The 179,122-nt window shown below is 62.5% G+C and carries 179 protein-coding genes, 3 pseudogenes and 9 riboswitches; of the genes and pseudogenes, 146 read left to right on the top strand and 36 right to left on the bottom strand.

Going from position 1 to position 179,122, the window contains the following annotated elements:
• The 18 genes from DFR37_RS16860 to DFR37_RS16775 form a co-directional block, all read left to right on the top strand.
• A partial coding sequence (locus tag DFR37_RS16860) for a TraM recognition domain-containing protein (RefSeq protein WP_170139944.1) occupies positions 1–912 on the top strand: 912 nt, incomplete at its 5' end.
• Positions 909–1,658, top strand: coding sequence for a TIGR03747 family integrating conjugative element membrane protein (locus DFR37_RS16855; protein WP_012112330.1), 750 nt, complete (start codon positions 909–911; stop codon positions 1,656–1,658). The genes DFR37_RS16860 and DFR37_RS16855, both read left to right, overlap by 4 nt.
• Positions 1,659–1,756: 98 nt before the next feature.
• Positions 1,757–2,140, top strand: coding sequence for an integrative conjugative element protein, RAQPRD family (locus tag DFR37_RS16850; protein ID WP_012112331.1), 384 nt, complete (start codon positions 1,757–1,759; stop codon positions 2,138–2,140).
• Entirely contained in the window at positions 2,137–2,370 is a 234-nt protein-coding gene (locus tag DFR37_RS16845; protein WP_012112332.1) for a TIGR03758 family integrating conjugative element protein, read from the top strand. Before DFR37_RS16850 ends, DFR37_RS16845 begins: the two co-directional genes overlap by 4 nt.
• 16 nt (positions 2,371–2,386) lie before the next feature.
• On the top strand, positions 2,387–2,746 hold the full coding sequence (locus DFR37_RS16840) for a TIGR03745 family integrating conjugative element membrane protein (RefSeq protein WP_012112333.1): 360 nt from the start codon (positions 2,387–2,389) through the stop codon (positions 2,744–2,746).
• Positions 2,747–2,757: 11 nt separating this feature from the next.
• Positions 2,758–3,168: a TIGR03750 family conjugal transfer protein gene (locus DFR37_RS16835; protein WP_012112334.1), complete on the top strand. Its 411-nt coding sequence runs from the start codon at positions 2,758–2,760 to the stop codon at positions 3,166–3,168.
• Positions 3,165–3,854 (top strand): PFL_4703 family integrating conjugative element protein, encoded by a 690-nt coding sequence (locus DFR37_RS16830; RefSeq protein WP_012112335.1) that lies wholly within the window; start codon positions 3,165–3,167, stop codon positions 3,852–3,854. The genes DFR37_RS16835 and DFR37_RS16830 overlap by 4 nt, the downstream gene beginning before the upstream one ends.
• A complete protein-coding gene (locus DFR37_RS16825; protein ID WP_113934406.1) occupies positions 3,851–4,777 on the top strand; it encodes a TIGR03749 family integrating conjugative element protein in 927 nt (308 codons plus the stop codon). The genes DFR37_RS16830 and DFR37_RS16825 overlap by 4 nt, the downstream gene beginning before the upstream one ends.
• On the top strand, positions 4,767–6,176 hold the full coding sequence (locus tag DFR37_RS16820) for a TIGR03752 family integrating conjugative element protein (RefSeq protein ID WP_012112337.1): 1,410 nt from the start codon (positions 4,767–4,769) through the stop codon (positions 6,174–6,176). Before DFR37_RS16825 ends, DFR37_RS16820 begins: the two co-directional genes overlap by 11 nt.
• Positions 6,157–6,606, top strand: a complete 450-nt coding sequence (locus DFR37_RS16815) for a TIGR03751 family conjugal transfer lipoprotein (protein ID WP_012112338.1) — start codon at positions 6,157–6,159, stop codon at positions 6,604–6,606. Before DFR37_RS16820 ends, DFR37_RS16815 begins: the two co-directional genes overlap by 20 nt.
• The gene (locus tag DFR37_RS16810; protein WP_012112339.1) at positions 6,606–9,476 is read left to right on the top strand and encodes a conjugative transfer ATPase; all 2,871 of its coding nucleotides are present in this window, start codon (positions 6,606–6,608) and stop codon (positions 9,474–9,476) included. Before DFR37_RS16815 ends, DFR37_RS16810 begins: the two co-directional genes overlap by 1 nt.
• A gap of 12 nt (positions 9,477–9,488) precedes the next feature.
• Entirely contained in the window at positions 9,489–10,253 is a 765-nt protein-coding gene (locus DFR37_RS16805; RefSeq protein ID WP_113934405.1) for a DsbA family protein, read from the top strand.
• Positions 10,254–10,437: 184 nt separating this feature from the next.
• Positions 10,438–10,932 (top strand): JAB domain-containing protein, encoded by a 495-nt coding sequence (locus DFR37_RS16800; protein ID WP_012112341.1) that lies wholly within the window; start codon positions 10,438–10,440, stop codon positions 10,930–10,932.
• Positions 10,933–11,091: 159 nt separating this feature from the next.
• Positions 11,092–11,538, top strand: coding sequence for a TIGR03757 family integrating conjugative element protein (locus DFR37_RS16795; protein WP_012112342.1), 447 nt, complete (start codon positions 11,092–11,094; stop codon positions 11,536–11,538).
• Positions 11,535–12,482: a TIGR03756 family integrating conjugative element protein gene (locus tag DFR37_RS16790; protein WP_012112343.1), complete on the top strand. Its 948-nt coding sequence runs from the start codon at positions 11,535–11,537 to the stop codon at positions 12,480–12,482. Before DFR37_RS16795 ends, DFR37_RS16790 begins: the two co-directional genes overlap by 4 nt.
• A 9-nt stretch (positions 12,483–12,491) precedes the next feature.
• Entirely contained in the window at positions 12,492–13,886 is a 1,395-nt protein-coding gene (locus tag DFR37_RS16785; protein WP_012112344.1) for an integrating conjugative element protein, read from the top strand.
• Positions 13,883–14,242: a hypothetical protein gene (locus DFR37_RS16780; protein WP_012112345.1), complete on the top strand. Its 360-nt coding sequence runs from the start codon at positions 13,883–13,885 to the stop codon at positions 14,240–14,242. Before DFR37_RS16785 ends, DFR37_RS16780 begins: the two co-directional genes overlap by 4 nt.
• Before the next feature lie 15 nt (positions 14,243–14,257).
• Positions 14,258–15,781: a conjugal transfer protein TraG N-terminal domain-containing protein gene (locus DFR37_RS16775; protein WP_012112346.1), complete on the top strand. Its 1,524-nt coding sequence runs from the start codon at positions 14,258–14,260 to the stop codon at positions 15,779–15,781.
• 6 nt (positions 15,782–15,787) lie between these two features.
• Here the strand turns inward: DFR37_RS16775 and DFR37_RS16770 are convergent, their stop codons facing one another.
• Genes DFR37_RS16770 through DFR37_RS16760 form a run of 3 tightly spaced genes read right to left on the bottom strand, consistent with a single transcriptional unit; the run spans position 15,788 to position 16,950 of the window.
• A complete protein-coding gene (locus DFR37_RS16770) occupies positions 15,788–16,147 on the bottom strand; it encodes a DUF3742 family protein (RefSeq protein WP_012112347.1) in 360 nt (119 codons plus the stop codon).
• A gap of 27 nt (positions 16,148–16,174) precedes the next feature.
• Positions 16,175–16,633, bottom strand: a complete 459-nt coding sequence (locus tag DFR37_RS16765; protein ID WP_012112348.1) for a type II toxin-antitoxin system YhaV family toxin — start codon at positions 16,631–16,633, stop codon at positions 16,175–16,177.
• Positions 16,633–16,950, bottom strand: a complete 318-nt coding sequence (locus tag DFR37_RS16760; RefSeq protein ID WP_041536097.1) for a type II toxin-antitoxin system PrlF family antitoxin — start codon at positions 16,948–16,950, stop codon at positions 16,633–16,635. Before DFR37_RS16760 ends, DFR37_RS16765 begins: the two co-directional genes overlap by 1 nt.
• Before the next feature lie 301 nt (positions 16,951–17,251).
• Here DFR37_RS16760 and mobH (DFR37_RS16755) point away from each other — a divergent pair.
• Positions 17,252–18,832, top strand: a pseudogene (gene mobH, locus DFR37_RS16755) (MobH family relaxase); the annotation flags it as partial.
• Here mobH (DFR37_RS16755) and DFR37_RS16750 read toward each other — a convergent pair.
• Positions 18,816–19,679 (bottom strand): annotated as a pseudogene (locus DFR37_RS16750) (transposase family protein); the annotation flags it as partial. The pseudogenes mobH (DFR37_RS16755) and DFR37_RS16750 sit on opposite strands and share 17 nt — an antisense overlap.
• A 215-nt stretch (positions 19,680–19,894) precedes the next feature.
• On the opposite strand from DFR37_RS16750, the gene DFR37_RS16745 reads away from it, so the two are divergent.
• Positions 19,895–21,085 carry an ISL3 family transposase gene (locus DFR37_RS16745; protein WP_113934404.1) on the top strand — a complete coding sequence of 397 codons (1,191 nt, stop codon included), beginning with the start codon at positions 19,895–19,897 and terminating at the stop codon, positions 21,083–21,085.
• A 194-nt stretch (positions 21,086–21,279) separates the two neighbouring features.
• Here DFR37_RS16745 and DFR37_RS16740 read toward each other — a convergent pair whose 3' ends face one another.
• The 3 genes from DFR37_RS16740 to DFR37_RS16730 are packed head-to-tail and all read right to left on the bottom strand — an operon-like array spanning position 21,280 to position 24,886.
• On the bottom strand, positions 21,280–23,187 hold the full coding sequence (locus tag DFR37_RS16740) for an esterase/lipase family protein (protein WP_242341885.1): 1,908 nt from the start codon (positions 23,185–23,187) through the stop codon (positions 21,280–21,282).
• 20 nt (positions 23,188–23,207) lie between these two features.
• The gene (locus DFR37_RS16735; RefSeq protein WP_113934402.1) at positions 23,208–24,254 is read right to left on the bottom strand and encodes an Lnb N-terminal periplasmic domain-containing protein; all 1,047 of its coding nucleotides are present in this window, start codon (positions 24,252–24,254) and stop codon (positions 23,208–23,210) included.
• Positions 24,251–24,886, bottom strand: a complete 636-nt coding sequence (locus DFR37_RS16730) for a TetR/AcrR family transcriptional regulator (protein ID WP_113934401.1) — start codon at positions 24,884–24,886, stop codon at positions 24,251–24,253. The genes DFR37_RS16735 and DFR37_RS16730 overlap by 4 nt, the downstream gene beginning before the upstream one ends.
• 452 nt (positions 24,887–25,338) lie before the next feature.
• On the opposite strand from DFR37_RS16730, the gene DFR37_RS16725 reads away from it, so the two are divergent.
• The 19 genes from DFR37_RS16725 (at position 25,339) to DFR37_RS16635 (ending at position 51,479) form a co-directional block, all read left to right on the top strand.
• Positions 25,339–26,826: an efflux transporter outer membrane subunit gene (locus DFR37_RS16725; RefSeq protein WP_113934400.1), complete on the top strand. Its 1,488-nt coding sequence runs from the start codon at positions 25,339–25,341 to the stop codon at positions 26,824–26,826.
• A 14-nt stretch (positions 26,827–26,840) separates the two neighbouring features.
• Entirely contained in the window at positions 26,841–27,920 is a 1,080-nt protein-coding gene (locus tag DFR37_RS16720; protein WP_046482854.1) for an HlyD family secretion protein, read from the top strand.
• Positions 27,921–27,923: 3 nt separating this feature from the next.
• The gene (rbbA, locus tag DFR37_RS16715) at positions 27,924–30,692 is read left to right on the top strand and encodes a ribosome-associated ATPase/putative transporter RbbA (protein ID WP_113934399.1); all 2,769 of its coding nucleotides are present in this window, start codon (positions 27,924–27,926) and stop codon (positions 30,690–30,692) included.
• Between the two features lies 1 nt (position 30,693).
• Positions 30,694–31,824 carry an ABC transporter permease gene (locus tag DFR37_RS16710; RefSeq protein ID WP_113934398.1) on the top strand — a complete coding sequence of 377 codons (1,131 nt, stop codon included), beginning with the start codon at positions 30,694–30,696 and terminating at the stop codon, positions 31,822–31,824.
• A 47-nt stretch (positions 31,825–31,871) separates the two neighbouring features.
• A complete protein-coding gene (locus DFR37_RS16705; protein WP_003296526.1) occupies positions 31,872–32,333 on the top strand; it encodes a phasin family protein in 462 nt (153 codons plus the stop codon).
• Positions 32,323–33,069, top strand: a complete 747-nt coding sequence (gene phbB / locus DFR37_RS16700; protein ID WP_003296527.1) for an acetoacetyl-CoA reductase — start codon at positions 32,323–32,325, stop codon at positions 33,067–33,069. Before DFR37_RS16705 ends, phbB begins: the two co-directional genes overlap by 11 nt.
• Positions 33,070–33,154: 85 nt before the next feature.
• Positions 33,155–35,659: a DUF3141 domain-containing protein gene (locus DFR37_RS16695; protein WP_113934414.1), complete on the top strand. Its 2,505-nt coding sequence runs from the start codon at positions 33,155–33,157 to the stop codon at positions 35,657–35,659.
• Complete coding sequence (locus tag DFR37_RS16690; protein WP_113934397.1) at positions 35,656–37,077, top strand: bifunctional enoyl-CoA hydratase/phosphate acetyltransferase; 1,422 nt, start codon at positions 35,656–35,658, stop codon at positions 37,075–37,077. Before DFR37_RS16695 ends, DFR37_RS16690 begins: the two co-directional genes overlap by 4 nt.
• A 43-nt stretch (positions 37,078–37,120) precedes the next feature.
• Complete coding sequence (locus DFR37_RS16685) at positions 37,121–37,873, top strand: SDR family NAD(P)-dependent oxidoreductase (protein ID WP_113934396.1); 753 nt, start codon at positions 37,121–37,123, stop codon at positions 37,871–37,873.
• Positions 37,874–37,949: 76 nt separating this feature from the next.
• On the top strand, positions 37,950–39,191 hold the full coding sequence (locus DFR37_RS16680) for an acetate/propionate family kinase (RefSeq protein WP_113934413.1): 1,242 nt from the start codon (positions 37,950–37,952) through the stop codon (positions 39,189–39,191).
• Positions 39,188–40,393, top strand: coding sequence for a sodium/glutamate symporter (gene gltS, locus DFR37_RS16675; RefSeq protein WP_113934395.1), 1,206 nt, complete (start codon positions 39,188–39,190; stop codon positions 40,391–40,393). The genes DFR37_RS16680 and gltS overlap by 4 nt, the downstream gene beginning before the upstream one ends.
• Positions 40,394–40,573: 180 nt before the next feature.
• Complete coding sequence (locus DFR37_RS16670; RefSeq protein ID WP_276330283.1) at positions 40,574–42,325, top strand: PHA/PHB synthase family protein; 1,752 nt, start codon at positions 40,574–40,576, stop codon at positions 42,323–42,325.
• An 87-nt stretch (positions 42,326–42,412) separates the two neighbouring features.
• The gene (locus tag DFR37_RS16665) at positions 42,413–42,907 is read left to right on the top strand and encodes a universal stress protein (protein WP_113934393.1); all 495 of its coding nucleotides are present in this window, start codon (positions 42,413–42,415) and stop codon (positions 42,905–42,907) included.
• Between the two features lie 53 nt (positions 42,908–42,960).
• Positions 42,961–43,977: a lipid A deacylase LpxR family protein gene (locus DFR37_RS16660; protein WP_218951403.1), complete on the top strand. Its 1,017-nt coding sequence runs from the start codon at positions 42,961–42,963 to the stop codon at positions 43,975–43,977.
• A 203-nt stretch (positions 43,978–44,180) separates the two neighbouring features.
• Positions 44,181–45,077: a ribose-phosphate pyrophosphokinase gene (locus DFR37_RS16655; RefSeq protein ID WP_003050021.1), complete on the top strand. Its 897-nt coding sequence runs from the start codon at positions 44,181–44,183 to the stop codon at positions 45,075–45,077.
• 38 nt (positions 45,078–45,115) lie between these two features.
• Positions 45,116–47,494: a phosphoketolase family protein gene (locus tag DFR37_RS16650; RefSeq protein ID WP_113934391.1), complete on the top strand. Its 2,379-nt coding sequence runs from the start codon at positions 45,116–45,118 to the stop codon at positions 47,492–47,494.
• Between the two features lie 35 nt (positions 47,495–47,529).
• Positions 47,530–48,888 carry an MBL fold metallo-hydrolase gene (locus tag DFR37_RS16645; RefSeq protein WP_046482875.1) on the top strand — a complete coding sequence of 453 codons (1,359 nt, stop codon included), beginning with the start codon at positions 47,530–47,532 and terminating at the stop codon, positions 48,886–48,888.
• Complete coding sequence (locus DFR37_RS16640; RefSeq protein WP_046482877.1) at positions 48,885–50,402, top strand: thymidine phosphorylase family protein; 1,518 nt, start codon at positions 48,885–48,887, stop codon at positions 50,400–50,402. Before DFR37_RS16645 ends, DFR37_RS16640 begins: the two co-directional genes overlap by 4 nt.
• Before the next feature lie 186 nt (positions 50,403–50,588).
• On the top strand, positions 50,589–51,479 hold the full coding sequence (locus tag DFR37_RS16635; RefSeq protein WP_113934390.1) for a LysR family transcriptional regulator: 891 nt from the start codon (positions 50,589–50,591) through the stop codon (positions 51,477–51,479).
• A gap of 23 nt (positions 51,480–51,502) precedes the next feature.
• Here DFR37_RS16635 and DFR37_RS16630 read toward each other — a convergent pair whose 3' ends face one another.
• A complete protein-coding gene (locus tag DFR37_RS16630; protein ID WP_012112375.1) occupies positions 51,503–51,796 on the bottom strand; it encodes a helix-turn-helix domain-containing protein in 294 nt (97 codons plus the stop codon).
• 119 nt (positions 51,797–51,915) lie between these two features.
• Here DFR37_RS16630 and DFR37_RS16625 point away from each other — a divergent pair, with 119 nt between their 5' ends.
• The 3 genes from DFR37_RS16625 (at position 51,916) to DFR37_RS23565 (ending at position 53,699) form a co-directional block, all read left to right on the top strand.
• Positions 51,916–52,569, top strand: a complete 654-nt coding sequence (locus DFR37_RS16625; protein WP_012112376.1) for a substrate-binding domain-containing protein — start codon at positions 51,916–51,918, stop codon at positions 52,567–52,569.
• Between the two features lie 169 nt (positions 52,570–52,738).
• Positions 52,739–53,092, top strand: a complete 354-nt coding sequence (locus DFR37_RS23570; RefSeq protein ID WP_223157772.1) for a Dyp-type peroxidase domain-containing protein — start codon at positions 52,739–52,741, stop codon at positions 53,090–53,092.
• 16 nt (positions 53,093–53,108) lie between these two features.
• Complete coding sequence (locus DFR37_RS23565; RefSeq protein ID WP_269475623.1) at positions 53,109–53,699, top strand: Dyp-type peroxidase; 591 nt, start codon at positions 53,109–53,111, stop codon at positions 53,697–53,699.
• 37 nt (positions 53,700–53,736) lie between these two features.
• Here DFR37_RS23565 and DFR37_RS16615 read toward each other — a convergent pair whose 3' ends face one another.
• Positions 53,737–55,668, bottom strand: a complete 1,932-nt coding sequence (locus DFR37_RS16615; protein ID WP_197913183.1) for a tyrosine-type recombinase/integrase — start codon at positions 55,666–55,668, stop codon at positions 53,737–53,739.
• Between the two features lie 918 nt (positions 55,669–56,586).
• Between DFR37_RS16615 and DFR37_RS16610 the strand changes: the two genes are divergently transcribed.
• The 28 genes from DFR37_RS16610 (at position 56,587) to DFR37_RS16470 (ending at position 82,271) form a co-directional block, all read left to right on the top strand.
• Entirely contained in the window at positions 56,587–57,336 is a 750-nt protein-coding gene (locus DFR37_RS16610) for a hypothetical protein (RefSeq protein ID WP_113934389.1), read from the top strand.
• A gap of 118 nt (positions 57,337–57,454) precedes the next feature.
• A complete protein-coding gene (locus DFR37_RS16605; protein ID WP_113934388.1) occupies positions 57,455–57,667 on the top strand; it encodes an AlpA family transcriptional regulator in 213 nt (70 codons plus the stop codon).
• 41 nt (positions 57,668–57,708) lie between these two features.
• The gene (locus DFR37_RS16600) at positions 57,709–58,584 is read left to right on the top strand and encodes a ParA family protein (RefSeq protein WP_113934387.1); all 876 of its coding nucleotides are present in this window, start codon (positions 57,709–57,711) and stop codon (positions 58,582–58,584) included.
• Positions 58,568–58,825: a type II toxin-antitoxin system HicA family toxin gene (locus DFR37_RS16595; protein WP_113934386.1), complete on the top strand. Its 258-nt coding sequence runs from the start codon at positions 58,568–58,570 to the stop codon at positions 58,823–58,825. The genes DFR37_RS16600 and DFR37_RS16595 overlap by 17 nt, the downstream gene beginning before the upstream one ends.
• Complete coding sequence (locus tag DFR37_RS16590; RefSeq protein WP_113934385.1) at positions 58,818–60,461, top strand: ParB family protein; 1,644 nt, start codon at positions 58,818–58,820, stop codon at positions 60,459–60,461. Before DFR37_RS16595 ends, DFR37_RS16590 begins: the two co-directional genes overlap by 8 nt.
• Before the next feature lie 15 nt (positions 60,462–60,476).
• Positions 60,477–61,037 carry a DUF2857 domain-containing protein gene (locus tag DFR37_RS16585; protein ID WP_113934384.1) on the top strand — a complete coding sequence of 187 codons (561 nt, stop codon included), beginning with the start codon at positions 60,477–60,479 and terminating at the stop codon, positions 61,035–61,037.
• A 3-nt stretch (positions 61,038–61,040) separates the two neighbouring features.
• Positions 61,041–62,270: an STY4528 family pathogenicity island replication protein gene (locus tag DFR37_RS16580; protein WP_113934383.1), complete on the top strand. Its 1,230-nt coding sequence runs from the start codon at positions 61,041–61,043 to the stop codon at positions 62,268–62,270.
• Between the two features lie 178 nt (positions 62,271–62,448).
• Positions 62,449–63,225, top strand: coding sequence for a PFL_4669 family integrating conjugative element protein (locus DFR37_RS16575; protein WP_113934382.1), 777 nt, complete (start codon positions 62,449–62,451; stop codon positions 63,223–63,225).
• Positions 63,222–63,749 (top strand): DUF3158 family protein, encoded by a 528-nt coding sequence (locus tag DFR37_RS16570; RefSeq protein ID WP_113934381.1) that lies wholly within the window; start codon positions 63,222–63,224, stop codon positions 63,747–63,749. Before DFR37_RS16575 ends, DFR37_RS16570 begins: the two co-directional genes overlap by 4 nt.
• 68 nt (positions 63,750–63,817) lie before the next feature.
• Complete coding sequence (locus tag DFR37_RS16565; RefSeq protein WP_113934380.1) at positions 63,818–64,270, top strand: single-stranded DNA-binding protein; 453 nt, start codon at positions 63,818–63,820, stop codon at positions 64,268–64,270.
• A 275-nt stretch (positions 64,271–64,545) separates the two neighbouring features.
• Positions 64,546–66,558 carry a DNA topoisomerase III gene (locus tag DFR37_RS16560; protein WP_113934379.1) on the top strand — a complete coding sequence of 671 codons (2,013 nt, stop codon included), beginning with the start codon at positions 64,546–64,548 and terminating at the stop codon, positions 66,556–66,558.
• A gap of 523 nt (positions 66,559–67,081) precedes the next feature.
• Positions 67,082–68,821, top strand: coding sequence for a DNA cytosine methyltransferase (locus DFR37_RS16555; protein WP_113934378.1), 1,740 nt, complete (start codon positions 67,082–67,084; stop codon positions 68,819–68,821).
• A gap of 241 nt (positions 68,822–69,062) precedes the next feature.
• Positions 69,063–69,620 carry a hypothetical protein gene (locus DFR37_RS16550; RefSeq protein ID WP_113934377.1) on the top strand — a complete coding sequence of 186 codons (558 nt, stop codon included), beginning with the start codon at positions 69,063–69,065 and terminating at the stop codon, positions 69,618–69,620.
• A gap of 332 nt (positions 69,621–69,952) precedes the next feature.
• Complete coding sequence (locus DFR37_RS16545) at positions 69,953–70,165, top strand: hypothetical protein (protein ID WP_113934376.1); 213 nt, start codon at positions 69,953–69,955, stop codon at positions 70,163–70,165.
• Positions 70,166–70,187: 22 nt separating this feature from the next.
• On the top strand, positions 70,188–70,580 hold the full coding sequence (locus tag DFR37_RS16540) for a hypothetical protein (RefSeq protein WP_113934375.1): 393 nt from the start codon (positions 70,188–70,190) through the stop codon (positions 70,578–70,580).
• Between the two features lie 186 nt (positions 70,581–70,766).
• On the top strand, positions 70,767–71,453 hold the full coding sequence (locus DFR37_RS16535) for a hypothetical protein (protein WP_113934374.1): 687 nt from the start codon (positions 70,767–70,769) through the stop codon (positions 71,451–71,453).
• 77 nt (positions 71,454–71,530) lie between these two features.
• Positions 71,531–72,247 (top strand): DUF5983 family protein, encoded by a 717-nt coding sequence (locus DFR37_RS16530; RefSeq protein ID WP_113934373.1) that lies wholly within the window; start codon positions 71,531–71,533, stop codon positions 72,245–72,247.
• 339 nt (positions 72,248–72,586) lie between these two features.
• Positions 72,587–73,399, top strand: coding sequence for a GTPase (locus DFR37_RS16525; RefSeq protein ID WP_113934372.1), 813 nt, complete (start codon positions 72,587–72,589; stop codon positions 73,397–73,399).
• Between the two features lie 589 nt (positions 73,400–73,988).
• A complete protein-coding gene (locus DFR37_RS16515; RefSeq protein ID WP_113934371.1) occupies positions 73,989–74,945 on the top strand; it encodes a DUF3577 domain-containing protein in 957 nt (318 codons plus the stop codon).
• Between the two features lie 59 nt (positions 74,946–75,004).
• The gene (locus DFR37_RS16510) at positions 75,005–75,694 is read left to right on the top strand and encodes a DUF3275 family protein (protein ID WP_113934370.1); all 690 of its coding nucleotides are present in this window, start codon (positions 75,005–75,007) and stop codon (positions 75,692–75,694) included.
• Between the two features lie 92 nt (positions 75,695–75,786).
• A complete protein-coding gene (locus DFR37_RS16505; RefSeq protein WP_113934369.1) occupies positions 75,787–76,128 on the top strand; it encodes a hypothetical protein in 342 nt (113 codons plus the stop codon).
• A 102-nt stretch (positions 76,129–76,230) separates the two neighbouring features.
• The gene (locus tag DFR37_RS16500; protein ID WP_113934368.1) at positions 76,231–76,638 is read left to right on the top strand and encodes a hypothetical protein; all 408 of its coding nucleotides are present in this window, start codon (positions 76,231–76,233) and stop codon (positions 76,636–76,638) included.
• Positions 76,639–76,714: 76 nt separating this feature from the next.
• Positions 76,715–77,056, top strand: a complete 342-nt coding sequence (locus tag DFR37_RS16495; RefSeq protein WP_113934367.1) for a hypothetical protein — start codon at positions 76,715–76,717, stop codon at positions 77,054–77,056.
• Positions 77,057–77,176: 120 nt separating this feature from the next.
• Positions 77,177–77,833, top strand: coding sequence for a hypothetical protein (locus DFR37_RS16490; protein WP_113934366.1), 657 nt, complete (start codon positions 77,177–77,179; stop codon positions 77,831–77,833).
• An 88-nt stretch (positions 77,834–77,921) separates the two neighbouring features.
• Positions 77,922–79,031: a DUF6094 domain-containing protein gene (locus tag DFR37_RS16485; RefSeq protein ID WP_113934365.1), complete on the top strand. Its 1,110-nt coding sequence runs from the start codon at positions 77,922–77,924 to the stop codon at positions 79,029–79,031.
• Between the two features lie 103 nt (positions 79,032–79,134).
• A complete protein-coding gene (locus DFR37_RS16480) occupies positions 79,135–79,446 on the top strand; it encodes a hypothetical protein (protein WP_113934364.1) in 312 nt (103 codons plus the stop codon).
• Between the two features lie 103 nt (positions 79,447–79,549).
• A complete protein-coding gene (locus tag DFR37_RS16475) occupies positions 79,550–79,855 on the top strand; it encodes a hypothetical protein (RefSeq protein WP_113934363.1) in 306 nt (101 codons plus the stop codon).
• Between the two features lie 142 nt (positions 79,856–79,997).
• Entirely contained in the window at positions 79,998–82,271 is a 2,274-nt protein-coding gene (locus DFR37_RS16470) for a helicase-related protein (protein WP_113934362.1), read from the top strand.
• A 7-nt stretch (positions 82,272–82,278) separates the two neighbouring features.
• Here DFR37_RS16470 and DFR37_RS16465 read toward each other — a convergent pair whose 3' ends face one another.
• A complete protein-coding gene (locus DFR37_RS16465) occupies positions 82,279–83,043 on the bottom strand; it encodes a Cthe_2314 family HEPN domain-containing protein (protein ID WP_113934361.1) in 765 nt (254 codons plus the stop codon).
• 170 nt (positions 83,044–83,213) lie between these two features.
• Between DFR37_RS16465 and pilL2 (DFR37_RS16460) the strand changes: the two genes are divergently transcribed.
• The 7 genes from pilL2 (DFR37_RS16460) to DFR37_RS16430 are packed head-to-tail and all read left to right on the top strand — an operon-like array spanning position 83,214 to position 89,243.
• The gene (gene pilL2 / locus DFR37_RS16460) at positions 83,214–83,780 is read left to right on the top strand and encodes a PFGI-1 class ICE element type IV pilus protein PilL2 (protein ID WP_113934360.1); all 567 of its coding nucleotides are present in this window, start codon (positions 83,214–83,216) and stop codon (positions 83,778–83,780) included.
• The gene (locus DFR37_RS16455) at positions 83,777–84,430 is read left to right on the top strand and encodes a hypothetical protein (RefSeq protein ID WP_113934359.1); all 654 of its coding nucleotides are present in this window, start codon (positions 83,777–83,779) and stop codon (positions 84,428–84,430) included. The genes pilL2 (DFR37_RS16460) and DFR37_RS16455 overlap by 4 nt, the downstream gene beginning before the upstream one ends.
• A gap of 12 nt (positions 84,431–84,442) precedes the next feature.
• Entirely contained in the window at positions 84,443–85,174 is a 732-nt protein-coding gene (locus tag DFR37_RS16450) for a TIGR03759 family integrating conjugative element protein (RefSeq protein WP_113934358.1), read from the top strand.
• Positions 85,156–85,761 (top strand): lysozyme family protein, encoded by a 606-nt coding sequence (locus DFR37_RS16445; RefSeq protein WP_113934357.1) that lies wholly within the window; start codon positions 85,156–85,158, stop codon positions 85,759–85,761. Before DFR37_RS16450 ends, DFR37_RS16445 begins: the two co-directional genes overlap by 19 nt.
• Positions 85,758–86,300 (top strand): integrating conjugative element protein, encoded by a 543-nt coding sequence (locus tag DFR37_RS16440; protein WP_113934356.1) that lies wholly within the window; start codon positions 85,758–85,760, stop codon positions 86,298–86,300. Before DFR37_RS16445 ends, DFR37_RS16440 begins: the two co-directional genes overlap by 4 nt.
• A gap of 4 nt (positions 86,301–86,304) precedes the next feature.
• Positions 86,305–88,494 (top strand): type IV conjugative transfer system coupling protein TraD, encoded by a 2,190-nt coding sequence (traD, locus tag DFR37_RS16435; protein ID WP_113934355.1) that lies wholly within the window; start codon positions 86,305–86,307, stop codon positions 88,492–88,494.
• On the top strand, positions 88,494–89,243 hold the full coding sequence (locus tag DFR37_RS16430; protein WP_113934354.1) for a TIGR03747 family integrating conjugative element membrane protein: 750 nt from the start codon (positions 88,494–88,496) through the stop codon (positions 89,241–89,243). The genes traD and DFR37_RS16430 overlap by 1 nt, the downstream gene beginning before the upstream one ends.
• Before the next feature lie 71 nt (positions 89,244–89,314).
• On the opposite strand, the gene DFR37_RS16425 is transcribed toward DFR37_RS16430, so the two are convergent.
• The 3 genes from DFR37_RS16425 to DFR37_RS16415 form a co-directional block, all read right to left on the bottom strand.
• Complete coding sequence (locus DFR37_RS16425) at positions 89,315–90,364, bottom strand: NAD(P)-dependent alcohol dehydrogenase (RefSeq protein ID WP_113934353.1); 1,050 nt, start codon at positions 90,362–90,364, stop codon at positions 89,315–89,317.
• A gap of 108 nt (positions 90,365–90,472) precedes the next feature.
• Positions 90,473–91,633: an MFS transporter gene (locus tag DFR37_RS16420; RefSeq protein ID WP_113934412.1), complete on the bottom strand. Its 1,161-nt coding sequence runs from the start codon at positions 91,631–91,633 to the stop codon at positions 90,473–90,475.
• A 119-nt stretch (positions 91,634–91,752) separates the two neighbouring features.
• The gene (locus DFR37_RS16415) at positions 91,753–92,907 is read right to left on the bottom strand and encodes an alpha/beta hydrolase (protein ID WP_113934352.1); all 1,155 of its coding nucleotides are present in this window, start codon (positions 92,905–92,907) and stop codon (positions 91,753–91,755) included.
• 199 nt (positions 92,908–93,106) lie between these two features.
• Between DFR37_RS16415 and DFR37_RS16410 the strand changes: the two genes are divergently transcribed.
• From DFR37_RS16410 to DFR37_RS16335, 16 genes are all read left to right on the top strand, one after another.
• On the top strand, positions 93,107–94,009 hold the full coding sequence (locus DFR37_RS16410) for a LysR family transcriptional regulator (RefSeq protein WP_113934351.1): 903 nt from the start codon (positions 93,107–93,109) through the stop codon (positions 94,007–94,009).
• A gap of 188 nt (positions 94,010–94,197) precedes the next feature.
• Positions 94,198–94,596, top strand: a complete 399-nt coding sequence (locus DFR37_RS16405) for an integrative conjugative element protein, RAQPRD family (RefSeq protein ID WP_113934350.1) — start codon at positions 94,198–94,200, stop codon at positions 94,594–94,596.
• The gene (locus tag DFR37_RS16400) at positions 94,593–94,826 is read left to right on the top strand and encodes a TIGR03758 family integrating conjugative element protein (protein WP_113934349.1); all 234 of its coding nucleotides are present in this window, start codon (positions 94,593–94,595) and stop codon (positions 94,824–94,826) included. Before DFR37_RS16405 ends, DFR37_RS16400 begins: the two co-directional genes overlap by 4 nt.
• A gap of 11 nt (positions 94,827–94,837) precedes the next feature.
• Positions 94,838–95,194: a TIGR03745 family integrating conjugative element membrane protein gene (locus tag DFR37_RS16395; RefSeq protein WP_113934348.1), complete on the top strand. Its 357-nt coding sequence runs from the start codon at positions 94,838–94,840 to the stop codon at positions 95,192–95,194.
• Between the two features lie 13 nt (positions 95,195–95,207).
• Positions 95,208–95,618 (top strand): TIGR03750 family conjugal transfer protein, encoded by a 411-nt coding sequence (locus DFR37_RS16390; protein ID WP_113934347.1) that lies wholly within the window; start codon positions 95,208–95,210, stop codon positions 95,616–95,618.
• Positions 95,615–96,304 carry a PFL_4703 family integrating conjugative element protein gene (locus DFR37_RS16385; protein ID WP_113934346.1) on the top strand — a complete coding sequence of 230 codons (690 nt, stop codon included), beginning with the start codon at positions 95,615–95,617 and terminating at the stop codon, positions 96,302–96,304. The genes DFR37_RS16390 and DFR37_RS16385 overlap by 4 nt, the downstream gene beginning before the upstream one ends.
• Positions 96,301–97,212 carry a TIGR03749 family integrating conjugative element protein gene (locus tag DFR37_RS16380; RefSeq protein ID WP_113934345.1) on the top strand — a complete coding sequence of 304 codons (912 nt, stop codon included), beginning with the start codon at positions 96,301–96,303 and terminating at the stop codon, positions 97,210–97,212. The genes DFR37_RS16385 and DFR37_RS16380 overlap by 4 nt, the downstream gene beginning before the upstream one ends.
• The gene (locus DFR37_RS16375; RefSeq protein ID WP_113934344.1) at positions 97,202–98,605 is read left to right on the top strand and encodes a TIGR03752 family integrating conjugative element protein; all 1,404 of its coding nucleotides are present in this window, start codon (positions 97,202–97,204) and stop codon (positions 98,603–98,605) included. Before DFR37_RS16380 ends, DFR37_RS16375 begins: the two co-directional genes overlap by 11 nt.
• Positions 98,586–99,038: a TIGR03751 family conjugal transfer lipoprotein gene (locus DFR37_RS16370; RefSeq protein WP_113934343.1), complete on the top strand. Its 453-nt coding sequence runs from the start codon at positions 98,586–98,588 to the stop codon at positions 99,036–99,038. The genes DFR37_RS16375 and DFR37_RS16370 overlap by 20 nt, the downstream gene beginning before the upstream one ends.
• Entirely contained in the window at positions 99,038–101,926 is a 2,889-nt protein-coding gene (locus DFR37_RS16365) for a conjugative transfer ATPase (RefSeq protein ID WP_113934342.1), read from the top strand. The genes DFR37_RS16370 and DFR37_RS16365 overlap by 1 nt, the downstream gene beginning before the upstream one ends.
• 15 nt (positions 101,927–101,941) lie before the next feature.
• Positions 101,942–102,712, top strand: a complete 771-nt coding sequence (locus DFR37_RS16360; protein WP_113934341.1) for a DsbA family protein — start codon at positions 101,942–101,944, stop codon at positions 102,710–102,712.
• 130 nt (positions 102,713–102,842) lie between these two features.
• Complete coding sequence (locus DFR37_RS16355; protein WP_113934340.1) at positions 102,843–103,274, top strand: TIGR03757 family integrating conjugative element protein; 432 nt, start codon at positions 102,843–102,845, stop codon at positions 103,272–103,274.
• Positions 103,271–104,206: a TIGR03756 family integrating conjugative element protein gene (locus DFR37_RS16350; RefSeq protein WP_113934339.1), complete on the top strand. Its 936-nt coding sequence runs from the start codon at positions 103,271–103,273 to the stop codon at positions 104,204–104,206. Before DFR37_RS16355 ends, DFR37_RS16350 begins: the two co-directional genes overlap by 4 nt.
• Positions 104,207–104,234: 28 nt before the next feature.
• The gene (locus tag DFR37_RS16345; RefSeq protein ID WP_113934338.1) at positions 104,235–105,608 is read left to right on the top strand and encodes an integrating conjugative element protein; all 1,374 of its coding nucleotides are present in this window, start codon (positions 104,235–104,237) and stop codon (positions 105,606–105,608) included.
• 5 nt (positions 105,609–105,613) lie between these two features.
• On the top strand, positions 105,614–105,961 hold the full coding sequence (locus tag DFR37_RS16340) for a hypothetical protein (protein WP_113934411.1): 348 nt from the start codon (positions 105,614–105,616) through the stop codon (positions 105,959–105,961).
• Positions 105,962–105,976: 15 nt separating this feature from the next.
• Positions 105,977–107,494 carry a conjugal transfer protein TraG N-terminal domain-containing protein gene (locus DFR37_RS16335; protein ID WP_113934337.1) on the top strand — a complete coding sequence of 506 codons (1,518 nt, stop codon included), beginning with the start codon at positions 105,977–105,979 and terminating at the stop codon, positions 107,492–107,494.
• Positions 107,495–107,511: 17 nt separating this feature from the next.
• Here DFR37_RS16335 and DFR37_RS16330 read toward each other — a convergent pair whose 3' ends face one another.
• From DFR37_RS16330 to DFR37_RS16315, 4 genes are all read right to left on the bottom strand, one after another.
• Positions 107,512–107,868, bottom strand: coding sequence for a DUF3742 family protein (locus DFR37_RS16330; protein ID WP_113934336.1), 357 nt, complete (start codon positions 107,866–107,868; stop codon positions 107,512–107,514).
• Positions 107,869–107,894: 26 nt separating this feature from the next.
• The gene (locus tag DFR37_RS16325; RefSeq protein ID WP_211317262.1) at positions 107,895–108,329 is read right to left on the bottom strand and encodes a type II toxin-antitoxin system VapC family toxin; all 435 of its coding nucleotides are present in this window, start codon (positions 108,327–108,329) and stop codon (positions 107,895–107,897) included.
• Positions 108,322–108,582 (bottom strand): AbrB/MazE/SpoVT family DNA-binding domain-containing protein, encoded by a 261-nt coding sequence (locus DFR37_RS16320; protein ID WP_113934334.1) that lies wholly within the window; start codon positions 108,580–108,582, stop codon positions 108,322–108,324. The genes DFR37_RS16325 and DFR37_RS16320 overlap by 8 nt, the downstream gene beginning before the upstream one ends.
• 108 nt (positions 108,583–108,690) lie before the next feature.
• Positions 108,691–108,975, bottom strand: a complete 285-nt coding sequence (locus DFR37_RS16315; protein WP_242341887.1) for a helix-turn-helix domain-containing protein — start codon at positions 108,973–108,975, stop codon at positions 108,691–108,693.
• A 181-nt stretch (positions 108,976–109,156) separates the two neighbouring features.
• Between DFR37_RS16315 and DFR37_RS16310 the strand changes: the two genes are divergently transcribed.
• On the top strand, positions 109,157–109,801 hold the full coding sequence (locus DFR37_RS16310) for a LysR substrate-binding domain-containing protein (RefSeq protein ID WP_170139942.1): 645 nt from the start codon (positions 109,157–109,159) through the stop codon (positions 109,799–109,801).
• Between the two features lie 184 nt (positions 109,802–109,985).
• Positions 109,986–111,830: a MobH family relaxase gene (gene mobH, locus DFR37_RS16305; RefSeq protein WP_113934332.1), complete on the top strand. Its 1,845-nt coding sequence runs from the start codon at positions 109,986–109,988 to the stop codon at positions 111,828–111,830.
• Positions 111,831–111,860: 30 nt separating this feature from the next.
• On the opposite strand, the gene ppa is transcribed toward mobH (DFR37_RS16305), so the two are convergent.
• The 9 genes from ppa to DFR37_RS16260 all read right to left on the bottom strand — a co-directional run bounded on the left by ppa (position 111,861) and on the right by DFR37_RS16260 (position 122,667).
• Positions 111,861–112,406: an inorganic diphosphatase gene (ppa, locus tag DFR37_RS16300; protein ID WP_113934331.1), complete on the bottom strand. Its 546-nt coding sequence runs from the start codon at positions 112,404–112,406 to the stop codon at positions 111,861–111,863.
• A 91-nt stretch (positions 112,407–112,497) separates the two neighbouring features.
• On the bottom strand, positions 112,498–114,615 hold the full coding sequence (locus tag DFR37_RS16295; RefSeq protein ID WP_113934330.1) for a proton-conducting transporter transmembrane domain-containing protein: 2,118 nt from the start codon (positions 114,613–114,615) through the stop codon (positions 112,498–112,500).
• Positions 114,612–115,310, bottom strand: a complete 699-nt coding sequence (locus DFR37_RS16290; RefSeq protein ID WP_113934329.1) for an NADH-quinone oxidoreductase subunit B family protein — start codon at positions 115,308–115,310, stop codon at positions 114,612–114,614. The genes DFR37_RS16295 and DFR37_RS16290 overlap by 4 nt, the downstream gene beginning before the upstream one ends.
• A complete protein-coding gene (locus tag DFR37_RS16285) occupies positions 115,310–116,887 on the bottom strand; it encodes a hydrogenase large subunit (RefSeq protein ID WP_113934328.1) in 1,578 nt (525 codons plus the stop codon). The genes DFR37_RS16290 and DFR37_RS16285 overlap by 1 nt, the downstream gene beginning before the upstream one ends.
• On the bottom strand, positions 116,884–118,338 hold the full coding sequence (locus tag DFR37_RS16280; protein WP_113934327.1) for a proton-conducting transporter transmembrane domain-containing protein: 1,455 nt from the start codon (positions 118,336–118,338) through the stop codon (positions 116,884–116,886). The genes DFR37_RS16285 and DFR37_RS16280 overlap by 4 nt, the downstream gene beginning before the upstream one ends.
• Positions 118,338–119,006 (bottom strand): hypothetical protein, encoded by a 669-nt coding sequence (locus DFR37_RS16275; protein ID WP_113934326.1) that lies wholly within the window; start codon positions 119,004–119,006, stop codon positions 118,338–118,340. The genes DFR37_RS16280 and DFR37_RS16275 overlap by 1 nt, the downstream gene beginning before the upstream one ends.
• Positions 119,006–119,968 carry a respiratory chain complex I subunit 1 family protein gene (locus tag DFR37_RS16270; RefSeq protein WP_113934325.1) on the bottom strand — a complete coding sequence of 321 codons (963 nt, stop codon included), beginning with the start codon at positions 119,966–119,968 and terminating at the stop codon, positions 119,006–119,008. Before DFR37_RS16270 ends, DFR37_RS16275 begins: the two co-directional genes overlap by 1 nt.
• Before the next feature lie 35 nt (positions 119,969–120,003).
• Positions 120,004–120,075: riboswitch (Fluoride riboswitch) on the bottom strand.
• 454 nt (positions 120,076–120,529) lie between these two features.
• A complete protein-coding gene (gene gltA / locus DFR37_RS16265) occupies positions 120,530–121,837 on the bottom strand; it encodes a citrate synthase (RefSeq protein WP_113934324.1) in 1,308 nt (435 codons plus the stop codon).
• A gap of 121 nt (positions 121,838–121,958) precedes the next feature.
• Positions 121,959–122,021: riboswitch (Fluoride riboswitch) on the bottom strand.
• A gap of 25 nt (positions 122,022–122,046) precedes the next feature.
• Positions 122,047–122,667: a CYTH domain-containing protein gene (locus DFR37_RS16260; protein ID WP_113934323.1), complete on the bottom strand. Its 621-nt coding sequence runs from the start codon at positions 122,665–122,667 to the stop codon at positions 122,047–122,049.
• An 84-nt stretch (positions 122,668–122,751) separates the two neighbouring features.
• A riboswitch (Fluoride riboswitch) is annotated at positions 122,752–122,817 on the top strand.
• A gap of 87 nt (positions 122,818–122,904) precedes the next feature.
• On the opposite strand from DFR37_RS16260, the gene DFR37_RS16255 reads away from it, so the two are divergent.
• The 8 genes from DFR37_RS16255 (at position 122,905) to DFR37_RS16220 (ending at position 129,169) form a co-directional block, all read left to right on the top strand.
• Positions 122,905–123,510 (top strand): histidine phosphatase family protein, encoded by a 606-nt coding sequence (locus DFR37_RS16255; RefSeq protein WP_113934322.1) that lies wholly within the window; start codon positions 122,905–122,907, stop codon positions 123,508–123,510.
• A gap of 120 nt (positions 123,511–123,630) precedes the next feature.
• Positions 123,631–123,696, top strand: a riboswitch (Fluoride riboswitch).
• A gap of 365 nt (positions 123,697–124,061) precedes the next feature.
• The gene (locus tag DFR37_RS16250) at positions 124,062–124,535 is read left to right on the top strand and encodes a hypothetical protein (RefSeq protein ID WP_113934321.1); all 474 of its coding nucleotides are present in this window, start codon (positions 124,062–124,064) and stop codon (positions 124,533–124,535) included.
• A 76-nt stretch (positions 124,536–124,611) separates the two neighbouring features.
• Positions 124,612–124,908 (top strand): DUF3579 domain-containing protein, encoded by a 297-nt coding sequence (locus tag DFR37_RS16245; RefSeq protein ID WP_113934320.1) that lies wholly within the window; start codon positions 124,612–124,614, stop codon positions 124,906–124,908.
• 146 nt (positions 124,909–125,054) lie between these two features.
• Complete coding sequence (gene zapE, locus DFR37_RS16240; protein ID WP_113934319.1) at positions 125,055–126,152, top strand: cell division protein ZapE; 1,098 nt, start codon at positions 125,055–125,057, stop codon at positions 126,150–126,152.
• A gap of 200 nt (positions 126,153–126,352) precedes the next feature.
• A riboswitch (Fluoride riboswitch) is annotated at positions 126,353–126,421 on the top strand.
• A gap of 223 nt (positions 126,422–126,644) precedes the next feature.
• Complete coding sequence (locus tag DFR37_RS16235) at positions 126,645–126,980, top strand: putative PII-like signaling protein (protein ID WP_113934318.1); 336 nt, start codon at positions 126,645–126,647, stop codon at positions 126,978–126,980.
• 155 nt (positions 126,981–127,135) lie between these two features.
• On the top strand, positions 127,136–127,420 hold the full coding sequence (locus DFR37_RS16230) for a DUF211 domain-containing protein (RefSeq protein WP_113934317.1): 285 nt from the start codon (positions 127,136–127,138) through the stop codon (positions 127,418–127,420).
• Positions 127,421–127,439: 19 nt separating this feature from the next.
• Positions 127,440–127,949, top strand: coding sequence for a hypothetical protein (locus DFR37_RS16225; protein ID WP_113934316.1), 510 nt, complete (start codon positions 127,440–127,442; stop codon positions 127,947–127,949).
• 14 nt (positions 127,950–127,963) lie between these two features.
• Positions 127,964–129,169, top strand: a complete 1,206-nt coding sequence (locus tag DFR37_RS16220; protein ID WP_113934315.1) for an MFS transporter — start codon at positions 127,964–127,966, stop codon at positions 129,167–129,169.
• Here the strand turns inward: DFR37_RS16220 and DFR37_RS16215 are convergent.
• The 3 genes and pseudogenes from DFR37_RS16215 to eno all read right to left on the bottom strand — a co-directional run.
• Positions 129,156–130,736, bottom strand: a complete 1,581-nt coding sequence (locus DFR37_RS16215) for a MutS-related protein (protein WP_113934314.1) — start codon at positions 130,734–130,736, stop codon at positions 129,156–129,158. The genes DFR37_RS16220 and DFR37_RS16215 overlap by 14 nt on opposite strands.
• Positions 130,733–132,268, bottom strand: coding sequence for a MutS-related protein (locus DFR37_RS16210; protein ID WP_113934313.1), 1,536 nt, complete (start codon positions 132,266–132,268; stop codon positions 130,733–130,735). Before DFR37_RS16210 ends, DFR37_RS16215 begins: the two co-directional genes overlap by 4 nt.
• 130 nt (positions 132,269–132,398) lie before the next feature.
• Positions 132,399–133,679, bottom strand: a pseudogene (gene eno / locus DFR37_RS16205) (phosphopyruvate hydratase); the annotation flags it as partial.
• 74 nt (positions 133,680–133,753) lie between these two features.
• Positions 133,754–133,822: riboswitch (Fluoride riboswitch) on the bottom strand.
• Positions 133,823–133,930: 108 nt separating this feature from the next.
• Positions 133,931–133,998, top strand: a riboswitch (Fluoride riboswitch).
• 143 nt (positions 133,999–134,141) lie between these two features.
• Between eno and crcB the strand changes: the two are divergent.
• From crcB to DFR37_RS16185, 5 genes are all read left to right on the top strand, one after another.
• Positions 134,142–134,525, top strand: a complete 384-nt coding sequence (crcB, locus tag DFR37_RS16200) for a fluoride efflux transporter CrcB (RefSeq protein WP_113934311.1) — start codon at positions 134,142–134,144, stop codon at positions 134,523–134,525.
• Positions 134,526–134,531: 6 nt separating this feature from the next.
• On the top strand, positions 134,532–134,897 hold the full coding sequence (locus DFR37_RS16195) for a DUF190 domain-containing protein (protein WP_346724948.1): 366 nt from the start codon (positions 134,532–134,534) through the stop codon (positions 134,895–134,897).
• A gap of 223 nt (positions 134,898–135,120) precedes the next feature.
• On the top strand, positions 135,121–136,035 hold the full coding sequence (locus DFR37_RS16190) for a LysR family transcriptional regulator (RefSeq protein ID WP_113934310.1): 915 nt from the start codon (positions 135,121–135,123) through the stop codon (positions 136,033–136,035).
• 111 nt (positions 136,036–136,146) lie between these two features.
• The gene (locus tag DFR37_RS23045; RefSeq protein WP_170139941.1) at positions 136,147–136,299 is read left to right on the top strand and encodes a hypothetical protein; all 153 of its coding nucleotides are present in this window, start codon (positions 136,147–136,149) and stop codon (positions 136,297–136,299) included.
• Positions 136,300–136,318: 19 nt separating this feature from the next.
• Positions 136,319–136,945: a 2,3-bisphosphoglycerate-dependent phosphoglycerate mutase gene (locus DFR37_RS16185; RefSeq protein ID WP_211317261.1), complete on the top strand. Its 627-nt coding sequence runs from the start codon at positions 136,319–136,321 to the stop codon at positions 136,943–136,945.
• Between the two features lie 228 nt (positions 136,946–137,173).
• Here the strand turns inward: DFR37_RS16185 and DFR37_RS16180 are convergent, their stop codons facing one another.
• The 5 genes from DFR37_RS16180 to DFR37_RS23040 all read right to left on the bottom strand — a co-directional run bounded on the left by DFR37_RS16180 (position 137,174) and on the right by DFR37_RS23040 (position 145,221).
• A complete protein-coding gene (locus tag DFR37_RS16180) occupies positions 137,174–138,433 on the bottom strand; it encodes an SAM-dependent methyltransferase (RefSeq protein WP_113934309.1) in 1,260 nt (419 codons plus the stop codon).
• Positions 138,434–138,612: 179 nt separating this feature from the next.
• Positions 138,613–138,694: riboswitch (Fluoride riboswitch) on the bottom strand.
• A gap of 47 nt (positions 138,695–138,741) precedes the next feature.
• A complete protein-coding gene (locus DFR37_RS16175) occupies positions 138,742–140,103 on the bottom strand; it encodes a hypothetical protein (protein ID WP_113934308.1) in 1,362 nt (453 codons plus the stop codon).
• The gene (locus DFR37_RS16170; RefSeq protein ID WP_113934307.1) at positions 140,096–142,057 is read right to left on the bottom strand and encodes a dynamin family protein; all 1,962 of its coding nucleotides are present in this window, start codon (positions 142,055–142,057) and stop codon (positions 140,096–140,098) included. Before DFR37_RS16170 ends, DFR37_RS16175 begins: the two co-directional genes overlap by 8 nt.
• Before the next feature lie 177 nt (positions 142,058–142,234).
• Positions 142,235–142,321: riboswitch (Fluoride riboswitch) on the bottom strand.
• 169 nt (positions 142,322–142,490) lie between these two features.
• Positions 142,491–144,353: a tyrosine-type recombinase/integrase gene (locus DFR37_RS16165; RefSeq protein WP_113934306.1), complete on the bottom strand. Its 1,863-nt coding sequence runs from the start codon at positions 144,351–144,353 to the stop codon at positions 142,491–142,493.
• Between the two features lie 727 nt (positions 144,354–145,080).
• Positions 145,081–145,221, bottom strand: coding sequence for a hypothetical protein (locus DFR37_RS23040; RefSeq protein WP_170139940.1), 141 nt, complete (start codon positions 145,219–145,221; stop codon positions 145,081–145,083).
• Between the two features lie 27 nt (positions 145,222–145,248).
• On the opposite strand from DFR37_RS23040, the gene DFR37_RS16160 reads away from it, so the two are divergent.
• From DFR37_RS16160 to DFR37_RS16080, 17 genes are all read left to right on the top strand, one after another.
• Positions 145,249–145,995, top strand: a complete 747-nt coding sequence (locus DFR37_RS16160; protein ID WP_113934305.1) for a hypothetical protein — start codon at positions 145,249–145,251, stop codon at positions 145,993–145,995.
• A 118-nt stretch (positions 145,996–146,113) separates the two neighbouring features.
• Positions 146,114–146,326: an AlpA family transcriptional regulator gene (locus tag DFR37_RS16155; protein WP_113934304.1), complete on the top strand. Its 213-nt coding sequence runs from the start codon at positions 146,114–146,116 to the stop codon at positions 146,324–146,326.
• A 42-nt stretch (positions 146,327–146,368) separates the two neighbouring features.
• Complete coding sequence (locus DFR37_RS16150; protein WP_113934303.1) at positions 146,369–147,244, top strand: ParA family protein; 876 nt, start codon at positions 146,369–146,371, stop codon at positions 147,242–147,244.
• Positions 147,228–147,476: a hypothetical protein gene (locus DFR37_RS16145; protein WP_023095529.1), complete on the top strand. Its 249-nt coding sequence runs from the start codon at positions 147,228–147,230 to the stop codon at positions 147,474–147,476. The genes DFR37_RS16150 and DFR37_RS16145 overlap by 17 nt, the downstream gene beginning before the upstream one ends.
• Entirely contained in the window at positions 147,469–149,103 is a 1,635-nt protein-coding gene (locus DFR37_RS16140; protein ID WP_113934302.1) for a ParB family protein, read from the top strand. The genes DFR37_RS16145 and DFR37_RS16140 overlap by 8 nt, the downstream gene beginning before the upstream one ends.
• Before the next feature lie 15 nt (positions 149,104–149,118).
• Positions 149,119–149,679 carry a DUF2857 domain-containing protein gene (locus DFR37_RS16135; protein WP_021205172.1) on the top strand — a complete coding sequence of 187 codons (561 nt, stop codon included), beginning with the start codon at positions 149,119–149,121 and terminating at the stop codon, positions 149,677–149,679.
• A gap of 3 nt (positions 149,680–149,682) precedes the next feature.
• A complete protein-coding gene (locus DFR37_RS16130) occupies positions 149,683–150,945 on the top strand; it encodes an STY4528 family pathogenicity island replication protein (protein WP_113934301.1) in 1,263 nt (420 codons plus the stop codon).
• A 450-nt stretch (positions 150,946–151,395) separates the two neighbouring features.
• On the top strand, positions 151,396–152,178 hold the full coding sequence (locus DFR37_RS16125) for a PFL_4669 family integrating conjugative element protein (RefSeq protein ID WP_113934300.1): 783 nt from the start codon (positions 151,396–151,398) through the stop codon (positions 152,176–152,178).
• Positions 152,175–152,702 (top strand): DUF3158 family protein, encoded by a 528-nt coding sequence (locus DFR37_RS16120; RefSeq protein ID WP_113934299.1) that lies wholly within the window; start codon positions 152,175–152,177, stop codon positions 152,700–152,702. The genes DFR37_RS16125 and DFR37_RS16120 overlap by 4 nt, the downstream gene beginning before the upstream one ends.
• 73 nt (positions 152,703–152,775) lie before the next feature.
• Positions 152,776–153,228 carry a single-stranded DNA-binding protein gene (locus tag DFR37_RS16115; protein WP_033448879.1) on the top strand — a complete coding sequence of 151 codons (453 nt, stop codon included), beginning with the start codon at positions 152,776–152,778 and terminating at the stop codon, positions 153,226–153,228.
• A gap of 273 nt (positions 153,229–153,501) precedes the next feature.
• A complete protein-coding gene (locus DFR37_RS16110) occupies positions 153,502–155,514 on the top strand; it encodes a DNA topoisomerase III (RefSeq protein ID WP_033472286.1) in 2,013 nt (670 codons plus the stop codon).
• 535 nt (positions 155,515–156,049) lie between these two features.
• A complete protein-coding gene (locus DFR37_RS16105) occupies positions 156,050–157,666 on the top strand; it encodes a DNA cytosine methyltransferase (RefSeq protein ID WP_033472284.1) in 1,617 nt (538 codons plus the stop codon).
• Between the two features lie 242 nt (positions 157,667–157,908).
• The gene (locus DFR37_RS16100) at positions 157,909–158,466 is read left to right on the top strand and encodes a hypothetical protein (protein ID WP_113934298.1); all 558 of its coding nucleotides are present in this window, start codon (positions 157,909–157,911) and stop codon (positions 158,464–158,466) included.
• Positions 158,467–158,796: 330 nt separating this feature from the next.
• Positions 158,797–159,009: a hypothetical protein gene (locus tag DFR37_RS16095; RefSeq protein WP_033448869.1), complete on the top strand. Its 213-nt coding sequence runs from the start codon at positions 158,797–158,799 to the stop codon at positions 159,007–159,009.
• Between the two features lie 21 nt (positions 159,010–159,030).
• On the top strand, positions 159,031–159,423 hold the full coding sequence (locus tag DFR37_RS16090; protein WP_033448867.1) for a hypothetical protein: 393 nt from the start codon (positions 159,031–159,033) through the stop codon (positions 159,421–159,423).
• Positions 159,424–159,634: 211 nt separating this feature from the next.
• Entirely contained in the window at positions 159,635–160,372 is a 738-nt protein-coding gene (locus DFR37_RS16085; protein WP_033448864.1) for a DUF5983 family protein, read from the top strand.
• A gap of 94 nt (positions 160,373–160,466) precedes the next feature.
• Positions 160,467–160,745 (top strand): hypothetical protein, encoded by a 279-nt coding sequence (locus DFR37_RS16080; RefSeq protein ID WP_033448862.1) that lies wholly within the window; start codon positions 160,467–160,469, stop codon positions 160,743–160,745.
• 34 nt (positions 160,746–160,779) lie between these two features.
• Here the strand turns inward: DFR37_RS16080 and DFR37_RS16075 are convergent, their stop codons facing one another.
• The gene (locus DFR37_RS16075; RefSeq protein WP_033448859.1) at positions 160,780–161,241 is read right to left on the bottom strand and encodes a PaaI family thioesterase; all 462 of its coding nucleotides are present in this window, start codon (positions 161,239–161,241) and stop codon (positions 160,780–160,782) included.
• Positions 161,242–161,270: 29 nt separating this feature from the next.
• Entirely contained in the window at positions 161,271–161,942 is a 672-nt protein-coding gene (locus DFR37_RS16070; RefSeq protein WP_033448856.1) for an ArsR/SmtB family transcription factor, read from the bottom strand.
• A 104-nt stretch (positions 161,943–162,046) separates the two neighbouring features.
• Between DFR37_RS16070 and DFR37_RS16065 the strand changes: the two genes are divergently transcribed.
• The 21 genes from DFR37_RS16065 (at position 162,047) to pilL2 (DFR37_RS15965) (ending at position 179,045) form a co-directional block, all read left to right on the top strand.
• A complete protein-coding gene (locus DFR37_RS16065; RefSeq protein WP_033472278.1) occupies positions 162,047–162,400 on the top strand; it encodes a DsrE/DsrF/TusD sulfur relay family protein in 354 nt (117 codons plus the stop codon).
• Positions 162,400–163,530 carry a cysteine desulfurase family protein gene (locus DFR37_RS16060; RefSeq protein WP_033472276.1) on the top strand — a complete coding sequence of 377 codons (1,131 nt, stop codon included), beginning with the start codon at positions 162,400–162,402 and terminating at the stop codon, positions 163,528–163,530. The genes DFR37_RS16065 and DFR37_RS16060 overlap by 1 nt, the downstream gene beginning before the upstream one ends.
• 25 nt (positions 163,531–163,555) lie before the next feature.
• Positions 163,556–164,752: an MFS transporter gene (locus DFR37_RS16055; protein WP_033472273.1), complete on the top strand. Its 1,197-nt coding sequence runs from the start codon at positions 163,556–163,558 to the stop codon at positions 164,750–164,752.
• Entirely contained in the window at positions 164,749–165,279 is a 531-nt protein-coding gene (locus DFR37_RS16050; protein ID WP_050485351.1) for a prolyl-tRNA synthetase associated domain-containing protein, read from the top strand. Before DFR37_RS16055 ends, DFR37_RS16050 begins: the two co-directional genes overlap by 4 nt.
• Positions 165,280–165,358: 79 nt before the next feature.
• Complete coding sequence (locus tag DFR37_RS16045) at positions 165,359–165,925, top strand: class I SAM-dependent methyltransferase (protein WP_211260862.1); 567 nt, start codon at positions 165,359–165,361, stop codon at positions 165,923–165,925.
• A 272-nt stretch (positions 165,926–166,197) separates the two neighbouring features.
• Entirely contained in the window at positions 166,198–167,001 is an 804-nt protein-coding gene (locus DFR37_RS16040; protein ID WP_033449053.1) for a hypothetical protein, read from the top strand.
• A gap of 78 nt (positions 167,002–167,079) precedes the next feature.
• Positions 167,080–167,433, top strand: a complete 354-nt coding sequence (locus DFR37_RS16035) for a DUF3085 domain-containing protein (protein ID WP_033448843.1) — start codon at positions 167,080–167,082, stop codon at positions 167,431–167,433.
• A 148-nt stretch (positions 167,434–167,581) separates the two neighbouring features.
• Entirely contained in the window at positions 167,582–168,424 is an 843-nt protein-coding gene (locus DFR37_RS16030; protein ID WP_033448841.1) for a phosphoadenosine phosphosulfate reductase domain-containing protein, read from the top strand.
• 5 nt (positions 168,425–168,429) lie between these two features.
• Complete coding sequence (locus DFR37_RS16025; RefSeq protein WP_033472270.1) at positions 168,430–168,939, top strand: XF1762 family protein; 510 nt, start codon at positions 168,430–168,432, stop codon at positions 168,937–168,939.
• Positions 168,940–169,203: 264 nt separating this feature from the next.
• Entirely contained in the window at positions 169,204–170,121 is a 918-nt protein-coding gene (locus tag DFR37_RS16020) for a DUF3577 domain-containing protein (RefSeq protein ID WP_113934297.1), read from the top strand.
• 57 nt (positions 170,122–170,178) lie between these two features.
• A complete protein-coding gene (locus DFR37_RS16015) occupies positions 170,179–170,868 on the top strand; it encodes a DUF3275 family protein (RefSeq protein ID WP_113934296.1) in 690 nt (229 codons plus the stop codon).
• A gap of 92 nt (positions 170,869–170,960) precedes the next feature.
• On the top strand, positions 170,961–171,284 hold the full coding sequence (locus DFR37_RS16010; RefSeq protein ID WP_113934407.1) for a hypothetical protein: 324 nt from the start codon (positions 170,961–170,963) through the stop codon (positions 171,282–171,284).
• Positions 171,285–171,383: 99 nt separating this feature from the next.
• Positions 171,384–171,773, top strand: coding sequence for a hypothetical protein (locus tag DFR37_RS16005; RefSeq protein ID WP_113934295.1), 390 nt, complete (start codon positions 171,384–171,386; stop codon positions 171,771–171,773).
• Positions 171,774–171,849: 76 nt separating this feature from the next.
• Entirely contained in the window at positions 171,850–172,191 is a 342-nt protein-coding gene (locus DFR37_RS16000) for a hypothetical protein (protein WP_113934294.1), read from the top strand.
• 111 nt (positions 172,192–172,302) lie between these two features.
• The gene (locus DFR37_RS15995; protein WP_113934293.1) at positions 172,303–172,953 is read left to right on the top strand and encodes a hypothetical protein; all 651 of its coding nucleotides are present in this window, start codon (positions 172,303–172,305) and stop codon (positions 172,951–172,953) included.
• 64 nt (positions 172,954–173,017) lie between these two features.
• Complete coding sequence (locus tag DFR37_RS15990; protein ID WP_113934292.1) at positions 173,018–174,127, top strand: DUF6094 domain-containing protein; 1,110 nt, start codon at positions 173,018–173,020, stop codon at positions 174,125–174,127.
• A 51-nt stretch (positions 174,128–174,178) separates the two neighbouring features.
• Positions 174,179–174,496: a hypothetical protein gene (locus DFR37_RS15985; protein ID WP_021205701.1), complete on the top strand. Its 318-nt coding sequence runs from the start codon at positions 174,179–174,181 to the stop codon at positions 174,494–174,496.
• A 99-nt stretch (positions 174,497–174,595) separates the two neighbouring features.
• Positions 174,596–174,907 carry a hypothetical protein gene (locus DFR37_RS15980; protein ID WP_113934291.1) on the top strand — a complete coding sequence of 104 codons (312 nt, stop codon included), beginning with the start codon at positions 174,596–174,598 and terminating at the stop codon, positions 174,905–174,907.
• A gap of 112 nt (positions 174,908–175,019) precedes the next feature.
• Positions 175,020–177,302 carry a helicase-related protein gene (locus tag DFR37_RS15975; RefSeq protein ID WP_113934290.1) on the top strand — a complete coding sequence of 761 codons (2,283 nt, stop codon included), beginning with the start codon at positions 175,020–175,022 and terminating at the stop codon, positions 177,300–177,302.
• Between the two features lie 114 nt (positions 177,303–177,416).
• Positions 177,417–178,286, top strand: coding sequence for a hypothetical protein (locus tag DFR37_RS15970; protein ID WP_113934289.1), 870 nt, complete (start codon positions 177,417–177,419; stop codon positions 178,284–178,286).
• Between the two features lie 159 nt (positions 178,287–178,445).
• Positions 178,446–179,045 carry a PFGI-1 class ICE element type IV pilus protein PilL2 gene (gene pilL2, locus DFR37_RS15965; RefSeq protein ID WP_113934288.1) on the top strand — a complete coding sequence of 200 codons (600 nt, stop codon included), beginning with the start codon at positions 178,446–178,448 and terminating at the stop codon, positions 179,043–179,045.
• Positions 179,046–179,122: the final 77 nt, after the last annotated feature.

The raw sequence follows: 179,122 nt of genomic DNA, 5'->3' as shown, positions 1-179,122 counted from the left end.
CTGGCCCCGAACTACTCCGACCTGGCGGACCCGCGCCCGATCTTCGACTGGATGCAGATCATCCGTAAGAGGGCCATCGTCTATGTGGGGCTGGATGCGCTCTCGGACGCTGAAGTCGCCGCAGCGGTCGGCAATTCCATGTTCTCGGATCTAGTATCCGTCGCAGGGCACATCTACAAGCACGGGATCGATGATGGCTTACCCGGTGCATCGGCAGGCACACGCGTGCCGATCAACGTGCACGCGGACGAATTCAATGAGTTGATGGGCGACGAGTTCATACCGCTCATCAACAAGGGTGGCGGCGCCGGCCTGCAAGTTACTGCGTACACGCAGACGCTCTCGGACATTGAAGCCCGCATTGGCAACCGCGCGAAAGCCGGCCAGGTGATCGGCAACTTCAACAACCTGTTCATGCTCAGGGTCCGGGAGACGGCCACCGCCGAACTGCTGACCCGGCAATTGCCGAAGGTCGAGGTCTATACGACCACCATCGTCTCCGGCGCGACCGACAGTTCGGACATCCGCGGCGCGACGGATTTCACCAGCAACACGCAGGACCGTATCAGCATGTCCAGCGTGCCAATGATCGAGCCCTCCCACATCGTCGGCCTGCCCAAGGGGCAGTGCTTCGCGCTGCTGCAGGGCGGCCAACTCTGGAAAATCAGGATGCCACTGCCGGCGCCGGACCCCGATGAGGCCATGCCGCAGGATCTGCAACAACTGGCGGGCTACATGCGCCAGAGCTACACCGATGCCACCCAATGGTGGGAGTTCACCAGTTCCCCAGCCTTACAGGATGCGGCCTTGCCCGACGATCTGCTCGATGACGCCGAGCTGGCCAAGCCGGTCGAGTCTGCCGCGGCGGCCACCGGCGCCGACGACAGCGCCGAAAACGAGGCCTCGCCATGAAAGATGCCGCCTCGACCGCGCAGCGGGAGCAGAACCAGCGCCAAGGTCTGATCGTCGGCACCATCACCTTGCCGTTCCGGCTGCTCGGGGTGCTGATCGGCTCGCTGCTGTTCTCCATCGTGGTGGAGTGCGTCGGCATGCACCTGTTCTGGAAGGAACAGGGCTGGCGCCATTCTCAGCAGATGTTGCAGTACGAACTGGGGCACCTGTCCAATCACTTCACGCGCAGCGTGGTCGTGCAGGAGCCGGGGCGCACGGCGCACGAGCTGGTGGATACCGGCTACGAATGGGTGTTCGTGCGCTCGGGGCTGCTGGAACGCATGAGTCAGACCGCTGAGCGCGCCCGCACGCCCAGCCAGGGACAGACGCGGAACTTTCGGTACTTCATCAGCCAGGTCTATGTCTGGGCCGAGAGCTACCTGATTGCCGCCGCGTTCACGACGTTGACCTTTCTTGTGCGGCTGTTGGTTCTGGCGCTCACGCTGCCCTTGATCTTCACGGCGGCATTCGTCGGGCTGATCGACGGCTTGGTTCGGCGTGACGTGCGTCGATTTGGCGCCGGGCGTGAATCGGGCTTCATCTACCATCGTGCGAAAGCCAGCCTGATGCCGCTGGCCGTGCTGCCGTGGATCACCTACCTGGCACTGCCGATCTCGGTGCATCCGCTGCTGATCCTCCTGCCGAGTGCCGCCTTGCTGGGCTTGGCCGTGAGCCTGACCGCCGGCAGCTTCAAAAAGTATCTCTAGACCATCAATCCGGTCGCCCGCGAGTTCCTATTGTTTGCGGCCTGAAGTCGCCCTGATCTCCACGATCGAGCCATTGCTGATCACACAGGAATGGCGCGATGGTGGCTTCAACCTGGCTGCGCGCCGCGCATCGCGGCGTGCCCACTTTTCTCGTGACGGCCCTCCTGATGGGTCAGTCCCCGATGGCGGTGGCCGAGTCCCCGGCACAGCGCCAGGAACTGGCCGGCGCGCTGCGCCAGCTCGACGCGCTGGAGCGCACCGTGACCGACAGCGCCGCGCACACCGCCGTCATTCCGGGCGAGCGCTACCACTTCGACTACCCGCGGCTGCTGGCCGACCTGGCCCGCGTGCGCGCTGGCATCCAGGCCCATCTCACACCGTCGCGCGCCCAGCCGCGCGACCCCTCCGAACTGGCCGGCGACTATCGCACCGAGCGGCCGGCTGAGCCGCTGCCGGCTACGACTGCGGAGGGCAAGCCATGAACGGCGCCCAGGTCTCGGCTTTTCAAGCCAATAGCGGCATCGCGCCTTCCGCGATGGCGACCGTCCTGGTCGGTGTCGTGCTCGCGGTCCTGCTCGTCTGGGGCGTCTGGGCCATCCGAACGGCCTACGTGGGGTGGTCCGAGAGCCGCCTCAACCAACGCCAGTTCCTCGGCGTCTGCATCCGCTTCGTCGCGATGTACCTCGTCCTGACTTTCTTCCTCCTCTCCTGACCTGAAAGGCCTGACCATGCATAACCGCATCCTCACTTCCCGTTTTGCCCAGCGCGCCGCCGTGGCCCTGGGTGCAGCCGCGCTGCCTGCGCTGTCGTACGCGCAGGGTCTGCCGCAGTTGGAGAACCCGACTCGCGGCACGGGCAACGGCATCATGGAGACGATCCGCAACTACGGCTACGACATCATCATGCTCGTGGCCCTCCTGGTGGTGGCGTCGATGTTCATCGGTGTCTGCTATCACGCCTACGGCACCTACGCGGAGATCCACACCGGCCGCAAGACCTGGGGCCAGTTCGGCCTCACGGTCGCCATTGGCGCCGTGCTGCTCGTGATCGGCATCTGGCTGCTCACCGAAGCCACCGGCATCCTGTAAGCGAGGTCGGTATGTCCGAGCAGCAGCACGTCCGTGCGGACGGGACGGTCACGTTCCTTCCACACCGGCTCAACCGCCATCCCATTGTGGTGCGCGGCCTTACCGCAGACGAACTGTGGATCTGCTGCGGCTTGTCTGGCGGCGCCGGCTTGCTGATCGGCGCGCCGCTGTCCTGGGTGTCCCGCACCATTGCGCTGGCGCCCACATTCATCGTGCTGGGCGTGGCGTTTGGTGTGTTCGTGGGCGGCGGTATCCTACGTCGGCTCAAGCGCGGCCGTCCCGACACCTGGCTGTACCGGCAGTTGCAGTGGCGCATCGCCACGAAGCATCCGTTGGCTGCCGGCTGGGTGGGCGGCCACGTGCTGATCTCGCGTTCCGGCTTCTGGACCACCCGAAGGTCTGTTGCAAGGGGGACGCGATGAGCCGTTTCAAGAACGAGATCACCCACCTGCAGGCGCACATTAAGACGCTGCGCCTGGGCGCGGGCGCGCTGGTCATCGTCGCGCTGGTCATGGGTGGCGGTTGGTGGAGTGCCCCGCGCGATCTGACCATCCACGTCCCGCCTGACCTGCGCTCCGGCAGCACCCGCAAGTGGTGGGAAGTGCCACCCGAATCGGTCTATGCCTTCACGTTCTACGTGTTCCAGCAGCTCAACCGCTGGCCGACCAATGGCGAGGAAGACTACCCGCGCAACCTGCACGCGCTCTCGCCATACCTCACGCCAGCCTGTCACGCCTTTCTGCGTGCCGACTACGACTACCGGCGCAGCACCGGCGAGCTGCGCCAGCGCGTGCGCGGCATCTATGAAATCCCGGGCCGTGGTTATGGCGACGATCCCACCGCCCGCGTGCGCGTCGTCTCCGACCGCGACTGGGTGGTGACGCTAGACATCAGCGCCGACGAGTATTACGGCGCTGAGCAGGTCAAGCGCGCCCTGGTGCGCTACCCCATCAAAGTCACGCGGGTGGACGTCGATCCCTCACGCAACCCGTTCGGCCTGGCGCTCGATTGCTACGACGGCACGCCCCAGCGCATCAACGTCCCGGAGCCGACGCGCCCGACATCTGGCAGGTTGCCTTCGCAAGCGCCTCAAGGAGAAACCCCATGAAGCACTCCTTACAGCATTACTCCCTCGCCTTGCTGGGGCTGCTGGCCGTGGCCTTGGCATCTGCGGCCCAGGCGGTGGAGATCCTGCGCTGGGAGCGCATGCCGCTGGCCGTTCCCCTGAAGGTCGGCCAGGAGCGCATTGTGTTCATCGACCGGAACGTGCGCGTGGGCGTGCCGGCCGCCGTGGGCGAGCGCCTGCGGGTGCAGAGCGCGGGCGGCGCGGTGTACCTGCGCGCCAGCGAGCCAATCGAGCCCACACGGCTGCAACTGCAAGACGCCGACACGGGCGCATTGATCCTGCTGGACATTGCGGCCGAGCCGCCCAAGGACGGCGAAGCGGAGCTGGAGCCGGTGCGCATCGTCGAGGGCAATACCGCTTCAGCGCGCTATGGCGGTCAGCCAGCGGGCGCCGATAAAGTGTCGGCACGCTCTGGTGATTCGACGGGCGCGCCGCCGGCCCGGCGCGAAACGCCGGTCGCGGTCGTGCTGACGCGGTTTGCCGCGCAGAACCTGTACGCACCGCTGCGCACGGTTGAGCCACTTGCGGGCGTGATGCGCGTCAACCTGCGCCGCAACCTGGACCTCGGCACGCTGATGCCGACGTTGTCGGTGCGCGCCGTCGCGCTCGCATCCTGGCGCTTGGAGGATCAGTGGGTCACTGCCGTGCGTCTCACGAACAGCAGTGCCGCCTGGATCACGCTCGACCCGCGCGTGCTGCAAGGCGATTTCCTCACCGCCACTTTCCAGCATGAGGCGTTGGGCCCGCGCGGCACACCGGAGGACACCACCACCGTGTACCTGGTAACGCGCGGGCGGGGCCTTGCGCAATCGCTGCTGCCCGCCATTCACCGCTTCGACCCGGCCGTGCATCTGCCGCAACCGAATGCGGATGAGAACGGCAAGGAGGCCCGTCATGCGCAGTAACGGACTCCTGAAGTGGCTGATGATCCCAGTGGCCCTCCTGGTGCTGTTCATCGGCGTCCGTCTGTTCTCGGGCGGCGGACCTTCGACACTTTCCCAAGCCGACGCGGGGAGCCAGCTCACGCCCGAAGAGATGAAGGCGCTGGGCATCGAGGGCGATACCCCGCGCGATACCGTCGCCACGCTGGTCGCGCAGGTCAAGCAACTGCGCACCGAGCTTCAGACCGCGCTGTCCGACAACAAGTCTCAGCGCGAGGAAAACCAACGCCTGCGCCAGCGCGAGAACTCGATCGATCAGCGCATCAACGCCGCGCTCGAAGCCGAGCGTTCCAACCTGCGGCGCGACCAGCAGCAAGCCGCGAGCGAGCGCCAGCAAACCGAAGGCTTGCTCGCGGACTTGCAGCGACGCCTGGAGGCGATCGGCGGTCGTGGCGGCGGCCATGCCGACCTGCCGGTGGGCCTGGGACTGCGCGACGGCGACGAGGCCGGGATGGAAGGCGGCGTGCGCTGGGTGGAACCGGACGACGCGAAGAAGGCTGAGGCGCGCGGCTCGTCCAGTGGCGCCATGAGCTTTCCGACGAGCTTTGGACCGGCGCAGCGCACGCTGGAAACCACGGCGGAAACCGTGGCGAACGCGGGCGCACGCGCCGCCGGCGTCAAGACCGCCAAGGCTGTTTATACGGTTCCGACAAACTCCACCCTCATGGGATCGGTGGCGATGACCGCGCTAATCGGCCGTGTGCCGATCGACGGCACCGTGAACGACCCGTACCCCTTCAAAGTCCTGGTGGGCCCCGACAACCTCACGGCCAACGGCATCGATATTCCCGACGTGGCGGGCGCCGTGTTCAGCGGCACAGCCTCGGGCGACTGGACGCTCTCGTGCGTGCGCGGCCAGGTGCGCAGCATTACGTTCGTCTTTCATGACGGAACCATCCGCACCATTCCCGAGGACCGCGAGGGCAACCAGCAGAACAACCAGCAACGCGATGGCCTGGGCTGGATCAGCGATCCCTATGGCATTCCCTGCGTCAGTGGGGAGCGGCGCAGCAACGCCCAGCAGTACCTCGGTTCGCAGGCCCTGATCACCGCGGCCGGTGCCGGCGTGGCCTCGCTCATCGAAAGCGACAGCGGCCAGATGTCCTACGTCGGCTCGGACGGCTCCATCGGCACTGTGGGCATCAGTGGTCAGGAGGCCGTGGGCCGGATTCTCGCCGGTGGCGTCCAGGAAATGTCGAACTGGGTCAACAAGCTCTACGGGCAGGCCTTCGCCGCCGTCTATGTGCAGCCCGGCGCGAAAGTCGCTGTCCACCTCGAAAAACCCCTTGCCATCGACTTCGACCCCGAGGGTCGCAAGGTCGATCACCGCGCAGGAGAAAGCCATGCTCTCGAACTTGACTGACTTGACCCGTGGCCTTGCGCTGGCCGTTGCCGTTGCGGTGCTCGGCGGCTGCGCCACCAGCAAGGAAAAGCTGCTGCCCCACGGTAGCAGCACGATGATGGACATTTGGCAGCAGGAAGCCGGCGACGGTGGCGGCGGTGCTGGCCAGGTAGCGCGCAGGCAATTGCTCGATGCGCGTCAAAGCCTGCGTCGGCCGCTGACCGAAGCGGACGTGCAGGCCGCACCTTCTGAGCAGATGCGCTACACGCGCACGGCGCGCAACGAAGTCTATCGCCAATTTCAGCGCCTGCCGAATCCCGACCTTGTGATGTATGTGTTCCCCCACCTGGCGGGCACCGACCCCATACCTGTGCCGGGCTACACGACCGTTTTCCCCCTGTACCAGCGTACCCAGTACGCCATGCCGGGCGAGCGCGTGGAGGATTATTGATGCGCTGGAAACTCTCTTGGCCGAAGCTGGCCGCATCCAGTGCTGGCGATGAAGAGCAACCGGACGGCTGGAAGCGCCATGTTGAGGCCTTGCGCCAGGCCGGTATTCCCGAACCCGGCTCGGCGGTCCGCGGGCGCAGGTCGGCAACGGTGGCCGACGAGCAGGCGCTGTACGACGTCGCGCCTTCGTTCGTGGAACTGCTGCCTTGGGTGGAGTTCCTGCCCGAGTCGAAGGCCATGCTGCTGGAGGACGGGCAATCGGTCGCGGCCTTCTACGAGTTGGTGCCGCTGGGCACCGAGGGCCGGGAACCCGGCTGGCTCGCACATGCCCGGGATGCCCTGGAGAATGCGCTGCAAGACAGCTTCGATGAATTGGACGAGCACCCCTGGGTACTCCAGCTCTACGCCCAGGACGAGGCCAGCTTCGACCAGTACATGCAGACCCTGCGCGACTACGTGCAGCCGCGCGCACGCGATACAGCTTTCACCGAGTTCTACCTGCGCTTTTTCGGTCATCACCTGCGCGCGGTGGCCAAGCCGGGTGGCCTGTTCGAGGACACCGTGGTCACGCGCCTGCGCTGGCGCGGCCAAAGCCGGCGTGTACGGATGGTGGTCTATCGGCGTTCCAGCGGACAGGCGAGCCGCCGTGGCCAGACGCCGGAGCAGATGCTCAATATCGTCTGCGATCGCCTGTGTGGTGGCTTGGCCAACGCCGGTATTCAGGCCCGGCGTATGGTCGCAACCGACGTTCACGACTGGCTGCTGCGGTGGTTCAACCCCAATCCCGCGTTGCTCGGGCCTGCGGTCGAGGACCGCGAGCGCTTCTATGCGTTGGCACGCTATCCCGATGAGACCGAAGACGGCGAGATCGAACTGGCGAGCGGACGGGATTTCAGCCAACGGTTGTTCTTTGGGCAACCGCGCTCCGACGTAGCGCGCGGTACCTGGACCTTCGACGGCATGCCGCACCGCGTGCTGATCACCGACCGGCTACGGATGCCACCCGGCGCCGGGCATCTGACCGGAGAGACCCGCAAGGGCGATGCGATCAACACGCTGTTCGACCAGATGCCCGAAGACACCTTGATGTGCCTGACGATGGTCGCCACACCGCAGGATGTCCTCGAATCGGATTTGAATCACCTGGCGAAGAAGGCCGTGGGCGAAACCCTGGCATCCGAGCAGACGCTCAAGGATGTGCACGAGGCCCGTTCGCTCATCGGCAGCGCGCACAAGCTCTACCGGGGCACGCTGGCGTTCTACCTGCGCGGGCGTGACGAAGCCGAGCTGAACCGTCGCGGGCTGGATCTGGCGAACGTGATGCTCAACGCCGGCTTGCAGCCGGTGCGCGAGGACGACGAGGTGGCGCCGCTCAACAGCTACCTGCGCTGGCTGCCGTGCTGCTACAACCCCAGCCAAGACCGGCGCAAGTGGTACACGCAACTCATGTTCGCCCAGCACGCGGCGAATCTGTCGCCGGTATGGGGCCGTGCTCAGGGCACCGGGCACCCCGGCATCACGATGTTCAACCGCGGCGGCGGCCCGATCACTTTCGACCCGCTCAACCGCCTGGACCGACAGATGAATGCCCATCTGTTCCTGTTCGGCCCAACCGGCTCGGGCAAAAGCGCCACGCTCAACAACCTGCTGAACCAGGTCACGGCCATCTACCGGCCGCGGCTCTTCATCGTGGAGGCTGGCAACAGCTTCGGTTTGTTCAGCGAATTTGCCAGGCGTTTGGGTCTGACGGTCAACCGCGTGAAGCTGGCCCCTGGCTCGGGCGTGACCCTGGCGCCGTTTGCCGATGCGCGCCGGCTGATCGAGACACCCAGCGACGTGCAAACGCTCGATGCCGATGCGCTGGACGAAGAGCTGCCACCCGATGCCTCGGCCATGGAGCCGGACGAGCAACGCGACGTACTGGGCGAGTTGGAGATCACCGCGCGGTTGATGATCACAGGTGGGGAAGACAAGGAAGAAGCCCGCATGACGCGGGCCGACCGCTCGCTGATCCGCCAGTGCATTCTGGATGCTGCCGAGCGCTGCGTGGCCAAGAGGCGCACGGTGCTCACGCGTGATGTGCGTGATGCGTTGCGCGCGCGGGGCAACGACAGCACGCTGCCAGAGATGCGGCGCGTGCGGCTGCTGGAGATGGCGGACGCAATGGACATGTTCTGCCAGGGCACGGATGGCGAGATGTTCGATCGGGACGGTTCCCCTTGGCCCGAGGCCGACATCACTCTGGTGGATCTCGCGACCTATGCTCGCGAGGGCTACAACGCGCAGCTCTCCATCGCGTACATCAGCCTGATCAGCACGGTGAACAACATCGCCGAGCGCGACCAGTATCTGGGCCGACCGATCGTCAATGTGACCGACGAAGGCCACATCATCACCAAGAACCCGTTGCTCGCGCCCTACGTCGTGAAGATCACGAAGATGTGGCGCAAGTTGGGCGCGTGGTTCTGGCTCGCGACGCAGAACATTGACGATCTGCCCCGTGCCGCAGAACCCATGCTCAACATGATCGAGTGGTGGATCTGCCTGTCGATGCCGCCGGACGAGGTGGAGAAGATCGCGCGCTTTCGCGAACTCTCGCCCGCGCAGAAGGCGTTGATGCTTTCCGCACGCAAGGAAGCAGGGAAATTCACCGAAGGCGTGATCCTGTCGAAGTCGATGGAGGTGCTGTTTCGGGCCGTACCGCCAAGCCTCTACCTCGCACTCGCGCAGACCGAACCCGAGGAGAAGGCCGAACGCTACCAGCTCATGCAGCAGTACGGCATCACCGAACTGGAGGCGGCCTTCAAGGTGGCCGAGAACATCGACCAGGCACGCGGCATCGAGTCGCCGGCCCTGGACCTGCCGCAATAGCCGGAGAACGCCATGGAGCCGAAACGTCCCTTCATTCCGATGCAAGTGCAGGCGTTCCGTCGCCATCGCTCGCGGAAGCGCTGGATCTGGGTCTCGGCCGCTACGCTGGTCGCGCTACTGCTGATCTGGCTCGTGTTCCAGTCGTCCGGCGAATCCTTAACGCAGTCGTCCGCCCCGGACAGCGCTGCGCAGGCGGCGGGGCCGCCGTGGCAGATGGGCAACCAGGACGGCCGCTTTACGCTGACGCTCTATGCCGACCTGGAATGCCCGTTCTGCCGGGATTATTTTCCGAGGCTCAAGCAGTGGGTGGGAGCCAATACCGACGTTGCCTTGCAATGGCATCACCAGCCGCTGGCCGCGCATGAGCCGGCCGCGTCCGCCGAAGCACGCCTGGCCGAATGCGCCGCTGAGGTCGGCGGGCAAGCTGCCTTCTGGCGGGCCATCGAATGGGTCTATGCCCATACACGCAGCGACGGCCAGGGCTTGCCCGACGGCCTGAGCTATCCAGACCTTACGCCCGCCATCGAGCACTGTCTGGCAAGCAAGCGGCCGGATGCGGTGATCCGCGCCCAGGCCGAGGAAGCCACGAAGGGCGGCGTGACCGCCACGCCATCTATCCGGCTGCATGATCGCCAGACCGGTCAGGCAATCCTACTGCAAGGGCCGATCGAGGGCGACTCCTTGCTTTCGGCCATGGACATGCTGTCGGCTGACGACTCGGCCGCCGCACCGACCACCGAAATGCCTGCCGACGTTGTCGGCGACATGCCCAGGTAGCCTGCGGTCCTTGAGGCTACGGCGCAGTCCTCTGCGCTGATCGCTACCCGTTCGCCTCGCATCCTGGCCGCGAACGATCACCGCACCCGCGGTGGTGGATGCATCATGTTCCGTTGTTCCCATCCCCAGGAGGGCTTGCCCTCCCTGGGCATGCGCCTCCGATCTCATCACCCGGAGGTTCGTCATGTCTTTCGTCGTCAATGACTCCTGCGTGGAGTCGCTTTCCGTCGTCGCAGCCCAGCACGAAGACTGGATCATCCAGCAAGCCATCGCGCTGCTGGAACAGCGGGTTTTCAAAGCCGGCCCCCGGCTCGACCGGCCAGCAGCCGTGCGGGACTACCTGCGTCTGAAACTGGTCGCCGAGCCCAACGAAGTATTCGTCGTTGTGTTCATGGACAGCCTGCACCAGGTGCTGGCCTACGAGCCGATGTTCAGAGGCACGATCAATTCGGCCACGGTGCACGCGCGTGTCATCGTGCAGCGTGCTTTGGAGCTGAATGCCGCCGCGGTCATTCTTTCGCACCAGCATCCCTCGGGAGCCACTGAGCCGTCGAGCGCCGACCGCGCGCTGACCCAGCAACTGCAGGCCGCGCTGGCGCTGATCGATGTTCGGGTACTGGATCACATCATCGTCGGCCAGGGAATTCCGTACTCCTTCGCGGAGCACGGCCTGCTGTAGCACATCGCTTCATTGATCACAGCGGGGGCTTCGGCCTCCGCTTCTTCCTTGCCGAGAAGCAAGCAGGTATGCGGGGTGTCCGCGATGCGCATTGTTTGTGGGGGCCGGACCGGGTTCGGCGTTTGACTATGGCCCTGATCAACTTCCGGGGCACGCGTCATGCCAGCATCTTTTCCCAGGTCCGCTCCAAGCTGGCGAGCCCTTGGCCTGGCCGTTGTACTGCCGGTGTCCTTGGGTGTCTTCAGTCCGGCCACATTCGCTGCCGATGTGCTGGTCATCACCGACAGCCGCCATCCGGTCAAGACCATGGGCGGCGAGCGGCTGATCGAGCTGGACGAAGCGTACCGGATTGAAGCGGAGCTTTCTGCGGAACTGCCCGCCGAACCCGAACAGGCGACCGCCCTCGTCAAGCGTCGGCTGAACAGCGGCGGCACCGACCTCCAACGCCGCATCGCTTCCGCCTACCAGGGCGTTGCCGACGCATGGAGCCTGGGCATCACCAGCATCCCGGCCGTCGTGGTGGATCAACGCTACGTCGTCTATGGCGAACCCGATGTGGCCCGCGCTGTCGCGCGCATCGAGCAGCACCGGAGGGCCCAGCCGTGACCCGCCCATTCGACCTGATGCGCCGCTTGCGTGCTGGCGTGGCATCCGTGCTGCTGCTCAGCGCCACGGGCAGCTATGCGCTCAACACCGCAACCATCGTCGGCTCGGTGGCATCGCCAGACTGCCTCGAATACCGCGTCGTCGGGATCTGCTACTGGCTGTACTGCACCTGGACCGGCTGCACGGTGCGCACGTCGGTCAAAGTGCGCCACTACATCCCGGATGCGGTCGTCTCCAGCTACAGCAATACCGGAGAAAACCCCTGGGCCGAGGTTCGGGCGATGAGCACGCCCAATCCTTCAGCTCAGGCCGGTGGTGACGGCACCACCAACGAAGACCACGAGAACAACCTCGCCAAATTCAAGAACGCGGATGTCATCGGGCATCCCGGCGTCGAGGTATTCAACCAGTTCGTCTCCTCATCGGGCTACTTCTGCGAGGGCGCGGGCACGGCGTTCATGCCGTATCTGCTCAGCACCTTGGACACGCTGGCCTGGCGCTACAACGTGCCCGAGATGGCCTACCCGGAGGCACTGATCCCCGGAACGCGCGAGATCGGCGTGCGCTCGACGTTGAACCTCTGGGGCAACGTGTATCCGCGCGGCGGCTTCCTGCATCAGACAGACGACCACAAGGCTGGTGCCGTGGTGGCCCAGCGTGCGGGCGATGTCGTCACTCGCCGCGGGCAGTTGCACGTGTACCAGCCGCTGCTCGCCAACGCCCGTGATGGCTACTGGCCGGCTGGCGAGCTGGTCGAAGGCGACGCCTCGACGGGCAAGTGGCAGGAACTCACACCCGTCCTGTCATCGTCGTGCTCGGTCTTCCCGCGCAACGGCTCCCTGACACAGGCCCAGCAAGGCGATTACGCGTGGGCGCTGTGGCGGCCCTATGCGTGCTGTGAACGCCGTGGGCAGGTGTTTCTTGGCAGCGTTGATTTCCTCTGAGGTGCCACGATGAAGCGTCCTGAACCGACGAATCTCTCCACCAGGGCGTACCGCCTGCTGCGTCCGACGGCACTGGCCGGCGCGCTCGCCCTGGGCTGCGGCCTGGCATGGGCACAGGCCGGATACCAGAACAGCGGCCCCGTCGTCGGCGATGACGTCATGTACTCGATCGGCGGCGGCAGCGCAGTGTCCATGGGCCGCGCCGCCGGCATGCGTTCGATCGGGGTCGGCGTGGGGTGGAACAGCAACCTGATCTGCGGTGACATGAGCCTTCAGACCACCCTGCGCAATCAGCTCAATGGCATCACGAATGGTTTCCAGCAGATCATGGGTAACGTGATCCAGAGCGCCACGAGTGCCGTGGCATCCCTGCCGGCGCTGATCATCCAACGCGCCGATCCCGGTTTGTACAACTTGCTCACGAATGGCGTGCTGCAAGCGCGGCTGGATTTCGACCGTTCCAAGCTGACGTGCCGCGCCATGGCCGAGAAGATGGCCGAGATGGCGGGCGGCCAGCTTGGCTGGAGCCAGATGGCCGAAGGCATGGCGCTGCGCGATGCGGTGTCGAGCACGGACGCCGTGTCGGCCATCGAGCAGGCCGAGACGCGCCGGGGCAATGATGGCGTGCCCTGGGTGGGCGGCAGCAATGCCGGTGGCGCAGGCCAGCCGGCTATTCGGGTGGTCGGCGATGTCACTCGCGCGGGCTACAACCTGGTCAACGGCCGTGGCGTGACCGACACGTCATCCATCGCATCAGCCAGTTGCGTGAGCCTGTCGTGCCAGACCTGGACCTCGCCGCAGCAGGCGATCGAATGGGCCACACGGGTCCTCGGGGAGCAGGAGCAGCGCACCTGCGATGCCTGCACCAAGACCGAGACGGTGCCCGGCGTCGGACTGACGCCGCTGATCCAGGAAGAATACGAGGTGAAGCTGGAAACCTTGCAGGAGCTGATCTCGGGGACGCGCAACACGACCTTCGAGAACCTGCGCGAGGCCGGCAGCACGTCGCTGCCGATCACGCGCGGCGTGATCGAGGCACTGCGCGACGAGCCGGACCAGGACCTGCTCGCGCGACGCCTAGCGTCCGAGGTCGCGCTCTCGTCGGTGCTGGAGAAAGCATTGCTGCTCCAGCGGACCCTGCTGACGGGCAAGAAGGAACCCAACGTGGCGGCCAACCAGTTGGCGGTCGAGGCGGTGAACCACGAGAGCGACACGCTCGACCGCGAGATCCGCAACCTCAAGACCGAGCTGGAGCTGCGCCGCGAGCTGGCCAACAACTCGCCGATGGCCATCATCCAGCGCCACGGTACGCGCGCGGCGGGTTCGCGCGGCGTCTATGAGGGGGACCCGGTGCCCGACCGCCTCGACCAGTTGCAGAAGGGCAACCCGGGAGGCCGGCCATGAGTCCGCGCGCGAACTGGCTGGGCCGGCTGTTCAGCCGGCACGCGGTGAAGGCGCTGCTATGGACGGTGGTGATCATCGCGGCTGCCGTGGGGGCCAACGTCGTCGGCATCTACCTGGTCGGCAGCGTTGACGGCTGGGAGCAGTGGCTGGCCGCCACTGCGGGCTACTTCCTGGTGTGGCGGCTGTGCCTGTACGGCGCGACAGCCTATGGATGGGTCTGGATGCGCCGCCGGTTGCTGGCGCGCGAGGCCCAGAACGGCGCGGATGGGCAGGCACGGCGCCGCCTGGTGCGCAGCGAGATCGCTGGCGTCATCGCAATCGTAGCGCTGGAAGCCAGCCTGCTGATGCAGGGCTGAGGGGAGATTCAGGCAATGACGCTTTTTACGACCGACTACCTGGAGTACTACCTCACCCTAGTCTCCTGGATCGTCCATAACGGAATCTGGGCCGTGCTGGTGTCCAGCGGGGTATTCGCGTTGCCTTTCGTGGCGATCATCGTGCAGGAATGGCTCAAGGCACGCGCGGAAGGCGCGGACGAGGGCAACAAGGGCGTGCTGTCGGCTGCGCGCATTGAGAACCGGGTGTTCGTCGCCATCGTGGTGGTGATGTTCGCTGGCATTCCGTTCATCGACGTGGACCTCAACACCATCCAGTACGACAGCTCGCGCTCGGCGCAGTGCCAGGTCAGCGTGCCGCAGCCTACCGGCACGGGCTGGTCGCAGTCCTTCTCGACGCTCAACAACCAGAGCGCCAAGCTGCCGGTGTGGTGGGCCTTCATGCACGCGCTCTCGCGTGCGGTCACGGGAGCTTCCGTGGCGGCGATCCCTTGCGGCACTGATTTGCGGCAGATGCGGATGGAGATCGACGCCACGCGCATCGACGACCCGGTTTTGGCTCAGGAGGTCGCGGATTTCACGCACGACTGCTACGGGCCGGCCCGCGCCAAGCTGTTCATGCAGCGCCCGAACCTCGATGAGGCGCAGATGCACGACGTGACCTGGATTGGCTCCCGCTTTTTCACGGACACGGCCGGCTACTACGACAACTATCGGTCGAGCACGCCACGCGATGACTGGCCTTACGACAGTGACCGTGATGCTGGGCTGGCCCAAGTGTCCAGCGGCGGTGGCTATCCGACCTGCAGGCAATGGTGGGCCGACGGCAGCAATGGCTTGCGCGCGCGGCTGTTGGGCCAAGTGGACCCAAATCTGCTCACGCGGGTGGCGGGCTGGGCCGGGTTTCTGAGCCGCGCCGAGGTGGACGACTCCGTGATCCGCACCATCGCTTCACCGAGACAGCAGAAACTGAACCAGGGGAGCGTCTATACGGACTACGGTGGCCAGATCGACAAGACCTTGCCGAACGTCATCACGCGCGCGGCCGGCGACGTAGGAATGGCAGTCGGGGGAATCGCAGCGTTCCCTGCCATGGACGTCGTTCGCCAGGCGCTGCCCATGGTGCTCGCCTTGCTCAAGATGGCGCTGGTCATCTGCATCCCGCTCGTGCTGGTCATTGGCACCTATGACCTGAAGACGGTCGTTACCGTCAGCGTCGTGCAATTCGCGCTGTTCTTCGTGGATTTTTGGTTCCAGCTCGCACGCTGGATCGACAGCACTATCCTCGACGCGCTCTATGGGTGGGGCTGGGGCTGGAACCGGCCGCACAACAACTTTGATCCACTGGTCGGGTTGAACAATGCGTTCGGCGACATGCTCCTGAACTTCGTCATGGGCACAATGTTCATCGTAATGCCCACCTTCTGGGTCATGGCCTTGGCTTGGGCAGGCGTTCGCGCCGGCAACGTCCTTCAAGGCCTCGCTGGAGCCACGGGAGATGCCAAGGCTGCAGGGGGTAAAGGAGGAGGTATTGCGCTCAACGCCGTGTCGAAAAAGTGAGTGCTGCTAATCATCCTCGACATGTGGATCAACGCGAAAGCCGTCATAGGTGTACAGGCCAAATCCCGCAGGCCCGTTTCTCCATTCCGGCTCGGGTAACTCGTGATCCAGATCAGCATTGCGGGCCATCCAAGCGGCAGCTATTGCGAACACCAGCAGCAGAGCCAGCCAGAAAGTGGTGTACAGGAGCACACCGAGCACGGCCAACTTGACCAACCACAGCAGCGCGGTGGCACCAGCCACCGGCACACCCTTGGAAACCAGCCAGTTCGACACTCGCCGTTCGCTGCGGGCATAGGCCCGCCACCCGCGGCCGACGCTGCGGCCAAGCCGTTCTGCGGTGCTGATGCGTGTTGTCGTGCTCATGGTCGTCTCCTGCTACATGGGGGATGCCTACTTCAGTTTGCTCCAATCCTGCTTGCTTGCCAGTACCAATGCGTTCCAGTCGTCCGGCGGATTTCCCCGCCCCAACATCTTCTCAAAAACGGCGTAGGGGTCTGACTTGCTGCCCGACGACCGCAATGTCTGCTCATCGTTGACCCAGGCGTAAACGATGATCTTCGCCTTGGAGTCGTACCGGAAGAACAGCCGGAACCGCCTTCCGATCTTGGCCCGTCGCCAGTGGCGGTGGGCCGGCCCCAAGGTATTGCCCTGGCGGTATTCGTCGCGCGCCGGATCACTCGGCACCACATCCAGCATCAACTGACTCAAGGCCCGGAAGAGCTTGACGTTGGCGTTGGACTCGAAGCCATTCGGATCGTTCTCCTGCGCGCGCCGGGCGGCTGCATGCAACTTCTGCAACTGCTCGATCACGCAGTCATGGAATAGCAGCGTCCAGCCATGCCGTTGCATCAGAGCGCCACTTCCCCGTCGATTTCCTCGTCCAGCTTCACGCCGTGCCCCGCGTGCTTCAGCATGGCGCGAGCCAGATCCTCGGGCAGGCCTTGGACGTTCCGGCCAGCCTCGATGTCGCGGGCCAGCAGGCTCAGAAACGCACCGATGGCGGGGTCCTCGTGCTCGGCGTCGGCACGGGTCACGACGACTTCGCCGTCACGCAGGTCAAATGCGACTTTGCCGCCGGCATCGACACCGAGCGCTTGCCGGATGGGCTTGGGCAGAGTGATCTGGCCCTTGGAGGTCAGTGTGGCAACTTCATGAATGACAGGCATGGCCGTTCTCCTGATAGAGATGCCTCTATGGTAAGGAATATTCCTTACCTTGTCAATGTGATGCCTCATGGCGTTCTCCCGTCCAAGAATCGCCCATCGTAGGCCGGGAATAGCGAGCCTTCATGCATCAATCCGACCGCCCGCACCCCGCATTGGCGATGGACGATCGATGCCCGGCGTCCTATACCCAAATGGTTAAAGGCCAAAGGGCCGAAAGGGCAAGGGAATGGGGCGCAAGGGGAAAGGCCCTACCTGAAAAGGCGAAAAGGCCTCCCGGCCGGCCCGCCAACAGGACACCTACATGCTCTCCTTGTTCCAGCGAAAAAGGGTCTCTGTCGCCCCCGCTCCGTCGCCAGCACCTGCCATCGATCTCCCGAAAGGGCTGCTGCGGCCAGAAGCCGCCGCAGCGCTGCTGGCAACACCGCGCCGGCAGAAACTGCTGGAACACATCTGGCAGCGCACGTCGCTGTCGCGCAGGCAGTTCGCCACCCTATACCGCGCACCGCTGGAGCGCTACGCCGAGCTGGTCCAGCAGTTCCCCGCCTCCGAAAACCACCACCATGCCTACCCGGGCGGCATGCTGGACCACGGCCTGGAGATCGTCGCCTATAGCCTCAAGCTGCGACAGTCCCATCTGCTGCCCATCGGCGCCAGCCCTGAGAACCAGGCCGCGCAAGCCGAAGCCTGGACGGCCGCCGTCGCCTATGCCGCTCTGCTGCACGACATCGGCAAGATCGCGGTCGATCTGCACGTCGAACTGGCCGACGGCAACACCTGGCATCCCTGGCACGGCCCGTTGCACCAGCCGTACCGCTTCCGCTACCGCGACGATCGCGAGTATCGCCTGCACAGTGCCGCGACAGGCTTGCTCTACCGCCAGCTGCTTGACCGCCAAGTCCTGGACTGGCTCAGTGGCTATCCGGCGCTATGGGCGCCGCTGCTCTACGTCCTGGCTGGCCAGTACGAGCACGCCGGGATACTGGGCGAGCTTGTCGTGCAAGCCGACCGTGCCTCGGTAGCGCAGGAGCTGGGCGGCGATCCGGCGCGCGCCATGGCCGCACCCAAGCATGCGCTGCAACGCAAGCTACTCGACGGGCTGCGCTATCTGCTCAAGGAAGAGTTGAAACTGAACCAGCCCGAGGCCTCCGATGGCTGGCTCACCGAGGACGCGCTGTGGCTGGTGAGCAAGACGGTCTCCGACAAGCTGCGTGCGCACCTGCTATCCCAGGGCATCGATGGCATCCCGGCGAACAACACGGCGGTGTTCAATGTGCTGCAGGACCACGGTATGTTGCAGCCCACACCGGACGACAAGGCGGTCTGGCGGGCGACCGTGACCAGCCCCAGCGGCTGGTCTCACTCGTTCACGCTGCTGCGCATCGCTCCTGCGCTGATCTGGGAATCTGGCCAGCGGCCGACACCGTTCGCTGGCACCGTGGTAATCGACGTAGCGCCTGCAGCCAAAGATACCGATGCTTTCGTACCCCCGGCCGCGATCGCGACAAAGCCAGCCGCCGAGGGTCAGGAGCCGAAGCGTTGGGAGGAAAGCGGCGACATCGCTGCCCAGGCTCCCCCGCCCGCTTCCCCGGCCATGCCCGATGCCATGGAAGACATGTTAGCTATGGTAGGCATGGGCGATCCGCCCGACGTTTCTCACAATGAGCAGGCCGATACAGCCAACACATCTGCCGCACGCTCCGAGGCTCCTATGCCGACTATGGCTGTGACCTCGCCAACGTCGCCTGTATCCACGGCCATAGCTGCACCGCCACCCTTAAGCGCACGGCCATCCGGTGAGCATTTCATGGAGTGGCTGCGCCAGGGTATCGCTTTACGCAAGCTCATCATCAATGATGCGAAGGCGCTCGTGCATAGCCATAGCAGCGGTGGTTCGACTCAAAGATGTCGGTGATGGACTGCCGAACCTTCAGGTACTTGTCGCCCACCGCTGCGCGGGCCCGGTGATAGAAATACGAACTGCGCGCAAGATCCAACTGTGCAAGGAGCTCTGGCAGGCCATAGTGCTCCCTGAGGGCGTCAATCAGCAGTGTCTTCTCCCGGTTGGACAGGAGCTGCAGGTCGACGCCCAGGCCTTTTTTTAACAGTTCGTTGGCCTTGTTCAAAAGATCCTGCTCGAGGCGCAGTTGCCTGACTTCGCGGCGCAGGGACTCAACCTGGCGCTCGAGCTCATCGCGCTCCTGCGAAGGCGAAGATGGATTGGTACGTTTCATGGATGCGGGTGCTTCACGTCCCAGAAGTTGGTTCTTCCAGTTGTACAGCGTTGGCCGGCACACGCCGAACTTGTCGGCTACAGCCTGGGCACTTTCCTCGCGAGTGCAGAGTTCCATGACTCCTGCTTGCATCAGCTCCCCGGAATACCTTCGTCGCACCGTACTGCCGACGACACGCCTTCTGGCTTCAGGAAGGGCCTCGCGAATCCAAGCGGTTAGCGTCCCTCTGCAGGGGTAGCCCAGTGCCCTCATGGTGGCCGCAATGCAGCGGTCGTGAGCGAGGTAATGCTCGATAGCTGCCGCCTTCTGTTCCTTCGAGAACTTGGGTCTCCGGCCCGCATAGCCCGCTGGCAAGTCGAGCTTCTGCTGGTATTCGTTGTACCAGCCCTTCAGAGAATTCTTTGTTGGATAACCCAGCTGGCGGATCGTGGGCCTGACGCGCCTGCCCAGCTTGATATAGAGCTCAACCGCTCGAATTCGATCTTCGTAGGAATACATGAACTACCTCCTGGTAGTCCAAGTTTTCGTCCGCACCCCCAGATGGTCAGTTTTGGGTCGGCACTAACACCGGGACGGACCGGGAGGGCATGAAAAAAGGGGCTGGACGGGAACCCGGCCAACCCCTTGATTTTGGCTCTACATCATAAAGGGGGGACGATCAGCATTCATTAAACTTGTTTTTGCGAAGAACGAGCTTAATGGAGCGAATGCCGATGTCCCCAGTAGATTTTATCTTAGGGCTAAAAGAGTTAACAATTGAACGCGTGGAGCGGCGCCGAGATATTCATGTCTGGGCCAGGCCGGCCAAGCGTCCGGTGTGCCTGCATTGCCAAGCGGCGTCGGTGCGCATTAAAGCGACGCACCCGCGCACGCTCAAGCACACGCGCCAGGGCAACCAGTTGATGGTGCTGCACCTGAGTGTGCCCAAGTACCACTGCACCGATTGCAATCGGTATTTTCGCCACCGCTTTGCCGGTATCCGCCCGCGGCTGCGTTCGACCGAGACGTATCGCCTGGAGGTGTTTGAAGCGCACGAGGGTGGGGTCAGTCAGCGTCAGTTGACGGTGACGCACGGCCTGGGCAGCGCCACGGTCGAGCGCTGGTACCAATCCTTTGTAAAGCAACGGGTCTCGGAGCTCTCAGGCCGCAGTTGTCCGCAAGTGCTGGGCATTGACGAGCATTTTTTCAGCCGTAAAAAGGGTTACGCCACCACGCTGGTGGATCTGAAGAACCACAAGGTGTTTGATGTGGTGCTGGGGCGCTCCGAGCCCAGCTTGCGCCGTTATTTAAGCCGCCTGCCCGGGCGCGAGCAGGTCAAGGTGGTGGTCATGGATCTGTCCGAGACCTACCGCCAGATCGTGCGCCAGTACTTCCCCAACGCCAAGATCGTGGCCGATCGCTTTCATGTGGTGCGGCTGGTCAACCAGCACTTTCTGAAGCTGTGGCAACAGCACGATCCCGAGGGCCGCAAGCACCGGGGGCTGCTCAGTTTGATGCGCCGGCATGCTTGGAATCTGAGCGCTGAGCAGCGCCAGCGCCTGGCCCAGTACCTCGAGCAATACCCGGTGCTCAAGGCGCTGTATCGGGCCAAGCAGCGGCTGATGCGCTTTCTGCTGCTTAAGACACTGAACCGGCAGCGGGCCCAGAAACTGTTGCCACGGTTCCTGGCTCTGATTGAGCAGTTTGCCAACAGTCCGGCCAAGACGTTGGCCGCTACGTTAACATCGTGGTTGGAGCCCATTGTCGGGATGTGGCGTTTCTCCAAATCGAACGGGATCACCGAAGGGTTCCACACGAAAATGGAAATGATTTCGCGCCGAGCGTTTGGCTTTAGGAATTTTGAGAATTACCGCATGCGGGTCTTGGCCCTGTGCGGTTGGAACGGTGTGATTAACCGAGTGTGATGAGTGCCCGTCCCCCGTTTATGGGGAAGAGCCTTGATTTTTCGATACTTTCTTACAGCTTGTTAGCTTAAATCTGGTGCCGGAAATAGGAATCGAACCTACGACCTACGCATTACAGAGGAGTGCACTACGCCCATCTGAAAGATAGAAGCTTGCTCAAATCAGCTCGGCTGCGTACAGCAGATGGCAGTTGTCTATGGCTGCATGAAATGCGCTTCCCGCAGAGCAATGTCCTCTCTCAGAATGCGCTGGATTTCCAGCACTGCCGCCGCGCTCTGTTGCACGCTGTGTCCTGAAATGATGATTTTCTCGGATTGCGCCCCGGGAAGATGAGCGCTGCGGTAAGGCACGAGACCATCATCGGAATCAGCGAGGGCCACTTCGGCATTGGCCTGGGCCACGATCGAGTGATAGCGCACCTGGGTAGAGATGGGAAAGTCCGCAGCCGTGCGCACGAATGGATCGTTTTCGTCGAGATTGTCGACGCTATTGGGGATATGCCCCAGGCTTTCATGGCTGCTGGCAGCCGCATCGGGCACCAGCGTGTGGGCGAGTTCTTCAAGCACCGTAACGGGGAAGCGAATGAACCCCGCCATCCAGCGCCCCAGGCGTCCACCTGCGACCGTCGTGCCTCGGTGCGGTGCTGCGATGAAGATCGCGCGACTGACATGCGGGAAGGGCTCGAAGCGCAACATCGGATCTATGCGCTTGATCTGCTGCGGCGTCAGCCGACTGTGAGTCGCAGCCAACTGCACCAGCGACTGATCGGTTGACGACACCATCAACCGTGCGATGACGCCGCCCATGCTATGCCCCACCAGCACGAGGTCGGACGATGCCGGCGCCTGTCCGGAAGAATCGAAATGCGCCAGCGTATTTTCAAGCGCTCTGCGAATCATCGCGTGGTTCAATGCGATCGGCATATTGGTCGGGTAGTAGACCTGCCAGATCTGGTAATGCTGGCGCAGCGCCTCATCGCCCAGGATTTCGTTGGCGAGCTCCACCCAGGCTTCCGGGCTGCTGGCCAATCCGTGCAGCATGACGATGATCCGTCGGTTCGGATCGTAGGGCTGCATCAGGTAGACGTGCGGGCGGTCAATGCCACCCTCGCGCCCAAGCAGGCTGCGCAGCGACTGCCGGTTGAACTTGGCACGAGCCAACCATACGCCATAGCCGGCCGTGAAATTGGCCGCCAGCGGTACGCGCTGCCCTCGCAGCATGATGGCCGACTCCACATAGGGGTCATGCACCGTCAAGCGACCAGTGCGGGTATGCAGCACGCTGTCCAGGTCGTCTCCGTCCGGGTGCAGCAGAACCGTCATGGACGGCGCAGGCATCTCGCTCCAGGGTGGAGGCTGCTGGTTGCGTTTGGCCGCTGGACGGCCATCCCGGGTGGGGGCGGAAGTCAGGGGTTCGTCCGGCATGACTGCCACCAGCTCGGCGCCGAAACCGTCGCGCCGGTAGAGGCTGCGCAGTCCGCGGAAAGACAGGGACGAGACTGGCAGGAGTTCGGCTGGCACCGGCAAGCGCGCGCTGCGCATATCCAGCTGCAGCTCCCAGCCTGCAATGTTCCAGCGGGTCTGCGCTGGCAACTGCGTAGACATTTGTTGCCGAACTTCAAACATCCCGGTGGCGGCACGTTCGACCGCATAGTTATACCAATCCCGTACTTGTGTCTGGCGATCCTCGAAGGCTCGCTCTCCCGGGGTATGGTCGCCGAGGAAGAGGTAGGCATAGGCATAGCGAATGGTCTCAAGCCAGGCGGCTTGCTGCTCGGACCCGGGCTTCATGGCCTGCGCCTGCGCCAGCCACAGTTCGGACAGTGCAGCCAGGCGTCGATCCGTGGCAACGCCGGTCACGGCGGCCAGGGCCTCGACGCAATCCGCTGAGATCGGTTTTGCGCAAGCCTGCGCATCCAATGCCGCCACCCTGATGGTCTGGGTCGTCGCATCGCTGAGCTTGCCGCGTGTCAGGATATCGCCGCGCTTGAGTTCGATGGCCTCGCCCGCATCCAGTGTATGAACTTCAACCACTGGGCCGAACTCACGCAGGATCGAGCAGCCCCCCAGCAACAGCGGGGCAATGACGAGCCACACTGCCATGCGACAAGACTGCTGGAACCTCATGGAGATACCTCGTCGGCCGGCACGCCGGGCACACCTTGTCGAATCGACATCGAGAAGTCGCCCCCTGATGCGTCAGAGGCCAGTGCGCGTTCGTTGATGTGTCCCAGTGCCTGCAGTTCTGCGTAGCGATGGCCGGGCGTCAATCCGTGCAGGTCATAGATATATTCCGCAAAGTGTCCGGACAGCAGCAGGCGATAGTCCATCGGTAATGCGGGCGCAATGAGCCGAGCCAGCTCGAATACGATGGTCGTGCAGTTACTGGTCAGTGTGTTGTAAAAGCGTGGTGCGCGCCGCAGTTCATTGGCCGCGTGCAGATACTCCAGAAACAACGCGCGGACATTCGCCTGACTCATCTGCAACCGATAGAGATAAACGTCCTCGCCTCGCGCATTGCTGCGCGTACGCACAATGTCGCGCTCATCGGCGGCTACCAGGATCTGCTCGAACTGACGGAAGAATCCGCCGACCGCCGAGAAGGACTCGTGGCGCTCCTTGCGTATTTCCAGTGAGAACACTACCCGCTCGCCACCGTCGAAGCCGAACGACACCAGTGTGTGCGCAATGTACGGCCCCATCCAGTAGGAAAGTACCAGGTCGGCACTGCGCAAGCGGTCCAGATCATATGTGCGGTTCTCCCACTGCGGGGTGTAGTCGGTTTCGCTGCGCCACTCGAAGTTGCGTACATTTTTCAGGTGAACGTGGCTGCCGTCGATTCCGGCCTCCAGCAACTGGGCGACATCGTCAGCCCATGCGCGTTGGTGTGATGGCTGCAGCGCTCCCCACCACATGAGCAGGGCTGCCGTTGCGGCCCCGAACACGAATCCGGCAATCCTGCGTGTCCGTCTTTCAAGCAGGCCTGCCAGCGACACCGCGACGGACAGCCCCGAGGCAGACCACGCCAGAGTGGCGATCCAGCGAGCCCCTGGATGTTGCGGCATCTGGTGCCACAGGGCCAGGGCGCCCCACGCAGTCAGCAATAGCACCGCAATGCCGATCACCAGGCGCATGGGGAGGTGCCTGACTTTTTGCGTCACCTTGCTCATCGAGGCTCCAAAAGCTCAAGCAGCAGTTGCCGATGCGCATCCTGTAACTGCACCAGCGCTATGGAAGGGTTGCCCCTGGATAGCATTGACGAGCTCAGCCATAGCAGTGCGGGAGCGAGTGACAGCGGGAAAAAGTGCTCGGTCAAGACGCCCGGACGAATGATGCCCCGTTCTATGTTGCGTTGGATGATGAGCTGCGTCCGCTCTTTCAGTCCGTGCGCAACTTCGTTGTGCCAACGCTGCACCAGCTCTGGTGTTCTGGCGCTTTCGGCCAGAAGCAGCCGGTAAATCGACATCGTGGCAGGGGAGCTAAAGGTCGCGTATAGGCGATCCAGGTAGACATCTACCAGCTCTGGCAACGTCAGATCTTCATCCGGGAGCCAGCCCTGGAAATCGCAAATCTGCTTTGTCGTACGTTCGAGCAAGGCATGAAAAATTTCTTCCTTGCTTTTGAAGTGGGCGTAGATGCCAGCCTTGGACAAGCCTGCGCATTCCGCCAGGCGCTCCATTGACACGGCGTTGTACGTCCGATCCGCGAATTCGACCAAGGCCGCGTCGAGTATTTCTTCTTTTCTGGCGGCAGAGGACAGGTAGCGGCGCTTGTCGGGCGCGTCATCTTTCTTGGGTAGCATTCAAAGGCTCTGTTCAAAGATCTGAGGGGTGTTCCCACGGGCCGGTCACCGGCTCTACCAGAAATCAGGGCCTTCCTTGAACCCAAGCCGGCAGCTCGAATTGATCTGCGTCAATGACCGACGAGCCCGCTGATTGCGGTTCCCGGATTGTAACGTATAATTAAAAATAACCGTCCAGTCGTTTGTTTTCAAATTTCACGATGCAAGCCAACTCAGAGGCGCGAACGAACCCGGCACATCGGGATGTGACACAGGAAGAGCACCTAATCAACCAGCCAGGGGACACGGGGATGCACATATCAACAAGGAGATGAAGTGGACTTGACAGCACTTGCAAGCAGGAAAAGAAGGCCTGCGGACATCGGCCACGAACTCCGCATTGCGTGGGTGGCAGCTATCCCCTCCTCTGCAACCAGACCCTCTTCAGCCCGATACCCGTACGGAACGTGACCATGCCCCCAGCTTCCCTGTTGTTTCCTGCGTTCAGCTTGCGCACTGCCTCGTTGGCCCTGAGCGCCGTCGTCTTGACCGGCTGCATGTCGCTCGCTCCGGCGCCAGACACCCCGCCGCTGCCCGTGCCCGAAGCCTGGCCTGCGCATCTTGGATCAGGCACCGACGGCGCCCACGCGGGAGAACTTGCCTGGCAGGCCTACTTCACGGACCCTTTGCTGCAACGCCTCATCGAGACCGCGCTGGAGAACAACCGCGATCTGCGCCTGGCCGCGCTGCGTGTCGAGGAAGCCAGCGCCGCATTCCGCATTCAGCGCTCGGATCGATTTCCTGCCGTGGGCGTGGGTGCCCAGGGTGGACGCGCCCGCGTCCCTGGCGATCTGAACATGTCGGGCCGGTCGCAGGTGGGCGGCGAATATCGGGCCGAGGTGGGTTTGAGCACCTGGGAGCTGGATCTGTGGGGCCGGGTCCGCAACCTGGAAGACGCCGCCCTGCAAAGCTGGCTGGCTTCCGACGCGGCCCGCCAGGCCGTCCACCTGGCGCTAATCGCCCAGGTGGCCGACGGTTATCTTGGCTTGCGCGAGATAGACGAACGCGTGGCTATCGCCCGTCAAACCGTCGCGACCCGCGAGGAGTCCTATCGCATTTTCCGGCGCCGCGTTGAAGTCGGCTCGACCTCGAAGCTGGACCTCACTCAAGTCCAAACTTTGCTGAACCAGGCTCAGGCGCTGCTAACCCAGCTTGAGCAAGCACGCGCCACGCAACTGCACGCGCTGGCACTGCTGGTAGGTGCCGATCCTGGCCCGCTGCCCACCAAGGCACCCTTCGATGAAACAACGGTGCTGGCCGAACTCCGGGCCGGCCTGCCCTCGGAGCTGCTGGTCAGTCGCCCGGACATCATTTCCGCCGAACACCAATTGCGTGCCGGCGATGCCAACATCGGCGCGGCCCGTGCGGCGTTCTTGCCGCGCATTGCGCTGACCGGCAGCTTCGGCACGGCCAGTTCCGATCTTGACGGCCTGTTCGATTCCGGCAGCCGCGCCTGGACCTTCATGCCTACCTTGTCGCTGCCCATCTTCGATGGCGGGCGGCGGCGCGCAAACTTGGAACTGAGCGAGGTGCGCCGCGACATCGCCGTCGCCGGATACGAGAAAACCATTCAAACGGCCTTCCGCGAGGTGGCTGATGCACTGAGCGCCAAGTACTGGCTGGCTGAGCAATTGACGATCCAGCGGGCCAATCTGGAAGCACAAAGCGAACGCGCCCGGCTGGCCCAGTTGCGCTACGACAACGGTTCGGCCGCTTTCCTGGAGGTGCTGGACGCCCAACGCGATCTGCTGGATGCCGGACAACAGCTGGTACAGGCGCGCCGTGCGCTGCTGTCCAGCCAGGTGGCGCTGTATGCCGCGCTCGGCGGCGGCACCCTCGCTGCAACCGACGAAACCCAGGGTGCAACCTCGACGCCCGCTCCCACGCCATTAACCCGTTAAGGCACGCCGAACCTATGACTGTCTCACCCTCTCTCAAGAAAAAACTCCTGGTCGCTGCCGCTGCAGCGGTTGTTATCGCGCTGGCCTGGTGGGGCTGGACGAAATTTGCCGACACCGGCCCCGGCGAAGGATTCGTCAACGGCAATGGCCGCATCGAAGCCACCGAGATCGACATCGCCACCAAGCTTCCCGGACGTATCGAAGACATCCTCGTACGTGAAGGCGATTTCGTCGCAGCGGGCCAGCCACTGGCCAGGATGCAACTGGAAACGCTTGAGGCGCAGCGCGACGAAGCCTTCGCCATGCGTGAACAGGCCGAGCATTCTGTGACCGCAGCACAGGCCCAGGTGGCGCTGCGTGAAGCCGACGTGGTTGCGGCGCAGGCACTCGTCGGTCAGCGCGAGTCGGAGCTCGATGCCGCGCAACGGCGGCTGAAACGTTCGCAGACATTGTCCCAAGAAGGCGCCGCCTCGATACAAGAATTGGACGATGACCGGGCGCGCGTGCGGGGCGCACAGGCGACGCTCGCGGCCAGCAAAGCACAGACCGCCGCTGCCCGCGCCGCGGTCGAGGCCGCCAAAGCGCAGTTGGTCGGCGCAAGGTCCAGCGTGTCCGCTGCCACGGCCAGTATCAATCGCATCGAAGCCGATATCCGCGACAGCGAACTGCGCTCGCCGCGTGACGGTCGGGTGCAGGTGCGCGTGGCGCAACCCGGCGAGGTGCTGGGTTCGGGCGGACGTGTCTTGAACCTGATCGACCTGTCGGACGTATACCTCACCTTCTTCTTGCCCGAGACCGTGGCCGGGCGTGTCGGGCTCGGCTCCGAGGTACGCATCGTTCTGGATGCCGCGCCGGAGTACGTGATACCAGCCACCGTTTCCTTCGTCGCCAGCGCGGCGCAGTTCACCCCCAAAACGGTGGAAACCGCCAGCGAACGGCAGAAACTGATGTTTCGCGTGCGTGCGCAGATTTCGCAGGAGTTGCTGCGTGAGCACCTCAATCAGGTCAAGACCGGGTTGCCCGGCGTGGCCTGGATCAAACTCGACGCCAATGCCGAGTGGCCTCAAAACCTCTCCGTTCGCGTGCCGGAGTAAGGTATGAGCCACAGTGCGAGTGCGCAGCCCACGACCGTTGCAAGCGTCCGTCAGGTGCGCTTGCGTTACGGCGACGTCATCGCCCTGGATGGCATCGATCTGGACATTCCCGCCGGACGGATGGTCGGCCTGATCGGCCCCGACGGCGTGGGCAAATCCAGTCTGCTCTCATTGCTGGCGGGTGTGCGCATCATCCAGGAGGGCACGGTCGAGGTGCTGGGTGGCGACATGGCCAGCAAGGCCCATCGCAATAAAGTGTGCCCGCGCATCGCCTACATGCCGCAGGGGCTGGGCAGGAACCTGTACCCGACGCTCTCGGTCGAGGAGAATCTGCAATTCTTCGCGCGCCTGTTCGGTCATGGCGCCGCAGAGCGCCGCCAGCGGATCGATGAGCTCACCCAGGCCACTGGCCTGTTCAAATTCCTGGAGCGCCCGGCAGGCAAGCTGTCCGGGGGCATGAAGCAAAAACTCGGCCTGTGCTGCGCGCTGATTCATGACCCGGATTTTCTGATTCTCGATGAGCCGACGACTGGCGTGGACCCGCTGGCGCGCGCGCAGTTCTGGGATCTGATTGACCGTATCCGCGCCGATCGCCCCGGCATGAGCGTGATTGTGGCCACGGCCTACATGGATGAGGCCCAGCGCTTCGACTGGCTGGCCGCCATCGACGACGGCAAGGTCCTCGCCACCGGCACGCCGAAGGAATTGCTGGCAAGAACAGGCAGCCCGAACCTGGAAGAGGCATTCATCCGCCTGCTCCCGGAAGAGAAAAAGCGCGGACACCAAGCGGTAGTCATTCCCCCCTTGTCGGATGGCGGCGCGGACGATATCGCCATCGAGGCCGAGGGGCTGACCATGCGCTTTGGCGACTTCGTTGCCGTCGATAGCGTGTCCTTCCGCATCCGGCGCGGTGAAATCTTCGGCTTCCTCGGCTCCAACGGGTGCGGCAAGTCCACGACGATGAAGATGCTTACCGGCCTGTTGCCGGCGAGCGAGGGTCGGGCCTGGCTGTTCGGCCATGAAGTGAACCCGCATGATCTGGACACCCGCCGCCGCGTCGGCTACATGTCCCAAGCGTTCTCGCTCTACAGCGAAATCACGGTACGCCAGAACCTGGAGTTGCACGCCAAGCTCTTCAGTGTGTCCCCGGAGGACATTCCTGCTCGCGTCGATGAGATGGTGGAGCGCTTCGGGCTGGTGGACGTCATCGACAGCCTGCCGGCCAGTCTGCCTCTGGGCATACGCCAACGCCTGTCGCTGGCGGTCGCCATGGTGCACAAGCCAGAACTGCTGATTCTGGACGAACCGACTTCGGGCGTCGACCCGGTGGCGCGCGATGCGTTCTGGCGACTGCTCATCGAGCTGTCGCGGCGTGACCGGGTGACGGTCTTCATTTCCACCCACTTCATGAACGAGGCAGAGCGCTGCGACCGCATGTCGATGATGCATGCGGGCAAGGTGCTCGACAGCGACGTGCCCGCCAGACTGGTCGAGAAGCGCGGCGCCAAAACCCTTGAAGAGGCCTTCATCGGCTACCTCGTCGAAGCCGAGGGCGGCACGGCGGCGCCGGCCAGCCAGCCCGGGGCCGCCGATCACGAGGAGCAACCATCGGCGGCGCCCGCTGAACACGGCGGGCACGGCTCTGGCGGTTTCAGTCTGCAGCGAATGTTCAGCTATCTGTGGCGCGAGACGCTGGAATTGCAGCGGGACCCGGTACGCGCCACGCTGGCGCTGGGCGGTTCGCTGCTGCTGATGTTCGTGATCGGCTTCGGCATCACCATGGACGTCGAGGACCTGAGCTATGCGGTACTCGATCGCGACCAGACCACGCTCAGCCAGAGCTACACGCTGAACCTGGCCGGCTCGCGCTACTTCACCGAGCACGCGCCGATCATAGACTACGACGATCTCGACCGGCGGATGCGTAGCGGCGAACTGTCGCTGGCCATTGAGATCCCCCCTGGCTTCAGCCGCGACGTGTTGCGGGGCCAGAACGTGCAGATCGGCGCCTGGCTCGACGGCGCCATGCCGCAACGCGCGGAAACCGTGCAGGGCTACGTTCAAGGCATGCACCAGCACTGGCTACTCGTACAGGCCAGCGAACGCAGCGGCGCCAGCGCCGCAGGCAATGCGAGCGTCGAGACGCGCTTTCGCTACAACCCCGATGTCAAGAGTCTGCCAGCCATGGTGCCGGCGGTGATCCCTCTGCTGCTGCTCATGCTGCCGGCCATGCTGACTGCGCTGGCGGTGGTGCGCGAGAAAGAAACCGGGTCGATCACCAATCTGTACGTGACGCCGGTCACGCGCATCGAGTTCCTGCTTGGCAAGCAACTGCCCTATGTCGGTCTGGCCATGGTGAACTTCCTGCTGATGAGCCTGCTCGCGGTCACCGTCTTCGGTGTGCCGGTCACGGGCAGCTTCTTCACCCTGTCGCTGGCCGCGCTGATCTTCTCCTTCGCCGCGACAGGCATGGGGCTGCTGGCCTCGGCCGTCACGCGCAGCCAGATCGCCGCCATGTTCTTTGCCATGATCGGCACCATCATTCCGGCCACCCAGTTCGCCGGCCTGATCGATCCCGTGTCCTCGCTTGAAGGCTCCAGCAAGTTCATCGGCGAGATCTACCCCGCCACGCACATGATCTCCATCAGCCGTGGCGTGTTCAGCAAAGCGCTCGGCCTGGCCGATCTGGCGGGGCCGTTGTGGTCGATGCTGCTGTCGGTTCCGGTGATTCTCGGTGCGGCCGTTTTGCTACTCAAGAAGCAGGAGCGCTGAGATGAGCGGAAGAAACGTTGCCAACATCTACGACCTCGGTGTCAAGGAGCTGTGGAGCCTTTGGCGTGATCCGATGATGCTCGTACTCATCGTCTATGTGTTCACCGCGTCGGTCTACACCTCGGCCACGTCCATGCCGGAGACGCTGCACAACGCGCCCATCGCCATCGTCGACGAGGATAATTCGGCGCTGTCCCAGCGGATTGCCTCGGCCTTCTACCCGCCGCAGTTCACGCCACCGGCCATGATCGACTATGGGGACGTGGACCCGGGCATGGATGCGGGGCTGTACACCTTCGCCCTGGTCATTCCGCCCAACTTCCAGCGTGACGTGCTGGCGGGGCGATCGCCCGCCGCGCAGCTCAATGTCGACGCCACCCGCATGAGCCAGGCCTTCACCGGCAGTGGCTATATCCAGCAGATCTTCACCGGTGAAGTCAATGAGTTCGTCAAGCGTTACCGCGGCACCGACGCGCCACCCGTGGATCTGGCATTGCGCGCCCGCTTCAACCCCGCGCTCGACAAGGCCTGGTTCGGCTCGGTGGTGCAGATCATCAACCACATCACGCTGTTGTCCATCATCCTGACCGGCGCGGCGCTGATCCGGGAGCGCGAGCACGGCACCATCGAGCACCTGCTGGTGATGCCGGTCACGCCCGCGCAGATCATGCTCTCCAAGGTCTGGTCGATGGCCCTGGTCGTGCTGATCGCCTCCTTCCTGTCCCTCAATCTCATGGTGCGCGGCGTCCTGGGCGTTCCCGTCGAGGGTTCCATTGCGCTGTTCTTCGCTGGCGCGGCGCTCAGTCTGTTCGCCACCACCTCGATGGGCATCTTCATCGCCACCCTGGCGCGCAACATGCCCCAATTCGGCATGTTGATGATGCTCACCATCATGCCGCTGCAGATGCTTTCGGGTGGGTCTACCCCGCGCGAGAGCATGCCCGAGATCGTGCAGAACATCATGCTGATCGCACCCACCACCCATTTCGTGGAGCTGAGCCAGGCCATCCTCTACCGGGGCGCTGGCCTGGAGACGGTATGGCAGCCCTTCCTGGCGCTGGCCCTGATCGGCACGGTGCTGTTTTTCCTGTCGTTAGCACGCTTTCGCAGAACGATCGGCCAGATGGCCTGATCGTTTGACCGCCCGAGTGGGCACTCAACCCAGTAAGGAGTTTGACCATGAGCAATGAAACCATCCCTCCCAACCTGTTCAAGGCGAACCTGGAACTGCAGCTGCGCCTCCAACGCCTGATGCAGGAAAACGGCCAGCAATGGCTGGAGAACGCCGCGCGCGCGGGCAAAGACGGCATTGCCGAGTCCGGCGCGGAAATCGAAAGCCTGCTTAAGGCGGAGAACTGGCAGGAACTGGCCACGCTGCCCGCACAAACCTTCTGGCGTCAGTTTCAGCACCACGTGGGCGGCGCGCAGGCGCTGACACAAGTCGCGATCAAGAACCAGACAACCTTCACCCAAGGCCTGCAAAAAGCCATTCAAGACTGGCAGAAATCGGTTACGCAGGCCGTAGGCCAGGGCGATGCGGTACTCCCGTTCCAGGATATTTTCAAACAGTGGGGAGCCGTGTGGGCCTCGGCACAGGACAAGGAGGCACCGGGCAAGACCGGTGGCCGCAATGCCGGCTGAACAACGCACCGCCCTGGTCACGGGCGGCAACGGTGGCCTGGGCGAGGCCATCGCCCGGGCCTTACACGATGCTGGCCATACCGTGATCGTCGTCCACTCGCCAGGCAATGCCAGCATCGGCGCGTGGTTGGAAGCCCAGGCGGGTGAAGGTTACAACTTCATCGCCTACGGCGCGGATGTGGCCGACCATGCCTCCTGCCAGGAGCTGGCCGGCCTCATTCAAGCAGACGGTCACCACATCGACATTCTGGTCAACAACGCGGGCATCACGCGTGATGCTACGTTCCGCAAGCTGAGCTACGCCGATTGGGATGCGGTCCTGCGCGTCAATCTCGATTCTGTATTCAACGTCACTCGGCCATTCATTGACGGCATGCTCGAAAGGGGCTGGGGCAGGATCATCAACATCTCCTCCATCAACGGCTCGAAGGGGCAGTTCGGCCAAACCAACTACTCCGCCGCGAAAGCCGGGATGCATGGATTCACCAAAGCCCTCGCGCAGGAGGTGGCGCGCAAGGGTGTGACAGTCAACACCGTCTCGCCGGGGTATCTGGATACGAAGATGGTGACGAGCATGTCGGAGGAAGTGGTCAAGCAGGTGGTTGCCGGTATTCCCGTGGGTCGTCTGGGACGGCCTGAGGAAATCGCCGCACTGGTTGCATTCATCGCCAGCGAGTCTGCGGGGTTCATGACCGGCAGCAATGCGTCGATGAATGGTGGCCAGCACATGTACTGAGTGAGGAAGGGCCGGCAAGACGATGTGCCTGCGGCCCCTTTCCATTCAATTTTTCAGTTTCATCATAGACGGAGTGCCCATCGCCATGAATCAAGACACCACGACATCACCAACGGCCGATTGGGGGCAGTTGCTGTGGGACCCGTTGCGACTATCGGCGATGGCAAACGAGTATGCAGTGGATGCCTGGCAGCGGTCCATTCTGTATGCCGACGTTCGCCGCCAACGCGGCAACCAGTACCAGGAGCATTTGCAGGAGCAGACGCCGAACGTACTCGACTTCGCCTCTGAGGTCATCATGTCCGGGCTGGACCTTCCGCAGCCGGTCAACTATGGCCTCGTACGTATCCTGCCGCCAGCCGACACGCCGAGCGATCCCCACAAGCGACCGTTCGTGGTGGTCGATCCACGCGCGGGCCACGGCCCAGGCATCGGCGGCTTCAAACCCGATAGCGAGGTCGGCGCGGCCCTCAAGGCTGGCCATCCCTGCTACTTCGTAGGCTTTCTGCCCGATCCCGTTCCCGGCCAGACCGTCGAAGACGTCATGCGCGCCGAAGCGGCCTTCGTGCGCAAGGTCGGCGAGCTGCACCCCGACAGCCGCGGCAAGCCTGCGGTCATCGGCAATTGCCAGGCAGGCTGGCAGATCCTGATGGCAGCCGCCGTCTGGCCCGAACTGTTCGGACCGATCATCGTGGCCGGTGCGCCGCTGTCGTACTGGGCGGGCGACATGCCGATGCGCTACGCGGGCGGTCTGACCGGCGGTAGCTGGTTGACGGCATTGACCAGCGATCTGGGCGCCGGCCGCTTCGACGGCGCCTGGCTGGTACAGAACTTCGAGAACCTGGACCCGGCCAATACGCTGTGGAGCAAACAGTACAACTTGTACGCCAAGGTCGACACGGAGGGCCCGCGCCACCTGCAGTTCGAGAAGTATTGGGGCGGCCACGTCTTCCTGAATGACGTGGAAATGCAGTACATCGTCGATAACCTGTTCATCGGCAACAAACTGAGTACGGCGCAGCTGGTGACGTCTGATGGCGTGCGCATCGACCTGCGCAATATTCGCTCGCCGATCGTGGTGTTCTGCTCCTATGGGGACAACATCACGCCACCGCCCCAGGCCCTGGGCTGGATCACCGATCTGTACCGCAACGATCTGGACGTGATGGGGCATGACCAGACCATCGTCTACGCCACCCATGACAGCATCGGGCATCTGGGTATCTTCGTCTCCGGCAGCGTCGGGCGCAAAGAGCACCAGGAGTTCGCCGCCAACATCGACGTCATCGACGTGCTGCCGGCCGGTATCCACCGCATGCAGGTCGATGAAAATCCCGACGGGTCGCAGGAAGGCGAGCCGACCGGGAACGCCTACCTGACTCGGATCCAGCGCAGCAACATCGATGAAGTCCGTGAGATCGTCCGTCCCGACCCTGAGAACGATCGCCGGTTCGCCGCCGTTGCGCGGATCTCCGAGGTCAACCTGGCTTGCTACCGCAGCTTCGTGCAGCCATGGATGCGTGCCCTGGTCACGGACCAGGGTGCGAAGTGGCTGGAGCCGCTGCATCCGCTGCGCATGGGCTATGAATTGTGGTCTGACAGGCATCCGCTCGCCGCCGCAGTACATGAGGCTGCGCAACATGTGCGCGACCATCGTCAGCCCGTCTCCGAGGCCAACCCTTTCCTGCAACTGCAGGCGCAGTTTTCCGCCGCCGTCGAACAGATGCTGGATCAATTCCGTGATTGCCGCGACCAGATCTACGCACAGGCGTTTGACACGCTGTACAGCCTGCCGCTGGTGCAGGCCATGACTGGACAGAGCCTGCACGACGATGCACCGCCGCGACCCCATCCCAGCGAGACGCCCGAGTATCGCCAGTATCTGGCGCAAGAGTTGACACGGCTCGAAGCGGATATTCACAGCGGCGGGATCACCGAAGCCTCCATACGGGCGCTGTTCTTTGTGCTTGCAGCGCGTGGCGAGGCCGACGGGCGGCACTTCCGGCACGCAGAGGAAGTCGCGCGCCCCCATTTGGCAAACGACTTCGACATGCAGGTCTTTCGCCACCTCGTTCGTCGGCAGGCTTTGCTCATGAGGCTCGACGAGGACGCCACGGTGTCCGCCATCCCCGGATTGCTCAACGGCATAGCGCCCGATGACATCCGCCAGGTGGCGGGAATGATCGTGCAAGTGATTGGCAGCGGCGGTGTGCTGTCCGCACAAGAACAAGCCAGGCTGGAACAGGTTTCTACCTTGTTCGAGCAGGCCGAGCGCCAAGCGCAGGCGGCTTCGGCGCCCGCCGTGACAAGTCCCGCCACTGATACCTCCGCTACGGTCGTGGACGCGAAGTCGACAACCGCCATGCCACGCTCTGCCAGTGGCACATCCGCTGCGGTCGAGGATGCGAATGCGGCGCCAGCCATGCCGAGCTCCGCCAGTGACACCTCCGCTCCGGCCATAAACACGACCTCCAAGACATCCTCTCCAAAGCCTAAGGCGCCTCAGAAGAAAACTGCTGCGCAGAAAACTGTGTCCAAGACGCCAGCCGCCCCGCGGACAAGTCAAACACGGCGAGGGAAAGGCAAATGACGACGTCCTCCGCACCGGTCGATGGCGCCGCCGACGCATTGCAGGTTCTGCGCAACCGCACCTTCGACGAGATCGCCATCGGCGACAGCGCCAGCCTCGAACGCGCGTTTTCGCCGCAAGACATCCACATGTTCGCGCTGCAATCGGGCGATGTGGATCCGGAATCTTCGGTGTCTTCGCCCTCGCGGGACACCACGGAGGCCATTTGTGCAAACGTCCTGATCTCGGCTGTGCTGGGAACACGCCTGCCGGGGCCTGGAACCCAATATGTCAGCCAGAACCTGCGCTTGCTCGGAGCCGTTCGGCCCGGCGACAGGCTGACCGTGCAGATGCAGGTGAGCAGCAAGGACACGGCCACCCATCACGTCACGCTGGACTGCACCTGCACCAGCCAGGAGGGGGTGGCGATTTTCCAAGGCCAGGTAGAGGTCGTAGCGCCCACTGAGCGCATTGAAAGAACGCGCACGGCGTTGCCGGAAATCCATCCGGATGCGCAGGGCCGCACAGGCCTGCAGCACCTGCTGGCGCATGTCGCGCACTTGCAACCGATTCGGGTAGCCGTCGTCCATCCGTGCGATGTCCCCAGCCTGTCCGCTGCGCTTGAAGCGCGCCACGCGGGGTTGATCGAGCCGGTGCTGGTCGGGCCACGAGGGCGGCTCGAAGCAGTCGCCACCGAGGCCGGGCTGGATCTGGCCGACGTCGCCATTGTGGACGTCCGGCACAGCCACGCCGCTGCGCAGCAAGCCGTCGCCTTGGCAGCCGCAGGTGAAGTCGAAGCCCTGATGAAAGGGAGCCTGCACACCGACGAGCTGATGTCCGCGCTGGTTTCGGCAGCAGCGGGGTTGCGCACCAAGCGCCGGGTCAGCCATTGCTTCCTGTTGCAGACACCGGCCTATCCGCGCCCGTTCATCGTCACCGATGCAGCGATCAATATCGCCCCGACTCTGGAACAGAAGGCAGACATCATCCGCAACGCCATCGAGCTGGCGCAGGTGATCGGCGTGCGCGAACCCAAGGTCGCAATCCTGGCCGCAGTCGAGACGGTCAGCCCGACGATGACGGCCACGCTCGACGCGGCGGCGCTGTGCAAGATGGCCGATCGCGGCCAGATCACTGGCGGCCTGCTCGACGGGCCGTTGGCCTTCGACAACGCGATCTCCATCGCCGCTGCGCGTACCAAGGGGATCGTCTCCGAGGTCGCCGGGCAGGCCGACATCCTTGTCGTGCCTGACTTGGAGAGCGGCAACATGCTTGCCAAGCAGTTGATATTCCTGGGCGGCGCAGCCAGCGCCGGAATCGTCCTCGGAGCGAAAGTGCCGGTCATTCTGACCAGCCGCGCCGACTCGCGCGATACACGCATCGCCTCATGCGCGATTGCACTGATGCTGGCGCACCACTATCGGCTGTCACCCCCGTGAATCGACTTATCAGCAACGTATCCACCCCATTGGAGGAAACACTATGAAGTACTCATTTTCTGGCCGCGTAGCCCTGGTAACCGGTGCAGGATCCGGCATTGGCGAGGCCATCGCGCGACTTCTTGCGAGTAACGGCTTGAGTGTCGTCGTCTCGGATGTCAGTGCCGACAATGCCGAGCGCGTCGCCAAGCTCATCGACACCGATGGCGGCCAAGCCGTGGCCAATGTGGCCGACGTGGCAAGCATCGACCAGGTTCAGGCTGCTGTGGCCTGCGCGGTCGATACGTTTGGCGACCTTCATTTCGCGGTCAACAACGCCGGTATCAGTGGCGACCAGAGCCCAGTGGGCGAACTGGACCCTGCCGCCTGGAGCCGGGTGATTGATGTCAACCTGAACGGCGTGTTCTATGGCCTGCGCTATCAGATTCCCGCGATCCTTCGTTCAGGAGGTGGTGCCATCGTCAACGTCTCTTCGATCCTGGGGGTGGTCGGCGATGCAGCGAACCCCGCGTACGTCGCAGCCAAGCATGCTGTGACCGGGCTGACCCGGTCGGCAGCGCTCGCTTATGCGGCCAAGGGGATCCGAATCAACTCGATCCATCCTGGTTACGTGCGTACGCCCATCCTGGATTTCCTGGGTGAATCGGCCCTTCAGGAGGCCGTCGGCCTGCACCCGATCGGTCGCCTGGGCACCCCGGACGAAATCGCCCATGCCGTGGCGTTTTTGTTATCGGAAGGAAGCAGCTTCTTTGCGGGCACCCAGCTCATCGCCGATGGCGGCTACACAGCGCGCTGAGTCTGACGACGATGAGAGCGCAGGCATACCCGAACACCGTGGCGACGTCACCGGGGCTGGGCAAAAAGAGGACGACATGATGGATGCGACCAAGGCCCGCTCCTGGCGCCCCGAGCACGGACTGATCCTTGTGCTGAACTGCGGTTCATCCAGCATCAAGTTTGCCGTGTTCGACCCCTCGGCCACGCCACTGCCTCGCCAGGCGTTGTGGAATGGCAAGGTGCAGGGAATCGGCGGCGCCGATCCGGATTTCGGAGAGACCGGGGTTGCGCCGTTCCCGATCGAACTGGATACGGCACGTCCATATCGCGCCGCATTGCGCCTCATCCGCGATCGAGTCAGTCAGCGACTCGATGGCCGCCGGATCGGTGCGGTCGCTCATCGGATCGTCCACGGCGGCAGTAAATATTTCGAGCCAGTTCGCGTGGACCTCCAGGTACTCACCGATTTGCAGGAATACATCCCGCTCGCGCCACTGCACCAGCCATTCGCGCTGGAGGCCATCGATATCCTGCTGCGCGAACGGCCGGAGCTGCCGCAGGTGGCCTGCTTCGATACCGGCTTCCATCACAGCATCCCTAAGATCGAGCGGGTTCTGCCGTTGCCCTATGCCGCATGGGAGCGCGGTCTACGCCGGTATGGATTTCACGGCCTGTCGTATGCGTACATGGCGGTGGCCTTGCCCGAGCGCCATGGCGACGCGGCGCGCAGGCGCACCATCGTTGCCCACTTGGGCAGTGGCGCCAGCCTGTGCGCCATGCAGGGGCTCCAGAGCGTCGCCACCACCATGGGTTTCTCCGCACTTGACGGCCTGATGATGGGTACCCGCACCGGCGCGCTCGATCCAGGCGCCGTGCTCTACCTGATGGAGATCGAAAAGCTTTCACTGGAACAAGTGGGGCGTGTTCTCTATCACGAGTCCGGTCTGCTCGGCGTTTCGGGCATCTCGGCCGAGCCGCGCATCATTGTCCGGCACGAGAACGATGAAGGCGAAACGGGTGAGCGAGCGCGTTTGGCGCTGGCCCTCTACGTGCGTCGCATCGTGCGCGAGATCGGTGCCTTGGTCGCTGTTCTGGGCGGCCTGGACATGCTCGTGTTCACGGCGGGCGTCGGTGAACACAACGCCTTCATTCGCGAGCGCGTCTGTGCGGCACTGAGTTTTCTTGGCGTTGCCCTGGATACTGACGCCAACGCCAGCGACGCGGCGACGATTTCCCCCGACCACAGCCAAGTCATCGTGGCAGTCGAACCCACCAACGAAGAATGGATCGCCGCCAGCCATGCGCTGTCCTGCCTGGACAGGGGGAAGGTGCGATGAAGATCGATGCCTTCCATGGCTTCACGCTCGCCATTCTGCTGTTGTTTGTGGGCAAGGGCTTGGTGGCGCGTTCGGGCATTCTGCGTCGTTACAGCATTCCGGAATCCTTGGTGGGCGGCTTGGCCTGCGCCTTGGTTGTCTTCGTCCTGTACTACGGGATAGGGGTCACGGTCAGTTTCGATCTGGAAGCACGAGACGCGCTTCTGCTGTACTTTTTTGCCGCCATTGGCCTAAGTACCGACGCTCGCACGCTGCGCCATGGTGGACGGCCTTTGCTGATCCTGTCGGGATTGGCCATCGGCTTCATGGTGCTGCAGAACCTCGTTGGGATGGAGACGGCACGCGCATTCGGCCTGGATCCGCGCGCCGGACTCATGGTCGGGTCCATTTCCCTGACCGGCGGGGTGGGCACTACCTTGGCCTGGTCCGATTACTTCGTTCAAACCCTCGGCATTGCTCAGGCGCAGGAACTGGGGTTGGCGGCGAACATGATCGGCTTGATTGCGGCGTGCACCATCGGTGGCCCGATCGCAAGCCTACTCATGCGCAGATATCAACTTCGAGCCTCCGGGGACAGCACACTGGAGATTGGCACGCTGCATAGCGATGAACAGCATGCCCGTCTGGACTACTACGGTGTGCTATTGGCATTGCTCTGGCTCAACTTCGCCTTGATGTTGGGCTCCGGAGTCAATGCCTTGGTCGCGCTTACCCCTGTCACGCTACCCGCCTTTGTGGGCTGCCTGCTGGCCGGCATTCTCCTGCGCATGATTGGCGACTGGATGAGGCCGAGTGGGCGCGGGCGTCTATGGAACTGGCCGAGCATGCAGCCGGGCATCGCTTTGATCTCCGACATGTCATTGGGCCTGTTTCTGACCATGGCGCTGATGGGCCTCAGACTCTGGGAGCTGCAGCCTGTACTTGCCTTCATCACCGTGGCAATGCTGGTGCAGATCATCCTGGTCATCGCATTCGTTTTTCTGATCGTTTTTCGGGCAATGGGCAGGGATTACCAAGCCGCAGTGATGTGCGCCGGTTTCGGCGGAATCGCGCTGGGATCTACCGCCACCGCCATCGCCAACATGACGGCGGTCACTCGGGAGCATGGCGCTGCGCGCGAGGCGTTCATTGTGGTGCCCCTGGTGTGCGGGTTCGTCATCGACATTGCGAACGCGCTGGTGATCAGCCTGATGGCCGGTTAAGACGAAAGAATTAACGGAATGCGCCGGCAGGCGGAGACATCTCTAGCACGCTGGCACGGTGTCATCGCAAAAGCGCTGATGACATGAGTGCCGGTGTGCATGAACACAAGCGAGCACAACTACCCCCGTGTTCAAACGAGGGCGCTCCATCTATTTGAATAGCAATTGAGGTAATGCGTTTTGACAAAAAATAAGAAAGGTAATACTTCATCGACAATCGTTCCGGCACTGGATATGCAAGCGCATATGGCTTGGGCCCAGGCTTGGTCCTCAATTTCACCTGAATCGTCGCTGTTGGCTTGGACTGATTGGGCAAGCCATTTAGCGAACAGCCCCGGAAAGCAATCGGAGCTTTTGGCTTTTGCAGGCTCCTTGTCTGAGCAATGGATGTCTCTGCTGAAAAAGAGCTTGGTCAGTCCGGACCAGGAAGTTGCATCTCCTGAACCGTCACCTACCAATGACCGTCGTTTCAACGATCCGGCATGGGATCAATGGCCCTACAACCTTTTCCGCAGTTCCTTTCTTATTCAATCCAAATGGTGGGAGCAAGCAACGCAAGGTGTATGGGGTGTTGATCCACAACACGAACGCCTATTGGCGTTTGGCGCAAAGCAATGGCTGGAAATGGTATCGCCGACCAATTCTGCACTTTTTAACCCCGTTGTCCTGAAAAAAACGATAGAAGAACAAGGCGCCAATCTGGCGCGTGGCATGTCCAACTTTCTCGATGATCTGCGCCGACAACTATCCGGTGAGCCTCCTGCGGGAACCGAGAACTTCGTCGTTGGGCGCGACGTGGCGGTGACGGAAGGAAAAGTCGTACTGAGGAATCAATTAATCGAGTTGATTCAATACACGCCCACTACCGCGAAAGTCCATCCTGAGCCAATACTGATCATTCCTGCCTGGATCATGAAGTACTACGTACTCGATCTATCTCCCCATAACTCGCTGATACGGTATCTCGTTGCACAAGGCCATACGGTTTTTTGCATCTCCTGGAAAAATCCGGATGCTAGTGATCGAGACTTGGGCATGGATGAGTATCTTGAGTTCGGCTTGCGTGCGGCGCTGGACGCCGTGACATCCATCGTCCCCGAGCAGGGAATCCACGCGGCTGGCTATTGCCTGGGCGGGACATTGCTGTCTATTGGGGCCTCAGCCATGGCGCGCGATGGCGATACGCGGCTGGTGTCCGTAAGCCTCCTGGCTGCGCAGACGGACTTCAGCGAGCCGGGCGAGCTGAGTGTTTTCATCAACGAGAGTCAAGTGGCGCTGTTGGAGGCCAGCATGGCTCAAACCGGCTATTTGACCCCCGAACAGATGAGTGGAGCTTTCCAGTTATTGCGTGCCTACGATCTCATCTGGTCTCGCATGATTGACGAATACCTGTTGGGCGATCGTCGGCCAATGACCGACCTGATGGCCTGGAATGCCGATGGGACTCGCCTGCCTGCGAAGATGCATTCGCAGTATCTCCGGCGCCTTTACCTGAATAACGATCTCAGCGCAGGGCGTTATCCCGTCGCGGGTCGCCCGGTTTCAGTGGGAGACATCGCTGTACCGATGTTTTGCGTCGGCACTGCCACGGATCATGTTGCGCCTTGGCACTCCGTTTACAAGCTGCATCTCCTGTCTTCGGCCGAGCTGACTTTCGTGTTGACCACTGGCGGGCACAACGGCGGCATCGTGAGCGAGCCCGGCCGAGGTAAGCGCCAATATCAAATCCATACCCGCGCAGCCGGTGATGGATACATGGCGCCGGATGAGTGGCAAGCGACGGCGCAGACGCATCCGGACTCCTGGTGGCCGGCATGGTCGGCATGGCTGCGAGAGCGTTCCGGTGATGTTGTTGCGCCTCCGCTCATGGGGGCCGAATCCAGTGGATACCCCACTATTTGCGATGCCCCAGGGGAATATCTACGCAACTGAATAAGCGCATACCGCGTCCGCTATTGCGACACGGTATGCGCAATATCTGTTCGGCACCCCGTCCTACTCTGATAACTGGAGATATTCATGTACTCAAGACTCCTGGTTCCGCTCGACGGAAGTCCTACCGCCAATTTGGCGCTCCACCACGCTGCGGTGCTGGCACGCCTGAATGGCGCAACCATCGTCTTGCTGCACGTCATCGAGGAGATGAAGCACAGCAACGGCTTCGAGAGGCCGAGGATCTATATTGAAGAAGTGAGGCCGGGCTTCCTGGCGGCCGGGCAGAAGCTGCTGGACGAGGCGGCGCTGCGGCTGAGGCAGGAAGGCTTGGCGGTTGAGACCGTCCTTCTGGAAAGCAAGGGCGAGCGCGTCTCGGTGCTCATCGCTCAGCAGGCACTGACCACTCAATGCGAGTTGGTGGTGCTGGGCACCCACGGACGTCGGGGCGTGGACAGGCTGCTGCTGGGAAGCGATGCAGAGCAGCTCGCTCGCATCGCACCAGTTCCGGTGATGCTGGTACGCCAGCCCCATTCTGTCATTGCTACTGCAACCCCTGGGCACGGTGGCATGCCAGCGTGACGAAAGTTCAGCCCACTGACCTCGCTGAATGGAGGCTCAGAGTCGCAGCTACCTTGCTGCTGCTGTCGCTGAGTGCCTGCGCGCAGGCACAGTCCTGCCACCGTGACAATCCGCTGCGCTCGACCGGAACGCTCAATCTGCGGATCGACAACGTCATGTTCGGCGGCATGGGACAGGATCAAGGGTACTCCAACGGGTTTCTCGCCAGTTGGGTTTCCCCCAACCTCGTGGACTATAGCGATGACCCTTGTCTACCGCGTCTCGTCCGTGGGCTGAATCGCTTTCTCACGATGCTCCAACCCCAAGGCTTCGACGAACAGAACATGACCATCGGCTTCGGGCAGATGATGTACACCCCGAACGACAAAACGCGCAGCGATCTCATCAAGGATGATCGTCCTTTCGCGGGCGCCTTGATGTTGAGCCTTGGCTATAACGCGAGGCGGGGCGATACGCTGCGCACTTCGCAACTCCGCGTGGGGGTGGTGGGGCCCTCCTCCCAGGCCAGGCAAGTCCAGAACTGGTGGCATGACACCGTCGGAGTGGACAGATTCAATGGCTGGAGACATCAACTGCGCGACGAACCCGTGCTGCAGTTGCTCCACGAACGCCGAACGCGAGTCTTCAGGCAAGAAAACGTCAGCGGTTGGGGTTGGGATCTGACCCGCCACTGGGGCGGCAGCTTGGGCAATTTCGCCACCTACGCGAATGTCGGCGGAGAACTGCGCTATGGCCTACGCCTGCCGGACGACTTAGGCACCGCACCGCTGCGCCCGGCTGGAGAAAACACCTCGCCCGTGCGTAAGACCGCTGGCAGCAACTGGAACGGGCACCTGTTCGTGGCACTCGACGGTCGCTGGGTTTTGCACGACATCACGTTGGACGGCAATACGTTCAAGTCCAGTCATAGTGTTGATAAACGGCCATTCGTGGCCGATGTGGGCTATGGCATCGCGATGACTCAGGGCAACTGGCGCATCGCGATAGCCCGCTACCACCGCACCCGCGAATTTCGTGGACAAAAGGAAATCCCGGTCTACGGAACGATCACCGTAGGACGGCGATTCTGATGCAGATCGATTCCTTGAACGCCATGCAAGCCACTCTGTTGCTGTTCATGACAAGAGCCTGGTTGCTTGTGGAGCTACCACGTCGACGCAGTACTGCCAATGCCGTCGTCATTAGCCAGTTGGCAAGGTGAACACAGCGAGCTGAACGATAAGGCACCCGCGCTCGATAAGAGACCAAGGACAACAAATAAGGAGATAAATGGATGCAACGACTCACCCTGGCCCTACCCGGCAATGAAGATCTGGCCCGCGGCATCGCGCAGGCATGCGGCAGCGAAGCCGGCCGCATCGAAACGCGCCGATTCCCCGATGGCGAGAGCTATGTCCGGTTGCATGGCGAACCTGCCGATCGGATCGTGGATGTGATTTGCACGCTGGCCCATCCTGATCCGCAGTTCCTGCTTCTGGCTTTTGCCGCTGACGCGGCGCGCGAACTTGGCGCGCAAGAGGTGAACCTGATCGCACCGTATCTGGCCTACATGCGCCAGGACAAGCGATTCCATGACGGAGAAAGCGTGACGTCGCGGTCCTTCGCACGTCTGGTCTCATCGACCTTCGACAAGCTGCTCACGGTGGATCCGCATCTGCACCGCTATCCGACACTATCAGCGGTCTACACGATCCCCACCATCACCTTGCATGCCGCACCACTGCTGGCCGACTGGATCGCGAATCATGTCGAAGAACCTTTGATCGTGGGCCCCGACGAGGAAAGCGAGCAGTGGGCCGGCGCCATCGCGTCCCGCATCGGCGTACCGCACGCTGTGCTTCGCAAGACACGCCATGGCGATCGCAGCGTGGACATCGATGTTCCCGACCTGTCGATCTGGCGCGGCAGAACGCCGGTGCTTGTGGACGACATCGCATCATCAGGCCGCACGCTCGCCGTCGCGGCGCGCAAGCTCGCCGAGCAAGGAATGCGCAAGCCGGAGTGCGTAGTGGTGCATGCCCTGTTCGCCGAGGATGCCTGGGCCCAATTGACACCGTTGTTTGCCCGAATTACGTCCACCGACGCAGTACCGCATCCGAGCAACCGGATTGGTCTCGCTTCGCTGATTGCCGACGCTCTCTCTAGCGGGAAAACCGATCCGCGAGGCTGATCTTTTTATCGATCCAACTATTTTCAAGGAGACCTGAAATGTCCTCTCAAGCTAACCTCGCAACCGATTGGCGTGCTGGTTACGGGCCCATCGCGCACAGGTCTGAAACCATCGAACGTATGCAGGCCCTCGTGCAACGTCTGGTCGCGCAAAGGCGTATAGCAGACGAAGCCTCGGCCCATGCGCTGCTGGCTGCAGCCGACCGGGTGGCCTGCACGGCCATGAGCGTAGTGGCGCATATGACCTATGCCCGGCGCATCGACCGAAGCGGCTGCCCACTGGGCTCCGATGATTTCAAACAAACGCCCGAAGGCCACACCGGCGGCTCGCTCAACATGGTGCCAGCCTTCGTGGGTTATCTGTTGGCCAACGCGCTGACCGGGACGACACGCGGCTGGCTCATGGGGCAGGGGCACTGCGTGGCCGCGATCGAGGCGGTGAACGCACTGACCGGCGATGTATCCGCCGCCCAGCGTGGACGCTACGACCGCAGCGAGGCGGGCCTGTCGCTCCTGATCGCGGACTTCTACTCCTATGCCATCGATAAGCAGGGTCGGCCCGCGGTACCGCTGGGTAGCCATGCCGGGCCGAACACGGCCGGCGCGATCTCCGAAGGCGGCTATCTGGGGTTCGCCGGGCTGCAGTATGTGCACACGCCGTTGCCGGGAGAAAGCCTGGTGGCATTCCTCAGTGATGGCGCTTTCGAGGAACAACGTGGCTCGGACTGGGCGCCGCGCTGGTGGCGCGCCGAGGACTGCGGCTTCGCCATCCCGGTCATGATTCTCAACGGACGGCGCATCGAGCAGCGCACCCAGATCGTGCAGGAAGGTGGCGCTACCTGGCTGGCCGAGGACCTGCGCCACAACGGCTTCGATCCGGTCATCGTTGATGGACGTGATCCGATGGCGATCGCATGGGCCATTGTTGAAGCCGAAGACACGCTGAGCGCCTTCGCTGCACGCTCGGATCGGCGCTATCCGGTCAAGCTGCCCTACGTGATCGCCGAGACGGAGAAAGGTTTTGGCTTCCCGGGCGCGGCGACCAATGCCGCCCACAACCTGCCGCTGAACGGCAATCCGCGCGAGGATGCGCAGGCACGCGAGGCCTTCAACGCAGGGGCTGCGGCGCTGTTCGTGCCCGAGAGCGAACTGGAAAACGCGCTCACCGTCCTTGCGAATCACGGCCAGAGCCAGCGCTCGCGCGAAAGCGAGCACCCCATGGCCCTACGCCATCCAGCGAGCCCTCATCTGCCGATGCCGGCCTGGGCGCCAACTGAGGTATCGGGCAGCGCCATGTCCGCACTGGACCGTTGGTTCGTGGAGCTAGTGCAGGCAAATCCACAGTTGCGCATCCGGATCGGCAATCCCGATGAACTGGCCAGCAACAAGATGGGGACCACGCTAGCGCTGCTCAAGCACCGCGTCAACGTGCCCGAACCCGGCGCCCCGGAATCGACGGATGGCTCGGTGGTCACCGCACTCAATGAAGAAGCCGTTGCGGCCGCCGCCCTCGCCAACAAAGGGGGGCTGAACCTGATCGTCAGCTACGAGGCATTCGCGGTCAAGATGCTTGGATTGATGCGCCAGGAGATCATCTTCGCGCGTCGGCAGAAGGAGCTGGGCCAGCCGCCAGGCTGGATCTCCGTCCCGCTGATCGTCACATCCCACACCTGGGAGAACAGCAAGAACGAGCAGTCACACCAGGACCCGACCATTGGCGAAGCATTGCTGGGGGAGATGTCGGACACCGCACGCGTGTTGTTCCCGGTGGATGCCAACACGGCGTGCGCCGCGCTGCGAGCGGTCTACGCCAGCCGGGGCCAAGTGGCTTGTGTTGTGGTCTCCAAGCGCGACACGCCGAATCACTTCAATGCCGCCGTCGCTCAATCGCTGATCGAGCACGGCGCAGCCCATGTAGCCGGCGATCCGGCTACAGCACAACTGCAGTTCGTGGCGATTGGCGCCTACCAGTTGGAGGAAGCGCTCAAAGCCCACGCCCGCCTGGGGCACCATGGGTTTACGTCGTGCGTCACCGTGGCGATCGAGCCCGGCCGTCTGCGCATTCCACGAGACGACCTTGAGGCCGCCTTCGTGCTCGGTGACGAAGCACTGCAAGCGCTCTTCCCGCCTCACCTGCCGCGCGTGTTGATGAGCCATACCCGCCCTGAGCCGATGCTGGGCGTGCTGCGCCGCATTGACAGCGGCCCCTCGAAGACGCGGGCTTTGGGCTACATCAACCGCGGCGGCACACTCGATGTGGCTGGAATGCTGATCGCCAACCGCTGCACCTGGGCGGACGCCATCTATGCGGCTGCGCAAGTGACCGGCTGGAACAGTTCGCAGGTTGCTGCGGCCGCGACCGACGCGCGAATTTCAAGTGGTTCTGACGCGGTCCGCGGCGACCGCGCCGGTTCCTGATTTCACAACCCACCAACAAGAGAGGAGACAAATACATGCTCTCATTGACCAGCCTGGGTGGTGCCGGCACCGTCACCGGCTCCAAGCACCTTATCACCCATGGCAATACCCGCATCCTGATCGACTGCGGACTGTTCCAGGGATTGAAAAACCTGCGCGAACTTAATTGGCAGCGCCTGGCCGTTGAACCCAAGGACATCGATGCGGTCGTACTGACGCATGCGCACCTGGATCATTGTGGGTATCTGCCCCGATTGGTGCTGGACGGGTTCCGCGGGAAGATTTTCTCGACCTCAGCCACGCGAGATGTCGCCGAACTCATCCTGCTCGACAGTGCCTGGTTGCAAGAGAAGGACGCCGAGTTCGCCAATCGAAAAGGATTTTCCAAACACAAGCCAGCCCTTCCGCTGTATCGGGTTCGGGATGCAGAACGTGCGCTCCTGCAGTTCAAACCGGTTCCGCTGCATCAAGAGACGGAATTGCCGGGCAATGCCCGTCTACTGCTGCGCAGCGCTGGTCACATTCTTGGGGCGGCGACGGTTCAGATCGACATTGGCGGCAAGCGTTTGGTGTTCTCCGGCGACCTGGGGCGCTATGACGATGTGGTCATGCCTGATCCTGAACCCGTCACGGCAGCGGACTACATCATCATCGAGTCCACCTATGGCAATCGTCGTCATGACCGTTCCGATGCCGTCGAAGCGCTGGGCGACATCATCGAGCGCACGACTCGCCGCGGAGGCACCGTAGTGATTCCCGCTTTTGCCGTTGGACGCGCGCAGTCGTTGATCTATGACCTATGGCTGTTGCGACAGCGCGGTCGGCTCCGCACCGTGCCCGTCTATCTGGACAGTCCCATGGCCACCAGCGCAACTGCGCTGCTGCACCGCCATGCCGACGACCACAAGCTCGCACAACACGATTTCGAGGCGGCATTCTCAGAAGTCACATACATGCGCGACGTTGAAGAGTCCAAGGCGCTATCGGCGAATCGCTACCCCAAGGTGATTATTTCCGCCAGCGGCATGGCCACCGGTGGCCGCGTGCTGCATCACATAGAAGCGTTTGGCGGCAGTCATCAGAACACGCTGCTGTTCTCTGGATTCCAGGCAGCAGGTACGCGCGGACGCAAGCTGCTTGAGGGCGCTCGCGAAGTCAAAATTCATGGGCGCTGGATGCCGATCAAGGCGGAGGTCGCCGAGCTTGCGATGTTGTCGGCTCATGCCGACAGCGATGAGCTGATGCGATGGCTGCGCAGCTTTACCAAGGCACCGGAAAGAGTGTTCATTGTTCACGGTGAATCCGATGCCTCCGAGGCGCTGCGCGAACGTATCCAGCGCGAACTCAATTGGCACGCATCGGTGTCCATGCAAAACCAGGAATTCGCCCTGTGAGTGCCCGCATCACCCCCCAGACACCCGCCTTGCAAGCATTGCGCATGCGACTGCATGCCCAGCATCAACCCGTCGTCTTGATGCGTACCGATTGCCATGTCTGCCGTGCCGAAGGGCTGGCACCGCGGTCACAGGTACTGATCATTGCCGGCGACCGCACTGTGCAAGCGCTACTGTACCAAATCGACAGCGATCTGCTCAAAACCGGACAGATCGCTCTGTCCGAGGCCGCCTGGGATGCCCTGGACATTCATGAGGGCGATCTTGTGCAGGTTCGGCATCCTCCGCTGCTCGAATCGTTGTCGGCCGTGCGTGCGCGAATTCACGGCCACCGACTGCAAACGACGGAGTTGCAGGCGATCGTCCGTGATGTGGTCGATGGTCGCTATACCGATGTCGCACTTTCGGCCTTCCTGACCGCAACGGCGGTACTGCCTCTGGATATGCAAGAGACCATCCATCTCACCCGTGCGATGGTCGATGTCGGAGATCACCTGCAATGGCAGGCTCCGATTGTTGTGGACAAGCATTGCGTGGGCGGATTACCGGGAAATCGCACCACGCCGTTGGTGGTTGCCATCGCCGCAGCCAATGGATTGGTGATGCCCAAGACCTCATCACGCGCCATCACCTCTCCCGCTGGCACCGCGGACACCATGGAAACGCTGGCTCCTGTAGACCTGGACCTGGATACGCTCAGAAAGGTCGTGGAGAAAGAGGGTGGATGCGTGGCGTGGGGCGGCGCGATGCACCTCAGCCCCGCGGACGACATCTTCGTGCGTATTGAGCGTGAACTGGATATCGACACGCAAGGACAACTGATTGCCTCGGTGTTATCCAAGAAGATTGCAGCAGGGGCGACCCACATCGTGATCGATATTCCGGTTGGGCCAACCGCAAAAGTCCGCAGCCGGGAAACTGCCGAGCATCTTGCGCATCACCTTTCGGAAGTCGCCGCGTCATTTGGCCTTGTATTGCGTTGCCTGTTTACAGACGGGAATCAGCCTGTCGGCAGAGGTATCGGCCCGGCGTTGGAGGCGCGCGACGTGTTGGCCGTATTGCGCAACGAGGCGGATGCGCCGCAAGACCTATGTGACCGCGTGGCGTTGGTCGCGGGCGCGGTGCTTGAGCTTGGCGGTGTCGCCAAAGAAGGGGACGGACTTCGGTTGGCTCACGAGACGATCAGCAGTGGCCGCGCCTGGGAAAAATTTCAGAGAATCTGCGCGGCTCAGGGGGGATTTCGTGAGCCGCCCCAAGCTCTCTATGTCGAACCGCTTTTGGCAACCACTTCAGGCCGAGCAGTACACATCGACAACCGTAAGCTGTCCCGTTTAGCCAAATTAGCCGGAGCGCCTGAGAGTCCAGCCGCAGGGATTCAATTGCAAGTGCGCTTAGGTGACGAGGTAACACGCGGACAATCATTGATGTTTTTGCATGCGCAAACCTCTGGAGAGATGGCCTATGCACTCGCATACGTGCATGACATTGGTGACATCGTAAAGATTGAACCTTAGCGCCGTAGATAAACAGGGCTCTTGAATGCTCAGTCAAACACAGCCCGGCCTCTCGTTTGGAAAAGTTGAACGCCTACATCTCGTGCTCAAAGAGCATATGCAAAAAACATCGCCTAGAAGTTTTCAACCTGCATAGCGTGGAGCAAATAGAAGGAGGTCGTCAGCGTCTGAATAGGAACATTGCTCATGGAACTGCGACACCTGCGTTGCTTTATCGTTTTGGCCGAAGAGCTTCATTTCACACGGGCCGCCGAGCGCCTGCATATCGAGCAACCCCCTTTATCTCGCGCCATCAAAGAGCTTGAAGACGAACTGGGGGTGGTACTTTTCGACCGAAATCGCCGTGGAACCGTTCTGACCGCAGCAGGTGCTGCCTTCTTGCAGGATATTCGACGCCTGTTCACCGTCCTGGAGCAGGCACGAGAAAACGCCAAGGCTGTCGCCTCAGGCTTGCGAGGCAGCTTGCGCATTGCAGTGTCCGATGGTGCGATCGATCCTCGACTGTCAGCATTTCTGGTCCGCTGCCGCGCAGAGGAACCGGAGATAGAGATACGCCTATCCGAGGTGCCGTTGGCCGAGCAGCTACGCGGCTTGCGGTCAGGCGACTTCACGATCGGATTCGCGCACACGGCCGAAGTCGGTGACGACATTGTTGCCGAACCCATCTGGCGGGATCCGTTGGTGATCGCCGTGCCAGCTCGGCACGCGCTGCTCGTCCACAAGAAGGTCCCACTTCATGAACTCCGGGGGCATCCGCTTGTCTTGTGCGACCCTCACGCATGCGAGGGGTACTGCCGCGAATTGGGGCGGCTCTTGCAGGTGCTGGAGCACAAGCTGAACATCGTCGAGGAAGTGTCTTCGCTGGACATGATGCTCACGCTGGTCGGTGCAGGATATGGCGTCGGCTTCATGACGGCGACCAAGATTCCGGTCTGCCAATGGCCGGATGTGGTGATTCGTCCCTTGGCGATGGATTCCGCGGTGATCACCACCTACTTGCTTCGGCCTGAAAGCAACAGTTTGTCGGCTTCGCTGGAGCGGTTTATCGCTCGGTTACGCGACTCGTCCGACGGTTGACGGAGTCCTGCCGGCGGACATCCTCAAGGATCGGTTTCGGCACGCAGATTGCGTTCGGTCGCCGTCATCAGTTCAGCCGCGCTTATCCTGAGCGCCGTAGAAATTCTCAGTATGAGAGGCAGTGTGGGCACGTGCTCACCGCGCTCGATCTTGCCCATGTGCGAGCGCGAGATGACTGCCCGAGACGCGAACTCGTCTTGCGCGACTCCCTGAGCGACGCGGGCAGCGCGCACGGCCTGTCCGAAGGCCAACGCCGACTCGGATTCATACGTTGATGTGCCAGTAGGGCGGCCTGGCTGGATTGTTGATTTCTGCATTAGCAGAAGCGTCAAACAATCTTCCAAAATTAACCACGTTATTTTTAACGACGTTAAACTTCACTCTTAACCACGATGTTGGTTCGCCTTCCTGGCCAGATCGCTTCTTGGGGGTCCTCATGCATGCCACCAGCCAGTTTTCTCATTTCAGGCTTGCTATAGCACCCGGGGTGCCGTCCTCATGCCTCTCCACGCTTCTCGCCCTGCAGCGCACGGAAGAGCCGGACACCCCCATCGCCTTCTTTGAAGCCTCGGGTGACGACCTGGTGATCGGCCTTGAAGAAGGCCGCTATGACGCAGGAATATCGCTTCGGCACGTGAGTGCTCCGTTCCTGAGAAGCCAGCCTTTGTGGATCGATAACATGGCTGTCGCCATGCCATTGCGGTCTTCCTTGCTTGGCCGGGCAACGCTCACGACCGCCGAGGTTCTGGACTACCCCGGGTTTCGCTGGCAAGCAGAGACCTGCCCGCTGCTGGATCAGCGGTTGTCCTCCTTCCCGCCGCTGAGCGAGCAGAGCATGCAGCATGTCACTTCGTTTGAGATTTTGGCGCTATGGGTCGCCGCTGGCTATGGCGTCGGGATCTCTGCGCAATCGCGTATTGAGCGCGCCCATGCCTGGGGCATCACCATGCGGCCGCTTTCTGATGCTCCCTACGAGGTCGTGACACATCTGCAGCGGCCCAGGGAGCGAGCCAGCGCCATTTCTGAGCTGTTCGAGCGCAGGGCGATGCAGGTTGCCAAAGATAGCGCGGCCTACTCGAATACCCGATAGCTCACTCGCGCTGCGTGCTCTCCACTCAGATGCCGATGCCAGGCATCCGTAATCGGCGCGGGAATTCACTGCTTCCTGGTAATTGCAACGGCACGCGCTGTCAATGCGCCAGCATCGCGTTTTCATCTCTGGCAACATGACGAATTAAACCGGCCTTATGGAGATGCCAATGGTTGGAAGTAGTTGGGACCGAGTACCCATCGACTCGCAAAGCATCGATGCGCCACTGTCGCGCGCGGCGGTGTTTCTCACATTGACGGTCGCCGAGGGCCGAGAGTCCCTGCAGGCGGTCGCCGGCGTCCTGGACGGCCTGGACGACCTGATCAAGACGGTGGGCTTTCTTCGCGATCTCAACGGCCGGCTGTCGTGCATCACCGCCCTGGGATCGGCGCTGTGGGACCGTTTCCAGGCCGGAAGGCGCCCGAAAGAACTGCGTCCCTTCGCACCCATCAAGGGCGCGAAGCACACCGCGCCGGCCACGCCCGGCTCATATCCGGGCCGAGGGCGAGGACCTCTGCTTTGAATTCGAGCGCCTGCTGTTGGACCAATTGGGCAGCAGCGTGACGGTGGCCGACGAGGTGGCGTGCTTTCGCTATTTCGACTCCCGCGATCTCCTTGGCTTCGTCGATGGCACAGCCAATCCGACCGGGCACGAAATCGGCGCATCCACGCTGGTCGGCAGTGAGGATCAGGAATTCGCCGGCGGGAGCTACGTGGTGGTGCAGATGTATCTGCATCAAATGCAGCCGTGGGCTCGGCTTCCCGAGGACCAGCAAGAGCAGATCATCGGCCGGGAGATCGTCAGCAATATCGAATTGCCCGATGCGACGAGCGGCCAGAAGTCGCACAAGACCCTCGCCACGATCGTGGGTGCTGACGGTACCGAGCACGACATCCTGCGCGACAACATGCCCTTTGGCCGCCCCGGCCAAGGCGAATACGGCACCTACTTCATCGGCTACTCCAGGCATCTGTGCGTCACGCAGAAGATGCTGAAGCGCATGTTCCTCGGCGATCCGCCGGGCATGAACGACCGCCTGCTCGATTTCTCGACGGCGCACACTGGTGCCGTGTTCTTTGCGTCCGCCCCGCGCACGCTGAGCGAACTCGTGCAGGCTGTACAAGCGTAGCGCGGGGGCCGCAAGGCGCCCGCAAGGGCTGGTAGCCCTATGCGCCGTCCAGAACCACGGCGCTGTCCACCATTCGGCGAACGCTCTGCCGCACCTCCTCTGGGATAGGCCGCGGTGGGACTGTCTCTGGCGCATTCGCATGGAACTGGCCGCTTGCGATGACCTGGACCACCATGCCCAGATTGCTTGGCGTCACCAAATCGATGGCCGCGCGATCGCCCAGGTCCGGGTGTGGCCGGGTCAGCATGCGGTAAAGCTCCCACGAATCCGCTTGCGGACACTGGCGCATGAGCACCTGGGCCAGCTTGTGCTTGAGCGGCACCAGTTGCCAATCGGGAACTCGCTGGCCCCGGTTGCCCAAGCTGACGGATAGCAGTTTGCCGGCCTTCAACTCGCGGTTGATCTGGTCTTTGGACTTCCCGGCCAACTTGCCGAACAGGGGGACCGGCAGGCTGCTCGGCGATTCATAGATGGCCAGCATTTCCTCGCGCTCGCGCTGGATGGCAGATACTTCCGGTTCTGGCGCATGCGTCGGAGGCGGCGGCACCTGCGACAGCCGCTGGAACGTGATGCTCCCGTCGTTCGGCGTCACGACGATGGGAGCGGTCACCATCGACGGAACGGGTGCCGCAGAGGACGCTGCAACGATGGCGTCGGGCTTGTCCTCCTCTGCCATGGCCGGCACGCCCTCGATGTGAATGGTGAGGTGCGCGCTGGCCGCCTCCACCTGGCCCTGTTCGAGCAGGTCGAGGCGATCCGCCCAGTCCTGCATCATCCGGCGGCGCGGCTCAACGTACTTGGCATGGTTGTAAGCCGAACTCACCTTGTTCGGGTCGGAGTGCGAGAGCTGCGCGTCCACCCAAATCTTGGGGTAGCCGATCTCGTTGAGCGCCGTCGAAATCGTTCCCCGGATGCCGTGGCCGGTCAGTTGGTCCTCGTAGCCCATCCGCTTCAAGGCGGCATTGAGGGTGTTCTCGCTGATGCGCTTCTTGAGTTCGCTGCGGTGCGCCAGCAGGTGGCGCTGGGCCGGCCGTATCACCCCCAGAAGGTAGCTCACGATCTCGATGGCTTGAAGGGACAGCGGTACGATGTAGGGCGGCACATCCTGGGGGCGCTTGCCGGCCTTGCGCATCTCATCCTGAAGCTGCTTGACGATCTGGGGTGGAATGATCCAGAGGCCGCGGTCCAGGTCGAACTGATCCGGGGTCGCCAGCCGCAGCTCGCCGGTTCGCACCCCGGTCAGGAACAGCAGCCGGATGCCGAGCTGGGTCTGCCAGCCACGCGGGTTGTAGAGCCGGAGCTTCTGAAGGAATTCCGGCAGCTCGGGCAAATGCAAGTACGGGTTGTGGTTCACCGGAGGCTTGGGCTCCGCCACCACATCCAGGTCAGAAGCCGGATTGGCCTCCAGCCCCTCGACGATCACGAGGGCATAGCGGAACAACTGGCTCAACCAGGTGCGGACCTTTTCTGCCGTGGTGAAAGCCTTGCGTTCCTCGATTCTTGCCAGGACGCCCAGAAGCTGGGGCCGGCGAATGTCGTAGATCGACATCTTCCCGAGGGCGGGCAGCACGTCCTTGCCGAAAATCCGCAGGATCTGCGAGAGGGTGCTTTGACGGCCTTCCTTGAGTTCCTTGCGCCGATGCTCGACCCAGGCATCGAAGACCGCCTTGAACGTGTAGTCGGCCGCCAGCTTCACGGCATGGCGTTTCTGCTTGCGGTCGGTGTGAGGGTTGATGCCCCTAGCCAAGAGTGCGCGGGCTTCGTCGCGCAAGGTACGCGCTTCACGCAGGCCGATCTCGGGGTAGTTGCCCAGGGAGATGCGCTTTTGCTTGCCGAGCCAGTAGTAGCGCAGGTGCCACGATTTGCCGCCGGTAGGGGCGACCACCAGGCCGAGGCCATCGGTATCGGGGAGGCTGTAGGTTTTGTCAGCGGCCTTGGCTTGCCGCACAGTCAGATCAGAGAGTGCCATCATCGAAGCTCCTAAGTCTTGGACTTAGGCCCGATGCTGCTGGTCATCCCGATCCAACCCCAGCAACAAACCGGAACCGGCACCGCCCGCATTCTTTGGCCTTGTTTTTGGCCTCAAAAACGCTGGCTGTCGGTGGATTCCAGTGGCTTTTGCTGGAATGAAAAAAGGAGCCGAAGCTCCTCTTTTCAACGACTTACAGACCCCAGTGGAAGTCTGTAGATCATAATTTGGAGCGGGAAACGAGACGCACATTAGCAATCTAAGGCGCTGTTTCATAAACGCTTTTTCCATCTGTATAAGCAGATGGTGACTTGATTTTAGCCTTGTTTATCGACGTCGGCAATGGAGCCGTTCCATCGATGTCCAGGCATGTCCAAGCGCATCTTCTGAGTCTCCATCCATGCTCGAACGAGGGGAGTTTCAATAAGTTACGGCGCATTTTAGCGTTGTAGTGATGTGGGTGTCAGCTGCAGTTCGCAGAGGTTGCGTGCTCTTTCAATGGTTCTGGGCGCCACGCTTTTAGATGCTATTTAGGTCTATCAGGATACCGATCAGGTATTACCGTCGTAGGATGCCCCACTATGGTGCAGCGAATTCACCACACACAAGTTGAGTCCTTAGGACTCTTGGTTATGCCATGCAGATATCAGACTATACACGTTTGGTCTTGATTAGAACGGCTCCGATTGCGACGCTGATGGCATGAGCGCTAATGCTGAGCTAATTTTCTGTCTTTGCTCGATTACTGGCAAATGTTAATTTTTGCATATTGAACGAACGAAGGCTAGATGTTGCGGATGCTAATAATCTTGCATGTCCGTTTCTTCCCGTCTCTGTCGCTCTAGTCGGGGGGAGAGAATAGCCTTTGGTTGGCAACGGAACCGTCAATGGGGTGACGCTTCCGTGGGGAGAAGGGACATGCATAACGAGGGTCCCCCGCGATCGAAGGTGTTTTATCATCCTCTTGAGGCAGCCGTTCGCTGGGCGGGGTTATTACGGTATGAATCGCTGATTATGAAATCAGTCAGATCACTTCAGTGTCTACCTCGGTCAATGGATTGCCCTCGTTGGGGTGAATGTCGTCTATATGCGGAACGCATCTATGATGGCATCGTCAATAGTGAGCTGCCGTTTGGTAAGAATGGAATTACACTCAACGACGATGCTCTGCTCACTTCTCCAGAATTGACTATCCGTCACATTAATCTGAAACGTTGGATGCGAACTTACTATCCAGAGCACCGGCCCGGTTTTCTCTTTAGCCGTGGTGAACGCATGACGCATCCCTTTATCACTGTAGATACGGTTCAAGCGATATTGACCGAGCGCTTGGCTTTGAGGGCCGCGTTGGGGCAGAATCAACGTGATTTTCTCGAATTGCAGGAAAAATATAAATCCTTGCTTGAGAAGTCCGCGGCATTGCTATCGTCCGAGCAGGGTGCCATTAGTGATCGAGCTGAAGCTACCTATTTGCACATCATTGGCAGCATGTTGGCATTGATGCTAGGACAATCACCGTCTGGCATGCCGTACTCAAACTTCAAGACCCAAGAAGCTATCGTAAGTGCATTGGTGGCACATCACGATGGCGTCATGGGCATCACGGAAAGGACGTTGAACGGCAAATTCGCAACGGCAAGGCGCCGACTGCATAACGTCTCCCTTTGAAGTCGGCCAGCTTGTATGTGCAGTCGCGGATATTGCATTTGCAATGATTTTCTGCGGCAGTGTCTATTGAATAGAGGTCACGCCAACAAACGCCACTGAGCGTTCAGGAGTGACTGTCATGTCGCAAACCCCGATACTGCCAGCGAATGAGCGTCGTATCCTTCGCCTCGAAGAAGTTGAGGCAAAGTCCGGCTTCAAGCGCGCCCACATCTACAACCTGATGAAGAAGCGCCAATTTCCACAGGCACTGCGCTTGGGCGTGCGCGCTGTCGGCTGGGACTCCATCGAGATCGACCAGTGGATCGCTGAGCGCGTCAACAATCGGGCCTGACCCGTTCTCCTACGGATTTTTCATCCTCGAAAGGAGACGCCATGCAGGTCGTATCTATCATTTCAACGAAAGGCGGTGTTGGCAAGACTACCACCGCAGCCAATCTGGGCGGACTCGCTGCGGACGCGGGTCTGCGCGTACTGCTGCTCGATCTCGATGTGCAGCCTACCTTGTCCTCCTATTATGAGCTGGGCCGCCGTGCTCCTGGCGGCATCTATGAACTGCTGGCTTTCAACGAGCACGATCTTGGCCAGCTTGTGTCCCACACGATCATCCCAGGCCTCGATCTTGTACTGTCCAATGACCTCCGAAGTGAGTTGAACACCTTGCTGCTGCATGCACCCGACGGGCGTCTGCGGCTAAGACACTTACTGCCAGTGCTGGCGCCGCTCTATGACTTGGTGCTGATCGACACTCAGGGCGCGCGCTCGGTGTTGCTGGAGATGGCGGTGCTCGCCTCCAACCTCGCGCTGTCGCCTGTGACTCCCGAAATCCTTGCCGCCCGCGAACTGCGACGCGGCACGATGCAGTTGTTGGAGGATATTGCACCGTATCGTCATCTCGGGATTGAGCCTCCGTCATTGCACCTGCTCATCAACCGTGTTCACCCGGTGTCCGCCAATGCGCGATTGATTCAACGGGCTCTGCGTGATCTGTTCCAGGATCACACAGGCGTTCGTGTGTTGGACACCGATGTACCGGCTATCGAAGCCTACCCACGCGCTGCAACGCGTGGCCTGCCGGTGCATCGGGTCGAGTACCGACAGCCGCCGGGCAGAGTTGCGCCAGCCGCGCTCGATACCATGCGCGCGCTGGCCGCCGAATTGCTCCCACAGTGGCATGATCGATTTGCGCAGGTGGTCGGTCGCCAGCCGCGCTCCGCTGATACAGGGGGGCGCCATGGCGAACGTTCATGAACTGGCCCGAGGCCACAAGCGATTGAGAGTTCTGATCGAGTTCGCCTTGAGCGAGGGCTGGCACGTCAAACGTACCCCCGGCGGACACCTCAAGTTCACCAGGCCCGGCTTCGCCTCAATCTACACCAGCTCGACAGCAAGTGACCACCGAGCGGCGCTCAACGCGAAGGCACAGATTCGCCACGCCGTGCGAGGACCAGGTTCCTCGCACGCCAACGATCGTGGGGGCGATCATGGCTGACATGACCTCCCAGGAGATGGCTGGCAAGCTACTCGCAGCAGGGTTCGAGCGCGGTGGCCCGCCAGCCTTGGCCTTGAGTGACCCCATTGCCGATACGCCCATGGTCGTTACCCTGGATCAATTACGCCCCTATGACCACGATCCGAGGAAGAAGCGCAATCCGGCCTATGAGGACATCAAGGCCTCAATCCGTGAGCGTGGTCTTGACGCGGCGCCAGCCATCACGCGGCGCCCGGGTGATGATCACTATATCATCCGCAACGGGGGCAATACGCGGCTGGCGATTTTGCGCGAACTGTGGTCGGCGACTAAGGACGAGCGCTATTTCCGCATATCATGTCTGTTTCGTCCATGGCCTGAGCGTGGCGAGATCGTTGCGTTGACTGGGCACCTCGCGGAAAACGAACTGCGTGGAGGTCTCACCTTCATCGAGCGTGCCCTGGGGGTCGAGAAGGCGCGTGAGTTTTACGAACTGGAAAGCGGCTGCAAGCTGAGCCAATCCGAATTGGCCCGGCGCCTTGCTGCCGATGGCTACCCCGTGCAACAGTCGCATATCAGTCGGATGGCTGACGCGGTGCGCTATCTTTTACCTGCGATCCCGACTGTCCTTTATGCCGGGCTGGGCCGCCACCAGGTCGAGCGGCTGTCGGTCATGCGTAAAGCCTGTGAGCGTACCTGGGATCGCTATGTCAAGGATCGTCCTCTGGTGCAGGGCTTTGACGACTTCTTCCAGGAAGTGCTGTCGCAGTTCGATACCCAGGGCGATGAGTTCTCGTCACCACGGGTACAAGATGAGCTGATCGGACAGATGGCTGATCTGCTGGGTATAGATTACGATGTGCTGGCCCTGGACCTGACAGAATCCGAAAGCCGCCAGCGCGCTTTGGTCAGCGACCCAACGCCGCCATCATCACCGCCCGTATTGCCTAAACCTGGGGACATTCCACGCCCACTTGATCGAACCGTACCCTACGCTGCAAAGGCTGCACCGCCGGCGCCACCTGTCGGTGGGTTCGCCGACGCCCCTCCGATGCACGAGAGCGATGAAAATGCCGAAGCTGCGGTAATGGCGGACAACCTGCTTCAGGAGCACATCGTCTCGCCAGCACCGACGACTGAGCGGCTACAGTCCATCCAACGCATGCTTGCCGACCAGTTGGGCAATGCTTTGCCGCCTGACTTCTCGGCGAGTGTCTTACAGTCCATTCCAGTGCAGGCCGGCGGCCTCTATCCGATCTCCGATGTCTGGTACATCGATCCTGGCCTGGATACGCCCGAGCGCCTGCGCATTCACATCGCGCAGTTCGCCCACGAGATCGCGAACGAGGCGGGCCTGGGTGAGTGCATCAATGACCGCCCAGACGGCATCGGTTTCGAATGCCATACCCGTACCCAGGCCTTGGCCCCGCTGGGCCGCGCCGTCCTCGCATTGCTGGCTTGCCTGGCCGGCCAGCAACTTGCAGACATCAGCCTGGACAACGGACAAGTCGTCAACGACCTGCCGGTGCTGTTGCACGGTCAGGGCGACGCAACCCTGCGACTGAGCGATGCTGCGCTGGTCAAGCTGTTCCGATTGCTGCGATTGGCCCGGCGTTTGCTAGACTTGGAAGCTGGGCCTGCGGGCTCTGGAACGTGAGCGGAGAAGACTGGCATGTCCACACCGCATCCTCTCAACCAGGCCGTCATCGCTCAGGCTCTCTATGACCTGCGAAACGGACAATTGCGCCGTTGCAAATTGATGGGGTTTGGCGAGGAAGAGCTAGACGCTCTCAAGCATCCCGCGCTCATCAGTGTCCTGGCCAACGCCAACGTCTCATGGTGCTCGGTGACGGTCAACCGTGAGGTGCTTCGGCGGCTGCTCAAGCAGGCACAGGACGTGGAGAAGGAAATCGCCACGGTCGATCGGATGCTACGCTTGGGCGCCAGTACGGAAATGGTCAGTCGTTTCTATGGCCTTACACATCAGGAAGTTGCCCTGCGGCGCGACATCCTCGGCCTGCCCAAACGCAAAGGTCGTCACCCCGTGCTGGACGAGCAGCAGGATACGGAGCTGTGGCAGCAATGGAAGGCACTCACCGATGGCAGGGACGTAGATCTGAGGGACGAAGCCTCGATTCTCGAAGTCACGATGGATCTTTCCGAAGGGATGTCACTGCCGCTGTCGGTGGTTTGGACTGCGGTCAAGGCGTGGGTCGATCAAGGGCTGGGATAGGCGATGGTCGAGGGGAGGACGTCACCGCAATGTCGAGGCCCTGCCGCCCTCACTGATCTGCTCAATGCTGCGGTGAAGGATCTTGTGCCCGAGCCCGGCACCGGTGCGTCGGTGCCCACATCCGCGTTCCCTACGTCTGCCGATGGCATGCTGTTCAGCGGCAACCGGCATGACATTGTGCCGCGGCGGCTGTTCCTCGATCGCCGCCTGACTCCGCTGGAGCGCAATGCCTGGCAAGTGTTCCGGTTGATGCTCAACGACGATGGTGTGACTGCGTTCCCCACTTATGAGCAGTTGCGGCCCTGGTTGGCATCAATGCCTTGCTCCGGCCAAGCCTCTCACGAGACCGTAGCTCGGGCATTGACATTGCTGCGGCTCACCCGATGGTTGAGCTTGGTACGACGGCGGCGTGACCTCGATACTGGCCGTATCCTTGGCAACCTGTACGTCCTGCACGATGAACCTCTGACGCCGTTCGAGGCCATGCAGCTTGATGCCGACTACCTGGCGCTAGTCAGCCAGTCTCTCGGTCATTCGGCCAAAGCGGTTCAGGTGGTCGGCTTGAACACGCTCAAGGAGATCGTGGAAGACCCGTTGCTGTCTGGCCGCACACTGCCGTCACGATTGCAGGTTCTGGCTGAGCGCCTCGCCAGCCAAGGCGTTGCGGCTACTGATAGTTATCCACAGGAGAACACCAACCGCAATTCTGAAGAAGGCGCGAGGGGCCTTCTTCGGAATTGCGGACACCTCTCTTCGGAATCCGAAGCAGGGCCGAAACCCGCGCCGGACGCCGCTCTTCGGAATCCGAAGAACGACAGTACTGTACATAGTAGCCGTATTAATGAAGTACATACTACCGTGCAAGCGTGCAGGTTGAGCGAATTGCATTGGCCTGATCGCTTTGCCGAACTGAAGGCGGAACAACAGGCAGGCGTCAGGATGGCGTTGCAGCAAGTGGATGGCGCTCTGCGTCAAGCCGTGCTGGATGAGTGGGCAGCACGTTGCGGCAAGCGCGGCATCCGTAATCCGGCGGCCTACCTATTCGGAATCATTCAGCGCGCCATTCGCGGAGAGTTCAATGCATGGGCTCGGCAAGCAGACACACCCGCGTCGGTAGCGTTCACCGATCAGAAACCTCCAGCACCATCGGCTCGGCCACGAGGCAGGCCTGTGACATCCGAAATTGCCAGGCAGCACATTGAGCGCTTGCGCGATCTGTTACGAAAGGCCTGACCACGTTGGAGCGCGAGGCCATGGAGCAGACATCTCTGGCCTTCAGCGGAGCTATCCCCTGGGGATAGTGAGCGCAAGGGGCATTGAACCTGGGCTTTAGCAGATTCGGTTTGTTGACTGACTGCCTTCCGCTTCCTGCGGAAGCTGGCTGCTCATCTTCCAACAAAGGGCGACCGTCATGGCAACCAACGAACCGCTGCAACTGAATCTCGGCTCCTTGCGCAGCTCAATATCACTGACACTTCACACGCACCATGCTTCCCGTATCTGGCATGGCCGCGCTGCTGCCGAGGGGCGGCCAGGCATCGTCGGCCTGAATGGCTACATCGCAGTGATGAACAAAATGAAGCGCGGCTCGGAGCAAGACGATCCGTACTCGGACTGGTGGATGCTGCGCATTGAGGAGAAGCTCGATCAAACCAAGGCCACGCTGCAATCGCTGCGCGAACAGGTGGATCAGGCACTGTCTGGTGTGCCCGCCGCACTCAGTCTGGGCGAAAACCTGAACGTGCAACCCGTCAAGCTGCCGCTGTTCGTCAATGCCCAGCTTGGTTTTGCCGCTGTATATCTGCTGGCAGACTACGACGACATCGCCCGCAAGCTGATCCTCGCCCACCACACCGCGCTCATCGATCGCAGCACGCTGGAGCGCTGGCTCAATGAAGGTGCCCATGCGTTGCGCAGTCTTTTCAGCCTGGCCCAGCAGTATCGCTACTCGGGCTGCACCCGCGACGACTTTGCTGCGAAGAATGCTGTATCACGCGCGGCGCTGGAGAAGTTTGGTGAGTTGCCGCAGGACGTGCTGGAAGGTACACGCCGCTCGAAGTTTGCGCCGCCCATCGTGCGTCGTGGCCTGCAGCCGCGCAGTGACGGTTCTGCCGCAGCCGACCCCAGCGACGAGGCCGCCACCATTGAGGCCCCTGAAGCAACTTCCAGCGAGGGTGAGCAGGCATGAGTGACCCGAATCGTGACACACGCTACTTCCGCCCGCTGCAACAGACAGCCTTCATGAAGCTGGAACACGCAGGCTCTCAAAAGGGCCTTTTGAAACCTTTTAAAGGTAAGGGGGATCTGGAGGATTGGGCCAGCCAGTGCTTCGCCCTGCGTGACGAGTTGATTGACGTGGCGCAGCGACAGGTGCTGCAACAGGCGGTCGGGTATCCCTTCCACCTGCTGCCCATCGAGCTGGCCCAGCAGACCACTGGCGCAGGCACGGCGTTTTTGCGCTGGCGCAAGCACGACAGGTCAGCCATGGGTGTGGCTCTGTGGCAGGAGCTGATCGCGAACACCGGCACACCGGTCAACCTGCTGGCCGATCTACACGCCATCGAGCTTCAGCGCATCACGCTGAACATGCAGATCAGCTTGTTGCACACCTTGGGCAGGCAGGCCAGGGGGTGCGCCAGCAAGGCCGCCGCAGCGGAAGACGCCTACCTGCGCCGGCTCAAGTTCATCCCGCCTGCAGTGCGCGATCGGTGATCGCGTCGGGCACCTTGACACCCGCCGCTAGCCAGGCACGGGTATTTCAACCACACGGAGACTGCAATATGAGCACGCATTTTTCTGGCGAGGGCAACATCGGCTCGCCCCCCGAGTACCGGGAGTTTCCCAACGACAACGACGAACCCAGCCGTCTTCTGCGCCTGAACGTCTACTTCGATAACCCCATCCCCAAGAAGGATGGCGGCTTTGAGGACCGCGGTGGCTTCTGGGCGCCGGTTGAAATCTGGCACCGCGATGCCGCGCACTGGAAGGACTTGTACCAGAAAGGCATGCGCGTGCTGGTCGTCGGCCGCATGGAGCGCGAACCCTGGACGGACAATGAAGATCGGCCGCGCGAGACCTGGAAGGTCAATGCGCATAGTGCCGGGATCTTGCCGTTTCGCATTGAGTCCGTGGCCCTCGGCCCCAGGCAGCAGGAGACCGTGCAGGAAGCGCAACCAAAGTCCCAGGCCGCCCAGGAACCGACCGCACCGAAGGAGCCAGCGCGCAAGAAGTGAACTGGCAGGGGGATGGCTGCGGTTCATCACCGCCCTATGTGTGCCGGGGGCTATCCCCTGGGGATAGCTCCATCAACATCCACCAGCCTCCAACCGCTCCCGAAAATCGCGGCTCCTGGCCCACACGTCCCTGGCCGTACGCCATTCCTGCTTCAGCTGTGCCATCCCGTGAAAGTGGTCGCCATCTCATGCGACTTGTTTGCTGCTGCCTCTGGTGGTGTTTGTCATCCTCAATGCCAGCAACCCAATGACCCACGGAAATCGGATGGACGGACATGCGGCTGTTCTTGTGCGAGAAGCCCTCCCAGGGCAAGGACATTGGCCGGATTCTCGGCGCGACCCAGCGCGGTGAAGGCTATCTCAGCGGCTCCGGTGTCACCGTCACCTGGTGCATCGGCCATCTCGTAGAAGTGGCAGCCCCAGAGGTCTATGACGCGGCGCTCAAGCGCTGGTCGCTGGAGCAGTTGCCCATCATTCCCCAGCAATGGCGGGTCGAGGTCAAACCGAAGACCGCCACGCAGTTCAAGGTCGTCAAAGGGCTTTTGGCGAAAGCGACCCATCTCGTCATCGCCACCGATGCGGATCGCGAAGGTGAGCTGATCGCCCGCGAGATCATCGACCTGTGCGGCTACCGCGGCCCCATAGAGCGGCTCTGGCTGTCGGCGCTCAATGATGCGTCGATCCGCACGGCGCTCGGAAAACTGCGGCCCTCGGCCGAGACGCTGCCGATGTACTACTCGGCTCTGGCGCGCTCGCGAGCCGACTGGCTCGTCGGTATGAACCTCAGCCGCCTATTTACCGTACTCGGAAGACGGGTGGGTTATAACGGCGTGCTGTCCGTCGGGCGCGTCCAGACGCCGACACTTAGGCTTGTCGTGGATCGCGACCGCGAGATTGAAGCTTTCAAATCGGTGCCCTACTGGGCCATCGACATATCCTTGTCCGCAGGCAGTCAGGCGTTCATCGCGCAGTGGGTTGCCCCCGATGGCTGCACCGATGGCGTCGGACGTTGCCTGCAGCAACCTACTGCGTGGCAAGCCGCACAGCAGATTCGAACTGCGGGCAATGCTCAGGTGGAGTCGGTGGAGACTGAGCGCGTGCGCGAAGGTCCGCCGCTGCCGTTCGACCTGGGTACCTTGCAGGAAATTTGTTCCAAACAGCTTGGACTGGACGTTCAGGAAACCCTGGAGGTCGCCCAGGCCCTGTACGAAGCACACAAGGCTACGACGTACCCGCGTTCGGATTCCGGCTATTTGCCCGAAAGCATGTTCGTCGAGGCACCCACGGTTCTCGACAGCCTGATGAAGACCGATCCCTCGCTGCGCCCGATCATGGACCAGCTCGACCGCTCCCAGCACTCGCGTGCCTGGAATGACAGTAAGGTCACGGCGCACCACGGCATTATTCCGACGCTCGAACCGGTGAACCTCTCGGCCATGAGCGAGAAGGAACTTGCGGTGTACAGGCTGGTCCGGGCGCACTACTTGGCTCAGTTCCTCCCTCATCACGAGTTCGATCGCACCATAGCACAGTTCGCTTGTGGCCAGCAGATGCTGGCGGCGACGGGCAAGCAGGTTGTCGCCAAGGGTTGGCGCCTGGTGCTCGAGGAACCTCAGCCTGACGAGGACGGCGATGCCGCGATGCGCAGTCAAGTGCTTCCCGCGTTGCGCGAGGGCTTGGCGTGCCAAGTGGCTGCAGTCGATCTGAAGGCGCTCAAGACGTTGCCGCCAAGACCGTACACGCAGGGCGAACTGGTCAAATCCATGAAGGGGGTCGCCAAGCTCGTGACAGACCCGCGCCTGAAGCAGAAGCTCAAGGATACGGTCGGCATCGGCACCGAGGCGACGCGAGCCAACATTATTAGCGGCCTGATCGCACGCGGTTATATCGTGAAGAAGGGGCGCGCCATCCGAGCATCGGATGCGGCCTTCACTCTGATCGACGCCGTGCCCGCTGCGATCGCTGACCCGGGCATGACCGCCATCTGGGAACAGGCGCTCGACATGATTGAATCCGGTCAGCTCACGCTGGACGTATTCATCGCAAAACAGGCAGCGTGGATTTCGCAGTTGATTGAGCAATACGGCAACGCGTCCCTGTCCATCAAGGCTACCCAAGGCCCGGCGTGTCCGTATTGCGGGGCGGCCACTCGCCAGCGCACTGGCAAGAGCGGCCCGTTCTGGTCGTGCAGTCGCTACCCCGACTGCAAAGGCACGCTGCCGGTCGAATCCGGCGCGTCCAAGCAGCGTGTCACGCGTGCGCGCCGCATTAACCGAAAGGGCTCCTGATCCCCCCATCCCCCGTGGCCGCAGCCGTCTACTGGCGGCGTGGCCTGTATCCCGCACACCCTGCGGGATGCCCAGCGTATGACACCTTCTCTATCGTGCGCGTGTCCTACCCGATCGTCTTGCGACGGAGGGACATGAAGGTCGTTATTCCGAGAACTGTATTCTGCTGATCTGCGTTTCTTCCGCTTGTGCGAAGGGTCTCCCGATGGCTGGCGCTCACAGGCGAGCCATCGGGAGACCCTTCGCGGTCAGCGGTATTCGATGCCGGTGCCCGCCGGCGTAAAAACGGGCTCCGTTTGTGCAAGGATTTGTGCCAGACGATTCCGGCCTCAGCCACGATACGGGCCGGGTGTGATTGCTGATAAGCAGACGGGTCTAGCGACAACCGGGCCTGCCAGTCAGCCCACGGGTGGTCTCTCTTTCCTCCCGAGCCGATGGCCACCTGGCCTTCGGCGCCTTTCTCCTGCCCATCAACGTCCTGATTCGACCAAGAATCCAGGGCCACACAAACAGGAGACCCAATATGAATCCGCAACCTTGCACCCTTCGTGCTGTATCCCAGGTCAAGCCGTTGCTGTACGGTAGCGTGTGCAGCGGCATTGAGGCCGTGAGCCTCGCCTGGCAACCCTTCGGCCTTGAAGCCGCCTGGTTCGCCGAGATCGAGCCGTTCCCGAGCGCCGTGCTTGCCCACCATTACCCTCATGTGCCCAACTTGGGCAACATGACCGAGATTGTGCAGCTGGTGCGCGCTGGCACCGTGCCGGCCCCCGATATTTTGGTTGGTGGCACGCCTTGTCAGTCGTTCAGTGTTGCTGGTGCGCGGCGCGGGCTGAATGATCCGCGCGGTGCCTTGACCCTTGCCTATGTGGAGCTTGCCAATGCCATCGATCAAACACGCCGCCAAGGCTGCCTCCCGTCGGCCACACTCGTCTGGGAAAACGTTCCCGGCGTCCTCAACGACCGCAGCAATGCCTTCGGGTATTTCCTGGGGGCGCTGGCCGGAGAAAGCCGTGCGCTCCAGCCGCCAGGGGAAAAATGGGCGCACGCTGGTTGTGTGTCTGGACCCCGCCGCCGCATCGCCTGGCGCGTGCTCGACGCTCAATATTTCGGCGTCGCCCAACGCCGTAAACGCGTGTTTCTTGTGGCAAGTGGTGGAGATGACCTCGATCCCGCAGAAGTACTTTTTGAGCGCGCGGGCCTGCTCGGGGATTCTCGTGCGGGCTGCTCGCCGTGGCAAGAAACTCCCCTTGCTGCTGGGCGTGGTCTTGTGCCAGCAGGCGAATATGCCGGACTGAACCCCCACTACAGCAGCATCACCACCACGGCCGGGTTCGGTGGTGGCAACACAGCTGGGCCGATCGATGTGGCCGCCTGCCTGACTGCAGCACCCGGCCCTAAAAGTGACTTCGGGGTCGAGACGTTCCTCGTGCAGTCGATCGCTGGCGCCATCACCCATATGTTCAGCACCGCGAACGGCGACAAGGGCAGCAGCGAGAATGGTACGGGCAAGGGGGTGCCGACCATCGCCTTTGCCGCCCAGGGGTGCGGCTCGGATGCAACGATGGCCCGGGCGCCGACCCCGCGCGCGTGTGGGATGCCCGCCATCGCTTTTGCGGAGAATTCCCATGGCGAGTTGCGCTTTGAGTCGGGCCACGGTCAGCTTGTGGGAGCACTTTCCACGGGGGGAGGCAAGCCGGGTCAAGGCCAGCCTATGGTGCTGAGCCAAGCGCCGCGTCAGCGTGTCGGCGTGGTTCCCGCCATTGCCTTCGCGCAGAACAACCGTGGTGAAGTGCGTTTCGAGTCGGGCCACGGTCAGGTAGCTTGTACCGTCCTGTCCAGCGGCAAGCCGGGCTATGGGGTGCCGATGGTGGCCTGTGTAGCCTTGCGGGGACGGCAGCATGGTCTTGCCGCTGAACTGGGCGGCGGTGTCGCGGCTGCGCTGCGCGCCAGCAGCGGTGGCGCGGATAAGCCACATGTATTGGCCCCAGACCCCGAGGCGCATTTCCGCTATGACTGGGATGCACTCGCCGCGGCGGACTGGCTGTGGCGGCAGTGGCGGGTGCGCCGTCTGATGCCTGTTGAGTGTGAGCGGCTGCAAGGCATGCCCGACAACTACACGCTGATCCCGTACCGCGGCAAACCCGCCGCAGACGCTCCACGCTACAAGGCGATCGGCAACTCCATGGCCGTCCCATGCGTGGCATGGCTAGGTCAGCGACTGGTTCGGTGCCTGCAAAAAACGGGCTTGAGCGCTTCGGATTGATCGACGACGCAGCCCGTGGACCGCGCCATTCTCCTCTCTGCATTGCCGATAGTTCGGCAGTAGCCCGCAGCCAGGGTGTAGAGGCTGCCGTGGGCTTTGCCTGCGCCACCCGCCAGTTCGTCTCGGCATCTTACGGCGAACGCTGCCCACCAGGGCATTGATGCCTCCCTTCTCCAACCTACGGGATGAAGCCTCGTCCCGTCAGGGGCGCGTCATCACCCGGTCGATCTCAGGACTTTCCATGGAAAACATCACCAAGCAAGACCGCATCACGCTGAAAAACCTCAAGGTGGCCGACTTCGCCAGCGAGGAAACGCTGTGCTTCACCGCCACCGTCCTGTTCGACGGCGCCTCCATCGCCGAGGCCCACAATGATGGGCGCGGTGGCTCGACGTTCCTCTATGCGCTCAGTGGTAAGCAGGCGCTGCTGGCGAAGGCTGAGGCCTTCGCCAAGGGCCTGCCGCCTGCGCTGCTCGACCTCGACCAGGAGGATGAAGACCCTCATTACATCAATATAACGCTCGATTTCCTGGTCGATGAGTTGGCCGACGCCCTGCACGCGCAGCGTAAGCTGCGAGCTGCGTTCAGCCGCGATATCGGCAACAAGGTGTTGTTCGTCAAGGGCGGCAAACTGCTGTTCATCAAGGGCATCAAGCTCAAGGCCATCGCCGATCGTAAAGCGTACTTCGCTTCGCTGCACGCCCGTCAGGCCCAGCCCATTGTCATCCTCGCCGAGTTGGCGTCGGACGAGGCGTTCGCCTTATGGAAGCGGCATGTCCTGGGCGAAAACCCTGACTGACCCGGCACCGATGCACCCTCCTGACAGCCCCGCACTCGACGCGGGGTTTCCTTTTTGCTGTGCCTATCAATCGGGGTTGGGCCGGATGTTGTTTTCTAACTGACACGGCGAGGTCCGCGCACGAAGCTGCCCGCATGTTCGCTGATTCGTCAGCACATGCCAGCAGCCAGGGTTCCAGGCTGCCGCGGGTTTCTCCCGCGTTGCCCACCAGTCCGCATCGCATCGAGTCTGCGGATGCGCGCCTTCATGGCGCCGATGCTTTTTTCTCAACCATCAGCGGGAGTTGCCATCCTGCAAGGGACGGAGCCCTGCCTTCTCAAGGAGTCTCGCCCATGTCCAGAAAGCCATCCTATGGCCAGTTGGCTCTGATTTGCCGCGGCAAGCAACTGCCGCTTGAAGTCCTGCACGGCGCCGCCGGCCACTACATCGGCACATGCGACTCCGAAGGGCCCGTTTCGCGAGAGTCCCGCGAGTATTTTCGTAGCTATGCTGCGGCTCGACGCGCACTTGAAAGAGGCGGTTGGTCCCAACTCGCCACTCCCTGATCAAATCGCAAGGAACATTGTCATGACACAGCCTCTACCCCAAGACGCCGTCGATCAGATCATCCAGGAAGAGCGCCACTTCGCAGATGCACCCCAAGCCTTCTTCGAGGCCTGGAAGCGTGGTGTGCGCATCGCCGGTTCGCAGTGGTTTGGCGACGGCACGCCAGAAGGGCCGAACCTAGCTCGCAGCAAGTGGGATCTATGCCCCGACGTGCAGCGGATCGACAAGGCTCTTGGTGTACTCAGCAGCGGGGAGCGCATGTTCCTTGCCGCCATGGTCAGTATCTATAACGAGCGCAAGGGCGGTGCGATGCTCAAGCGCTGCGGCTTTCGCGGACTTGCTGATTTCAGCGGTCTGGATTCGCAGCGCCGCGAAGTCATCGCGCAGCTAGTGCTGCATTACTGTGGTTGGTGATCATTTGGGCGTACCAACGCCGCCGTCTTGCTCAGCCTCACTGAGGGACATGCGTCTTCGCATGCAAGTGTGTGGCCGTGTTCCCTCTCTTTTTTCCTGCCCATTGCCAGCTGGCGATGGGTTTCTTCTTGCGGATGCCAGGTTCCGCAAGGATTGGCTCCGTTTATTTCCGAAAGGGAGCCATTTATGGCCAACAATTATTACGAAGGCACTGGTGTCCTTATGCTCGACCGTGTCACTCCAGTCATTAAGGCGTTGTTCAGTACCTTCGCTCTGGATGAAGATCATTCCAATGGGGGACAAGTCTATATCGCCCAGATTGCTGAGACCAATGAACCTCAATGGTCGGATGTGCTGGATGGCCTGGCGGATCTTGCCACACAGTTGGGCCTCCCCGTGCTTGATGATGGGGAATTGTCGATTCCGTCCCTGCTCGAGCATTTGGCGGCGCACTTCGGTGCGGAGCAGAACGAGGAGTTGGCGAACCTGATCGAGCATCACCAGTTTGAGGACGGTGCCGATTTGGATGCTTTATTTCTAATAGCCACTTGTCTTGATGACGGCCACCATCTGGCTGTCATTCAGTTCGAGGGCTGCTGGTATTGCAGCAAGCCCCGCCTGTTCGAGTTTGGCGGTAACGGCTGCTATTTGAGCCGAGAGGTTCAGGTTTTCCGAACTTCCTCGCAGGTACTTCAACTTGGCGATCAACTGCGCGGCGCCGTTCTGACTGCCGATCTGGAGGGGGCTTCAGCCCTGATAGTGCAGGAAGCGACCAATTTGCTGACGGGTGTAAGTGACGAATCATTCCGCCTGAAACTGCGCCAGCGCGTCATCGAGCGGCTGGCTCAGACACCAGCAATTGGTGCTGCTTGATCTTTTTTCGCTTTCAACCCACCGGGTTCAATTCCCGGTGGTGGGGGTTGGCTCCGTCATGCTCTGGAGGAAATTTCATGGTCCGGAAATACAACCCTTTTCTGCGCGGTTACCGGAATCTACGCGCCATTCGCACGCTGCTGATCACTTACGAGGACGACTCACCGCCGGTTTGGCGACCGCTGCATTCCAGCCAGACCAGTTTGCCTGATGAGCAGGTTGCTCGATTTCCTTGTATCTGGAACGAGGACTTTGCGTTGATCACCGAGGGGCAGGACGTACGCGGTGAACTACAGGCGCAGTGCTCGACTGAGGGCGTTGTGCGCTCGGTGGTGTATGCCCTTGAGGGCGAGGATATTGATGGCCGACCGGTGCTTGTGGCTGATACCTATTCCAAGGCGTCTGCCCAGGAGGCGATTCATCGCTTGAATTTTGAAACAGGCTTCTACAGCCGGTGCTGGGAAATCAGTGGTGCGCACATTACCGAGCAGGCGCACCAATATCTGGCTGATCTGGCGGATCAGACAACGCCCCAGGGACTTCAGTTTGTCGCTTTTCGAATGCCAGACAGTTCGGCGATCGGTGTGAAGTTGATCGCCACGCCCTGGACGGATGAGAACCTGGAGGCCGTTCTGGGTATCACTGCCCAGCAGCTTCGGCGAGAGCATCGCAGCAAGGGCATGCCATATGACCTGGCAAACGTGCTGGAGTTGGCCGGCCAGGCCGACGTACGCATCCTGATTGTGGATGCTGACGCACCTGTGCTGCTGGGTTTGCCGCTGGCCAAGTTCTAGCGCGTGACGCAACGCATCAATTTTTCCCACGGTTACCATCTTTCAGCTGAACGTATGCTGGATCTGCAGGCAAGGGATGGTTCCCTGCCAAAAGCGTCCGAAAGCTGGGTGCCATGCAACGCCATTTCCTGCGTGCTAGTCGCCTATCTCTGATCCATCCTTGCATCTATGTGCTTCGGCGTTGCCGACATATGCCCAGGCAGTCGAGACCTTCCAGGCTGCAAGTGCGGGAGACTGCACTGGTCACTTTTTTCACGGGCGCAGCGCGTCCATCCACCCACAAGGGATTCCCCTCCCTTGTGGGCGGGGAGTCCTGTGTTTCTTCCCAAGGAGATCCCCATGGATCGATCTGTCATTAAAACCATGATGCCCACGCTCGTCGCAGGCCATGTGCCTCGCAATGTGCGCTCATTCAAATACCGCGTTTTCGATGGTGTGCCACAGCCCTCGGCGCTGGGCTTCGCTATTGACCCCCAACCCTTCGACGGCAAGGTGGTCGCGGCCAATGACGACGCCATCGTCGTCAAGCTCAAGCCCAGCGAGTTCGCGGTGCTTGATCCCAAGCTGGTAACCGCCGTTCCTAATGAGGGAGCCAAGGTGCATGTCCAGCCCTACGCGCGGCGCCGTTTCGACGGCCTGCGTGCTGACATCCCAGAAGTAATCACCGAGAAGGGCTCGGATGGCGTTCCCTATACCATCACCAGGCACATCCTCGGTTCCGCGCCAGCCAAGCTGCCCGTCCCCGAGCCGCAGTGCATGGAACTGGGCCAGCTCATCCAGCAGTTGGAGGAAATGCCGGCCCCCGATGGATTTCGGCGCATCACTCACATGCTGGTCGATGCAGGCGCCCATGATTTCACCTGGATCGACCCCACGCCGGCCAAGATCATCGAAACACCTCCGTCGATTAGCTTCACGGTCTCGACTGCGAAGTTCACGGGGCGGGTGACTGTACTGTATGACCGCGCGGGCGACACTTATGCGGTGGAGCTGCACCGCGACGGTGAGCTAGTCGATCGGCACGACGAGGTGTACTTCGACATGCTCGGTGAAGTGCTGGAACATCTCATCGATGATGGGCGATGGCGCCAGATCAGCGTGAGCGTGATCGACACCAAGACGCCCCGGCGACGCCGCGCGGTTCCGGCATGATGCGCGAGGTGGGCGACTGCTGGGTGGTGCATTCGCCCAACGAGTCGGCCGTCAATGACGGCGCTGGCTTCTGGCCCAACGGGTTGGGTCCAGTTCGATCAGGCGACGCGCTTTTCGACAGAAGAGACTCGAAGCTTGCCGTTGCCGGTCTCGATTGGCCGTGACGCACGTTTCGTTTCAGGGCGGGAAGCCCAGCAGCACTACGGCTGAGGCCCAGCCCTGCTGGCAGCCTGCCATCCCAAGCCTTCCATCCATTCGGGTGGAGGGCTTCTTTTTGCATGACGCCAAACAGCGAGGATAAACGGAAGCGCCTGAATGCCGATTGATTGCTGTCGCGCGATCAGGGCCTAGCCATGCTAAGGCCATGCCTTGCTGACAGCCGTCAGCAGCATCCCAGGTAGCCACGATCTTCAAGGCTACGGCGCGGTTTGACCGCGTTGATTACCCAGCTCGCACCGCATCCGCTTGCGAGCGGCCACCAGTCTCTGGTGGTGGATGCCTTTGCTTTATCAACCCACCGCGGGGTTACGCACCATTTCCCGCATCGTGGGGCAGGTGTGTCTCCGCTTCTTCGCAATGGAGATTCACCATGAACACCCCATCCAACGAAAAGTCATATTTCGACATCCATACCTCGGGTATCGGGTACTTGCAGCGTGCCCGCGAAGTACCCGTCAGAGGCGGCCGCCGTGCCGAACCCTTCCTGGCATGCACCATCGCCGCGCTGGTCGGCTCCGTTACGGATCCCAGCTATCGTTATTTCGACGTCAAGGTTGCTGGCACAGAGGCGAAAAAACTCGTTGGGCGCTATATCGGCGCCGATGATTCCAGGCAGCGCCCGCTGGTGCGCTTTCGCCTTGGTGATGTGTGGGGCGATGCGTATATTCGCGAAAAAGGTGAACGCAAGGGTGAAGCGGCCGCATCTCTGAAAGCGCGACTGCTCAAAGCCGAGCCGGTCGACCGGGCTGAACTGGCCCAGATCACTCAGCACGAACTGACCACCCATGGCATCGGTTACCTGAACCGTCCGAAGGACGTCACCCCCAAGGCTGGCGATCCTTTCCTGTCGTGCACCATCGCTGCGCTCACCGGGCCCGTCGATGAACCGGAGTATCGGTACTTCAACACAATCGTCGCCTCCCCCGATGCCGAGCATCTGGTGCGCCGTTGCGTACAGGCTATTGAAGGGGACAGCAAGGTGTTGATTGCGTTTCGCCTGGGCGACATGAAGATCGATCCGTACATTCGCACCAAGGGTGAGCGCGCTGGCGAACCGGCCGCAAGCCTGGAATCGACACTGATCCATATCGGTCTGATCAAGATCGACGGCACCCAGGTCTATCCGGCGATCCAGGCGCAAGCCGAGGCACCCCAGGCCCAAGACGCAACTGCGTCGGAGGCTGAAGACGTTGTCGTGCCCGAAGCAGAGCATGTACCCGGGCCTGAAGCCGTGGGTGCCGCTGCCGACCAACCTTCGCAGTCCGCTGAGCGCGAGCCTGAAGGAGAAGTCCAGCAGCAGACGCCGATGGCAGCTGCTTCGTTCTGACCTGACGGGGCCCCTTGTGGGTCCTTGCTGTTCTTCCTAAACGCTCAAGGAGAATCATCATGGCGGTCACATTGGCACCCGAGAGATCGGTCTCGCCCATCGTCGTCCCTGGGCAGCTTGCGCTGCGCACCATTCGTGGTCGCAATGGCCCGTTCACAGTCGGCCGGCTCAGTACCCACCTCGGCGTGTTTGAGGTCAAGGATCCGGAACTCGAGCAGTACCACGAAGGTAAATACGACGGGGAATTTATCATCCGCTACATCTTTCCCAAGTCCTATCCGGTTGGCGGCGGCATGCGGTTCGAAATCCGCGCCAGCCTGGACGGGATGACGCTCTTTGGCATCGATAAACTCAGTGGTGACGAAGCACGCAGCTTCGCCATCCAGGATGTCGATCCGCTCGATGAAGAGTCGGGCGCGCCGCCTGCGGCAACGCCGGCCAAGCCCGCCAAAGTGTCCAGACCCGCCAAACCCGCCCCAGTGCGGGCGTCAGCGGATCCATTGGTCGATACCACGCCCTTCGGTGCGGATGCGGCCCCGTCTGCGGCAGTCGCTGCCCCCGGCAGCACCGAAGAGGGCGACGCTGCGTTGTTCGGCTTGCTGTGGCCGTTGGGCCAGTCCGTGAAACTGGATTCGACCATCGATCGCCGCACCCTGCGCGCGCAGATCGCCCGTCTGGGCGAACTGGGTTACGCGCTGGACTTCAAGACGCAGGAGTGGAGCCGCCAGGCCGAACTGCAACCTGCGTGATCGCAGAGCCGCATCCGTAGTGTTCTTCTTCCACCCGCCGGGGGCCTTCCCCATGCGGGGGAGGCTCCGGCTTTCTTCTGGAGATATCCATCATGTCTACCATCGCTTGCGATGCACCTCATTCCACGCTGGACGAACCCGCGTGGCGCGCTGTCTGCAAGACAGCCGCCGAGTACGCCCAGCGTGGTTGCGGCCTGTCCTGGGATCATTGGGTCACGCTTTTCAGTTCGGAGATCGATGCGCAAGCCAGTCGGTTGCCGGAAGACCAGCGCGCTCATGCCCTGGAAATCGCGACCCAGGAATGGGACTACGCAACGCCTGCCGAACGGCAGGAAACCCAAAACTGGAATGCGGAGCATGGCTACTGCTCGCACGGGATCGAGTTCGGCTACTGCCCGGCCGGTTGTGATCGCGACGATGACGACTGGGACTAAGGGCAAAGCATAGGTTCCTGCGCCGCACTTGCGGCTTTTCATCACCCGCCGGGGTTTCTCCCCAGCGGGGAAGCCTCCGGCCCATTTTTCAGGAGGCTTCTTATGGGCTGGTATTTCTCCCCCCAGTCGCGGTCTGAACTGATCGCGGAGCTGATCGCACCGCAAGAGACCGAGCGCGCCAGCGTCAAGGTCATCGCCCACGCACTGCGCGGCAACGTCCTTTGGTCCGTCGCGCAAGTGACGGCCAAGGCCGAAGGCGTGCATCGTGATCTCGCGCCGGGCCAGTCCCTGCGCTACATCCGCTGCGATCTGCTTGAACGCAGCGGCGACCAGTGGGGCTACAAGCCGCTGGACGAGTCCATGCACCCGTACTACTACGCGTGCCCGCTCTCTTATCTAGACCTCGCGCCGGAGCAGTGTGCCGATTGGCGCGCAGGCGTTCGCGCCTACCACGCGCGCCGGCGCACTCCGACGGCAACCACGGCATCCACCTCGGCGCTGACGGTCTGAGTATCTTTCTTCCACCCGCTGGGGCCGCGCCTGCCCCTACGGGCAGTACTGTTTCAACTCATCCAAGGACACCACCATGAGCCAGCACCATTTCGAGACGCTTCACAAGGGGTTTCCCATCACCGTTGCCCTCGGCTGGGATCGGCCGATGCGTTACTTCTTCCTGACCATCCACAAGCCTGCCGAGTTGATCGACAGCGCCATGAAGGTCGAGTGCGAGGATTTCCTGTACAGCAACTGGCAAGAGGAAGACCCGTTCGGCCACGGCCCGGACTACTTCCGTGAGGTCCTGCGCCATTTTCACATCGACGTGCCCGAAAGCATGTTCACCGAAGTCCAGCAGGACTACGTCAAGAACGTCGGCAACCGTGTCGTCAAGCATCAGGCCGACGGTTCTTTCACTGAAGTCTGGCCCTGACGGCCTTTACAGCGCTCGACACGGGGAGTTCGCCCCGAGCCGTCCGTATTTTTTCCCCCAGCGGGGCAGCCACTGCCCCTTGCGGGCGGTGCTGCCCCTCATTTCATCGAGGACTCCACCATGCCCGTACTTTCATCTCCACAGCCGCTATACCGCATCGACGAGTGCCCGGACGTCATGGCCGACGCTTGCGTTGGCGATGACCAAGGCGATCTGATCTTCGTCTCGATCTGGGCACGCGACACCGCCGTCCAGCAGTTCCTCGCTTGCCTGACCCTCGGGCAGAGTGAGCAGGGACTGGACCAGTTTCACATCATCACCGATCAGGGCGACAGCGTCCCGGTGTTCATCGGCAACGTCGATCGCCTGGAGAAGCGCACCACGCGCGTCTTCCGGCGCACCCTGTTCGGTTCTTTGTCCAATCTGTGGCTGTTCGACCAGCGCTGCGTCAAGCCTGACAAGGCCAACGCCAGCGCTCTGGCTTTGCTGCCACAGGGCAGCGCGCACCGGCAAGATCGCCTGTGGGCGTTGGTGCGGGACACCTGCCCGCTGCCCTTGCTCGACCACTGGCGCGAAACGGTGTTGGAGCTGTTGCAAACCCGTCAGATGCTGGTCCGCCTTCCTTTTTCCCTCGGGCTGTTGGAGGGCCATCGGCTCGCCATCGACGTGCCAGCGCTGACTCAGGCGCTGGGCGGTCTGATTCGCAATGACGTACTCACCACTGAGCCGCATCCGTCTGGGCTGGCTTCTGAACCACTGCTCAAAGCGGCGGCGTGAGGCCTCTACCTCTGCACCGGACGTGCATCCGTGGCGCACCGGCCACGCACGTCCGCTTTCTTTTATCCATGCTACTCAGGAGATTTCCATGGCCCTCATGTTCCCGCGGCTTGCCCGCAATTTCGCCAAGAACGGGTATTACCCGACCGACGAACCCACGCTCGAAAGAGCGCTGAACGCACTGATGCCCAGCGACGGGCCAATGTACATCCTCGATCCTTGCGCCGGCGAAGGCGTGGCGATCGCCGAAGCCGCTCATGCCCTCGGGCGCGAGCAGGCCAAAGCGTTCGCCGTCGAGTTCGACGCGGAGCGGGCACGCCATGCCCGCGGTCTGGTCGATCACTGCCTGCACGCAGACCTGATGGACACGATGATCTCCAAGCAGTCGTTCGGGCTGCTCTGGCTCAACCCGCCGTATGGCGACCTGTCCAAGGACGTCAACGGCAACATCGGCTATCAGGGCCAGGGCCGTGCCCGCCTCGAAAAGCTGTTCTACCAGCGTAGCCTGTCGCTGTTGCAGTACGGCGGCGTGCTGGTCTTCATCGTCCCGGGCTACGTCCTCGACGCCGAACTGGTCGGCTGGCTGACGCGCCACTACACGGATCTTCGCATCTATCGAGCGGTGGACACGCAGTTCAAGCAGGTGGTGATCTTCGGCCGGCGCTCGCGCCAGCGAGAGCTGGCACCGGATTCGGCCAAGGCCGTGCGCAATCTGCTGTTGCAGATCGGGCAAGGCGATACCGAAGCCGAGGAGCTGCCGAGCCAATGGCCCTTCCTGCCGTACATCGTCCCCACCAGTGCGGCCGAGCCGGAACAGTTCTTTCGCGTGACGATGGAGCCCGAGCAGTTCGCCGATGAGGTGGGCCGTCTCCAGGGCCTGTGGCCGTCGCTGGACACGCACCTGGGGGTCGCGCAGCAGTCGCTGCGCCCACCGGCGCGCGCCTTGTCGCACTGGCATCTCGCCCTGGCATTGGCTGCGGGCGCGATCTCCGGCGTGGTGCGCTCAAAGACAGGGCGCCTGCTTGTCGTCAAAGGTGATACCCACAAGGACAAGACGCTCCAGCGCGAGTTCACCGAACGCGACGACGGCTCAGTGGCCGAGACCCGCATCCTCACCGACAAGTTCGTACCTGTCATCCGCGCGTGGGACATGACACCAAGCTCCCCAACACGGGGCGAGGTGTTGACCATCCGCTAATCGTTTCTCCAACGTCGACGGTTCGCCGTCATTTTCTTCCACCCACCGGGGTCCAGTCGCCCCGATGGGGTGCCGTGGCCTCACCATTTTCAAGGAGTGAGCCATGGCAACCGAAGCCGTTTTCATCAGCCTGGTCCAGAGCCCGCGTTTCTCGCCTGGGCAAGTGGTTATGACTATCGGGGTCGATGAACTGGTCCAACAGGGCCGGCTCAACCCCGCCGCGTTCCTGCGCCGCCACCTCGGCGGCGACTGGGGCGATCTGGACGACAGCGACAGGCACCAGAACGATGCCGCGCTGAAGTCCGGCGAGGATCGCCTGTTTTCGTCCTACCAGGTCGCACCCGGCCTGAAGCTCTGGATCATCACCGAATGGGATCGCAGCGTCACGACCTTGCTGCTGCCCGACGAGTATTGATTCGCCCTTAGCCCAGCGGCCCGGCGCCGCAGCTTGCACTCCGCTACGCAACATTTCATCACTGCGTGGTGGGTGCATGTCTCATCTTTTATGGAGCATCGCCATGTCCTTTACGCATCACGATCAATATCGCCGCAAGCGGTTGTTCGAGATCGGCGCACTGGCGTTCAGCGAAGGCGTCGAGCGCCTCATGCACGAAGGCCGACTCGATCCCATCCCTTACCTGGAGCGCTACCTGCGTGGTGACTGGGGTGACATTTCGGATGATCAGTGGCAGCGGAACAACGCTGCATTGATCGGCGGCGAGCGGCTCGACGCGCACTATGTCGTCACCCGTGAGCTACGCATCCGCATCGTCACCGATACGGGGCGCAATGCCACCCTGATCGGGCTGCCGTCCGAATTCTGACGGCGCACTGCGCTGGCAAACCGCCCGCGCAGTGCGCCTTTCATTCTCCCGTCGGCTACGTGCCGATTTTTCTTCCCTTGCCGGGGCATGCCATCGCCCCTGCTGGGGGTGGTGCATGCCCCATTTTCTTTGGAGCATCACCATGTCCCTCGATCTCGATACCGCCGCCGACATTGCGCCCGACCAGGGCGAGCTGCTGGACGCGGAACCTTCCCCTCTGACCTTGAGCCTTCAGGATTTCGTCACCGAGTTCGGTGACGAGCTACTTGATTCGCTGAACCGCGCCAACCCGCCGGTCTATACCGGCCAGCCGCAGGCGCACCGACAGCTTCTCGTCGCCAGCCTCAAGCGCACGCTATTCCCCGCCCAGGCCGAAGTCGTCCATGCCGCCGCCGAGCTGCTGATCGACCGCGGCGAGCGCGCCGCGATCATCAACGGCGAAATGGGCTGCGGCAAAACGACCGTCGGCATCGCCACGGCCGCCGTGCTCAATGCCGAAGGCTATCGCCGCACCCTGGTGCTTTCGCCGCCCCACCTGGTCTACAAGTGGCGCCGCGAAATCCAGGAGACGGTGGCGGGCGCCAAGGTCTGGGTGCTCAACGGCCCGGACACACTGGTCAAGCTCATCAAGCTGCGCGAGCAGTTGGGTGTGCAGCCCGCGGGCCAGGAGTTCTTCGTAATGGGGCGTGTGCGCATGCGCATGGGCTTTCACTGGAGGCCCACCTTCACCCGGAGGCGCACCCGCGACGGCGATGTGGCGACGTGCCCGGATTGCGGCACGGTCGTCACCGACCTAGACGGCGAGCCGGCCAACCCGGTCGCGCTGGAAGCCGAGGAGTCCCGCAGGAAGTGCGGCCATTGCGCCGCGCCCCTGTGGACGCTGATTCGCCCGAGGACGCTGTCTGGCAGCGACCAGTCCTCGGCAGTGCTCAAAGCCTTGAAGCGCATCCCGACCATCGGAGAAGTCACCGCGCAGAAGCTGATGCAGAAGTTCGGCGACGCCTTTCTGGTCTCGATGCTGGGCGACAACATCCACGAGTTCATCAACCTCATGGATGGTAACGGCGAACTGGTGTTTTCCGACCGTCAGGCGCAGCGCATGGAACGCGCAATGGCCAACATGGAGTTCGGCTTTGGCGAGGGCGGCTACCAGCCGTCCGAGTTCATCAAGAGATATTTGCCGCAGGGCACATTCGATTTGTTGATCGCGGACGAAGCGCACGAGTACAAGAACGGCGGCAGTGCCCAGGGCCAGGCCATGGGGGTGCTGGCGGCAAAGGCTCGCAAGACCTTGCTGCTGACTGGCACGCTCATGGGTGGCTACGGCGACGACTTGTTCCACCTGCTGTTTCGGGCGCTGCCTGGGCGGATGATCGAGGACGGCTACCGGCCGACCAAAAGCGGCAGCATGACGTCAGCCGCGATGGCGTTCATGCGCGATCACGGCGTCCTGAAGGATGTCTATTCCGAGAGCATCGGCACGGCGCACAAGACCGCTAAGGGCACCAAGGTCTCGGTGCGCACGGTCAAGGCCCCGGGTTTCGGCCCCAAGGGCGTGCTGCGCTGCATCCTGCCGTTCACGATCTTTCTCAAACTCAAGGATATCGGCGGCAACGTCCTGCCCCCGTATGACGAGGAGTTTCGTGAAGTCCAGATGGATGCGGCGCAAGCTGCAGCCTACCGCGACCTGACGGGCCGGCTGACCGCGGAGCTGAAACAGGCTCTGGCGCGGCGCGATACGACCTTGCTGGGTGTGGTACTCAACGTGCTGCTGGCCTGGCCGGATTGCTGCTTCCGGTCGGAGACGGTGACGCATCCGCGCACGCGCAACACCCTGGCGTTCGTTCCGGCTCAGTTCAACGAGCTGGAAGTCATGCCCAAGGAACGGGACCTGATCGAAGTCTGCAAGCAGGAGAAAGCGGCAGGGCGCAAAACGCTGGTCTACACGGTTTACACCGGCACGCGCGACACGATGTCGCGCCTGAAGGGGCTGCTGGAGCGGGAAGGCTTCAAGGTGGCGGTGCTGCGCGCAAGCGTGGATGCCAGCCGCCGCGAGGACTGGATCGCCGAGCAACTGGATCGTGGCATCGACGTGCTCATCACCAACCCCGAGCTGGTCAAGACGGGCTTGGATCTGTTGGAGTTTCCTACGATTGTATTCATGCAGTCGGGCTATAACGTGTATTCGTTGCAGCAGGCGGCGCGCCGTTCGTGGCGCATTGGCCAGAAGCAGCCGGTACGGGTCATCTATCTTGGCTATGCGGGCTCCTCGCAAATGACGTGCCTCGCACTCATGGCCAAGAAAATTATGGTCTCGCAGTCCACGTCGGGCGACGTGCCCGAATCCGGGCTTGATGTCCTGAACCAAGACGGTGATTCGGTGGAGGTTGCGCTAGCCCGCCAGTTGGTGTGCTGAGTAGTTGTCAGCTTTTATCGGTCCCTTCGGGGGCCGATTTCTTTTTGAGGTGTTCGTTATCGTGATCAACTGCGATCAGGAAGAGAGGATGCAAAGCATCCAGCAAATTGGCGAGCGTCTTGACCAAGCGAGCAATAGTTAGCGCGATTTCCGTAGCGCCCCCCGAAAAATAACCTCTCGCAAGCTCATCCACGTCAATGTCTCCCGTGTCCAAGCCGAAGTGGCGGATAGATTGGAACAGGCCAAGTTCGCGACTGGTATACGCCGCCGAATGGATCAGTTCATTGCGTGGGCCTTTATAGCTCTCCACGGCTTGTGTGACGCCTTGCAAGGCTGCATGGATGTCAGGGTAGTTGGTTTTTACCTGTTTTGTGACGAATCTGTTGCCGCCGACACTCTCGAACTTAGCTTTGTCCATGAGTAATGCCGATCCAACCAAGCGGTGTGCCCGATCCACGAACCCGACGACGCGCAACACGAAGTTCTCGTAGTGGTAGCGGTAAATGTCCGGATCTAGAGCTGATTGACTACCCAAGTCCATCACGAAACCCAAGGCTAGACGCAGAGCCGTCAGGGCATTGTCCAGTTCAGATACCCGCTCGGTCACGTCGGCCGCGTAGATCTCTACAGCGGGTCCTGGAAAGGTCTTGCTGCCCGACTGGAGCGCATTTAGCCCCTTACGGGCATAAATTTTCAGGTGTGGCATTAATACCTGAAGGCTGGGATGGTTTGTTAGCTCATGCCTGTGCTCTGCGTGGTTCTCAGGCGTCATCGTATTTCAGTATTGCGTTTCGGTGTTGTGGTTAGTCACCAATAGTGTGCCGCATTGCCTGTAAGTCTGCTCGGCGGCGTCAATCCGGTGGTAGTCCGTTTCCCATTGACTGCGGCAACCGACGCGGCATGCTGCGAAGGTATTGGCTCATCGAACAATTGAGCCGAGCCATGCCCGTAAACCACCCAAACCGGCACCTGATCGGCGTCAGCCTGCTGGCCGCAGCCCTGCTCAGCGGCTGCGCGACCCGCACGGCGCCGCAAGCGCCAGCCTCCATCGTAGAAGCCTCGCCCGCTTCCGAACCCAACACACCCGAATTCGTCCCGGTTGTTCGGTACGGCCGCTACACCCTGGTGGAGCTTGCGCCGATGGCGGCGCAGCGCGACCTGCTGGCGCAGGTCATCGATGTGACGATGCCCGAGGACGCCCGCGCCACGGTCGTAGACGGGCTGCGGCATGTGCTCAAGCGCAGCGGTTACCAGCTTTGCGAGACAGCGTCGGCCGCAGCCGATCTGTACGCGCTGCCGCTGCCGGCGGCGCACCTGCATCTGGGACCAATGACGCTGCGCGATGCGCTGCTTACCCTGGCCGGGTCGGCCTGGGAACTGCGCACGGACGACCTCACGCGCCAAGTCTGCTTTGATCGGGCCGCAGCCCCCGCACGGGTCGAGCCGGCGCCCGAGCCGCCCGTAGCCGAGGCGGTGCAGATATTTCCGCTTCCCGGAGTCCAGCCATGAACACGCCGCACTCCCCTCGGCGCCCGAGCGCCGCCGTGTTCATGCTCAGTTTGCTGTGGCTTTGGCTGATCGGCTTGAGCATCTGCGTCTTTCTGGGCTACCAGGCAATGGGGGAACTCGCCGACCGGGAGCGGGTCGATTCAGGCCTGCACCGTCTGGAAGCGCAGGTAATCGCGCTAGCGGATGCCACCCAGACTTTGCAGCAGCGGCCGCAGGCCGCCACGCCAGCAGCGTTGCAAGAGGTCCGCCAGGCGCTGGAGGCCCGAATCGCTCAGGTCGAGCACAGGCTGGATGGCCGTGCTGCCGCAGATGACCTCGTGGCGCTGCGCTCGCAGGTCGAGCAGATCGAGGCCCACCAGGCGATGGTGCGCGCTGTCACACCTGCCCCGCCGAGTCCACCACCCACGCCGACCAAGCCGGTTGCGGTCAAATCTGCGCCGCCACCGTTGCCGTTTCGCGTCGTGGGCGTCGAGTTGCGCGCGGGTGAGCGCAGTCTGACCGTTGCGCCGGCCAAGGGGGCCTTCACCCCTGGTCAGGTGCAGGCGCTGCTGCCGGGTGATGCGGTCGGCCCGTGGCGTTTGCAGGCCATCGACGGGAACATAGCGGTGTTTCTGGTTGACAAGCACACGCGCCGCGTGGCGATTCCTTGAGGAAGCCATGCGATGAAATATCATCTGATAGTCCTGGTATCGCTGCTGACCGCGCTGCATCTGCCAGCGTCGGCCCAGCAAACGCCTCAGCAAACCTCCAACGTGCAGCCTGCCCGCACGAGCCAGAGCCAGATCGTGCACAGCCAGGACGCGCGGCTGGCCAAGGCGTGGGGCCTGCGTGACGATGAGTTTTCCCGCTACCGCGAGTTGATGGAAGGGCCGCTGGGCATCTACTCGCCCAATCTGGATCCGCTCTCCGCGCTGGGCGTGGAGGCCCGCTCGGATGAAGAACGTCGGCACTACGCCGAATTGCAGGCGCAGGCCGAAGCCCGGCGTGTCGAGAAGCTGCTCGTCTACCAGCGCGCCTACGACGAGGCCTGGCAGCGGCTCTATCCCGGGCGCGAGCGCGTCACGCCCTCGGATGGCGGCACGTTGATGTCCGGCGAGCAAGTGTCGAGCGGGCACATGGCGGTGTTCGTCAAGGATGGCTGCGAGGCCTGCGACCGGATCGTCCAGCGGCTTCAGACGGCCGCTGCGGCATTCGACGTCTACGTCGTTGGCAGTCGCGGCGACGATGCCCGTATCCGCGCATGGGCGCGGCGCGCCGGGATTGATCCAGCCCAAGTGCGTAGCGGCAGCATCACGCTCAATCATGATAGCGGGCGCTGGCTATCGCTCGGCCTGCCCGGCGAGTTGCCCGCGGTCGTGCGCGAGGTGAACGGCCAATGGCAGCGCGAGCCCTGACCGCCATACGCGCCATGTGGCGCCTGCGTGCGCTGCTGCTCGCGGCGGCTCTGCTGATCGGCCCCGTTCGTGCGCAGGAAATCCCGCCGCCCGCCTACCAGTTGGCAGCCCAGCGCGCGGGCGTGCCTTCGATCGTGCTTTACGCCGTGGCGTTGCAGGAGAGCGGAATTGCGCGGGCAGGGCGCATCGTGCCGTGGCCCTGGTCGCTAAACATCGCGGGCGCATCGCACCGCTTTGCCACACGCGTCGACGCCTGCACCCGTCTTCGCCAGGCGATGCGCACAACGCCGCACACGCGCATCGATGCGGGCCTGGGCCAGATCAACCTCGGCTACCAGAAGCAGCGCTACGAACAGCCCTGCGACTTGTTGGACCCGTACCGCAACCTGGCGATCGCCGCGCAGATTCTGCGCGAACAGCATACCCCTGGCGAGGACTGGTTGCTGGCGATAGGCCGCTACCACCGCCCAGCAGGCGGCGAACCCGCCGCGCGGTATCGGCGCAGCGTGTCCCGGCACCTTGCCCGGGTGCGGGGCGCTCACCCCATTGTCGCGGCGCCCGCCGCGCACCTGGAGACATCACGATGACGCATTTCCATCCAGCCCTGCGAGGCCTGTTCATGCTGGCGGCGGTGGTGCCACTTGCCCTATACGCTGCCGAGGAGCCATTGATCGTGGTCGAAGACCGTGGGGGTGACTCGGCGCTGCCGTACTACGAAGCCCTTGACCTTCAGCCACGCGGCGCCGGTACGGTGCTGCCACCCGTTCCTATCCCGCAGATTCCGGCTACGCCCGTTGACGAGACCGCCATGCTGCCGGTGCGCAGCGCCAAGCTCACGCCCGGCACCGTCGCGCGGCGGGTGATCGAGGCACCGGGCCTGCGGCCGTTCGCAGTTATCGGTGACGATGAGGCCTCCCAGGCCTGGCTGCGCCACCATGCGGCCTCGCTGCGCGAGCGCGGCGCGGTCGGTCTGGTGGTGAACGTCGAGACCGCGCAGGCCCTGGCGCGGCTGCGCGCGTTGGCGCCCGGCGTGCCGCTTGCGCCGGTGGCCGGCGACGATCTGGCCGAACGCCTGGGTCTGCACCACTATCCGGCGCTCGTCACGGCCACCGGCATCGAGCAGTGAGACCGTGTCGAGCAAGCAGCCGGTCGAGGTGCTGCTGCGCCCAGCGGTGGAGCTATACACCGTTGCGGCGTGTGCGGGTGCCGCGTTTCTGTCCTTGGTGGCCCCCTGGTCGCTGGCGCTAAGCCCAACAATGGGCGTGGGCAGTGCGCTGGCGTTCATCGCCTATGGCGCGATCCGCTATCGCGATGCCCGCGTCATCCTGCGCTACCGGCGCAATATCCGCCGCCTGCCACGCTATGTGATGACCAGCCGCGACGTGCCGGTCAGTCAACAGCGCCTGTTCATCGGGCGCGGGTTTCTGTGGGAGCAGAAGCACACCCATCGGCTCACACAGACGTACCGGCCCGAATTTCGCCGCTACGTCGAGCCGACGCGCGCCTACCGGCTGGCACGGCGTCTGGAGGAGCGGCTGGAGTTTGCGCCGTTCCCGTTATCCGGCCTTGCGCGGCTGACCGCCTGGGATGTGCCGTTCAATCCCGTTCGACCACTGCCACCCGTGGGCGGCCTGCCGCGGCTGCACGGCATCGAGCCCGACGAGGTGGACGTCAGCCTGCCGCTGGCCGAACGGGTCGGGCATACGCTCGTGCTGGGCACGACGCGCGTGGGCAAGACCCGCCTAGCCGAGCTTTTCATCACGCAGGACATTCGCCGCAGGAGCACCGCGGGTGAGCACGAGGTCGTCATCGTCTTCGATCCCAAGGGGGACGCGGATCTCCTGAAGCGAATGTATGTTGAGGCCAAGCGCGCGGGCCGAGAGGGCGAATTCTATATTTTTCACCTGGGCTGGCCCGAAATCAGTGCCCGCTACAACGCCGTGGGCCGCTTCGGTCGCATCTCGGAAGTCGCCACGCGCATCGCGGGACAACTCTCTGGCGAAGGCAACAGCGCGGCCTTCAGGGAGTTCGCGTGGCGCTTCGTGAACATCATCGCGCGCGCCTTGGTGGAACTGGGGCAGCGTCCGGATTACATGCTGATCCAGCGCCACGTCATCAACATCGATGCCCTGTTCATCGAGTACGCCCAGCATTACTTTGCCAGGACCGAGCCCAAGGCCTGGGAAATCATTGTTCAACTGGAGGCTCGGCTCAACGACAAGAATATCCCACGCAACATGATCGGGCGCGAGAAGCGCGTCGTGGCACTCGAACAGTACCTCTCCCAGGTGCGCAACTACGACCCCGTATTGGACGGCCTGCGCTCGGCCGTTCGGTACGACAGGACGTACTTCGACAAGATCGTCGCCTCGCTGCTGCCACTGCTGGAAAAACTCACCAGCGGCAAGATCGCCCAGCTTCTGGCGCCGGACTATGCTGATCTGAACGACCCCAGGCCCATCTTCGACTGGATGCAGATCATCCGAAAGCGGGCGGTGGTCTATGTGGGCCTGGATGCGCTCTCGGACGCCGAGGTCGCCGCGGCGGTGGGCAACTCCATGTTTGCCGACCTAGTGTCGGTGGCCGGCCACATCTACAAGCACGGGATCGACGATGGCCTGCCCGGCGCCGTGGCCGACGCACGGGTGCCGATCAATGTCCACGCGGACGAATTCAATGAGCTGATGGGCGATGAGTTCATCCCGATGGTCAACAAAGGGGGCGGCGCGGGCATCCAGGTCTCGGCCTACACACAAACGCTCTCGGACATTGAGGCACGCATTGGCAACCGCGCCAAAGCCGGCCAGGTCATCGGCAACTTCAACAACCTGTTCATGCTGCGCGTGCGCGAGACAGCGACCGCCGAACTGCTGACCCGGCAATTGCCCAAGGTCGAGGTCTATACCACTACGATCGTCTCGGGGGCCACGGACAGTTCGGATATCCATGGTGCGACGGACTTCACCAGCGCCACACAAGACCGCATCAGCATGCAGAGCGTGCCGATGATCGAACCCTCACATGTGGTCCAGCTTCCCAAGGGACAGTGTTTCGCCTTGATGCAGGGGGGAAGTCTGTGGAAAGTGCGCATGCCGCTGCCCGCGCCCGACCTCGATGAGGTCATGCCGCAGGATCTGCGGCAGCTCGCGGGCTACATGCGTCAAAGCTACGTTGAGGCCACGCAGTGGTGGGAATTCACGAGTTCCCAGGCGCCACAGGGGACGGTCTTGCCCGACGACTTGTTGAATAATGCCGATGTGGCTGAACCCGCTTCTGTTGTTGCTGCTGCTGACGAAAGCGTCGGCGATGAGGCCTTGTGATGACAGACGCCGCCTCGACTGTACAGAGGGAGCAGAGTCAGCGCCAGGGCCTGATCGTTGGTGCTATCACTTTGCCGTTCCGGTTGCTGGGAGTGCTGATCGGCTCGCTGCTGTTTTCGATCGTGGTGGAGTGTGTCGGCATGCATATGTTCTGGAAGGATCAGGGCTGGCGCCATTCGCAGCAGATGTTGCAATATGAACTGGGACATTTATCGGGCCACTTCACTCGCAGCGTGATCCTGCAAGAGCCGGGTCGCACAGCCCATGAGCTTGCGGACGTCGGCTACGAGTGGGTGTTCGTGCGCTCGGGGCTGCTGAAGCGCATAAGCCAGACTGCCGAGCGTGCCCGCGCACCCAGCCAGGGTCGGTTGCGCAGTTTCCGCTACTACAGCAGCCAAGTCTATGTCTGGACCGAGAGCTACCTGATCGCTGCGGCTTTCACGACACTCACATTCCTGGTGCGCCTGCTGGTTCTGGTACTTACACTGCCGTTGATCTTCACGGCTGCGTTCGTCGGTCTGATTGACGGCCTGGTGCGGCGGGATGTGCGCCGGTTCGGGGCAGGCCGTGAATCGGGCTTTATCTACCACCGCGCGAAGGCCAGCCTGATGCCGCTGGCCGTGCTGCCGTGGGTCTCCTATCTGGCTCTGCCGATCTCGGTGCACCCGCTGGTGATTCTGCTGCCCAGCGCAGCCTTGCTGGGACTGACCGTGAGCCTGACCGCTGGCAGCTTCAAGAAATACCTATAGCTACTAGCCGTCAGCCTGTATAACAGATGGCAGTCGGCTTTTCCTCACAAGGAGGCATCCGACCCCGATTGTCAAGTTCCGAGTGACGCGCAGTCGATGACGAAGCGGTATTTCACATCGCCCTTGAGCATCCGTTCGTAGGCCTCGTTGACCTGATCGGCGCGGATCATTTCAATGTCCGCAACGATGCCGTGCTCGGCGCAGAAATCCAGCATCTCCTGGGTCTCGGGGATGCCGCCTATCATCGAGCCCGCCAGGCTGCGGCGTTTCATGATCAGGTTGAATACCTCAGGCGACGGGTGCGGCGTGGCGGGCGCACCCACCAACGTCATCGTGCCATCACGCTTGAGGAGGGTAAGAAACGCATCGAGGTCGTGTGGCGCAGCCACCGTGTTGAGGATGAAATCCAGGCTCTGAGCATGCACCGCCATTTCTTCGGGGTTGCGGGAGACGACCACTTCGTGGGCTCCCAGCGCCTTGGCCGCTTCACGCTTGGATTCTGACGTAGTGAAGGCCACCACATGCGCGCCCATTGCGTTCGCAAGCTTGATGCCCATATGGCCCAGTCCGCCGATGCCGACCACGCCCACCTTGTGGCCCGGCCCTACCTTCCAGTGGCGCAGCGGCGAATAGGTGGTGATGCCTGCGCACAGCAACGGCGCCACGGCGGCCAGTTGTTCCTTGGGATGCCGGACGTGCAACACATAGCGCTCGTGCACGACGATCTGCTGCGAATAACCACCCAGGGTGTGTCCAGGTGCGTCGGGTGTGGGAAAGTTGTAGGTTCCCACCATGTGGTCGCAGTAGTTCTCCAGCCCTTCATCGCACTCAGCACAATGCTGGCAACTGTCCACGATACAACCCACTCCCACGAGGTCGCCGACCTTATGGCTGGACACATGGGCGCCCACGGCCGAGACACGTCCCACGATCTCGTGGCCGGGCACGCAGGGGTAGAGCGTACCTGCCCATTCCGAACGTACCTGGTGCAAATCTGAATGGCAGACGCCACAGTAGGCGATGTCGATCTGCACGTCATGCTCGCCGGGTGCGCGGCGTGTAATTGCAAGCGGCTCCAGTGGGAGATTACCGGCGCGGGCGCCGTAGGCTTTTATGGTCATACTGTTACTCCTTGAATTTCTGAATCATTTAAACACCTGCTCCCGAGCTGGCTTCCAGCCGCCGGGGCAGCCTTCTCGCTGGTCATGGACATTGCGTGATGATGCAGATCATGCCGCTGCTCCCTGGAGACCACATCGTTCATAGGCTCGCGTCATCTCGGCGCGTGCAGTCAGGAAAATCAGCACAGCGGCCACAAGCAAGATAGCGGCACTAGCTGCGAGCATGCTCTGGTATCCGCTATGATCGAACAACAGACCACCCGCAGTGGAGCCCAATGCGATCGAGAACTGCACCACGGCCACCATCAATCCACCCCCCGCTTCAGCGTCCTGTGGAAATGTGCGGGGCACCCAGATCCACCACCCCACCGGTGCGGCAGTGGCGACCAGCCCCCAAAAGCCCAGTAGCGCTATCACTGCGGACGAGCTGTTGCCGAATTCGGCTAGAGATATAGCGATGGCCGCCATCAGCACCGGGATGCAGATTAGAGCCCGGTAGAGGCCCCACCTGAGCATCATGCCGATCATCGTGGTGCCAATGAAGCCTGCTACCCCGATGACCAGCAAAATCATAGTCACCATGGAGTCATCGACCCGTGTAACGGTTTCCAGAAAGGGGCGCACATAGGTGAACAAAGTGAACTGGCCCATGAAGAAGAGGCCCACACCCAGCATGCCCAGGGTCACGACCCGGCTACGGAAGAGTTTGAATGCATGCCCAGGGCCAGTCTTGCGGGGTTCGATATGCATGGAGGGCAGGCTGACCCACTGCCAGAGGAACGCAGCCAGTGCCACTGGCACCAGGCAAAAGAAGGCCCCGCGCCAACCGATGGCTCCACCCAGCCAGGCACCCAGCGGCGCAGCCACCACAGTCGCCAGCGCGTTGCCGCCATTGAAGATCGCCAATGCGCGCGGCACCCGGTCAGTCGGTACGAGCCGCATGGCGGTGGCCGCTGACATCGACCAGAAGCCGCCCACCACCACGCCGATGAGCGAGCGCCCGATCATGTAGACGAGATAGTTCGGTGCCAGCGCGATGACTGCGCCCGACACAGCCATAATCCCAGTCAGACCCAGGAGCAGCGTCTTGCGGTTCATGCGCCGCGCCAGCGTAGAGATGAACAGGCTCGTCAGCACGGCCAAGGCACCGGATGCCGCAATACCCCATCCAGCCATGCCTTCAGTGACCCGCAGGTCGGCCGCCATGGGCGTGAGCAGGCTCACGGGCATGAACTCGGAGGCGATGAGCGCGAAGACGCACAGCGTCATTGCGAAGACGCCACCCCAATAGGCGGGCGGTGCGCTGACCCCTCGTGCAGAGGAAGAGGTGCTGGTGAGAGCACTGTTTGCTTGATCCGTCATGGAATGCGTTGCCGTACTTTGCTCATTCAAACCAGATGCCGATTGAAATATGCTGTCAGCCTGTCAAACGGAATCTTGTCCGCTTGGTCATAAAGATCGACGTGGTCTGCACCGGGGACGATCAGCAACTCCTTGGGATCGGAAGCCCCTTTGTAAACATCTTCCGAGTAATAGCGTGAGTGAGCATTTTCTCCCGCAATCAGCAGGATCGGACGTGGCGAGATCATCCCGACGTTGGCATACATCGGGAAGCCGAAGAACGAGACGGGTGTTGTGGCCGTCCACGCAGTGGTCGAGTTGATGCTGCGGGGATGGAAGCCGCGTGGAGTCCGATAGTAATCAAAGAAGGCAGCCAGAACCGGGTCGGCATTGGAGGGCAGAGTCTCGGGAAGGACGCGCTGCCCCTTCACGATATTGCCGTTCGCGTCAAACGGGACTTCGTGATATCCCAATCCATATCGGCCGTTTTCCGCATCCACCCAACGCTGCTGGCTGAGGTAATCGATGATCTTGTGGCGTTGTTCCAGCGTGTAGCCGTCTTTGTAGCCGCGACTGATGCTGCGGGACATGTCGTACATAGAGGCTGTGGCCACCGCCTTAATACGAGAATCGCTGCTTGCGGCGGTCAGCGCCATGCCGCTCAAGCCGCAGATTCCGATCACCCCAATGCGGTTGCGATCCACATTTGGATGCAGACCCAGGAAATCCACAGCGGCGCTGAAGTCCTCGGTATTGATGTCCGCCGAGGCCACATTGCGTGGCTCACCACCGCTTTCCCCGGTGTACGAGGGGTCGAACGCCAGCGTAATGAACCCGCGCTCGGCCATAGTCTGTGCATACAGGCCCGAGGACTGCTCCTTCACTGCGCCGAAGGGGCCACTGACAGCGAGTGCGGCCAATTTGCCTCTGGTGCCCTTTGGCTGATACAAATCAGCCGCCAAGGTGATGCCGTAGCGATTCTTGAAGACGACTTTCGTATGATTCACGCGGCTGCTTTTGGGAAAGGTCTTATCCCACTTGTCGCCAAGCGACTCCTGGCGCTGCGCGAAGGCCGACCCCGTAGTCATGGCCCCGGTCATCGCAGCGATCCCCAAACCCGTCAGTTTGAGCAAGTTACGGCGCCCCGTATCCGCACCTTCTTGGCGAGAGACAGCCCTGTCGGCTTCAGCAACTACATTCACAATAAATGTCCTTTCCTATCTCAATCGAGCGGTGCATGCCGCACCAGCTCACCACACTCGAAGGCGATGCGTACACCAGCGGCGCGTCGAGTCTTTCTACGACGTGCATCATGACGGAGATGAAGGGCATTGACTAGCTAATGAAGTCTTAAATGCCTTATTAGTTGTACTAATTAATTGTTCGTGAAATACTGGTTTCATGGCCAGACACAACCTCAACGATCTCCTGTATTTCGTCACCGTTGCACGGGAAGGCAGCTTCACCCGTGCCGCAGCATTGCTGGGAGTGACCCAGTCAGCAATCAGCCAGGCCATCAGCGGTCTGGAGGCGCGGTTGAAGATTCGCCTGCTCACGCGCACGACCCGCAGCGTTTCCCCCACTACGGCAGGCGAACGGCTTTTGAACGCCATCGGGCATCGCTTTGATGAGATCGAGTCAGAGCTGGACGACATCACGCAGATGCGCGACAAGCCAGCCGGGACGGTGCGAATCACCTGCGGAGACTACGTCTCACGGCACACGCTGCTGCCCAGGCTCGCGCCGCTGCTGCTTGAATACCCTGACGTCAAGATCGAGCTCGATGTGAACTACGGCTTTCGCGACATCGTGGCCGACCGCTTCGACGCCGGGGTTCGGCTGGGGGACACCATCGACAAGGACATGATCGCGCTGCCGATCGGGCCACCGCTTCGCATGGCGGTCGCAGCCTCCCCCGGCTATTTCAAGACACATCCCAAGCCCAAGCACCCGCGCGATCTGATGAACCATAGATGCATCAATATGCGGATGCAGTCCGGGGGCGGCCTCTTCGTCTGGGACTTCCAGCGCAAGGGCCAGCAGGTCAATGTTCGAGTGGAGGGTCAGCTCGTTATCAACACCTCGCCCACTATCGTGGATGCAGCCCTGGCGGGACTGGGGGTAGCGTGGTTACCCGACGGAGAATTCGACCCGCACATAGAGGAAGGACGTCTGGTGCGCGTATTGCAAGACTGGTGTGCTCCCTTTGCAGGGTACTACCTGTATTACCCCAGTCGTCGGCAACCCTCGCCAGCATTCTCGTTGGTGGTGGATGCCTTGCGCGATGAGATGGCGTACCGCTGAGTAGCCCTGCTGGATCCATATTCGTTATGGTCGGCTCCCTATCACATTTCCGAGCGCTTGCACGGCACCGAATCACGAAGGTAACTGACAAATCAAGTTGGTGGTGTCGGGTTCCCTATAGTTTGCGGCTTACGACAGCTCCGATTCCCACAATCTAGCCATTACTGACTGTCCAGGGGAATGGCGTGATGATGGTTTCGATTTGGCTGCACACAGCCGCACGTCAGGGTGTGTCCGCCTTCTTCCTGGTAGTCCTCCTGATGGGGCAGTCTCCAATAGTTTGGGCCGAGTCCCTGGCACAGCGCTACGAGTTGGCTGGTGCGTTGCGTCATCTCGGCGCCCTGGAGCACACTATCGTCGGCAGTGCCGCACACGCTTCCGTCGTGCCGGGCGAGCGCTACCACTTCGATTATCCAAGGCTTTTGGCTGACCTGGCACGCGTGCGCGCCGGCATCCAAGACTACCTTGCACCGTCACGCGCCCAGCCGCGCGATCCAGCTGAACTGGCCGGCGACTATCGCGCCGAGCGGGGCCTCGAGCCGCAGGCGCCACTGCCTCCGACGACGGCAGTGGAGAGTCGGCCATGAACGGCGCGCAGATCTCGGCATTTCAAGCCAATAGCGGCATCATGCCCGCCGCGATGGCGACCGTACTGGTCGGCGTCGTGTTCGCCGTCCTGCTGCTCTGGGGAGTGTGGGCTATCCGGACGGCCTATGTGGGCTGGTCCGAGAACCGTCTGAATCAGCGCCAGTTCCTGGGTGTGTGTATCCGTTTTGCCGCGATGTACCTCGTGCTGACTTATTTCCTCCTCTCCTGAAAGGACTGATCATGCAAAACCGCCTCACCATTCGCCTTGCCCGGCGCGCCGCCGTGGCCTTGGGCGCCGCCGCGCTGCCCGCGCTGTCTGTTGCGCAAGGGCTGCCGCAAATCGAGAACCCGACGCGCGGCACCGGCAACGGCATCATGGAGACCATCCGCAACTATGGCTACGACATCATCATGCTCGTGGCCCTGCTGGTGGTGGCCTCGATGTTCATTGGGGTGTGCTACCACGCCTATGGCACCTATGCGGAGATCCATACGGGCCGCAAGACGTGGGGCCAGTTCGGCTTGACCGTCGCCATCGGCGCCGTGCTGCTCGTGATCGGCATCTGGCTGCTCACCGAAGCCACCGGCATCCTGTAAGTGGGGGTGTGGCATGCCCGAGCACCAGCACATCCGTGCGGACGGCACGGTCACGTTCCTGCCGCATCGCCTGAATCGCCACCCGGTGGTGGTGCGCGGCTTGACCGCCGACGAGCTGTGGATCTGCTGCGGCCTGTCTGGCGGCGTCGGCCTGCTGGTTGGCGCGCCCCTGTCATGGATGTTTCGCACGATTGCGCTTGCGCCCACATTCATCGTCCTGGGCGTGGCCCTGGGCGTGTTCGTGGGCGGCGGCATCTTGCGCCGGCTCAAGCGCGGACGCCCAGACACCTGGCTGTACCGCCAGCTTCAGTGGCGCATCGCGACAGGCCATCCGCGGTTGGCCGGCTGGGTGCGCGGCCAGGCGCTCATCTCGCGCTCGGGCTGCTGGGCCACCCGAAGGCTCATGCCAAGGAGCATGAGATGAGCCGCTTCAAAAACGAGATAGCTCACCTGCAAGCGCACATCAGGACGCTGCGCCTGGGCGCGGGCGCGCTGGTGATCGTCGCCCTGGTGATGGGTGGGGGCTGGTGGAGCGCGCCGCGCGACCTGACCATCCACGTTCCGCCCGATCTGCGTTCGGGCAGCACTCGAAAGTGGTGGGAAGTGCCGCCCGAATCGGTCTATGCCTTCACGTTCTACGTGTTCCAGCAGTTGAACCGCTGGCCATCCAACGGCGAAGAGGACTACCCGCGCAACCTGCATGCGCTTTCGCCGTACCTCACTCCAGCCTGCCAGGCGTTTCTGAAGGCCGATTTCGATTACCGGCGCAGCACGGGCGAGCTGCGCCAGCGGGTGCGCGGCATCTACGAAATCCCCGGTCGGGGCTATGGCGACGATCCCACGGCGCGTGTGCGCATGGTATCCGACCGGGACTGGGTGGTGACGCTGGACATCAGCGCCGATGAATACTACGGCGCCGAGCAGGTCAAACGCGCGCTGGTGCGCTATCCCATCAAGGTCGTCAAGGTTGACATCGACCCCGCGCGTAATCCGTTCGGGTTGGCGCTCGACTGCTACGACGGCACGCCCCAGCGCATCACCGTGCCGCAGCCGACCAGCCCCACACCCGCCGGCCTATCCCTGCAAGCGCCTCAAGGAGAAGCCCCATGAAGCACCGTGTTCTAGTCTTGCTCGCGCTGTTTCTTGCGGCGGCGCCCCTAGCGCAGGCAGTGGAGATTCTGCGCTGGGAGCGCCTGCCGCTGGCCGTGCCCCTGCGCGTCGGCCAGGAGCGCATCGTGTTCATCGACCGCAATGTGCGCGTGGGCGTGCCGGCCGACGTGGGCGAGCGCCTGCGCGTGCAAAGCGCGGCTGGCGCGGTGTACCTGCGCGCCAGCACGCCGATCGAACCTACGCGGCTGCAACTGCAAGACGCCGACACCGGCGCGCTGATTCTGCTGGACATTGCCGCCGAGCCGGCCAAAGACGGCGAGCCTGAATTGGAGCCGGTGCGTATCGTCCAGGGCGACACGAGTCCCGCGCGCTACGGCGACCAGCCGGTGCAGGGCGACAAAGCACCGGCGCACGCGCAAGACCCGACGCAGACGCGGGGGCCAGGGCGCGAAACCCCGATCCCCGTTGTCCTGACGCGTTTCGCCGCGCAGAACCTTTACGCGCCGCTGCGCACCGTTGAACCTTTGCCGGGCGTCATGCGGGTCAATCTGCGCCGCGATCTGAACCTGTCCACGCTGATGCTGACACTGCCGGTGCGCGCGGTCGCACTCGCCTCGTGGTGCCTGGAAGACCAGTGGGTCACGGCCGTGCGCCTGACCAACACGGGCGCGGGCTGGGTCACGCTCGACCCGCGCGTGCTGCAGGGCGACTTCCTGACCGCCGCCTTTCAGCACGATAAGCTCGGCCCGCGCGGCGCCCCCGAGGACACCACCGTCCTGTACCTGGTGACGCGCGGCCATGGCCTTGCGCAGTCGCTGCTCCCGGCCATCAATCGCTTCGATCCGGCTGTTAATCTGCCGCCGCCCGAAGCCGAAGGCGACAGGAAGGAGGCCCCTCATGCGCAGTAACGGCCTTTTGAAGTGGCTGATGATCCCGGTGCTGCTGCTCGTGATGTTTGTCGGTATCCGGTTGTTCTCGGGCGGCGGCAAGACCGCACCGTCCCAGGTTGATGCGGGCGCCCAGCTCACGCCCGAGGAAATGAAGGCGCTGGGCATCGAGGGCGATACGCCGCGCGACACCGTAGCCACGCTGGTCGGCCAGGTCAAGCAACTGCGCACCGAGCTTCAGAGCGCGCTTTCCGACAACAAGGCCCAGCGTGCCGAGAACCAGCGGCTGCGTCAGCGCGAGAACTCGATCGATCAGCGCGTCAGTTCGGCGCTCGAATCCGAACGCTCGAACCTGCGTCGTGACCAGCAGCAGGCCGCAAGTGAGCGCCAGCAGACCCAGGGGCTACTGGCCGACTTGCAACGGCGCCTGGACAGCATTGGTGGCAGCGGCCACGCTGATCTGCCCGTGGGCCTGGGCCTGCGCGAGGGCGATGAGGCCGGCATGGAAGGGGGCCTGCGCTGGGTGGAACCCGACGATGCGAAGCAGACCGACGGGCGCGGCAAGGCAGGCAGTAGCCTGAGCTTTCCGACCAGCTTCGGGCCGGCGCAGCGCACGCTGGAGGCCACGGCGCAGACCGTGGCGAACGCGGGCGCACGCGCTGCGGGCGTCAAGAGCGCCACGCCCGTCTATACCGTGCCGACCAACTCGACTTTGATGGGGTCGGTGGCGATGACCGCGCTCATTGGCCGCGTGCCGATTGATGGCACGGTGAACGACCCGTATCCATTCAAAGTCCTGGTCGGCCCCGACAATCTCACGGCCAACGGCATCGACATCCCCGATGTGGCTGGCGCCGTGTTCTCGGGCACGGCCTCGGGTGATTGGACGCTCTCGTGCGTGCGCGGCCAGGTGCGCAGCATCACATTTGTGTTTCACGATGGCACGATCCGCACCATCCCCGAAGACCGCGACGGCAAACAGCAGGGTAACCAGCAGCAAGATGGCCTGGGCTGGATCAGCGATCCGTACGGCATCCCCTGCGTCTCTGGCGAACGGCGCAGCAACGCCCAGCAGTACCTGGGCAGCCAGGCGCTCATCACGGCGGCTGGCGCCGGCGTGGCCTCGCTTATCGAGAGCGACAGCGGCCAGATGTCCTATGTAGGGGCCGATGGCTCAGTCGGGACCGTCGGCATCTCCGGCAACGAGGCCGTGGGCCGCATCCTGGCCGGTGGCGTGCGCGACATGGCCGATTGGGTGAACAAGCTCTACGGCCAGGCCTTCGCTGCGATCTATGTGCAGCCCGGCGCCAAGGTCGCTGTCCACCTCGAAAAACCGCTCGCCATCGACTTCGACCCCGAGGGACGGCGCGTCGATCATCGTGCAGGAGAAGCTCATGCGCTCGAACTTGACTGACCTCGCCAAGGGCCTTGCTCTGGCCGCCTCCCTTGCTCTGCTGGGCGGCTGCGCCACCAGCAAGGATGAATTGCTGACTCATGGCGATCACACCATGATGGACATCTGGCAACAGGCGGCTGACGCAGGTTCTGGTGGAGGTACGGGCCAGGTGGCCGGGCGCCAGTTGCTCGATGCACGCCAGAGTCTGCGCCGGCCACTGACCGAGGTCGATGTGCAGGCGGCGCCGGCCGAGCAGTTGCGCTACACGCGCACCGCGCAAAGCGAGATCCATCGCCAGTTCCAGCGCCTGCCCAATCCCGATCTCGTGATGTACGTCTTCCCGCACCTTGCGGGCACCGATCCCGTGCCCGTGCCAGGCTACACGACGGTGTTCCCGCTGTATCAGCGCATCCAGTACGCCATGCCGGGCGAACGCACTGAGGATTATTGATGCGCTGGAAGCTCCCCTGGCCCAGGTTGTCCGGCGCCGGTACTGGGGACGCCACCGACGATGGCGCACCAGACGGCTGGCAGCGCCATGTGCAAACCTTGCGCGAAGCGGGTGTCCCTGAGCCTGGAGCGGCGGTCCAGGGCCGCCAGCCCGCGACCGTGGCCGACGAGCAGGCGCTCTACGACGTGGCCCCCTCGTTCGTGGAGTTGCTGCCCTGGGTGGAGTTCCAGCCCGAGTCCAAGTCGATGCTGCTGGAGGACGGGCAGTCCGTGGCGGCCTTCTACGAGCTGACGCCGCTGGGCACCGAGGGCCGGGAACCCGTGTGGCTCGCCCAGGCCCGCGATGCGCTGGAAAACGCACTACAGGACAGCTTCGACGAACTGGACGAGAACCCCTGGGTACTTCAGCTTTACGCCCAGGACGAGCCCAGTTTTGATGAATACATGCGCACCTTGCGCGACTATGTGCAGCCACGGGCGCGCGGCACGGCATTCACCGAGTTCTACCTGCGCTTTTTTGCCCATCACCTACGGGCCGTGGCCAAGCCCGGGGGCCTGTTCGAGGATACCGCCGTGACGAGGCTGCGCTGGCGCGGCCAGACGCGGCGTGTGCGCATGGTTGTCTACCGCCGTTCTACCGGCCAGGTGAACCGGCGCGGCCAGACGCCCGAGCAGATGCTGAACATCGTCTGCGACCGCCTGTGCGGCGGGCTGGCGAACGCCGGCATCCAGGCGCGGCGCCTGGACGCAGCCAGCATTCACGACTGGCTGCTGCGCTGGTTCAATCCCGCGCCCACGCTGCTCGGGCCGGGCGCCGAGGATCGGGAGCGCTTCTATGCGCTGGCACGCTACCCTGATAGCACGCAAGACGGTGAGGACGGCGAGATCGAGCTGGCCAGTGGGCGGGATTTCAGCCAGCGGCTGTTCTTCGGACAGCCACGCTCAGACGCAACGCACGGTACCTGGTACTTCGATGGCATGCCGCATCGCGTGCTCATCACCGATCGGCTACGCACGCCGCCCAGCACCGGGCACTTGACCGGTGAAACCCGCAAGGGCGATGCGATCAACACGCTGTTCGACCAGATGCCCGAAGACACGATGATGTGCCTGACGATGGTCGCCACGCCCCAGGACGTCCTAGAATCGCACTTGAACCACTTGGCCAAGAAGGCGGTGGGCGAGACCCTGGCCTCCGAGCAGACGCTCAAGGACGTGCATGAGGCCCGCTCCCTGATCGGTAGCGCGCACAAGCTCTACCGGGGCACGCTCGCCTTCTACCTTCGCGGGCGCAACGAAGCCGAACTGGATCGGCGCGGCCTGGATCTGGTGAATGTGATGCTCAACGCGGGGTTGCAGCCGGTGCGCGAGGATGACGAGGTGGCGCCACTCAATAGTTACTTGCGCTGGCTCCCGTGCTGCTATACCCCCAGCCAGGACCGCAGGCAATGGTTTACCCAATTGATGTTCGTGCAGCACGCGGCGAACTTGTCGCCGGTGTGGGGACGCGCCCAGGGTACGGGGCATCCCGGCATCACGATGTTCAACCGGGGCGGCGGCCCGATCACCTTCGATCCGCTCAATCGCCTGGATCGGCAGATGAATGCGCACCTGTTCCTGTTCGGCCCCACGGGCTCGGGCAAGAGCGCGACGCTCAACAACTTGCTGAACCAGGTCACGGCCGTCTATCGGCCGCGCCTCTTTATCGTGGAGGCTGGCAACAGCTTTGGCTTGTTCAGCGACTTCGCACGCAAACTTGGCCTGACGGTCCACCGCGTCAAGCTTGCGCCGGGAGCGGGGGTGAGCCTCGCGCCTTTTGCCGATGCGCGCCGGTTGATCGAGACGCCCAGTGCCGTGCAGACGCTTGATGCCGATGCGCTGGACGAGGATCAGCCGCCGGAGGCTGCGCCCGCCGAGGCCGACGAGCAGCGCGACGTGCTGGGCGAGTTGGAGATTACCGCGCGCCTCATGATCACGGGCGGCGAGGACAAAGAAGAAGCCCGGATGACGCGGGCTGACCGCTCGCTCATCCGGCAGTGCATTCTCGATGCCGCCGAGCATTGCGTGGCCGAGCAGCGCACGGTGCTCACGCGCGACGTACGCGATGCGCTGCGCACACGCGGCCAGGATCCGACACTGCCCGAGATGCGGCGCGGGCGGTTACTGGAGATGGCGGATGCGATGGATATGTTCTGTCAGGGCACTGACGGCGAGATGTTCGATCGCCCGGGCACGCCCTGGCCAGAGGCCGATATCACCTTGGTGGATCTCGCGACCTATGCCCGCGAGGGCTACAACGCGCAGCTCTCTATTGCCTACATCAGCCTGATCAGCACAGTGAACAATATCGCGGAGCGTGACCAGTACTTGGGTCGCCCGATCATCAACGTGACGGATGAAGGTCATATCGTGACCAAAAATCCGCTGCTTGCGCCCTATGTGGTCAAGATCACGAAGATGTGGAGAAAGCTTGGCGCCTGGTTCTGGTTGGCGACACAGAACATCGACGACCTGCCGCGCGCGGCTGAGCCCATGCTCAACATGATCGAGTGGTGGGTGTGCCTGTCGATGCCCCCCGACGAGGTGGAGAAGATCGCGCGCTTTCGCGAGTTGAGTCCAGCGCAGAAGGCGCTGATGCTCTCGGCGCGCAAGGAAGCGGGAAAGTTCACCGAAGGGGTGATCCTGTCGAAGGCCATGGAAGTGCTGTTTCGCGCCGTGCCGCCCAGTCTGTATCTCGCGCTTGCGCAAACCGAGCCTGAAGAGAAGGCGGAGCGCTATCAACTCATGCAGCAGTACGGTATCAGCGAACTTGACGCCGCCTTCAAAGTGGCCGAGAGAATCGATCAGGCGCGCGGCATAGAGTCACCCGCGTTAGATCTGCCGCAATAACCGCTGGAGGGTGCAATGACTCCAAGATACCTTGCTCCGATCCGGTTGCAGACCTTGTGCAGGCACTTCTGCAGGCGATCTCGCTGGTTCCCGGCCGTGACTGCGATACTGGTGGCGGCACTGCTCACCTGGTTCCTATCCGGATCGCCTGGCGAGCCTGCGTCACCACCGGCCTCAGAGGACGATGCACAGGTGGTAGCGCCCCCCTGGGTGCTGGGCAATCCGCAGGGACGCTTCGTGCTGACTCTCTATGCAGATTTCGAATGCCCGTTTTGCCGGGCCTATTTTCCAGTGCTCACGCAGTGGGTGGATCAGAACTCCGACGTGGTTCTGCAATGGCACCATTTGCCGCTACGCGCGCATGAGCCAGCAGCATCGACCGAGGCGCGCCTTGCCGAATGTGTCGGCGAGGCGGGCGGGAGCGCTGCCTTCTGGCGTGCGGCCCAGTGGATCTATGTCCACACGCGTGGCGATGGCCTGGGTTTGCCCACCGGCCTGCGCTACCCCGACGCCACGCCTGCCATTGAGCAGTGCCTGGCAAGCGATCGACCCAACGCGCTGATCCGCGCCCAGGCCCAGGCTGCGACGAAGGGTGGAGTGGCCGCCACGCCGTCGCTGCGTATGCAGGATCGCCAGACGCACCACGCAATCTTGCTGCAGGGGCCTGTCGAAGGTGATGCCCTGATATCCGCCATGGATATGCTGGCGGTCGGCGATCCCGTCGCCGCTTCCAGCAGTGCTTCCACCGAGATGCCTGTCGAGCTTGTCGGCGATATGCCCAGGTAGCCTGCAGGCTTTTATGTAGGGCTGTGTGGGAAAAGAGAACAATCGGGAAGTGGCAGTGCCGTGTTGTCTGTCGTGCCGTTTGTCGCAATGGAGTTGACTATCACAGTGAACAACTCGACGGTGGCACGACATGCTCATCTTCTCTCGCTTCAATGCCTGGTGCTGCTGGCTGCTCATTAGTCTGTGCGTGGCTTTGCTGAGTAACTTGGCCTTTGCTGCCGATGTCCTGGCTGTCGTCGATAGCCGGCATCCGCTGCAGGTGCCGGCGGGGGTGCGGATCATTGTGCTGGACGAGCCTGCACGCATCGAAGCGCAGTTGGCCGCCAACCTGCCCGCTGACCCTTCGCGCAGCGCAGCCATTGTGCGAGAGCGCCTGGAGAGAGGCGGTGAGGCGTTACGGCACCGGATTGCAACCAGCTATCGGGGCGTGGTCGATGCCTGGAGCCTGGGGGTTACCACGATCCCGGCGGTGATCGTGGATGGCCGCTATGTGGTGTACGGCGAGCCAGATATCGCCAAGGCGATTGCCCGTATCGAGGCGCACCGGAGCGCGCAGCCATGACGCGTGCGCGCCGCCTGCGTGTCAGCATCGCCGCGCTGCTGCTGGCTGCCACCTCGCCGTCCTTTGCGCTCAATACTGCGGCGATCATCGCTTCGGCGCTGTCTCCCGATTGCTTGGAGTATCGGGTGACGGGTCTTTGCTATTGGCTGTACTGCTCGTGGCACGGTTGCTCGGTGCGCACTTCGGTCAAGGTGCGTCATTACGTCCCGGACGCCGTGGTGTCGAGCTACTCGAACACCGGCGAAAACCCGTGGGTGGAGGTGCGTGCGATGAGCTTGCCCAACCCCACGGCACAGGCCGGCGGCGACGGCACATTCAACCATGACAGCGAAAACAATCTCGCCAAATTCAAAAATAGTGATGTCATCGGGCATCCGGGTGGCGAAGCGTTCCGGCAGTTTGCCGCAGGCTTTGGCTATAGCTGCGCGGGAGCGGGCACGGCTTTCATGCCCTATCTGCTCAGTACGCTCGATACGGTCGCCTGGCGCTACAACCTGCCCGAGATGGCATACCCAGAAGCGTTGATCCCCGGCATGCGCGAGATCGGCACCCGCACTGGACAGAACCTGTGGGGTAGCGTCTACCCGCGCGGAGGCTTCCTGCATCAGGTTGACGACTACGAGAGCGGCGCAGTCGTGGCGCAGCGTGTCGGCGACATTGTGACCCGACGCGGCCAGGTGCATGTCTACCAACCGCTGCTTGCGGGCTCCCATGATGGCTATTGGCCGGCTGGTGCCCTGGTCGAAGGTGACGCTTCTAGCGGCAAATGGCAGGAACTGACCCCCAGGCTGTCGAACTCGTGTGCAGTGTTCCCGCATGGCGATGTGCGCACTCAGGCGCTGCGCGGTGATTACGCCTGGGCGCTTTGGAGGCCATACAGTTGCTGCCGTCGCATGGGGCAGGTGTTCCTGGGCAGTACGGATTTCAACTGAGGTTGCAATGATTAAGTTTTGTGGACGGATGAATCTCTCGACTGGGACGTGTCGCCTGATGCGCACGGCGGCTCTGGCCGGGGTATTCATGGCGGGCGGCTTGGCGTGGGCGCAGACCGGCTATCAGACCGGTGGTTCCGTCATCGGCGATGAGGTGATGTACTCGGTTGGCGGCGGCAGTGCGGTCTCCATGGGCCGGGCGGCCGGCATGCGCTCGATCGGAGTCGGCGCAGGCTGGAACAGCAATTTGATCTGCGGCGACATGAGCATCACGACGACGCTGCGCAATCAACTGAACGGCATCACCAACGGCTTTCAGCAGATCATGAGCAACGTGATCCAGAACGCCACCAGCGCCGTAGCCTCGCTGCCCGCGCTCATCATCCAGCGCGCCGATCCCGGCCTTTACAACCTGCTCACAAACGGTGTGCTGCAAGCACGGCTGGATTTTGACCGCTCCAAGCTGACGTGTCGTGCCATGGCCGAGAAGATGGCCGACATGGCTGGCGGCCAACTCGGATGGAGCCAGATGGCCGAAGGCATGGCACTACGGGACTCGGTTGGGAGCGCGGACGCCGTCTCGGCTGTCGAGCAGGCTGAGACGCGTCGAGGCAATGATGGCGTCCCCTGGGTGGGTGGCGGCAATGCCGGTGGCACGGGCCAGCCCGCGATCCGGGTAGTAGGTGACGTGACTCGTGCGGGCTACAACTTGGTCAATGGTCGAGGCGTGGCCGATACGTCCACCATCTCGCCCGCCAATTGCGCGAGCCTGTCTTGCCAGACTTGGAGCTCGCCGCAGGCAGCCGAGGAGTGGGCCACGCGGGTTCTGGGTGAGAAGGAACAGCGCACATGCGATTCCTGCACCAAGACCGAGACGGTGCCCGGCGTAGGGTTGACGCCACTGATCCAGGAGGAATACGAGGCAAAGCTCGATGTTTTGCAAGAGCTGGTCTCCGGCTCACGCAAAACGACGTTCCAGAACTTGCGCGAGGCGGGCAGTTCTTCCTTGCCGATTACGCGTGGGGTTGTCGAAGCCCTGCGCGACGAACCCGACCAAGATCTGCTGTCGCGGCGCCTAGCCTCCGAAGTTGCGTTGTCCTCCGTCCTGGAGAAAGCGTTGCTGCTTCAGCGAACCCTGCTGACTGGCAAGAAGGAGCCCAACGTGGCGGCCAACGAACTTGCAGTCGATGCCGTGAACCGGGAGAGCGACACGCTTGATCGCGAGATCCGCAACCTCAAGACCGAACTGGAATTGCGGCGCGAGCTGGCGAACAACTCGCCCATGGCCATCATCCAACGTCACGGCACGCGCGCCGCCGGTTCTCGTGGAGTCTACGAAGGTGATCCGGTGCCCGACCGCCTTGACCAGTTGCAGAAGGGCAATTCCGGAGGCAACCCGTGAACCCGGTGAGCGTCAGTTGGCGGCGCCCACGGTGGTTGTTCGGCCGGCGGGTGGCGAGGGTGCTGCTTTGGACGGTGGTGCTCGCCGCTGCCGCCGCAGTCGCGAACATGGTCGGCATCCATCTCGTTGGCGGCGTGGCCGGCTGGAAGCGGTGGCTCGCAGCTACTTCGGGCTACTTCCTGGTGTGGCGACTGTGCCTGTACACCGCTACGGCCTATGGCTGGGCCTGGATGCGTCGTCGGCTGCTGGCGTGCGAGGCCGACGCGCAGGCACGGCGTCGTCTGGTGCGCAGCGAGATCGCCGGTATTGTCGCCATCGTAGCGCTGGAAGCCAGCCTGTTGATGCAGGATTGACGGGAAATTCGGGCCATGACGCTTTTCACGACCGACTACCTGGAGTATTACCTGACGCTGGTGTCCTGGGTCGTCAACAATGGCATTTGGGCGGTGCTGGTATCCAGCGGGGTATTCGCGCTACCCTTCCTGGCGATCATTCTTCAGGAGTGGCTCAGGGCCCGTACCGAAGGGGCCGATGAGGGCAACAAGGGGGCGCTCTCGGCTGCGCGCATCGAGAACCGGGTGTTCGTTGCTATTGTGGTCGTGATGTTCGCCGGCATACCGTTCATCGACGTAGATCTGAACACCATTCAGTATGATGGTTCGCGCTCCGCCCAGTGTCAGGTCAGCGTACCTCAACCTGCCGAGACGGGCTGGTCGCAGTCTTTCAGCACGCTCAATAACCAGTCGGCGAAACTGCCCGTCTGGTGGGCCTTCATGCATGCACTCTCGCGAGCCGTCACGGGTGCCTCGGTTGCAGCGATCCCCTGCGGTACTGATCTGCGGCAAATGAGGATGGAGATCGACGCGACACGCATCGATAATCCCGTGCTTGCCCAGGAGGTGGCAGACTTCACGCACGACTGCTACGGGCCGGCTCGTGCCAAGCTGTTCATGCAGCGCCCGCAGCTTGATGAGGCGCAGATGCACGATGTGAGCTGGATCGGTTCGCACTTTTTCACCGACACGGCCGGCTACTACGATAGCCATCGATCCAGCACGCCGCGTGAGGATTGGCCTTACGACAGTGACCGGGATGCGGGGCTCGCACAGAGCCCCGGTGGCGGTGGCTATCCGACTTGCAGGCAGTGGTGGGCCGATGGTGGCGACGGACTGCGGGCACGGCTGCTCGGCCAGGTGAACCCGAACCTACTCACGCGGCTGGCGGGTTGGGCTGGATTCTTGAGCCGGGCCGAGGTGGACGATTCCGTGATCCGGACGATCGCCTCGCCGCAGCAGCAGAAGCTCAACCGGGGTTCTATCTACACCGACTATGGTGGCCAGGTCGATAAAAGCGTACCGAACGTCGTGACGCGCGCCGCAGGCGACGTGGGAATGGCGGTCGGGGGACTGGCGGCGTTTCCGGCCATGGACGTGGTGAGGCAGGCATTGCCCATGGTGTTAGCGCTGCTCAAGATGGCGCTTGTCATCTGCATTCCGCTCGTGCTGGTCGTGGGCACTTACGATTTGAAGACAGTCATCACTGTCAGCATCGTGCAGTTTGCGCTCTTTTTCGTGGACTTCTGGTTTCAGCTCGCCCGTTGGATCGACAGTACGATCCTTGATGCGCTCTATGGCTGGGGGTTCGGCTGGAACCGCCCGGTTTCGAATTTCAATCCCCTGATGGGGCTGAACAACAGTTTTGGGGATATGTTATTGAACTTTGTTATAGGAACAATGTTCGTCGTATTGCCTGGGTTTTGGATCGCAGCACTTGGGTGGGTCGGCGTGCGAGCCGGAAATTTCGTGCAGATGATGACGTCCTCTACGGATGGAGCAAAGTCAGCAGGCGGCAAAGGCCCTGGAACGGTATCAAAGTCTCTTAGATAAGCATTTCGTGGGTGCCCCTAGTCTTCTTCGTAGGGGTCTCCGACGTCGATACGTATATCGCCTCGATACAAGCCAAATCCGGCAGGTCCAGTACGCCATTCCGTTTCGGGCTCATCCCACTCTGCATTTCGCGCAACCCAGGCTCCTGCGACAAGAAACACAACCAGCATAGCAAGCCAAAAAGCTGCATAGAGCAGCAATCCCAGCGCGGTTAGCTTGACCAACCACAGCAGCGCGACAGCTCCCGTTATTGGCACTCCTTGAGATGCCAGCCGCTTTGACACCTGCAACTCGCCGCGCGCGTAGGCGCGCCAGCCGAGGCCGAGGAGTCGGCCGAAGCGTTCTGCAGTGCTGATACGGGTTGTTGTGTCCATGGTCGTCACCTGCTGTCTTCTTGCCTCTAACTTGGGCCGATGCAATGCAAGCGCGGGAAATAGTTTCGGTAAGGCCGCACGTCGCGGCTGAGCACGCTCAGATTAGCTGCCGCGGCATGGGCGCCGATGTAGAAATCGGGCAGCGGAACAAGGCGTGTGCCGCCACCTCGACGGTAGTTCAAATACGCTTTTGCCGCCAGCCCTGCACAGGACCATGGCAGGGGGCTGCGCAGCGTGCCGTAGACGTCGAGCATCACATCCAGCGCTTCGATATCCGGGCCTGGGATCAGCAACTCGGTGTAGATCACCAGATTGATGTGCAGGGGCGCCTGTTCGCTGCATTGCTGGATCTGGTCCACGGACCACTCGTGCCAGTGGCTTTCTGGATCCATGCAGTCTATCCATATGTTGGTGTCGACCAGAAACCCCGCCGAGCCGTCGTACTTGGACAGATCAAGCATGTTCGTCATCCGGACGCAAAAACGCCATGATGGCCTCGCTGTCCATTTGCCTGAATGGCTGATCCAGGCTTGTGCGCACTTTGGCCGCCGCCGCACGGAGTGCCGCTCGACGGTCGTTCGTTCCCGTGCCAGCCTTCTGGATGATGATTTTTCCACCGTCCAGCACGAAGGACACCTGGCTGCCGGGCAGGATACCAACAGCGTCACGCAGGCGCTTAGGGATCGTGATTTGGCCTTTCTCAGTGACTTGCATGGTTGCGTTCCTGTAAGGTAAGAATTCTTACTTGGAATTCTATCTTAACGGGCAACCGACGTAAATGCTCCAAGTGTGTGCGGCTTTAGCCGGTGGGTTTCTGGAGGTTCAACGCTTATTGTGAGAGCGGGTTTCCTGCAGGGAAAGGGAGATGTGGAGGTTCGAAATCAGGTCGATGCCATCTTTCGGAGGTGCACCAAGTGCGGAGCAATACCAGAGGTATTCGACAACATCTAGTCGGCGTTCCCCTTGCTCCACCTTCTGGACGAAGGAGTGCGGCTTGCCCAAGCGATCGGCCAAGGTGCGCATGGTCAACCCCTGGCGCTCACGCTGTTCGCGCAACCAGGTGGTTAACGTCCGCATTTCAGGAGAATAAATGGTTCGATTCACCATGTACCTTTTATCGGTACACGGTGCCTGTACCCAAAACAGGTACAATGAGAGGCATCTCTGCTGGCTCATGCAGACGAAGGCAAACAGATAGATCGATGGAATGTTGGTCAGGGACTCCCCTAACCTGCTTAGCAAGTTCCGGGTGAATTCGGGTTTTCAGAGAGTCCCTCCGCCCGCGATTATGATTCCTGAACCGTTACAAATCGCTGTCTCCTCAGGTGCGTTGATGCCGCCACTGGCGGCTCTATTGGCTTGGCAGCGGGCCGAGGAGCCCGAAACGCCTGTACGACTGGTGGAGACCACGGTCGAAAATCAGCTGCGGGGTGTTGAAGATGGCCGCTACTGTGCCGGGCTGTCCCTGGACGGCCGAAAGCGGATCAGTTCTCTGGAAATAGCTGTACTGTGGGAGGATGTGCTGGCGGCAGCTGTGTCAGTACGATCCCCCTTGCTGGCCTTTTCCAAAATTCCTATCGCCCAGGCTGCTCAATACCCATTGGTGCTAATGGATATGGAAGACCATGCGGTAGTCAGTCAGCAGGTCGAACGTCTGTTGGTGTGTCCGCAGATCAAGCCACCTTCCCAAGAGTGGGTGCGCTCCTTTGACATGATGGCTTTGCTGGTTGCGGCCGGTTACGGTATTGGTTTCGGCGCTATGTCTCGCATCGTCGCTTTGCAGCCTATGGGCATCGTCATGCGCCCCTTGGCGGGTGAGCCCATTCCCGTACATACTCATCTTGTTTTGCGCCAGACGGAGCCTTCGCCTGCAGTGAGGCGGCTCATCAAGCGCGCTCGCGCGATTGGCGAAACGGAGTGGCTGAGGAGGTGAGCTTGCCGGATGCACCCCGTACCGTATTGATGGTGGCGCGTCTCTCTCTATCCGTCCTATACCAGAAGCCGTCGTAAAGGCTAAAGGGTCAGAGAGGCAAAGGCAAGGGAATGGGTGCAAGGGGAAAGGCCCTATCTCGAAAGGGCCAAAAGGCCTCAGGTTAGCCGGTTATCAGGACACCTACATGCTCCGTCTATTTCAGCGAAAACGGGCTCTGGCCAGGGCCGTTCTGTCGCCAGTGCCAGCCACCGTTTTTACAAAAGGGTTGCTACAGCCCGAGTCGGCCACATCATTGTTGGCTACGTCTCGCCGTCAGAAGTTGCTGGAATACATCTGGCAGCGCACTTCTCTTTCGCGCAGGCAGTTCGTCACCCTGTACCGCGTGCCATTGGAGCGCTACGCCGAACTAGTCCAGCGGTTCCCGGCCTCGGAGAGCCACCACCACGCCTACCCGGGCGGCATGCTGGATCACGGGCTGGAGATCGTGGCCTATGCGCTCAAGCTGCGTCAATCCCATTTGCTGCCCGCTGGCGCGAGCCCCGAGGACCAGGCGGTTCAGTCCGAAGCGTGGACCGCTGCTGTTGCCTACGCCGCACTGCTGCACGACATTGGGAAAATCGCTGTCGATTTGCATGTGGAGCTTGCCAATGGCAGCACCTGGCATCCATGGCACGGCCCGCTGCGAGAGCCCTACCGATTCCGCTACTGCGATGGCCGCGAGTATCGCCTGCACAGCGCCGCGACAGGCCTACTCTACCGTCAGGTGATCGACCGGGAAGTCCTTGACTGGCTCAGCGGTCACTCCGAGTTATGGGGGGCGCTGCTCTATGTCTTGGCTGGGCAGTATGAGCATGCCGGGGCGTTGGGTGAGCTGGTCATCCTGGCCGACCGCGCTTCCGTCGCCCAAGAGCTTGGCGGCGATCCGACGCGCGCCATGACTGCGCCTAAGCACGCGCTGCAACGCAAGCTGGTGGACGGGTTGCGCTACCTGCTCAAGGAAGAACTGAAGCTGAATCAGCCTGAAGCGTCTGATGGCTGGCTCACCGAGGATTCGCTATGGTTGGTAAGCAAGACGGTATCGGACAAGCTGCGAGCGCACTTATTGTCTCAGGGTATCGACGGCATACCCGCGAACAACACCGCAGTGTTCAATGTGCTGCAGGATCACCGCCTGTTGCAGGCCACGCCGGACGGAAGGGCAATTTGGCGCGCAACCGTGACTAGTTCAACCGGTTGGACCCATACCTTTACTTTGTTGCGGTTGTCTCCATCTCTGATTTGGGAACCCGCTGAGCGCCCGTTGCCATTTGCCGGTACCGTCGAGGAGGAAATGAGTGCGAGCCAAGCTAACAATCCTGGTTCAGATGCAGGCTCTGTTCCGGGGTCTACGACATGTGCCAGCAGCAGCCCCATTCCAGTGTCTATTGCAACATCCACAGAATCTTCTAAAGCACTTAGCACTGTGCATGACACTGCCTCTATTACGCAGTTGGAGGCTGGGGACGTAGTAGGGGACCTTATGGCGTTGATGGGAGAGTCTCCAGGTCTGGCCTCATCGCCAATGGAAGCGTCTGCGATAAAACCGTCGGTTCCAGCTAACCTGGCAGTGGCTGCTTCGACTGCTTTGGAGAGATGCGACCCACCTCAGGTTCCACCGGGTGAATGCTTTGTGTCCTGGCTGGGAGAGGGAATCAACTCTCACAGGTTGATTATTAACGATGCTAAAGCGCTAGTGCATATAGTTGACAACACAGTATTTATGGTTAGTCCGGGTATTTTCCAGAGATATGTCCAAGAATACCCAGAGATCGCTCTGGTAGCCAAGCAGGAGGATCAGCAGGGGTGGCAGTGGGTGCAGAAGCGTTTTGAGAAGATGCAGCTGCATCGCAAACAGCCTAACGGATTGAATGTCTGGGCCTGCCTGGTTACAGGCCCGAGAAAATCTCGACGGTTATACGGCTATTTGCTTAAAGATACCAAATTGCTTCATGACACACCGCCTAATAATCCCCATCTTTCATTGTGCTAGTGTGGGCATGGAGGCTCATGCTCTGGGTTTTCAATTCCCGTGGGTTCCCGTTCGTGCATGTGCGTCGGCCGATTTAAGGATTTCTGCCCTGGCCTGCTCCAGGCTCCCCCAACCTTCCACCTTGACCCATTTGCCGGGTTCCAGGGTTTTGTAGTTGGCAAAGAAGTGGCTGATTTCATCCAGCAGGGCCGGAGGCAGATCATCGCAGGATCGCACACCCCGGTACAGCTGGCTGATCGTGTCGTCGGGTACGGCGATGATCTTGGCGTCTGGGCCGTGCTCGTCCGTCATGAGCATGACACCTATCGTACGACTGGGGATGGTGACGCCGGGGGCCACGGGGTACGGGCTGATGACCAGTGCGTCCAGCGGGTCGCCATCTTCGCTCAGCGTGTTCGGGATGAAGCCGTAGTTGGCGGGATAGGCCATGGACGTGCTCAGGAATCGGTCCACGAAAATCTCGCCACTTGCTTTGTTCAGCTCGTATTTGATCGGCAGGCCGTGGGCAGGTATCTCGGTGTAGACGTTGATATGGTCGGGGATGTCGCTGCCTGCGGGAATGTCTTTGTAGCTCATGAACGGAGTTCCTTGCGTTGGAAAGTTGAAGATCCGGAAAGACCGGGATTCGGGGAGACGGGCCAGTATTGCAGGGAATGGTGTTCCATGGTCAATCCAGGCCCGCGGCTGCGGCCAGCAGGGTGGCTGCCAGGACAGCCAGGATATAGCCTGCGTACAGCGTCACTGGCCCGTGGTGCATGCGGGCGAGCTGCGCTGCAATCCAGGTGCCTGCCTTCACCAGTGGGCGCAGTGTCAGGCGGTCCACGATGTGGATCAGTTCGCCTTCCCGGTGGCGCGCCGTGATGAAGGCGCCCTGGCGCTCCACGCGCTCGGCCACGACGGGGCGCAGGATCTTGTCGAAGATCACGCGCACGGGTGCGGCAAAGGCAGTGGCGGTGTACGTCATCTCGCGTTGCAGCCGCACCAGGCCCGCGTCCCACAAGGTGCGCCGCATGACGCGGTGGTGATCGTGCAGCTTGCGTGCCAGCAGCCACGTCAGGAACAGCAGCAGGGCGAGCACGATGAACATGAATGTCGTCGACATGGCGTACACCACCGGGGTGTCGGCGCCGCCCGAATGCAGGATAACGAGGCCGCGCAGGGGTATCAGTCCACGTCCGATCTGCACACCAAGCTGGGTGAGATCATCCACCAGGCCTGCCGCCAAGTCCGGTGTGCCGTGCAGGAAAGCCGGCACCAGATCGCCGGTCGCGTCGGCTCCGGTCAACGATCCCACCAACCGACCCAGCAGCGGGATCACCCCCGTTGCCAGTATGCCCAGCGCGAGGCACGCGGCCAGCAGGATGCCCATTGGGATCGTGGCGCTCCTGGGCATGCGCCGTACATGCGCGGCTGCGTTCGAACGAGGCAGCCCGAGCAGGGCCGATGCCGGCAGCATGACGAAGCAGGTCACGGCCAGGCCCGCTGTCAGCGCCAGCAGCGCGCCGGAGAGCGCGAAGACAATGCGCGCGGGAATCGAGCTCAGCTCGACCACGCGCAGCAGCGATTGCAGAACCAGCCATTCGCTCACGAAGCCGTTAAGGGGCGGCAGCGACGCGATCGCGAATGCGCCGAAGAGGAACAGCGTTCCGAAGAGGGGCACGCGTCGCATCAGGCCGCCCATCCGGTTGAGGTCGTCCGTGTTCGTGGCTTCGCCAATGGCAGCCGCCCCCAGGAACAGCAGCGTCTTGTAGCTGGAATGATTGAGCATGTGGTAGAGGCCCGCGACCAGCGACAGGCTGCCCAGCACGGGGTGCCCCAGCGCGCAGAAGGCAAAGCCCGCGCCCGAGGCGGCGACGACGATGCCCAGGTTTTCGATCGAGCTTTGCGTCAGCAGCCGTGTCAGGCTGTGGGTGGCCAGGGCGTAGATGATGCCCAGGATCGCCGTGAGCGCTCCCGTGGCGAGCATCACCAGCGCGATGGCGGGATGGTGCATGGCGAGCGGCCCGTCGATCACCCATAGCGTCAGTACGCCCAGGTTCAGCGTGGCGCCTGAGAAGATGGGCAGCACCCCGCGCGGGGCTGCTGCGTAGCCGTCTCCCATCCAGATGTTGACGGGCAGGATGCCGGTCTTCACGCCGAAGCCGAAGAACGTGAGCAGAAACCCGGCCCAGGCGATGCCGGGCGGCATGTGCGCGGCGGCTTCGGCGATGCCGGCAAGCGACCAGGTCCCGGCGGCGTTCCCGAGCAGCAGCAGGCCGGCGAGCGCCGCCAGCGCTCCGGCTTCGGACAGCACCAGGGTGAGGAATCCGGCCCGTACGGCATGCGCGGAGTCGCCCCCCAGGAACACCAGGGCCACCAGCGACAGCGACATGATCTCCCAGGCGAAGATGAGGCTGGTGATGCCTGCGGCGACGAGCACCGTGATCATGCCCGCGAACAGCAGGGTGGTGAAGGCGAGGATGAGACGCGCACGGGCGGATGCGAAGCGCTGTGAATCACGCGCCACCAGCGTCACCGACAGGGCGTATACGCTTGCCGCGATGAGGAGAAAGAAGGCGCGCAGCGGATCGAGCGTGAAGCCAAAGCCTGGCAGGATGGCCAAGTGAGCGGCGCTGCTCGATGCGACGGCTCCAGTGGCCAGGATCGGCACGGCGGCGGTGGCCACCAGCGCACAGGTCACCCAATGGCCGATGAGAAAGCCTGCCCGCTGCGAGCGGCGGCCGGGGGCCGCCAGTGCGAGCAGCGTGAGAATCAGCACGGGATACGCCCAGACGAGCACGTTCATGGCTTGTCTCCAGAGGGCCTGCGAGCCGGTGCCGGGGATGCCGGCGACGTTGCCCCAGCCGACACCGTTGCGGATGCGCCGTCTTGCACCCCGTTGATTTCAGGGGCGGCGGCTTCGTATTGCCCGGCGGCGGCCCGCAAGCCCTGGATGATGGCGGCAGGCGGCGGCGGGCAGCCTGGTACGATGAAATCCACGGGGATGACTTCCGCCACGCCGCCCGCGCTGGTGAAGCTCTTGCCGAAGACCCCGCCATCGATCGCTTCGTCGCCGATCGCCACGACCCGCTTGGGATCGGGCATGGCCTCGTAGGCCTTCAGCAGCGGCCCGCGCATGGCTTCGGTGACCGGGCCGCCCACTAGCAGCACGTCGGCAGCGCGTGGGCTGGCAGTGACGAAGATGCCGAAGCGGTGCAGGTTGTAGGGCGGCGCGTCGAGCAGCCGTACTTCGCCGATGAGTGCGCCGTCAGCGCCGGCGTCCACGAAGCGAAAGTGCACCGAATGGCGGAACCGGGCCGGCAGCGGGCCGCGCGAGCCTTCCGTGCGCAGCACCCAGGATGCGTCGTTCTCGCCCCATGCCGGCGCGGCGGCCAGGCCGTGCAGCCGCACCGGTACCGCCCCTGGCGGCAGATCGGCGTTGCGCGGCCAGTGCAGGGTGCGGATGCCGCGTGCGAGGCTGGTCAGTGTCCAGTTGGCCATCAGCGGTCACTCTCCGCGACCGACAAGCCGAAGCTCGCCATGATGATGTGGAAATCCTGGAAGGCGGCGCCTTCCAGGGCCCGGTGAAAGGCGTGCCAGTTGCGGAACCCCGGCGGCGCGATACGCCAGCGGCGGACTCGCCCGTTCTCGTCCAGGCGCAGCCAATGGAAGGTGCCGCCCGCGGGGGCCTCGGTCCAGCCCAGCGCCGCGCCTGCGGTGGGCGGGCAGCTGGTGGCAACCGGGCCGTCGGGCAGCTGCGTGAGCAGGGTTTGGATGAGCGCCATGCTCGCGCGGATTTCGGCAAAATACACGCGCAGCCGGGCGTAGCCGTCACCCTCCGTCTCGCGCGGGATCTCGGGGGCGCGCGTCTTGTAAATCCCATAGGGAAGCGCGCGGCGCAGATCCACCGTGCGCCCCGAGGCGCGTGCCACCGGGCCGACCACGCCGTACAGGTCGGCGACCTCCGGGCGCAGCGTGCCCATCTCCTCGATGCGGTCCAGGTAGCTGGACGTGTGCACGAAAAGCCGCTCCAGCCGGGCGAATTCGTCGGCTGCATCCGCGATCCCCGTGCCCAGCGCGGCAAGCGCGCCGGCATCGGGGGACTGCGCCAGTCCGCCCGGGATGCAGACCCCGAACAGATAGCGGTGTCCGCACAGCTGCCCGGACAGGCGCAAGACCTGTTCTTCGAGTTCCTGCGACATGGATTTGCCGACCGCAAGCGAGGTGGAGCCGGCAAGTTCCGCGATCGTGGCGGCATGGTAGCGGATGCGCTCCAGCTCGGCGAATACCGCGCGCAGGACGTGGGCGCGCGGCGGTACCTGGCAATGGGCAAGGGTTTCCAGCGCGCGGCAGAAGGCGTATGCGTGGGCGAACGCGGCGCTGCCGCTGAAGCGTTCGGCCAGCAGCAGCGCCTGATCCGGCACCAGGCCCTCGGCGATCTTCTCCACAGCGCGGTATTTGTAGAACAAGCGGGTCAGGCCACCCAGGATCTGCTCGCCCGGAGTCTCCAGCAGCCACAAGCCGGCTTCGTTGTAGTCCGCCCAGATCGGCCCCACCGGGAAGGTGATGGCCCCTTCCTGCTGCAGGATGCGCCGGGGCTGCCAGGCCGCGCCGGCGCCCGATCCCGCCACGCGCAGGCGCGCATCGAAGTAGCGGCGCATGGGGGCCAGGCGCTCGGGCCAGAGGGCGTCGTGCAGGACGTAGTCGCCCAGGAAGGGGTGGCCTTCGAACGAAATGCCGAACAGATCCTCGGTCTCCCGTTCGTGCCATGCAGCCGCATGCACCTGCGAGCCGATGGCGGGCACCAGGGTATCGGCTCCTGCAGCCAGCCGGATCGCGATCAGGATGCTGTCCTGCGGCTGGTAGAAGAAATAGAGCAGCATGTACGAGTCGTCGGCGTCACGAGCCTCCGTGACCAGCGTGGCGAATTCGCATCCGAAGTTTGCAACCAGGGCGGCCGCGATCTTCCGCAATGCCGCCAGCGGCGGGCGCAGTTCTATCCAGGGCCCGGCATCCCAGATGCCCGCCTTGGGCAGCTGCGTGCGCAGCCTGGCCAGCAGTTCCGTGCGCGTACTCATGCCGTACCTCCCAGCAGCGTTGCAGCCTGCCGCAAGAGAGACAGCAGCGGCGGCGGCACATAGAAACCGAATACGAACATCGGGACGAAGGCGATGCCGACGGCCGCCAGGCTGGTTGCAGGCAGCTTGGCGTGCGCTTCGGCCTCGGTTGGAGCCGGCTCGCCGAAGACGATGCGGCCGATCTGGTACAGGATTGCCACGAAGGCCAGCACCAGCAGCGCCGTGAGCAGGCCGGTCGCCACATACTCGCCCGCGGCGAAGCCGGTGGCCACGATCTGGAATTCGGATATGAACAGCGCAAAGGGAGGTGCACCGGCGATGGCGAGGCCCCCCAGCAGCAGCGCCCAGCCGACGACCGGAGAGCGGTGCAGCAGTCCGCGCACGGCGGCGATTTCCTGGGTGCCGTAGACGATGGTGGCGAGCCCTGCCACATAGAAGCAGAACGACTTGGTGAAGGCGTGGGCGAAGAACTGGTACACGGTGCCCAGCTCGTGCGCGTTGGCGCCCAGCCCGCAGGCGGTGAGGATCACGCCCATGTGTTCGATGGTCGAGTAGGCGAACAGGCGCTTGAAGTCGTGCACCTGCAGGAGCAGAAAGGCGGCGGCTGCGACACTCAACAGGCCGGCGACCAGGTACCAGGCCTGCGGATGCAGAACACCGGGGTTGCGCAGCAGTGCGGGGTGGATGCGCAGCAGCATGTAGAGGGCGCCGCTCACCTCCACGCCCGAGAGCAGGCCGCAGATTGAGGCGGGCGCCTGGCTGTGCGCATCGGGCAGCCAGGTGTGCATGGGCACCAGCCCGGCCTTGGTGCCGAAGCCCACCAGCCAGAGCACGAAGCTCACCGACAGCAGGGCGGGCTTCAGGTACGGTGCCGCCGCGATGAGTCCGGGCCAGGTCACGGGCTGGCCGGCATCGTGCACGGCGTAGTACAGCACCAGCACGCCAAAGAGCGCGATCATGGCCCCCATGCTGGTGAGCGCGACGTACTTCCACGCCGCTTCGAGCGCTGTCGTGCGGTCTTCGTACGCGACCAGGAAGGCCGAAAATACCGTGGTAAGTTCGATGGCGATCCAGACGACCGCGAGGTTGGCCAGCAGCGGCACGGCCAGCATGGACATCATGAACAGGTTGTAGAGCGGCCAGTACGCCCGATAGCGGGGCGACGCTCCTTCCTGCTCTGAGTAATGCGCGGGGAGGTAGCCGATCGAATACAGGGCGGCCGTCACCCCGACGAAGGCCACCAGCACGAGATACACCGCCGAGAAGGCGTCGAGCGTGAGGCCGCCGTAGAAGGATTGCAGCACTGTGCCTTGTTCCACTTGTGCAGCAGCGGCCCACGAAAGAATGAATACGATGAGGGACGTCGCCAGCGTGATCGAGGGCGCCGCCCGGCGGCTGGACAGAGTGACCGCCGCGGCAATGGCCGGAACGAGCAGGATCCAGGTCAGCATCACCGCCGCTCCTTGAGCTCGGCCAGCAGCCCCACGCGGGTCATGCCCGTCACATGGTGGATGCTGCGGATCAGCAGGCCGATCACGAGCGCGGCGATCGGGACGTCCACGGCGGCGGCGACTTCGGCGATGATGGAAAGCTCGTTGACGATGGCGATCGAGGCAAAGAACGCGCCGCTTTCCATGACGAGGATGCCCATGAGCTGCGCCACCGCCTCGCGGCGCACGGCCACCGTGAAGGCGCCAAAGAACACGGCGATGAGCCCGGTGGGCAGATTCATGGCGGCAAAGGGGCGATCCGTGATCGCTTGCACCAGCGGCTGCGCCACGATCCAGGCGATGAGGGCGAGCACCGCGGCAATGAGCACCGAGGTGGGAATGGTGAGAACCTGGTCCACCTCGCGGCGTTCATAGATTTCGCTGCCGGCGGAATAGCGCAGCACCAGGGGCACGGCAATCACTTTGGTCGTGAAGGTAATGGCGGCGACCCAGAACAGGTGCACGCTGCCCAGGGCGAATCCAAGGACGATGGCGGATGCGGTCAACGCCACGGCGTGCAGCATGAACAGGTACAGGGTGCTCAGCATCTGGCGCTGGACGATGACGCCCAGGCTGAAGAGCACGAACAGCGCCGCGATGAAGCCGTTCAGGGCAATTGCGGTATCCATCAGCCTACCCCCACCAGGCGCACGCCCATGGCAAAGATGCAGATGACGAAGGCCGAGGCCAGGAATTCGCTGATGCGAAACAGCCGCAGCTTGGCAAGCGTGGTCTCGATCACGGCGAGCACGATGAGGAATATGAGCATCTTGCCCAGCACCTTGGGGATCGCCATGAGCACGTCGCCCCAGTGCGGCGTGGCCGCCAGCCCCCAGGGCGTGAGGATGACGTTCAGGAACACGATCAGCACCGCCATGAATTTCATCGCGCTGCCCCATTTCATGAGTGCCGCGCCCGTGCCCGAATATTCCAGGTTGTTGGAGTGCCCGATCATGGCGGTTTCGGCCTTGCCGCCGGGGTTGTCGACCGGCAGCCGCTTTTCGTCGGCCAGCACCAGCAGCAGGAAGGCGACGAATACCAGCAGGTGCGCGGGCTGCAGCATGCTGGCCCAGGACAGCGCCCAGCTGGCGTTCACGGTGTAAGGGATGGTGGAATTGGCCACGAAGGACAGCGCGAAGAACGCCACCATGTAGACGGGTTCGGCGAGGAACCCGACCATGCGCGTGCGGCTTGCGCCAATGGGCCCGTAGACGTTGCCCGTGTCCATGGCGGCCAGCGCTACGAAAAAGCCGCTGGCCGAAAACAGGAATCCGACGGCGATCATGTCGCCCGCGAAGGCGAGAAACAGGGGATAGTCGGTGAGTGCCGGAATCAGCATCACCACGAAGATCGGCATTGCAAAATGGACGATCGGGGCAAAGCGGAATATCCAGGTGCTTTCCCTGGAGACGATCTCGTCTTTGCCAAAGAGTTTCCAGAGATCGTAATACGGCTGGAAGATGCTGGGCCCATGCTTGCCCTGGATGATTTCTTCCAGGCGCGCCAAGACGCCTTCAAGCAATGGCGCGAAGGCCAGCAAAAAGGCAATCTGGATCAGATTGATAGCAATGAACCGGGCGAGCGGCTGCATATGGCTTCCTGACGGTTTCTGACTTCTTGTTGTTCGAATCGTCAGGAGTCATCAGCCTTGCGGCAGTTCCGGCCAGCGCCGTGGCGAACCCCATCGCCTTACGAATGAGCATACTACATGCGGTGCCAGTGTCAAGAGTCCGGGACGGAAAATGCACCGTTGAAGATCAGCCCGAAACCATAGTGCCAACTTCAGCGGTGCATGTATCTCTTGCGAGATGACTTTCTGGTCAATCGGATCAGTCTGTCTTCAGGCTGCCGGTGTCTCGGTTTGGGCTGCCTTGAGAAGGGGCAGCACTCGGCCGCCCGTGGCACCCGCTGGTTCTAGTACCGATGGTGTGTGCTACGTCGCTTGGCGACAGCTGGGGATCCTCGCAGACCCTTGTATTCGAATCTGCTATCCCAACGAGGGGTGATGATGATCTGGCGATTTCGTTCTCGACCGTGCATCGCCATTTTTGCGACAGCCAAGATTCTGTGGAGAACGTCCTGCATCTTGAATAGCCTCATATGAATGACCTCGCCTTTAGAAGTTAAGCAGAGAATCCGAATGTGGTCCCGCTCAGGCACGCTCTGCGATTGGTATCAGTTGGTGGCGTGCTTCGCCCGTATAGAGCTGCCGTGGGCGCCCTATTTTTTGTTCCGGATCCGCGATCATTTCGTTCCACTGCGCGATCCAGCCGATTGTCCTTGCAGCTGCGAAGATGCATGTGAACATGGATTTTGGAATCCCCAGTGCGCGCTGCACGATGCCCGAATAGAAATCGACGTTCGGATACAGTTTGCGCGACACGAAATATTCGTCCTCCAGCGCAATCCGTTCCAGCGCCATCGCCAGCTTGAACAGTGGATCGTTATACAGGCCCAGTTCGTTCAGTACTTCGTGGCACGTCTGCCGCATCAGCTTGGCACGCGGGTCGTAGTTCTTGTACACGCGGTGACCAAACCCCATCAGCTTTACGCCGGAATCCTTGTCCTTCACGCGTTTGATGAACTCCCCGATGTGATCGGCAGAGCCGATTTGCTCCAGCATGTTGAGCGCAGCCTCGTTCGCTCCCCCGTGCGCGGGGCCCCACAGGCAGGCGATTCCCGCCGCGATGCAGGCAAATGGGTTGGCGCCCGACGACCCCGCCAGACGAACCGTCGAGGTCGAGGCGTTCTGTTCGTGATCCGCGTGCAGTATCAGGATACGGTCGAGCGCCCGCACCAGGACCTCATTTCCGACGTAGGGTTCACAGGGCGTCGAGAACATCATGTGCATGAAGTTCGCGCTATACGACAGGTCGTTGCGCGGGTAGACGAACGGCTGCCCCAGGCTATATTTGTAGGCCATTGCCACCAAAGTGGGCAGCTTGGCGATCATGCGGATGGCCGATATCTCGCGATGCCGGGGATTGTTGATATCCAGCGAGTCGTGATAGAAGGCCGACAGTGCCCCGACAGCTGCCACGAGGATTGCCATCGGGTGAGCATCCCGCCGGAATCCCCTGAAGAAGGCATGCATTTGCTCTTGCACCATCGTGTGCATCGTGACCGTACGGACGAACTCTGCCTTTTGCTGCGTATTGGGGAGTTCTCCGTTGAGCAGCAGGTAGCAGGTTTCCAGGAAATCCGCGTTTTGCGCGAGGTCTTCGATGGAGTAGCCGCGGTATGCCAGCTCACCCCTATCGCCGTCTATGAATGTGATGTCCGATTTGCAGGAGGCGGTTGACATGAACCCCGGGTCGTAGGTGAACATGCCGGTTTGGCTGTAGAGTTTTCGGATGTCGATGACGTCCGGGCCCCGAGTACCTTTGTAGACAGGCAGCACGATGGCTTGAGACGAATCGGGAAAGTTGAGGGTTGCCGTAGCAGGCTGCTTGAAATCCATGTCGATCCTCAGATGTTCCAGCTATGGAGGACCGCCGGAGAACCGCGCGATGAAGCAAAACGAAGCCCCGGTGGCCACCTTTCCTGAAGTCGCTCCCGCTGGTGTCAAGGGGCCGATCCAGGTAGTGCCAGACATCATCAGCCAGACTGTGGCGGTTCAGGAGGATGTCATCTCCGGGTGCTGCAGCAGCAGAATACACGAAGCCTATGTCAATGACAAGACCCGAATTCGGCCAGCCATGCATTGGAATATTCTATCTCCTCGCTCACGTCGCGCCCCACCCAGTCGGGCAGTGTCAGATCCATGGGATTTTCGCTTTCCGAGAATTCGACCTCCGCGGTTGCAAGGCCTTGCAGCGGGCCCTCGTAGACGTCGACTTCGAAGGTCCGGGTACCAATGGGCACGAAGTATCTGGTTTTTTGCAAGCTGGATTTTGCCTGCCTGATGGCCAACTTTGCCATTTCCAGCGGTAGGGGAACCTCGAACTCGTCTCTGGACAATCCGCAGGCTTTACCCTTGAGGGTGAGCACTGCCTCTTCGCCGTCAAGGATGCGGATGCGTGGTTTTACTTTTGGCGTGCCATCATCTGAGAACAGAATCTGATCGAGCGCCATCCGGTCTTCGGCCGATACACGCAATGACAGCATCAAGCGGGCAAATTCCCCATTCAAGAAAATGTCCAGCTTGTATTCAGCATCCTCGCGATTGAATTCATAATGAAGGGCCTCTGGCAGAAGATAGGCCTGCTCGAAATGCTTGCGCGGTATTTCGGGAGATCCGAGGAAATCTGTACGCAGGACCAGGAATTTCCGTTCTATTTCTTTGTGCATGGAGATTGTCCTTTCCGATGGCGTGTCGAGTTTACGCGATACCCGTGGCCTGGATGTGCACGCCGGGACGAAACATGATGTAATGGCGCGGTGGGTGGTGGGGTTCACCTGGAACCGCCTCGTACTGAGGCCGATGACTCCTGAGAGATCGTTCCTGAGAACGAAAGTCTAGGGCAATGCCCCCCACTGCCGCCATTTGTGCAGCGTGTGCGGGGTGACTGGGCAGGGAGTCAGACCATGAGCGTCAGCCACCAGCGCGTTACAAAACTGTATCTTATTCGGCACGGCCAGACGGCTTACAACCGCGATGATCGTCTGCGAGGTCACGCCGATCCGGAACTCACCGACCTTGGTTACGAGCAAGCCGAAGCACTTGGCAGGATATTCGCCGGTGTGATGTTGTCTCGTGTAGTGTCCAGCCCGCTGCGCCGAGCACTGGACACGGCGCGACCCATAGCGTGTGCGGCGGGTGTGCCCGTCGAGATGGACGACGACCTGAATGACAGGGATTATGGCCGGTGGACGGGCGCGTCGCGGGCAGCCGTATTGCAGCAGTTCGGATCCGTGGATGCCGCGCCGGGCGTAGAGCCCTGGGATACGCTGTGCGGGCGTGTGATGCGTGCGTTCTGGTCCATGCTGGAGACCTCGACTGGTCCGGCTTTCGCCATGGTCGGCCACGATGCAACGAATCGAGTGCTGTTGACGGGCCTGGTCAACGAGCTCAAAGGAAAGGCGGGTCGGATACATCAAGACAATGGATGCTGGAATCGCCTCGATTGGAATGGGCATCGATGGGTATTGGCCGTGCTCAATGCGGTACCCCAAGACCACCAGCATCCTTGACCGGCATCGGCCGATTGCGGGGAGCTGCCCGGAGGCGTGGTACATGCCGGGTCGAGGGTTGTATCTGGTGTCAACGGTGTGGTAAGGCATTGCCAAGGCGGGCGTCATGTCTTAACATGACATCGATAAGGAGATGGCATTCCTCCTTCAAATTGCCTGACAATGGCTGATGATGCCTACTGATTTCATCGTCCGTATTACGGAATCGAAATTGGTGGCATGATGTTAACAATAACGACGCGCATTGCAGGATATCTGTACCGCCAGGTACACGACGGCTCGTCTGCAGACGATGTTCTCCGCCTCTCGGATGCCCTGATCACATCCAGGCGTCACACTTTCCCGACATCGAATTCGGCTTACGCACCTGGTGGGGCTCGAAAGTTTATTTTTCGGGTTCCATCGCGTGTCGTGGCACTCTGCCCACTGTATCTGTGCAAAGGCGTGCAACTGCCGAATTGGGCTGTCCGTACGGGTGGAGCCTTGTTTGCTTCCATCCGAACGTGGCCCACGGAGGTCTTACGGATACCGGCTTTGGAAGGGGCTGCGCCATGACACCAAAACTTGTCGTCAGAATTCCAGTTGAGAAACTGGTCAAACTTCGCCTCGATCTATATTCCGGAAATCATTTTGGGTTTTACACCCCCATTAAGCCATCGGAAGTGCGACAAGAGATGTTACGTCAGATAAAGACGGGGGAACGGTTTCTTGGCAAGATTTTTGATACGCGCACGATGCACGTCGCGCGTGTGGCTACGTTGGCCATTACAGGTTGGGACGAGCCCATCACGATCGATCTGAGAGCGTGCTCACGCGCCTGGCCCATGACTGATGGAAACCATAGGCTTGCGGCCGCCATATTACGAGGGGATATGTTCATCTCAGCATTTGTGCTGGGTGAGGCGCAGTTCACTCCTGATAACGTTTTGTGTCTGCCCAAAAATCACCGCTATGGGGGATTGGCGGGTAGCCAGCGCCTTTCTCCACATAAAAGACACAGGTCACCGTGGTCAGTCGGTCATTAGCTCGCATGCAGTAACAACGGCAGGTACGCTCGGATGTGTTCCAAAGATCGTTGTGTCTCCGATTCGGAATATCTAAATGGATCATTCTGCCTGCTATATGATCATTCATGGTGAGACTTTGGATGGCCGAAGGTTTCGACCTAGTGACTGGGCGCAGCGACTGGCGGGCGTGCTGTCTAGATTTCGTCCGTCGCATGCGGCGGAGAATCCATTTTCCTACTCGCCGTATGCGATCCCAGGCATGCTGGACGACATTCCATGCGTGTTCATTGACTACCGGTTGCGGCAGTTGGAGCCGCTGGCCTGGAAGTTTGCTTTTGATTTTGCAAGGAGCAATGGCCTCCAAATAACGGATGATGCTCAAATGAGATGATCGCTGAGTCCGAAGGTTGCGGGGTCGATTTATGGCTTCTGAACCGTAGGTGTGCTCAACCCATCGGTGGGTAATGGCACATGAAAGTGTTTCCACCAGTGCCGATCGCAGGTTGGTAAAGATAGATAAATACATTGGGAAAAATTATGTCTGTTTTGCAGGTTTATGAGAGCGCCCTGGAAACGCGAGGCTTTACAAGCGACCCGGCTCAGCTGCGAGCAGTTGAATCGCTTGAGCGTTGTGCGCGTGAATGGGTGGCGTATGAACGGCAACACTCCAATATTCTGAACAGACTGCTCAACCATGCTGATGCCCCGAGAGGCGTATATATGTACGGTGGCGTAGGGAGGGGAAAGAGTTTCCTGATGGATTGCTTTTTCAATGCGGTTCCATTTGAGTCGAAAACGCGCCTTCATTTTCACGAATTCATGCGTGAGGTACAACACGATTTGCATAAGCTGTCCGGAAGCCAGGATCCACTCAGTGTGCTGGGCGCGCGCATTGCTGAGCGCTATGGTCTTATCTGCTTCGATGAATTTGTGGTCAATGATATTGCCGATGCGATGATTCTTTATCGTTTGCTCGATTCGTTGTTTTCCCATCATATCGGTTTCGTCACTACGTCCAATTTTGCGCCTGATGATTTGTATCCAGACGGGTTGCAGCGGGAACGCTTCTTGCCAGCGATCGACTTATTGAAAGATCGGCTGGAAGTGATTTGCGTCGACAATGGTGTCGATTACCGCCGCCAAGTGCTGGAGGACACCACGATCTACCATACGCCGCTTGGCCCCGAGGCGGATGCTGCAATGGTCAAGATCTTTGACAGCTTGGCAGAGAAGAGGGACGAAGATCCAATTCTGCGTATTGATTCTCGCGATCTACCTGCGCGGCGCCGTGCAGGTAGCGTTGTATGGTTCGATTTTCAAGAATTGTGTGGCGGCTTGCATTCACAAGATGACTACCTGGAAATCGCCAGCCAGTTCCGCACCGTGCTGCTGTCGGGGGTGCCTCAGATGCCGGATAATTTGACCTCCGAGGCTCGGCGCTTCATATGGCTGATCGATGTGCTCTATGACCGGTGTGTGAAGTTGATCCTGTCTGCAGAGGTAGCCCCTGAGTTGTTGTACGTCAGTGGGCCACTCTCGACCGAGTTTTCTCGCACCGTCTCGCGGCTTTCAGAAATGCAGTCGCCGGAATACCTGGCTGCGCCGCGTCGAGAAGTCAATACGACTCTGGCATGATCTGCTGGCGTTGGCGGCCGGTCGTGCTTCTCCTTGCTGATACGGCTACCTATGGCGCCTGTTCGGTATTCTGATCTCGCATATGCGGAGGTATGGCGTGCGTGAAGCCCGCCACCGTGACTACTACTGTTCGACGCTCTCCTCTGGCCTCCCCCGGAGGTATGTGTTGCCTTGTGGGGCGTAGCTGGATACAATTCTTTAGAAAGCTCGGCGGTGGGGTTCGCCATAGACCGCTTCATGCATTTGAAGCCAATGACTCCTGGATGATCCGTTTTCGGAGACAGGATTCGTGAGCTATCTTGATCTACCCTTCCGTCAATACCCCTTGGGTAGCAGATGCGCTTGGTTCCCGGTTTTCGCCGTTTCGAAGCGAAACCGCAACATTAAGCGGTCCCGTCTCTCTTTTATCTACTGCCATTGCCATATTGCCTGGTCGCACCTTGCTGTTACCAGGCCGCCGCTGGTATTGCGTCAGCCCTCTGGAGAGAAACGATGAAAGGCTATGAAATTACGTTTATGGCGCCGCGCTCACGCCGCCATCACGGGGAACTTGTGCTGGACGCAGTTCTGCGAATTGCCAAGACATTGGGGATCAATCGCCACACCCGGCGTACCGATACTGAGAGTGTGGGAGAGAATGATCGCTCGCATTCGGCGCATTTTTTTGAGCTTGCCGATGAACCGGAAGAACTGACGTTCATGTTGGAAGATGGCAAGAGCGATGAGCTGATGCATGCGGTCGAGGCTGCGGGCCTGCAGGTGTTTTGCATTCGCCAGCCGGTTGAATACTTCCGACTGAACCCCAGTGCACCGGCAAACCCCGCGTAGCGACTTCGTACGAACGCGGATAGTGCATCAGTGGATACATGGTTGGCTCTCCGCAGATCAAGCTCATCAGTAGCTTCAGTAGGCACTGATGTTGCGGGGGCGATCGATTTGTCGCCGCGCCATTTATTAGATTTCAGCTAGAAGAGAGTCAAACCATGAACTTGCGCCGTGTGATGCTTGATGTCGATAAGGCCCGGGCACGGCCCGACATGATTGAAATTGCTGCCGCCATAGAGGCCTCTCCAGGTGTTCAGGCAGTCAACATCACGGTCAAGGAAATCGACGTGGAAACGGTCGGCATGGAGGTGACGGTGGTCGGAGAACACATCGACTACGACGCGCTCATCACTGCCATCAACGATACCGGTGCGGTGGTCCACAGCACTGACGAAATGGTCGCAGGTACCCATATCGTCGAGCATGTGCCGCGTGCGCGATGAAGCGGCATAGGTACAACTGTTGCTGCCAGTGGCGCTTGGCCTGTCCGACGGGATCCTGAACACCCTCATGCTGGCGGCCAATCGTCTGCAAGGCGACGTGGTGCCGGTCACGCTGTCGCTTGCGTTTCGCATTGCCGCAGCGAGCGCGGTCGAAAGCGCATTCATGCTGTTCGTGGCTGGCTATGCGCAGCTGCGTGGGGAACTGGTGCACGCCGACCGGCAGCTCAACGTCCTGGTGCGAGGACGCATGGCCAGAACGCGCCAGGGGCGAGCCGCCCTCCTGGAGGCGGCGTTCATGGCATTAGTTGCGGGCATGTGTTCGTTCGTGGGGGCGGGGGCGCCACTGTTTTTTGCGGCGGCGACAGGGGTGAGCGGGTATCCGGTCCTGGCGGTGACTGTCGTAAGCCTTGGCGTGCTTGGGATCTCGATTGCGCGGGCCGCGCATGGCCGTCCGATCGTATGGGCAGCCGCCATGCTGGCGGGCGGTTTCGTGGTGACCGTGATCGGTGTCTATCTTCACATAGTCTGAGATTGGGGGCCGCAATGAGGCCACTTGAACGACCCGGCGAAGGGCACTCCGGATCCGCAAGCCGTATCGCTTACCGCTTCGTTTTTCTCATCGGTATCGTCAGCTTTTTCGCGGACTCTACCTACGAGGGGGCCCGCAGCATCCTGGGGCCCTATCTGGCGGGTTTGCAGGTCTCGGCGCTGGCGGTGGGAACCGTCACCGGGCTGGGCGAGCTGCTGGGGTACGGGCTACGTCTGTTCTCGGGCTGGCTGGCCGATTCCAGCCAGCGGTTCTGGCTCATCACCATCATCGGCTATCTGCTGCAAATGTCGGCTGTGCCAGCGCTTGCGCTGGCCGACACATGGCCCGCGGTGGCGGTGCTCATCATCCTCGAACGGGTGGGCAAGGCCATCCGCAACCCGCCGCGAGACGCCATGCTGTCGCATGCCGCGGCTCAGGTTGGCGGCGGCTATGGCTGGGTGTTCGGGCTGCACGAGATGCTGGATCAGTTCGGTGCCGTCGTCGGTCCGCTGGCGGTGGCCGCAGTGCTTGGTCTGCAGGGAAGCTACCGCGAGGCCTTCGCTGTGCTGGTGATTCCAGCGGCCTTGAATATCGCTTTCGTGTTCCTGGCGCACCATCTTTATCCCTCGCCCGAGGACATGGAGCGGCAATTCGCTTCCACCGGCTCCGACCAACTGCCTCGGGTCTTCTGGATCTATCTGGCAGGTGCAGGGCTGGTGGCGATGGGGTTTGCCGACTATCCCCTCATTGCCTATCACTTCGCGCACGGCCACGCCGTGCCCGGCCAGTGGATCGCCGTTTTCTATGCCGTTGCCATGGGGACGGGCGGTGCTGCCGCGCCCGTGTGCGGGCGGCTTTTCGACCGTTACGGATTCCGCGTGCTCATCGTGCTGACGCTGGCGGCCGCGTGCTTTGCGCCACTGGTCTTCCTGGGTGGGTTCTGGGGCGCGCTGCTGGGGGCCTGCCTCTGGGGGCTGGGTATGGGCGTACACGAGTCCATCATTCCGGCAGCGGTGGCGCCCATGGTTTCTGGGCGCATCCGGGCATCGGCCTTCGGTGCCTTCACAGCCGGCTACGGCGTGTTCTGGTTTTGCGGCAGCGTCGCCATCGGAGCGCTATACGGCCAGTCCGTCGACTTGGCCGTCCTGTTTTGCCTGGCGGTGCAGCTCGCCGCCGTGCCGGTTTTCCTGGCCGTCGATCGCCGGATCAGGCGCCCTTGATCGCTTCTTCGGGCAAGGGGTCGGCTGGCGGCGCATCCTGCCCAGCTGGCCCCTGGGGGATACCGTCGCCAGGCGTGGTTGCGCCGAATATTTTTTCGTACAGATCCGCGCCGTGGCTGGTGGCAAGCGGCGCAGCCACTTCCAGCCGGAACGTGCGCTGGCCGCCTTCGTCGCGGTGCGCCCGCAGGAACGTCGCGTCGGGCCGGTGTTCCTCGTACAGGACGCGGGCGAATTCGTACAGGTGCGAGACTGAAAACACCTTGATCCGATGCGCCAGCAGGGCGTGCGTAACCTGGCTGGAGATTTCCGAACCTTCCCGTTCGTTGGTGGCGGCAAAGGATTCGTTGAACAGGATGAGGGCGTCGGGCTGGATGTGATCCACGATGGCACTCATGCGTGCGAGTTCCTCGTCGAGCTTGCCACTGTTCATGCTGGTGTCCTCTTCGCGCTTGTAGTGCGTATACAAGCCGCGGAACAGGTTGGCGGCGTACGATTCGGCCGGGACAAACAAGCCGCTGGCCATCATCAGTTGTGCGAGTCCCACACTGCGCAGGAACGTGGACTTTCCACCCTGGTTGGCGCCGGTGATGACGAACAGGATCTTGCCATCGGCATTGAGATCGTTGCCCACTGCGCGCTGCGGTAGATGCAGCGTCAGACAGACGTCATACAAGCCACGACAGGTTAGGGTTCGCTCCCCGGCGGGTGAAGGCCGTGGAAAGCAGACCGGCTCGTCCTTCTGTGCCAGCTGTTCGCGCAGGTTCAGGCACGAGACGTAGAAGGCGAACTCCGTGCGCATCATGAGAAGGAAGCTGAGAATGTGTTCGGTCGATTGCGCCAGTGCGTTAGCCACCAGGTTCACGCCCCGGTCACCCAGCTCCGAGAGGGCTCTTGCCCCATTCTCGTCGCGTGGTGCCAGGGTGAATGAGTAGGAAGGCGGCTTCTTGCCGAAGGTGCGCAGCAACCAGCTGTGTGGCGGGGCTTTTGGTGTGCACAGGACATAGTCTTCCCCGCAGTTGTCTTCCGCCAAGCGGGCGCTGATCAGCACGCCGTGGCGAAATTTCAGTGTATTCAGATGCGTCTGGATGGTCTCAAAGTAGTCGTCTCCCAGTTCGTGCTGCAGCATGGTGAAGAACCGGCGAAAGCCCTCGGAGGAAAACGTACTGGCCTGGGCATCAGCGATAGCGCGCAGCTGCTTGAGCGCCGTCGCCAGTAACGTCATGACTTCGACGGAGTGATGCAGGACGCCACTTGGATAGTGGGCCAGCCCCCAGTAGTTCTTATGCTCGGCTTCGATGGTGTCTACGGCAAGCTGATATAGCGAGCGGGCGACGTCGGGATGATCCAGGCAGTCCTGCAGCACGGCCTGCCGGTACAGGACCTCGTCCGGTTCGCTACAGCCCGCGAGCAACGCGGTGCGGGAGACCTTGTACAGGAATTCGTCTTCCTGTGCCATCGCGTGCAGCAGCGTTTCCAGCTCTAGATCCTGCACCAAGTCTGGCTCATTCCATGGCAGGGGCGTGTGTAGGTCAAAATCGCGGTCACGATACATGAGGAATGCTTTCATGATGGCAGCCTCTCTTCCAGGTCGTGGGCTTCGATGCGGTATTTATGGGCCAGCGACAGCGCATAGGACTTTCCGTCCGCAGGCCGACGAACGACCTTGTAGGTTCGTTGTGCGGGGTCGTCGGGCACGATGGTGCTCACCATGCTGACGGTGGTGTCGCTCAGGTGCGCGAGCTCGTCGATGAAGGTGACACAGACGCACAGCAGATCCAGCTGGACGATTCGCTCCAGGATCCGACTACCCAGGAACAATGCGTCCTGCAGGGTCGTGGACGTGAAGATCTCGTTCATAATGATGATGCTGTCGGGTGTCGCGCCCTGCAGGATGCGGTGGATGCGCACGAGATCGTCCTCCAGCTTGCCACGCAGATTGCGGATGTCTTCCTCGCGCTCGAAGTGCGCGAAGAGTCGGTCATAGAGGAACAGCCTGGCAGCGTTGCCGGGCACCGGCAGCCCCAGGTTCGCCAGATAGTGCAACTGGCCGAACGTCCGGGCGAAGGTGGTCTTGCCCCCTTGGTTGGGCCCGGACACGATGAAGATGCGCTCTTTGTCGCACAGGCTGAAATCGTTGCGCACGATGGATTTGCCCTGGTTCAGGAGTTTGTCGGCCAGGGCAAGATCGTAGGTGTCTTGAGCAAACACAGTCTTGTTCACACGACCCACTTCGGGATAGCAGAAATCCAGCCCCTTGCCACGCAAGGTGTTCATGTAGTCCAGGTAGGCGGTGTAGAACTGGACTTCGCGATCAAAAACAGCCAGCGTTTCATCCAGGTAGCCCTGATGCTGCTGGCAGAAGATATCCAGTTGCGTGAACACCTCCGGGAACAGCTTGGACACGAATTCCAGCACCTGGGCTTCGATGTGGTTCATATCCGGCAGATCGTGAAATTTAACTCGGTAATCTTTCGCTGCCCCTTGACGGAATTTCTCGAACGTGGCGGAAACCTCGGCGCTGTAGTCGCTTTCGCCTTGGTACTCAAGCACTGTGAAGGTGTCGCCCTTGATGTGGATGCAGTAGCGGATCGATGCAAGGGCGCTGCGGGCGGCCTTTGCATCTGCCACCAGTGTCTGGAAATTCGCGCCCTGCGTGTAGTTGTCTGCATGGGCTTTTAGCGCTTGCATGCCGCGGGAGGTAAATTCCAGTTTTCCAAGGTCTTGCGCCAGGGCCTGGACGGCTTCGTAGTATTGTTCGGTTGCGCACAGAAACCACGCTTGTTTCTGCAAGGGGTAGTACAGCTTCGCAGCCTGTGTGAGGCGTGCACGCATCGCTTGCAGTTGTGTGGCGAAAGTCATCAAGGAGGTATACAGGGCGGGCCGTTCCAGGTCGTGCATGACTTCTTGCCGGTAGGCCACGCTATCCGCCTCATCCAGGGAGCGATAGAAGAAAGGTTGCAGGTTGTATTCGCCTTTTTTTGCGGTGATGTGGCCGATGATCTGATCCAGATTCAGATCGGTGAAGAACTCTGGCACCTCGGCCTGTTCACGGGACACGCCGTCTTGTGGCCCGGGATACAGCACGCTGAAAGTGATCATGATGGTGCTCCTTTTCTTGTTCTTCCAGGTTGGTTTAGGCTGGTAGCCCCCGTGATGGAGTGCTCTCTCGGCCTTGGAGCTTGTCGGGTCGGGAGACCGCGGCATTTGCATGTGTCTGCCCAAACCGTGGAAAGGCCGTCTTCCCCGCGAATGTGGCGCTTGCACCCAGTTGGCGTTCGATTTCCATCAGCCGGTTGTATTTGGCGACGCGCTCGCCGCGCGCCGGCGCGCCGGACTTGATTTGGCCGCAGTTCAGAGCGACGGCGAGATCCGCGATGCTGGTGTCCAGTGTCTCGCCCGAGCGATGTGACACCATGCAGGTGTACCCTGCGCGCAGAGCCATGCGGGCGGTGCCCTGGGTCTCTGTGATTGTGCCGATCTGGTTGGGCTTGATCAGGATGCTGTTGCAGCAGTGCTCGGCCAGCCCTCGGGACAGGAAGCGCGGGTTGGTGACGAAGAGATCGTCGCCCACGACCTGCACACGTTCGCCCAGCACCGATGTCAGGTGTGCAAATCCTCTCCAATCATTGTCGGCGAGCGGGTCTTCGAGTGAGACCAGCGGGTAGCGATCCACCCACTCTGCCCAGTAGGCCGTCATTTCTGCCGAATCCAGATCGAGCTTGTCGCGTTCCAGGCGGTAGCGCCCGTCGGCAAAGAACGAGGTGGCTGCAGGATCCAGGCCCAGGCAGACATCCTCCCCCGCCTTGTATCCTGCGCGCTCGATTGCCTGCATCATCAGGCCCATGGCGGCTTCGTTGCTGGGCAGCTCCGGTACGAAGCCTCCCTCGTCGCCTACGTTCGCGGACAGCCCTTTGGCGACCAGCAGGTCGTGCAGAGCGTGGTAGACCTCAGCTCCGCATCGCAGTGCTTGCGCGAAGGTGGGCGCCCCCAGCGGCACAAGCTTGAATTCTTGGAAATCCGGCCCGTGCGTGGCGTGCTTACCACCGTTGAGAATGTTGAACATCGGGACGGGCAGTATGTGGGCATCGGATCCGCCCAGGTACTGGAAGAGCGGCAGGCCGTGGAAGGCCGCAGCGGCCCGCGCGCACGCCAGCGACACACCCAGAATTGCATTGGCACCCAACTGAGACTTGGACTCGGTGCCGTCCAACTCGATCAACCGAGTGTCGATCTCGCGCTGGGAGTCAGCGCGCATGCCCCGCAGGGCTTCGAGGATAGTATCGGTAACGTGGGCAGCGGCTTGCCACACACCCTTGCCACCGAAGCGCGTGTTATCACCATCGCGCAACTCGTGGGCTTCGAAGGCGCCGGTAGAGGCCCCCGAAGGTACCCCTGCGACGGCAGTGGTTCCATCTTCGAGCGTGAGAGTAACTTGTAGCGCGGGGTTGCCGCGCGAATCTAGGATTTCGTTGGCAGCCAGATCAGTGATGGCGCAGGAGCTGTTGTGCATGGGTCACCTTGTCATGAAAGGTCTTCATGCCCGAACCGCAACACGCACAAAAATGCCTACGGGTTCCGGTTCAGGAACGCGTAGGCATTATTAGTCAGCCTGTCTGCTGACAGTTAGGGGAGAATGCCATCTCCGTCTGATTACCACTGTAACATCATTCCCGAGATGAGGCCAGACTGGTGACGATGCCTGAGAATGTTTACATTGCGCGGAGGAAGCACCATTGCTAAACTATACCGTACTGGCAGTAGCTTTTTCTCGGAGATGGCATTCTCCATAAACCGCCGAAACCTCTTCGGCTGATGATGCCTGCAAGTTCCTGAACGGGAACCGCAGGCAATGCTCGGATTCCGTTTCAGGCCTCGAATCCACATTTTCAGGCCTTATGAAAACGATCTGCAGCTTCAATGCCTTTCCCTCATTCTACGAGTATCCGTCCCTTCCTTTTGCGTGGAGTCATTCATGATCCCCGCCGTGATCGGTATTTCGATCGGCGCGGCACTGGGTGCCTTATTGCGCTGGATATTGGGTATGGAGATGAACAGCATATGGCCAACGATTCCGCTGGGGACCTTGGCTGCGAACCTGATGGGAGGTCTACTGATTGGCTTGGCGAACGAATTTTTCGCCGGCCACGGTGGTCTGCCCCCTGTATGGCGCCTAACGATTATCACAGGCTTCTTGGGAGGGTTGACCACGTTCTCCACGTTCTCTCTTGAGGTCAGTACGCTATTGCAGCAGCGAGAATTGGCTTTTGCGGCGCTGCAGATCGGCCTTCATGTGGCAGGTTCCATTGCCCTAGTCCTGGTCGGTATTGGGCTCGTTCAGTATCTAACTCAAGGGTGAATCGCTATGACGACGCAATGGAAAACGCTTCGGGATGGTGACATCATGAAAGGCTATCAACTGACCTTCTATACGCTCCAAAGTTACACCCACGAGCATCGTCCAGTTCATCAGTGGTTAATAGAGCTTGCCAAGTCCATGGAAATCCAGGGGGCGACGGTTCTTACAGCCCAAGAAGGCATTGGCGCTCATCACCGCCTGCATTCTGCGAGGTTTTTCGAGTTGGCCGATCAGCCGGTCGAGGTTGTGATGGCCGTTTCGGCGAGTGAGTGTGATGATTTTTTGGAGAGGCTGCGCTTGGAGCCCGGTTTACGGGTCTTCTATTCTCGTACGCCGATTGAATTCGGCACGATCGGGGTCACGGAAGATTAATGTCTCAGTCTTTGCGTCAAGCCTGAATTCGGTTTTCTGATGTGGTGGATTTTATAGATTAAGGTTCCGTGCGGTTTGTGTGGAAATAGGTGCAACAGTCACTCGCTAGTGGGGCGTTTGATTCTTGAGTTGCCTCCACAGCGAGTGGCGGCTCCCGAGTTTTCCTCATAGGTTGCAGGGTGGGATGCAGCGGCGGCCTTGCCCCGAAATTTTGGAAGCTCTAATGGAATTGCGACATCTTCGTTGCTTTATTGCGCTTGCAGAAGAACTCCATTTCACTCGGGCGGCTGAACGCTTGCATATTGAACAGTCCCCCTTGTCGAGATCTATTAAAGAGCTAGAGGATGAACTGGGAGTAGTTCTGTTTGACAGAAATAGACGAGGTACTCTATTGACGTCCGCAGGAACTACATTTTTACAAGACGTCCGCAGGATATTCATTATTCTTGAACAGGCGCGAGATAATGTGACAGCGGTCGCGGCTGGCTTCCGAGGAAGCATACGAATCGCGATATCTGATGGCGCAGTGGGGCCGCAATTATCTGAGTTTCTAGCACTATGCCGGAAGGAGGATCCTGATGTTGAGATACGAATGTCGGAGATGCCTCTGGCTGAACAGCTACGGGGACTGCGATCCGGTGACGTAGCGATTGGTTTCGCGCATACGGCAGATGTTGGTGGCGACATAATTGCTGAGCCGGTTTGGCGGGAACCATTGGTACTGATCGTACCTGCGCGACATCCGCTACTTGTGTATAGAGACGTACCTCTACACGAGTTGAAGCATTATCCGCTGGTGCTATGTGATCCCCAGATGTGTGAAGGGTATAGTCGTGAATTGGAGCGCCTGCTTCGTCCGTTGGAAGTGGAGCCAAATGTTGTTGAGCATGTTTCCTCTCTGGATATGATGCTCACGTTGGTCAGCGCCGGCTATGGTATTGGCTTCACTACGTCAACGAGGTTTGGCCTATGTAGGCGTTCTGAAGTGGTGATTCGCCCGCTCGCCGGAGATTCCGCGGTGATGACGACATACCTATTGCGGCACGCCAATACAGATTTATCTGCTTTGTTAGATCGGTTCATTTTTCGCCTCCGCGCGTGCGCAACTGATCAGGGATATTCCCTGACTCAAACATGAGTTCTGCGAGGGACAGTCCTGATTAGGGCTTTCTTGGTGGAAATTACGAGACCTACAGCTGTATGAGGGGTTTGGCTATTAGCGAGATCAAAGCCGAGATTGGCTACGACTATGGGACGTGACTGCTTCAAAGCGGTATTGCTGGAGGGGCTGGGGGCCATACTCATTGTCGTGCCTTGGGTGCTGGCCGATGCCTGCTGTGGTTGGGTGGTTGGAGAGGTTAGTCGCCTGCTTCGTCATACTGGCTATTGGGATCATCATTAATGCGTATGGAGATGGCGCAATGAGTATGGGGCGCTACCTTGCACTCGTCCGCCACGGACAAAGCCAATACAACGCTGACAACCGATTCACCGGCTGGCGCGATCCGGCGCTGACCGCTCGGGGCCTGGCTGAAGCCTCGGCAGTCGCCGTGCGCCTACGCAACATCGGGCTGCCCATCGATTGGATCTTTTGCTCGGCATTGATACGCACCCGCGAGACGGCTGAGCGTGTTGCATACGATCTTGGCCGTCCTAACTTACCGATTACCTCGGATGCGGCGCTCGATGAGCGTGATTACGGCGAGTTGACGGGGCTGAATAAAGATCAGGCATGTGCGCACTGGGGTGAGTCACAGGTTCAACGGTGGCGTCGCAGCTATGATGAGGCGCCGCCCGGGGGTGAAAGCCTGCGGGATACCGCTGCCCGTGTCCTGCCGTTCTATCTCCAGAGGATCCTGCCGGCGGTCATGCGCAATGACGCTTCACTGATCGTGGCCCACGGCAACAGCCTGCGCGCTTTGGTGATGGTTCTGGATCAGCTGTCGCCCGAGGCCATTATCAGCACTGAGATAGCCACTGGTGAGCTGCTCGTCTACGAGTTACGACCTGATACCACTGTGTTGAATAAGCGACGATTTACCTCCTGAGTATCCCTCGCACTTTGTACGGGCTCGGGGTATTTTTCCGCAGCCATGGCTGCATCTGAGGAATGGGCAGCGCAGGGGGCTCTCAAGGCCCACTACGCCATCCCCTTCCTATGCGCGCCGGCCCGCGCCACTTAAGAAGGTGCGTGCAAGGTATCCATCTCAAGATCGGGTGCCGGTGAAGTGCCGCCGTTGGTTGGCCGCCACCACTCAGTGTGGTGGCGTGCTTTGTCATGCATGCCGCTCATGCTGAAGGGCATCGGTGGCAGCAGGGAGCATATGGCTACGGCCCCAGCGCTGAGGTGAAAACCCTCTGACCGTGCGCTTGGCGGCCAACAGCTGGTGAACTGAGATCCAGCCGAGTTCGAACGCCTGGGCGCTGCCGGCCATGTAGATTCGCCAGACGCGGTAGGTCTGTTCTCCGACCAACCTGATGGCTTCATCGCGGTTTGCTTCAAGGCGCTCCACCCAGTGCGCCAGCGTTCGAGCGTAGTGCGGGCGCAAGCCCTCGACGTCGAACACCTCAAGCTGCTGAGACTCCATTGCCTCAACGGCCTGGGCTATCGTGGGTAGTTCTCCGTCGGGAAATACGAAATGGTCGATGAATTCACTGGCGCTATCCCGCACAGATTCATCCCCCGCGCGCGTGGCGATACCATGGTTCAGCACAAGGCCGTCATCGGCTAGCAGGCGCTGGATGGTGCCGAAGTACACGGGCAGATTTTGGACACCGACGTGCTCGAACATGCCCACTGACGCGATCTTGTCGAATATGCCTTCACCCGGGATGTGGCGATAGTCCTGTAGGCGTACATCGATCGAATCTTCCAGGCCTAGTTCGCGTACACGCTCGCGCACATACTCGAACTGCCGCTCACTGAGGGTCACGCCAGTGGCTTTTACGCCGTAGTGGCGCTGCGCCCACAGCAGTAATGCCCCCCAGCCACATCCGATGTCGAGGAAGCGATCGCCAGGCTTTAATTGCAATTTGCGGCAGATGAGATCGAGCTTAGCTTCCTCGGCCTGCTCTAGGGTTTCCGAGCCCGTCGGAAAGTAGGCGCAGGAATAGACCATCTGCTTATCGAGCCACAGACGATAGAACTCGTTGGAGACGTCGTAATGGTGGGCAATAGCCCTCTTGTCGCTGTCCGGGGTATGTCGCCGGACGCGCCAGCCGATAATGCGGCTGATGACACGCTGCTTTGTGCTGCTCGCGCTTGCGAGTTTGATCGCCGTGCGAACAACATCCTGTGCTGGCCCTTCAACGTCTATGTCGCCTTGGATATAGGCTTGAGCGAGCGCTCCGAGATCGGGCGGAATCAGCCTCAGTGCCGCGCTTGGCGTGGGGAAGTGCAACGTGACGGCAGCAGTGCCGCTGCCTAAAGTTTCACTGCGGCCGTCCCAGAACTGCAAATTCAGCGTCGAGCCGCAATCTACAACAAGCGGGCGCAGTGCCTCGACAATAGACGAAGAAGAGATAGATGAACCCATGGCAATCCTCTTGCAATACAACCGGTTACGGTGTGTTGGAAGATCCGGAAGCAGAGAGACCGCCTGGCACTGCACTCGCAAGTTCGCCAGCTAACGTGCCCGAGCTGCATTCGGTGGCGTTGACTGGTATGCGAGAGACGTTGCACCTTGTCATGACAGCGCTACACACCCGGATCATCAGGTCTGTAGGCATCATCAGCCGGCCGGCGATTTCCCTTGGTATGGCGCCAAGAGCGGAGGAATGCCATCTCCTATGGATCATTGTAGCTTGCACAAAACGTATTCATCGCTGTCGGCATGTCTTTTATTCATGCGTGCTGATGGGCAACGGACCAACCCCGGAAACGCCGCACGGCATCACGTTCGCGGCCAGGGGCGCCGGATGGATCCGCCAGAGCATTACGCAAAGCCTCCAGTCGATTCGTGTGTAGTTGGCCCAGGAACGGTCGAATCAGGTTGGGCGATGCGACCGGCAGGACGTGCACCAGATGATCCAGGCATAGGCCATATCCATGCGCCAACAGGTTGCGGTAGCGTGTATGGTGCATCAGGTCGAGGAAGGCCGCCGAAGCTTGCTCCAGGGCGACGGCCTCTGCCTCGCACCCTTGACAACGTAAGACAAAACGCTTGTCCTTGGCGAGATGCAACCCGGTTGAGTTTGAGGCCTTGCGGCGTCGGTGGCGCGGTTTGTACCAGCTTGGCCGGGGCTGATCCGCAAGGGCCAATATGCGGATGATGTTCGCCAGTTGCTGGCGCGACTGCTCAGCCATTCCCGAAAGCGCAAGGGCTGCAATGCGTGCGAGCCAATCGGGTCGCCCTAGTTGACTCGCGTCGAACACATGGTGTTTGCAGCATGGTGCGAATAGCCACAAGCATCCCGCCGCCTCGTTCTCGACCGCCCACCGAAGCCCTTCCAGCCAGTGGGTGTGCGCCGCGCCCATCGCTTCGCAGATCGGACAAACATCCGGATTGTCCAGGATATCCTCAATCGGCATGTGAGCATCACCGCCGTTGACGCGCTGGAGCGCGTCCGTCTGATGCGGGACGGAGGCATAGCCCAGGAGGGCTAGAGCGCGAGGCAATCCCGCATCCGGCGCGCGTTCCATATCCTGATTGGCTATCGCCAGTACATCAAGGTACTGCCGAATGGCATGTCCACGCGGTTCTACCGGCAGCTGCGCAGTAAACATCTGGAAGTGCGGTTCGCATAGCAGTGCTACTGTGCCGAGGGGCTCCATCGTCTGCATCCACCGCTTGCGGATAGGTGTCAATGCCTTGGCCGCTGCGGCTTCTTCCGCCGAGCAAGCCGGGCAGCGGCGGGCAGAGCGAAAGAACAGGCGCTCGCAGCGTTCGTCGGTTACCGACTGGTGAAGCAGCGGCAGTATCCTTTCGGTAGCTGCGCGAAAACTCTGTGCGACGGCCTTCGCGTGCTTCGCATCCGCCGCCAATACACGGCCATGTCGGCTGCAAAACCCCAGATCTTCAGAGATCAATTTTGCGATTGTGGCGGTCGGTGCGTTTGGGGCAAAGACCTTGTCGAAATAGTGTGCGCCAGCACCTTGCGCCGCAATGCAAGCTGGACAGTGAGGGTTTGCCGAAGGCCAAAGCGTTTCCAGCACGCTTCCGTCTACATTCACCGCACGATGGTGTACCGGCAGTCCTTCAGGCATTGCTTGCAATCGAGTGATAACGCGCCTGGAGGCCAGCCAGATCAATGCCGATCCGTGCCGCTCCCTCGCAACGGCCGGCGCAGGCTTGGGAAAAGGCGTTGGACAAATCCACCAGTGCCCGTTGGCGCCAGTCTTGGAGCTGCTTCAGATCCTCGCCCAGTGCCGCCTCCAGCCCAATGAGTAGGCGCTGATCGCGAGACAAGGACCATCGCAGGTGCCACCGAAACGCCCATGGTCCCAGGCTTGCTGACCAAGGACGAGCAATAGCTTCAGTCTGTGGCAAGTTCCCCGGATCGAAGGTCGGCGCCGTATCCAGGTCTGCCACATGCCAGCGGAACTGGGGGCCCGGAGTTCGTGCCAGCAAGTCGCTACATTGCAGGGCGAGAAGCTCCAGTTCTCTCATAACTTCATGGCACACGCTCGTCATGCGCGCTTCAGCAGATGCTGCAAACATCGGTGCGAGCTCAAGCGTGGTCTCTCCACTGCTCCATGCCAGCTCTGCAGCGTTATTCACCACTTGGCGGATGATGCGAGCGGCTTGTATGTGTGCTTCCAGGTCGCAATCACCCATTGATTGTGATGCAGTGGCGAGTAGATCGAGACCTTCGCGCTGCGCCAGCAAGATGGCCTCGTTTTCATGCGATGTCTCTGTGTTGGGGCTGGAGTCCGTGCGGTTGAGTCGCGCCAAGCGGAGGGCCATGGCCCTCGACAGATGTGCTCTCTTGGTATGGAGTGATGTCTGCCGCAGCGCCTCGCGGCGCTCGAGGCAGGGGGCAAATCCTCGCTGCAGCCAATCGTGCCAAAGCGCGGAGTCCTCATCGCCAGCACTGGTCAGGAAAACCGTAGGCTGCTGCTCGTGCCGCGTTCCAAGATGCTCCAGGACATAGCCAAGAATGTCCCAGCGCTGCTGGTCGGTCAGTCGGTCAGCTTTGTTCAGTAGCACGATCGCCTGGGAGCCCTGCTCAGTCAATGCGTCTACCAATGGGATCTCGCTCATGGTCAGCGGCCCGGTGGCGTCAATTACCACCAGTGCGACGTCGCACAAGGGAGGATCCATTCCAGGTGCCCAGGGCGGCGAATCAATCAGAACGATGCCGTCGGCAAGGTGCTGCGACGGCAGCTCGAAGGACAGCCGCTCCACCAGCTTCTCATTGCCGGGGTTGTAGCGATCGGATGCGAATGCCGCCAGCCTGCCTGGCATGACCGGCTCCGACACGGAATTAGACAGACGCACCACTCCGCAAGCGCGGGCCCCATAGGAGATATGAACGGGAACGACACTGGTGGGCATCACACCCACCGGCAGCAGTTGCACCCCGACCAGGCGGTTGATCAGCGAAGACTTGCCCGCGTTGGACAAGCCGAGCATGGCGATGACCAGGCCAGGTGCCGACTCGTGATCAGCAAGAGCCGTCAAGGGTGCATAAAAGTCGGACAGGCCGTGTGCTCGCGCGATACTGAATAGGTATTCGAGATTGCGGTCATCCGAGTGGAAGTTTGCGTCGTGCTGTTCCAACGGGCGCAGCATCTCGTCCAGCGGTGCTAGCAAGTGCGCAATAATGCGGCGTAATTCCGCCTCAGTATCATCAGACGATCGAACTCTTGCGGCCTGACTCCCGGGCGTTAGTGCTTCCACCGCGGCTACTGCCTGGTGTACGGCTTCACAGCACGCCTGTAGAACGCTTCCTGAAGGAGGCGGAATGGCTAGTCCGTGGCGGCCAAGGATATCGCTCATGGCACCATGCAGACGTTGGATATCTTGCGCCAGCCTGCGCTGCTGAAGGGGCGTAATATCTGCATACCACGTCTGCAGGGGCGACTTCTGCGACTGTAGAGCCAGGAGATACGTCAGTCGGCCAAGGTGATCATCCAGCTGCATCAACGTGGACAGCAGACGCTGCCCGGTACCGCCGTCCAACTGGTCATGGCGTGAAGCCGGTACATGGTCATGCATCGCCGCCACACCCGCTCTGCTCGTGATGTCCGATAGATGCACGACGCCCACATGAAAGGCGAAGGCACCTGGTCTCGGTTGACCAGAAGATTTTTTCCGTATGCATCTACGCGACCTGCAAGTGGAGTACACAGATCAGCGGGCGCGGCGGGCGACGGCCTGCAACGTCCTTGATCAGGATCTGCAGGCATCATCAGCATCTTGGAAGTGCAGTTTTCCCAGACCTTGCATCTGGGGTGGAGGTATGCCATCTCCTTGTGCGAAGTATAGCAACCTCCAGGATGCGGCTGGCGCGAAAGTTGATCGTGCAGGCAGGAGTACAATGCCGGGAACCGCGCGGGGCCACTTTGCTCAGGAGAGGTAAAGGCAAATACCGTGGTTAGCGCTACGGTATCCTCCCGCCGACTGCTCCGCATGGCTCTCCGTGCATAGGTCACATGACAGCGGCCTCGATGGGCTTCGCTGTATGAAGGTACACACCCAGGATGGTCTGGATGGTGGCGGGCACGTTGGTCGGCGTGACCGCATCAATTGCCGCGCGGTCGCCCAGGTCAGAAAGCGGAGTCGTCAGCATGCGGTACAGATCCCACGAGTCTGCGTGTGGGCACAGGTTCATGAGTGTCTGAGCCAGATTGTGCTTGAGCGGCACCAACTGCCAGTCGGGAACGCGTTGTCCCCGGTTGCCCAAGCTGACGGCCAGCAGCTTGCCGGCCTTCAACTCGCGGTTGATCTGATCCTTGGACTTCCCGGCCAGCCTGCCGAACAGTGGAACCGGCAGATTATTCGGTGACTCATAGATCGCCAGCATTTCCTCACGTTCACGCTGGATTGTGGAGACTTTCGGTTCGGGGGTATGAGTTGGAGCCGGCGGCACCTGCGGTAGTCGCTGGAATGTATTTCCGCCATTGTTCGTGGTCACGATAATAGGCGTAGCGGCTATGGGTGGGGTGCTGGATGGAATAGGTCCGATGGGTAGGAGAGCCTCGTTCCCTGTTTCCGCCATCGCTGGCACTCCGTCAATGCGAATGGTCAGATGTGCGCTCGCGGCTTGCACTTCGCCCTGTTCGAGCAGGTCTAGGCGGTCAGCCCAGTCTTGCATCATGCGGCGGCGCGGTTCCACATATCTGGCATGGTTGTAGGCGGAACTTACCTTGTCTGGATCGGCATGGGATAGCTGGCCATCTACCCATTTTGGTGGATAACCGATCTCGTTCAGGGCTGTTGAAAGGGTGGCTCGGATGCCGTGGCCGGTCAGCTGCTCCGCGTAACCCATCCGACGCAAGGCGCTATTGAGCGTATTTTCGCTAATGCGTTTGTTGAGGTCACTGCGGTGTGCCAGCAGGTAGTGTTGTGTGGGCCGCATAGCGCCCAAGATGTAGCGCACGATCTCGATGGCCTGGATGGACAGCGGCACGATGTAGGGCGGTATGTCTTGCGGGTGTTTGCTGGCCTTGCGCAATTTGCGTTGAAGCTGCTTGACGATTTCAGGGGGAATGACCCATAGGCCACGATCCAGATCAAATTGATCTGGTGTCGCCAGGCGTAACTCGCCAGTACGTACGCCAGTCAGAAACAGTAGCCTGATCCCGAGCTGGGTTTGCCAACCGCGCGGATTGTATTGCCTGAGTTTTTGGAGAAAGTACGGTATTTCTGGCAGCAGTAGATATGGATTGTGGGCCACCGGCAGTTTGGGTTCAGCCACCACGCTCAGATCCGTGGCTGGGTTGGTCTCCAGCCCCTCTACGGTGACGAGCGCATAGCGGAACAGCTGTCTCAACCAAGTGCGCACCTTTTCCGCAGTGGTGAGAGCCTTCCGTTGTTCGATTCTTGCTACGACGCCCAGGAGTTGGGGGCGGCGGATGTCGTAGATCGACATCTTCTCAAGGCTGGGCAGTACGTCCTTTTTGAAGATGCGTTTGATCTGCGAGAGAGTGGTATTCCTGCCTTCCTTCAGTTCTTTACTGCGATGGGTGAACCAGGCATCGAAGACGGCCTTGAAGGAGTAATTGGAAGCAAGCTTGATCGCGTGCTGCTTTTGCTTGCGGTCGACGTAAGGATTGATGCCTTTAGCCACGAGGGCCAGGGCTTGGTCACGCAGGATGCGCGCTTCACGGAGACTGACCTGTGGATAGCGCCCCAGTATGATGCGTTTTTGCGTACCTAGCCAGTAGTAGCGCAGCTGCCACGATTTTCCGCCAGCGGCTGAAATCCTGAGGCCAAGTCCGCAGGTGTCGGTGAGGGTGTAGATCTTGCCAATCGTCTTGGCTTGCCTGACGGTCAGGTCGGAGAGTGCCATTTCGAGCTCCCAAGTTGCGACTTAGGGCCAATGCTCGTCGTGACTCCCGCCTGGCTCCAGCAACTATCCGGCATCTGTTCCACCCGTATTTTGATGCCTCATTTGGGGACTCAAAAACGTTGGCTGTAGGTGGATTCCAGTGGCGTTCGCTGGAATGAAAAAAGGGGCGAAAGCCCCTTTAATCAAGAACTTACAGACGTCAGTGGATGTCTGTAGATCATAATTTGGAGCGGGAAACGAGACCTGTACTAGGCGCGTAAGTCGTTGTTTCCCGAACACTTTCTTCACCGAGGTGGCCAGCGAAGACCTCAATTGTAGCCTTGTTTTTAGCCCTCGGCAACAAGTCCGTCTAAAGAAATCCACCGACGGCCATAGACCCCCACTCCGCACACCGGAGCCGCACACGGTACGTCTCCGTCCACGACGGACTCGAACTCACCACAGACCTCTGCGTTCGCTGCTCGTGCATCCTCCATCGCGCGTCCGCGCACGATTCTTTGTCGCTATATCAGGATGCCGGGCAAGCATGACAGGCTCGGGCTTCGCTATGTCCTGCTGGACGTCGTGCAACGATTGCCATCCTCTCGCGCCTTGTGAAACCGCTGGCATATCAGGCCATACCGAAACGGTTTTGCGGCGATCGCCGCCGCTCATGACGCTGCCAGTGTGAGCGCCACTATTCGAGCCGATCAGCAGCAGGATCGACCAGCTTGCGATTCACAGATTCTTACACATTGAGCACATGGCGGCTACCAGCGACATGAGGTGGTGAGAAGTGCTCAGGGCTCACGAAGAAGCGGGTCTTGGAACTCGCTTCATGCACAGACAACAGGCCGACCATGAGGTTGGCGCCAAAGGAGTCGGCCATGTAGTTCTCCTGGAAGGAGATGGGAGCATGAACAACAATGCACCAACATCGAAGGTGTTCTATCGTCCGATTGAAGCCTCCCTGCGTTGGGCCGGGCTTCTGCGGTTCGAGCATGTCATCCTGGCTTCGATCTCTTCGTCACGGAACCTGCCACAGTCGTTGGACTGCCCCCGTTGGGGTGAGCTGAGGCTGTACACCGAACGCATCTACGACGGCATCCTCAATGGGGAACTTCCTTTCGGGAGGAATGGCATCACGACGCGCGATACCGCACTGATCGACTCTCCTGATCTGACGGTTCGCCACGTTGATCTGAAGCGCTGGATGTGCCAGCACTACCCCGAGCAGCGGCCTGGCTTCCTCTTCTCCCGCAGCGAGCGCATCACCCATCCCTTCATCTCACTGGAAACCGGGCAAGCCATGCTGGTCGAAAGGCTGGCCCTCAAATCCGCCTTGGAGCAGTCCAAGCGTCAGCTTCGCGAGTTGCAGGAAAAGCACGACGCGCTGCTCAAGCAGTCCTCGGTGATCCCCGCATGCGCGCAATGCTCGATCAGCGATCGGGCCGAAGCCACCTACTTGAACATCATCGGGGGCATGCTGGAGCTGATGCTAGGCCAGTCGCCCTCGGGCACACCGTACTCCAGCTTCAAGACGCAGGAGGCCGTCGTCAACGCATTGGTCGCCCATCACAGTGGCGTCATGGGGATCGCGGAGCGGACATTGAACGGCAAGTTCGCCACGGCCAGGCGCCGGCTGCATAGCGCCACCCTCTGAGTTTTTCCAGTTTGTATGTGCAGTCGCGGAGATTGCATTTGCAATGTCTTTCCGCAGCCGTGTCTATTGAATAGAGGTCACGCCAACAAACGCCACTGAGCGTTCAGGAGTGACCGCCATGTCGCAAACACCTGTACTGCCGCCCAACGAGCGCCGCATCCTGCGCCTGGAAGAAGTCGAAGCGAAGTCCGGCTTCAAGCGCGCCCACCTCTACAACCTGATGCGCGCCGGCAAGTTCCCCAAAGCGTTGCGCCTGGGCGTGCGCGCGGTCGGCTGGGATTCCATCGAAATCGACCAGTGGATCGCCGAGCGCGTCAACAGCCGCGCCTGACCCGTTCTCCCACGGATTTCCCATCCTCACCCGGAGAACGCCATGAAGGTTGTATCCATTGTCTCGACCAAAGGGGGCGTCGGTAAAACGACCACGGCCGCCAACCTGGGCGGGCTCGCCGCCGATGCGGGGCTGCGCGTGCTGCTGCTCGATCTCGACGTGCAGCCCACCTTGTCCTCGTACTACGAGCTGGCCCACCGCGCGCCCGGTGGCATCTATGAATTGCTGGCCTTCAACGAGCGCGACCTCGGCCAGCTCGTGTCCCGCACGATCATCACGGGCCTGGACCTGGTGCTGTCCAACGACCACCGGGGCGAGCTGAACACCTTGCTGCTGCACGCGCCAGACGGGCGCCTGCGGCTGCGGCACCTGCTGCCCGTGCTGGCCCCCCTCTACGACCTGGTGCTGATCGATACCCAGGGAGCACGCTCGGTGATGCTGGAGATGGCGGTGCTGGCCTCCGATCTCGCGCTGTCTCCCGTGACCCCGGAAATCCTCGCCGCCCGAGAACTGCGGCGCGGCACCATGCAGTTGCTGGAGGACATCGCGCCGTACCGGCACCTGGGCATCGAGCCGCCGCCGCTGCATCTGCTCATCAACCGGGTCCACCCGGTGTCGGCGAACGCCCGGCTGATCCAGCAGGCCCTGCGCGCTCTGTTCCAGGACCACACTGGCATCCGCGTGCTGGCCACCGACGTGCCGGCCATCGAAGCCTATCCGCGCGCCGCGACGCGCGGCCTGCCGGTGCATCGGGTCGAGTACCGCCAGCCACCGGGCAGAGTCGCCCCCGCCGCGCTCGACACCATGCGCGGCCTCGCTGGCGAACTGTTCCCGCAATGGCAGAACCGATTTGCCACGGCGTCCGGCCGCCCGCCATTCCCTCTCAATACCGGGAGGCACCATGGCGAACGCGCATGAACTAGCCCGAGGCCACAAACGGCTGCGCGCCCTGATCGAGTTCGCCGTCGGCGAGGGCTGGCACGTCAAGCGCACGCCGGGCGGCCATCTCAAATTCACCAAGGCAGGCTGCGCCGCGATCTACACCAGTTCGACCGCCAGCGACCACCGGGCGGCTCTCAATGCCCGGGCGCAGATCCGCCGCGCCGAACGCGAGGCCCGGTCTCCAGCGCAGGGAGGCCGCCATGGCTGAGATGACCTCCCAGCAGATGGCCGGCAAGCTGCTCGCGGCCGGGTTCGAGCGCAGCGGCCCGTCCACCTCGGCCTTGAGCGACCCCATCGCCGACACGCCCATGGTCGTGACCCTGGACCAGTTGCGCCCCTACGACCACGATCCCAGGAAGAAGCGCAACCCGGCCTACGAGGACATCAAGGCGTCCATCCGGGAGCGCGGCCTTGACGCAGCGCCGGCGATCACCCGGCGCCCGGGCGAGGACCACTACATCATCCGCAACGGCGGCAACACGCGCCTGGCGATCCTGCGCGAACTGTGGTCGGAGACCAAGGACGAGCGGTTCTTCCGCATATCGTGCCTGTTCCGACCGTGGCCTAGCCGCGGCGAAGTCGTGATGCTGACCGGCCACCTGGCCGAGAACGAATTGCGCGGGGGCCTGACGTTCATCGAGCGCGCCCTCGGCGTCGAGAAGGCGCGCGAGTTCTACGAGCAGGAAAGCGGCGCCGCGCTGAGCCAGTCCGAGCTGGCCCGCCGCCTCGCCGCCGATGGCTTCCCGGTCCAGCAATCGCACATCAGCCGGATGAACGACGCGGTGCGCTACCTCCTGCCGGCGATCCCGACCGTGCTCTATGGCGGGCTCGGCCGCCACCAGGTCGAACGCCTGTCGGTCATGCGCAAGGCCTGCATGCTCGCGTGGGAGCGCTACGCCAAAGGCCGCACGCTGGTGCAGGACTTCGACGACTTCTTTCAGGAGGTGCTGTCGCAGTTCGACACGCAGGCCGACGAGTTCGCCCCCCAGCGCGTGCAGGACGAGCTGATCGGCCAGATGTCCGAGCTGCTCGGCATCGACTACGACGTGCTGGCGCTTGATCTCACCGAATCCGAAAGCCGCCACCGCGCCTTGGTCAGCGATCCGACCCCGCCATTAGCACCGCCCGCATTGCCCGAGCCCGACACCATTGCAAGTCCGTCCGCCACGCCGGCGCCATCGGCACTGACGCCGGCAGTCGCGCCCCCGTCGCGTGAACGCGAAACCGATTCGGGAACGAACGGCTCGCCCGCCGGGAATTCGGTGGCCGCGCCCGGCGATCTGCTGCAGGGCCACATCGTTTCGCCGGCCCCGACGACGGAGCGGCTGCAATCCATTCAGCGGATGGTCGCCGACGAGCTGGGGGATGCGCTGCCCGATTTCTCGGCCAATGTCCTGCAGTCCATTCCAGTCCAGGCGGGCGGTCTCTACCCGATTTCCGACGTCTGGCACATCGACGCGGGCCTGGACACGCCCGATCGCCTGCGCATCCACATCGCGCAGTTCGCACGCGAGATCGCGGGCGAGGCAGGAATCGATCAGTGCATCGAGGAACGCGCGGACGGCGTGGGCTTCGCATGCCATGCCAGCGCGCAGCCCCCATCACAGCAGGGCCGCGCCGTGCTGGCATTGCTGGCGAGCCTGGCAGGCCAGGGCTTCGCCGATGCCGATCTGGACGGCGGGCAGCTTGCCGCCGAGCTGCCGGCGCTGCTGCACGGCCAAGGCGATGCGACACGCCGCTTGAGCGACACCGCGCTGGTCAAGCTGTTCCGATTGCTGCGCCTGGCCCGGCGCCTGCTGGACCTGGAATCCGGTGTCGCAAGCCCTGGGGCATGAAGGAAGGAGACCCGCATGTCCGCCCCGCACCCGCTCAATCAAGCCGTCATCGCCCAGGCGCTCTACGACCTGCGCAACGGCCAACTGCGCCGCTGCAAGGCGATGGGCTTCAGCGAGGCCGAGCTGGATGCGCTCAAGCATCCCGCCATGGTGAGCGTGCTGGCCAACGCCAATGTCTCGTGGTGTTCCGTGTCCGTGAACCGCGAGGTGCTCCGGCGTCTGCTCTCGCAGGCGCAGGACGTGGAGAAGGAAATCGCGACCGTCGATCGCATGTTGCGCCTGGGGGCCAGCACGGAGATGGTCAGCCGCTTCTATGGCCTGACCCATCAGGAAGTCGCCCTGCGCCGTGAGGTGCTGGGCCTGCCCAAGCGCAAGGGGCGTCACCCTGTCCTGGACGAGAAGCAGGACGTCGAACTGTGGCGGCGCTGGAAAGCCATCACCAGCAGCAGGAATGTGGACTTGGAGGACGAGACCTCGATTCTCGACGCGGCCATGGATCTCGCCGAAGGCATGGATTTGCCGCTGTCGGTGGTCTGGGCCGCGATCAAGTCGTGGGTCGATCAGGGACTGGGTTAAGCCATGGCCGTGGACGACACCGCACCACGCCATGGCCCCGTCGCACTCGCTGACCTGTTCGACGCGGCGCTGAAAGACCTTGCGCCCAGGCCCAGCCCGCCCACGCCCACGCCCACGCCTATACCTGCGCCGTCACCTGCGACACCGACTGCCTCCGGCGATGCGTTCCTCTTCAGCGGCAACCGGCACGAGACCGTACCGCGGCGGCTGTTCCTCGACCGCCGCCTGACGCCGCTGGAGCGCAACGCCTGGCAGGTGTTCCGGCTGATGCTCAACGACGACGGCGTGACCGCATTCCCCACGTATGAGCAGTTGCGGCCCTGGCTGGCCTCGATGCCCTGCGCCGGGCAGGCCTCGCACGAAACCGTGGCGCGAGCCCTGACGCTGCTGCGGCTGACCCGGTGGCTGAGCCTGGTGCGGCGACGGCGCGACGCCAAGACCGGCCGCATCCTCGGCAACCTCTATGTCCTGCACGACGAGCCGCTGACCCCCTTTGAAGCGATGCAGCTCGACCCGGACTACCTGCAGCTCGTCAGCCAGGCGCTCGGCCACTCGGCCAAAGCCGTGCAGATCGTAGGCCTGCACACCCTCAAGGAAATCGGCGAAGACCCGATGCTGGCCGGGCGCACCCTGCCATCGAGGCTGCAAGTCCTGGCCGAACGCCTCGCCAGCCAGGGCGTCGGGGCGCACGAAAGTTATCCACAGGAGGACGCCACGCACGAATCCGAAGAAGGGGCTGCGAGCCTTCTTCGGAATCCTGATGACCCCACTTCGGAATCCGAAGCAAGGTCGAAACCCGCGCCAGACGCCTCTCTTCGGAATCCGAAGCAGGCCCGTACAGTACGTAGTAGTCGTATGAATGAAGTACGTACTACCGCGCATGCACAGGCGCAGGCGCGCGCGCTGGGCGACCTGCAATGGCCCAAACGCTTCGCGGAACTGAAGGCAGAGCAGCAGACAGGTGCGCGGGTGGCATTGCAGCAGGTCGATGCCGCGCTGAGGCAGGCCGTGCTGGACGAATGGGCCGCACGATGCAGCAGCCATGGCATCCGCAATCCTGCGGGGTATCTGTTCGGCATCATCCAGCGGGCCATCCATGGCGAGTTCAACGCCTGGGCCAAGAAAGACGCGCCATCGGCACACGCTCCGCCGAATGAGCGGCCACCACCAGCACCGCCACCATCCCAGCCGCAGGGCAAGCCGGTGCCACCAGAAGTCGCCAGGCAGCACATCGAGCGGCTGCGCAACCTGCTCGCCAGCAAGTGAGCGGGCCTGCAAGGAGGCGGTGAAGTGGATGCCAGTGGCTTCCAGTAGAGCTATCCCCAGGGGATAGTTCCACTGACGGCTACACGTCGAACCGCTGCACGCCAGGCCTCGATCGCCCGCCGTGGGATCGGCCCTGTCCACGCTGATCCAGGCGTGCAGCGTTCCTTGGCGCTCCATGGAACTATCCCCAGGGGATAGTTCCACTGACAGCTACGACGTCGAACCGCTGCACGCCAGGCCTCGATCGCCTGCCGCGGGATCGGTCCTGTCCACGTTGATCCAGGCGTGCAGCGTTCCTTGGCGCTCCATGGCGCTATCCCCTGGGGATAGCTCGCGCCGCATTCGACCGCCGCGCCCTGAACCCGGGACGGGCGGGTTTCGGTTTGTTGACTGACTGCCTTCCGCCACCTGCCGAAGCTGTCCGCTCTTTTCCAACAACGAGCGGACACCATGGCAACCACCAACGAACCCCTGCAACTGAATCTCGGCTCCTTGCGCAGCGCGATGTCGCTGACGCTGCACACGCACCACGCCTCGCGCATCTGGCACGGCCGCGCCGCCGCCGAGGGACGACCGGGCATCGTCGGCCTGAACGGCTACATCGCCCAGATGAACAAGATGCGGCGCGGCTCGGAGCAGGACGACCCGTACAGCGACTTCTGGATGCTGCGCATCGAGGACAAGCTCGAACAGACGAAGGCCACGCTGCAATCGCTGCGCGAGCAGGTGGACCAGGCCCTGGCGAGCGTGCCGCCGGCACTCACCCTGGGCGAGAACCTCAATGTTCAACCCGTCAAGCTGCCGCTGTTCGTCAATGCGCAGCTCGGCTTTGCCGCCGTTTATCTGCTCGCCGACTACGACGACATCGCCCGCAAGCTGATCCTCGCGCACCATACAGCGCTGATCGATCGCTCGACGCTCGAACGCTGGCTCAACGAAGGCGCCCATGCACTGCGCAGCCTGTTCTCACTGGCCCAGCAGTACCGATACTCGGGCTGCACCCGCGATGACTTCGCCGCCAAGAATGCCGCAGCACGGGCGGCACTGGAGAAGTTCGGCGAGCTGCCGCAGGACGTGCTGGAAGGCACGCGCCGCTCGAAGTTCGCGCCGCCCATCGTGCGCCGTGGCCTGCAGCAGCGCGGTGACGGTCCTGCCGCAACACAATCCGCCAGTGACGAAGCCGCCGCCACCGAGGCCCCCGAAGCGACGGCCGGCGAGGACGAGCAGGCATGAGCGACCCGAACTGCGAAACCCGCTACTTCCGCCCGCTGCAACAGACCGCCTTCATGCGGCTGGAACACGCAGGCTCTCAAAAAGGCCTTTTAAGGCCTTTTAAGGGTAAAGGGGACTTGGAGGCCTGGGCCAGCCAGTGCTTCGCCATGCGCGACGAGTTGATTGGCTTGGCGCAGCGACAGGTGCTGCCACAGGCCGTCGGGCATCCCTTCCACCTGCTCTCAATCGAGCTGGCCCAGCAGACCACTGGCGCAGGCACGGCGTTTCTTCGCTGGCGCAAGCACGACCGCTCGGCCATGGGCGTCGCCTTGTGGCAGGAGCTGATGGCGAGCACCAGCACGCCGGTCAACCTCCTGGCCGACCTGCACGCGATCGAGCTTCAGCGCATCACGCTGAACATGCAGATCAGCCTGTTGCACACCTTGGGCAGGCAGGCCCAGGAGTGCGCCAGCAAGGCCGCCGACGCGGAAGACGCCTACCTGCGCCGGCTCAAGTCCATGCCATCCGCCATGCGTGATCGGTGATCGCGCCAGGCACCCCAGCACGCGCCCGCCGCCGACCAGGTGCGGGTATTTCAACCACCACGGAGATTGCAACATGAGCACGCATTTTTCTGGCGAAGGCAACATCGGTTCGCCCCCCGAGTACCGGGAGTTTCCCAACGGCAACGACGAACCGCGGCGCTTGCTGCGGCTGAACGTGTATTTCGACAACCCCGTCCCCACCAAGGGCGGCGACTTCGAGGATCGCGGCGGCTTCTGGGCGCCGGTGGAAATCTGGCACCGCGACGCCGCGCACTGGAAGGACCTGTACCAGAAAGGCATGCGCGTGCTGGTCGTCGGCCGCATGGAGCGCGAACCCTGGACGGACAACGAGGATCAGCCGCGCGAGACCTGGCAGATCAACGCGCGCAGCGTCGGCATCCTGCCGTTCCGCATCGAGTCGGTGACCCTCAGCCCCAGGCAGCAGGAGACCGCGCAGGACACGCAGCCGAATTCCCAGGCCGCCCAGGAACCGACCGCGCCGAAGGAGCCGAAGCGCAGGAAGTGATGCAGCATGGGGCGGCGGCAGTCGTCCGTCGCCCCACGCCCTCGCGAGCTATCCCCAGGGGATAGCTCCATCAACGTCCACCGGCGTCCGCGCGCTCCAAAAAATCGTGGCTCCCGGCCCGCACACCCCCGGCCGCACGCCACTTCCGTCCCGGCCATTCCATCCCATGAAAGTGGTCGCCACCGCATGCGGCTTGTTTGCTGCTGCCCCTGGTGATGCTCGGCATCCTCGATTCCAGCAACTCAATGAACCACGGAATTCGGATGGACGGACATGCGGCTGTTCTTGTGCGAGAAGCCATCGCAAGGCAAAGACATTGGTCGAATCCTCGGCGCGACGCAGCGCGGTGAAGGCTGTCTCAGCGGCTCCGGCGTCACCGTCACCTGGTGCATCGGCCATCTCGTAGAAGCGGCAGCTCCCGAGGTCTATGACGCGGCGCTCAAGCGCTGGTCGCTGGAGCAGTTGCCCATCATTCCCCAGCAGTGGCGGGTCGAGGTCAAACCGAAGACCGCCACGCAATTCAAGGTCGTCAAAGCGCTTCTGGCGAAGGCGACTCATCTGGTCATCGCCACCGATGCCGACCGCGAGGGCGAGCTGATCGCCCGCGAGATCATCGACCTGTGCGGCTACCGCGGCCCCATCGAGCGGCTATGGCTGTCGGCGCTCAACGATGCGTCGATCCGCACCGCGCTCGGCAAGTTGCGGCCCTCATCCGACACGCTGCCGATGTACTACTCGGCGCTTGCGCGCTCACGCGCAGACTGGCTCGTGGGCATGAACCTCAGCCGGTTGTTCACGGTGCTCGGGCGTCAGGCCGGCTACGACGGCGTGCTGTCCGTCGGTCGCGTCCAGACGCCGACCTTGAAGCTCGTCGTGGACCGCGACCGCGAGATCGCGGCCTTCAAGTCGGTGCCGTTCTGGGCCATCGACGTGTCCCTGTCCGCAGGTGGACAGGCTTTCAGCGCGCAGTGGGTTCCGCCCGATGGCTGCACCGACGACGCCGGTCGCTGCCTGCAGCAGCCGATCGCCCAGCAGGCCGCGCAGCAGATCCGCGCTGCGGGCAGCGCCCAGGTCCTATTAGTCGAGACCGAGCGCGTGCGCGAAGGTCCGCCGCTGCTGTTCGACCTGGGAACGCTTCAGGAGGTTTGTTCCAAGCAGCTTGGGCTGGATGTTCAAGAGACCCTCGAAATCGCGCAGGCCTTGTACGAGACACACAAGGCCACAACGTACCCGCGTTCGGATTCCGGCTACCTGCCCGAAAGCATGTTCGCGGAAGTGCCGACTGTCCTTGACAGCCTGCTCAAGACCGATCCCTCGCTGCGCCCGATCATGGGCCAACTCGACCGCTACCAGCGCTCGCGCGCCTGGAACGACGGCAAAGTGACAGCCCACCACGGCATCATCCCGACGCTCGAACCCGCGAACCTCTCTGCGATGAGCGAGAAGGAGCTGGCCGTGTACCGGCTCATCCGGGCGCACTACCTGGCGCAGTTCCTCCCTCACCACGAGTTCGACCGCACTGTCGCCGAGCTGTCCTGCGGCCAACAGAAGTTGGCGGCCACCGGAAAGCAGATGGTCGCCCAGGGTTGGCGCCTGGTGCTGGCCGAACCGCAAGCGGATGAGGACGGTGAAGCCACGGCGCGCAGCCAGGTACTCCCCCCGCTGCGCGAGGGCATGGCGTGCCAGGTGGCCGAGGCCGAGATCAAGGCGCTCAAGACGATGCCGCCCAAGCCGTACACGCAGGGCGAACTGGTCAAGTCCATGAAGGGGGTCGCCAAGCTGGTGACGGACCCGCGCCTGAAGCAGAAGCTCAAGGATACGGTCGGCATCGGCACCGAGGCGACACGGGCCAACATCATCAGCGGGCTGATCACCCGCGGCTACATCGTGAAGAAGGGGCGCTCCATTCGCGCATCGGATGCGGCGTTCACCTTGATCGATGCCGTACCCGCGGCGATTGCCGACCCCGGAACCACCGCCGTGTGGGAGCAGGCGCTCGACATGATCGAGGCCGGACAACTCACACTGGATGTGTTCATCGGCAAGCAGGCCGCATGGATTTCGCAACTGATCGTGCAGTACGGCAGCACCTCGCTGTCCATCGAGGTTCCCCAGGGGCCTGCTTGTCCGCAGTGCGGCGCACCGACGCGCCAGCGCACCGGCAAGACCGGCCCCTTCTGGTCGTGCAGTCGCTACCCCGACTGCAAAGGCACGCTGCCGGTCGATCCCGGCACGTCCAAGCGCGGTGCCTCGCGCCCGCGCAGTAGCGGCCGCAAGGGCTCCTGACCGACCCCGCTCCCCGAGAGCCGTGCCCGCCATCGGCGGCGTGGCCCATGTCCCGCACGCCCTGCGGGACGCCCAGCGCGCAACGCCTTCTCTTGTCCGTGTGCGCGTCCCGCCCAGCCGTCCCCCAGCCGCGGGACCTGAAGGTATCTTCTCCACGAACCATGTCCGGGGTTTCCCGGCGCGTTCTGCTGATCAGCATTTTCCGCCTCTGCGAAGGGTCCCCCGGTGGCTTGCCGGCCTGCGAGCCACCCGGAGACCCTTCGTGGTCAGCGGTATTCGATGCCGTGCCCAACGGCGAAAAACTGGGCTCCTTTTGTGCGCGGATGTGCGCCAGAAGATGCCGGCGCCAACCACGACATGCGCCGGGTGCGATTGCTGACAGCAGACGGTTCTAGCGACGACCGGGCCTGCAACAGCCCACGGGTGGTTCCGTCCTCCCGAGCCGAAGGCCACACGGCCTTCGGCGCCTTTCTCCTGCCGATCAACGTCCCGGCCCGGCCACACGGTCCAGGGCCACACGAACAGGAGACCCGACATGAACCCGCAACCTCGCACCTCACGCGGTGCGCCCCAGGCCGCGCCACTGCTGTACGGCAGCGTGTGCAGCGGCATCGAGGCCGCGAGCCTCGCCTGGCAACCCCTCGGCCTCGAAGCCGTGTGGTTCGCCGAAATCGAGCCGTTCCCGAGCGCCGTGCTCGCCCACCGTTACCCCCACGTGCCCAACCTGGGCGACATGACCGCGATCGCCCGCCAGGTGCGCGCCGGCACCGTGCCGGCGCCCGACATCCTGGTCGGCGGCACGCCGTGCCAGTCGTTCAGCGTTGCAGGTAGCCGGCGCGGGCTGGATGACCCGCGCGGAGCCCTTTCCCTTGCCTATGTGGAGCTTGCCAATGCCATCGACCAAACCCGCCAACAAGACCGCCGCCCGGCGGCCACGCTCGTCTGGGAAAACGTCCCCGGCGTCCTCAACGACCGCAGCAATGCCTTCGGGCATTTCCTGGGGGCACTGGTCGGGGAAAGCCGTGCGCTCCAGCCGCCAGGGGATCGGTGGGCGCACGCTGGTTGTGTGTCTGGACCCCGCCGCCGCATCGCGTGGCGCGTGCTCGACGCTCAATATTTCGGTGTCGCCCAACGCCGCAAGCGCGTGTTTCTTGTGGCAAGTGGTGGAGATGACCTCGATCCCGCAGAAGTACTTTTTGAGCGCGCAGGCCTGCTCGGGGATTCTTGTGCGGGCCGCGCGCCGTGGCAAGAAGCTGCCCACGATGCTGGACCGGGTGCTGAAGCAGCAGGCGCATGCGCAGGACTTGCAGGATTCGCAGGGCTGAAGCAGCCCTACGGCAAGGTCACGACGACGTTCGGATTCAGCGGCGGCATTGGCCCCGTCGATGTGGCGGCGTGCCTGATGGCCGCTGGCCCCAAGCACGACATTCGCACCGAGACGTTCATGGTGCAGTCGGTCGTCGGCAGCATCGCCCACACCCTCGACACCGCCAACAACGGCAGGGGCAGCAGCGAGGATGGCACCGGCAAGGGTGTTCCGATCATCGCCTTTACTGCCCAGGGCAGCGGCGCCGATGCCACGTTCGACCTGACGCCGACGCTGCGCGCTGGCGGCCATCGCAACAGCCATGCGAACGCCGGTGTCGTGCCCGCCATCGCTTTCGCGCAGAACAACCGCGGTGAAGTGCGCTACGAATCCGGCCATGGACAGGTGGCTTGCACCGTGCTGTCCAACGGCAAGCCGGGCTACGGCGTGCCGATGGTAGCCTGCGTATCTCTGCGTGGCCGCGAGAACGGCCTTGCCGCCGAGTTGGGCGGCACCGTAGCGGGCGCACTTCGCACCAGCGGCGGCGGCGCGGACAAGCCCCATGTGCTGGCTCCCGACTTCGAGGCGCATTTCCGCTACGACTGGAACGGCCCTGGCCCCGGCGACTGGTCGCACTGGCGGGTGCGGCGGCTGATGCCCGTGGAGTGCGAGCGGCTGCAAGGCATGCCCGACGACTACACGCTGATCACCTACCGCGGCAAGCCCGCCGCCGACGCTCCACGCTACAAGGCGATCGGCAACTCCATGGCTGTACCGTGCATGGCATGGCTGGGCCAGCGCCTGGTGCAGTACCTGCACAAGACGGGCTCGACCGCTTCGGATTGATCGGCGACGCAGCCTGCGGGCCGCGCCATTCTCCCTCCTGCATTGCCGATGTATTGGCAGCAGCCCGCAGCCAGGGTGTCAAGGCTGCCGCGGGTTCCACCCGCGCCACCCGCCAGTTCGCCTCGGCATCTCACCGGCGAACGCTGCCCACCGGGGCACCGATGCCTCTTTCTCCAACCCACGGGATGGCCGCCACGTCCCGTCAGGGGCATGTCGCCACCCGGTCGATTTCAGGACTTCCCATGGACAACATCACCAAGCAAAACCGCATCACGCTGAAGAGCCTCAAGGTGGCAGATTTCGCCAGCGAGGAAACGCTGTGCTTCAGCGCCACCGTCGTGTTCGACGGCACTCCCATCGCCGAGGCCCGCAACGACGGCCACGGCGGCTCGACGTTCCTGCGCGCGCTCAGCGGCAAGGCGGCGTTGCTGGCTCAGGCCGAAGCCTTCGCCAAGGGCCTGCCGCCTGCGCCGCTCAACCTCGGCCAGGAGGGCGAAGACCCTCACTACATCGACATGACGCTCGACTTCCTGGTCGATGAACTTGCCGACGCCATGCACGCGGAACGCAAGGTGCGAGCCGCGTTCAACCGCGACATCGGCAACAAGGTGCTGTTCATCAAGGACGGCAAATTGCTGTTCATCAAGGGCATCAAGCTCAAGGCCATTGCTGACCGCAAGGCGTACTTCGCTTCGCTGCGCGCTCGGCAGGCCCAGCCCATCGTCATCCTCGCCGAGCTTGCGCCCGAGCAGGCATTCGACCTGTGGAAGCAGCATGTCCTGGGCGACAAGCCCGACTGACCCAGCACCGACGCACTCTCCTGGCAGCCCCGCACTCGATGCGGGGTTTCTTTTTCTCTGCGCGCATCAATCGGGGGTGGGCCGGATGCCGTTTTCCAACTGACGCGACGCGGCCCGCGCACGAAGCTGCCCGCATGTTCGCTGATTCGTCAGCACATGCCAGCAGCCAGGGTTTCAAGCTGCCGCGGGTCTCTCCCGCGTTGCCCACCAGTCCGCATCGCATCAAGTCTGCGGACGCGCGTCCCCATGACGCTGATGCATTTTTTCAACCGCGTGCGGGAGCTGCCATCCCGTGAGGGACGAGGCCCCGCTTTTCCAAGGAGCCCGTCCATGTCCCAGCAAGCCTCTTTCGGCCAATTGGCCTCGACCTACTGCGGCAAGTTCCTGCCGCTCGAAGTCCTGCAAAGCGCCGCCGGTCACTACATCGGCACGCGCGATACCGAAGGGCCCGTTTCGCGGGAATCCCGCGAGTACTTCCGCAGCCATGCCGCGGCTCAACGTGCCCTCGAAAGAGGCGGCTGGTCCCAGCTCGCCATTCCCTGATCCAACTGGAGGAATCACGTCATGAACCAGCTACTGCCACGGGAAGTCGTCGATCAGATCATGCGGGAAGAACAGCATTTCGCGGCCGCGCCCCAAGCCTTCTTCGAGGCCTGGAAGCGCGGTGTCGAGATCGCTGGCCCCGAATGGTTCGGTGACGGCACCCGTGAAGGTCTGAACCAGGCCAAGAGCAAGTGGGATCTGCGTCCCAACATGCTGCGGCTCAACGATGCCCTCGGCGTCCTGAGCAGCGGCGAACGCATGTTCCTGTCCGCCATGGTCAGCTTCTACAACGCGCGCGAGGGCGGTGCCATGCTCAAGCGCTGCCACTTCAACGGACTGTCGGACTTCGACGGTCTCGACCTGCAACGCCGTAAGGTCCTCGCCGACCTGCTCGTGAACTACAACGGCTGGTGAGCCGGTCTCCGGCACACCACCACGTCTTCGTTCACTCCCCACGAGGGGCACGCGCCCACGAGGCCGTGCCCCTCATTTTGTTTCCCGTAGTCCAGCGCAGTGCTGACAACGCCATGGTCGGCGCTGCCTGACGCTTTTTCCATTTTTCAACCCACCGGGTCCAATTCCCGGTGGCGGGGATTGGCTCCATTATTCAATCTGGAGAGATCCCATGTCCCAGAATCCTAATCCCTTCCTTCGCGGCTACTGGAATCTGAAAATCGTCCGCACGCTGTGCATCAGCTACGACGATGGAAGCCCGCATGTCTGGCGCAACATCCACGCGAGCCAGCAATTCCTTTCCGACGAAGAACTGGTTTCATCGTCCTGCATCGTCACCAACGATTTCGCCGTGGTCAGCAACGGCCCTGAACCCTTGAGCGACGACGTGCTGGCCGAATGCGACGCCGGTGAAGGCGTCAGCGGCGAAGGCGTGATTGGTGCCGTGGTCTATGCCATCCATGGCGAGGACTTCGACGGTCGCCCAGTCCACGTCGGCGATGCCTATTCGGCCGAGGCTGCGCGGGAAGTGGTGCAGCGCCTGACTTTCGAGACCGGCTACTACAGCCGGTGCTGGGAGATCAGCCGCGAGCACATCACGGTCGATACCTGGCACTACCTCGCCGACCTGGCGGACATCGCCACGCCGGAGGCCATGCTGTTCATCGCCTTCCGTGTGCCGTACAGCCCGGCGATCGGCGTCAAGCTGATCTCCACGCCCTGGACGGACCAGAACCTGGAGCACGCCGAGGGCATCACCGCCGAGCAGCTTCGGCAGGAGCACCGGAACAAGGGCATGCCGGAGGACCTGGCAAACATCCTTGAACTGGCCGGCCAGGCCGATGTGCGCATTCTGATCCTCGACGCCGACGCACCCGCGCTGCTGGGCCTGCCGCTGGCCGAGTCCTAGCAGCCGCGCGACACGCCGGCCTTCCTCATTGTCCCCCCATGCCAGCCCGTTTCCCCCAGGAGCCGGGCTGGTCCATTTTCATAGGCGCAACCTCATGTTCCCCGACCTCATCTCGCCCGCAGCCGACTTCGAGCATCAGCTTGGAGCCTGCGTCAACGCCATGAGCCAGGACGACGCCATCGGCCAGATCCTGGTATTCGAGCGCACGCACGGCGCGCTGCACATGCGCCATATCGTCAGCGCCGACCTGATGGACACCGACATTGATGACTACGAAATGGTCGTCTTCGACGGTGGCAACACCAGCGGCGACACATGGAAGCATGTCTTCTTCCCTCGTCAGCGCGAGCACTACTTCGTGTACGAAGCCTGACCTGCCAGCCCCTCATCCGAGGGGCTGCTTGTTTTCAGGCTTTCGCCGCGAACTGCACGGCCACCATCTCGCCTGTGACGCACACCTCGCCGCCGGCGCTGAGTGTCAAATCGATGATGGCCTTGCGCCCCTCCAGCGAACGTAGCGTGCCCTCGATGAGCAATTCGACGCCCAGCGGCGTGGGCCGCCGGTAGTCCACTTTCAGCGAGCCGGTGACAAAGCGGATCGGCGGGCCACCATCCCCCATGACGCGACCTTGCACCCGGTATGCGAAGGCCGCCGCGCTGGCGGTGCCGTGGCAGTCCAGCAGCGAGGCCAGCATGCCGCCATAGACGTTGCCCGGATAGCCGCCGCTGTACATCGTCGCCGGCGAGAAGCGCGCATGGGTGCGCTCGCCCTCGATGAAGCTCTTGAGATGGAGCCCCTGGGGGTTGGCTGGCCCGCAGCCGTAGCAGTGCGCGAATTCGGCCGGGTAATGATCTTGGATGGCTTGCATGTCGATCCTTGATTGCACAACGGCGAGGCTCAAGCCTCCACGGCCAGCCCGGCCGCCTTCCACTCCGGGAAGCCGTCTTCGAGCCGTCGCACCTTGAAGCCCTTGGCGCGCAGCGCCGCCACGGCCTCGAAGGACATCACGCAGTACGGCCCACGGCAGTAGGCAATGATTTCGTGGCCCTTGGGCAAGTCCGCCAGGCGACGCTCCAGCTCGTCGGCCGGGATGTTGATGGCACCCGCCACGTGGCCCAGCGCGTATTCCGCTTCCGGGCGCACGTCCAGCACCGTCACCTGGCCGGCATTCAGGCGCTCGGCCAGTTCTTCGCGCGAAACGGCTTCCAGCGCGTCACGGTCATGGAAGAAGTCGCGCATCACGCCGCGTACCTCTGCGATGTTGCGCTCGCCCACGCGGCCCAGCGCCTTGAGCAGCGCCACCACCTCCACATCGCCCGCCAGGCGATAGAAGACCCGCTTGCCCTGGCGTTCGGCCTCCACCAGCCGCGCGCGCCGCAGCAGTTGCAGGTGGCGTGAGGCGTTGGCCATCGACAGGCCGACCAGTCCGGCCAGGTCTTCGACGCTGCGCGGCCCCTGCGCCATGCCTTCGAGCAGTTCGAGCCGATGCGCATGGCCCAGCGCTTGCGCCACGGCGGCCAGGTTCTCGAACACCACGTGCTTGGGGCTTTCGGATGAGGTTGACAACATGGATTTCACAATTACACAATCAACACATTGATTGAATGATGGCATGATTGCTGCCCAGCATCAAGCCATCCGGGACAAAAGCCATTTTCTCCGCTGGAGACTCCATGAAAACCCTCCTGATCATCAACGACCCGCCCTACGGCACCGAGCGCATGTACAACGCCTTGCGCTTGGCTTCCGCGCTGCTCAAGGACGCCGCCAACCACGTCAGCGTGTTCCTGATGGCCGATGCCGTCTCCGGCTGCAAGGCCGGTCAGAAGACCCCCGACGGCTACTACAACGTTGAACGCATGCTGCGCCGCGTGACGAACAATGCCCAGGGCGAGGTGCTCCTGTGCGGCACCTGCCTGGATGCGCGCGGCATCAAGGACGAGGAAGTGATGCCCGGCGCACGCCGCAGCACGATGGATGAACTGGCCGCCGCCACCGTGGCCGCCGACAAGGTGCTGGTGTTCTGATGGCCGGCATCTACCTCGACTACAACGCCAGCACGCCCATCGCGCCGGAAGTGCAGGCGGCCATGCTGCCGCTGCTGGAGACGGCCTACGGGAACCCATCCAGCGGCCATTGGGCCAGTACCCCAGCCAAGGCGGCCCTGGAACATGCCCGCGCCCAGGTGGCGGGGCTGCTGGGCGCGTCGCCGGATGAGATCGTCTTCACCAGCGGCGGCAGCGAGGCCAACAACCTCGCGCTCAAGGGCAGCTTCTTCGCGCTGCGCGAGTGCGGCGAGCACATCATCACCGAGGCCACGGAGCATCCGGCGGTGTTGCAGCCACTGGCCTTTCTGGAGCGACTGGGGGCGAGCGTCACGCGGCTGCCGGTGGATGGCACGGGCCGGGTCGATCCCGAGGCGGTGCGCCGCGCCATCACACCGCGCACTGTGCTCGTCAGCGTCATGCACGCGAACAACGAGACGGGCACGCTGCAACCCATCAAGGTCATCGGCACCATCGCTCGCGAACACGGCATCCGCTTCCACACCGATGCGGCGCAGTCCGTCGGCAAGCTGCCGACGAAGGTGGACGACCTCGGCGTGGACCTGCTGAGCATCGCCGGGCACAAGCTCTACGCGCCTAAGGGTATAGGCGCGCTGTACGTGCGGCGCGGCACGGCGCTGGAGCCGCTGATCCACGGCGCCGGCCACGAGGCGGGCCGCCGCGCCGGCACCGAGAGCGTGCTGATGGCTGCGGCGCTGGGCGCGGCCTGCGAACTGGCGAGAACGAATCTCGATGTTGGTGAGCCGGAGCGCTTGCGCGCCTTGCGCGATCACTTCTGGCAAGCGCTGCAAGCGATCTTCGGTGAGCGCGTGGTGCTCAACGGCCACGCCGAGCACCGGCTGCCCAACACGCTGAACGTGAATTTCGCCGGCCGCATCGGCGCCGAGGTACTGGCCGATCTGGACGGCGTGGCCGCCTCCACCGGCTCGGCCTGCCATGCGGGCCGCGTGGAACTCTCGCCCGTGCTGGCCGCCATGGGCGTGCCCGAGCAGGTCGGCATGGGCGCAGTGCGCTTCAGCCTGGGGCGCGGCACCACGCAAGCAGAGATCGACGCCGTGGCCGAGCGCTTGCGCGCCATCGCGAGTCGATGAATAGAACAACAACGCGAAGAAACTCATGCTCAAGAACCCCATGCACCGCCAGGTGCTGATCCTGGCCTGCGCGCAGGCCCTGTTCCAGATCGTGTCGGTGATGGTGATGACCGTTGGCGGCCTGGCCGGCGGGCAGATCGCCGCATCGCCGCGCTGGGCCACGCTGCCCATCGCCACCATGTTCCTCGGCACGGCCACGATGATGTTTCCGGCCTCGATGTGGATGGCCCGCGCCGGCCGCCGGGCCGGGTTCCTGATCGGCACGACGCTGGGCGTGGCGGGGGGCCTGGTGGGTGCCTGGGGCATCCATCAGGCTTCGCTGCCGCTGCTGTCCTTCGGCACCTTCCTGGTGGGCTGCTACCAGGCGTTCGCGCAGTTCTACCGTTTCGCGGCCAGCGAAGTGGCGGACGCGGCTTTCCGCCCACGCGCGATCTCGCTGGTGATGGCCGGCGGCGTGGTCGCAGCGCTGGCCGGGCCGTTGCTGGCAAGGCTGGGCGGGCCGCTGCTCTCGCCCGAGTACCTGGGTTCCTTCCTGATCCTGGCCGTGGTGTCGATGGTGGCGGCGGGCGTGCTGCTGAACCTGCACATCCCTGCGCCTGCCGCGTCTACCGGCCCGGTGGACAAGGGCCGATCCTGGCAGCAGATCGTCGCGCAGCCCGCCTATCTCGTGGCGCTGTTCGGCGCTGCCACGGGCTACGGCATCATGATCCTGGCGATGACGGCGACGCCCATCGCCATGCGGCTGCATCACCACGAACTGGGTGCGGCGGCCACGGTGATCCAGTTGCACGTGCTGGGCATGTTCCTGCCGTCGTTCTTCACCGGCTCGCTGATCGCGCGCTTCGGCGTGCTGCGCATCATGCTCACGGGCGTGGTGCTGTTCATCGCGCACATCCTGACGACGCTCACCGGCACGGGCTTCGGCTCCTTCGCCAGCGCGCTCGTGCTGCTGGGTGTGGGCTGGAACTTCATGTACATCGGCGGCACCACGCTGTTGACCGACACCTATACCACCGCCGAGAAGGGGCGTGCGCAGGCGATCAACGACATGACGATCTTCGCCGTGGGACTGACCTGCTCTTTCAGCGCGGGCGGGCTGCTGCAAGCCCTGGGCTGGCAGACCATGAACCTGGCGCTGATCCCGTGGCTGGCGCTGGCGGCGCTGTCGCTGCTGTGGCTGGGGATGCGTCAGCGGTCTAAAGCCGCGAAGGTGGGCGCATGAACCGGGAAACGACCGATGAAACCGCATACCGCTGCCTGTTCGAGCGCTTCGCATCTTTGGGCATCGGCGCGAAGGTGGTGCCATATCCCGAACACGCGACCGTCGAGGAAGGCAAGGCGCTGCGCGGCGCCATGGCCGGGACATTCACCAAGAACCTGCTGCTCAAGGACAAGAAGGGCCGGCACTTCCTGCTGGCGATCCATGAGGACCGGACGCTGGATCTGAAGGCGGCTTCCGCGCTGGTGGGCGGCAAGGGGCACCTGAGTTTCGTGGCCGGCGAGCGCATGCAGGCGCTGCTGGGCGTGCAGCCGGGCGCGCTGACGCCGCTGGGCCTGATGCAGGACGAGGAAGGCGTGGTGACGGTGGTGATCGATGCCTCGCTGATGGGCGATGCGCAATTGAACTTCCATCCGCTGCGGCAGACCGAGAGCGTCGGGCTGGCGCCGCAGGAACTGGTGGCCTTCATGCGCTCGTGCGGGCGCGAGCCGCTGGTGGTGGACTTCGACACTTCGCCACCGGCCGCGTAGCGCCTGCGGCGCGGGAGAACAGGAAATGCCATCCAGAGAGCATTGGGATCACGTCTATCGGACCAAGGAGCCGACCGGCGTGAGCTGGTTCCAGCCGCACGCCAGCCACTCACTGGTGCTGATCCGGGAAACCGGCGTGCCGCTCGATGTGCCGATCATCGACGTGGGCGGCGGTGCCTCGACGCTGGTGGACGACCTGCTGGACAAGGGCCATACCAGCCTCACCGTGCTGGATCTGTCGGGTGCCGCGCTGGCGGCATCCCAGGCGCGGCTGGGCGAGCGCGCCCAGGCGGTGGCCTGGATGGTCGGGGACATTACAAAGGTCGAGTTGCCCGCGCTGGCCTACGACCTGTGGCACGACCGGGCGGTATTCCACTTCCTGACGGCGCCGCAGGAGCGCCAAGCCTATGTGCGGACGATGCTGCATGCCCTGCGGCCGGGCGGCTTCGCCATCATCGCCACCTTCGCGGACGACGGGCCGCAGCAGTGCAGCGGCTTGCCGGTGACGCGCTACAGCCCGGACGAGCTGCATGCGCAGTTCGGCGATGCCTTCACGATGCTGCGGCAGGAGCGCCAGGCGCATCACACGCCCTTCGGGACAGTGCAGCAGTTCGTTTTCTGCCTGTTCCAGAAGACAGCATCATGAAATCCTGAGGAAGCAAATGGCATAGACCATAGGAAGAAACCGGGTGCGGTGTGGTGCCGTTTCATGCAGGCCGGCCGAGCACTCTAGGGCCATCCTTACCCCATGTTCGTCGGTGTTGCCGACACATGCCCAGGCAGCCGAGACCTTCGAGGCTGCAAGCACGGGAAGCCGTGCTGGTCGTTTCTTCCTACGGACGCACCGCGTCCATCTACCCACAAGGGACCTCTCCCTTGCGGGCGGGGAATCCCTTGTTCTTCCTCAAGGAGATTCCCATGGACCGTTCCCTCATCAAAACCATGATGCCTTCGCTTGTCGCAGGCCATGTGCCCCGCAACGTGCGGTCGATCAAGTACCGCTTTTTCGATGATCAGCCGCAATCCTCGACGCTGGGCTTTGCCATCGATCCCAAGCCCTTCGACGGCAAGGTGGTCGCGGCCAACGACGACGCCATCGTCGTCAAGCTCAAGCCCAGCGAGTTCGCGGTGCTCGATCCCAACCTGGTGACTACCGTTCCCAGCGAAGGCGCCAAGGTGCATGTCCAACCGTATGCCCGCCGCCGCTTCGACGGCCTGCGCGCGGACACCCCGGAAGTGATCACCGAGAAGACCGCGGACGGTGTTCCCTACACCATCACCAGGCACATCCTCGGCTCCGCGCCTGCCAAGCTGCCCATCCCCGAGCCGCAGTGCATGGAACTGGGGCAGCTCATCCAGCAGTTGGAGGAAATGCCGGCTCCCGACGGGTTCCGGCGCATCACCCACATGCTGGTCGATGCGGGCGCCCGCGACTTCACCTGGGTCGATCCGAAGCCGTCCAAGATCATCGAGACGCCCCCGGCAATCAGCTTCACGGTTTCGACCGCGAAGTTCGAGGGCCAGGTGACGATCCTCTACGACCGCGGCGGCGACACCTACGTGGTGGAGATGCGCCGCGACGGTGAACTGGTCGATCGGCACGACGAGGTGTATTTCGACATGCTCGGTGAAGTGTTGGAGCGGCTTATCGACGACGGACGCTGGCGTCTGATCGACGTGAGCGTCATCGACGCCAAGGCAACCAAGCGGCGCTACGGCTGATCGCAGCCTACCGGCGACTTGCCCCCATGGGCCTTCCATCTATTCGGGTGGAGGGCCTTTTTCTTCAGGAGATCAACCATGTCACTGCGATTCAAAGGCTCCGACCTGCGCCCCGTGCTGGCCGAGGCCGTTGCCAACCAATGCCGCGTCGTCCTCGCCAAGGACCAGGGCGTGTACTTCCTCGCCGAGCAGGGAGAGCGCCGTCCCGATGGCCGCGTGAAGCTGCTGGCCTATGCCGTCGGCTGCAACCCGGATACCGACCCGTTTGACGACTGGTGGGAACTGGCGCGCGCCGAGCTGGGTGGCGACGACTTCGGCGAGTTCTTCGACCCGAAGGAAGACGTCTTCGCACGCATCCTGCACGGCACGGACGATCTGATGCTGTCTGCCACCACGACGCACCTGTCGCTGGAGGTGGTGCCATCGGTGTAGCGCAACGACTACCACCATCCCCTCACGGCCCCCTTCTTGGGGGCTTCCTTTTTTCCGCACTGCGGCCTTCGCCGCGTGCGTGCTCGTCTCCGGCCGCCATGGCCCGCCGCGTCGGCTCGCCCGCCGACCTACCCACGGAGACGACCGCATGCACGACCCGTTCAAGATCACCCAACCGACCTGCATCAGCTTCTCGGGCGGGCGCACCAGCGCCTACATGCTCTGGCGCGTATTGCAGGCCAATGGCGGCCTGCCTGCCGACACCGTGGTCTGCTTCGCCAACACCGGCAAGGAGGTGGAAGCGACCCTGCGCTTTGTGCGCGACTGCGCCGGGCACTGGCAGGTGCCGATACGCTGGCTGGAATATCTGCCCACGGAGCCAGGCTTCACGCTGGTGGACTTCGATCGGGCCAGCCGTCAGGGCGAGCCGTTCGAGGCGCTGATCCGCAAGCGTCAGTACCTGCCCAATCCCGTCGCGCGCGGCTGCACGACCAGCCTGAAGATTCGACCGATGCACCGCTACCTGCGGCATCTGGGCTGGACGGACTGGGACCAGATGATCGGCATCCGCGCCGACGAGCAGCGTCGCGTCGCCAAGATTCGCGCGCGCGGCCATTCCACCGAATCGATCCACGAGACCATGTGCATGCCCCTGGCGGACGCAGGCGTCACCGTGCGCGACGTGGGCGCGTTCTGGCAGGCGCAAGCGTTCGACCTCGACCTGCTGACGGTGAACGGGCGCACGCTCGAAGGCAACTGCGACCTGTGTTTCCTGAAGCCGCGCGGGCAGCGCCTGGCCCTCATCAAGGCTCGACCCGAGGCCGCGGTGTGGTGGATTCGCATGGAATCGCTGAACCTGGCGAGCAAGCCCAGCGGCGCCCGGTTTCGCGCCGATGGCCCGAGCTACGCCGACCTGGCACGCTTCGCCGCCGACCAGGGCGACCTGTTCGACGACGCCGAGGAACCGATCGCCTGCTTCTGCGGTGATTGACGGCCATGGCCGGGCCATCGACCTCGCCATCGCTGCGACTGCTGCCGGTATCCCTGCGCTGTGCCAATGCCTTCGTGCAGAAGCACCACCGCCACCACCGTCCGGTTCAGGGAGCGAAGTTCGCCCTGGCGGTCACGCTGTCCGCCACCGATGGCATCTGCGGCGTGGCCATCGTCGGCCGCCCGGTCGCCCGCCACCTGGATGACGGCTGGACGTTCGAAGTCACCCGGCTCTGCACCGATGGCGCACCGAACGCCTGCAGCAAGCTCTACGGCGCGGCCTGGAAGGCGGCCAAGGCCTTGGGCTACACGCGGCTGATCACCTACACCTTGCTCGATGAAGGTGGTGCCAGCCTGCGCGCCGCCGGCTGGCATTTGCTCGGAACGCGCGGCGGCGGTGCCTGGAGTCGCCCCAGCCGTCCTCGCGCTGACACCCCCGACCACCTGCGCGGCCCTAAGTGCTTGTGGCAAGCACCGGGCGGTGCGGACAAAGGGAAACGCCCGGATGCAGATTGATTGCTGCCGCGCGCGCGAGGCCCGGACATGCTGCCCCCATGCCTGCTGACGTTGTCAGCGACATGCCAGGCAACCATCGGTCTTCGAGGTTGCGACGCAGTTCCCACTGCGTGACCGAGCCAGCTCGCACCGCATCCGTCCGCGAGCGGCCACCAGTCTCTGGTGGCGGATGCTTTCGCCTTATCAACCCACCGCGGGGTTACGCACCTTTCCCCGCATGCGTGGGGCCGGTGTGTCTCCGCTTCATCCCAATGGAGATTCACCATGAGCACCACGTCCAACGAGAAATCGTATTTCGACCTCCACACCTCGGGCATCGGCTACATCCAGCGAGCCCGCGAGGTTCCCGTCCGGGGCGGCCGCCGCGCGCAGCCCTTTCTGGCATGCACCATCGCCGCACTGGTCGGCCCCGCCAAGGACCCCAGCTACCGCTACTTCGACGTCAAGGTCTCGGGTGCCGAGGCCAAGAAACTGGTCGAGCGCTACATCGGCGTTGACGATCCCAAGCAGCGGCCGCTGGTGCGCTTCCGCCTCGGCGACCTCTGGGGCGATGCGTACATCCGCGACAAGGGTGAGCACAAGGGCCAGGCCGCCGCGTCTCTGAAGGCGCGACTGCTGAAGGCCGAGCCACTTGACCGGGCCGAACTGGCTTCGATCAAGCAGCACGAGCTGATCACCCGCGGCATCGGCTACCTCAGCCGTCCGAAGGACGTCTCCCCCAAGGATGGCGATCCGTTCCTGTCGTGCTGCGTCGCGGCACTGGCCGGGCCTGTCGGTGAACCGGAATATCGGTACTTCGACACCATCGTCGCCACCCCTGAAGCCGAGCACCTGGTTCGCCGGTGCGTGCAGGCCATCGAAGGGGACCGCAAGGTGCTGATCGCCTTCCGTCTGAACGACATGAAGATCGATCCGTACATCCGCACCAAGGGCGAGCGCGCCGGGGAACCGGGAGCGAGCCTGGAATCGACGCTGGTCCACATCGGTCTCATCAAGATCGACGGCACCCAGGTCTATCCGACGAGCCAGGCGCAAGCCGAGGCACCGCAAGCCGAGGACGCACCCGCGCCCGAAGCCGAGGTTGCCGCCGACACCGCTGCCGACCGGCCTGTCGAGCCCGCCGAGCGCGAGCCCGCAGGTGAAGGCGAGCAGCAGGAGCCGGCATTGGCTGCTTCGTACTGATCCGGCATGGCCCCTCACGGGGCCTTGCCTTTTTCCTATTCCCCAAGGAGAACCATCATGTCAGCCACATCGGCACCTACGAGATCAGTCCTGCCCATCGTCGTCCCGGGCCAGCTCACGTTGCGGACCATCCGCGGCAAGAACGGCCCGTTCACGGTCGGTCGCCTGACCACTCCCATCGGCGAGTTCGCCGTCAAGGACGCGGAACTGGAGCAATACCCCGAAGGCAAGTACGACGGGGAATTCGTCATCCGCTACATCTTCGCCAAGTCCTATCCGGTCGCAGGTGGCGCGCGGTTTGAAGTCCGTGCCAGCCTGGACGGGATGACGCTCAACGAAACCGACAAACTGAGCCGTGACGAGGCTCGCAGCTTCGCCACGCAGGAAGTCGATCCGCTCGATGAAGAACTGGGGGCGCAGCCAGCGGCGACGCCGGCCAAGCCCGCCAAAGCATCCAGACCCGCCAAGCCCGCACCCGTGCAGGCATCCGCGGACCCGCTGGTCGATACCACGCCTTTCGGCGTGGATGCGCCGCCGCCCGCTGCGGCTGCTGCCCCTGGCAGCACCGAAGATGGCGACGCCGCGCTGTTCGGCATCCTGTGGCCGCTGGGCGAGTCCGTGAAGCTGGATTCGACCATCGACCGTCGCGCCTTGCGTGCGCAGATCGCCCGCCTAGGCGAATTGGGCTACGCGCTGGACTTCAAGACGCAGGAGTGGAGCCGCGAGGCCGAACTGCAACCTGCGTGATCGCAGACGCCGCATCCGCGGTGCTCTTCATCCACCCGCCGGGGTCCTTTCCCCACGCGGGAGAGGCCTCGGGTTTTTTGGAGGTCTTCGTCATGTCTACCATCGCTTGCGATACACCCCGTTCCACGTTGGACGAATCCGCGTGGCAAGCTGTCTGCAAGACGGCTGCCGAACACGCCCAGCGTGGTTGCGGCCTGTCCTGGGAGCACTGGGTCACGCTTTTCAGTTCCGAGATCGACGCGCAAGTCAGTCGATTGCCCGAAAGCCAGCGCGTTCATGCCCTGGAAATCGCAGCCCAGGGATGGGATTACGCAACACCTGTCGAACGGCAGGAAACCCAGGAGTGGCTTGCTGAAAACGGCTGCTGCTCGCACGGAATCACCCTCGGCTGTTGCCCAGCCGGTTACGGTTCCTAGTCCGCACTGAGTTCCATCGCCGCACACGCGGCATTCCATCACCCGCTGGGGGTCTTCCCCACGGGGAGGCCTCCGGCGCCACTTTCCAGGAGGCCTCTCATGGGCTGGTATTTCTCTTCCCAATCGCGATCCGAGTTGATCGCGGAACTGGTCGCACCCCAGGAGACCGAGCGCGTTAGCGCGAAGGTCATCGCCCACACCCTGCGCGGCAACGTGCTGTGGTCCGTGGTCGAAATGACCGCCAAGGTCGAAGGCGTGCATCGTGATCTCTCGCCGGGTCAGTCCCTGCGCTACATCCGCTGCGATCTGCTCGAATGCAGCGGCGGCCAGTGGGGCTACAAGCCGCTGGACGAATCCATGCACCCGTACTACTACTCGTGCCCGCTGTCCTATCTGGATCTCGCACCGGAGCAGTCCGCAGCCTGGCGTGCAGGCGTTCGCACCTACCACGCACATCGGCATCTGAACCCGGCATCCGCCGAGGCCTGAATCTCTTCCTCCCACCCGCCAGGGCAGCACTTGCCCATGCGGGCGGCGCTGTTCCAGCTCATCCAAGGACACCACCATGAGCCAGCACTACTTCGAGACCCATCACAAGGGATTTCCCATCACCGTCATGCTCGGCTGGGATCGGCCGCTGCGTTACTTCTTCCTGTCCATTCAGAAGCCTGCCGAGTTGATCGACAGCGCCATGAAGGTCGAGGACGAGGATTTCCTCTACAGCAACCTGCACGAGGAAGACCCGTTCGGCCACGGCCTGGACTACTACCGTGCGGTCCTGGGCCATTTCCACATCGACGTGCCGAGCAGCATGTTCACCGAGGTCCAGAAGGACTATGCGGGGAACGTCGGCAATCGCGTCGTCAAGCATGAGGCCGATGGTTCGTTCACCGAACTGGGAGTCTGACGTCACCTGCGACGCAGCCGAGGCATTCGCCCTGGCGCTGCGCGTTTTCATCCCTAACGGGGCAATCACTGCCCCTGCGGGCGGTGCGCCCCTCACATCGAGGAAACCACCATGCCTGCAACTTCATCCGACCAGCCCCTGTACCGCATCGACGAATGCAGCGACCTCATGGCCGATGCCTGCGTTTGCGGGGACCAGGGCGACCTGATCTTTCTCTCGGTCTGGGCGCGCGACACCGCCATCCAGCAGTTCATCGGGCGGCTCACCCTGGGCCGCAGCGAGGACGGCCTGGACCAGTTCCACGTCATCACGGACCAGGGCGGCTCGCTGCCCGTGTTCGTCGGCTCGGTCGAGCGCCTGGAAAAGCGCCTGACCCGCAGCTATCGCCGCACGCTGTTCGGCTCGATGGTCAATCTCTGGCTGTTCGACCGGCGCTGCATCCGGCCCGACAAGAGTTCGGCCAGCGCCTTGGCGCTGCTGCCGCGCTCCGCGGCTGATCCCACGTCACGCCTGTGGCACCTGGTCAAGGACACGTGCCCGCTGCCGCTGCTGGACCACTGGCAATCACCAGTCCTGGCGCTGCTGCGCGAGCGCGAAATGCTGTGCTCCCTGCGCATGGCCCTCGGGCTGCTGCAAGGGTTCCGGCTCGCCATCGACGTGCCCGCGCTCACCGAAGCGCTGGGCGACCTCATCCGCCAGGGCGTGCTCACCGCCTATCCCTATCCGGCCAGGATTTGGACGCCGGAAGTGGAATCGGTTTGACCCACCGCGGAGGCATGCCTTGGCGTGCTTCCGTCCTTCATCCCCGCCAGACAGGAGACTTCCCATGGCACTCATGTTCCCCAGGCTCGCTCGGAATTTCGCCAAGAACGGGTACTACCCGACCGACGAAGCCACCCTCGAAAGAACCCTCAGCGCGCTCGCGCCCAGCGATGGGTCCATGTGCATTTGTGATCCCTGCGCTGGCGAAGGCGTTGCCATCGCCGAAGCCGCCCATGCCCTCGGGCCTGAGCTGGCCAGCGCCTATGCCGTCGAGTTCGATCAGGAGCGGGCCACCCACGCCCGGCTGCTGGTCGATCACTGTATCCACGGTGACCTGATGGACACCATGATCTCGCGGCAGGCCTTCGGCCTCCTGTGGCTCAACCCGCCCTATGGCGATCTCGCAAGGGACACCAGCGGCAACCTGGGCTACGAAGGCAAGGGCCGCGCCCGTCTGGAGAAGCTCTTCTACCAGCGCACGCTGCCTCTGTTGCAGTACGGCGGCATCCTGGTCTTCATCCTGCCGTCCTACGTGTTGGATCAGGAGATGGTCGGCTGGCTCACACGCCATTTCGCGGACCTGTCCGTGTTCCAAGCGGTGGACAAGCAGTTCAAGCAGGTCGTGGTGTTCGGGCGTCGTGTCCGGCAGCGCGACCAGACGGGCGATGACGTGAAAGCGTCGCGCGCCCGGCTGCTGCAAATCGGCTTGGCCGAGTTAGAGCCAGACGAGTTGCCGCCCGATTGGACGCTGCTGCCGTATGTGGTCCCCACGGCCCAGGCCGAGCCGGAGCATTTCTACCGGATCAGCATGGAGCCGGAGCAGTTCGCCGACGAAGTGCGGCGCCTCAAAGGCCTGTGGCCCGCGTTCGAGACCCATCTGGGCGCGACCCAGCAGACCTTGCGTGCCCCGGCACGCGCCTTGTCCCAATGGCACCTGGCACTGGCCCTCGCGGCCGGCGCGATCTCGGGTGTCGTGCAGTCCCCCGCCGGCCGCACCCTGGCCGTCAAGGGCGACACGTTCAAGCAGAAGTCTTCCGCCGTGGAGTACCGCGAGCGCGACGACGGCTCCATGGCCGAGACCCGCATCCTCACGGACAAGTTCGTGCCGGTGATCCGGGCCTGGGACTTGACACCCGGCTCGGCCACGCTGGGCCAGGTACTCACCATCCACTGATCCTGCAGGCGGCCTCCCGCCTGCTCTTCATCACCCGCAAGGAGTATCCCCATGTTGTCCATCTTCCAAGGGCGCAAGCCCCAGGTTCAACCACTGTTCTCACCGGGCACGCTCAAGCTGAGTGAGAAGGTGCATTGGCTGGCGAGCAAGAGCCTCATCGACCCCTTGCCCTATGTGCAGCGCCACGTGCGCGGCGACTGGGGCGAGATCAGCGAGGCCGAGCGCCAGGCGAACAACGTCGCGCTGGAACAAGGCGCGCCATTGACCTCGCGCTTTCCGATCACACCGCGGCTGTACCTGGTCGTCATCACCAGCGACGACCAACTGACCACGGTCGTGCAACTGCCCGAGGAAAGGGCTCTGATCTGACCGCAGAACGTCCGCAACCGCGGCGTTCATTCTTTCCACCCACCGGGGTCTGCCGCCCCGATGGGGCGCCATGGCCCCTCCATCTTCAAGGAGTTCTCCATGGCACCCGAAGCCGTTTTCATCAGCCTGGTTCCGAATGTTCGGTTTGATCCGGGCCAGGTCGTCATGACCCATGGCGTGTCAGCGCTGGTCCAGCAAGGCCGCCTCAATCCCAACGTCTATCTGCGCCGCCATCTCGGTGGCGACTGGGGCGACCTCGACGACAGCGACCGGCGCCAGAACGACGCCGCGTTGAAGTCGGGTGAGGACCGCCTGTTTTCATCCTACGAGGTCGGCCCGAGCCTGAAGGTCTGGGTCATCACCGAATGGGATCGCAGCGTCACCACGGTGCTGCTGCCCAGCGAGTACTGATCGTCTTCACCACCGGCCAGATCCCGAATCCGGCCGGCCTTTCCCACCCTGGGGCATGTCACCGCCCCCTGGGGAGTGGTGCATGCCCCGTTCCTTTTTTCGGAGCATCACCATGAACGCACAAGTCATCGACGCGGCCCCGGCCGCTGATACCTCGTCCCCGATGGACGACCTGCTCGAACAGGAACCGTCCGAGCTGTCCATGAGCCTGCAGGACTTCGTTTCCGAGTTCGGCGACGAGCTGCTGGAATCCCTCAACCGGGCGAACCCGCCCGTCTATGGCGGCACGCCGCGCCCGCACCGGCAACTGGTGCTGGCCGGGCTGAAACGCCAGTTGTTCCCCGCCCAGGCCGAGGTCGTGCATGCGGCCTCGGAACTGCTCGTCAATCAGGGCGAGCGGGCCGTCTTCGTCAACGGCGAGATGGGCACCGGCAAGACCACGATCGGCATCGCGCTGGCCGCGGTCCTGTACGCAGAAGGCTATCGCCGCACGCTCGTCCTGAGCCCGCCGCACCTGGTCTACAAGTGGCGCCGGGAAATCCTCGAAACCGTCGCAGGCGCTAAGGTCTGGGTGCTCAATGGCCCGGATACGCTGCTCAAACTGATCAAGTTGCGCGAGCAGCTTGGCGTGCCTTCGCCGGCGCAGGAGTTTTTCGTCCTCGGTCGTGTCCGCATGAGGATGGGGTTCCACTGGAAGCCCGCCTTCGCGCGCAAGCGCACCCGCCACGGCGACGTTGGGGCCTGCCCGCACTGCGGGGAGGTCGTCACCAACCTCGACGGCGAGCCGATCCCTGTTCAGGAGCTGGAGGCGGAAGAGTTCCGCCGCAAGTGCAATGGTTGCGGCGGCGCGCTGTGGACGCTGATGCGTCCGCGGTCACTGTCCGGCAACGACCAGTCCTCGGCCGTGCTGCGTGCCTTGAAGCGGATTCCCACCATCGGCGAAGCCACGGCGCAACGCCTCATGAAGACCTTCGGGGACAGCTTCCTGGCCTCGATGCTCGGCGACAACCTGCACAACTTCATCAACCTGATGGACGCGAGCGGGAAGCTGGTGTTCTCCGACCGCCAGGCACACCGCATGGAGCGGTCCATGGCGAACATGGAGTTCGGCTTTGGCGAAGGTGGTTATCAGCCCAGCGAATATGTGAAGCGGTATCTGCCGCGCAGCACGTTCGACTTACTCATCGCAGACGAGGCCCACGAGTACAAGACCGGGGGCTCCGCGCAAGGCCAGGCCATGGGCGTCATCGCGTCCAAGGTTCGCAAGACGGTCTCGCTCACGGGCACGTTGATGGGCGGCTACGCGGACGATCTTTTCCACTTGCTGTTCCGGGCGCTTCCGGGCCGCATGATCGAGGACGGCTACATCCCCGGCCGCAACGGCAGCATGAACGCAGCCGCGATGGCCTATATGAGGGATCACGGGGTCCTCAAGGACATCTATTCCGAGTCCGACGGTCCGGCGCACAAGACGGCCAAGGGCAGCAAGGTCACGGTCAGAACGGTCAAGGCCCCGGGCTTCGGCCCCAAGGGTGTGCTGCGGTGCATCCTGCCGTACACCATCTTCCTGAAGCTGCGAGACATCGGTGGCGTGCTGCCGCCGTATGAGGAGGAGTTCCGGGACGTGGCGATGAGCGCCGAGCAAGGCGAGGCGTATCAGAAGCTGGCTTCCAGCCTCACGCAACAGCTCAAGGAGGCCCTGCGCAAGCGGGACACCACCTTGCTGGGCGTGGTCCTCAACACGCTGCTGGCGTGGCCCGACTGCTGCTTCAGGGCAGAGACGGTCCGTCATCCGCGCACGCGCGAGGTGTTGGCATTCACCCCGGCCCAGTTCAACGAGCTGGAGGTGATGCCCAAAGAACGCGAGTTGATCAACATCTGCCGCCAGGAGAAGGAAGCGGGTCGCAAGACCCTGGTGTATTCGGTCTATACCGGCACGCGGGACACCACGAGCCGGCTGAAGATGCTGCTGGAGCAAGAAGGCTTCAAGACGGCGGTGTTGCGCGCAAGCGTGGATGCCAGCCAGCGCGAGGACTGGATTGCCGAGCAGATTGACCGCGGCATCGACGTGCTCATCACGAACCCCGAACTCGTCAAGACGGGGTTGGACCTGCTCGAATTCCCCACGATCGTGTTCCTGCAATCGGGGTGGAACGTGTACACGCTGCAGCAGGCTGCGCGCCGCTCGTGGCGGATCGGCCAGAAGCTCGCCGTGAAGGTGATCTACCTGGGCTACGCCGCCTCTTCGCAGATGGCGTGCCTCGCACTGATGGCCAAGAAGATCCTAGTGTCCCAAAGCACTTCGGGCGACGTGCCCGAATCCGGCCTGGATGTGCTCAACCAGGACGGTGATTCCGTCGAAGTGGCGCTGGCCCGCCAGTTGGTCGCCGCCTGATCCCCACGCCAACGCCGGCCTAGCGCCGCCGGCTTTCTGTTGTTCTCACCTTGCAGCCACGCCCACGGTCTCCGTGGACGTGGCTGCGCTTTTTTTCATCCCAAGGAGATTTCCATGAACGCTAATACCCAAGCCACGCCCGAAACCGTCAATGCGCGCCTGACCCTGGACGTGACCTATCTGCTCAACGGCGAGGCCGCACCAGAAATGCTGGCACGCCTGCAGCACATGTGCGAACGCGCCATCGGCGAGGGTCTGCTGACCGGCGAAACCGCTGCGGAGGTGGACACGTGGTCGATCGATGTGTCCGAGGTGCCGTCGGCGGCCGACCGCGAAACACTGGAAGCCGAGATCGCCGCCTTCATGCGGCAGCGCATCGAGGACGGCAACCTCGGTGCAGAGGACATCCCCGTGCGCCTGGCGCGCTATGGCCTGATGGCCCCAGAGGCATTCACCGACGAGATGCGCGAGCGCATGGGCATGGCCGACGACGCCCCCACGGGCCAAGCCGTCATCCCCTCGACCGAACCTGCCGGCGGCAGTGAGATCGAGATGCAAGTCGCAGTTGCCTGCATCGATGCCTCCGGCAGTCCCGAACTGCCGGTCTTCAAGATCAGCATCACCCAGGAGGAATACGACCTGGGTATCCACTACGACAAGGCCAAGGACTTGGCCGAAGAAGCCCGGTATGAAGGGCCGTTCGTCTGCTACGACGCTGCCGAACATGGCCCCATCCTGTCGACCGCCCGCGAACTGGGTCTTGTTCCGCAGGTCGTCGTGGTCGATATGACCGACGGCCAGATCCACTCGATCCGCTGCGACAGCGGCGAGATCAAGGTCATCTGCTACGACACCAGCGACACCGATGAGTATTCGGCGGCGGTGGCGGTTCGGCCGCTCGGCGAGAACGGCGAGTTTGTCCGCTGTTGGGCGCACACCCAACTGGCACAGATCGATCCCGGCCTGAAGTTGGGCCGGGATTGATCCGGCGCGTTCGACGTGTGCTTTCACTGGCCCCTTCGGGGGCCTTTTTCTTTGGAGGAAGGCGGTCGGGAAATCGGGCGCTGCGTGGTTCGCATTGTTTGCTGCCGCTCGTGGCCCGAGCGGCGATGGTGAGGGCTCGATGTTTCAGGACGACGCGCCATGTGCCCCTCTCCACCCTGGTTTCACCATCCCGAACGCCGTCTGCTGGCGGGATTTCTCGGCCTGCTTTGGTCGGTGCTGGCTGGCGGCTGCGCGACGACGAACGCGCCGGTGGTACCCGACACCATCGAGGAAGTCTCGGTCGCGCCCGAACCCGAGGCGCCCGAGTACATCCCCGTCGTGCGCTATGGCCGCTACACCCTCGTGGAACTCGCACCCACGGCAGCGCAGCGCGACCTGCTGCTGCAGACCATCGATGTCGCCATGCCAGAGGACGCCCGCGCCACGGTTGGCGACGGGCTGCGGCATGTGCTCAAGCGCAGTGGCTACGGTTTGTGTCAGACGGCGCACGCGGTGATTGAGCTGTACGCACTGCCGCTGCCGGCGGCGCACCTGCACCTCGGCCCCATGACCTTGCGCGATGCGCTGCTCACTCTGGCTGGCCCGGCCTGGGAAATGCACGCGGATGACCGCGCACGGCAAATCTGCTTCCAGCGTCCCGGCGACAGCATGGCCGCCGACAACGCACCCACGCCGCCCGCCACCGAGACCGTGCAGACGGGCCCGCTGGTGCCCGCAGCATCGGGAAGCCAGCCATGAGCGCCCCACAACCCGCCCAGCGTTCAACCGCCGCCGTGGTGGTGCAGAGCCTGATGTGGCTCTGGCTGCTTGGCCTC

Origin of the sequence: Eoetvoesiella caeni (genome assembly GCF_003315175.1) — a bacterium.
GTDB classification, from domain to species: Bacteria; Pseudomonadota; Gammaproteobacteria; order Burkholderiales; family Burkholderiaceae_B; genus Eoetvoesia; species Eoetvoesia caeni.
Note: the sequence above shows the minus strand (reverse complement) of the source record. Positions and strands in the feature narration are given on the sequence as shown.

Excerpts from the sequence above, each read along its gene's own strand:
- DFR37_RS16855 (WP_012112330.1), top strand. The coding sequence starts at position 909 with ATGAAAGATGCCGCCTCGACCGCGCAGCGGGAGCAGAACCAGCGCCAA.
- DFR37_RS16850 (WP_012112331.1), top strand. The coding sequence starts at position 1,757 with ATGGTGGCTTCAACCTGGCTGCGCGCCGCGCATCGCGGCGTGCCCACT.
- DFR37_RS16845 (WP_012112332.1), top strand. The coding sequence starts at position 2,137 with ATGAACGGCGCCCAGGTCTCGGCTTTTCAAGCCAATAGCGGCATCGCG.
- DFR37_RS16840 (WP_012112333.1), top strand. The coding sequence starts at position 2,387 with ATGCATAACCGCATCCTCACTTCCCGTTTTGCCCAGCGCGCCGCCGTG.
- DFR37_RS16835 (WP_012112334.1), top strand. The coding sequence starts at position 2,758 with ATGTCCGAGCAGCAGCACGTCCGTGCGGACGGGACGGTCACGTTCCTT.
- DFR37_RS16830 (WP_012112335.1), top strand. The coding sequence starts at position 3,165 with ATGAGCCGTTTCAAGAACGAGATCACCCACCTGCAGGCGCACATTAAG.
- DFR37_RS16825 (WP_113934406.1), top strand. The coding sequence starts at position 3,851 with ATGAAGCACTCCTTACAGCATTACTCCCTCGCCTTGCTGGGGCTGCTG.
- DFR37_RS16820 (WP_012112337.1), top strand. The coding sequence starts at position 4,767 with ATGCGCAGTAACGGACTCCTGAAGTGGCTGATGATCCCAGTGGCCCTC.
- DFR37_RS16815 (WP_012112338.1), top strand. The coding sequence starts at position 6,157 with ATGCTCTCGAACTTGACTGACTTGACCCGTGGCCTTGCGCTGGCCGTT.
- DFR37_RS16810 (WP_012112339.1), top strand. The coding sequence starts at position 6,606 with ATGCGCTGGAAACTCTCTTGGCCGAAGCTGGCCGCATCCAGTGCTGGC.
- DFR37_RS16805 (WP_113934405.1), top strand. The coding sequence starts at position 9,489 with ATGGAGCCGAAACGTCCCTTCATTCCGATGCAAGTGCAGGCGTTCCGT.
- DFR37_RS16800 (WP_012112341.1), top strand. The coding sequence starts at position 10,438 with ATGTCTTTCGTCGTCAATGACTCCTGCGTGGAGTCGCTTTCCGTCGTC.
- DFR37_RS16795 (WP_012112342.1), top strand. The coding sequence starts at position 11,092 with ATGCCAGCATCTTTTCCCAGGTCCGCTCCAAGCTGGCGAGCCCTTGGC.
- DFR37_RS16785 (WP_012112344.1), top strand. The coding sequence starts at position 12,492 with ATGAAGCGTCCTGAACCGACGAATCTCTCCACCAGGGCGTACCGCCTG.
- DFR37_RS16780 (WP_012112345.1), top strand. The coding sequence starts at position 13,883 with ATGAGTCCGCGCGCGAACTGGCTGGGCCGGCTGTTCAGCCGGCACGCG.
- DFR37_RS16775 (WP_012112346.1), top strand. The coding sequence starts at position 14,258 with ATGACGCTTTTTACGACCGACTACCTGGAGTACTACCTCACCCTAGTC.
- DFR37_RS16770 (WP_012112347.1), bottom strand. The coding sequence starts at position 16,147 with ATGAGCACGACAACACGCATCAGCACCGCAGAACGGCTTGGCCGCAGC.
- DFR37_RS16765 (WP_012112348.1), bottom strand. The coding sequence starts at position 16,633 with ATGCAACGGCATGGCTGGACGCTGCTATTCCATGACTGCGTGATCGAG.
- DFR37_RS16760 (WP_041536097.1), bottom strand. The coding sequence starts at position 16,950 with ATGCCTGTCATTCATGAAGTTGCCACACTGACCTCCAAGGGCCAGATC.
- DFR37_RS16745 (WP_113934404.1), top strand. The coding sequence starts at position 19,895 with ATGTCCCCAGTAGATTTTATCTTAGGGCTAAAAGAGTTAACAATTGAA.
- DFR37_RS16740 (WP_242341885.1), bottom strand. The coding sequence starts at position 23,187 with ATGGCAGTGTGGCTCGTCATTGCCCCGCTGTTGCTGGGGGGCTGCTCG.
- DFR37_RS16735 (WP_113934402.1), bottom strand. The coding sequence starts at position 24,254 with ATGAGCAAGGTGACGCAAAAAGTCAGGCACCTCCCCATGCGCCTGGTG.
- DFR37_RS16730 (WP_113934401.1), bottom strand. The coding sequence starts at position 24,886 with ATGCTACCCAAGAAAGATGACGCGCCCGACAAGCGCCGCTACCTGTCC.
- DFR37_RS16725 (WP_113934400.1), top strand. The coding sequence starts at position 25,339 with ATGCCCCCAGCTTCCCTGTTGTTTCCTGCGTTCAGCTTGCGCACTGCC.
- DFR37_RS16720 (WP_046482854.1), top strand. The coding sequence starts at position 26,841 with ATGACTGTCTCACCCTCTCTCAAGAAAAAACTCCTGGTCGCTGCCGCT.
- rbbA (WP_113934399.1), top strand. The coding sequence starts at position 27,924 with ATGAGCCACAGTGCGAGTGCGCAGCCCACGACCGTTGCAAGCGTCCGT.
- DFR37_RS16710 (WP_113934398.1), top strand. The coding sequence starts at position 30,694 with ATGAGCGGAAGAAACGTTGCCAACATCTACGACCTCGGTGTCAAGGAG.
- DFR37_RS16705 (WP_003296526.1), top strand. The coding sequence starts at position 31,872 with ATGAGCAATGAAACCATCCCTCCCAACCTGTTCAAGGCGAACCTGGAA.
- phbB (WP_003296527.1), top strand. The coding sequence starts at position 32,323 with ATGCCGGCTGAACAACGCACCGCCCTGGTCACGGGCGGCAACGGTGGC.
- DFR37_RS16695 (WP_113934414.1), top strand. The coding sequence starts at position 33,155 with ATGAATCAAGACACCACGACATCACCAACGGCCGATTGGGGGCAGTTG.
- DFR37_RS16690 (WP_113934397.1), top strand. The coding sequence starts at position 35,656 with ATGACGACGTCCTCCGCACCGGTCGATGGCGCCGCCGACGCATTGCAG.
- DFR37_RS16685 (WP_113934396.1), top strand. The coding sequence starts at position 37,121 with ATGAAGTACTCATTTTCTGGCCGCGTAGCCCTGGTAACCGGTGCAGGA.
- DFR37_RS16680 (WP_113934413.1), top strand. The coding sequence starts at position 37,950 with ATGATGGATGCGACCAAGGCCCGCTCCTGGCGCCCCGAGCACGGACTG.
- gltS (WP_113934395.1), top strand. The coding sequence starts at position 39,188 with ATGAAGATCGATGCCTTCCATGGCTTCACGCTCGCCATTCTGCTGTTG.
- DFR37_RS16665 (WP_113934393.1), top strand. The coding sequence starts at position 42,413 with ATGTACTCAAGACTCCTGGTTCCGCTCGACGGAAGTCCTACCGCCAAT.
- DFR37_RS16655 (WP_003050021.1), top strand. The coding sequence starts at position 44,181 with ATGCAACGACTCACCCTGGCCCTACCCGGCAATGAAGATCTGGCCCGC.
- DFR37_RS16650 (WP_113934391.1), top strand. The coding sequence starts at position 45,116 with ATGTCCTCTCAAGCTAACCTCGCAACCGATTGGCGTGCTGGTTACGGG.
- DFR37_RS16645 (WP_046482875.1), top strand. The coding sequence starts at position 47,530 with ATGCTCTCATTGACCAGCCTGGGTGGTGCCGGCACCGTCACCGGCTCC.
- DFR37_RS16635 (WP_113934390.1), top strand. The coding sequence starts at position 50,589 with ATGGAACTGCGACACCTGCGTTGCTTTATCGTTTTGGCCGAAGAGCTT.
- DFR37_RS16630 (WP_012112375.1), bottom strand. The coding sequence starts at position 51,796 with ATGCAGAAATCAACAATCCAGCCAGGCCGCCCTACTGGCACATCAACG.
- DFR37_RS16625 (WP_012112376.1), top strand. The coding sequence starts at position 51,916 with ATGCATGCCACCAGCCAGTTTTCTCATTTCAGGCTTGCTATAGCACCC.
- DFR37_RS23570 (WP_223157772.1), top strand. The coding sequence starts at position 52,739 with ATGGTTGGAAGTAGTTGGGACCGAGTACCCATCGACTCGCAAAGCATC.
- DFR37_RS16615 (WP_197913183.1), bottom strand. The coding sequence starts at position 55,668 with ATGGCACTCTCTGATCTGACTGTGCGGCAAGCCAAGGCCGCTGACAAA.
- DFR37_RS16610 (WP_113934389.1), top strand. The coding sequence starts at position 56,587 with ATGCATAACGAGGGTCCCCCGCGATCGAAGGTGTTTTATCATCCTCTT.
- DFR37_RS16605 (WP_113934388.1), top strand. The coding sequence starts at position 57,455 with ATGTCGCAAACCCCGATACTGCCAGCGAATGAGCGTCGTATCCTTCGC.
- DFR37_RS16600 (WP_113934387.1), top strand. The coding sequence starts at position 57,709 with ATGCAGGTCGTATCTATCATTTCAACGAAAGGCGGTGTTGGCAAGACT.
- DFR37_RS16595 (WP_113934386.1), top strand. The coding sequence starts at position 58,568 with ATGGCGAACGTTCATGAACTGGCCCGAGGCCACAAGCGATTGAGAGTT.
- DFR37_RS16590 (WP_113934385.1), top strand. The coding sequence starts at position 58,818 with ATGGCTGACATGACCTCCCAGGAGATGGCTGGCAAGCTACTCGCAGCA.
- DFR37_RS16585 (WP_113934384.1), top strand. The coding sequence starts at position 60,477 with ATGTCCACACCGCATCCTCTCAACCAGGCCGTCATCGCTCAGGCTCTC.
- DFR37_RS16580 (WP_113934383.1), top strand. The coding sequence starts at position 61,041 with ATGGTCGAGGGGAGGACGTCACCGCAATGTCGAGGCCCTGCCGCCCTC.
- DFR37_RS16575 (WP_113934382.1), top strand. The coding sequence starts at position 62,449 with ATGGCAACCAACGAACCGCTGCAACTGAATCTCGGCTCCTTGCGCAGC.
- DFR37_RS16570 (WP_113934381.1), top strand. The coding sequence starts at position 63,222 with ATGAGTGACCCGAATCGTGACACACGCTACTTCCGCCCGCTGCAACAG.
- DFR37_RS16565 (WP_113934380.1), top strand. The coding sequence starts at position 63,818 with ATGAGCACGCATTTTTCTGGCGAGGGCAACATCGGCTCGCCCCCCGAG.
- DFR37_RS16560 (WP_113934379.1), top strand. The coding sequence starts at position 64,546 with ATGCGGCTGTTCTTGTGCGAGAAGCCCTCCCAGGGCAAGGACATTGGC.
- DFR37_RS16555 (WP_113934378.1), top strand. The coding sequence starts at position 67,082 with ATGAATCCGCAACCTTGCACCCTTCGTGCTGTATCCCAGGTCAAGCCG.
- DFR37_RS16550 (WP_113934377.1), top strand. The coding sequence starts at position 69,063 with ATGGAAAACATCACCAAGCAAGACCGCATCACGCTGAAAAACCTCAAG.
- DFR37_RS16545 (WP_113934376.1), top strand. The coding sequence starts at position 69,953 with ATGTCCAGAAAGCCATCCTATGGCCAGTTGGCTCTGATTTGCCGCGGC.
- DFR37_RS16540 (WP_113934375.1), top strand. The coding sequence starts at position 70,188 with ATGACACAGCCTCTACCCCAAGACGCCGTCGATCAGATCATCCAGGAA.
- DFR37_RS16535 (WP_113934374.1), top strand. The coding sequence starts at position 70,767 with ATGGCCAACAATTATTACGAAGGCACTGGTGTCCTTATGCTCGACCGT.
- DFR37_RS16530 (WP_113934373.1), top strand. The coding sequence starts at position 71,531 with ATGGTCCGGAAATACAACCCTTTTCTGCGCGGTTACCGGAATCTACGC.
- DFR37_RS16525 (WP_113934372.1), top strand. The coding sequence starts at position 72,587 with ATGGATCGATCTGTCATTAAAACCATGATGCCCACGCTCGTCGCAGGC.
- DFR37_RS16515 (WP_113934371.1), top strand. The coding sequence starts at position 73,989 with ATGAACACCCCATCCAACGAAAAGTCATATTTCGACATCCATACCTCG.
- DFR37_RS16510 (WP_113934370.1), top strand. The coding sequence starts at position 75,005 with ATGGCGGTCACATTGGCACCCGAGAGATCGGTCTCGCCCATCGTCGTC.
- DFR37_RS16505 (WP_113934369.1), top strand. The coding sequence starts at position 75,787 with ATGTCTACCATCGCTTGCGATGCACCTCATTCCACGCTGGACGAACCC.
- DFR37_RS16500 (WP_113934368.1), top strand. The coding sequence starts at position 76,231 with ATGGGCTGGTATTTCTCCCCCCAGTCGCGGTCTGAACTGATCGCGGAG.
- DFR37_RS16495 (WP_113934367.1), top strand. The coding sequence starts at position 76,715 with ATGAGCCAGCACCATTTCGAGACGCTTCACAAGGGGTTTCCCATCACC.
- DFR37_RS16490 (WP_113934366.1), top strand. The coding sequence starts at position 77,177 with ATGCCCGTACTTTCATCTCCACAGCCGCTATACCGCATCGACGAGTGC.
- DFR37_RS16485 (WP_113934365.1), top strand. The coding sequence starts at position 77,922 with ATGGCCCTCATGTTCCCGCGGCTTGCCCGCAATTTCGCCAAGAACGGG.
- DFR37_RS16480 (WP_113934364.1), top strand. The coding sequence starts at position 79,135 with ATGGCAACCGAAGCCGTTTTCATCAGCCTGGTCCAGAGCCCGCGTTTC.
- DFR37_RS16475 (WP_113934363.1), top strand. The coding sequence starts at position 79,550 with ATGTCCTTTACGCATCACGATCAATATCGCCGCAAGCGGTTGTTCGAG.
- DFR37_RS16470 (WP_113934362.1), top strand. The coding sequence starts at position 79,998 with ATGTCCCTCGATCTCGATACCGCCGCCGACATTGCGCCCGACCAGGGC.
- DFR37_RS16465 (WP_113934361.1), bottom strand. The coding sequence starts at position 83,043 with ATGACGCCTGAGAACCACGCAGAGCACAGGCATGAGCTAACAAACCAT.
- pilL2 (WP_113934360.1), top strand. The coding sequence starts at position 83,214 with ATGCCCGTAAACCACCCAAACCGGCACCTGATCGGCGTCAGCCTGCTG.
- DFR37_RS16455 (WP_113934359.1), top strand. The coding sequence starts at position 83,777 with ATGAACACGCCGCACTCCCCTCGGCGCCCGAGCGCCGCCGTGTTCATG.
- DFR37_RS16450 (WP_113934358.1), top strand. The coding sequence starts at position 84,443 with ATGAAATATCATCTGATAGTCCTGGTATCGCTGCTGACCGCGCTGCAT.
- DFR37_RS16445 (WP_113934357.1), top strand. The coding sequence starts at position 85,156 with ATGGCAGCGCGAGCCCTGACCGCCATACGCGCCATGTGGCGCCTGCGT.
- DFR37_RS16440 (WP_113934356.1), top strand. The coding sequence starts at position 85,758 with ATGACGCATTTCCATCCAGCCCTGCGAGGCCTGTTCATGCTGGCGGCG.
- DFR37_RS16430 (WP_113934354.1), top strand. The coding sequence starts at position 88,494 with ATGACAGACGCCGCCTCGACTGTACAGAGGGAGCAGAGTCAGCGCCAG.
- DFR37_RS16425 (WP_113934353.1), bottom strand. The coding sequence starts at position 90,364 with ATGACCATAAAAGCCTACGGCGCCCGCGCCGGTAATCTCCCACTGGAG.
- DFR37_RS16420 (WP_113934412.1), bottom strand. The coding sequence starts at position 91,633 with ATGACGCTGTGCGTCTTCGCGCTCATCGCCTCCGAGTTCATGCCCGTG.
- DFR37_RS16410 (WP_113934351.1), top strand. The coding sequence starts at position 93,107 with ATGGCCAGACACAACCTCAACGATCTCCTGTATTTCGTCACCGTTGCA.
- DFR37_RS16405 (WP_113934350.1), top strand. The coding sequence starts at position 94,198 with ATGATGGTTTCGATTTGGCTGCACACAGCCGCACGTCAGGGTGTGTCC.
- DFR37_RS16400 (WP_113934349.1), top strand. The coding sequence starts at position 94,593 with ATGAACGGCGCGCAGATCTCGGCATTTCAAGCCAATAGCGGCATCATG.
- DFR37_RS16395 (WP_113934348.1), top strand. The coding sequence starts at position 94,838 with ATGCAAAACCGCCTCACCATTCGCCTTGCCCGGCGCGCCGCCGTGGCC.
- DFR37_RS16390 (WP_113934347.1), top strand. The coding sequence starts at position 95,208 with ATGCCCGAGCACCAGCACATCCGTGCGGACGGCACGGTCACGTTCCTG.
- DFR37_RS16385 (WP_113934346.1), top strand. The coding sequence starts at position 95,615 with ATGAGCCGCTTCAAAAACGAGATAGCTCACCTGCAAGCGCACATCAGG.
- DFR37_RS16380 (WP_113934345.1), top strand. The coding sequence starts at position 96,301 with ATGAAGCACCGTGTTCTAGTCTTGCTCGCGCTGTTTCTTGCGGCGGCG.
- DFR37_RS16375 (WP_113934344.1), top strand. The coding sequence starts at position 97,202 with ATGCGCAGTAACGGCCTTTTGAAGTGGCTGATGATCCCGGTGCTGCTG.
- DFR37_RS16370 (WP_113934343.1), top strand. The coding sequence starts at position 98,586 with ATGCGCTCGAACTTGACTGACCTCGCCAAGGGCCTTGCTCTGGCCGCC.
- DFR37_RS16365 (WP_113934342.1), top strand. The coding sequence starts at position 99,038 with ATGCGCTGGAAGCTCCCCTGGCCCAGGTTGTCCGGCGCCGGTACTGGG.
- DFR37_RS16360 (WP_113934341.1), top strand. The coding sequence starts at position 101,942 with ATGACTCCAAGATACCTTGCTCCGATCCGGTTGCAGACCTTGTGCAGG.
- DFR37_RS16355 (WP_113934340.1), top strand. The coding sequence starts at position 102,843 with ATGCTCATCTTCTCTCGCTTCAATGCCTGGTGCTGCTGGCTGCTCATT.
- DFR37_RS16350 (WP_113934339.1), top strand. The coding sequence starts at position 103,271 with ATGACGCGTGCGCGCCGCCTGCGTGTCAGCATCGCCGCGCTGCTGCTG.
- DFR37_RS16345 (WP_113934338.1), top strand. The coding sequence starts at position 104,235 with ATGAATCTCTCGACTGGGACGTGTCGCCTGATGCGCACGGCGGCTCTG.
- DFR37_RS16335 (WP_113934337.1), top strand. The coding sequence starts at position 105,977 with ATGACGCTTTTCACGACCGACTACCTGGAGTATTACCTGACGCTGGTG.
- DFR37_RS16330 (WP_113934336.1), bottom strand. The coding sequence starts at position 107,868 with ATGGACACAACAACCCGTATCAGCACTGCAGAACGCTTCGGCCGACTC.
- DFR37_RS16325 (WP_211317262.1), bottom strand. The coding sequence starts at position 108,329 with ATGCTTGATCTGTCCAAGTACGACGGCTCGGCGGGGTTTCTGGTCGAC.
- DFR37_RS16320 (WP_113934334.1), bottom strand. The coding sequence starts at position 108,582 with ATGCAAGTCACTGAGAAAGGCCAAATCACGATCCCTAAGCGCCTGCGT.
- DFR37_RS16315 (WP_242341887.1), bottom strand. The coding sequence starts at position 108,975 with ATGGTGAATCGAACCATTTATTCTCCTGAAATGCGGACGTTAACCACC.
- DFR37_RS16310 (WP_170139942.1), top strand. The coding sequence starts at position 109,157 with ATGATTCCTGAACCGTTACAAATCGCTGTCTCCTCAGGTGCGTTGATG.
- mobH (WP_113934332.1), top strand. The coding sequence starts at position 109,986 with ATGCTCCGTCTATTTCAGCGAAAACGGGCTCTGGCCAGGGCCGTTCTG.
- ppa (WP_113934331.1), bottom strand. The coding sequence starts at position 112,406 with ATGAGCTACAAAGACATTCCCGCAGGCAGCGACATCCCCGACCATATC.
- DFR37_RS16295 (WP_113934330.1), bottom strand. The coding sequence starts at position 114,615 with ATGAACGTGCTCGTCTGGGCGTATCCCGTGCTGATTCTCACGCTGCTC.
- DFR37_RS16290 (WP_113934329.1), bottom strand. The coding sequence starts at position 115,310 with ATGGCCAACTGGACACTGACCAGCCTCGCACGCGGCATCCGCACCCTG.
- DFR37_RS16285 (WP_113934328.1), bottom strand. The coding sequence starts at position 116,887 with ATGAGTACGCGCACGGAACTGCTGGCCAGGCTGCGCACGCAGCTGCCC.
- DFR37_RS16280 (WP_113934327.1), bottom strand. The coding sequence starts at position 118,338 with ATGCTGACCTGGATCCTGCTCGTTCCGGCCATTGCCGCGGCGGTCACT.
- DFR37_RS16275 (WP_113934326.1), bottom strand. The coding sequence starts at position 119,006 with ATGGATACCGCAATTGCCCTGAACGGCTTCATCGCGGCGCTGTTCGTG.
- DFR37_RS16270 (WP_113934325.1), bottom strand. The coding sequence starts at position 119,968 with ATGCAGCCGCTCGCCCGGTTCATTGCTATCAATCTGATCCAGATTGCC.
- gltA (WP_113934324.1), bottom strand. The coding sequence starts at position 121,837 with ATGGATTTCAAGCAGCCTGCTACGGCAACCCTCAACTTTCCCGATTCG.
- DFR37_RS16260 (WP_113934323.1), bottom strand. The coding sequence starts at position 122,667 with ATGCACAAAGAAATAGAACGGAAATTCCTGGTCCTGCGTACAGATTTC.
- DFR37_RS16255 (WP_113934322.1), top strand. The coding sequence starts at position 122,905 with ATGAGCGTCAGCCACCAGCGCGTTACAAAACTGTATCTTATTCGGCAC.
- DFR37_RS16250 (WP_113934321.1), top strand. The coding sequence starts at position 124,062 with ATGACACCAAAACTTGTCGTCAGAATTCCAGTTGAGAAACTGGTCAAA.
- DFR37_RS16245 (WP_113934320.1), top strand. The coding sequence starts at position 124,612 with ATGGATCATTCTGCCTGCTATATGATCATTCATGGTGAGACTTTGGAT.
- zapE (WP_113934319.1), top strand. The coding sequence starts at position 125,055 with ATGTCTGTTTTGCAGGTTTATGAGAGCGCCCTGGAAACGCGAGGCTTT.
- DFR37_RS16235 (WP_113934318.1), top strand. The coding sequence starts at position 126,645 with ATGAAAGGCTATGAAATTACGTTTATGGCGCCGCGCTCACGCCGCCAT.
- DFR37_RS16230 (WP_113934317.1), top strand. The coding sequence starts at position 127,136 with ATGAACTTGCGCCGTGTGATGCTTGATGTCGATAAGGCCCGGGCACGG.
- DFR37_RS16220 (WP_113934315.1), top strand. The coding sequence starts at position 127,964 with ATGAGGCCACTTGAACGACCCGGCGAAGGGCACTCCGGATCCGCAAGC.
- DFR37_RS16215 (WP_113934314.1), bottom strand. The coding sequence starts at position 130,736 with ATGAAAGCATTCCTCATGTATCGTGACCGCGATTTTGACCTACACACG.
- DFR37_RS16210 (WP_113934313.1), bottom strand. The coding sequence starts at position 132,268 with ATGATCACTTTCAGCGTGCTGTATCCCGGGCCACAAGACGGCGTGTCC.
- crcB (WP_113934311.1), top strand. The coding sequence starts at position 134,142 with ATGATCCCCGCCGTGATCGGTATTTCGATCGGCGCGGCACTGGGTGCC.
- DFR37_RS16195 (WP_346724948.1), top strand. The coding sequence starts at position 134,532 with ATGACGACGCAATGGAAAACGCTTCGGGATGGTGACATCATGAAAGGC.
- DFR37_RS16190 (WP_113934310.1), top strand. The coding sequence starts at position 135,121 with ATGGAATTGCGACATCTTCGTTGCTTTATTGCGCTTGCAGAAGAACTC.
- DFR37_RS23045 (WP_170139941.1), top strand. The coding sequence starts at position 136,147 with ATGGGACGTGACTGCTTCAAAGCGGTATTGCTGGAGGGGCTGGGGGCC.
- DFR37_RS16185 (WP_211317261.1), top strand. The coding sequence starts at position 136,319 with ATGAGTATGGGGCGCTACCTTGCACTCGTCCGCCACGGACAAAGCCAA.
- DFR37_RS16180 (WP_113934309.1), bottom strand. The coding sequence starts at position 138,433 with ATGGGTTCATCTATCTCTTCTTCGTCTATTGTCGAGGCACTGCGCCCG.
- DFR37_RS16175 (WP_113934308.1), bottom strand. The coding sequence starts at position 140,103 with ATGCCTGAAGGACTGCCGGTACACCATCGTGCGGTGAATGTAGACGGA.
- DFR37_RS16170 (WP_113934307.1), bottom strand. The coding sequence starts at position 142,057 with ATGCATGACCATGTACCGGCTTCACGCCATGACCAGTTGGACGGCGGT.
- DFR37_RS16165 (WP_113934306.1), bottom strand. The coding sequence starts at position 144,353 with ATGGCACTCTCCGACCTGACCGTCAGGCAAGCCAAGACGATTGGCAAG.
- DFR37_RS23040 (WP_170139940.1), bottom strand. The coding sequence starts at position 145,221 with ATGGCCGACTCCTTTGGCGCCAACCTCATGGTCGGCCTGTTGTCTGTG.
- DFR37_RS16160 (WP_113934305.1), top strand. The coding sequence starts at position 145,249 with ATGAACAACAATGCACCAACATCGAAGGTGTTCTATCGTCCGATTGAA.
- DFR37_RS16155 (WP_113934304.1), top strand. The coding sequence starts at position 146,114 with ATGTCGCAAACACCTGTACTGCCGCCCAACGAGCGCCGCATCCTGCGC.
- DFR37_RS16150 (WP_113934303.1), top strand. The coding sequence starts at position 146,369 with ATGAAGGTTGTATCCATTGTCTCGACCAAAGGGGGCGTCGGTAAAACG.
- DFR37_RS16145 (WP_023095529.1), top strand. The coding sequence starts at position 147,228 with ATGGCGAACGCGCATGAACTAGCCCGAGGCCACAAACGGCTGCGCGCC.
- DFR37_RS16140 (WP_113934302.1), top strand. The coding sequence starts at position 147,469 with ATGGCTGAGATGACCTCCCAGCAGATGGCCGGCAAGCTGCTCGCGGCC.
- DFR37_RS16135 (WP_021205172.1), top strand. The coding sequence starts at position 149,119 with ATGTCCGCCCCGCACCCGCTCAATCAAGCCGTCATCGCCCAGGCGCTC.
- DFR37_RS16130 (WP_113934301.1), top strand. The coding sequence starts at position 149,683 with ATGGCCGTGGACGACACCGCACCACGCCATGGCCCCGTCGCACTCGCT.
- DFR37_RS16125 (WP_113934300.1), top strand. The coding sequence starts at position 151,396 with ATGGCAACCACCAACGAACCCCTGCAACTGAATCTCGGCTCCTTGCGC.
- DFR37_RS16120 (WP_113934299.1), top strand. The coding sequence starts at position 152,175 with ATGAGCGACCCGAACTGCGAAACCCGCTACTTCCGCCCGCTGCAACAG.
- DFR37_RS16115 (WP_033448879.1), top strand. The coding sequence starts at position 152,776 with ATGAGCACGCATTTTTCTGGCGAAGGCAACATCGGTTCGCCCCCCGAG.
- DFR37_RS16110 (WP_033472286.1), top strand. The coding sequence starts at position 153,502 with ATGCGGCTGTTCTTGTGCGAGAAGCCATCGCAAGGCAAAGACATTGGT.
- DFR37_RS16105 (WP_033472284.1), top strand. The coding sequence starts at position 156,050 with ATGAACCCGCAACCTCGCACCTCACGCGGTGCGCCCCAGGCCGCGCCA.
- DFR37_RS16100 (WP_113934298.1), top strand. The coding sequence starts at position 157,909 with ATGGACAACATCACCAAGCAAAACCGCATCACGCTGAAGAGCCTCAAG.
- DFR37_RS16095 (WP_033448869.1), top strand. The coding sequence starts at position 158,797 with ATGTCCCAGCAAGCCTCTTTCGGCCAATTGGCCTCGACCTACTGCGGC.
- DFR37_RS16090 (WP_033448867.1), top strand. The coding sequence starts at position 159,031 with ATGAACCAGCTACTGCCACGGGAAGTCGTCGATCAGATCATGCGGGAA.
- DFR37_RS16085 (WP_033448864.1), top strand. The coding sequence starts at position 159,635 with ATGTCCCAGAATCCTAATCCCTTCCTTCGCGGCTACTGGAATCTGAAA.
- DFR37_RS16080 (WP_033448862.1), top strand. The coding sequence starts at position 160,467 with ATGTTCCCCGACCTCATCTCGCCCGCAGCCGACTTCGAGCATCAGCTT.
- DFR37_RS16075 (WP_033448859.1), bottom strand. The coding sequence starts at position 161,241 with ATGCAAGCCATCCAAGATCATTACCCGGCCGAATTCGCGCACTGCTAC.
- DFR37_RS16070 (WP_033448856.1), bottom strand. The coding sequence starts at position 161,942 with ATGTTGTCAACCTCATCCGAAAGCCCCAAGCACGTGGTGTTCGAGAAC.
- DFR37_RS16065 (WP_033472278.1), top strand. The coding sequence starts at position 162,047 with ATGAAAACCCTCCTGATCATCAACGACCCGCCCTACGGCACCGAGCGC.
- DFR37_RS16060 (WP_033472276.1), top strand. The coding sequence starts at position 162,400 with ATGGCCGGCATCTACCTCGACTACAACGCCAGCACGCCCATCGCGCCG.
- DFR37_RS16055 (WP_033472273.1), top strand. The coding sequence starts at position 163,556 with ATGCTCAAGAACCCCATGCACCGCCAGGTGCTGATCCTGGCCTGCGCG.
- DFR37_RS16050 (WP_050485351.1), top strand. The coding sequence starts at position 164,749 with ATGAACCGGGAAACGACCGATGAAACCGCATACCGCTGCCTGTTCGAG.
- DFR37_RS16040 (WP_033449053.1), top strand. The coding sequence starts at position 166,198 with ATGGACCGTTCCCTCATCAAAACCATGATGCCTTCGCTTGTCGCAGGC.
- DFR37_RS16035 (WP_033448843.1), top strand. The coding sequence starts at position 167,080 with ATGTCACTGCGATTCAAAGGCTCCGACCTGCGCCCCGTGCTGGCCGAG.
- DFR37_RS16030 (WP_033448841.1), top strand. The coding sequence starts at position 167,582 with ATGCACGACCCGTTCAAGATCACCCAACCGACCTGCATCAGCTTCTCG.
- DFR37_RS16025 (WP_033472270.1), top strand. The coding sequence starts at position 168,430 with ATGGCCGGGCCATCGACCTCGCCATCGCTGCGACTGCTGCCGGTATCC.
- DFR37_RS16020 (WP_113934297.1), top strand. The coding sequence starts at position 169,204 with ATGAGCACCACGTCCAACGAGAAATCGTATTTCGACCTCCACACCTCG.
- DFR37_RS16015 (WP_113934296.1), top strand. The coding sequence starts at position 170,179 with ATGTCAGCCACATCGGCACCTACGAGATCAGTCCTGCCCATCGTCGTC.
- DFR37_RS16010 (WP_113934407.1), top strand. The coding sequence starts at position 170,961 with ATGTCTACCATCGCTTGCGATACACCCCGTTCCACGTTGGACGAATCC.
- DFR37_RS16005 (WP_113934295.1), top strand. The coding sequence starts at position 171,384 with ATGGGCTGGTATTTCTCTTCCCAATCGCGATCCGAGTTGATCGCGGAA.
- DFR37_RS16000 (WP_113934294.1), top strand. The coding sequence starts at position 171,850 with ATGAGCCAGCACTACTTCGAGACCCATCACAAGGGATTTCCCATCACC.
- DFR37_RS15995 (WP_113934293.1), top strand. The coding sequence starts at position 172,303 with ATGCCTGCAACTTCATCCGACCAGCCCCTGTACCGCATCGACGAATGC.
- DFR37_RS15990 (WP_113934292.1), top strand. The coding sequence starts at position 173,018 with ATGGCACTCATGTTCCCCAGGCTCGCTCGGAATTTCGCCAAGAACGGG.
- DFR37_RS15985 (WP_021205701.1), top strand. The coding sequence starts at position 174,179 with ATGTTGTCCATCTTCCAAGGGCGCAAGCCCCAGGTTCAACCACTGTTC.
- DFR37_RS15980 (WP_113934291.1), top strand. The coding sequence starts at position 174,596 with ATGGCACCCGAAGCCGTTTTCATCAGCCTGGTTCCGAATGTTCGGTTT.
- DFR37_RS15975 (WP_113934290.1), top strand. The coding sequence starts at position 175,020 with ATGAACGCACAAGTCATCGACGCGGCCCCGGCCGCTGATACCTCGTCC.
- DFR37_RS15970 (WP_113934289.1), top strand. The coding sequence starts at position 177,417 with ATGAACGCTAATACCCAAGCCACGCCCGAAACCGTCAATGCGCGCCTG.
- pilL2 (WP_113934288.1), top strand. The coding sequence starts at position 178,446 with ATGTGCCCCTCTCCACCCTGGTTTCACCATCCCGAACGCCGTCTGCTG.